This window comes from Chryseobacterium taeanense (assembly GCF_900099685.1).
Taxonomy (GTDB): Bacteria; Bacteroidota; Bacteroidia; order Flavobacteriales; family Weeksellaceae; genus Chryseobacterium; species Chryseobacterium taeanense.
The window spans coordinates 230686-461371 of record NZ_FNDW01000001.1 but is presented as its reverse complement, the minus strand read 5'-3'; the positions used below and the strand labels follow the sequence as shown (position 1 = coordinate 461371).

General features: G+C 35.9%; 206 protein-coding genes and 3 tRNA genes (2 of these 209 running past the window's edge). 103 read left to right on the top strand and 106 right to left on the bottom strand.

All coding sequences use genetic code 11. The annotated features are described in order from the left end of the window. The 9 genes from BLR30_RS02140 to BLR30_RS02100 all read right to left on the bottom strand — a co-directional run. Window positions 1-565, bottom strand: the 5' portion of a protein-coding gene (locus BLR30_RS02140; protein WP_089853989.1) for a response regulator transcription factor. 113 nt of this gene lie to the left of the window's left edge; only the first 565 of its 678 coding nucleotides appear in the window; the start codon lies at window positions 563-565; its stop codon lies off the left edge, out of view. Continuing rightward, window positions 534-1262: a sensor histidine kinase gene (locus BLR30_RS02135; RefSeq protein WP_228400681.1), complete on the bottom strand. Its 729-nt coding sequence runs from the start codon at window positions 1260-1262 to the stop codon at window positions 534-536. The genes BLR30_RS02140 and BLR30_RS02135 overlap by 32 nt, the downstream gene beginning before the upstream one ends. A gap of 50 nt (window positions 1263-1312) precedes the next feature. Further along, entirely contained in the window at window positions 1313-1918 is a 606-nt protein-coding gene (locus BLR30_RS02130) for a hypothetical protein (protein WP_139164571.1), read from the bottom strand. 15 nt (window positions 1919-1933) lie between these two features. Continuing rightward, a complete protein-coding gene (locus BLR30_RS02125; protein WP_089854618.1) occupies window positions 1934-2665 on the bottom strand; it encodes a hypothetical protein in 732 nt (243 codons plus the stop codon). 81 nt (window positions 2666-2746) lie between these two features. Further along, window positions 2747-3367, bottom strand: coding sequence for a DUF5715 family protein (locus BLR30_RS02120; protein WP_089854615.1), 621 nt, complete (start codon window positions 3365-3367; stop codon window positions 2747-2749). A gap of 130 nt (window positions 3368-3497) precedes the next feature. Continuing rightward, window positions 3498-4043: a hypothetical protein gene (locus BLR30_RS02115; protein ID WP_089853983.1), complete on the bottom strand. Its 546-nt coding sequence runs from the start codon at window positions 4041-4043 to the stop codon at window positions 3498-3500. A gap of 24 nt (window positions 4044-4067) precedes the next feature. Continuing rightward, the gene (locus BLR30_RS02110; protein WP_089853981.1) at window positions 4068-5054 is read right to left on the bottom strand and encodes a LuxE/PaaK family acyltransferase; all 987 of its coding nucleotides are present in this window, start codon (window positions 5052-5054) and stop codon (window positions 4068-4070) included. A 175-nt stretch (window positions 5055-5229) separates the two neighbouring features. Then, window positions 5230-6021, bottom strand: coding sequence for a UDP-2,3-diacylglucosamine diphosphatase (locus BLR30_RS02105; RefSeq protein WP_089853979.1), 792 nt, complete (start codon window positions 6019-6021; stop codon window positions 5230-5232). 21 nt (window positions 6022-6042) lie between these two features. Further along, a complete protein-coding gene (locus BLR30_RS02100; RefSeq protein WP_089853976.1) occupies window positions 6043-6489 on the bottom strand; it encodes a 6-pyruvoyl trahydropterin synthase family protein in 447 nt (148 codons plus the stop codon). 116 nt (window positions 6490-6605) lie between these two features. Between BLR30_RS02100 and BLR30_RS02095 the strand changes: the two genes are divergently transcribed. Further along, on the top strand, window positions 6606-7115 hold the full coding sequence (locus tag BLR30_RS02095) for a TlpA family protein disulfide reductase (protein WP_089853973.1): 510 nt from the start codon (window positions 6606-6608) through the stop codon (window positions 7113-7115). Here BLR30_RS02095 and BLR30_RS02090 read toward each other — a convergent pair whose 3' ends face one another. Next, the gene (locus tag BLR30_RS02090) at window positions 7116-7499 is read right to left on the bottom strand and encodes an acyl-CoA thioesterase (RefSeq protein ID WP_089853971.1); all 384 of its coding nucleotides are present in this window, start codon (window positions 7497-7499) and stop codon (window positions 7116-7118) included. A gap of 342 nt (window positions 7500-7841) precedes the next feature. Between BLR30_RS02090 and BLR30_RS02085 the strand changes: the two genes are divergently transcribed. Further along, the gene (locus BLR30_RS02085; protein ID WP_089853968.1) at window positions 7842-8495 is read left to right on the top strand and encodes a ComF family protein; all 654 of its coding nucleotides are present in this window, start codon (window positions 7842-7844) and stop codon (window positions 8493-8495) included. A 52-nt stretch (window positions 8496-8547) separates the two neighbouring features. Here BLR30_RS02085 and upp read toward each other — a convergent pair whose 3' ends face one another. Continuing rightward, entirely contained in the window at window positions 8548-9201 is a 654-nt protein-coding gene (gene upp, locus BLR30_RS02080) for a uracil phosphoribosyltransferase (RefSeq protein WP_089853964.1), read from the bottom strand. Window positions 9202-9281: 80 nt separating this feature from the next. Beyond that, window positions 9282-10592 (bottom strand): ribosome biogenesis GTPase Der, encoded by a 1311-nt coding sequence (gene der, locus BLR30_RS02075; RefSeq protein ID WP_027379925.1) that lies wholly within the window; start codon window positions 10590-10592, stop codon window positions 9282-9284. 333 nt (window positions 10593-10925) lie between these two features. On the opposite strand from der, the gene BLR30_RS02070 reads away from it, so the two are divergent. Continuing rightward, window positions 10926-10996 (top strand) — tRNA-Gln (locus BLR30_RS02070). A gap of 40 nt (window positions 10997-11036) precedes the next feature. Here the strand turns inward: BLR30_RS02070 and BLR30_RS02065 are convergent. The 3 genes from BLR30_RS02065 to katG all read right to left on the bottom strand — a co-directional run bounded on the left by BLR30_RS02065 (window position 11037) and on the right by katG (window position 15482). Beyond that, window positions 11037-11870, bottom strand: coding sequence for a lipopolysaccharide kinase (locus BLR30_RS02065; RefSeq protein ID WP_175443581.1), 834 nt, complete (start codon window positions 11868-11870; stop codon window positions 11037-11039). A 15-nt stretch (window positions 11871-11885) separates the two neighbouring features. After that, on the bottom strand, window positions 11886-12929 hold the full coding sequence (locus BLR30_RS02060) for a glycosyltransferase family 9 protein (RefSeq protein WP_089853961.1): 1044 nt from the start codon (window positions 12927-12929) through the stop codon (window positions 11886-11888). 273 nt (window positions 12930-13202) lie between these two features. Next, window positions 13203-15482, bottom strand: coding sequence for a catalase/peroxidase HPI (gene katG, locus BLR30_RS02055; RefSeq protein WP_089853958.1), 2280 nt, complete (start codon window positions 15480-15482; stop codon window positions 13203-13205). A 295-nt stretch (window positions 15483-15777) separates the two neighbouring features. On the opposite strand from katG, the gene BLR30_RS02050 reads away from it, so the two are divergent. Then, window positions 15778-16239, top strand: coding sequence for a heme-binding domain-containing protein (locus BLR30_RS02050; protein WP_089853955.1), 462 nt, complete (start codon window positions 15778-15780; stop codon window positions 16237-16239). 11 nt (window positions 16240-16250) lie between these two features. Continuing rightward, window positions 16251-16664 carry a thiol-disulfide oxidoreductase DCC family protein gene (locus BLR30_RS02045; RefSeq protein ID WP_089853952.1) on the top strand — a complete coding sequence of 138 codons (414 nt, stop codon included), beginning with the start codon at window positions 16251-16253 and terminating at the stop codon, window positions 16662-16664. Between the two features lie 66 nt (window positions 16665-16730). On the opposite strand, the gene BLR30_RS02040 is transcribed toward BLR30_RS02045, so the two are convergent. Then, window positions 16731-18161, bottom strand: coding sequence for an alpha-amylase (locus BLR30_RS02040; RefSeq protein ID WP_089854612.1), 1431 nt, complete (start codon window positions 18159-18161; stop codon window positions 16731-16733). A 188-nt stretch (window positions 18162-18349) separates the two neighbouring features. Here BLR30_RS02040 and BLR30_RS02035 point away from each other — a divergent pair, with 188 nt between their 5' ends. Together BLR30_RS02035 and murA are read left to right on the top strand one after the other, a co-directional pair. Further along, window positions 18350-19015 (top strand): DUF4290 domain-containing protein, encoded by a 666-nt coding sequence (locus BLR30_RS02035; protein ID WP_089853949.1) that lies wholly within the window; start codon window positions 18350-18352, stop codon window positions 19013-19015. A 2-nt stretch (window positions 19016-19017) separates the two neighbouring features. After that, a complete protein-coding gene (murA, locus tag BLR30_RS02030; protein ID WP_089853946.1) occupies window positions 19018-20325 on the top strand; it encodes a UDP-N-acetylglucosamine 1-carboxyvinyltransferase in 1308 nt (435 codons plus the stop codon). An 84-nt stretch (window positions 20326-20409) separates the two neighbouring features. Here the strand turns inward: murA and BLR30_RS02025 are convergent, their stop codons facing one another. From BLR30_RS02025 to BLR30_RS02015, 3 genes are all read right to left on the bottom strand, one after another. Then, a complete protein-coding gene (locus BLR30_RS02025; RefSeq protein WP_089853944.1) occupies window positions 20410-20721 on the bottom strand; it encodes an NIL domain-containing protein in 312 nt (103 codons plus the stop codon). 198 nt (window positions 20722-20919) lie between these two features. After that, on the bottom strand, window positions 20920-21576 hold the full coding sequence (locus tag BLR30_RS02020; RefSeq protein WP_089853941.1) for a YiiX/YebB-like N1pC/P60 family cysteine hydrolase: 657 nt from the start codon (window positions 21574-21576) through the stop codon (window positions 20920-20922). Further along, window positions 21554-22009 (bottom strand): DUF1801 domain-containing protein, encoded by a 456-nt coding sequence (locus tag BLR30_RS02015; protein ID WP_089853939.1) that lies wholly within the window; start codon window positions 22007-22009, stop codon window positions 21554-21556. The genes BLR30_RS02020 and BLR30_RS02015 overlap by 23 nt, the downstream gene beginning before the upstream one ends. Window positions 22010-22309: 300 nt before the next feature. Here BLR30_RS02015 and BLR30_RS02010 point away from each other — a divergent pair, with 300 nt between their 5' ends. From BLR30_RS02010 to BLR30_RS01960, 11 genes are all read left to right on the top strand, one after another. Continuing rightward, window positions 22310-23869, top strand: a complete 1560-nt coding sequence (locus BLR30_RS02010) for a T9SS type A sorting domain-containing protein (RefSeq protein WP_089853935.1) — start codon at window positions 22310-22312, stop codon at window positions 23867-23869. Window positions 23870-24109: 240 nt separating this feature from the next. Continuing rightward, complete coding sequence (locus BLR30_RS02005) at window positions 24110-25315, top strand: pyridoxal phosphate-dependent aminotransferase (protein ID WP_089853931.1); 1206 nt, start codon at window positions 24110-24112, stop codon at window positions 25313-25315. A 109-nt stretch (window positions 25316-25424) separates the two neighbouring features. Next, the gene (murB, locus tag BLR30_RS02000) at window positions 25425-26444 is read left to right on the top strand and encodes a UDP-N-acetylmuramate dehydrogenase (protein WP_089853929.1); all 1020 of its coding nucleotides are present in this window, start codon (window positions 25425-25427) and stop codon (window positions 26442-26444) included. Between the two features lie 11 nt (window positions 26445-26455). Beyond that, window positions 26456-27022, top strand: a complete 567-nt coding sequence (locus BLR30_RS01995) for a hypothetical protein (protein WP_089853926.1) — start codon at window positions 26456-26458, stop codon at window positions 27020-27022. Window positions 27023-27041: 19 nt separating this feature from the next. Beyond that, window positions 27042-27845 (top strand): pyrroline-5-carboxylate reductase, encoded by an 804-nt coding sequence (gene proC, locus BLR30_RS01990; RefSeq protein ID WP_089853922.1) that lies wholly within the window; start codon window positions 27042-27044, stop codon window positions 27843-27845. 104 nt (window positions 27846-27949) lie between these two features. After that, window positions 27950-29584 carry an apolipoprotein N-acyltransferase gene (lnt, locus tag BLR30_RS01985; protein WP_089853918.1) on the top strand — a complete coding sequence of 545 codons (1635 nt, stop codon included), beginning with the start codon at window positions 27950-27952 and terminating at the stop codon, window positions 29582-29584. Between the two features lie 154 nt (window positions 29585-29738). Then, window positions 29739-29978 carry a 50S ribosomal protein L28 gene (gene rpmB / locus BLR30_RS01980; protein ID WP_029294538.1) on the top strand — a complete coding sequence of 80 codons (240 nt, stop codon included), beginning with the start codon at window positions 29739-29741 and terminating at the stop codon, window positions 29976-29978. Window positions 29979-29985: 7 nt separating this feature from the next. Then, entirely contained in the window at window positions 29986-30168 is a 183-nt protein-coding gene (gene rpmG, locus BLR30_RS01975; protein WP_027379950.1) for a 50S ribosomal protein L33, read from the top strand. A gap of 20 nt (window positions 30169-30188) precedes the next feature. Next, window positions 30189-30341, top strand: coding sequence for a DUF4295 domain-containing protein (locus tag BLR30_RS01970; protein ID WP_089853914.1), 153 nt, complete (start codon window positions 30189-30191; stop codon window positions 30339-30341). 181 nt (window positions 30342-30522) lie between these two features. Further along, the gene (ftsY, locus tag BLR30_RS01965) at window positions 30523-31476 is read left to right on the top strand and encodes a signal recognition particle-docking protein FtsY (protein WP_089853911.1); all 954 of its coding nucleotides are present in this window, start codon (window positions 30523-30525) and stop codon (window positions 31474-31476) included. 48 nt (window positions 31477-31524) lie between these two features. Beyond that, window positions 31525-31785, top strand: coding sequence for a GlsB/YeaQ/YmgE family stress response membrane protein (locus BLR30_RS01960; RefSeq protein ID WP_089853908.1), 261 nt, complete (start codon window positions 31525-31527; stop codon window positions 31783-31785). 72 nt (window positions 31786-31857) lie between these two features. On the opposite strand, the gene sppA is transcribed toward BLR30_RS01960, so the two are convergent. Next, the gene (sppA, locus tag BLR30_RS01955) at window positions 31858-33615 is read right to left on the bottom strand and encodes a signal peptide peptidase SppA (RefSeq protein ID WP_089854609.1); all 1758 of its coding nucleotides are present in this window, start codon (window positions 33613-33615) and stop codon (window positions 31858-31860) included. A gap of 20 nt (window positions 33616-33635) precedes the next feature. On the opposite strand from sppA, the gene folK reads away from it, so the two are divergent. The 5 genes from folK to fmt all read left to right on the top strand — a co-directional run bounded on the left by folK (window position 33636) and on the right by fmt (window position 39705). Beyond that, on the top strand, window positions 33636-34052 hold the full coding sequence (folK, locus tag BLR30_RS01950) for a 2-amino-4-hydroxy-6-hydroxymethyldihydropteridine diphosphokinase (protein ID WP_089853905.1): 417 nt from the start codon (window positions 33636-33638) through the stop codon (window positions 34050-34052). A 21-nt stretch (window positions 34053-34073) separates the two neighbouring features. After that, window positions 34074-35186: an outer membrane beta-barrel protein gene (locus BLR30_RS01945; protein WP_089853903.1), complete on the top strand. Its 1113-nt coding sequence runs from the start codon at window positions 34074-34076 to the stop codon at window positions 35184-35186. Window positions 35187-35221: 35 nt separating this feature from the next. Further along, window positions 35222-36688: an OmpA family protein gene (locus BLR30_RS01940; RefSeq protein ID WP_089853900.1), complete on the top strand. Its 1467-nt coding sequence runs from the start codon at window positions 35222-35224 to the stop codon at window positions 36686-36688. A 79-nt stretch (window positions 36689-36767) separates the two neighbouring features. Then, a complete protein-coding gene (locus BLR30_RS01935; RefSeq protein ID WP_089853897.1) occupies window positions 36768-38669 on the top strand; it encodes a RecQ family ATP-dependent DNA helicase in 1902 nt (633 codons plus the stop codon). Window positions 38670-38757: 88 nt separating this feature from the next. Then, the gene (gene fmt / locus BLR30_RS01930; RefSeq protein WP_089853894.1) at window positions 38758-39705 is read left to right on the top strand and encodes a methionyl-tRNA formyltransferase; all 948 of its coding nucleotides are present in this window, start codon (window positions 38758-38760) and stop codon (window positions 39703-39705) included. A 187-nt stretch (window positions 39706-39892) separates the two neighbouring features. Here the strand turns inward: fmt and ribB are convergent, their stop codons facing one another. From ribB to BLR30_RS01910, 4 genes are all read right to left on the bottom strand, one after another. Then, entirely contained in the window at window positions 39893-41014 is a 1122-nt protein-coding gene (gene ribB, locus BLR30_RS01925; RefSeq protein WP_089853891.1) for a 3,4-dihydroxy-2-butanone-4-phosphate synthase, read from the bottom strand. 65 nt (window positions 41015-41079) lie between these two features. Then, window positions 41080-42084: an LLM class flavin-dependent oxidoreductase gene (locus BLR30_RS01920; protein WP_089853888.1), complete on the bottom strand. Its 1005-nt coding sequence runs from the start codon at window positions 42082-42084 to the stop codon at window positions 41080-41082. 158 nt (window positions 42085-42242) lie between these two features. After that, window positions 42243-42608 carry a hypothetical protein gene (locus BLR30_RS01915; RefSeq protein ID WP_089853885.1) on the bottom strand — a complete coding sequence of 122 codons (366 nt, stop codon included), beginning with the start codon at window positions 42606-42608 and terminating at the stop codon, window positions 42243-42245. A 59-nt stretch (window positions 42609-42667) separates the two neighbouring features. Continuing rightward, complete coding sequence (locus BLR30_RS01910; protein WP_089854606.1) at window positions 42668-44797, bottom strand: helix-turn-helix domain-containing protein; 2130 nt, start codon at window positions 44795-44797, stop codon at window positions 42668-42670. Between the two features lie 88 nt (window positions 44798-44885). Between BLR30_RS01910 and BLR30_RS01905 the strand changes: the two genes are divergently transcribed. After that, window positions 44886-45314, top strand: a complete 429-nt coding sequence (locus BLR30_RS01905; protein ID WP_089853882.1) for an outer membrane protein assembly factor BamD — start codon at window positions 44886-44888, stop codon at window positions 45312-45314. 113 nt (window positions 45315-45427) lie between these two features. On the opposite strand, the gene BLR30_RS01900 is transcribed toward BLR30_RS01905, so the two are convergent. Beyond that, complete coding sequence (locus tag BLR30_RS01900) at window positions 45428-45964, bottom strand: gamma carbonic anhydrase family protein (protein ID WP_089853879.1); 537 nt, start codon at window positions 45962-45964, stop codon at window positions 45428-45430. Between the two features lie 153 nt (window positions 45965-46117). On the opposite strand from BLR30_RS01900, the gene BLR30_RS01895 reads away from it, so the two are divergent. From BLR30_RS01895 to BLR30_RS01880, 4 genes are all read left to right on the top strand, one after another. Beyond that, the gene (locus BLR30_RS01895; RefSeq protein ID WP_089853876.1) at window positions 46118-46996 is read left to right on the top strand and encodes a NifU family protein; all 879 of its coding nucleotides are present in this window, start codon (window positions 46118-46120) and stop codon (window positions 46994-46996) included. A 57-nt stretch (window positions 46997-47053) separates the two neighbouring features. Beyond that, complete coding sequence (gene hemH / locus BLR30_RS01890) at window positions 47054-48100, top strand: ferrochelatase (protein WP_394332363.1); 1047 nt, start codon at window positions 47054-47056, stop codon at window positions 48098-48100. Window positions 48101-48309: 209 nt separating this feature from the next. Next, on the top strand, window positions 48310-48540 hold the full coding sequence (locus BLR30_RS01885) for a hypothetical protein (protein ID WP_089853870.1): 231 nt from the start codon (window positions 48310-48312) through the stop codon (window positions 48538-48540). Continuing rightward, a complete protein-coding gene (locus BLR30_RS01880; protein WP_089853867.1) occupies window positions 48541-48789 on the top strand; it encodes a hypothetical protein in 249 nt (82 codons plus the stop codon). 139 nt (window positions 48790-48928) lie between these two features. Here BLR30_RS01880 and BLR30_RS01875 read toward each other — a convergent pair whose 3' ends face one another. After that, entirely contained in the window at window positions 48929-50140 is a 1212-nt protein-coding gene (locus tag BLR30_RS01875; protein WP_089853864.1) for a type IX secretion system plug protein, read from the bottom strand. A gap of 141 nt (window positions 50141-50281) precedes the next feature. Between BLR30_RS01875 and BLR30_RS01870 the strand changes: the two genes are divergently transcribed. Continuing rightward, complete coding sequence (locus tag BLR30_RS01870) at window positions 50282-50920, top strand: MBL fold metallo-hydrolase (protein WP_089853861.1); 639 nt, start codon at window positions 50282-50284, stop codon at window positions 50918-50920. A gap of 272 nt (window positions 50921-51192) precedes the next feature. Here the strand turns inward: BLR30_RS01870 and BLR30_RS01865 are convergent, their stop codons facing one another. Genes BLR30_RS01865 through BLR30_RS01855 form a run of 3 tightly spaced genes read right to left on the bottom strand, consistent with a single transcriptional unit; the run spans window position 51193 to window position 56367 of the window. Further along, entirely contained in the window at window positions 51193-53631 is a 2439-nt protein-coding gene (locus tag BLR30_RS01865; protein WP_089853858.1) for a TonB-dependent receptor, read from the bottom strand. A 27-nt stretch (window positions 53632-53658) separates the two neighbouring features. Further along, the gene (locus BLR30_RS01860; RefSeq protein ID WP_089853855.1) at window positions 53659-55137 is read right to left on the bottom strand and encodes a trehalase family glycosidase; all 1479 of its coding nucleotides are present in this window, start codon (window positions 55135-55137) and stop codon (window positions 53659-53661) included. Continuing rightward, window positions 55138-56367: an MFS transporter gene (locus BLR30_RS01855; RefSeq protein ID WP_089853852.1), complete on the bottom strand. Its 1230-nt coding sequence runs from the start codon at window positions 56365-56367 to the stop codon at window positions 55138-55140. Window positions 56368-56492: 125 nt separating this feature from the next. Between BLR30_RS01855 and BLR30_RS01850 the strand changes: the two genes are divergently transcribed. Together BLR30_RS01850 and BLR30_RS01845 are read left to right on the top strand one after the other, a co-directional pair. Next, a complete protein-coding gene (locus BLR30_RS01850) occupies window positions 56493-57398 on the top strand; it encodes an AraC family transcriptional regulator (RefSeq protein ID WP_089853848.1) in 906 nt (301 codons plus the stop codon). A 91-nt stretch (window positions 57399-57489) separates the two neighbouring features. Then, window positions 57490-57780, top strand: coding sequence for a DUF3892 domain-containing protein (locus BLR30_RS01845; RefSeq protein WP_089853845.1), 291 nt, complete (start codon window positions 57490-57492; stop codon window positions 57778-57780). A gap of 102 nt (window positions 57781-57882) precedes the next feature. Here the strand turns inward: BLR30_RS01845 and BLR30_RS01840 are convergent, their stop codons facing one another. After that, the gene (locus BLR30_RS01840; RefSeq protein ID WP_089853842.1) at window positions 57883-58437 is read right to left on the bottom strand and encodes a thioredoxin family protein; all 555 of its coding nucleotides are present in this window, start codon (window positions 58435-58437) and stop codon (window positions 57883-57885) included. Window positions 58438-58724: 287 nt separating this feature from the next. Between BLR30_RS01840 and BLR30_RS01835 the strand changes: the two genes are divergently transcribed. The 4 genes from BLR30_RS01835 (at window position 58725) to BLR30_RS01820 (ending at window position 65851) form a co-directional block, all read left to right on the top strand. Beyond that, window positions 58725-59321: a TetR/AcrR family transcriptional regulator gene (locus tag BLR30_RS01835; RefSeq protein ID WP_089853839.1), complete on the top strand. Its 597-nt coding sequence runs from the start codon at window positions 58725-58727 to the stop codon at window positions 59319-59321. A gap of 304 nt (window positions 59322-59625) precedes the next feature. Then, a complete protein-coding gene (locus tag BLR30_RS01830) occupies window positions 59626-60786 on the top strand; it encodes an efflux RND transporter periplasmic adaptor subunit (protein ID WP_089853836.1) in 1161 nt (386 codons plus the stop codon). Between the two features lie 217 nt (window positions 60787-61003). Then, complete coding sequence (locus BLR30_RS01825) at window positions 61004-64186, top strand: efflux RND transporter permease subunit (RefSeq protein ID WP_089853833.1); 3183 nt, start codon at window positions 61004-61006, stop codon at window positions 64184-64186. A gap of 252 nt (window positions 64187-64438) precedes the next feature. Continuing rightward, a complete protein-coding gene (locus BLR30_RS01820) occupies window positions 64439-65851 on the top strand; it encodes an efflux transporter outer membrane subunit (protein WP_089853830.1) in 1413 nt (470 codons plus the stop codon). 236 nt (window positions 65852-66087) lie between these two features. On the opposite strand, the gene miaA is transcribed toward BLR30_RS01820, so the two are convergent. Then, window positions 66088-67008, bottom strand: coding sequence for a tRNA (adenosine(37)-N6)-dimethylallyltransferase MiaA (gene miaA / locus BLR30_RS01815; RefSeq protein WP_089853827.1), 921 nt, complete (start codon window positions 67006-67008; stop codon window positions 66088-66090). A gap of 226 nt (window positions 67009-67234) precedes the next feature. Here miaA and BLR30_RS01810 point away from each other — a divergent pair, with 226 nt between their 5' ends. The 3 genes from BLR30_RS01810 (at window position 67235) to nadA (ending at window position 69884) form a co-directional block, all read left to right on the top strand. After that, window positions 67235-68092, top strand: a complete 858-nt coding sequence (locus tag BLR30_RS01810; RefSeq protein ID WP_089853824.1) for a YicC/YloC family endoribonuclease — start codon at window positions 67235-67237, stop codon at window positions 68090-68092. A gap of 88 nt (window positions 68093-68180) precedes the next feature. Beyond that, window positions 68181-68744 (top strand): guanylate kinase, encoded by a 564-nt coding sequence (gmk, locus tag BLR30_RS01805; protein ID WP_089853821.1) that lies wholly within the window; start codon window positions 68181-68183, stop codon window positions 68742-68744. Between the two features lie 120 nt (window positions 68745-68864). After that, window positions 68865-69884 carry a quinolinate synthase NadA gene (gene nadA / locus BLR30_RS01800; protein ID WP_089853819.1) on the top strand — a complete coding sequence of 340 codons (1020 nt, stop codon included), beginning with the start codon at window positions 68865-68867 and terminating at the stop codon, window positions 69882-69884. Between the two features lie 32 nt (window positions 69885-69916). Here the strand turns inward: nadA and BLR30_RS17640 are convergent, their stop codons facing one another. Further along, window positions 69917-70087, bottom strand: coding sequence for a bacteriocin-like protein (locus BLR30_RS17640; RefSeq protein ID WP_175443580.1), 171 nt, complete (start codon window positions 70085-70087; stop codon window positions 69917-69919). A 16-nt stretch (window positions 70088-70103) separates the two neighbouring features. Then, the gene (locus BLR30_RS01795; protein ID WP_089853816.1) at window positions 70104-70316 is read right to left on the bottom strand and encodes a hypothetical protein; all 213 of its coding nucleotides are present in this window, start codon (window positions 70314-70316) and stop codon (window positions 70104-70106) included. 317 nt (window positions 70317-70633) lie between these two features. On the opposite strand from BLR30_RS01795, the gene thrA reads away from it, so the two are divergent. From thrA to BLR30_RS01760, 7 genes are all read left to right on the top strand, one after another. Beyond that, window positions 70634-73084, top strand: coding sequence for a bifunctional aspartate kinase/homoserine dehydrogenase I (gene thrA, locus BLR30_RS01790; RefSeq protein ID WP_089853813.1), 2451 nt, complete (start codon window positions 70634-70636; stop codon window positions 73082-73084). A gap of 10 nt (window positions 73085-73094) precedes the next feature. Next, window positions 73095-74018 carry a homoserine kinase gene (locus BLR30_RS01785; RefSeq protein WP_089853810.1) on the top strand — a complete coding sequence of 308 codons (924 nt, stop codon included), beginning with the start codon at window positions 73095-73097 and terminating at the stop codon, window positions 74016-74018. 9 nt (window positions 74019-74027) lie between these two features. Then, window positions 74028-75341 carry a threonine synthase gene (gene thrC, locus BLR30_RS01780; protein WP_089853807.1) on the top strand — a complete coding sequence of 438 codons (1314 nt, stop codon included), beginning with the start codon at window positions 74028-74030 and terminating at the stop codon, window positions 75339-75341. After that, window positions 75334-75702, top strand: coding sequence for a dihydroneopterin aldolase (gene folB / locus BLR30_RS01775; protein ID WP_089853804.1), 369 nt, complete (start codon window positions 75334-75336; stop codon window positions 75700-75702). Before thrC ends, folB begins: the two co-directional genes overlap by 8 nt. A 36-nt stretch (window positions 75703-75738) precedes the next feature. Beyond that, entirely contained in the window at window positions 75739-77103 is a 1365-nt protein-coding gene (locus tag BLR30_RS01770) for a DUF4403 family protein (RefSeq protein WP_089853801.1), read from the top strand. 13 nt (window positions 77104-77116) lie between these two features. Further along, the gene (locus BLR30_RS01765) at window positions 77117-77626 is read left to right on the top strand and encodes an RDD family protein (protein ID WP_089853797.1); all 510 of its coding nucleotides are present in this window, start codon (window positions 77117-77119) and stop codon (window positions 77624-77626) included. A 60-nt stretch (window positions 77627-77686) separates the two neighbouring features. Next, a tRNA-Cys gene (locus BLR30_RS01760) sits at window positions 77687-77757 on the top strand. Window positions 77758-78061: 304 nt separating this feature from the next. Here the strand turns inward: BLR30_RS01760 and BLR30_RS01755 are convergent. The 3 genes from BLR30_RS01755 to BLR30_RS01745 form a co-directional block, all read right to left on the bottom strand. Then, window positions 78062-78340, bottom strand: coding sequence for a hypothetical protein (locus tag BLR30_RS01755; protein WP_089853795.1), 279 nt, complete (start codon window positions 78338-78340; stop codon window positions 78062-78064). An 809-nt stretch (window positions 78341-79149) separates the two neighbouring features. Next, window positions 79150-80571 carry a CCA tRNA nucleotidyltransferase gene (locus tag BLR30_RS01750; RefSeq protein WP_089853792.1) on the bottom strand — a complete coding sequence of 474 codons (1422 nt, stop codon included), beginning with the start codon at window positions 80569-80571 and terminating at the stop codon, window positions 79150-79152. 10 nt (window positions 80572-80581) lie between these two features. Further along, a complete protein-coding gene (locus BLR30_RS01745) occupies window positions 80582-80944 on the bottom strand; it encodes a winged helix-turn-helix transcriptional regulator (RefSeq protein ID WP_175443579.1) in 363 nt (120 codons plus the stop codon). Between the two features lie 95 nt (window positions 80945-81039). Between BLR30_RS01745 and BLR30_RS01740 the strand changes: the two genes are divergently transcribed. Beyond that, window positions 81040-81438: a hypothetical protein gene (locus tag BLR30_RS01740; protein ID WP_139164570.1), complete on the top strand. Its 399-nt coding sequence runs from the start codon at window positions 81040-81042 to the stop codon at window positions 81436-81438. Between the two features lie 18 nt (window positions 81439-81456). On the opposite strand, the gene BLR30_RS01735 is transcribed toward BLR30_RS01740, so the two are convergent. The 7 genes from BLR30_RS01735 to gldB form a co-directional block, all read right to left on the bottom strand. After that, window positions 81457-82005: an L-threonylcarbamoyladenylate synthase gene (locus BLR30_RS01735; protein WP_089854603.1), complete on the bottom strand. Its 549-nt coding sequence runs from the start codon at window positions 82003-82005 to the stop codon at window positions 81457-81459. 44 nt (window positions 82006-82049) lie between these two features. After that, window positions 82050-82358, bottom strand: coding sequence for a GIY-YIG nuclease family protein (locus BLR30_RS01730; protein WP_089853783.1), 309 nt, complete (start codon window positions 82356-82358; stop codon window positions 82050-82052). A 78-nt stretch (window positions 82359-82436) separates the two neighbouring features. Beyond that, window positions 82437-82940 (bottom strand): DinB family protein, encoded by a 504-nt coding sequence (locus tag BLR30_RS01725; RefSeq protein WP_089853780.1) that lies wholly within the window; start codon window positions 82938-82940, stop codon window positions 82437-82439. Window positions 82941-83001: 61 nt separating this feature from the next. After that, a complete protein-coding gene (locus tag BLR30_RS01720; protein WP_089853777.1) occupies window positions 83002-83481 on the bottom strand; it encodes a nuclear transport factor 2 family protein in 480 nt (159 codons plus the stop codon). 17 nt (window positions 83482-83498) lie between these two features. Beyond that, window positions 83499-84638 (bottom strand): cystathionine gamma-synthase, encoded by a 1140-nt coding sequence (locus BLR30_RS01715; protein ID WP_089853774.1) that lies wholly within the window; start codon window positions 84636-84638, stop codon window positions 83499-83501. A gap of 118 nt (window positions 84639-84756) precedes the next feature. After that, window positions 84757-85083: a gliding motility protein GldC gene (gene gldC / locus BLR30_RS01710; protein ID WP_089853771.1), complete on the bottom strand. Its 327-nt coding sequence runs from the start codon at window positions 85081-85083 to the stop codon at window positions 84757-84759. 64 nt (window positions 85084-85147) lie between these two features. Beyond that, window positions 85148-86134 (bottom strand): gliding motility lipoprotein GldB, encoded by a 987-nt coding sequence (gene gldB, locus BLR30_RS01705; RefSeq protein WP_089853769.1) that lies wholly within the window; start codon window positions 86132-86134, stop codon window positions 85148-85150. Window positions 86135-86187: 53 nt separating this feature from the next. Between gldB and BLR30_RS01700 the strand changes: the two genes are divergently transcribed. The 12 genes from BLR30_RS01700 (at window position 86188) to BLR30_RS01650 (ending at window position 93837) form a co-directional block, all read left to right on the top strand. Next, a complete protein-coding gene (locus BLR30_RS01700; protein ID WP_228400680.1) occupies window positions 86188-86823 on the top strand; it encodes a leucine-rich repeat domain-containing protein in 636 nt (211 codons plus the stop codon). A gap of 3 nt (window positions 86824-86826) precedes the next feature. Continuing rightward, entirely contained in the window at window positions 86827-87351 is a 525-nt protein-coding gene (locus BLR30_RS01695; protein WP_089853763.1) for a GNAT family N-acetyltransferase, read from the top strand. Between the two features lie 62 nt (window positions 87352-87413). Beyond that, complete coding sequence (gene nadE / locus BLR30_RS01690) at window positions 87414-88205, top strand: NAD(+) synthase (protein WP_089853760.1); 792 nt, start codon at window positions 87414-87416, stop codon at window positions 88203-88205. A gap of 100 nt (window positions 88206-88305) precedes the next feature. Next, complete coding sequence (locus BLR30_RS01685; protein ID WP_089853757.1) at window positions 88306-88809, top strand: ribonuclease domain-containing protein; 504 nt, start codon at window positions 88306-88308, stop codon at window positions 88807-88809. A 58-nt stretch (window positions 88810-88867) separates the two neighbouring features. Further along, window positions 88868-89410, top strand: coding sequence for a matrixin family metalloprotease (locus BLR30_RS01680; RefSeq protein ID WP_175443578.1), 543 nt, complete (start codon window positions 88868-88870; stop codon window positions 89408-89410). Then, entirely contained in the window at window positions 89407-89688 is a 282-nt protein-coding gene (locus BLR30_RS01675; protein WP_089853750.1) for a barstar family protein, read from the top strand. The genes BLR30_RS01680 and BLR30_RS01675 overlap by 4 nt, the downstream gene beginning before the upstream one ends. 282 nt (window positions 89689-89970) lie before the next feature. After that, entirely contained in the window at window positions 89971-90456 is a 486-nt protein-coding gene (locus tag BLR30_RS01670; protein ID WP_089854600.1) for a hypothetical protein, read from the top strand. Between the two features lie 31 nt (window positions 90457-90487). Then, the gene (locus BLR30_RS17635) at window positions 90488-90649 is read left to right on the top strand and encodes a hypothetical protein (RefSeq protein ID WP_175443577.1); all 162 of its coding nucleotides are present in this window, start codon (window positions 90488-90490) and stop codon (window positions 90647-90649) included. A gap of 346 nt (window positions 90650-90995) precedes the next feature. Further along, window positions 90996-91802 (top strand): hypothetical protein, encoded by an 807-nt coding sequence (locus BLR30_RS01665; RefSeq protein WP_089853747.1) that lies wholly within the window; start codon window positions 90996-90998, stop codon window positions 91800-91802. After that, window positions 91795-92277, top strand: a complete 483-nt coding sequence (locus BLR30_RS01660; protein ID WP_139164569.1) for a hypothetical protein — start codon at window positions 91795-91797, stop codon at window positions 92275-92277. Before BLR30_RS01665 ends, BLR30_RS01660 begins: the two co-directional genes overlap by 8 nt. A gap of 139 nt (window positions 92278-92416) precedes the next feature. Continuing rightward, window positions 92417-93046: a hypothetical protein gene (locus BLR30_RS01655; protein WP_089853742.1), complete on the top strand. Its 630-nt coding sequence runs from the start codon at window positions 92417-92419 to the stop codon at window positions 93044-93046. 341 nt (window positions 93047-93387) lie between these two features. Then, entirely contained in the window at window positions 93388-93837 is a 450-nt protein-coding gene (locus BLR30_RS01650; RefSeq protein ID WP_089853739.1) for a hypothetical protein, read from the top strand. A 6-nt stretch (window positions 93838-93843) separates the two neighbouring features. Here the strand turns inward: BLR30_RS01650 and BLR30_RS01645 are convergent, their stop codons facing one another. The 9 genes from BLR30_RS01645 to kduI all read right to left on the bottom strand — a co-directional run bounded on the left by BLR30_RS01645 (window position 93844) and on the right by kduI (window position 104827). Continuing rightward, window positions 93844-94404, bottom strand: coding sequence for a dual specificity protein phosphatase family protein (locus tag BLR30_RS01645; RefSeq protein ID WP_175443576.1), 561 nt, complete (start codon window positions 94402-94404; stop codon window positions 93844-93846). A gap of 457 nt (window positions 94405-94861) precedes the next feature. After that, on the bottom strand, window positions 94862-96475 hold the full coding sequence (locus tag BLR30_RS01640; protein ID WP_089853734.1) for a UxaA family hydrolase: 1614 nt from the start codon (window positions 96473-96475) through the stop codon (window positions 94862-94864). Between the two features lie 4 nt (window positions 96476-96479). Then, window positions 96480-97943, bottom strand: a complete 1464-nt coding sequence (locus tag BLR30_RS01635) for a tagaturonate reductase (RefSeq protein WP_089853731.1) — start codon at window positions 97941-97943, stop codon at window positions 96480-96482. A 189-nt stretch (window positions 97944-98132) separates the two neighbouring features. After that, window positions 98133-99659, bottom strand: a complete 1527-nt coding sequence (locus BLR30_RS01630; protein WP_089853728.1) for an MFS transporter — start codon at window positions 99657-99659, stop codon at window positions 98133-98135. A 114-nt stretch (window positions 99660-99773) separates the two neighbouring features. Beyond that, window positions 99774-100433 carry a beta/alpha barrel domain-containing protein gene (locus tag BLR30_RS01625; RefSeq protein ID WP_089853725.1) on the bottom strand — a complete coding sequence of 220 codons (660 nt, stop codon included), beginning with the start codon at window positions 100431-100433 and terminating at the stop codon, window positions 99774-99776. Window positions 100434-100646: 213 nt separating this feature from the next. Beyond that, a complete protein-coding gene (locus tag BLR30_RS01620; protein WP_089853722.1) occupies window positions 100647-101654 on the bottom strand; it encodes a sugar kinase in 1008 nt (335 codons plus the stop codon). A 128-nt stretch (window positions 101655-101782) separates the two neighbouring features. Continuing rightward, window positions 101783-103180, bottom strand: coding sequence for a glucuronate isomerase (uxaC, locus tag BLR30_RS01615; RefSeq protein ID WP_089853719.1), 1398 nt, complete (start codon window positions 103178-103180; stop codon window positions 101783-101785). Window positions 103181-103198: 18 nt separating this feature from the next. Next, window positions 103199-103981: a gluconate 5-dehydrogenase gene (locus tag BLR30_RS01610; protein WP_089853716.1), complete on the bottom strand. Its 783-nt coding sequence runs from the start codon at window positions 103979-103981 to the stop codon at window positions 103199-103201. A 9-nt stretch (window positions 103982-103990) separates the two neighbouring features. Continuing rightward, entirely contained in the window at window positions 103991-104827 is an 837-nt protein-coding gene (gene kduI / locus BLR30_RS01605) for a 5-dehydro-4-deoxy-D-glucuronate isomerase (RefSeq protein WP_089853713.1), read from the bottom strand. An 852-nt stretch (window positions 104828-105679) separates the two neighbouring features. On the opposite strand from kduI, the gene BLR30_RS01600 reads away from it, so the two are divergent. The 12 genes from BLR30_RS01600 to BLR30_RS01545 all read left to right on the top strand — a co-directional run bounded on the left by BLR30_RS01600 (window position 105680) and on the right by BLR30_RS01545 (window position 121886). After that, window positions 105680-108697 carry a SusC/RagA family TonB-linked outer membrane protein gene (locus BLR30_RS01600; protein ID WP_089853710.1) on the top strand — a complete coding sequence of 1006 codons (3018 nt, stop codon included), beginning with the start codon at window positions 105680-105682 and terminating at the stop codon, window positions 108695-108697. A gap of 10 nt (window positions 108698-108707) precedes the next feature. Beyond that, window positions 108708-110543 (top strand): RagB/SusD family nutrient uptake outer membrane protein, encoded by a 1836-nt coding sequence (locus tag BLR30_RS01595; RefSeq protein ID WP_089853707.1) that lies wholly within the window; start codon window positions 108708-108710, stop codon window positions 110541-110543. 81 nt (window positions 110544-110624) lie between these two features. Next, window positions 110625-111647, top strand: coding sequence for a pectinesterase family protein (locus BLR30_RS01590; protein ID WP_089853704.1), 1023 nt, complete (start codon window positions 110625-110627; stop codon window positions 111645-111647). Window positions 111648-111698: 51 nt separating this feature from the next. After that, the gene (locus BLR30_RS01585; protein ID WP_089853701.1) at window positions 111699-112961 is read left to right on the top strand and encodes a glycoside hydrolase family 88/105 protein; all 1263 of its coding nucleotides are present in this window, start codon (window positions 111699-111701) and stop codon (window positions 112959-112961) included. Window positions 112962-113009: 48 nt separating this feature from the next. Beyond that, entirely contained in the window at window positions 113010-114656 is a 1647-nt protein-coding gene (locus tag BLR30_RS01580; protein WP_089853698.1) for a glycoside hydrolase family 43 protein, read from the top strand. Window positions 114657-114756: 100 nt separating this feature from the next. Next, window positions 114757-115524, top strand: coding sequence for a rhamnogalacturonan acetylesterase (locus tag BLR30_RS01575; protein WP_228400679.1), 768 nt, complete (start codon window positions 114757-114759; stop codon window positions 115522-115524). Between the two features lies 1 nt (window position 115525). Continuing rightward, entirely contained in the window at window positions 115526-117193 is a 1668-nt protein-coding gene (locus BLR30_RS01570; protein ID WP_089853691.1) for a glycoside hydrolase family 28 protein, read from the top strand. Window positions 117194-117229: 36 nt separating this feature from the next. After that, window positions 117230-118141, top strand: a complete 912-nt coding sequence (locus tag BLR30_RS01565; protein WP_139164568.1) for an alpha/beta hydrolase — start codon at window positions 117230-117232, stop codon at window positions 118139-118141. Window positions 118142-118464: 323 nt separating this feature from the next. After that, window positions 118465-119433: a pectinesterase family protein gene (locus BLR30_RS01560; RefSeq protein WP_089853685.1), complete on the top strand. Its 969-nt coding sequence runs from the start codon at window positions 118465-118467 to the stop codon at window positions 119431-119433. A gap of 13 nt (window positions 119434-119446) precedes the next feature. Further along, window positions 119447-120184 (top strand): rhamnogalacturonan acetylesterase, encoded by a 738-nt coding sequence (locus BLR30_RS01555; RefSeq protein ID WP_089854597.1) that lies wholly within the window; start codon window positions 119447-119449, stop codon window positions 120182-120184. Between the two features lie 21 nt (window positions 120185-120205). Beyond that, window positions 120206-120529, top strand: a complete 324-nt coding sequence (locus BLR30_RS01550) for a cupin domain-containing protein (protein ID WP_089853682.1) — start codon at window positions 120206-120208, stop codon at window positions 120527-120529. A gap of 241 nt (window positions 120530-120770) precedes the next feature. Next, window positions 120771-121886 carry a pectate lyase family protein gene (locus BLR30_RS01545; protein WP_089853679.1) on the top strand — a complete coding sequence of 372 codons (1116 nt, stop codon included), beginning with the start codon at window positions 120771-120773 and terminating at the stop codon, window positions 121884-121886. A gap of 73 nt (window positions 121887-121959) precedes the next feature. On the opposite strand, the gene pelA is transcribed toward BLR30_RS01545, so the two are convergent. The 26 genes from pelA to BLR30_RS01415 form a co-directional block, all read right to left on the bottom strand. Beyond that, a complete protein-coding gene (gene pelA / locus BLR30_RS01540; RefSeq protein WP_089853676.1) occupies window positions 121960-122982 on the bottom strand; it encodes a pectate lyase in 1023 nt (340 codons plus the stop codon). 425 nt (window positions 122983-123407) lie between these two features. Continuing rightward, window positions 123408-126389 (bottom strand): VIT domain-containing protein, encoded by a 2982-nt coding sequence (locus BLR30_RS01535; protein ID WP_089853672.1) that lies wholly within the window; start codon window positions 126387-126389, stop codon window positions 123408-123410. A 126-nt stretch (window positions 126390-126515) separates the two neighbouring features. Continuing rightward, entirely contained in the window at window positions 126516-127463 is a 948-nt protein-coding gene (locus BLR30_RS01530) for an SH3 domain-containing protein (RefSeq protein ID WP_175443575.1), read from the bottom strand. Window positions 127464-127546: 83 nt separating this feature from the next. After that, window positions 127547-129748: a L,D-transpeptidase family protein gene (locus BLR30_RS01525; protein ID WP_089853665.1), complete on the bottom strand. Its 2202-nt coding sequence runs from the start codon at window positions 129746-129748 to the stop codon at window positions 127547-127549. 16 nt (window positions 129749-129764) lie between these two features. Beyond that, complete coding sequence (locus BLR30_RS01520) at window positions 129765-130349, bottom strand: DUF4280 domain-containing protein (RefSeq protein WP_228400678.1); 585 nt, start codon at window positions 130347-130349, stop codon at window positions 129765-129767. Window positions 130350-130365: 16 nt separating this feature from the next. Beyond that, window positions 130366-130557 (bottom strand): LysM peptidoglycan-binding domain-containing protein, encoded by a 192-nt coding sequence (locus tag BLR30_RS01515; RefSeq protein ID WP_089853662.1) that lies wholly within the window; start codon window positions 130555-130557, stop codon window positions 130366-130368. Window positions 130558-130608: 51 nt separating this feature from the next. Next, window positions 130609-131640 carry a hypothetical protein gene (locus tag BLR30_RS01510; protein ID WP_089853659.1) on the bottom strand — a complete coding sequence of 344 codons (1032 nt, stop codon included), beginning with the start codon at window positions 131638-131640 and terminating at the stop codon, window positions 130609-130611. A 51-nt stretch (window positions 131641-131691) separates the two neighbouring features. Next, a complete protein-coding gene (gene tssD / locus BLR30_RS01505) occupies window positions 131692-132081 on the bottom strand; it encodes a type VI secretion system tube protein TssD (RefSeq protein WP_089853656.1) in 390 nt (129 codons plus the stop codon). Window positions 132082-132101: 20 nt separating this feature from the next. Then, complete coding sequence (tssD, locus tag BLR30_RS01500) at window positions 132102-132488, bottom strand: type VI secretion system tube protein TssD (protein WP_089853654.1); 387 nt, start codon at window positions 132486-132488, stop codon at window positions 132102-132104. Between the two features lie 233 nt (window positions 132489-132721). Further along, entirely contained in the window at window positions 132722-133108 is a 387-nt protein-coding gene (gene tssD, locus BLR30_RS01495) for a type VI secretion system tube protein TssD (protein ID WP_089853651.1), read from the bottom strand. A 504-nt stretch (window positions 133109-133612) separates the two neighbouring features. Beyond that, window positions 133613-134986 (bottom strand): DUF5458 family protein, encoded by a 1374-nt coding sequence (locus BLR30_RS01490; protein ID WP_089853648.1) that lies wholly within the window; start codon window positions 134984-134986, stop codon window positions 133613-133615. Window positions 134987-135004: 18 nt separating this feature from the next. Further along, window positions 135005-135454, bottom strand: a complete 450-nt coding sequence (locus BLR30_RS01485; RefSeq protein WP_175443574.1) for a hypothetical protein — start codon at window positions 135452-135454, stop codon at window positions 135005-135007. Window positions 135455-135622: 168 nt separating this feature from the next. Then, a complete protein-coding gene (locus BLR30_RS01480) occupies window positions 135623-137452 on the bottom strand; it encodes a type VI secretion system baseplate subunit TssF (RefSeq protein ID WP_089853643.1) in 1830 nt (609 codons plus the stop codon). Window positions 137453-137463: 11 nt separating this feature from the next. Further along, on the bottom strand, window positions 137464-138633 hold the full coding sequence (locus BLR30_RS01475) for a hypothetical protein (protein WP_139164567.1): 1170 nt from the start codon (window positions 138631-138633) through the stop codon (window positions 137464-137466). A 100-nt stretch (window positions 138634-138733) separates the two neighbouring features. Continuing rightward, complete coding sequence (locus BLR30_RS01470) at window positions 138734-139162, bottom strand: GPW/gp25 family protein (RefSeq protein ID WP_089853638.1); 429 nt, start codon at window positions 139160-139162, stop codon at window positions 138734-138736. A 29-nt stretch (window positions 139163-139191) separates the two neighbouring features. Next, on the bottom strand, window positions 139192-139890 hold the full coding sequence (locus BLR30_RS01465) for a hypothetical protein (RefSeq protein ID WP_228400677.1): 699 nt from the start codon (window positions 139888-139890) through the stop codon (window positions 139192-139194). A 64-nt stretch (window positions 139891-139954) separates the two neighbouring features. Continuing rightward, window positions 139955-140521, bottom strand: a complete 567-nt coding sequence (locus BLR30_RS01460; protein WP_089853636.1) for a hypothetical protein — start codon at window positions 140519-140521, stop codon at window positions 139955-139957. Window positions 140522-140558: 37 nt separating this feature from the next. Beyond that, window positions 140559-141071: a type VI secretion system TssO gene (tssO, locus tag BLR30_RS01455; RefSeq protein ID WP_089853632.1), complete on the bottom strand. Its 513-nt coding sequence runs from the start codon at window positions 141069-141071 to the stop codon at window positions 140559-140561. Between the two features lie 85 nt (window positions 141072-141156). Further along, the gene (gene tssK, locus BLR30_RS01450) at window positions 141157-142314 is read right to left on the bottom strand and encodes a type VI secretion system baseplate subunit TssK (RefSeq protein WP_089853630.1); all 1158 of its coding nucleotides are present in this window, start codon (window positions 142312-142314) and stop codon (window positions 141157-141159) included. A 16-nt stretch (window positions 142315-142330) separates the two neighbouring features. Beyond that, on the bottom strand, window positions 142331-143296 hold the full coding sequence (locus tag BLR30_RS01445; RefSeq protein WP_089853627.1) for a TssN family type VI secretion system protein: 966 nt from the start codon (window positions 143294-143296) through the stop codon (window positions 142331-142333). Continuing rightward, window positions 143293-144231, bottom strand: a complete 939-nt coding sequence (locus BLR30_RS01440) for a type VI secretion system baseplate subunit TssG (protein ID WP_089853624.1) — start codon at window positions 144229-144231, stop codon at window positions 143293-143295. Before BLR30_RS01440 ends, BLR30_RS01445 begins: the two co-directional genes overlap by 4 nt. Next, a complete protein-coding gene (locus BLR30_RS01435) occupies window positions 144228-144875 on the bottom strand; it encodes an NlpC/P60 family protein (protein ID WP_089853621.1) in 648 nt (215 codons plus the stop codon). The genes BLR30_RS01440 and BLR30_RS01435 overlap by 4 nt, the downstream gene beginning before the upstream one ends. A 383-nt stretch (window positions 144876-145258) precedes the next feature. Further along, a complete protein-coding gene (locus BLR30_RS01430; RefSeq protein WP_089853618.1) occupies window positions 145259-146323 on the bottom strand; it encodes a PKD domain-containing protein in 1065 nt (354 codons plus the stop codon). Between the two features lie 365 nt (window positions 146324-146688). After that, complete coding sequence (locus tag BLR30_RS01425) at window positions 146689-150468, bottom strand: fibronectin type III domain-containing protein (protein WP_089853615.1); 3780 nt, start codon at window positions 150466-150468, stop codon at window positions 146689-146691. 481 nt (window positions 150469-150949) lie between these two features. Beyond that, a complete protein-coding gene (locus BLR30_RS01420; RefSeq protein WP_139164565.1) occupies window positions 150950-151186 on the bottom strand; it encodes a hypothetical protein in 237 nt (78 codons plus the stop codon). Between the two features lie 147 nt (window positions 151187-151333). Then, window positions 151334-151777 (bottom strand): hypothetical protein, encoded by a 444-nt coding sequence (locus BLR30_RS01415; RefSeq protein ID WP_089853609.1) that lies wholly within the window; start codon window positions 151775-151777, stop codon window positions 151334-151336. A gap of 232 nt (window positions 151778-152009) precedes the next feature. Between BLR30_RS01415 and BLR30_RS01410 the strand changes: the two genes are divergently transcribed. The 8 genes from BLR30_RS01410 (at window position 152010) to BLR30_RS01375 (ending at window position 161325) form a co-directional block, all read left to right on the top strand. Then, on the top strand, window positions 152010-152552 hold the full coding sequence (locus BLR30_RS01410; RefSeq protein WP_089853606.1) for a YMGG-like glycine zipper-containing protein: 543 nt from the start codon (window positions 152010-152012) through the stop codon (window positions 152550-152552). A gap of 56 nt (window positions 152553-152608) precedes the next feature. Further along, window positions 152609-154252: an LIC_10190 family membrane protein gene (locus BLR30_RS01405; protein ID WP_089853603.1), complete on the top strand. Its 1644-nt coding sequence runs from the start codon at window positions 152609-152611 to the stop codon at window positions 154250-154252. Window positions 154253-154293: 41 nt separating this feature from the next. Next, window positions 154294-155364 (top strand): chorismate synthase, encoded by a 1071-nt coding sequence (gene aroC / locus BLR30_RS01400; RefSeq protein WP_089853601.1) that lies wholly within the window; start codon window positions 154294-154296, stop codon window positions 155362-155364. Window positions 155365-155381: 17 nt separating this feature from the next. Further along, the gene (locus tag BLR30_RS01395; protein ID WP_089853599.1) at window positions 155382-155945 is read left to right on the top strand and encodes a thioredoxin family protein; all 564 of its coding nucleotides are present in this window, start codon (window positions 155382-155384) and stop codon (window positions 155943-155945) included. 16 nt (window positions 155946-155961) lie between these two features. Beyond that, a complete protein-coding gene (locus tag BLR30_RS01390) occupies window positions 155962-156501 on the top strand; it encodes a TlpA family protein disulfide reductase (RefSeq protein ID WP_089853596.1) in 540 nt (179 codons plus the stop codon). Window positions 156502-156582: 81 nt separating this feature from the next. Further along, window positions 156583-156930: a YkvA family protein gene (locus BLR30_RS01385; RefSeq protein ID WP_089853593.1), complete on the top strand. Its 348-nt coding sequence runs from the start codon at window positions 156583-156585 to the stop codon at window positions 156928-156930. A gap of 141 nt (window positions 156931-157071) precedes the next feature. Further along, window positions 157072-158439, top strand: a complete 1368-nt coding sequence (gene pyrF / locus BLR30_RS01380) for an orotidine-5'-phosphate decarboxylase (protein WP_089853590.1) — start codon at window positions 157072-157074, stop codon at window positions 158437-158439. Between the two features lie 69 nt (window positions 158440-158508). Then, window positions 158509-161325, top strand: coding sequence for a gluzincin family metallopeptidase (locus BLR30_RS01375; RefSeq protein ID WP_228400676.1), 2817 nt, complete (start codon window positions 158509-158511; stop codon window positions 161323-161325). A 62-nt stretch (window positions 161326-161387) separates the two neighbouring features. Here the strand turns inward: BLR30_RS01375 and BLR30_RS01370 are convergent, their stop codons facing one another. Together BLR30_RS01370 and BLR30_RS01365 are read right to left on the bottom strand one after the other, a co-directional pair. Continuing rightward, window positions 161388-162245 carry a T9SS type A sorting domain-containing protein gene (locus BLR30_RS01370; RefSeq protein ID WP_089854585.1) on the bottom strand — a complete coding sequence of 286 codons (858 nt, stop codon included), beginning with the start codon at window positions 162243-162245 and terminating at the stop codon, window positions 161388-161390. Window positions 162246-162456: 211 nt separating this feature from the next. Further along, complete coding sequence (locus BLR30_RS01365; RefSeq protein WP_089853587.1) at window positions 162457-163248, bottom strand: phage head spike fiber domain-containing protein; 792 nt, start codon at window positions 163246-163248, stop codon at window positions 162457-162459. A gap of 187 nt (window positions 163249-163435) precedes the next feature. Here BLR30_RS01365 and BLR30_RS01360 point away from each other — a divergent pair, with 187 nt between their 5' ends. Together BLR30_RS01360 and dusB are read left to right on the top strand one after the other, a co-directional pair. Then, complete coding sequence (locus BLR30_RS01360; protein WP_089853584.1) at window positions 163436-166648, top strand: hypothetical protein; 3213 nt, start codon at window positions 163436-163438, stop codon at window positions 166646-166648. 95 nt (window positions 166649-166743) lie between these two features. After that, window positions 166744-167745 (top strand): tRNA dihydrouridine synthase DusB, encoded by a 1002-nt coding sequence (gene dusB, locus BLR30_RS01355; protein WP_089853581.1) that lies wholly within the window; start codon window positions 166744-166746, stop codon window positions 167743-167745. A 43-nt stretch (window positions 167746-167788) separates the two neighbouring features. Here the strand turns inward: dusB and deoC are convergent, their stop codons facing one another. From deoC to BLR30_RS01330, 5 genes are all read right to left on the bottom strand, one after another. Beyond that, window positions 167789-168538, bottom strand: coding sequence for a deoxyribose-phosphate aldolase (deoC, locus tag BLR30_RS01350; protein ID WP_089853578.1), 750 nt, complete (start codon window positions 168536-168538; stop codon window positions 167789-167791). Window positions 168539-168540: 2 nt separating this feature from the next. Next, window positions 168541-169011 (bottom strand): Lrp/AsnC family transcriptional regulator, encoded by a 471-nt coding sequence (locus tag BLR30_RS01345; RefSeq protein WP_089853575.1) that lies wholly within the window; start codon window positions 169009-169011, stop codon window positions 168541-168543. Between the two features lie 31 nt (window positions 169012-169042). Further along, window positions 169043-169978 (bottom strand): endonuclease/exonuclease/phosphatase family protein, encoded by a 936-nt coding sequence (locus BLR30_RS01340; protein WP_228400675.1) that lies wholly within the window; start codon window positions 169976-169978, stop codon window positions 169043-169045. Between the two features lie 373 nt (window positions 169979-170351). Next, a complete protein-coding gene (gene trmD / locus BLR30_RS01335; RefSeq protein ID WP_089853572.1) occupies window positions 170352-171023 on the bottom strand; it encodes a tRNA (guanosine(37)-N1)-methyltransferase TrmD in 672 nt (223 codons plus the stop codon). Continuing rightward, window positions 171020-172282, bottom strand: coding sequence for an NAD(P)/FAD-dependent oxidoreductase (locus BLR30_RS01330; RefSeq protein WP_089853569.1), 1263 nt, complete (start codon window positions 172280-172282; stop codon window positions 171020-171022). Before BLR30_RS01330 ends, trmD begins: the two co-directional genes overlap by 4 nt. 65 nt (window positions 172283-172347) lie before the next feature. Between BLR30_RS01330 and BLR30_RS01325 the strand changes: the two genes are divergently transcribed. Continuing rightward, a complete protein-coding gene (locus BLR30_RS01325) occupies window positions 172348-173211 on the top strand; it encodes a glycoside hydrolase family 25 protein (RefSeq protein ID WP_089853565.1) in 864 nt (287 codons plus the stop codon). A gap of 7 nt (window positions 173212-173218) precedes the next feature. Here BLR30_RS01325 and BLR30_RS01320 read toward each other — a convergent pair whose 3' ends face one another. From BLR30_RS01320 to BLR30_RS17965, 3 genes are read right to left on the bottom strand one after another with little or no spacing between them, the layout of a single operon-like run. Beyond that, window positions 173219-174355, bottom strand: a complete 1137-nt coding sequence (locus BLR30_RS01320) for a hypothetical protein (RefSeq protein WP_089853562.1) — start codon at window positions 174353-174355, stop codon at window positions 173219-173221. A 45-nt stretch (window positions 174356-174400) separates the two neighbouring features. Next, window positions 174401-174787, bottom strand: coding sequence for a DUF1761 domain-containing protein (locus tag BLR30_RS01315; RefSeq protein ID WP_262484098.1), 387 nt, complete (start codon window positions 174785-174787; stop codon window positions 174401-174403). 11 nt (window positions 174788-174798) lie between these two features. Then, a complete protein-coding gene (locus BLR30_RS17965; protein ID WP_262484097.1) occupies window positions 174799-174915 on the bottom strand; it encodes a DUF1761 domain-containing protein in 117 nt (38 codons plus the stop codon). 261 nt (window positions 174916-175176) lie between these two features. Here BLR30_RS17965 and BLR30_RS01310 point away from each other — a divergent pair, with 261 nt between their 5' ends. Next, complete coding sequence (locus BLR30_RS01310) at window positions 175177-177078, top strand: ABC-F family ATP-binding cassette domain-containing protein (protein ID WP_089853559.1); 1902 nt, start codon at window positions 175177-175179, stop codon at window positions 177076-177078. A 93-nt stretch (window positions 177079-177171) separates the two neighbouring features. Here BLR30_RS01310 and BLR30_RS01305 read toward each other — a convergent pair whose 3' ends face one another. Then, window positions 177172-178227: a Gfo/Idh/MocA family oxidoreductase gene (locus BLR30_RS01305; RefSeq protein WP_089853556.1), complete on the bottom strand. Its 1056-nt coding sequence runs from the start codon at window positions 178225-178227 to the stop codon at window positions 177172-177174. 179 nt (window positions 178228-178406) lie between these two features. Here BLR30_RS01305 and BLR30_RS01300 point away from each other — a divergent pair, with 179 nt between their 5' ends. The 3 genes from BLR30_RS01300 to BLR30_RS01290 all read left to right on the top strand — a co-directional run bounded on the left by BLR30_RS01300 (window position 178407) and on the right by BLR30_RS01290 (window position 182046). Beyond that, window positions 178407-180695, top strand: coding sequence for a TonB-dependent siderophore receptor (locus BLR30_RS01300; RefSeq protein WP_089853553.1), 2289 nt, complete (start codon window positions 178407-178409; stop codon window positions 180693-180695). A gap of 86 nt (window positions 180696-180781) precedes the next feature. Continuing rightward, window positions 180782-181297 (top strand): hypothetical protein, encoded by a 516-nt coding sequence (locus BLR30_RS01295; protein WP_089853550.1) that lies wholly within the window; start codon window positions 180782-180784, stop codon window positions 181295-181297. Window positions 181298-181455: 158 nt separating this feature from the next. Then, the gene (locus tag BLR30_RS01290) at window positions 181456-182046 is read left to right on the top strand and encodes a hypothetical protein (protein WP_089853546.1); all 591 of its coding nucleotides are present in this window, start codon (window positions 181456-181458) and stop codon (window positions 182044-182046) included. Window positions 182047-182153: 107 nt separating this feature from the next. Here the strand turns inward: BLR30_RS01290 and BLR30_RS01285 are convergent, their stop codons facing one another. Further along, window positions 182154-182789: a peroxiredoxin gene (locus tag BLR30_RS01285; protein WP_089853544.1), complete on the bottom strand. Its 636-nt coding sequence runs from the start codon at window positions 182787-182789 to the stop codon at window positions 182154-182156. Window positions 182790-182879: 90 nt separating this feature from the next. Here BLR30_RS01285 and BLR30_RS01280 point away from each other — a divergent pair, with 90 nt between their 5' ends. After that, window positions 182880-183758, top strand: a complete 879-nt coding sequence (locus tag BLR30_RS01280) for a mechanosensitive ion channel family protein (RefSeq protein WP_089853542.1) — start codon at window positions 182880-182882, stop codon at window positions 183756-183758. Window positions 183759-183821: 63 nt separating this feature from the next. Here the strand turns inward: BLR30_RS01280 and sucC are convergent, their stop codons facing one another. The 3 genes from sucC to BLR30_RS01265 form a co-directional block, all read right to left on the bottom strand. Continuing rightward, window positions 183822-185012 carry an ADP-forming succinate--CoA ligase subunit beta gene (gene sucC / locus BLR30_RS01275; RefSeq protein WP_089853539.1) on the bottom strand — a complete coding sequence of 397 codons (1191 nt, stop codon included), beginning with the start codon at window positions 185010-185012 and terminating at the stop codon, window positions 183822-183824. 598 nt (window positions 185013-185610) lie between these two features. Continuing rightward, window positions 185611-185997, bottom strand: a complete 387-nt coding sequence (locus BLR30_RS01270; RefSeq protein WP_089853535.1) for a DUF423 domain-containing protein — start codon at window positions 185995-185997, stop codon at window positions 185611-185613. 11 nt (window positions 185998-186008) lie between these two features. Then, window positions 186009-187340 carry a hydroxymethylglutaryl-CoA reductase, degradative gene (locus tag BLR30_RS01265; RefSeq protein ID WP_089853532.1) on the bottom strand — a complete coding sequence of 444 codons (1332 nt, stop codon included), beginning with the start codon at window positions 187338-187340 and terminating at the stop codon, window positions 186009-186011. Window positions 187341-187484: 144 nt separating this feature from the next. Between BLR30_RS01265 and BLR30_RS01260 the strand changes: the two genes are divergently transcribed. The 6 genes from BLR30_RS01260 (at window position 187485) to gap (ending at window position 192386) form a co-directional block, all read left to right on the top strand. After that, on the top strand, window positions 187485-188744 hold the full coding sequence (locus tag BLR30_RS01260; protein WP_089853529.1) for a putative DNA modification/repair radical SAM protein: 1260 nt from the start codon (window positions 187485-187487) through the stop codon (window positions 188742-188744). A gap of 75 nt (window positions 188745-188819) precedes the next feature. Next, window positions 188820-189050 carry a type II toxin-antitoxin system ParD family antitoxin gene (locus BLR30_RS01255; protein ID WP_089853525.1) on the top strand — a complete coding sequence of 77 codons (231 nt, stop codon included), beginning with the start codon at window positions 188820-188822 and terminating at the stop codon, window positions 189048-189050. Further along, complete coding sequence (locus tag BLR30_RS01250; RefSeq protein WP_089853522.1) at window positions 189043-189339, top strand: type II toxin-antitoxin system RelE/ParE family toxin; 297 nt, start codon at window positions 189043-189045, stop codon at window positions 189337-189339. The genes BLR30_RS01255 and BLR30_RS01250 overlap by 8 nt, the downstream gene beginning before the upstream one ends. Before the next feature lie 85 nt (window positions 189340-189424). Next, a complete protein-coding gene (locus BLR30_RS01245; protein WP_089853519.1) occupies window positions 189425-190183 on the top strand; it encodes a TIGR03915 family putative DNA repair protein in 759 nt (252 codons plus the stop codon). Between the two features lie 176 nt (window positions 190184-190359). Next, on the top strand, window positions 190360-191346 hold the full coding sequence (gene pfkA / locus BLR30_RS01240) for a 6-phosphofructokinase (RefSeq protein ID WP_089853516.1): 987 nt from the start codon (window positions 190360-190362) through the stop codon (window positions 191344-191346). A 29-nt stretch (window positions 191347-191375) separates the two neighbouring features. After that, on the top strand, window positions 191376-192386 hold the full coding sequence (gap, locus tag BLR30_RS01235; RefSeq protein WP_089853513.1) for a type I glyceraldehyde-3-phosphate dehydrogenase: 1011 nt from the start codon (window positions 191376-191378) through the stop codon (window positions 192384-192386). Window positions 192387-192446: 60 nt separating this feature from the next. Here gap and BLR30_RS01230 read toward each other — a convergent pair whose 3' ends face one another. Further along, window positions 192447-194429: a coiled-coil domain-containing protein gene (locus BLR30_RS01230; RefSeq protein WP_089853510.1), complete on the bottom strand. Its 1983-nt coding sequence runs from the start codon at window positions 194427-194429 to the stop codon at window positions 192447-192449. Window positions 194430-194653: 224 nt separating this feature from the next. Here BLR30_RS01230 and BLR30_RS01225 point away from each other — a divergent pair, with 224 nt between their 5' ends. From BLR30_RS01225 to htpG, 3 genes are all read left to right on the top strand, one after another. After that, complete coding sequence (locus tag BLR30_RS01225) at window positions 194654-195850, top strand: oxygenase MpaB family protein (RefSeq protein ID WP_089854579.1); 1197 nt, start codon at window positions 194654-194656, stop codon at window positions 195848-195850. 192 nt (window positions 195851-196042) lie between these two features. Then, window positions 196043-197044 carry a recombinase RecA gene (gene recA, locus BLR30_RS01220; protein WP_089853507.1) on the top strand — a complete coding sequence of 334 codons (1002 nt, stop codon included), beginning with the start codon at window positions 196043-196045 and terminating at the stop codon, window positions 197042-197044. Window positions 197045-197276: 232 nt separating this feature from the next. Next, window positions 197277-199166 carry a molecular chaperone HtpG gene (gene htpG / locus BLR30_RS01215; RefSeq protein WP_089853503.1) on the top strand — a complete coding sequence of 630 codons (1890 nt, stop codon included), beginning with the start codon at window positions 197277-197279 and terminating at the stop codon, window positions 199164-199166. 104 nt (window positions 199167-199270) lie between these two features. Here the strand turns inward: htpG and BLR30_RS01210 are convergent, their stop codons facing one another. Next, window positions 199271-199567 (bottom strand): MGMT family protein, encoded by a 297-nt coding sequence (locus tag BLR30_RS01210; RefSeq protein ID WP_089853500.1) that lies wholly within the window; start codon window positions 199565-199567, stop codon window positions 199271-199273. 253 nt (window positions 199568-199820) lie between these two features. Between BLR30_RS01210 and BLR30_RS17630 the strand changes: the two genes are divergently transcribed. Beyond that, window positions 199821-199967: a hypothetical protein gene (locus tag BLR30_RS17630; RefSeq protein WP_175443573.1), complete on the top strand. Its 147-nt coding sequence runs from the start codon at window positions 199821-199823 to the stop codon at window positions 199965-199967. Between the two features lie 223 nt (window positions 199968-200190). On the opposite strand, the gene BLR30_RS01200 is transcribed toward BLR30_RS17630, so the two are convergent. The 3 genes from BLR30_RS01200 to BLR30_RS01190 form a co-directional block, all read right to left on the bottom strand. Beyond that, the gene (locus BLR30_RS01200; protein WP_042720872.1) at window positions 200191-201165 is read right to left on the bottom strand and encodes a deoxyhypusine synthase family protein; all 975 of its coding nucleotides are present in this window, start codon (window positions 201163-201165) and stop codon (window positions 200191-200193) included. A 111-nt stretch (window positions 201166-201276) separates the two neighbouring features. Next, a complete protein-coding gene (arfB, locus tag BLR30_RS01195) occupies window positions 201277-201669 on the bottom strand; it encodes an alternative ribosome rescue aminoacyl-tRNA hydrolase ArfB (protein WP_089853493.1) in 393 nt (130 codons plus the stop codon). Window positions 201670-201672: 3 nt separating this feature from the next. Continuing rightward, the gene (locus BLR30_RS01190; RefSeq protein ID WP_089854576.1) at window positions 201673-202713 is read right to left on the bottom strand and encodes an AMP-binding protein; all 1041 of its coding nucleotides are present in this window, start codon (window positions 202711-202713) and stop codon (window positions 201673-201675) included. Window positions 202714-202812: 99 nt separating this feature from the next. Here BLR30_RS01190 and BLR30_RS01185 point away from each other — a divergent pair. Beyond that, window positions 202813-202883 (top strand) — tRNA-Gln (locus BLR30_RS01185). 84 nt (window positions 202884-202967) lie between these two features. Here the strand turns inward: BLR30_RS01185 and BLR30_RS01180 are convergent. Then, complete coding sequence (locus tag BLR30_RS01180; protein WP_089853490.1) at window positions 202968-203261, bottom strand: helix-turn-helix domain-containing protein; 294 nt, start codon at window positions 203259-203261, stop codon at window positions 202968-202970. Between the two features lie 197 nt (window positions 203262-203458). Between BLR30_RS01180 and ccoN the strand changes: the two genes are divergently transcribed. The 5 genes from ccoN to BLR30_RS01155 all read left to right on the top strand — a co-directional run bounded on the left by ccoN (window position 203459) and on the right by BLR30_RS01155 (window position 215240). Continuing rightward, window positions 203459-205738 carry a cytochrome-c oxidase, cbb3-type subunit I gene (gene ccoN, locus BLR30_RS01175; RefSeq protein ID WP_089853487.1) on the top strand — a complete coding sequence of 760 codons (2280 nt, stop codon included), beginning with the start codon at window positions 203459-203461 and terminating at the stop codon, window positions 205736-205738. A gap of 16 nt (window positions 205739-205754) precedes the next feature. Next, a complete protein-coding gene (locus BLR30_RS01170; protein ID WP_089853484.1) occupies window positions 205755-206642 on the top strand; it encodes a cbb3-type cytochrome c oxidase N-terminal domain-containing protein in 888 nt (295 codons plus the stop codon). A 292-nt stretch (window positions 206643-206934) separates the two neighbouring features. Next, entirely contained in the window at window positions 206935-211971 is a 5037-nt protein-coding gene (locus tag BLR30_RS01165) for a translocation/assembly module TamB domain-containing protein (protein WP_089853481.1), read from the top strand. After that, window positions 211972-214296 carry a translocation and assembly module lipoprotein TamL gene (tamL, locus tag BLR30_RS01160; protein ID WP_089853478.1) on the top strand — a complete coding sequence of 775 codons (2325 nt, stop codon included), beginning with the start codon at window positions 211972-211974 and terminating at the stop codon, window positions 214294-214296. Between the two features lie 11 nt (window positions 214297-214307). Continuing rightward, on the top strand, window positions 214308-215240 hold the full coding sequence (locus BLR30_RS01155; RefSeq protein WP_089853474.1) for a YihY/virulence factor BrkB family protein: 933 nt from the start codon (window positions 214308-214310) through the stop codon (window positions 215238-215240). 243 nt (window positions 215241-215483) lie between these two features. Here the strand turns inward: BLR30_RS01155 and argS are convergent, their stop codons facing one another. The 5 genes from argS to BLR30_RS01130 all read right to left on the bottom strand — a co-directional run bounded on the left by argS (window position 215484) and on the right by BLR30_RS01130 (window position 227016). Further along, complete coding sequence (argS, locus tag BLR30_RS01150; protein WP_089853471.1) at window positions 215484-217244, bottom strand: arginine--tRNA ligase; 1761 nt, start codon at window positions 217242-217244, stop codon at window positions 215484-215486. A 119-nt stretch (window positions 217245-217363) separates the two neighbouring features. Further along, complete coding sequence (locus tag BLR30_RS01145) at window positions 217364-218833, bottom strand: SusD/RagB family nutrient-binding outer membrane lipoprotein (RefSeq protein WP_089853468.1); 1470 nt, start codon at window positions 218831-218833, stop codon at window positions 217364-217366. A 10-nt stretch (window positions 218834-218843) separates the two neighbouring features. Further along, window positions 218844-221879 carry a SusC/RagA family TonB-linked outer membrane protein gene (locus tag BLR30_RS01140; protein WP_089853465.1) on the bottom strand — a complete coding sequence of 1012 codons (3036 nt, stop codon included), beginning with the start codon at window positions 221877-221879 and terminating at the stop codon, window positions 218844-218846. Between the two features lie 414 nt (window positions 221880-222293). Continuing rightward, entirely contained in the window at window positions 222294-223925 is a 1632-nt protein-coding gene (locus BLR30_RS01135) for a SusD/RagB family nutrient-binding outer membrane lipoprotein (RefSeq protein WP_089853461.1), read from the bottom strand. A gap of 10 nt (window positions 223926-223935) precedes the next feature. Then, complete coding sequence (locus BLR30_RS01130; protein WP_228400674.1) at window positions 223936-227016, bottom strand: SusC/RagA family TonB-linked outer membrane protein; 3081 nt, start codon at window positions 227014-227016, stop codon at window positions 223936-223938. A 298-nt stretch (window positions 227017-227314) separates the two neighbouring features. On the opposite strand from BLR30_RS01130, the gene BLR30_RS01125 reads away from it, so the two are divergent. Continuing rightward, complete coding sequence (locus BLR30_RS01125; RefSeq protein ID WP_089853455.1) at window positions 227315-227914, top strand: ribonuclease HII; 600 nt, start codon at window positions 227315-227317, stop codon at window positions 227912-227914. Between the two features lie 51 nt (window positions 227915-227965). On the opposite strand, the gene yidC is transcribed toward BLR30_RS01125, so the two are convergent. Both yidC and BLR30_RS01115 read right to left on the bottom strand, forming a co-directional pair. After that, the gene (gene yidC / locus BLR30_RS01120; protein WP_089853452.1) at window positions 227966-229765 is read right to left on the bottom strand and encodes a membrane protein insertase YidC; all 1800 of its coding nucleotides are present in this window, start codon (window positions 229763-229765) and stop codon (window positions 227966-227968) included. A gap of 226 nt (window positions 229766-229991) precedes the next feature. Continuing rightward, on the bottom strand, window positions 229992-230686 hold the 3' portion of the coding sequence (locus BLR30_RS01115) for a CTP synthase (protein WP_089853447.1). 913 nt of this gene lie beyond the right edge of the window; the window shows 695 of its 1608 coding nt (coding positions 914-1608); its start codon lies beyond the right edge, outside the window; it ends in the stop codon at window positions 229992-229994.

Below are 230686 nucleotides of genomic sequence, written 5' to 3'. Positions count from 1 at the left end.
TCGGGCTTATGAAAAGTTTTTCTGCAATTTCGTTATTGGTATATTCCTGACAGATAAGTTTTACAACATCTTTTTCGCGGTCGGAAAGCTCGTCATCCATCTCAAAGAGTGTTTTTTTCTTGGTGGGGCTGTTCATGTAAGAAAAAATCATCTGATGGTCTTCCGGTGTAAAGAAAATTCCGTTTTTATAAACCATGGAGATTGCCTCTATAAAAGCATTCCGATTAGAATTTTTAGGAAGAAATGCAGATACACCAAGCTTTACCATATATCCTAAAATCGTCGTTTTGTAATGAGAAGAAAGAATAATGATTTTAAGATTCGGATATTTTTCCTTGAGGATTTCAACCAACTCAAAACCATTCATCGGTTGCATCTGAACATCAACCAAAGCAATATCAGGAAAGTTTTCTTCTGAAGAATTCTCCAAAGTTTCGAGAAAATCCGGTCCATTGTCGGATGTAGAAACCACTGAAATATTCTGTTCGGAAGACAGTAACATTTTTACCCCTTCCAGGATGAGCTGTTCATCATCAATTAATGCTATTTTGATTTGCGAATTCATGGTTATTAGGGATTTTAATGATTAGCCGGCTTCCTTTACCCAAAACATTTTTCCATTTGTGTGTGGCGTTCATGGATTTTATTCGGGATTCTATATTTTTGATACCCATTCCTTTTTTCACTTCATCATATTCAAAGCTTTCTCCGTTATCTGAAATTACAACAGCCAGATTGTCTTGATTATCTTTGATATAAATCCACACTCTTGAAGCTTCCGAATGTTTAAGAACATTGGTTGTAAACTCCTGAATAATCCTGTAGAGCTGAACTTCTGTAAAAATATCTTTCTTCTGAAACTTCGGGCTTACATTCATTGAGATATTTATCCTTCCAGATAAATTGGCAATGAGTTCTTCTATATATAAAACAAGTCCCACGGTCTCAAGATTTACCGGATATAATGAATGTGAAATACTTCTTGCAGAATCGATAAGAGAAGACATTTGGGTGGTAATATTTTTTTTAATAATCTCGTCGCCTTTTGTATCGAGATTATTAAGCCATAATGATAAGATATTCAGTCTATTTCCGATGTCGTCATGAATCATTACAGCAATTCTTTTCCTTTCGGATTCCTGGGCTTTGATATTTTCGAGCACCAGATTTTTCTGATGCAGGACTTCCGCCTCATGCTGCGCATTTTTCTCTTTAATAATCCTTTGGATAAAGCTTCTGTACGCAAGCAAAATGAAACTCATGATAATTACCAAAACGATAATTAACGTGATAAAAAAGCTGATATTGAGCGTTATTTCTTTAATTTTAAAAACGTATATATGATGGATAAATACAAAACACTACTGAGAATATTATTAATACTCCAGATCATAGTAGCCTCCTCTGTTCCAAGATCCGAAAGCTGCCTTAGCAGGAAGAATAAGAAGACCGACAGCGCATAATACAGAAAGATAAAACTGTCTGCAAGCAGAAAACGGTCGTTGATCTTGCTGTTCTTAATCTCCATCAGCAAAGCATATCCGGCAAAGCAAATTACCACAATATTAGAGATCACTTTCTTTACATCATTCGTCACCTGAGAATCTATAAAAAAGAACGCTGCAAGCAATGCTACCGGGATATACCAATAGACCGACATATTCAGCTTCCTTATAAACAAAACTCCCAGCAACAGAAGTTCCCCGGCAACATAGAATGGAAAAACGAAATTAACATCTTTAATTCCGAAAATATAAAAACAAAGTTTAACAGCAGCTTCAATCAAAAAAAGAAAAATGATATAATAAACATACCATTTTTCTGTGTTTTTAAAAAATCTGTACTTTATAAGTCCTATAAAAGCACAAATAAAAAGCAAAGTATTATTAAGATAAAGTATTACTTTGTACGTATCCACAATAGATTTTGAATATTAATTTAACGGACACATCGGAGGGCATGGCTGAGACCAGTCGTAAGTATTGGAAATAGTCTCTATGCTGCCTGAGTTCTGAAGGTCTTCATAAAATGAGATAAAAATAAGAGTCGGTAAAAGCCTCTGATATACATCGGAAAACTTCAGTCCGAAAGAACATACCACATGGGTAAATCCGGATTTCGACGGGGTAATATCCTGCATTGGCACAAAAAATCTTTTGAAAATCCTGCTGCCTTTAAACTCTGTACATTCTCTGTAGAACCATGTCATTCCTTCATCTTTCCAGGATTCTATAGCTTCCACAGCTTTATCCTGCTCCAGAATAGGCTCGTTAGTAACCGGAAGATATGCATTTACATTATTATCAACTCTCTCCAGATCTTTTGAAAGAACAGCATTTCTTACAATGACGTACTCTTTTACTTGCATTAGCCTAAGATCTCTATCCAATTCCTGTAGAGGACAGTAAGGAAATTTATCTACAACAAGTCTCTTTCCTCCTCCGTCTAATGGGCAAAGTATAGCAACAAGCTGTCCCTGATAAACTCCGATTTCAGTACAAAATTCATTGTACTTATTCAGATTTCTCATCCAGTCCATCTGTTCGGCATCAAAAGTGAAAACGTAATTTGTAGGGATAAGTTTTGTAATTGCGTAAAAATCTGAACAACAATTTGCCCATCCTGTAACGGCTGTATCAAATTGATCTCTGGTGAATGCATTCATATTCATGGTATTTTTAAAGTGCCATAAAATTAAAGAAACTAAATTATCTACGCAACTATATCACGTATAATTGAAAATTATTTAATAATTCCTAACCGTAATGTGAAAGCAACTTTGCTGTCTTTCTTTAATATAATAAATCCTTCCTGCATCATAATAATATTTTAAAACCCGCTCCAAAGCAATCTCCAGCTTAGAATTATATTTCAAAACCCCGTTAAAGCGTACATAAGAAATATCGAAAGAATTGCCATAATTGTGCGCGCTGATGCCCAAAGATGCATTCGTATTAATTTTTCGTAATCTACACTGATCTTCGAGGGTTCTGGTAATGGAAGATACCGTAAAAACACTTCCTTTTGTCTCTTTATTAAAGCGCGCTCCTATCTTTTCCAGCATGATTTTTCCTTTTGAAAGCATCCAAGCCCTACTGTAGTCAAGCTTTTGTACACGATATCCTTTTCCTGATTTATTGATTTTGTGAAACTTACCGTTATTGATATATTTCTGCATTGTTTTAGAATCTTTCAGAAGCTTAATTCCGAAACTTCTGGAAGCATCGAGATGTGGCTTGTACAAAAATGTAGGTTCTACTTTTAAAACCTCTGTAAGATCATAGCATGGTAACGCTTTTTTGGTTGTCTGAGAAGAGCAGATTCCCTGAATAATGAAAGCAAAAGCCAGACACAAAAACTTTTTCATTAAAGATGTTTTAATCATTCAAACTAAAAATAATGAAAATATTTTACACGATTGTAGTATCAGAGCAATTTATAGCATAATTTTAAATAAAAATAAACTAAAAAAAATACTTTTAAGAAAAAACTCGCTATCATTTCAGTTTTTTAATGTCAAAAGGATTTTTAAAGATCAGCTCTTCGTGTTTTCCTTTAATTTCCATTTTTCTCTGTAATAAATTCAGCGCCATTTTGCGGATGAAAAGATCTTTGTCATTGAGTTTCCAATAAGAATCTTCGTGCACTTTACGAGGTTTTCTGATGATGTAAAATTCGGTGTCCCAAGAATCAACATTGTGATAAAACTCGATAATTCCGCAATGCTCAGGAATCAGATCATGATCTACCATTCCCATCGGAAGCAGAAAGCTGAACGCGTTGCAGATATAATCGCCGCAGGATATTTTGTCGTGTTTCAGAAACTTCTCACCGGTATTGGCGTTGGTATAAGATTTTTTAAAATCATTTTTAAAATCACTTTTAGAAAGCTTGATTTCAATCTCATGACTGAAACCCTCAGCATCCACAATAAGAATATCGGCTTCCCAATCTGCCTGAAAATGATTGGTCAATACAATTTCCTTCTCAAAATCGCATTGAGAATATATAAATGCATGAACCAGCTCTTCTATTTTTAACACTTTTTTATTTAAAAACTTTAGGACTTAACTCACAAGAAGACTGCATCCTCGAATATCAGAATGATCGATCCTGCCCAACACCTGAAACTTACTCCCGATAATTTTACCTAAATCCTGCGTTGCGATGAATGAACAGCTATGAATATTTGCCAGATCAATAATATTAATCGCTCCCGTTCTTCCTTCTTTTTCATAATTAAAAGGGTCTTCAGCATTTCGTATCATGATTTTCATCCAGTTCGGGCATTCATATTCGTTGTTTCCCATCGAGTAAGCCTGTGAAAGAAGCTCTGTCATAGAGTATTCGGAATAGATTTTTTTTGTTTTAAATCCTTCCTGTAAGATTTTCAGCAGCTCATCTTTTGTCATTTCTTCTTTTCTTCCTTTCATGCCACCGGTCTCGATTACAATTAAATTCTCCAAAAAGTTCAGAGATTCTTCACTGCGTTCAGAATGACAGTAGTCGATAAAGTCCAGTAATGCGAAGGAGACACCAAAAAGAATGACTTTCTTATTTTCTAATTTATTTAGAAGTGTAAACAAATCTTCATGATTGTAGAGAAAATATCCGTTTTCAGGCTTTGCAGATTTTTTCATTAAAAAATCAACCATATAAATAAGAGACGAATTTTGCCGCTCGAGATAGCTTGGCAATAACCCTAGAAAAATAAAATCTTCAGGCTTGCCGATAAATTGTTCGAAGCTTTTATAGATACTTTCTTTATAGATTTCTTCATCGGCAATAAAGTGTTTCGAAAGATTCATCTGTGTGGTTCCGGAACTTTGAAAAAAAAGATCAGTCGTCATATTTTTATCAAGAATCTGATGATTTTTAAACATCTCGATAGGAAGAAACGGAATCTTCGTCAGTTCATCCACATTATCAGGATCGATATTGAGATAATCTACGAAACGTCTGTAAATTTCAACATTCTGATATTGATAACGGAAGGCTTTCAATGATTCCGCCAGAAAATCCTGCTCTGTCTGTATGTCAAATATTGTATCCACTTTTGAAAAAGTACTTTATCCTTTCTGTCTCATTATAAATAAATTAACAAAGACAGATTAGGTTTTAATATTTTTTTAATTAAAAAATTAAATTTTGGTCAGGTTATTGCAATTACAAATCCGGAATATGGATTAAAAACAAGAGTGAACTTCGGTTCATTCGAGAATTACCTCTTTACGGGGTAATTTTTTTTGTGTTCTCACCGAAAACCTTCAAATGAAATTCAGTTTCAAAAACCCCATAAGTAAAGTAAGAAATCCAGTCTCCAAGGTTGATGTATTTTGCTTTTCCTTCCAGTTCCAGAATCATCGGAAGATGGCGGTGACCATAAATAAAATAATCAATCTTTTGTGTCTTCAGCTTTTCTTTAGAGTAAATGATCAGAAATTCTTTATCTTCTCCCAAAAACTCTTTGTCTTCATCACCGGAAATCATTTTGTTTTTTTGGGACATATACAACGCGATTTTCATTGCAATATCAGGGTGAAGCCATTTGAAAAACCATTGTGCAACAGGATTGGTAAAGACTTTTTTCATTCTTTTGTATCCTTTATCGCCTGGTCCAAGCCCGTCTCCGTGAGCCAGCAGAAACTGCTTTCCACCCATTTCAAAATACTGTTTAGCGTAAAAAACGGTACATCCTATTTCTTCTTCCAGATAATCTTTCATCCACAGATCATGATTTCCCACAAAAAAGTAAATATGAATTCCAAGGTCTTTCAGCTCGGCAATTTTGCCTAAAACACGTACGTACCCTTTCGGAATGACATGCTTCCATTCATGCCAGAAATCAAACAAATCTCCCATTAAAAACAGCACCTGCGCATCATGCTTGATTTCGTCCATCCAGCGGATAAAACGTTCTTCGCGCACCTTACTTTCTTTTGGATTGGGCGCGCCAAAATGCTGATCGGAAGCAAAATATACTTTCTTTCCGGGCTCTAAATTAATGGTTGTCTTTAACACTTCTGAATATTTAAAAACAAATTACTGATTGTCTTCCGCAAACCACTCTCCGTAAGAGTTTTCCGTCTCATGAAGTTTAAGATAAGTCAATGAAATTTCTTCCGGAAGTTTCGACTTTATTTTGGCAGCAATAGCATACAGCATATTCTCGCAGGTTGGCTGGAAGGTACAGTAAATTACCTTATGTCCTTTTTCCTCAAGATCCTCACCCAATTCCTTATGCGGTGAAAGTCCGTTGATCAGCACGGCATGATCCCAGACATCTACAATCTCAGATTTTACGATACTTTTTATATCTCCGAAATCAACCACCATCCCGTTTTTAGGGTTCTCCAAATCATTAACGGGCTTACCTTTCACTGTCACAAACAGCTTATAGGAATGTCCGTGCATATTTTTACATTTACCATCGTAATTGTACAGCACATGCGCCGTTTCGAATGTAAAAATTTTTGTAATTCGTATCATAAGGCAAAGATAAGGAATTTGATTTGAGTTTTTATTTGACTACATTATAAATGCAGCCTAACCCATGTATAATAAACAAAACAAGGAAACGTTAATATAAAAGTAATAGCTAAACCATGATTCCCGACTTAAAATTATTTTTACCCTTTCTTATCTTTTTTAATTTATCTTTAAACGCACAACAAAGATCCTTTCAGGTTCATCCTTTTCTTGAGAAAAAGATCGGACAACACTTTCCTATCGAAAATTATAAAAATGATGAAGGTAAAAACTTCAGTCCTACTGAACTTGAGGGGAAAATTTCACTGATTAATTTTTGGTCTACCAACTGCGCACCATGTATTGAAGAACTTCCTTACCTGAATAAAATTAAGGAAGCCTCAGGCACGAAAGTAAATTTTATAGCCATCACCCATGATCCGAAAGAAAAAGTGGACAAGTTTTTAGCAAAACATACATTTAATTTCGTGCATATCACAGATTCTGAGCAGGAATTAAAATCCTATTTTTCACTGATTAGAAATCCATTAAATTTTATTATCGATAAAAACGGAAATGTACAGGAAATCACAGGAAATATTGATGAAACAAAAATGGAACTGATACTCAAAATTCTCAACGAATAACTACAAAATGTCCAGCCAGTTACTTTCCAGTCTGATAATCTTTTCTGTCTCTTTATTAATAAAAACCCATAGTGTTAAAGAATCTACAACCAGCTTATCATTACAATAAAACTCGACTTTTCGCGGCTGTCTGATTCCTTCGGGCGTTTTAGGATAAGTTCTCACCGTTAGTATTTCACCCAGATATACCTGCTTTTTGTATTGAATATGATGATCCAGAAGCATCCATATATCATCCGGATTTTTGGTTTTATGCTTTACAAAATCCCAGTGTTCTGCAGCAATTTCCTCTACCCAGTTTACATACTGAACATTGTTGACATGATGATTCGAATCAATATGCTCTTCCGTTACCTGTATCTGTTTTTCATAAATCAAACTCATCTGCTTCAATATTTACTCAAAAGTAAGGTATAAAAATTAAATCCTGTGATGGAAAGTCATGTCAAAAATCATACAATCTAAGATAAATAAAGTTTATTCCGAAATCAACCCGAGATTGTGAAAACCCGTTTTACTTTACTCCGTCTCAGGATGAGATTACCAAAAACAGTTTTGTTTTACTCCGTCTCAGGTTGAGAAAGCAAGAACTCATATTGGAACTTCCTGTCTCGGGACGAGAAACCTTAAACCTGTTTTAGTTTGCCACATTAACATCAAATAACATATAGAATTTATATATTTCGATTTCCAGAACTTAGTATATTAGCAAAAAAATACACACAAATGATTTTAGATATTTTATTTCCGAATCGCTGCCTGGGCTGCAATCGTATTATTGATGCCGATTTTCTGGTATGTGAGATTTGTTTTGAGCAAATAGATTTTACCCATTTCGATTATTTTGGCGATAATTTCATTAAAGAAAAATGCAAATTACTTTTTCCTGTTGAGCAAGCATCTGGTTTAATGCAGTTTAAAAAAGAAAACCTCAGCAGAAAAATTATTCATGAATTAAAATATAAAAACAGGGAAAAAGCCGGAAAAGTTCTCGCACAATGGACTTCAGAACGTTTGAATTTTAAAGATCGAAAGCCTGACCTACTGGTTTCGGTGCCACTTCATTCCAGGAAACAAAAGGAAAGAGGTTATAATCAACTACATCTTTTTACAGAGAAACTTTCGGAATTCTACGGAATTCCGTTTGACCATAATTTAATCAAAAGGAATTATTATTCAAAAGCCCAGGCACTGAAAGACAAGAAACACCGCCTTGAAACGGAAAATACGTTTTCGATCACAAAAGCAATTACCGGAAAACATATTTTACTTGTTGATGATGTTTTTACTACAGGAAACACCGTTGCCACGATTGCATGGGAAATCCTGAAAGCCGGTAACAACACAGTAAGCGTTCTGGTGATGGCTATCGATATTTAAAGCCTGTCTTCTGGGATGTAAAAGATTGAATATAAAGTTTTGTTTTATAAAATTACCGTTGAAGTTTTTCTCCGTAACTCAAGTCTCCCGCATCTCCCAAACCTGGTGTAATGTAACCCTTCGATGTAAGTTGCTCATCAATGGCTCCCACCCAGATTTTGGCTTCGGGATATGCTTTTTCGATGGTTTCAACCCCTTGCTTTGAGGCTATAGCAGCAACAATATGAAGCTGACTGGGTTTTCCGTTGGTCAATAAATCTTTGATAGCTTCGATTAGAGAAGCTCCCGTTGCCAGCATGGGATCGCCCACAATCAGAGGTCTTCCTTCAATATTAGGACATGTTAAATAATCCTGTTTAATCGAAAAATAATCGTTGGCATCGTGTTTTCTGTATGCCGCTACAAACCCGCAGTCTGCTTTGTCAAAATAATTTAAAATTCCCTGAAACAAAGGAACTCCTGCCCTTAAAATCGTTGTAATAACAGGCTGAACTGCAATCTCCCTGACTTTGATTTTATCTAAAGGAGTATGAATTTCAATTTCTTTCTGTTCTAAACTTTTGCTGATTTCAAAAGCTGCAATTTCCCCGATTCTTTCCATATTTCTGCGGAATCGCATTCTGTCGTGCTGGATATCGACATTTCTGAGTTCGTTGATCCATGAGTTGACTAAAGAAAACTGCTCTGATAATACAACTGTATTCATTATTGTGAAACTTTTATCTAAAATATAAAAATTAATTAAGAATAAAATCCCTCTTAGAAAGATCTAAAAGGGATGATAATTTATTTTTGTCTGAAATAGACTTCGATAGGAACTCCGGTAAAACCGAATTCTTTTCTCAACTGATTTTCAGTAAATCTTTTGTATGGTTCTTTTACGTACTGTGGCAGGTTGCAGAAAAATACGAACTGTGGAGATGGTGTCGGAAGCTGTACACAGTATTTGATTTTTATGTACTTCCCTTTATTTGCCGGTGGCGGCGTTCCTTCAAAAATAGGAAGCATCACTTCATTTAATTTTGAAGTTTTGATCTTTTTCTTACGGTCTTCGTACACCTGCATAGCCACTTCAACCGCTTTTAAGATTCTCTGTTTCGTCAATGCGGAAATAAACAAAATCGGAATATCGTTGAACTGCCCAATCTTATCCTTGATCTGTTTTTCGAAATCACGCATGGTGTTCGTTTGCTTATCTTCAATTAAATCCCATTTATTGACAAGAATTACAATTCCTTTTCTGTTTTTCTGAGCCAGTCCGAAGATATTCATATCTTGAGATTCCCATCCCTGAGTGGCATCTACCATAATAATCACCACATCAGAATATTCAATAGAACGGATGGAACGCATTACAGAATAGAATTCAAGGTCTTCAGAAACCTTTGATTTTCTTCTCATTCCGGCTGTATCTACCAATACAAACTCGTGTCCGAATTTATTGTAAAGTGTCTGAATGCTGTCTCTTGTGGTTCCCGCGATATCGGTTACGATGTTTCTTTCAACATCCAGCAAAGCATTTGTTAATGTAGATTTTCCTACGTTCGGACGGCCTGCAATTGTAATTTTCGGCAATCCTTCAAAAGGATCTTTGTATTCCGTAGTCGGAAAGTCTTTTACAATATCATCCAGAAGGTCACCCGTTCCGGAGCCTGTCGCAGAAGATAATGTATAATATTTATCGATTCCAAGCTGATAGAATTCCGTGGCAGGAAGTTCTTCTTTGGCGGAATCTACTTTATTAATAACAATATAAATAGGTTTATTTGATCTTCTTAAAAGTCTGTAGATTTCGTAATCTGTATCAGTAAGACCTTCTTCTACGTTCATCATAAAAATAATAGAAGTGGCTTCATCGACAGCGAGCTGTACCTGTTTACGGATTTCTTCTTCAAAGATATCATCTGTTCCGACATCGTAACCTCCGGTATCGATTACGGTAAAATCTACACCGTTCCAGTCTGATTTTCCGTAATGACGGTCTCTGGTAACACCGGCTGTAGAATCTACGATAGCTTCTCTTCTCTCCAATAAACGATTAAACAGTGTGGATTTTCCTACGTTGGGACGCCCAACGATTGCGACAATATTCGACATAAAAAATGTTTAATAATCCTTCGATCAAACTAAGGATGTGTTATTAATGGGTTTCTCCAACTTTTGGAGCCCAATTTTTTTTGCAAAGATACAGTTTTTATTTAATTTTAGTTTATCATAGTAACTCAAGGAAAATTACTTGACATTTATCCATAGTAATGATATTTCTCGTTTGGATAGTAAATCAGCGACCTGTTTAATCTCCATTTAAGTAAAAAAATAATTCTTTGAAAATCAATAAATAAACAATTAACAGACATTTATCCTGTGCTAATCTTTACATTTCATTTTTATTTTTAAAATAATTTATATAATTTCGCGACATAGAAATACAGACCCATGGTGTAGCGGTAACACTACTGATTTTGGTTCAGTCATCTGGGGTTCGAATCCCTGTGGGTCTACAAAAAAAGGAAAAATGATTATCATTTTTCCTTTTTTTATTTATAGCAATCCATCACTAATCTGAAAGGCAAAGTGTATATAAAACAATACATAACCGCGATTCGAAAAGATTTTCTTTAAATTTAGATACTTATATAATTTCAATACTTTCTTTACCTTACGCTTTACAAGCTGCCTTTGTGTATATTGGGTAATTTTTTTCAGGCAAAGATCTTCTGAGATTCCATATAAAAGAGAATATTGTTCAGTAATGATCTTAATAACCTGTGGGTCGTTAGTGATTCTTGCAAAGTTTGCCAGTCTCTTGTCCAGATTAATTGAATTGTAAAAATTCATTCTGTTTAAATCCACCATATAAATAGAGTAAGAATCATCTTCTTTTCGAATTAAAAAATTATTAGGTGAGTTATCCAGAAATAGAATTCCATCATTATGCAGGCGAAACATTAGCGACGTGTACTCTTTTATAATTTTTTCACGGTCAGGAAAAGAATGATCCCCAAGAACAAGATCAAATGTCCAGGAATTTTCCAATTGTTCACTAACATAATAACTTGATGTTAATCCAATAAAATCATGATTTTCAATGTAGGCAATTGGTTTTGGAGTCCTGTAATTTTTCTGAATAAGCATATGTGCGTATTCAAATGAACGCCGAGCCTTCGACTTTCGGTAAAATTTGTACACATGCCTGTTAATAATATTATGTTGTTTAAATAATTTAAAATTAAAATCTTTCCCTTTTAATTTTAATACTTTTATCACATTTCGTGAACCATTTCCTATTAATATGCCCGCGGATTTGAATATTTTTAATGTCGATAGAATATCATCCTTATACATATGTAAGCCTTCAGCAATAATAAATTTCATATCATATTATTTATTTTATTCAATGGTTTTACGTAGTAAATCCATAATATTTTCGATTGATGTGCGTCCTGTATTTACGGAGAAGCTTTTTGAATTATAGGGTCTGTAAATATTTTCATCAGTAACAGAAAACAAACCCACTGTAGGCACTCCGCTGGCACTGGCTAAATGCATCACCCCGTTATCTGCGGCAATAAACAATTGTGTATTCGCTATAAAAGCTCCCATTTCCCTGATATCCGTACTATAAAAATGAGGTATTGTAAAATTTAATTTGGAAATATTTTCGACGGGCAAAAGCTCAACAATATTGTAGTCAGGAAATGTCTGTTTTAAAGCATTATAGAAATCACGCCACCATTCCTCGGAATAACATTTATCTCCCGTAGCATTAGTGAAAAGACATATTACAGGCTTGTCATTTTGTACAATAGAAAATAGTTTCTCCCCACCGGCCTGAATCTCTTCAGCATCTAGTTTAATATCCATATAGGGCAATTCATTTCTATTTTCCTGAACTCCCAGCTGTAACAAATATTCTCTTAAATTATAGACAGGATGTTTGGCAGAATGCTGATAATCATTAAATTGTTGTATATACTTTTCATCATACTCGCCGAATAATTTATATTTAGAACGGGCAAAGTACGTTGAAATCCTGCCCGATGATGAGCCAAAATTTGCATTAATAACCAGATCATAATTTTTTGAACGAAGCGATATCCACCCTGCTAAATATTTAAAAATATTACTAAATGGCTTTTTGGGAAGCTGGATAATTTTATCAATATTTTTATAATTCTTATAGATTATTGGAGTAATCTGCCCTTTAACGAAGAGATCGATTTTACTATCAGGAAACGTATTGCTCACCTCCTCCACCAATGGACTGAGAAGAAGCAAATTGCCTAAACGATGATTAGGTCTTGATATTAGAATTTTTCTTATCTTAAGATCATCTTTTTTATTAACTTTTTCAATACTGGATTTACCAATATTTTCAGTAAGTTTTCTCATTAATGACCTTCTAAAGACATTAATTCTTTTTGGTATTTTCATTAAAAATGAAATTTAATAATAATAAATATATTTAACGGCAAATTATTACTAAAACTCACGTCAACTATTATAATATTCATACTAATTACCTATTATAACAATAGATATTATCTCGATAATTTTAATATCAAATTTCATTTTTTTAGTGTGACTAATGTAAATAACAGATAAAAAATCCATACTGCATTTTGCAATATGGATTTTTGTTTGCTTAAAAACATTGCGATTCAAGCATTTTTAAAAGTCCTATTTATTAGTGATAGTTAACTTAAATCACTTTAAATCAAACCTGTCAAGATTCATCACTTTTACCCAGGCTGAAACAAAGTCATTAACAAATTTTTCCTTAGCATCAGCACTTGCATATACCTCAGCAATAGCCCTTAACTCGGAATTGGAACCGAAAACAAGATCTGCTCTTGTAGCTGTCCATTTCTTTTCACCGGTTTTGCGATCTGTTCCTTCATACAATTCATTATCATCAGAAGCAGCTTTCCATTGTGTACTCATATCCAAAAGATTTACAAAGAAATCATTGGTAAGAACTCCCGGTCGTTGTGTAAAAATCCCGTGTTGTGAACCGTCATAATTGGTATTCAGAGATCTCATTCCTCCTATAAGAACAGTAAGTTCCGGAGCAGTAAGCGTTAGTAGTTGAGCTTTATCAATCAATAATGATTCTGTAGAAACGGAGAATTTTTTCTTTAAATAATTCCTAAATCCATCAGCTGCAGGCTCAAGATACTTCATAGATTCAACATCGGTCTGTTCCTGCGAAGCATCCATTCTTCCTGGGGAGAAAGACACAATAACGTTATGCCCTGCATCTTTAGCCGCCTTTTCCACTGCCGCAGTTCCTGCAAGAACGATAAGATCCGCCAATGAAACTTTTTTACCGCCTGTCTGATTTTCATTAAATTCTTTCTGAATATTTTCTAAGACATTTAAAACTTTTTGAGGTTGAGAAGGATTATTCACTTCCCAGTCTTTCTGAGGGGCGAGACGGACTCTTGCACCATTTGCGCCACCTCTTTTATCACTTCCCCTGAATGTTGATGCCGAAGCCCAAGCTGTTGATACAAGCTCAGAAACACTCAATCCCGAATCAAGAATTTTTGACTTTAGTGTTTCAATATCAGAATTATTAATTAATATATGATCTACTTCAGGAATCGGATCCTGCCAGATTAACTCTTCAGAAGGAACTTCAGATCCCAAATATCGCGCTTTAGGCCCCATATCCCTGTGGGTAAGCTTAAACCACGCTCTCGCAAAAGCATCTGCAAACGCTTCAGGATTTTCATAAAATCTTCTTGAAATTTTTTCGTATTCAGTATCAAATCTAAGAGACAGATCCGTCGTTAGCATTGTTGGTCTGTGTTTTTTATTCGGATCAAATGCATCTGGAATGATTTCTTTTCCACTTTTAGCGACCCATTGATGAGCACCGGCGGGACTTTTAGTAAGCTCCCATTCGTTTTCAAAAAGGTTTTTAAAGAAATAATTGCTCCATTCGGTAGGAGTTTCTGTCCAGGTAACTTCAAGTCCGCTGGAAATAGCATCAGCTCCCTTCCCTGATTTATACGTACTGTTCCAGCCAAATCCCTGCGCTTCAATTCCTGCTGCTTCAGGTTCTTTTCCTACATGATCTGCAGGCCCTGCGCCGTGTGTCTTTCCGAATGTATGTCCTCCGGCGATAAGCGCAACCGTTTCTTCATCATTCATAGCCATCCTTCCGAAAGTATCACGAATATCTTTTGCCGCCAAAATAGGATCAGGGTTGCCGTCGGGCCCTTCAGGATTTACATAAATTAATCCCATTTGTACGGCTGCCAAAGGTTTTTCGAGATTCCTTGTATGAATATCTCCATCTGCATCATCATCGGTAGGCAAAACACCACGGCTTTCCTGAACACCGTCTGATCCGTGAGCATATCGAAGATCACCACCTAGCCATGTTTTTTCAGAACCCCAGTAGACATCCATATCCGGTTCCCACACATCTTCACGACCTCCGGCGAATCCAAATGTTTTGAACCCCATGGATTCCAGAGCAACATTTCCTGTAAGAATCATTAAATCGGCCCAGGAAATTTTCTTTCCATATTTTTGTTTGACTGGCCAAAGAAGTCTTCTCGCTTTATCCAGACTTACATTATCCGGCCAACTGTTCAATGGCGCAAAACGTTGTTGTCCGGCTCCGGCTCCTCCTCTTCCGTCACCTACCCGATACGTTCCTGCACTGTGCCAGGCCATTCGGATAAAAAGAGGTCCATAATGTCCGAAATCCGCAGGCCACCAGTCCTGAGAATCCGTCATCAAAGCATGAAGATCTTTTTTTACTTCTTCAAGATCCAGGCTTTTAAATGCTTCCGCATAATCAAAGTCTTTATCCATAGGGTTTGAAAGTGATGAATGCTGGCGAAGTATATCCACTTTCAGCTGATCTGGCCACCAGTCTGTATTTTTCGTTCCGCCACCGGCAACATTTTCTTTTTTCATCGTTCCGTTATGAAACGGACATTTACTGATATCATTCAAATCTTTTTCCATGTCGTTTAATTTTTTATGTTGATTTTAAATTAATTTATTCAGCAAACTTACACCAGTTAAATTATAAATACAATCTATTGGAAATATTTTTACAATAGTTAAAAACGATAATATGCAATAATGAAAGATTTTAAATTTCCGGTGCAAAAAACATTCTTAAATTACGATTTTCTGAGCAATATACTGACATACAATACAAAACATGAATATTATTTAGAACGATTCCAATATGTGACCTGAATCATTCGCCTGGAAATTGTATTATTTTTATTATATTTATACAAACATTGAAAATATGAAAAAAGTACTGACAGTTATCCTTGTAGCTTTTATTATCATTCAGTTCTTCCCGATTGACAAAACAAATCCGGAGCCTACTCCTGGTATGGACTTTTTAAAAATAAAAAATACGCCTCCTGAGATTGCCGGAATCATAAAAAATTCATGCTACGACTGCCACTCAAGTGAAACAAAATATCCCTGGTATTCTAATGTTGCACCATTTTCCTGGATTATGAAAAACCACATTAATGAAGGAAGAAAGGAACTTAATTTTTCAACTTTTGCAGTATATCCACAAAAAAAGCAGATACATAAATTGGAAGAATGCGTAGAAATGGTCGAAAAGGGAGAAATGCCCCTTGAATCGTATTTCATAGGACATCAAAATGCAAAATTGAGTGATGACCAAAGAAAACTGATTATGGATTATTTCAAAAGAGAAAAGACAGAAACGGAAAGAAAAATGCTTTACTAATTCTCAACATCATGGAGGAAAACTGGCAAAATAAACACATTGTATTTTTCGACGGCGATTGCGGCGTGTGCAATTTCTGGGTACAGTGGATCCTTGAAAGAGACAAGAAAGATCGGTTTATGTTTGCGTCACTGCAATCCGAGTTTGGGCAAAAATTCCTTTCTGATAGAGGTTTAAATACGAAAATCTTCAATACGATATATCTCTGGAGCCCGGACAGGTATTATCTTGAAAAATCTAAAGCAATCTTAAAGATTACCAACCTGCTGGGTGGCATTTATAAACTATCGGCTTTAGGTAAAATTATTCCGCCTTTTTTAAACGATAAAATCTACGACATCGTTTCAAAAAACAGGATGAAACTTGCCAACCAAAAGTGCTATTTGCCGACTCCTCATCAGAGAGCAAAATTCATTCAGGTTTAACGTTATTTAAATTAAAAAAAGACTACCTCTAATGGAAGCAGTCTTTAATGTGATATGTAATTAATTTTATTGATTTAATGACCAAACAGAATAAGAATTTGGCGCACATTGAATTTTCACCCATTTATCCGATTGTGTAGTTGGATACCAGCTCGAACTTCCTGTAAAATCTTTAATCAGCTGACTTGTCCAATTGGTCTGAATCCATCGCTCCTGCCAGCTGGAAGAATTGTTGATGTAAACAACCAAACCCGGATTTCCGTTGTAGCCGTTTCTTCGTGCAATATATTCATCATTGTCGGTATAAAGAATAGAAGTAGTTCCTGTTGCTTTATTATTATGAATCCAGATGAGATTATTTAATCTTTCTTTGTTCAGCCATTCTTCGTAATCCCTGTAAAAGATTGTTGGATATCCTTCGTGGGTTAAAATATAAGCATAAGCCAACATCTTATTGTAAATAATATCTGTATCGTGATTGGCTACAAAAGTTACGGCTTTAAAAGGATTTCTTTTCCACATCATATCATCATTCAGAACATTAAGATTTCCATTATCAAACGCTTCATCCATTTTGTAATAAGCAGCAAAATCAAAAACAGAACTGTTGGCATTGTTTGCCCACCATTCGAGTGTATTAACATTTGAATCCCAAAGCTCACCAACGGAAAACCCGCCTACATTGGCATTCCAGGTATTGACAACCCAGGGTCCAAAACCTTTAACATAATCAAATCTCCATCCATCGAATTTCATGACGTTTTTATAATATTTTGCAACAGAATCGTCTCTTCCCCAAAGCCAGTCCTGCACGTACGGATTAGCATGACACAAATCGGGAAAACCTCCGAAAGCACCTTCATCATTATTTCCGTAAGCATTTTTATAAAAATCATTATAACTCCTCGGAAACTTTCCTGAGGCAACTCCTGAAAAATCCGTCCAGGTATTGGAACCAACATAAGGATTGTATTCCGACTGGCCACCACTGTTGTGGTTAATGACAATATCTGCATACACCTGCATATTTTCAGTGTGGGCTTTTGTAATCAGTGCTTCAAGTTCAACCCTTGAACCGAACCGGGTTTCAGTACTTCCATTTTGATTGTAATTTCCGAAATCATAGTAATCCGTAGGATCGTAGCCCATTGAATAAGCTCCGTTCTGCGCTTTTGAAGCAGGAGGAAGCCAAACGGCACCAATTCCGGCATCTGACCAATCGGTTAATTTTCCTTTTACCGTATTCCACCAATTGCCTCCGTCGGGAACATCCCAATAAAATCCCTGCATAAGAACACTTCCGCCCGGGCCTGCTACAAATTTCGCATAAGGAGAAGTTCCCGTGCTGAAAGAACGTCCGTCGTGATTGGTCACATTCACGATTTTATTATGAACCTCTGATTGTTTCTGGGTTTCATTTATCATTTCGTCATTATTCTGACATGAGCTTATAAAGCCTAAAGCCAGTAACGAAAGTAAAAAGTGTGTTTTTTTCATATGTAAAATTTTAATTATTAAAGCATTACCTAAATTACACATTTATCAAAATAAATTCTAATCGGAGTGAAATAAATTTAATTTGTTGCAAAATAATTATCAATTATTATTTGTAACATTCATTAAAAAATCATAAACTTTAAAGATTTTCAGCGCAAATTTTCCATTAATCCATATATTTGCATACTATGGAATACAATACCCAAAAAACCCAGCTTCACCTGCCGGAATATGGCAGAATTATCCAACAGTTGGTTGAACGTTGCAAAGAGCTTTCTACAAAAGAAGAAAGAAGCGAAATGGCGATGGCAATCATTGATTTTATGGGTCAGAGAAACCCGCAACTCCGCGACGAAGAAAATTACAAGCATAAACTTTGGGACCATTTATTCATTCTTGCCAATTATGATCTGGATGTAGATTCACCATACCCTTTCCCTACCAGAGAAGAGCTGGCAGAGAAACCAAAAAGAATGGAATACCCAAAACTTCAGGGAGATTTTAAATTTTACGGGAAAAGTATTCTTCAATTAATAGAAAAAGCAATCGAGCTTGAACAGGGAGACGAAAAAGAAGCCCTTATCGAGGTAATTGCCAACAATATGAAGAAATCTTACAACGTATATAATAAAGAACACGTAACTGATGACGTTATTTTCCGTCACCTGAAAGAGCTTTCGGAAAATAGGCTTGACCTTACAGGAATAGAAACGCTGGAAAAAAGCAAAATCTATTATACGAGCAATAACAACAACCGAAACAACAATAATAACAGAAACCAATCTAACAACCGAAACCAGTCTAACAATAAAAGAAGACACAATAACAACAACAATCATAAAAACAGGAAGTAGACATGAGTGGAACATTTCAGATAAGAGGAGGAAAGAGACTGCAAGGTGAAATCACTCCACAAGGAGCAAAAAATGAAGCTCTACAGATTCTTTGTGCCGTTTTATTAACTGATGAGGAAGTTAGGATTAAAAATATTCCTGATATCCATGACGTTAATCGATTAATTGAAATTTTGGGAGACTTCGGTGTGAAAATTACCAAAAACGGACATGGAGATTATACTTTCAAAGCAGATCAGGTTAATTTTGATTATATAAAGTCCAGCGAGTTCAAGAAAGACGGGGCAAAATTGAGAGGTTCAATCATGCTGATGGGTCCGATGCTGGCAAGATACGGAGAAGCTTATATGCCTACTCCAGGAGGAGACAAAATTGGAAGAAGGAGACTAGATACTCATTTTCAGGGACTTGTAGAACTTGGCGCTGAATTTCATTATGATGAAGAAGAGTATTTTTATTCATTAAAAGCGAAAGAACTTAACGGAAAATTCATTCTTCTGGAAGAAGCTTCCGTAACGGGAACAGCCAATATTGTAATGGCAGCCGCTTTGGCAAAAGGAAAAACAAGAATTTATAATGCAGCTTGCGAACCTTATCTTCAGCAATTATGTAAAATGCTGAATAGAATGGGCGCTAATATTTCAGGAATTGGTTCTAATCTGGTAACTATTGAAGGGGTTGAATATCTTCACGGTACCGAGCACACCATGCTTCCCGATATGGTAGAAATTGGTTCATGGATCGGTCTTGCCGCCATGACGAAATCTGAAATTACCATTAAAAATGTAAACTGGAACCAGCTTGGCGTTATCCCGAATACCTTCAGAAAACTTGGAATACAACTTGAGCAGAGTAATGATGATATTTTCATTCCGGCTCAGGAAAATTATAAAATCCAGAAATTTATTGACGGATCTATTCTTACGATTTCCGATGCACCTTGGCCGGGATTCACGCCAGATTTACTTTCCATTATCCTGGTAGTGGCTACACAGGCAAAAGGAAGTCTTTTGGTTCATCAGAAAATGTTTGAATCCAGATTATTCTTTGTAGATAAATTGATTGATATGGGCGCTCAGATTATTCTTTGTGACCCGCACAGAGCGACAGTAATCGGATTAAATCAGGAATCTCCGCTCAGAGGAACCACGATGGTTTCTCCGGATATCAGAGCAGGAAATGCACTTCTTATCGCTGCACTTTCCGCAGAAGGAAAATCAATCATCCATAATATTGAGCAAATTGACAGGGGGTACGAAAATATCGACGGAAGACTGAGAGCAATCGGTGCTGATATTGAAAGAATTTAATACAGAAGATTTTATCTTAACAATAATAAAAGCGTTCAGTTTTCACTGAGCGCTTTTTTGTAATTAAAACTATATGAACCTATCTTATGAGTATTTTCTGCAGACATATTCTACCGTAGTACTCAGAAGTTTATTTTTATTCAGATACAATTCGAGCTTGTCGAAATCCTCTGAACTTACGTTAATATACAGCTGAACAGACCCGAAGCTTCTTCCGTTCACATATTCCACATTTGCAGATAACACCCTGTGACAGATCCCGAACTGATTATATATTGTATTCATCAGCTGCTCAAACTTCATTTTACCGTTGAGTTCGACTTCCAGGACCAGTTCTCTTTTAGGCAGATTCATTGTATTGCTAAAAACCTGCAGTTTCGGATTAGGTGTTATCATAACAAATTCTTTTGATTTAAAAACTAATGCTCATTATTCTTTTTGTATTAAAGCTTAGACAAAAATATAAAAAAATATTAGTCTACCAAATTAGTAGGATAATAATTTTTAAATTATTTTCCTTTAATGGAAATAATTTACTCCAAAAAAAAGCGGACTCAATTAAGTACGCTTATCCATTCATCTATATACAGAATATTATTTTAGCACCTGAATTCTTTCAAGTTTTTCAGAAGCAGCAAGTCCGTTAGGATTACAACCCGGCTCGCCTTCGGGAACTTTCAGATTTCTTTTTTGATAAAAATCTTGCCAGAAAGTATTCGTTGTTCCGGTTTTAGGATCTATGAAAGTCATTGGCTCAAGGTTGAAAATATGATCTTCTCTGAATGCTCTTTCAATAAAATCTGAGCAGTAATATGAATTTTCATTTAAAATATAATCGAAATTATAAGTTTTTCCTAACATTGAATTTGCCCTTTCAATGGCTAAAGGTATAGCATTCCGGTATTGAGGTTTTAAACGATAAACAATAACCGATTGTCCATCATCGGTCTGATCATTCATAAAATCTTTAAAATTCTGCTTCTGGGAACCACCTTTGGGAGCCGCATGCAGAACATAGAACTTTCCATTTTCTTTTTGCAGGATTCCGATATGGTCGAAAGAAGCATTTTTCTGTTTCTGGGTAACATTATTTATCGCTCCCGAAAGTCCGGAATCTTTAGCGGTAACAAAAAGCAAATCACCGTTTTTCAAATCCGAAACGACTGAATTTCTACAGCTTGCAATACTATTTAAAATAAATAGAGCTGCAAAAATTGAAAATATAATTTTACTTCTTAAAATTTGCTTCATAACAATTGATCCAATCCTGAACCGTCATTTTTTTACATAATTCAGCCAATAATTCAAAAGGAATATCATCCATTTTCTTAAAACGTACACACGATTTTCCCATATCGAGTTTTCTTTTAGAATATTTTGGAAATTCCTCCACAAACCAATCCAACAATTCAGGTTTTGCATATATTCCCATATGGTAAAATGCAATGAAATTTTTCTGTGAAGCAATACTTATAAAAGGCAAAGGTGTTCCCGGCGTACAATGATATCCTGCCGGATAGGTTTCAAGCGGAACTCCCCAACCGATCATTCCGTAACTACTGTTTTGTGAAAAGCCTTCCGGTAAATTATTATTAATCGTATCAAAAAGTTTTCTGAAAACCCCTTGTCTTTCTTCAGGAATTTTAGAAATATAGTCTTCTATGGAAATTGATTCTATTTGCATTTTTAAGTTTTAATAATTTTTCAAAATAACGAAAAATTAACGAAAGCGATGCCATCCAATAAAACAGCTCCGCATCTCACAACAATTCATAATTATATCAATTGAATGACTACTTAAACCTAAAGTTTATGACAGAATTAATTTAATCGAATTCTATTGATTCCTAAAATGCCCTTATAATTAACGCTTTGAAGACATATCGCAAAAAACGAACGATTAATAAGAACAAACAATAAATTCTCATATTGAAGCTTCTGCTTTGTTCTTTTTGTTATATTTGCCAACTAAAAATTAATAAAAATGATTAAAAAAATTACCTTTTTAAGCATTCTATTGGTATTTTATGGATACTTTCAAAGTCAAACTCCGGGAACTCTAGATTCTAGTTTTGGTATTGGGGGAAAAATGACCTCTAATTATTTTACTTCACAAAAAATTTATGATACCGCAACACAAACCGACGGAAAAATAGTCGCAGTAGGTGCATGCAGTACAGGTTCCAACAATAATAAGTTTTATGCGATAAGATTTAATTCTAATGGAGGGATAGATACCAGCTTTGGGTCAAATGGATTCTTCAGTTTAGACATGAGCGGCTTAGGTTATAATAATTATGCAGCAACTGTTGAGTTGCAGCCGGACGGAAAAATTATATTAGGAGGCGACGTTGCACAGAATAATATCGGAGACAATTACCATTTTGGAATACTTAGACTAAACGTAAACGGAACCGTAGATACTACCTTTGGAAACCAGGGAAAAAGTATTTTTTCAATGAGTTCTTATAGCTCTGTTTCGAATGAAGTAAGAGACATAGCCTTACAAGCAGACGGAAAAATCATTGTCGCAGGAACATATTACAGTAGTCCATCAAAGGATTTTGCAGTTGCAAGACTTAATATCGATGGATCATTGGATTCCGATTTCAGCAATGATGGAAAGGTTTTAATAGACTTTACATACAATTCTACAATTAATGATGATGAAGCATACAGAATAAAAATTTTAAATGACTCAAGAATCCTTATTGGTGGCGACACATATAGTGGTAGTACATTTAGTGATAATGGCGCATGGTGTATGTTACAGTCAGATGGTTCACTGGATTCTACTTTCGGAACAGGAGGAAAAAAGACATTCACAACAGACAGTAATTTTTATTTTGGAACCTGCTATTTCCTTCCTGACAACTCAATTCTCATAGGAGGTCAATATTCTGGAAATAATGGTGACGCAGCACTTTATAAAGTTTCTTTAAACGGGACATTGGATACAACATTCGGGAATAACGGCAAAGTAATCGTAGATCTTGACAATTCTAGCTCAGATTATGACATTTCAGATTTGGACATTGATAGTACAGGAAAAATTTATGCAGTAGGCAGGACTGATACCGGAGGTACTTCTTACTTTTATCTCATCAACTTCAACGCCAACGGTACTTTGAACACAAGCTTTAGTTATGATGGAAAAGTTTTGGTAAATTTTGGTGCATCTTATAATTATGGCAATTCTGTATCTATACAACCAGATGGAAAAGTACTACTTGCAGGTTATCACAATTCCCCTGATACAGCATCATTAGCGAGATTTAACAACCAATCTAATCTAAATACAACAGAAATATCGGAACAAAAATCATTCGCTATATATCCAAATCCAACAACCGATTTTTTTGTAATTTCTAAATCTGAAATAGTTGATAAAAATCAAAAAGTTGAAATACTGGATGAAGCCGGTAGAATTATAAAAACGGTATTTATTACTGCTGACAACTTGAAAATACAAGTATCAGATTTAAACTCAGGAATTTATTATGTGCGCTTAAATAAGGATACAAAAAAATTGATTATAAAATAGTTGCTACCAAATCTTTATAAAATATAGCGTTCTTAGCAGAGCGCTATATTTTTTGCATATACTGTTTATAATACAGAAACGAACTACCATTAATTAAGCAATAATAAGAGACTTTATTAAAGGCAGAATGATTTATCCAAAGAAGCCGTTAACGTAAAGCCATATAAAACTCTTTCTTCATCGCTTTATTGTATTATTGACAAATTAAATCTTATTTTTGCCATACAAATTTTTTGAACAATGCCGAATATTTCAAACAGAGCACTGCACATGCCGCCTTCGCCGGTAAGAAAACTGGTTCCTTTTGCCCTTAAAGCGAAACAGAAAGGAATAAAAGTCTATCATTTGAACATCGGGCAACCCGATATCGAAACACCGGAAACGGCACTGAATGCTTTAAAAAATATCGATCTGAAAGTATTGGAATATGCTCTTTCTGAAGGTAATCTGGACTACAGAAAAGCATTAACAGAATATTATCATTCGTTAGGTTTTAACGACCTTACAACAGATAATTTCATCGTTACCAACGGAGGTTCCGAAGCTCTTAATTTCGCTATTTCCACATTGTGCGATGACGGCGATGAAGTAATCATTCCGGAACCATATTATGCAAATTATAACGGTTTTACAAGTACTTTTAACGTAAATGTGGTAGCGGTTCCTTCAACCATAGACACAGGTTTTGCGCTTCCTCCGATTGAAGAATTTGAGAAAAAAATTACCGAAAAAACAAGAGCCATCGTCATCTGTAATCCGGGAAATCCTACAGGATATCTCTACACCCGTGAAGAACTTCAGAAATTGGCAGAAATTGCTTTAAAATATGACATCGTTGTTATTTCAGACGAGGTTTACAGAGAATATGTGTACGATGGAAAACAGCAAATTTCGATGCTGGCTTTCCCTGAACTGGCTGAAAATTGCATCATTATAGATTCAGAATCAAAACGTTACTCAATGTGCGGCGTAAGAATCGGATGTATGATTACACGTTCCAAAAAAATTCATGATGCAGCTATGCTTTTTGCACAGGCGAGGCTAAGCCCGGTGCTTTTAGGACAAATTGCAGCTACTGCTGCACACCAGGACGATCAAGCTTATATCAGATCTGTAAGAGAAGAATACACGCATAGAAGAAACATTTTAGTTGATCTTTTGAATGCTATTCCCGGAGTGATATGCCCAAAACCAAAAGGTGCTTTCTACTGTGTTGCTGAACTTCCTGTAGACGATACCGAGAAATTCGCACAATGGCTCCTTGAAAAATATTCTAACCAGAATGAGACGATTATGGTGGCACCTGCCGGCGGTTTCTACAGCAATCCTGAGCTTGGAAAAAAACAGGTAAGAATTGCATACGTTTTAAAAGAAGAAGATCTGAAAAGAAGTGCAGCAATTTTAAAAGATGCACTTGAGCAATATAAGTTAGAATTCAGTCTTTAGTCTGAAAACAGAATTATTTATCAGCAATAAATTTGGGGATAGAAATTTCTTACCTATTTTTATTGCTGATATTTTATTTTAAATTAGGCGAAATGAATTTGTTTAAATAATACGAATGCAGGAAAATTTTTCATTAAAACCATATAATACATTTGGTGTTGACGCAAAAGCCAGATACTTTGCGGAAGTTCATTCTACAGAAGAATTAATAGAAGCGCTGAACTATTCAAAAACGAGCACTTTACCCTTGCTTTTTTTAGGCGGAGGAAGCAATATGTTACTGACAAAAGATTTCGACGGACTAGCCATTCAGCTTAATCTCAAAGGAATTCACGAAGAATTTGTCAGTGACAATGAAGTATTGGTTACAGCAAAGGCTGGAGAAAACTGGCATGAGTTTGTGATGTTTTGCCTGAATAAAAATTATGGCGGACTGGAAAATCTTTCTCTAATCCCCGGAAATGTAGGAACCTCACCCATGCAGAATATCGGGGCTTACGGAACGGAAATTAAAGATACTTTTGTAAGCTGTACCGTCCTCAATCTTGAGAACCTTCAACTGGAAACTTTCAATCTTGAACAATGCAGATTCGGATATCGAGATTCTGTTTTTAAGCAGGAAGGAAAAGGGAAATATGTGATTCTTGAGGTTACTTTTAAATTAACCAGAAAAGACCACAAAATAAAAACAGAATATGGCGCTATAACCTCTGAACTGGAAAATTTAGGCATTAAAAATCCTACTATTCAGGATATTTCCAAAGCTGTTATCAATATCAGAAAAAGTAAATTACCGGATCCGAAAGAAATCGGAAACGCGGGAAGCTTTTTTAAAAATCCTACCATTCTTTTGACCCAGTTCGAAGAACTACAGCAAAAATTTGAAAATATTCCTGGATACACCAATGGAGATTTCGTAAAAGTTCCGGCCGGTTGGCTGATTGAACAATGCGGCTGGAAAGGAAAACAAATCGAAAATGTGGCTTCTCATAAATTACAGGCGCTAGTAATTATCAACGCCACAGGAAAAGCTACAGGACAGGAAATTTATGATTTTTCAACAAAAATTATAGATTCGGTAAAGGAGAAATTCGGTATTGAACTTGAACGAGAAGTAAATATTATTTAATATAAGTTATCATGTCACAAGATTTAACAAATAAGGAATTTCAAAAACTTGTTAAAAAACATCTTGAAAAAAGTCATTATGTAAAAGTTTACTTTTTCGAGGATAGTCCAGAAGAATTAACGTCAGGTTTTATTCTTAAATTTTCTAATGATTTCTTAATGCTTCATGAATCCCATAACTTTACTTTAGACGGGATTAAACTGATACCTTTAAATAGAATATCAGGATTCCGGCACAGTAAATTAGAAAAAACATCTGAGAAAATATTTTTGGAAGAAGGACTTACTACATTCAATCAAAAAATTATAAATAACACTTCTTTAAAAAATTTCGAGTCTTTATTTAAATCAATAAAAAAGCAAGATTTTCACTGCATTGTTGAAGGTAGGAAAAAAGATAAATATACCTTTTCAATTGGTGACATTTTAGAAGTTAACGAAAAAACAGTAGTCATCAAAAATTATGATGCGACCGGTAAATTCGATAAAAAGCCCAGCAAAATATTTTTTAAAAATATACACTTTATTACTTTTAATGATAAATATTCACGAACATTCCGAAAGTATTTAAAAGATTAATATAAAAAACAACACAAACATGAAAATCGCTATTCTCGGAGCCGGAAATATGGGTCTGTCTTTTTCTAAATCATTTTTAAAGTACGAGCTGATAAAACCTGAAAATTTGCATCTGATAACAAGAAACAAAACTAAAATTTCAAAAATATCAGAAGAATTTCCTAAGTCAAAAATCTCAACTTTTAATGAAGTAAAAGAATTGGATTCAGATTTAATTATTATTGCCGTAAAACCTCAGGATTTCCAAAATGTTGCCGAAAACTTCCGGTTTCAGTTACATGAAAACCAGATGGTTTTATCAATCATGGCAGGAGTTAAAATTGAGAAAATTCAGAAATTATTAAATCACCCATTAGTTGTAAGAGCGATGCCCAACTCTCCTACTCTTCTGGGAATGGGTATTACCGGCTATACTTCAGCAGATGGAATTTCTTTTGGTAAACTGATTAATATCGAAAGACTTTTAAATTCAACAGGAAGATCCGTTTATCTTGAAAACGAAGAATTATTAGATGCTGTGACAGCCCTTTCAGGAAGCGGACCGGCGTATTTTTATTATATCGTTGATGCCATGATTAAAGCTGGAGTTGAAATGGGCATCGACGAAAATTTATCAAAACTTTTTGTTCAACAAACCATGTTGGGAGCCTATCATCTGATTAATAATTCCGATAAAAGCCTGGAAGAGCTCATTCAGGATGTCGCATCAAAAGGCGGAACAACAGAAGCAGCACTCAAAACATTTAATGAAAACAACCTGAAAGAAATCCTGAAAAACGGAATTCTGGATGCTGAAAAACGCGCAAAGGAACTGAACGGATAATTCACGGTATTAATTCGTAAACAAGAATTTTATAAGATTTCTTTAACATCAATTGCATTTCTTTTCATTTCAAAAGCCTTAAATTTGTGTGTTAAATCAATTGAATGAAATACGTTTTACTTACGCTCATTTCAGCAATGCTGCTGTCGATATCGTGGCCTACTTATGGGGTTCCGTTTTTTATATTCTTTGCCCTTGTTCCTCTTTTGATGATGGAACATGGCGTTTCAAAATTTTCAGACTATAAGAGAAAAAGCTGGGTGGTTTTCGGCCTTTCCTACGTATGTTTTGTCATCTGGAACATTGTGACTACCGGCTGGCTGTACGGAGCTAAAAATCCGGATGGAAGCCACTCCTTACTAGCTGTTGTATTTCCTGTACTGGTTAATTCACTTCTTTATTCATTAGTATTCCAATGTTATCACTGGTACAAAAATGCGCAGGGAACGTATTGGGGATTAGCGTTTTTCATTGCCATCTGGATGAGCTTTGAAAAATTTCATCTGAATTGGGAATTTACTTGGCCTTGGCTGAATCTGGGAAATGTATTTTCAGATTACCCGAAACTGATTCAATGGTACGACACGCTGGGTGCTACCGGCGGAAGTTTCTGGATACTACTCATTAATGTTCTGATTTTTTATACCTTAAGAATCTGGCAGGCCGGAAGAAAAAGAAAAGATCTGATTAGAAACAGTTCACTTGTTGCTGCTTTGATTATCGTTCCGATGATTATTTCCATTATTAAATTTAATCATTTTAATGAAAAACCGATCGGAACTGTAAATGTTTTGATGCTTCAGCCTGACCTTGACCCTTATGCTGAAAAATATTCTAAAGATAGTCTTGTCATTGAAAGTGATCTCCTGGATCTGGCAGAAAAAAATTCAAAAGGCAAAATAGATTATTACATCGCCCCTGAAACAGCTCTTCCGGGAAGAGGTTCAATTTCCGAGAGATCATTTGAAAAAAGTCTGATTTTAAATAACCTTAAATCATTTTTAACAAACCATCCTGGTTCTGTATTCGCAACAGGAATTTCTTCGCATAAATTTTATACTTCCAAAGAAAATTTGCCGAAAGAAGCTTATCAATTAAATCCCGGACTTTGGGTCGAAAGCTTTAATTCCGCCGTCCAGGTAATCCCCAACCGAAATGTTGAGGTATATCATAAAGGAAAACTAGTTCCTGGCGTTGAAATATTTCCTTATATGAGCTATTTAAAGCCACTTTTAGGAGATGCCATGCTGAACCTTGGTGGAACAGTTGCTTCATTGGGAACAGACAAAGAAAGAGTCGCTTTCGGCAATCCTTTTAATAAAGGAAAAATGGCACCGATTATCTGTTATGAAAGTATTTATGGTGAATTTACAGGTGATTATGTAAAAAAGGGAGCCAACTTTTTAGGAATCATGACGAATGATTCATGGTGGGGAGTTTCAGAAGGTCACAAACAGCTTTTATCCTATGCAAGACTCAGAGCGATAGAAACGAGAAGAGAAATTGCACGGGCAGCCAACAGTGGAATTTCTGCTCATATTGATGCAAAAGGAGAAATCATTGAAGATACTTTTTACGGTGACAAAACAGCCTTATTTGCCAAAGTGAATCTCTATGATAAGATGACATTTTACACAAAAGCCGGAGATTTATTATCAAGATTTTCAATTTTCGCCCTTGGATTTCTTTTATTTTATTTTTTAATTAAAAGGTTTCAGGCGAGAACAAAGAAAAGCTAGAGTAAAAGGAAGTTACAGGATAAAAACAGAAAGTTATTTGAAGTTAATATCAATAAGTTATTTATAAATAATTTCCTAAAAGATTTGTCTATCTAAAAAATTCTTCGTTATTTTGCACTCTCAAATATTATAGTACAAATAAGAACATCGAGATATGTCAAGAATTTGCCAAATAACAGGAAAGCGTGCAATGGTTGGTAACAACGTTTCTCACGCTAATAACAAAACGAAGCGTCGTTTTGAAATTAACTTATTGGAGAAGAAGTTTTACCTTCCGGAGCAAGATAAGCACGTAACACTGAAAGTATCAGCTCATGGATTGAGAGTGATTAACAAGATTGGAATCGAGGAAGCTCTTGAAAGAGCAACCAGAAACGGATTGATTAAAAAGTAATTGAATCATGGCAAAAAAAGGAAACAGAGTTCAAGTAATCCTTGAATGTACAGAGCATAAAGAAAGCGGTATGCCAGGAATGTCTAGATACATTTCTACAAAGAATAAAAAGAACACAACTGAAAGATTGGAATTGAAAAAATACAATCCTGTTCTTAAGAAAGTAACCGTTCACAAAGAAATCAAGTAATTATTAAAATATAATTTACCATGGCAAAGAAAGTAGTAGCAACCCTACAAAGCGGTCAGTCTAAAAAGATGACTAAAGTGGTGAAAATGGTAAAGTCTTCTAAATCAGGAGCTTACGTTTTCGAAGAAAAAGTAATGAATGCAGACGAAGTAGAAGGTTATTTGAAAAAATAATCTACACTTTATTTACAATATAAAAAACTACTCAGCTTTTGGGTAGTTTTTTTGTTATCTTTGTTAATCTAGCTGGAAGCCAGAAAGCTGAAGGTCGGAAGTTGGTGCAAAATTGTAGAATTTTCAGACTTCCATTCTCCAGCTTCTATCTTTAATTAATAAAATTCCGTAATTCATAGAGATGAGTTGGTTTAAAAAAATTTTTAAAAAAGAAGAAAAAGAAACCTTAGATAAAGGATTGGAGAAATCCAGTCAGGGTTTCTTCGAAAAAATGACAAAAGCCGTTGTCGGTAAAAGCAAGGTAGATGATGAAGTTCTGGATGACCTTGAAGAAATACTCATTGCCTCTGATGTCGGTGCATCTACAACCATCAAAATCATAGAAAGAATTGAAGAACGCGTTGCTCGAGACAAATATGTAAATGTAAATGAATTAGATAAAATTCTTCGTGAAGAAATTTCAGGGCTTTTGCTAGAAAATCCTCATGCCGGAACAGGAAATATTGACGCTTCCAAAAAACCTTATGTTATTATGGTCGTAGGGGTAAATGGCGTAGGAAAAACCACAACTATTGGTAAGCTGGCTCATCAATTTACATCAGAAGGAAAAAAGGTTGTATTAGGAGCAGCAGATACGTTCAGGGCTGCTGCAGTAGATCAGCTTGTCATCTGGAGCCAGAGAGTTGGCGTTCCTATTGTAAAACAGGAAATGGGCTCAGATCCGGCTTCCGTAGCTTTTGATACGGTACAGAGCGCTGTTGCTCAGAATGCAGATGTTGTCATCATTGATACGGCAGGAAGGCTTCACAACAAGATTAATCTGATGAATGAGCTTTCAAAAATCAAAAGAGTGATGCAAAAGGTAATTCCGGATGCACCTCATGAAATTTTGCTGGTTCTTGACGGTTCAACAGGCCAGAATGCATTTGAACAGGCTAAACAGTTTACAGCAGCGACGGAGGTAAATGCATTAGCGGTAACTAAATTAGACGGTACGGCAAAAGGAGGAGTCGTAATTGGTATTTCAGACCAATTCCAGATTCCGGTAAAATATATTGGTGTTGGAGAAAAGATGCAGGATTTGCAGTTATTTAATGGTACAGAGTTTGTAGATTCATTTTTCAAGAAGAGATAAATCTTTTTGAATCGAATCATCAAATATTAACATTAAAAAAATGCAACTATGGGATTTTTAACATGGATTATTTTCGGACTATTGGCCGGAGCACTAGCTAAAGCGATCATGCCAGGAAAACAGGGAGGTGGAATGCTTATCACTATGATTCTGGGTATCATTGGCGCTTTTATCGGAGGAGCAATCGGAGTCTATGTACTTCATTGGGGAGACGTAGATTCATTCTGGAACTTCAGAAGCTGGATCTTAGCAATCGGAGGAGCTTTAATCGTTCTCTGGCTCTACGCAATGCTGACAAAGAAAAGCTAATTTTTAAGCCAATTAAAAAAATAAAGCGGCGGATTTGAAATTCAAATCCGCCGCTTCTTTGCACAATATGATTTAGTTAATTTTAATCTGGTAAGGCATTTCCATTTTCACTTCAGACTGTAGTTTTCTCTTTTCTACAATCTGCTGCATAATTTCATAATTAGATTTTCCGATCTTATTTTTAATTACTCTTTCGGAAATTTCATCCTGATTAAAGTCTTTAAATATCTGCTCGAAAGGGGTCATACTTTTTGGGTAAGAAGATACGGCATACGATTTCAATCCGGCTTTCTGTGCAGCAAATTTCACGGCATCGCTCAATGTTCCCAGCTCGTCTACAAGGCCTATCTGTTTTGCTCTCGTTCCACTCCACACTCTTCCACCACCTACACTGTCAATCTGTTCAAAGGTCTGCTTTCTGTTTTGGGTTACAAAATGAACGAATCTTTTGTAAGTCCCCTCCACACTTCTTGTAATCATGCTCACTCCGTACGGGGTTACACCGTTTAACGCAGAATAATACTGAGAATTGGCATTCGTAGAAACAATATCGGAACGGACACCGTTTTTATTCGCGAGATCCTTGAAGTAAGGAATAACTCCAAAAACCCCTATCGATCCTGTAAGTGTATTAGGCTCAGAATAGATTTTATCAGCTGCCATAGCAATATAATATCCTCCGGATGCGGCATAATCACCAAAAGAAACAATCAAAGGTTTTTTCTTTTTCAGTTGCTGAAGTTCAAAAAGAATCTCATCAGAAGCATTGGCACTTCCTCCCGGAGAATTAATCCTGAATACAACAGCTTTTACCTTATCATTATCTTGAAGATCTTTAATGTATTTGATATATTTTTCAGAGTGAATATCACTGTAATCATCTCCACCATAAATCGATCCTGAAGCATATAAAACAGCAACCTTATCTCCAGACTCATCATCATCAGAATATGAAGCAATATATTTTCCTAAAGAGATTTTATTTAATTTTTCGTTCTCTTTTACATTTAATTTTGATTTAATTAACTGATCGTATTCTGTTTTCTGGATCAGCTTGTCTGCAAGCTTATATTTTAACCCAAGATCAGGAATCATCCCGTATAAACTGTCTACTACAGTTCTGAATGCTGCGGTATCAATTTTTCTGGAAGCCGCCATTTTTGAAGATGTATTTCTCCAGATATCATTAAGAAGAGTGCTTAATTGCTCCTTATTTTCCGGGGAAATATCATTTCTTAAAAACGGTTCAACCGCAGATTTAAATTTTCCGTGACGGATCACTTCAATACCAATACCATATTTATCAGCGAAATCTTTGAAGAATGTAACTTCCGTAGCAAGGCCTTTCAGCTCAATCATCCCGGAAGGATTCAGATAATACTTATCCGCCACAGATCCTAAATAATAGGCTCCCTGAGAAACCGCATTCCCATAGGCATACACGAATTTACCGCTTTTCTTAAAATCGGCGATGGCATTTCTGAGGTCATCGATCTGTGTAACTCCTGCATTAATATAATCTGCTTCTATACTGATCCCTTTAATATTATCATCAGTTTTAGCCTTCGCTATAGCTTCGATAGCATCATAAATCAGAACATTTTTATTTTGATCGCTGATATCAAACAATCCTCTCTTTTCTTCTGTAGGACTGTCCATAATATTGGTTTTCAAATTAATAGTGAGAACGGAATTCTTTTTTACGACTACAGACTTCTCATTTCCCATCGCGCTAAAGACCAGCATGATGATGAAAAAGAAGAAAAACACGACACATAATATGACAATAGCCACTATATTTGCCAGTACATTTTTAAAAAAGCTTTTCATAAAATCAATCATTTTTCAATATGTCGCAACATAAAGTCGTTTTGTTACTGGGAAGTAATTTAGGAGATCAAAAAAAAAACCTTGAGACCGCCCTGGAGAAACTCAAAGATGCAGGAAATGAGATCATAAGCATAAGCGAATTTCTAACATCTGACCCTGTGGAATTTGAAAGTTCCAATATTTTTTGTAATATTGCAGCAATAATATTGACGAAACTCTCCCCGATTCAGCTTCTTAATCGTATAAAAGGTATTGAAAAGGAAATGGGAAGAATAAACGATTCAGCAGTAACAGAAGGCTATACCGACAGAATTATTGATATTGATATCGTAAAGTTTAATGGAATAAAATTTATCTCAAAAAGATTAGAAATCCCTCACCAAAAAAATCTTTTTGAAAGAGAATTTTCCAGAATATTATTAAAAGATTTTATCTAAAAAACACATAAAACATACTGTATGAAATTAGGTTTATTATTATTGGCTATTTTGCCTATTGCAACTTATGCACAAGATAGTATTGCTGTCAATTCAAATAATATGTATCCCAATACATTCTCTTCAGGTTCCGCTAATGTCTTGCCTTTCAACAATAAAGCCAGAAGGTTCAACGACTGGTCTGTATCTGTGGGAGGAGGTGCTGCATTTATGGTACATTCAGACCTCAAGTCAATCACGGACGAAAAGGTCAATTGGGGATACAATTCTTATGTAAGTTTAGACAAGCAGATCAATCATGTTGTAGGCATCAGTTTAATTTATCAGCGAGGTGAAACAGCACAAAAAGCACAGCTGGAAGGAGCTGAAGGTATTGTTGCAGGAGTAGCAGAAGCAAAAACGAAATATAATCAGATCGCTCTTATGGGTGATTTGAATTTTTCAAACATTTTGAGGAGAGTGGATAACCATTCTACTTATAAATGGGCATTGCATGGATATGCAGGTATGGGATTCATGAGTTTTAATACTTCACTGCATGACAATAAAGATTACAGCTGGAGCGTTAATCCTAAAAGAATTCCACTTTTTATGAATCAGAAATTAGGACTTAATTCATCTTATTTCCAGTTTGGAATAGGAATGAAATACAAAATTTCCAAATTGATTGATGTTGAAGCAAGAACAATGTATATCATCAGCGGTGATGACGAATTTGACGGTGGCGGGTACGCAGATTCCGGCGACTATGATCCCAGCTCATCAATCCCTAAATATAATATGATTAATAAAAGAAGATCAGATAATATGTGGACGGTTAATCTGGGACTTTCTTTCAAATTAGGCAAGCATTCATCGCATCTTGCATGGCACGACCCTCTGCAGGAAGCATATTACAGAGCCAATATTTTAGAAAACAAAGATACTGAGCTACTTGTATGCGAAAAAGGTGATAAAGATAATGACGGCGTATGCGACGACTGGGACAGACAGCCTGACACTCCTACAGGTGCCAGAGTAGATGGCGCAGGTGTCGCATTGGATATGGATCTGGACGGAGTTATTGATCTGTATGACAAATGTGTAACTGTTCCGGGACCGGTTGAAAATCAGGGATGTCCTACTAATAAGTAATGATCATTTAATTAACTAAATAATAAAAATACACTATGAAATTAAGTTTAGCAATTGTCGCATTAGCATTAGCTGTTCCTACAGCAGGCTTTGCACAAGACTCGACTGCTGTAGCTTCAAACGGAGAGTATCCTAATACATTCTCCTCTGGCTCTGCAAATATTTCTCCATTTACAAATAAATCAAGAAGATTCAACGATTGGGCAATTTCATTCGGTGCAGGCGTACCGCTGGTTCAATCTGCTGACCTGACCTCTATAAAAAACGGTAACGGTAAAAATCTTTTTGGATATTCTGCCTATTTGAGTATCGATAAAGCAATTACTCATGCTTTTGGAATCAATTTACAATATGATAGAGGAGAAACAAGACAAGGATGGTTTAATACAAAAAATGACGCTCCTGCTAATGCATCTGCCAATCAGAAGGTAGGAGCAAGAACCCAATACGATGCCATCTCATTATTAGGGGATGTAAACTTCTCAAATCTGTTCAGAAGAGTAGACAACCATTCTCCATACAGATGGGCATTACATGGGTACGCAGGTTTGGGTACACTCGCTTATCGCGCATATCAAAAAGATGAGAACGGACAAAGACTGGTTACTGAGCTTAAGCCTTTCAAACTAGGCTCTATGTTTGCACAGGCCGGAGCCGGTCTTAAATTTAAGGTGAACAACAGAATTGACATCGAAAGCCGAGTGATGTATGTTATTACAGGTGACGACGAATTTGACGGAGGTGGCGATAAATACAGTGCCATCAATCAACGTGAAGAACAGGTTTCAGACAATTTCTTTAATGCAACAATCGGAGTTTCTTTAAAGCTCGGAAAGCATGAATCTCATCTAATGTGGCATGATCCGCTTCAGGAAATGTATTATAAACTTGATGTACTGGCTAATAAAAATCAGGATATTGAAGTTTGCAAAAAAGGAGACCTTGATAATGACGGTGTATGCGATGATTGGGACAGACAGCTTGATACTCCTGCGGGAGCGAGAGTGGATGGTGCAGGTGTTGCGCTTGATACAGATCTGGATGGTGTTATTGATCTGTATGACAAATGTGTAACTGTTCCAGGACCAGTGGAAAACAATGGTTGTCCGGTCGTAACATCGGTTCCTGTAACAGGAGGAGCTGTTGACGAAAAAGAAACCAAACTGGAAGGTATTGAATTTGATTTAAATTCAGACAGAATTTTACCGTCAAACACACCTATCCTGAACAACGCAGTTGATTATATCAACTCTTCCAGCGGAACTTATACCGTAATCGGAACAACCGATACAAGAGCCTCTGAAACTTATAACCAAAAATTATCTGAAAGAAGAGCAAACAACGTTAAAAATTATTTAATTAAAAACGGAGTTAAGTCAGACAAATTAAACGCAGTAGGAAGAGGAGAAAAAGACCTTAAATATCCTGAGTGTAATCCGGCTACAAAATGCCCTGAATGGAAAAACAGAGCCAACAGAAGAGTATATTTTGAAGCAAAATAATTATAATTTTATTAGAATAAATCTAAAGTCACGCACCGCGTGGCTTTTTTTGTCAGTTTAGTTTCGTTAATTTTATCCCATGATTTCTCAAGAAGATTTTCAAGAATTAAAATTTAAAACCTTACAATATTTTTGGGGCTACAATACTTTTCGTGATGCTCAGGAGGCTATTATAGATTCCGTTATCAATGAAAAAGATACATTGGTTCTCTTACCAACAGGTGCGGGAAAATCCCTTTGTTACCAGCTTCCCGCATTATTGAAAGAAGGAACCTGCCTTATCATATCACCTCTATTAGCATTGATGAAAGATCAGGTGAGCCAGTTGAAATCCAGAGGAATTGAAGCAGAATATTTATCTTCCGAATTGGATGAATACGATGCTGAAGGCATTTATGACCGCTGCAAGGAAGGTTTAACAAAAATGCTTTACATTTCTCCGGAACGATTGACCAATAAACAATTTCTTCAGAACATTGAAGAGATTCAACTTTCGTTCATCGCTGTAGATGAGGCACACTGTATCTCAGAGTGGGGACAGGATTTCAGACCGAGCTACCAGAATATTAAAGAATTCAGGAAAAACAATCCGAAAATTCCATGTTTGGCGCTAACCGCAACGGCAACACCAAAAGTTTTGGATGAAATAAAATCCAAGCTTGAACTTAAAGATCCGCAGGTATTTCAGAAAAGTTTTAAACGTGATAATATCAGAATTTTTACGGAGGAAGTCTCTGATAAATTTCAGAAGATTTATGATATTTTAAAATTTAACAAGCAATCCGGAATTGTTTACGTAAGAACCCGAAAGGAAACCGAGCTGCTATGTGCGTTTCTTCATAAAAATCAACTGAAGAATGTAGACTTTTTTCATGCCGGGCTCACCACAAAAGAAAAGAATGCCAAGCAGATGATCTGGAACAACAGTGACGGCCATGTTTTAATTTCTACCAATGCCTTTGGGATGGGGATCGACAAAGATAATGTTCGATTCGTAATTCACTATTCTCCTGCTCCTTCCATTGAAAATTATTACCAGGAAATCGGAAGATCCGGAAGAGACGGACAGGAAAGTTTTGCTTTTTTACTGTGGGATAAACAGGAACTTTCGAATTTTGATGACATTTTAAAGAATCAAACTCCAAATAAAGCTGAATTTTTAAAAATTCTTACCTACCTCTACTCTATCTTTCAGGTGGCAGAATTTGAATTGCCTGAAAAGGTTTTCCAGCTGAATATTTCAGGAATACAGAATTTTACCAAACTGTCTTCTGCGAAAATTAAGAACGTTCTCAACTTCCTTCATAACCAGGAAATTATTTATTTCAACGACCATAAAAGTCTCTCTTCCTTACAACTTTTAATGCAGCCGGACGAAATAGATCAGCTTCCTCACAAAGACTCTTATTTTATTGAACTTATGCTGCGTACTGTCTCGGGAATCACAGCACATAAGGTAATGTTCAGCGAACAACAGGTGAGCAACAAGATTGGTGTAAGTGTACATTTAATCAAAGAAAGACTGAAAGAACTTCAGCAGAAAGGCTATGTTGAATACATCGATGGCGCTTTATCAAGTATTAAATTTTTGAAGCCACGCGATGAAAGACTTAACAATTCACAATATTGGAAGCTTTTTGAACATATTCAGAAAAACAAAATCCAGAAATGGGAAGAAATGAAATTTTACATAGAAGACAATGAATATTGTAAAATGAAACTCATACTCACTTATTTTGGAGAAAGAAAATCTAAAAACTGTGGAAAATGCTCTGTTTGTGAGAAAAATAAAGAATCGATTTTCGGGAAGAATATTTCAGGAGAAATCTTAAACATACTGACTAAAAAACCTTCTACGATTGAAGAGCTTTCGATTCAGTTAAATTATCATTCTAAAGAAAATATATTAGAAAACCTGATTTATCTGCTGGATTCCGGCAAAGTAAAAATGCTGAATTTCAGAACGTATGCAATTGCCTAATATAAGTAATCAATAATGAGTAATGGATAATATTTTATTTAATTTTTTAAATCTTTCAATCCTTTAATAAAGACCTTATCTTTGTACTATGAAATCATTGAAAGTCGTTTTTTTAGGCACTCCGGAGTTTGCAAAGACTTCTTTGGAAGCCATTCATCAGTCTCGTCATGAAGTTATAGGAGTTGTAACTGTAGCCGATAAAGCCAGCGGGCGCGGACAAAAAATCAACCAGTCTCCTGTGAAAATTTTTGCCGTAGAAAATAATATCCCTGTTTTTCAACCCGAAAAATTAAGAAATCCCGAATTTCTGGAAGAACTGAGAAAGCTGGATGCCGATGTTTTTGTCGTAGTTGCTTTCAGAATGATGCCGAAAGTATTGTTTGAAATGCCGAAGATGGGAACTTTCAACCTTCATGCATCGCTACTCCCGGATTACCGTGGAGCCGCTCCTATTAATTATGCTGTTATCAACGGAGAAGAAAAAACTGGGGCAACAACATTTTTTATTAATGAAAAAATTGATGAAGGAAATATTCTTTTACAGGAAGAGTTAGCTATTTTACCGAATGAAAATGCGGGAAGCCTTCACGACCGGTTGATGGAAATGGGAGCCAAACTCGTCGTAAAAACGCTTGACGGATTAGCGGAAAATACCATTACAGAAAGGCCTCAGCCACAGGTTGAGCATCCTAAAAATGCCTATAAAATATTTAAAGAAGATACCAGAATAGAGTGGACAAAAACGTCAAAAGAATTACATCAGTTTATTTTGGGAATGTCGCCTTATCCTGCCGCCTTTACGACATTGAAAATTGGAGAGGAAGAAAAAGGACTGAAAATTTTCGGTGGTAAATTTGAAGTTTCAAATCATGATAAGCCTGCCGGAACGTTGGATATTTCAAAAAGTGAATTTAAAATTTACACCAAAGACGGAATTTATTATCCTCTGGAATTACAGCTCGAGGGAAAGAAAAGAATGAATGTTAAAGATTTTCTGAACGGATTCAGGAGTTTTGAAGAAATAAAAATGGCTTGAGAAATTCTCAAGCCATTTTTTATTGTCAATAGTGAATTTTGCTTCACAAGTGAGTAATCAATTTTAAAATTAGCCTTTATAAAATAAGCTATAATTGATTACTTCACTGATTTTTTAAGGCAAACTACCAATTTAAGCTGATGGAAAAATTGACAAGCACAGCGCATTGACCATTCATCATTCACTTTTAAAGCTGCACCATCTCCGTTACCTCAACATCATAACCGCCAACCTGAGGTTTAATATTGGTATTTTGAGTGATAACTTTAAATTTATTAATTCCAAGATTTTTCAGAATCTGAGTTCCAATCCCGTAATCTCTGTAATTGTATGCCAACGTCGGATGCTGAACCTGCCCATCCTGATAATTCAGGAACTGCTGAAGCTTTCTTAAGGTGTTTTCAGAATTAGAAACATTATTAATAAAAATAATTGCTCCTTTTCCTGCTTCATTCACCATATTGGTTACTTTTTCAAGCAAAGGTTTTTCACCGTTATTTAATCTTGTCAATACATCAAAATAGGAATCTGAAGACTGAACCCTAACCAAAACAGGCTCATCAACCGTCCATGAACCTTTCGTTAAAGCAAAATGAATCTGATCATTTGAAGTCTCTCTAAAGGCATAAAAATCGTAATCTCCGTAAGCAGTTTTCACCTTCCTTTCCTCAATTCTATCGATAAGGTTTCCTTTTTTAAGCTGATAATGAATCAGATCTTCAATAGAAACAATTTTCATATCGTGCTTCTGCGCAAAAGCATGAAGTTCCGGCAAACGTGACATAGAACCGTCTTCATTCATAATTTCACAAATCACACCACCTTCTTTTAATCCTGCAAGGCAAGTAAGATCAATGGCAGCTTCCGTATGACCGGCTCTTTTTAAAACCCCTCCTTTTCTGGCACGAAGCGGGAAAATATGTCCGGGACGCATAAAATCGGTAGGTTTGGATTTTTCATCCATCAAAGCCAAAATGGTTTTAGCTCTGTCACTGGCAGAAATCCCTGTAGAAGTACCATTTCCTAGAAGATCAACGGATACCGTGAAGGCGGTCTCTTTAGGATCGCTGCTGCGGCTTACCATCACTTCAAGTCCAAGCTCATCGCATCTTTTTTCGGGAAGCGGCATACAGATCAAGCCTCTTCCGTGAAGAGCCATAAAATTAATAATCTCAGGTGTCGTTAGCTCAGCAGCACAAAGAAAGTCACCTTCATTCTCTCTGTCTTCATCATCTACTACTATGATGATCTTACCATTTTTAAGATCTTCAATAGCTTCCGGAATAGTATTTAATTTAATTTCAGACATTTTTACTTTAAATTTTCGCAAAGATACTCATAAAATAAGCATCTCCCAATTATGATAAGGGTTTGTTATGATTTGAGTACAGCATCCTTCGCTTTTCTGAAAATCGTGTAAGAATCGAGTCTTTTCTGATGGTCGTAAATATGAGAATTAATCATCATTTCATTGACATTAAATTTCTCCTGGAAGCTTTTTAGCTGCTCTTCAATTTCAGATTGATCTCCGATGAGTGTATAGCGCAATTTCTGTAAAACCATTGATTTTTCCATGGGCGACCATATCTCATCCATCGTATCGACCGGCGGGGCAAAAGGTTTTCTGTCGTTTCGGATAATATTGATAAACGCCTGGAACAATGTGGTAGACATTTTATGAGCTTCTTCGGATGTTTCTGCAGCAACCCCATTTATGCACGCAATAATGTATGGTTCAGTACAATATTCTGAAGTTTCAAAGTTTTGTCTGTAGATATTGAAAGCCATTTCCATTTGCTCAGGAGCAAAATGTCCGGCAAACGCATACGGTAGTCCAAATTCAGCGGCCAAAAACGCACTGTCTGTACTTGATCCCAATATGTATAAAGGAATATCGAGTCCTTCTCCCGGGATGGCGCGAACCAAAGCATCACGGTTTTCTTTCGAGAAATATTTCTGCAATTCCAGAATCTGTCTTGGAAACTGCTGATTAATGATCGCCGGATTTCTTCCCAACGCCTGCGCCGTCAGCCCATCCGTTCCGGGGGCTCTGCCCAACCCGAGATCAATTCTTCCCGGAAAAAGTGATTCCAGAGTTCCGAATTGTTCGGCAATAACTAATGAACTGTGATTAGGAAGCATGATTCCTCCCGATCCTACTCTGATTTTTTTGGTTCCGTTGGCGATAAATCCGATAAGAACTGAAGTTGCCGAACTGGCAATGCTTTCCATATTGTGATGCTCAGCAAGCCAGAATCTTTTATAATCAAGATTTTCAGTATGATTTGCCAACGACAAACTGTCCTGAAAAGTGTCGTGAATGGTCTTTTCCTGTTTTACGGGCGCAAGATCCAGCACGGATATTTCAAAGTTTTGCATAATTTTAAATTTTAGGTCTTTAAAACCGAACAAATTTAAAACTTATTATTCGCATTAGTTACTTTTTGTAATTGATAAGGCTTATCGATGAATTCAGGGAAAAGCTATGGGAAGAATTTTTACAATGATAAAATTAAACTTCTTATTATTAACTCATTTTAATCTTTAAAGCGCTTAAAACTCATCTTCTGTTTGAGATCTCTTTTATTCTGAAGCACAATATAATCGTTGTTAAGTTCTTCAATATCAAAAGATTTTTCCTGGCCAAACATTGTAATTTTAATGATTTTATTAGACTTTTCAATCTTATAAGTTCCCTGCATACCGCCAATCAGCGCTTTGGTTTTTCCATTTCTCATTTCCAGGGTTGCTGTACTGTCTTTTTTAAAGGTAAAAATTCCTGTTGAAGTAGTATTGGCGAAAAAATCCTGGGACCAGGAACCAATTAATATATTATAATTAAAATCATCCTTTTTATCAGAATGCAAGAATAATAAAAGAAAAAAAGTAAATAAATATTTCATAATAATTAGTATTTAATTATAAAAATACAAAAATTATCTATCGCTAGATATTTAAATTTCTATAGCTTTGCTTTCTCTTTCAGATAATTAAAATGATTGATCAGAATCCTGATTTCATTAAACTCAAAATCATTAGGCAGTGCATTTTTCCATTCTGTCAACGTTTCTTTAGGATCAGATTTAAATACATTTTCAAAAGCTTTAATTTTATCAGAAGTAATCACCCTTGAAATATCCAGCAGTCCCTGCTCGGCAAATTTTGCCAAATGTCCGATCACGGTTTCTTTCACCAAGCCTCTTTCCAAAGCAATCTCAGCAATGGTTTTTCCCTGTTCAAATAACTGGAATGTGAGAACCTGAGACGGAACTTTAGCAATTTTCATACTTACTTCCTGGTTGTTTTTTTCATCAAGAAGCTTCGTTTCCAGCAGATGAATTTCTTTTAAACTATTCAAATATTCTTCAATATCTTCCAGCCAGACTCTGAATTCTTCATTGTACTGCTTTAAACCTTTCGTGCCTTTAATTTCAGCATAAAAATCTTTCAGCGGACTGAAAACTTTATCCCTGATCCCGGTAAAAAAGAAATTAACCGCTCCTTTCGTTTTGCTTTCAATTTCCGACCATTCTTCTTTCTGTTCGATAAAATTATTAACCTTTTGAGAAATTACCCTTTCTAATTTTTCGAAGATCTTTCCTAAGTTTACAATTTCAGGTTTTATATGGTTATACAGTTGCTTTGTCTTAAGATGATCGAGACTTTTCGTCGCTACCGAGAGCTTATTCCAGTCTTCCACCTCTTTCAAAAGCCATTGAGAATCTACCGTACGAAGTACTTTTCTGATGCTGTAATCATATTTTTCATTATTCAAAATAGCTTCAACCTTATGATTAGCAACCGTGTCTGAATGAAAATGCAGGATCCTGTTGTCTTTAAAAATAACTTCAGGCGTAATTTTAGATTTTAATACAATTCCTTCCAGCGTGCGGCAACGTGATAACGCCACGTACACCTGTCCGGCCGTAAAACTTTTCCCGGCATCAATAATCACCCTGTCAAAAGTAAGCCCCTGACTTTTATGGATGGTAACTGCCCAAGCCAGTTTTATCGGAAACTGTTCAAAACTTCCCAATACTTCTTCTTTGATGTTTTTATCGGTATCAAGAAAATATTTCTTTTGTTCCCAGACTTCTCTTTTCACTGTAATTTCCCGTTCGCTGCCGTCAAGGATCACTTTAATTTCATTTTCATCCAGCGCGGAAATTTCGCCCAGTTTCCCGTTAAAATATTTCTTCTCTCCGGAAATATCGTTGCGGATGAACATAATCTGAGCTCCTATTTTTAAATCTAAAAACTGTTCATTCGGAAATTGATTTTCTCTAAATTCGCCGAAAAGTTTAGCCTCGTATGTTTTTGAGCTTACTTTTAATTCATCAAGTTTTTCCTGATTGATGTCATCCGCCATTTTATTATGTGAACAGAGGTAAACGTAAGGCTCATCTCCCATATTAAAATCAGGATCATATCTTTCGTTTAAATGCTCAAAATCAATATTATCAACATCTCCGTCACGGATCGCGTTCAATAAGGCCAGAAAATTTTCATCAGACTGACGGTAGACTTTTGTCAGCTCGATGGTAATTAGTGGAATTTCCTTAATGGCATGACTATCAAAAAAGAACGGTGAATTATAATACATCTTTAAGATATGTTCATCTCTCACTACCGGCGGAAGCTGGTATAGATCGCCGATAAACAACATCTGTACACCACCAAAACGCTGGTTATTTCTTCGGATAAACCTTAGTGAAAAATCCATCATATCCAAAACATCTGCGCGCAACATGGAAACCTCATCAATAATAATGATTTCTACTTCTCGTAAAAGTTTCAGTTTATCTTTACGGTATTTGAAATGCGGCATCAGATCGGCAATATTATTTGCCAGACTGGTATCAATTCTCTCTGTTGTCGGAAGAAAAGTCCGTAACGGAAGCCCAAACATCGAGTGAATGGTAACACCTCCCGCATTGATCGCTGCAATTCCGGTGGGTGCAACGACAATGTGTTTTTTATGGGTGCGTTTTACAAAATCATTAAGAAAAGTGGTCTTTCCAGTTCCGGCTTTTCCCGTTAAAAATACGCTTCTGTTGGTATGTTCTATTAAGTCAAAAAAATGATTATTCATCATCGTCAAAATTACGGAAAATGAAATTCAAATCCTTACCTTGGCACAACTTTTGAAAATTCTTCAACATAACGAGACAAAACAACTTATGAAAATCCCTGTATTGATCTTATGTGCAGCGCTGTTCACAGCCTCATGTTCTTCAACAAAAAATATAGATGCAAATCTCCCAAAAGACATTTCAGAAAGACCTGCCGATGAAAGCAGTCAGAAATACGATCAGGCTCAGCTTGATAAATTAAAAGCATCTATAGAATCGGAAATAGCCAAAGAAAAATGTACAAATGCCGCCGAATGGACGTTTGCCCCAATGGGTACCAAAGCTTGCGGCGGGCCTCAAATGTATATCGCTTATCCCAAAAAATTGGAAACTTCGATTCTCCCAAAAATAAATGACTACACCGAAAAAGTAAAAGCATTCAATCAGAAGTACGGAATCGTATCAGACTGCATGATGATCATTCCGCCAACTTCAATTAAATGCATAAAGGGAAAAGCCGAATTGGTGAATTCTTAAAACTTATAAAAAAATCTTGCTCTATGAAGCAAGATTTTTTTATAAGTTTTAAGTCAATGGTGAATTGTAAATTTACTTTATCTTCATAAATTCACCATTCACAATTGACCTTATTATCCTTCTACGTATTTTACATTTTCTTTATACCAGGAAGAGTATTTTACATAATTATCCGCAATTCTGTTTACCTCGCCTTCCAATAATTGAGAACTGATATCCTTTATTTTTTTTGCCGGCACCCCGCCCCAGACTTCACCGGATTTTATATGTGTTCCCTGTGTAACTACCGAACCGGCACCGACAATAGAATTCTCCTCAACAAGACAATCATCCATTACAATTGCACCCATGCCGATCAGTACATTATCTTTAATCGTACAGCCATGAACGATCGCATTATGACCGATGGAAACATTATTCCCTATATTTAAAGGGTGTTTCTGATACGTACAGTGCAACATTGCATTGTCCTGAACGTTCACTTTATTTCCCATTTTAATATAATGAACATCTCCTCTTATCACCGCATTGTACCATATACTGCATTCAGTTCCCATGGTAACGTCTCCGATAATCGTAGCTGTTTCTGCTAAAAAGGTACCCTCTCCTATCTGTGGTGCTTTTCCTAAAAGTTCTTTTATAAGTGCCATATGTTTAATTTGAAAATTTGATTATAAGCGAAGTTGAAAACTAAATTCTGCTGTTCATCATTTTTAAATCATGCTGATAGCAAAAATCTAACTCCCAACCCTTAGCTTCTAACTTCTAATTGCGTATTTTTGTATCTCAAATTTAAAGAAAAAATGCATACTATACTTATAGAGCCTACTGAAAACCCAAAAGTGATGAAATTCGTAGCGGATTACAACCTGATTCCCGGGTCGCTTGAGTTGGACAGAGATTCAGATATTTCAGAAATTCCTTTGGCTCAGGAACTTTTCAATTATCCTTTTGTGGAAAGAATTTTTGTAACGGCAAATTTTGTAGCGGTTGCTAAACAAGATACGGTAGAATGGGAACACGTAGCAGAAAGTCTGAAGAATGTAATTGAAGATGAGCTTCTTGCCAATCCAAGACTTTATCTTCAGAAGAAGAAAGAGCTGTACCAGATCTATGCGGAAATGACTCCGAATCCGAATGTAATGAAGTTCGTTGCTAATAAATTATTGCTGGAAGGTTTTGTGGAAGTAAAATCAAGAGATGCCGCAGAAGGCGTTCCTTTGGCGCAGGCTGTTTTTAAAGAATTTGATTTTGCCAAAGAAGTTTTCATTTCTGATAATTTCGTGGCAGTGACCAAAGATGATTCCGTAGAATGGCATCAGGTAATGATGACGGTACGCGCTCTGATCGCCGAGTATCTTCAGAACGGAGGTGAAATTTCCAATATTGAAGCGCAGAAACATGAAAATCCGGTAGAAAAAATTATCAACAGAGACTATACGGAAGACGAGCAGAAAATTTCCGATATCCTGAATGAATACGTTGCTCCTGCTGTAGAAAACGATGGCGGAAAAATCTCCCTCATGGAATACGATCAGGAAAATAAAACTGCCAAAATGCTTTTACAAGGAGCATGCTCTGGCTGCCCAAGCTCTACTGCTACTCTTAAAAACGGAATTGAAAATATTTTAAAACAATTCGTTCCGGATCTGGTAGAACGCGTAGAGGCCGTAAACGGGTAAAAGAAAAGGAATTGAGAATCTCACAGAAAGAATAATAAACTTTTAAAAGAAAAAATCTTGTATAAAGAATCGCAGCACTCTAAGAAAGGGATTTTACTGGTAAATCTCGGTTCACCAAGGTCTACGGACGTAAAAGACGTAAAGGAATATCTCGACGAGTTCCTGATGGATGAAAAAGTGATCGATTACCGATGGATTTTCCGAGCGTTGCTCGTTCAGGGAATTATCCTGAAAACACGTCCGCCAAAATCTGCCGAAGCTTATAAGACGGTGTGGACCGACGAAGGTTCTCCGCTTATCGTCATTACAGAAAAAATTCAGAAAAAGCTACAAAAAGTCGTTGACGTTCCCGTAGAAATCGGAATGAGATATGCAGAGCCGAGTATAGAAACAGGAATCCGAAACCTTGTTGAAAAAGGTGTTTCTGAAATCGTCCTTTTCCCTTTGTATCCGCAGTATGCAATGAGCACAACAGAAACCGTGATTGAAAAAGCGGAAGAAGTGAGAAAACAGAAATTCCCGGGAATAAAAATCAATTATATCCAGCCGTTCTATAACCGTGAGATCTACATCAACTGCCTTGCAGAAAGCATCCGTGAAAAACTTCCGGAGAATTTTGATGCACTACAGTTCTCTTATCATGGAGTTCCTGAGAGACATATTTTCAAGACAGATCCTACAAAGACATGCAATCTTAATGACTGCTGCTCAAGAGAAAATAATCCAAGTCATCAGTTTTGCTATCGCCATCAGTGTTTTAAAACTACTGAAACAGTAATAGAGAAACTCAACCTGCCTAAAGAAAAGGTCATCGTTTCGTTCCAGTCGAGGCTTGGAAAAGATAAATGGATTGAACCTTACACCGATGAAACATTTGAAACTATTCCTAAAAAAGGAATTAAAAATCTGGCTGTGGTTTGTCCGGCTTTCGTTTCCGACTGCCTTGAGACGCTTGAAGAAATTTCAGTGGAAGGCAAGCACCAGTTTACAAGTGCAGGTGGCGAGAATTTCCATTATATCCCCTGTCTGAATGATGAAGACCGATGGATTGATGTCGTTAAAATATTATGCGAGGAAAAGCTTAATGAATTTTATTTAGTGTAAAATATAATAAACCTTCGGAAACGGAGGTTATTTTTTTAGTCAAAATTAGAAAAATCAAAATCACCCCCTCAAAAAAAACACAAACACTTTAAAAAAGTTTTAAAAAAATAAATTACACCCCTTAATTTTTAATATAATATTTTAAAAATTAAATATTTTTACTACCTTTACCCCATCAAAAAGAAGATCATCAACCTAAAAAATTAAAAATGATGAACGCAACTGCAGAAATTTTAAAAAATAAGATTGAAAACTTCAGTCCTGATGCTTTGGAAGCTTTTGCAAAAATGATGGAAAGCTTTGAAGAAAAGAACAGACCGGCAATTTCACAATTTCATTTAGATGAAATTTTATACAGAATACAATTTCACAATGAAAATCCTTCCACCAAACTGGATTTTTATGAAAATATTTCAGAGCTGAAAAAGTATTGTGCATAAATGAAAATCCTTCTTTCTTCTATTGCAAAAAATGACATAAGACTTCTTGTGAGGGTTTTCAGCGCCGAAAACAAACAGAAAGGAGAGAACTTTCTGGATGATCTTAAAACATCCATTAACGACATTGCCCGAAGTGCAGAAAAACTCTCGGAGATTAGCATCCGTTCGATGGAAGATTTTCCGGTCAATATTCATTATGTCTTTGAAAACGATGAAACGCTTTTTGTAACAGCGATATTCAGAAAATAAAATTCCAGACTATTATTATATTAAACCTTGCAGATTTATTTGTAAGGTTTTTTTGTTACGAGATTCTAAACTCCTTATATCTAATCTTAATACTCTAAAAACACTAATACCCTAAAAATCCGAAACTCTCAAGCCCACTCTACCTCACCGGTGTCCGGAATTCGCCATATCCCATCAGTCCATCATAATTTCTCCCGAACGGAGCGTAATATAAAAATGCCTGATAGAGATTTTCCGTTTGCCAGAAGTTACCGTTCACTTCTCCGAAATTCAGGCTACCGTCAGGATTTTTTGTAGCAAGAATATAGTTGTAAAAACCCTGTTTCATATATATTCTGGCAACATATTTTTTTCCTTCCGCATCATATTGCATCTGGTTTTCTTTGCTTGGTTTGAAATCATTAAAACCACCCAGTACATAGATTTCTTTATCAACAGGATCAGAATCCAGTGAGAAATACACCCACGAATAATCTGCTTCCCTTTCTACATCCCTCTCTCTTCCCAGATCATTTCGTCTGTAATACCAGGCTCCATTCACATCAGGCTGATATTGATAATTCAGAGGAAAAGCCCAAACCGGATGAAGATAGGTATTATTCACTCCGTCTTTCACTTCAGTGGCGCGCACCATATCCGCGGCCATATTCATATTTTTATTATCAAAATAATAAAACTCATTATTTCCCGGGAAAACCAAAGACAATTGCTGAAACAGCAACTGATTTCCCAATGTTGTGCTTGGCTTTAAATTATTCACAGTAACATTTGGGTTATTATTCTGCATCACATTCAGCGTCATGGAATTTACATTAGAAGAAAGATTCCCACCTGCAGAAACAGCTTTCACTTCTACCCTTTGGTTGGCATCAGGATTTCTTGCATCAGCATACCGCGAAACGCCCACCGCCAGCGTGGCTGCATTTTCTACGACATAAAATCTGCGTTTGAACAGTGGTTTGTCTGCAGAATCTTTATAGACAATAATTTCAAAATTCCCGGATATTTTAAGCTGAATTTTATCGTTCGGAAAATTTAGCTTATAATGCGTATAAGACTGAAGAGTATTGAATGAATACTGAAAGCTATCCAGCAAACCGTTTAAACTTCCTGTAGCAAATTCCGTAAAGAAAAGGTTGTCGTCTTCCCAGTTTCTGTTGTAATGTTTGAGGGTATATCTGTAAATCTGGCTGGAATTGGTAAGATCGTCGAAGCTAAGCACCAGCTGCTGATTAGCATAAATTACCGGTGTTTCATCGTTGGTCTGTGGATTAAACAGCTGAATGCTTTGGATATTCTGTCCAAAAACAAAACCGCTAAGAGTAAATAAAAGTAGTCGCAAAGTTTTCATTATGACGAAGATAAATAAAAATCAGGATTTTGGGCAGTATAAAATCTGTTTTAAGATTATTTTAATTGGAAAAAATGTAAGGGAAATATTTCAAACCAGAACTTTTGTTCCTACTTTTGTTTGCATAAAAACATTCAGAATATGCTTCAGATTCAAGGTTTCGTTTTCAACTTTGCGAGTGAAAACACATACATTCTTTATAATGAAAATAAAAATGCCTGGCTGATTGATCCCGGAAACATGAGCGAAGAGGAAACCCTAGCTATCGGAAATTTTATCCGTGAAAAGGAATTGAAAATCGTAAACACTCTTTTAACACACGCTCATATCGACCACATTCTTGGACTCCAATGGGCTTCAGATACGTTTAAAGTTCCCGTACTGATGCATCAGGATGATAAAGAAGTTCTTGATATGTTTCAGATCAGCGGAATGCGGTTCGGCATGAATCTCAATCATATCGAGGCAGACATCCGGTACATCAAAGGAAATGAAGAACTGGAACTCGACGGTGAGAAATTCAAAATCTATCATGTGCCCGGACACTCTCCCGGAAGCGTGGTGTACCATAATGAGAAACAGAAATTCATGATTTCAGGCGACGTACTTTTTGAAGGAAGCATCGGAAGAACCGATCTTTTTAAAGGAAATTACGATCAGCTAATTGAAGGAATCAGAACAAAACTGTTCATCCTTGATCCCGAAACAAAGGTTTTTTCAGGCCATGGAAATCCTACAACTATTGGGTTTGAAAAAGAATACAATCCGTTTTTTAAGTAACATCAAGCCAGCTTTTTAGTAATATAAATTGTATTTAGTTACAAACAAGGTTGTTTTAAATAAATGTAAATCGCATTTGGTTACAAACAGGGGTATTTCAAATCAATGTAAGATGTATTTGGTTACAAACACTATTGTTTTAAACAAATGTAAATCGTATTTAAGTACAAACAGGGTTGTTTTAAATAAATGTAAGATGTATTTGGTCATTTCTATTAAAAAAAACCGCCAAAAAAATTCCTGACGGTTTAACATTTTATGAAAAAGTAATTTTAGAAATCCAATGTAATGGAGGCTCTTACCGCTGCACCCATAATCGGTCTTGCCATAATAATTCCGTCACCTGATGGAGATCCCGCTCTCGGATCGCCTTCTGTGATGCCAATGGTGTTGAAAATATTCGTTCCGTCGACTGCAAAACGGATTTTTCCCAATTGATAAGAAGTTCCTGCTCCAAATTCCGAGAAAGACGGTAATGTCTGCGCATTTTTCTCATCCTGGAAACGTTTTCCATAATAATTCATGCTTACATAAGCCCTCCATTCTTTCGTAATATTTACCGCCGGAGAAATATTGAAGTAGAATTTCGGCATTCTTCTCACGGTATTATCATCGTAATTGAATGTTGATCCGTCAGCATTTCTTCCGGTGAAATCTTTATATTTCGGATTTTGGATTGTTCCATTGAAAGTCACTTCAAACATATTATTGAACAATCTTGCGTATCCTTCCAATTCAACGCCTAAGTTCGTCGTATTTGCAAATTTGTTTTCTGAGCTTCCGTCTGAATACACATCCGTAAATGAAAGGTTTTTCAATGTAGAATAGAACGGAATTACCGCTACATCAAATGTTCTCGAATAGTATTTATAACCAACTTCCAGCTGATTGGTGGTCACCGGCTTTACAACGGATAAATTATTCATATTGTTGTAATACGCTTCTTCATTAGGAGATCTGAACCCATTGGAAAAACGTGCATACACGGCATTTTCTGTATTTATTTTATAATTCAGAGCCGTTGTGAAAGAAACTTTATTCACATCAAAATTCCAATAGGTATATTTATTCCCTAAAACAGACATATTATCATCTGCTGTTGTCGTGTCAAAGCCATGTGTTCCATCTGTAGTTAATCCAGAATTGTTAAGATTTCCACTTGTTGTATTGACTCCGTAACCTTTATAGAAATCACGGCTGTAGCGGATTCCTCCGTTGAAACTCAGATCATCTGTAATATTGTAATCTACATTCAGATAAAGGTCATTCAGACTTCCCTGAATCTGAGAATCCCTTAACAGGAACGACATATTGGTAACCCCATTGTAGGTTTTAGAATAATCAATACTGCTTGGTATTAATGAAGTATCTACTAAATTCAACAATTCCGGTTTGTCTGAGGCTGTAGTTAAAATATTGCTCCAGTTCCAGTATTGATGAGACTTCCAGTTAGATTTGTAGAAACCTGCGGTTACATTTCCTTTATCAAATTTATAATTGAACTGTAAATCGTTTACAAAATTGTTCATCTGTTTGTCGATTGCCCAGAATCCTAATTTCTGAACATAGGCAGGATTTACAACAGCTCCGTTGCTTACCAAAGAATACTGGAATGTATTTCCGGCAATTCCCGCTCCTTTGGCAAAATCAGCCGCACTTTGAGGTCCACCTGCAGGAAAAATCCCTGTATAATTCATATTGATATCTGTATATCTCGTTTTGTTTAAAACAGAGAAATTATTCCCAAGATCATATTTGAATTCCGCACCCAGAACATCCACCTTCGGATGAATTCCATCTTCTAGATTTCTGCTGAAAAAACCACCTCCCACTTGTGGAATATTCAGATGACTGATATTTCTGTAGCTGTACGTTCCGTAATTGGCATCAAAACCGGAAAACTCTTTCAGATCATTTCCATTCTGAACCAAAGGAATCGGAAGGAAGAATGTATTTCTGTCGTCCAGCTTTTTATAATAGATTTTAGCATATCCTTTATCGAAAACATATTTCAGATTCATCCTGATTTGTCCACCCTGATTGGCTTTAAATCCCGTTTTCCGGATTCCGTCATCCGTTCTGTAAAAACCTCCGACGTTGAAGAATAATTTATCCTTAACCAATGCTCCGCCAAGGTTCACATCTGTACGCATCAATCCGTAAGTGCTGGTTTCGAGTTTTGCAGTCCCTCTGAAAACATTACCGCCTTCTTTGGTGATAAAGTTAATTAGACCTCCCGGCGAATTATTCGCAAAAATAGAACCTGAGCCTCCTCTCAGCGCTTCCAGTCGGCTTACCGAATTATCGACACGGAAGAAATTATCGGCATTGGCAAACTGTAATGCGCCGTCTTCAAAAACAGGAAGACCGTCTTCCTGAACCTGTACAAATTCATAAGCACCCGCAGAAGGAATACCTCTTGCAAAAAGGTTGTTCCCTACTTCACCACCAGACGTTTCTACCGCAAAACCAGGCACTCTCTGCAGCAATGCAGCAGCACTGATCGGGTTTTGTTTCTGAATTTCTTTTGCGGTAAAAGTAGAAATCGCCGTACTGGATTCTATTTTCTTTTTCGGATTCGAGTTACCGGTAATTACAACCTGTTCGATTGATGCAGATCTTGTAGAATCTTTTGGAGTTTCCTGAGCGTACGCATTATTGAAATAAAGCGTTGCAATCCCGGCAAATAAAATGATCGATTTTTTTTTCATAGCCAAATGATTTTTATAGTTATTTTTTTAGTTGTTTTTTAATATGAGATAAACGCCATTAGTCCATCCGAATCCATCCTGGTTAGGGTATTCTCCGCCTCCAGCAATGGTTTCCGTATCTACGGCATTATATTTTTCCATTAATTTTCCTGTATTATGATAAACTCTTTCTACATTCGCACACCAATTATTTTTAATTCTTTCAGCGATATCATCAAAACCGTAATTTTTCATCGCTTTAAAGCCAAGCCATTGATAAGGCGCCCATGCGTTGGGAAAATCCCACTGTTGGCCGGTATTCTTTGTCGTCGTTACCAATCCTCCCGTAAAAAGAAACTTCTGCTCAATATGTTCTGCAACAGATTTCGCCTGCTCCGGTGATGCTAAACCAAGAAATAAAGGATAAAGAGCAGCAATATGTTCAGACGAAGTTGTTGTGTTTTTTTTTGTGTGATAATCTTTATATATCCCGGAATTTTGATCCCAGAAATACTTGTTTATCATTTGTCTTCGGCTTGCTGCTCTTCCAGAATAATAATCTTCCTTTTCAGCGATATTCTGAAGTTTTGAAGATTTTGCCAATGTTTTTTCCAGATGCCACAGAAGGCAATTAAGATCAACTTCTGTAAGATTTAATATTTCAATAGTCTGTATTTTTTCTCCGTCTGCAAACCATCTGCTGGAAAAATCCCAACCCGATTCGCAGGCGCTCCTGATATTTCTGTAAAATTCTTCGCCTGCATTTTCCTTGTCTTCAATATCAATTAAATAACTTTCAGGACGCGGCTCGTTCTCTGCATCATAATACCTATTTAGAATATCTCCATCAATGGTCTTTACCACTCTTTTTATACTTTTCCCTTTTTCAAGTTTTTCGATCCCGTTCATCCAGAATGCATATTCTTTTTCCAGTGTATCATGATATCTGACATAAATATTTTCTTCTTGCGTTGTTTCACACAGCAAATCGAGCATCAAAGAGAAATAAGGAGGCTGGGAACGGCTTAAAAAATGAGTCCGGCTACCATTTGGGACAAATCCGAAATTCTGAATCAGATAAGAGCAGTTTTCAATAATATTTTCCATCATTTCCACTCTTCCGCAAACCTTCAGTCCCAACATAATAAAATAGCTGTCCCAGTAAAAAAATTCATTAAAACGGCCACCAGGAACTATATAAGGTTTCGGAAGCTTCAGTAAAGTACCTTTTTCTTCATAGGATGTTCTGGTCAGCTCATCCCAAAGTTTTTCGATATGTTCATCAATAGGCAAAAGGGTTTCTCTTTGGATTGAAATTTTAGTGCTCAAAAAGTCGAAGTTTGATAACACAAATTCTTTCAGATTAAATCCATTCAACTTTTTCTGATTTTCATATTCCGTATTGATTTGTCTAACCGGAAACAGCGGAACGGCATCAGTCATCATCTTCTGATCTTCAAAAATCTTCGATCGCTGAACATCATCAAAAAGTGACTGAATATCTTCTATATATAATTGTTTGTTCATTTATTTTTTAGGATTTATTTTTAGGTGATTCATAATAATTGCTGAAACAATCAACAATGAAAGCGGAATTAATGAAAGGTAAAATGCTTGTTGACCACTAAATTCCTGAAATACAAAGCCTGTAATGATGGAGCCTATCGTTCCGCCAATTGCGGAGAAAACAACGATGAGACCCGACATGGCACTATGCAAATATTTCGGAATTGATGCCAGAATCACTGAATTGATACTTGGATAAATCGGTGCCAGCAACCCACCCATTAATGGAAATAAGTACACCACGAGCGGAGCATTCAGCCAGGTTGCATGGGTGTCAATATGAATATTTTTTGTCAACGGTAAGACCAGTAAAATACTTATCGCGAATCCCACCACACAAAAAGAGACAACATAAATCCAGCTGAATTTCTTCGAGAAAAATCCGGATAAAAATCTTCCCAACGCAAAGGCCCCCGCCAAAACAGCTCCCGCCTGGATGCTCATGGAAGTCGGAACTTTTAGAATTTCTTTGTAAAAAGTAGGAGTCCATGTCTGGAAGCTTTGTTCAACTAAAACAAAAAGGAAAGCGCATAATAAAAAGAACAATACTTTTTTATAGCTGAAAAGACCTACACTATTTCTCAAATCGCCAAGCAGATCTGTTTTTTCACTTTTTGCCTCGTGCTCGTCTAATTTTGTAAAGAATAAAAACAGGAAAGAAAGCGCGGAAATTCCTCCCAAGACCCAATATACATTCAGCCAATGGGTTGATCTTGGATTATGGTCATCTATAAATAAGCTGAATAAAACATTTCCCATTAATACGCCAATCATGAAAAAACCTTCCAGATAACCCATAAAGCTTGAATGTTCCTTATCTGTATCCGTCACCAATCCGATGGAGGTGAAAACAGAAATTTTAATTAAAGCGAAAGAAATTCCGACGATGGTAAATAATACTTTAAAAAACCAGAAATCGTTGGCAAAAGGCATCACAAAACACATACAGCTCACCAGAAGTAAAGCTGTCAGCATTGACCTTTTGATCCCTATTTTGGGTAAAAACGAAGCTAAAATGAATGAACAAATGGCAATCGGTAAATCTTTAAAACCTTCCAGAACACTTGCTCCGGATTTCGAAATTCCGAAGTTTTGCTGTACCTGCAAAATCACTGTTCCAACCGAATTCAAAAGAATCGCAAAAACAAAATAATTTAGAAATAAAACCGCCTTAATATTGAAATTTTTCATTCAGTAAATTTTCCTTTCGGCTAATATAGAGGCATTTGGGTTAACAGTAATTTAACACAGTAAATGAATATTTGAACTATATTAATATAATTAGTATTTTTATCTCATATAATACAATTAAAATAATGAAAGTTACTTTTGAAAGGGTGATTCCTGATGAAAAAAGCTCTTTTTGCATAATTCACAACAATTCCCCTGTTTCTCAATTAAAATGGGAATATCATTATCACCCCGAAATTGAACTTGTCTGTGTGCTCTCCGGTAACGGAACACGACATGTGGGCTATCATGAGAGCAATTATACAGATGGCGATCTGGTGCTGATTGGCTCCAATATTCCACATTCAGGATTCGGACTGAATTCTATTGATCCGCATGAAGAAATTGTACTTCAGTTTAAAGAAGAAATTTTGCAATTTCCTCAAGAGGAAGTTGAGGCAAGATCGATTAAAAACCTTTTAGAACTCTCGAAATATGGGATCTACTTTCACAATAAAATAAAAAAAGTAATGCTCCCAAGATTACAACTGATGCTGGAGTCTGAAGGTTATAAAAGATATCTGTTGCTCCTCGAAATTCTCTTTGATCTCTCAAAATGTGACGATTATGATCTTTTAAATAAAGAAATCATGCCTTATACGATCATTTCAAAAAATAAGACACGCCTGGAAAATATATTTACTTATGTAGAAAACCATTATGATGAGGAAATTGACATTGAAGAGGTAGCAAAGCTGGCCAATCTTACCCTGCCTGCCTTTTGTAATTTTTTCAAAAAGGCGACGCAGATTACATTTACAGAATTTGTCAACAGATACCGCATCAATAAAGCCTGTTTGATGATGGCTCAGGACAAAAGTATTTCGGAGTGCAGCTACAGTTGTGGTTTTAATAATGTAACTTATTTTAACCGGATTTTTAAAAAATATACGACAAAAACTCCTTCAGAGTTTATGAAAAATTTTTCGCACAATAAAGTGAATGTAGATCTGAAGATTGAAAATGAAGTGAAGATCAGGACTGGTTTTTAAAAACTTTTCATTTATGGAAAACCGTAAGGATTAAGATTATTAATAAATTATTTTCGTAATTAAATTATTAACAATCTTAAATTACAAAATTATGACAATTAGAATTACATGTATTAACAAAGACAATGGATATCACGAAAATCCTAATTTAGCAATTTCCCACTTAGGTTGGATAAATGAACAAACCAGAGAAACAGGAAAAAATACTCGATTAGAAATATACGACTGGATTAAATATAAAAATGGATATGCATATGTTAAAGATACCTTTGGTAACGAAGCAAAGGTCATCACCGCAGAAACTTATAATGGAACTAAATATTTAAAAACAGAGGCAGACAACTCGACAAAAAATAATTTATTATCACTTCCTGAATGTTAATAAAATCATAGCTAAAATTAAAGCTGTTCAAAAAAATGAACAGCTTTTAATATAACTTAAGTGCAGACAATCAATCGACAGCCCGCAACAATCAATCAAAAATTACTTCCATTTAATATTGCAACCCATGCTTGGTCTTTGAATTTCCTCCTGTGGCTCACCACCCAAAAGGTTTTCAAAAGCAATAATTAAATCTTCCCCGGTTACATCCTTATGATTTCCCGGTCTTGAATCATCCATCTGACCTCTGTAAATGAGATCCAATTTTTCATCAAAAAAGAAAAAATCTGGTGTGCAGGCTGCGTCATAAGCTTTTGCGATGGCTTGGCTTTCATCATATAAATAAGGAAAATCGAATTTTCTTTCAATCTGGAATTCGATCATTTTTTCCGGTGAATCAGCAGGATATTTTTCTACGTCATTAGAATTGATGGCAATAAATTCGATTCCTCTTTCATTATAGTCTTCATACAACTCGGTTAATTTATCAATCACATGAAGAACGAACGGACAATGGTTGCACATAAAGATTACCAACGTTCCTTTCTCTCCTTTAAGGTCATCTAATGACTGAATTTCGTTGCTTCTTGAAGGGTTCGGCAACTCAAAAAAAGGTGCTTTTGTACCCAGTTCTATCATATTTGAAGGAGTATTCATAAACTTTTTATTTAGGCACAAAGATAAAGATTTCTTTCATTATATAAATAAGGAAAATGGATGCGGGAAGTTGGAAGTTATTAATTGAGCATGGCTATAAACCTCATTAATTTTTACAATAATTAAAAAATCAACTTCTCATAATAAGTTTCAGCTTCCATTATTAAGACATCGAATAAAATTGTAAGACTTTCCAAAACCTTTCATTAAAAGTTAAATTCAAAAATTTGTTTGGAAGTTATGTTCAAAAGTTTGTAGTTTTGCTAACACTGTTAGAAACAAAAATCATGGGTTTACATGAACGCCGTCAAAGAGAAAAAGAAAACGTACGTGCCAGTATTCTGGATGCGGCTTTTTCTTTGGCTAAAACCGAAGGCTGGGCATCACTTTCCATGAGAAAAATTGCTGATGCCATTGAATACAGTGCGCCGGTAGTCTATGACCACTTTGAAAACAAAGAAGCTATTTTATATGAAATTTCACTGAATGGATTTCATTGTCTGCACATTGAACTGCTAAAAGCTCAAAATGCATACGACGAACCCGAAGATCAGCTGAAAGCTATCGTAGACGCTTACTGGAAGTTTGCATTTAAAAATAAAGAGTATTACCAACTGATGTTTGGATTGGGAATGCAGTGCAGCGGAAAGGGAATGATGAAAGAAGAATTTTCTTCGTTTCAGGATATGCTTTACGAATCTACATATAAAATTATTAAGAAAAACGGATCAAAAATAGAAAATGCATGCCATATGTCTCACGCTTTATTTTCAGCGGTACATGGTCTAATCTCAATTATGATGATGCGTAACGATGACATTCCTTCTACGATGAACAAAACGACCTTAGACGAAACAGTTTCTGCTTTCATTAAGTCTTTATAAATTTTTTTTGAACTAAATATTAACACCGTTAGGAATATTAACAAGTGATTTAATTGTTTATTAAACAAGATCGATATTAAAAGGAAATAAATTCATTAATTATTAACACTGTTAGAAAATATAACACATATTAATTTCATCACACTTAAATAAAATTTAGCATCATGGAAACAACTATCTAAACCCAGTATTAAAATTCTATTTTTTTTCACCAGTCATTAACACTGTTAGGAAATATAACGGAATTTAAATTAAAAAAACAATATTATTTAAATTAACACTACATTAAAAATTTAAACTCAAAATGAAAATATTTGGAAAGACTAGGATTATTGTACTTATGGCAAGTATTATCCTTTTACAAAACTGCACGAAGGCAGCAGAAGGAGCAAATGCTGCTCCACCTCCTCCAGCGTTGCCGGTATATACTGTAATCACTTCTCCTGCTACCGTCTATCAGGAATTCCCGACAGCTTTGGAAGGGAAAAACAATGTAGAGATCAGATCTCAGGTTGATGGATATTTAGATAAAATTTATGTAGAAGAAGGTGCTTATGTAAGAGCGGGACAGCCTTTATTCAAAATAGATTCAAGAAGTTACGGAGAGCAAATGAATATGGCAAGCGCTAATCTTCAGGTTGCCAACGCCAACATTCAGAAAGCCAAAGTTGAGGTCGACAGATTAGAACCTCTGGTTGCTGCAAAAGTAGTTTCAGATGTACAATTGAGAACTGCAAAAGCAAATTACGCAGCCGCAGTAGCAGCCGCTTCACAGGCAAGAGCTTCTGTTGGAAATGCAAAAATCAACGTAGGATTTACAACCATTACAGCACCGGTAAGTGGTTATATCGGAAGAATTCCTTATAAAAAAGGAAGTCTGATCTCAAGAACAGATCCCAATCCGTTGACTCTATTATCTGATATCAGCGAAATCTATGCGTATTTTTCTTTAAGCGAACTGGATTTCATTGCTTTCCAGAATAAATATCCGGGAGCCACTTTAAATGAAAAACTGAAAAATATGCCTTTGGTAGATTTGGTCATCGCAGACAACAGCACATATCCTGAAAAAGGAAGAATGAGCATTGTTGACGGACAATTTGATAAAACTACCGGAGCCATCAGTGTTCGTGCAGTATTCCCGAATGCCAACGGAGTATTGAGAACCGGAAATACAGGTAGAGTTCGTATGCCTCAGCTATTTGACAAAACTTTGGTTATTCCACAAGAATCTACTTATGAAATTCAGGATAAAACTTACGTTTATGTAGTCGGAAAAGATAAAAAAGTAACTGGAAAACCTGTGAAAATTTCAGGGAAAACAGATAGTTATTATTTTATTTCTGAAGGACTTTCTGTAGGAGATAAAATCGTATTTACAGGAATCGGTGCATTGAAAGACGGAGTTGCTATTCAGCCAAAAGCTATTTCTTCTGATAGTTTGCTTAAAGCAAGACCTTTATAAACTGTTTAACTTTTTTAACCACAAAAGTCACAAAAGCTTTTTAAACACATTAGTCACATGAAGTTTAAATCATTGATTATAATAAGAACACATAAGTCTAAGAAAATCTTTTGATTTTCATTTGTGAACTTTAATAATCTTAAAAAATTAAATATAATCTTTTGTTCCTTTTGTGGTAAAAAACATTGTTTAAACGACATTAAAAAATAAACTTCTTATGTTAAAACAATTTATAGAAAGACCGGTACTTTCAACGGTTATTTCCATTATACTTTTATTATTGGGTGCTTTGTCGCTCTTTAATTTACCCATCGCCCTCTTTCCGGATATTGCGCCGCCAAGCGTTCAGGTGACGGCTTTCTATCCGGGAGCGAATGCGGAAGTTGTCGCCCGTTCGGTAGCAACCCCGATTGAAGAGGCAGTAAACGGAGTGGAAAACATGACCTATATGACTTCCAACTCGAGTAATGACGGTACCATGACGCTGAGCGTATTTTTCAAGCAGGGATCTGATCCCGATAATGCCGCGGTAAACGTTCAGAACCGTGTATCGAAAGCGATGAGCCAGCTTCCACAGGAAGTTGTACAGGCGGGAATTTCGACGCAAAAAGTACAGAACAGTATGATTATGTTTATGGGATTAACCAGTAATGATCCTAAACAATACGATGAACTTTTCTTACAAAACTATCTAAAAATCAACATCATTCCACAGATACAGCGTATTCCGGGGGTTGCTCAGGCGCAGGTTTTCGGAACGAGAGATTATTCCATGAGACTCTGGCTGAAACCGGACAGATTAGCAGCCAACAACCTTTCTCCACAGGAAGTTTTGAACGCTGTAAGAGATCACAACCTGGAAGCTGCTCCCGGACGTTTGGGACAGGGAAGTAAGGAAACTTACGAATATATTTTAAAGTATAAAGGTAAATTAAATAAGAACGAAGACTATGAAAATATTGCTATCAAAGCCAACAGCGATGGATCTTTCCTGAGACTGAAAGACGTGGCAAGAGTAGAATTCGGTTCCTATACTTATACTGCAGCCAACAGAGTTGACGGAAAACCGGTTTCAGGTTTTGCGATTATGCAGACGGCGGGATCTAATGCAAACGAAATCTTAACTGAAATTGAAAAGCAAGTGGATCAGTTTAAGACAACCCTTCCAAAAGGTGTTGAGCCGATCATCATGTACAACTCGAAAGACTTTTTGGATGCTTCCATTCATCAGGTTGTTGAGACGTTGGTCATTGCATTTATCCTGGTATTTATCGTCGTATATATTTTCCTTCAGGATTTCAGATCAACTTTAATTCCTGCGATTGCCGTTCCGGTAGCGATTATCGGTACATTCTTCTTCCTTCAGTTATTTGGATTCAGTATTAATATGTTAACCTTGTTCGCTTTGGTGCTCGCCATCGGTATTGTGGTGGATGACGCTATCGTTGTGGTGGAAGCCGTTCACTCCAAAATGGAACGTACAGGAATGCCAGTTGAACACGCTACGATGAGTTCAATGAGCGAAATTTCCGGAGCGATTATTTCCATTACATTGGTTATGTGTGCCGTATTTATTCCGGTTGGCTTTATGCAGGGTCCTGCGGGAGTTTTCTACAGACAGTTTGCCTTTACATTGGCCATTGCGATCATGATTTCTGCGGTTAATGCATTAACATTAAGTCCTGCTTTATGTGCCATGTTCTTAAATGACCCTCAGGGTGAGCACGGAGAACACGGTAAAAAAACAGGTTTCGGAGCAAGATTCTTTAATGCCTTTAATACCAGTTTTAATAATTTAACTAAAAAATACATTTACAGCCTTAAGTTTTTAATTAAAAACAAATGGGTAGCCGTAGGAGGACTGGTATTAATTACTGCTGCAAGTATTTTCTTAATTAAAAAAGCACCATCAGGATTTATTCCTACGGAAGACCAGGGATTTATTTTGTATGCGGTGAATACACCTCCGGGAAGTTCATTGGATAGAACGCACAGAGCGACTGAACAAATTGATAAAATTATCAACGGTGAAAAAGCGAAAAATCACCTTTGGGTGGCAGACGGTCTGAATTTTATCAGTAACGCCAACGCCTCTCCTTACTCTGCCGGTTTTATTAAATTAAAAGATCACGATCAGCGTGGTGAAGTAACCGATCCGGATCAGATTGCAGCGGGATTAACAGGAAAAGTTTCCCAGGTAAAAGATGCGAGTGCATTCTTCTTCAACTTCCCAACGGTTCAGGGATTTGGTAACGTTTCCGGTTTTGAATTTATGCTTCAGGATAAAACCAACGGTTCTTTGGAAAATTTAGGAACAACAACACAAGCCTTCATCGGAGAATTGATGAAACGTCCGGAAATTGCATTTGCTTTCACAACGTATGCAGCCGGAAACCCACAATTTACGATTGAGGTTGATAATGATAAAGCCAATCAGCTTGGAGTTTCTATCACAGAATTGATGCAGACGATGCAGATTTATTACGGAAGTAGTTTTGTTTCAGATTTCAACAGATTCGGAAAATACTACAGAGTAATGGCTCAGGCAGATATTCCTTACAGAACAGATGCCAATTCTTTGGAAGGAATTTATGTTAAAAATAAATCAGGCGAAATGGTTCCTGTGAAAACATTAGTGACTTTAAAAAGGAGTTTTGGACCTGAAACGGTGACCAGAAATAATCTGTTCAACGCCGTGACAATTAATGGAACACCCAAACCAGGTTACAGTACCGGAGATGCAATTAAAGCAGTAGAAGAAGTTGCAGAAAAATCATTACCAAGAGGTTTCGGTTATGAATGGACAGGGATTACCCGTGAAGAAATCAAAACAAGCGGACAGACAGCGTTTATCTTTATGTTAAGTATTTTGTTTGTGTACTTCTTGTTGGCAGCTCAGTATGAAAGTTATATTCTTCCGTTTGCGGTTATTTTAACTATTCCAACAGGGATTTTTGGGGTATTTGCCTTCACGGGATTGGCTGGAATTGATAATAATATTTATGTTCAGGTTGGTTTAATCATGCTCGTCGGATTATTAGCGAAAAACGCGATTCTGATTGTAGAATTTGCCGTACAAAGAAGAAATGCAGGAAGATCATTACTTGAATCTGCGCTTCAGGCTTCAAGACTACGTTTAAGACCGATCTTAATGACATCATTCGCATTCATTGTAGGAATGTTACCGCTTGTATTTACACAAGGAGCTTCTGCGAAAGGAAATCACTCCATCGGATTCAGTACCGTTGGCGGAATGTTGACAGGAGTTGTATTCGGGATTTTTATTATTCCGGTTATGTTTGTGATCTTCCAGTATTTACATGAAAAAATGCCGAGCAGAAAAAAGAAAAGACTTCAAAGACAAAAACTGGAGGCAGAACTTTTAGCAACTACTCATTAATAAAAAATGAATTACAAACTTTGAGAGATTTGATTTAACCACAAAAGTCAAAAAGGCTTTACACTTAAATTATTTGAAGTTTAAAATTTGAAATAATCATCTGTGAAAATCCGTGAAATCTGTGGCAAACAAAAAATAGAGAAGCAAACTATTCAAACTATATCATATAAAAAGCAAAGCATTTTCTCATAGTAAAGACACTTTGCAACCATAACTCTCAAAGTTTTGTATTCAATTTAAAATTAAAAACTTATGAAAAAAGTAAAAAATATCATCATCACTTTTGGACTGGCTTTAGCTTCGGTCTCCTGTGTGTCCAAACTGGCATACACGGAACCTGAGCTTGAGCTGCCCGAAACGTTCAAATATACAGCAACAGCAGATACTGCAAGCGTTGCCAACCTGGAATGGAGACAGTTTTTCAGCGATCCAATGTTGCAAACATTGATTGAAAAAGGAATTAAAAACAACTACGATTTGCAAATTGCCTTAAAGCAGGTTGCTTCTTCACAGGAAAAACTAAAACAGGCAAAATATCTTCAGTATCCTGATGTTGGTTTTGGCGTTGCTGCACAGATTTCAAAGCCTTCGAAAAACAGCATGAACGGTCAAAGCTTAAACTTATTTTTAGGAAAAAGCTATGTTGAAGATTATAATGCAGCATTCAATTTGTCTTGGGAAGCCGACATTTGGGGCAAAATCAAAAATCAGCAGGAAGTTTCCAGAATGCAGTACCTGCAGACTTATGAAGCTACAAAAGCAATTCAGACACAGGTTGTTGCAGCGATTGCTCAGGGATATTATAATTTATTAATGCTTGATAAACAATTGCAGATTGCAAATTCAAATTTAGAATTAAGCACAAGCACACTTTCTTTGACAGAAAAATTATGGAAAAGCGGTGATACAACATCTTTGGGAGTTCAACAGGCAACAGCTCAGAAGCAATCTACAGAACTTCTGATTACCCAGCTGGAGCAAAATATTGCGATCCAGGAAAATGCATTGAGTATTTTGATCGGAGAAAATCCGGGAAAAATCAGCAGAACGATTGAAATGTCCGAAACTTCTTTACCACAGGATATTTCCGCAGGACTTCCAGCAGCAATGGTGAGTCGTCGTCCGGATGTTCGTCAGCAGGAATTGGTTTTATTGGAATCAAATTCAATAGTGGGAATTGCTCAGGCAAATATGTATCCTTCATTGAAAATTACAGCTAACGGCGGTGTAAATTCATTTAAAATTGATAACTGGTTCCAGATTCCGGCTTCATTGTTCGGATCTGTTTTAGGAGGAATCACTCAGCCAATTTTCCAGAAAAGACAATTGAAAACGGATCTTAATGTTGCTAAAATTCAGAGAGAGAAAAACGTTCTGGCGTTCCGACAGTCTGTTTTGAATGCTGTTGGTGAAGTTTCTGACGCTTTGGTTTCTAATGAAAGCCTAAAGGTTCAGGAACAGAAAGCAAGTGAACAAGTTGCAACCTTAAAAGATGGAATTAAAAGTGCCGAAATGCTTTACAAAGGCGGAATGGCAAACTATTTAGAAGTAATAACCGCTCAGGGAAATTCTCTACAGGCAGAACTTAATTTGGCATCCGTAAAAAGACAGAGATTAAGCAGTATTGTAGACTTGTACCGGGCGTTAGGAGGCGGTTGGAAGTAGTAAATTTAATTATATTGTTAATGAAATGCGATCTTTCGGGATCGCATTTTTTTGTTTAAACTAAACTTTTTAACCACTTCTACTGTCATTCTGAACGAAACAAAGTGGAGTGAAGAATCTATAAATTATTTGTAGAGATTCTTCCTTCGTCAGAATGACAATCAGCAATTCTTTACACCACAATATTTCCAAAAATCTGTGCAGATCTGTGAAATCTGTGGGAAAATAAAAAAAAATCAATTCAAAATTTCTTTACTAATATAATCAATCAACCCATCAAAATCCTCCTGCGAATACCCCAAAGGCAAATAATGAATATCATCCGCTTTCCGATACCAGGTCAACTGGCGTTTTGCGTATCTCCGACTGTTTTTCTTAATTTCCGAAACGGCAAAATCCAAATCCCATTCGCCATCAAAATATTTGAATAGTTCAGTGTAACCAACCGTATTTAAAGCCGTTAGATGTTTAAATTTCTCTAAAATTTTTGCTTCTTCCAGCAACCCTTTTTCCATCATCATATCTACTCTCCGGTTGATTCGGTCATACAATTCTTCTCTTGGCGCTTCAATTCCGATTCGGATGGTATTAAAATCTCTTGAATCTTGTGAAACCGCAATTTGTTCAGAATATTTTTTATTGGTTTGCCAGATAACATCAATCGCTCTTAAAAGTCTTCTGTGATTATGGAAATCTACTACCGCAAAATATTCAGGGTCGAGTTCATTTAAGATTTCCTGAAGCTTCTCAATCCCTTCATTTTCAAAAATTTCATTTAATTTTTTCTGGTTTTCTTCATCAGCTTCCGGCAAATCATTTAAGCCCTCAATCACGGCTTTTTCATACATCATACTTCCGCCAACCAAAATGACCGTATCGTGATTTTCAAAAAGTTCATTGAGTTTTTTTAAAGCATCTTCCTCGTATTGCCCTATCGAATAATATTCTTCAACCGAAAGGTTTCCGATAAAATGATGAGGTGCTTCTGCCAATTCTTCCTCTGACGGTGAAGCTGTTCCGATTTTCATTTCTTTAAAAAACTGCCGCGAATCACAGGAAATAATTTCTGTATTGAAATGTTTAGCCAAATCAATAGCGAGTCTCGTTTTACCGATTCCGGTGGGTCCTACAACAGAGATCAAATTTTTCTTTTTCACGGTGCTAATTTACGGAAATTTGATTTTTTATTGTAACCGCAAAAGTTACAAAAGAAAATTTTGAAAACAGTTAGATTGGCAAAAGTTCAAAAAAGCAGAATGAAAAATTTTGTAAACTTTTGAACATCTAAAGCACGCTGAAAATCTTTTGTGGTTTTTGCGGTAAAAATGGAATATAGTTAATACATACACTTAAATGTTTATCTTTGTACAACAATAAAAAACTATGATTTTATCAATGACCGGCTTCGGTAGAGCCGAAGGTGTTTTTGAAGGAAAAAAAGTTACCATAGATATTAAATCTCTGAACAGCAAAAGCTTTGATTTGAATATTAAAATTCCTTTGCGTTATAAAGAAAAAGAGTTTGAAATCAGGAAAATTCTCAACGACAGAATCATCCGTGGAAAAGTAGACTGCTACATTAATCTTGAGAATCTTGAAGAGTCTACCGATGTGAAGATTAATAAAAATTTAATTGATTCTTACATCAGCGAACTTCGTCACATTGCTGCAGACGGGCCTGATTTTGAATACCTTAAAATGGCAGTAAGACTTCCTGATGCGATTACATCAAGACCCGATGAGCTGTCGGAAGGAGAATGGGAAGCATTGGCAAAAATTGTAAGCGCCGCTCTTAACCGTTTTGAAGAATTCAGAAAGACAGAAGGTAAAATTCTTCACGAAGAGCTTGAAAGAAATTTACAGAATATTGAGAGAAACCTTTCTGAAGTTATACCTTTTGAAGAAGAAAGAATTGTTGCGGTAAAAGAACGTTATCAAAAATCTTTGAAAGAATTTGAAAATGTGGATGAAACCAGATTCTATCAGGAAATGGCTTATTTCACAGAAAAGCTTGACATTTCTGAAGAGAAAGTAAGGCTTGCGCAACACCTTAAATATTATAAAGAGGTAATGGATAACGAAGATTTCAACGGAAAGAAGCTTGGATTTATTTCTCAGGAAATCGGTCGTGAAATCAATACCTTAGGATCAAAGGCCAATCATGCACAGATCCAGAAACTGGTAGTGATGATGAAAGATGATCTGGAAAAAATTAAAGAACAGACGTTAAACGTTTTGTAAAAGTTATAAGTTATTAACGATGAGTTATGAGTTGTTTTGCATCTTTTAATAACTCATCATTCATAACTCATCATTCATAACTAAAACAATGAATAAAGTTATCATATTTTCAGCACCGTCGGGAAGTGGAAAAACTACACTCGTAAAACATTCTCTTGAGGTATTTAATGAATTGCAGTTCTCGATTTCCTGTACCACGCGACAGCCGAGAGGAAGTGAAATTCATACAGTGGATTATCATTTTTTAAGCCCTGATGAATTCAGGCAGAAAATTGCAGAAGATGCTTTCGTGGAATTTGAGGAGGTTTATACCGATAAATATTACGGAACATTAAAATCTGAAGTTGAAAAGATCTGGAATCAGGGAAAAGTTGTGATTTTTGATGTTGATGTGAAAGGCGGGATTTCTCTGAAAAAATATTTTGGCAATCAGGCTTTGTCGATTTTCATAGAACCTCCTTCCATTGAAGAGCTGGAACAAAGATTGATTTACAGAAATACAGACGATGCCGAAACGATAAAAATGCGTGTCGCAAAAGCAGAAGAAGAGATGTCTTATGCGAAAGATTTTGATAAAATCGTAATCAATTCCGATCTGAACGAAGCAAAAAGAGAAATAGAAAGTTTAATAAAAAATTTTATTGGGAATTAATTGGCTGGGAGCTTGAAGCTGGAGGATGAAAGTTTGATAATTGCATAAAATTCAAACATTTCAAATTCTAATTTCTAATTTCTAACTTCTAATTTCTAATTCTAAAACATTGAGGTTGATATGAGTACCGAAACATTAGAAAAAGCTAAATCTACAATTCCGGTAAAAGGATTTTTAGATATAAAAGATATAGCAATTCCTGAAGGGGAAGACTTAGTGAAAGCCATTCTTCAATTAAAGGAAGAAAAAAATGCAGTGATTCTGGCGCATTATTATCAGCCCGGAGAAATCCAGGATATCGCCGATTTTCTTGGAGATTCTCTGCAGCTGGCTAGACAGGCAAAGGATACGAATGCAGATATGATCGTATTCTGTGGTGTACATTTCATGGCTGAGGCTGCAAAAATTTTAAATCCTACCAAGAAAGTTGTTCTTCCGGATACATTGGCAGGATGTTCTCTGGCAGACGGATGTTCCGGAGAAGGTTTGAGGAAAATGCGTGAGCAGCACCCGAATGCTTTAGTAGCAACCTACATCAACTGCAATGCTGAAACAAAAGCAGAAAGTGATATTATCGTAACCAGTTCAAATGCTGAGACAGTGATTGAAGCACTTCCGAAAGACCGCCCGATTATTTTCGCACCGGACAAAAATCTGGGAAGATATTTGTCTCAGAAAACAGGACGTGACATGATTCTTTGGGACGGAAGCTGTATCGTTCACGAAGCTTTTTCCATGGAAAGAATTGCCAAACAATTAGCAGATAACCCGGACGCAAAATTGATCGCACACCCTGAAAGTGAGGAACCTGTTTTAAAGCTGGCTCATTTCATCGGCTCTACTTCTGCCCTTTTGAATTATGTTGAAAAAGATGATTGCCAGAAATTCATCATTGCAACCGAAGAAGGAATTCTGCACGAAATGAAAAAACGTGCGCCTCACAAAGAATTGATCCCTGCATTGGTTTTTGATGAAACCTGCAACTGCTCAGAGTGTTTCTACATGAAACGCAATACCATGGAAAAACTGTATTTGTGTATGAAATACGAGCTTCCTGAAATTATCATTGATGAAGAATTAAGGTTAAAAGCATTAAAACCTATTGAAGCAATGCTTGATCTTTCGAAAAGTATAAGATAAAACAAAGCACTGTTTTCGCAGTGCTTTTTTGTTTAAACCATTGGAGCATAACAGATTCCCCCTGAATTTCGCCAACAACCCCAGGAACCTCCGCCACGAAAACATATGTAAGCCTCACCACCGCAAGCCTCAATTTGAACTTGCGTGAAACCTCCCTGAATTTTTGTCTGCTCTTTTCTTGAAAGTTTTTTTAAATTTTTCATAGTAGTTTTATTTTAATTATAAATCAACCGTAATAGGAACAAAGCATTCTACATTTACAAGAACACAGTTTCTGCAAAACTCCGGAAGCGCCCAATATGCCTCGCAAGAATACGTATCAGTCGGACCAAAAGCACCTGTTGGACAACCATTACAATGCGAAATTGGCGGAACCGCTCCACCCATAATCTGTTCTAAATTTTTTCTGTTTAATTTTCTAAGCTCTTTCATAATAATTTGATTTAGTTAATGTTATAAATATAATCATATTTCTAATACTTCACATAATATTGAAAAAAATATTATTTCAAAAGTTTGTTATTTCAAAATAATTTGTACATTTGTTTTAGTAACAATGAATTTTTTAAGAAACATATCTCATATTTCTGCTCCGAATTTCTCAATTTCGGAAGGAAATTTTGTTTCTATTATTGCTACAACAACTACAACTACCCCATAACGGGGTACATTTTCACATATCATTCACAGCCGTGACTCTTTTTTCTGAAGAGTAAAATTTCATTTTTCCTAACTTAAAAATAAACATAATGAAAGTTTTAAAATTTGGCGGAACTTCTGTCGCCAATGCCCAAAATATATTGCTGGTCGAAGATATCATCAAGAAAGAATCGCTGAAAAACAGAATTGTTGTTGTAGTTTCTGCGCTTCATGGTGTAACCGATCAACTGATAAAAGCTGCAGAATCAGCTTCTCAACATGATGAAAATTATATTCAAACTATTAAAAACCTTGAAGAAAAGCATTTGGATTTAGTCAAAGAATTAATTCCCATTCTGGATCAAAGTTCATGGTTGAGTTTTGTTAAAAAACGGTTTAACGACCTCGAAGATCTCTGCAACGGAATTTTCGTATTGGGAGAATTTACCGATAGAATTAAAGACAAAATTACTTCTTACGGCGAATTTCTTTCATCAAATATTATTGCAGCAAGATTACAATTAAAAGGACTTGACGTAATATGGATGAATTCTGCTGAACAAATTCTTACAAACAGCAATTACACCAATGCAAAAGTTAATTTTGAAGCCACAGAAAATAATTTGCTAAAATGTTTAAATGAAAATAAAAATCAGATTATCATTGCTCCCGGGTTTATTGCCAGAGATGAAAAAAATAACTCCACAACATTGGGACGTGGCGGTTCAGATTACACTGCATCCATCATTGCTTCAGCCATCAATGCCGATGAACTTCAGATCTGGACTGATGTAAGCGGAATGATGACATCCGATCCGCGACTGGTTTCCAACGCAAAACCGATTCCTGAAATTTCGTACGCAGAAGCTATGGAACTTTCCCATTTTGGAGCAAAAGTTTTGTATCCTCCTACCATTCAGCCGGTCATGGTGAAGAATATTGATTTGAGGATTAAAAATACTTTTGAACCGGATGCATTCGGAACATTAATTTCTCACAAACTGGAAAAGCCCAACTTTGAAAATCAGCAGATTGCAGTCGGAATTTCAAATATGAGCAACATTGCTTTATTAACTTTAGAAGGAAGCGGAATGATTGGAATTCCAGGATTTTCCGCAAAATTATTTCAATGTCTAAGCCATGAAAAAGTGAATGTTATTCTCATTACGCAAAGTTCGTCTGAACATTCCATCACCGTTGCCATTCATGAAAAAGATGTTTTTAATGCAAAAAAGGCTATTAATTCTGCTTTTGAAGATGATTTAAAACTCAAAAGAATTGAGCCTGTAAAAATTGAAAATCATCTTTCGATTATTGCTTTGGTGGGTGAAAACATGAAAAGCAGAAGCGGAGTAAGTGCAAAAATGTTTGGCTGTTTAGGGAATAATGGCATTAATATTCGTGCGATTGCGCAAGGTTCTTCAGAGAAAAACATCAGCATTGTCATTTCAGAAAAAGATATTAAAAAAGCCGTAAATGTTTTACACGAAGAATTCTTCGAATCGGAAATAAAACAAGTTCATCTTTACATCTGCGGAACAGGAAACGTCGGAAAGAAATTAATTCAGCAAATCTATGATCAAAACGAATATCTTAAACAAAACCTTTTGATTAATTTAAGAATTGCAGGACTTTCCAACAGTCGCAGAATGATTTTCTCCGATAAAGGACATTCAGAGAATGAATATAAAGATTTTAATCAAAATGGTGAAGATACTTCTGCAGAAAAATTTGCTCAGGAAATTATCTCAAGAAATCTAAGAAACTCTGTTTTTGTAGATGTAACCGCAAGTTCAGAAGTTCCGGATATTTATGAAAAACTGCTAAAAAAGAGTATAAATATTGTGGCTTGTAATAAAATTGCAGCTTCTTCCGGTTTTGAAAATTATAAAAATTTAAAAAATATTGCCAGAAATCACAGCTGCAAATTTTTCTTTGAAACCAATGTCGGCGCCGGACTTCCTATCATCGGAACGATTAATGATATGATAAGAAGTGGTGACAAAATCACTTCTATCCAAGCGGTTTTGAGTGGAACTTTAAATTTTGTTTTCAACAATTATGACGGTAAAAAATCTTTTTCTGAAATTGTAGCACAGGCTCAAAATGAAGGTTATACAGAACCCGATCCGAGACTGGATCTGGCTGGAACCGACGTTGCCCGGAAAATTTTAATCCTGGCTAGAGAAGCCGGCTATCCTTTGGAATTTAATGAAATTGAAAATGAAAGTTTTCTTCCTCAAGAATGCATGAAAGGTAGCGTTGACGATTTTTACAATTCCCTTTCTAAACATGAAAATCATTTCAAAAATTTACTCGAAAAAGCAAAAAATGACGGAAAAATTTTAAAATATGTCGCTGAATTTAACAATGGAAAAGCAAAAGTCGGATTACAGCATATTGCGCCTGAAAGTGATCTTTTTCATTTATACGGAAAAGATAATATTGTGATTTTTAAAACATTGAGATATTCTGAACAGCCTTTGGTGGTAAAAGGTGCAGGAGCGGGCGCTGAAGTTACAGCAAGTGGAGTTTTTGCTGATATTGTTCGTTCTGTTTAAAAATTTAATTATGAAAAAAGTGAAATTACAAGTCCCTGCAACGGTTGCCAATTTGGTATGCGGATTCGATATTTTGGGAATGGCCATTCATGAACCGTATGATGAAATGGAAATCAAATTGTTGGAAACTCCTGAAATTATTATCAGACACATTGACAATTTTGGATTGCCGGAAGAGCCTTCCAAGAATGTTGCCGGCGTTGTTTTATTAAAAATTCAGGAGTATTTAAATCTGAAAAATGGTTTTGAAGTCACCATCAATAAAAAGATAAAACCGGGAAGCGGACTGGGATCAAGTGCGGCAAGTGCGGCCGGAGCAGCTGTCGGAGCCAATGAATTATTAGGAAATATTTTCACCGACGAAGAACTGGTTTACTTTGCAATGTTTGGTGAAAAACTCGCTTCCGGTGTGAAACATGCAGATAATATTGCACCTTGTATTTTTGGCGGAATAACTTTAGTTAAATCTTCAAATCCTGTTGATATTATTCCGTTGAGCTCTCCTGACTTATACGTGACGGCAGTTCATCCGCAGGTTGAGGTAAAAACTTCCGATGCAAGACAGATTTTGAAGAAAAATATTCTTTTGAAAGACGCGATTGAACAATGGGGAAATATTGCCGGATTGGTTGCCGGAATTCAAAAAAATGATTTCCAACTGATTGGGAGAAGTCTGAATGATGTAATTGTAGAACCGATCAGAAGTATTCTGATTCCGAAATTTAATGAAATCAAAGAAAAAAGTTTGGAATTGGGAGCTTTGGGCGGAGGAATTTCAGGTTCAGGACCATCGATTTTTATGCTTTCTGAAAAAGAAGAAATTTCACAGAAAATAGCAGAAATGATGAAATCTGTTTATGATGAAATCGATATTGAAAGTTTCGTGTATGTTTCAAAAATAAATCCGTCAGGAATTAAAATCATTGAAAATTAATTTAACCCAATGAAGTATTACAATTTAAAAAATAAAACAGAAGTTGTTGATTTTAAAACAGCTACCATAAAGGGACAGGGAAAAGACAAAGGTTTATTTTTCCCTGAATTCATTCCGCAATTCGATAAAGATTTTATTGAAAATTTACATCAATATTCCGATGAGGAAATTGCTTTTCAATGCATGAAAGATTTTGTCGGAGATGAAATTCCATCTGATATTTTAAAACAGATCGTTTCAGAAACCATCAATTTTGAAATTCCTCTGAAAAAAATTAATGAAAGCATTTATTCCTTAGAACTTTTTCATGGGCCGACGTTGGCTTTTAAAGATATCGGCGCAAGGTTTATGAGTCGTTGTCTTTCCTATTTCCTGAGAGATGAGAATAAAAAGGTAACGGTTTTAGTGGCCACTTCAGGAGATACCGGAGGTGCGGTTGCCAATGGATTTTATAAAACTGAAAATATTAATGTGGTCACTCTTTATCCTAAAAACAGGGTGAGTGAGGTTCAGGAAAAGCAATTGACAGCTCTTGGCGAAAATATTTCCGCACTGGAAGTTGACGGCAGTTTTGATGATTGTCAGCATCTGGTAAAACAGGCTTTTTCGGATGAAGAAATAAACTCAACCCTGTTTTTAACTTCGGCCAACTCTATCAATGTCGCGCGGTGGCTTCCTCAGCAGATTTATTATGTATTAGCTTTAAAACAATGGCAGAAATTAGAAAAAGAAAATCCTGTTATTTGCGTTCCCAGCGGAAATTTCGGGAATATTTGTGCGGGAATTCTGGCTCATTTCAGAGGACTTCCTGCCGAACATTTTGTTGCTGCCTGCAATGAAAATGATGTTTTTCCGCAATATTTGAAAACACAAAAATTAGAATCCAAAGAGACAGTCGCGACCCTTTCAAATGCGATGGATGTGGGAAACCCGAGTAATTTTGTGAGAATTTTGGAGCTTTTTGAAAATCAATTTCAGGGTTTAAAAAGTAAAATTTCAGGTTATTCTATCGATGATGAGAAAACTTTACAGACCATTAAAAATGTTTATGAAAAATATAATTATTTACTTGAACCTCACAGTGCGGTTGCTTACGCAGCCATAGAACAATATTTAAAAGACAATCCGGCTAAAAAAGGTTTTATTTTAGGAACAGCCCATCCTGTAAAATTTCCTGATGCCGTAGAAAAGGCAACGCACACGACAATCAACCTTCCTGAATCTTTAGAAAATTTAATGAAAAAGGAGAAAAAAAGTACCGAAATACAACCGGATTTTGCAGAATTAAAACGATTTTTGCTTAAAATTAAACAAGATGAGTAAAATATATCTTGAAGACGTAAAAATTTATGCCTATCACGGTGTTTTACCTGAAGAAAATACTATCGGGACATATTATATATTAAATCTGGAAATTCATACCGATCTCTGGAAAGCCGCGGAATCTGACGATTTGAATGACACGATAAGCTATACAGATATTAATGAGATTATTCATGATGAAATGAAAATCAAGTCCAAATTACTGGAGCATGTTGCCGGAAGAATTATTGCCAGTATTCATGAAAAATTTTCGCAGATTGATTATATTAAATTAAAAATTACCAAAACAGCTCCGCCAATGAAGGGCGAAATGAAAGGTGCAAGCATTGAACTTGAAAAAAGTTTCAAACCTGATAATTGATAAAATATTATTATTTTCGCTAAATAAAATTGAAGATTGAAATTTATTAAAATACTATTTCTTTTAGCTTTTATCAATATTTTCGCGCAGACGAATATTGATAACCCGGTTGCTAATTATAATTTCCCAAAGCTTAAATCCAGCATTACAATGCCGGTAACGATTCCGCTTTCGGAGATTAGTAATATGATTAATGCATCGGTGAAAGATCTCATTTATCAGGATGATTCTTATACCGACAACAACAACGATCAATTCAAAGTAAAAGTATGGAAAACGCGTCCTATAAGACTCGTAGGAGGTACCAACCAGAATATACTGATTGAAGTTCCTCTAAAAATATGGGCAGAAAAGGGAATCGGAACACTTGGTTTATATACTTATCAAAATACGACGTTTGAAACGGTAATGTCTTTCAATACTACAATCAGTTTAAAAAATAACTGGACAATAGTGACACAGACCAAGACCAACGGCTTCCGCTGGGTTACAAAACCTGTTTTGGATTTTGGAAGAGTACAGATTCCCATCACTTCTCTGGTAGAAAAAAGCCTGAAAGAGCAACAGGAAAAATTCTGTAAAGTCATTGATGAGCAAATGGCATCACAGCTGAATTTTCAGGAATATGCTGTCACTGCCTGGAATGCTTTTGCCAATCCGTTCAATATTTCGGAAGAGTTTAAAACCTGGCTTAAAATCACTCCGGTAAGCGTTCATATTACCCCTTTAAAATTTTACGGAAACCAGATCAATACCAGTCTGGGAATTGATATTTTCTCGGAAACTTACACCGGCAGCAAACCAGAATCTTCAGAACCCGTAAAGTCGGCTTCGGATTTTGTCTTTGTTCCCTCTGTAGCAGATCAGTTTTTGCTGCAGACAACCGCTAATGTTCCTTTCACAGAGGCAACCAATATTGCCAGGGATATGTTTTTGGATAAAGAATATGAAATCAGAGGATCTTCAGTTAAAATCAAGGATATAAAAGTCTATGGAATTGACGATCGTGTGATGATTGAAGCAGAAACAGAAGGCTACGTTAATGGAACGGCTTTTATTTCGGGAATTCCTGTTTATGATGATTTGAAAAAGAAAATTGTACTTTCTGATACAAAGTTTAAACTGAAAACTTCAAATATCTTACAAAAAACAGCGACACTGCTTTTCCGGGGAAGAATTATAAAAATGATAGAAGAAGAGTACGGAATTCCTACTCAGGATCTTGAAAACAGCTCAAAAAAAAGTATTGATGAAGCTTTTAATAAAGAATATTATAAGGGGCTAAAAATGAACGGTAAAGTTTTTAATTTAAAACCTACAAAAATTTTCATGAATCCTTCTGGAATCACCGCTTTGATCGACATCAATGCAACATTAAAACTAATGCTTAACGGATTATAAATAAACTAATAACATGAGAAAATATTTACGCGTAGTTGATACGAACAGGGCTACAAAATGGCAAAGACTTGCCAACTTTATTATTGACAGAATTATTTTTAGTTTTTCTTTCTTTATTATAGGATCTCTCGGGGTCATTGTCGATACAATTCTAGGAATTCAGTATTTTACGGAATTATTCTCCAATTTTGCAGGTATTAACAGGGCACTTGATATCCTGATTACTGGGATTCTGTATTTTCTTTATACTTTTTTGCTAGAATATTTTACTAAAGGAAGGACAATTGGAAAATATATAACCGGAACAAAAGTAATTACTACAGATGGGCAGATTCCGACAACGTATGAATTTTTCATTCGTAATATTTCGAGATTGGTTCCTTTTGATATTCTTTCTTTTTTAGGTGAAAACGGTTGGCACGATAGCTGGAGCGACACACGTGTTGTGAACATCAAAAATTATGAAGCTGAAAGACAGGCTAAAAGCGAAATAGAAAGCATCGGCACAAAAGAAATTGCGTAAAAAACTTTTGTCGGATCATATATTTTGTTATATTTGCAGACCTAAAAATGGTAAAGACATGGTACTTTGGCCGAGCGGCTAGGCAGTGGTCTGCAACACCATCTACAGCGGTTCGAATCCGCTAGGTACCTCAGAAAATCCCTATTCTATTCATATAGTTTAGGGATTTTTCTTTTCACTTATGCATAATATGTGAATCATTATGATCTTAATAAAAACCATTCGTAAATTTTTATCGTATATAAAATACAAGCGATGTATTTGAACATAAGACACAGCTCATTCATTTGAGTTTTTTCATGGTTATTAGTTTTTAATTCCCGGTTCTACGCCGGGGATTTTTATTTAAAAATCTCTACGATTGTCCGTCATTAAGTCTATTAAAAAATCAGCCCCTTACAAAGAGCTGACTAATTTTTACTACAGAAATTTCAATTATCTGATTATTTTTTCGACGTTGGCTTTAGCACAGTTAAAAGCTTCTTCAGCTTCTTCATAAAGTACATTCACCGAAATTTCAAAACCGCTTGCCATAAAGAAAGTTACATTTCCCTCTATATTAAAACTCAGGAAACCGATATGATTAACATTAATTACCAAGGGTTTACCTAGAACCTTTGCACCTTCAATAGAATTTGGTTTCTTTATATTGATGATGTTAGAGGCCTTTACATAAATTAAGCCTTCTGATGTCGTTTTTATTATATAAGACACGTAATAATTTTTTTGTAAAGATACATATTTTTAAAATGCAAAAAATCCCCAGACAAAGCAGAGGATTAAATGAAAAAATTAATATTTAAGTGATGGTGTTGCTTTTAAAAATATTCTCAGAAGATCTGAGAATATTTGATAGTTCCTTTTTAAAGAGATTTTTTAATAGCTGTGTTTAAGTATTCAACTACTATGCCAAGAATAGTGCTTTAGAGATAATTCTATAAATTTCAACAAAAAAGCCCCCGATTGACGGGGGCTAAAAACTAATAACCATGAAAACTCAAATTAAATATGAGAATCGATGCAAAGGTATAAATTATTTTTCATAAAAAAACTATATCCGGATTTTACTAATCTCTATTTTTAATTGGAAAAAATTAACAATATCTATTTGTATAAGATTATTGATGATAAAATATGAAAACTATGTAGTAATAATTAAATATTTGCTCAATAACAACTAATATAAATGTCTAAAAAAAAAGTCCCCATATTTCTATGAGGACTAAAAACTAATAACCATGAAAACTCAAATTAAACATGAGTGACTGCAAATTTAAGAAATGCAGAGTTTAAAAATCTTATTTATGAGTAATAATTTAAGGTCTTAACAAAATTTTATCAGTCATTAAAAAACTATTAATTTTATGATAAGTCTAAAATAACCAGTGATAAAGAGCAACAGAGCGTTTTTAAAATGACAATACAATCTTTAAAAAATTAAACGCTTATTTAATAAATGTTAAAAGGAAAGCCTCCTTTCCGGGAGGCTAAATCTGTTGAATTTTAAATGTATTATTGAATTTTCATACCAAAGTTAATCCGAGCTTTTCGGCTTCAGCAATCACAAAATTTCTTGCTTCTTCGCTGTTATTGGCAATTTCGCCCTCAAGAATGGCTTCTTTTACTTTTTCCTTTAAAATTCCTATTTCACGACCGGGTTTCAAATTAAACATCGCCATAATTTCTTCTCCGGAAATCGGCGGCTGGAAATTTCTTACCTGATCTTTTTCCTCAACTTCTTTAATTTTAATTGCAACATATTCAAAATTCTTTTTGAATTTCTCCTGCTTTTTAGAATTTTTTGTGGTGATGTCGGCTTTACAAAGCGTAAACAGATCTTCCATATCTTCACCGGCATCAAAAAGGAGTCTTCGCAATGCAGAATCGGAGGCATCATCGGTGATAAGTGCAATAGGTCTGGATGAAAGCTTTACCATTTTTTGGACATATTTCATGTCCGAGCCCAGAGGCAATTTCAATCTCTGAAACAGATTTTTCACCATTTTAGAACCCAAAAATTCATGTCCGTGGAAAGTCCAGCCAGTTCCTTCCACAAATTTTTTGGTGGGTGCTTTTCCAATATCGTGAAGCAGTGCAGACCACCGTAACCACAGATTATCTGTATTTGCTGAAATATTGTCTACTACTTCCAGCGTATGATAAAAATTATCTTTATGGGTTTGCCCTTCCACTTCTTCTACACCTTTCAAATCAACAAGTTCGGGAATAATGAGTTTCATTAAACCTGTCTGCTCCATTAATTTTAAACCAAGCGAAGGTTTTTCAGATAACATGATTTTATTAAATTCAACCATGATTCTTTCCATTGAAACAATTTTGATTCTTTCCGCTTCCTGCCTGATTGCTTCCAAAGATTTTTCTTCTATCTGAAACTGTAAAGTAGACGCAAAACGGATCGCTCTCATCATTCTCAACGGATCATCCGAATAAGTCTGTGCAGGCTCCAAAGGCGTTCTTAAAATTCCTTTTTCCAGATCATCAACGCCATTAAAAGGATCGATCAACTCACCGAAATTGTCTTTATTAAGAGAAATCGCCATTGCATTGATCGTAAAATCTCTTCTCTTTTGGTCATCTTCAATGGTTCCGCCTTCCACTTCCGGCTTGCGGCTGTTTTCTGAATAACTTTCTTTTCTGGCACCGACGAATTCCAACTCAAGGTCTTTGTATTTAATCATTGCCGTTCCATACGTCTTGAAAACAGAAACTTTCATTTTCGGGTCGATTTCTTTTCCGACGTTTTGAGCAAGCTCTATTCCGCTTTGTTCGGTGACAAAATCAATATCTGTAGAAGCTTTTCTTTTCATTAATAAATCACGTACATAGCCACCAACGACATACACCGACTGCTTATTTTTGTTTGCTACTTCAGAGATTATTTTAAAAAGTTTAAGGTTTTTATTTTGATTAAGGTTAATATTCATTTTAAATATTTCAAAATTCAGAATCTGCAAAGATAAGATTATCATCCTTTTGTTCTAAAATTAATTTTCTATGTTGTTGTGCCCATGCCGCAATAGATTCTATAAGAGGCTCTAATGTTTTACCATGCTCTGAAAGCGTATAATAAGAATTTCTGTCCTTCTCTTTTTTAGTAATTAGCATATTTTGCTCCAAAAATTTAAGTTCCCGGATCAGAGTTCTTGCTGTAATCCCCTTAAGATCTTTCTGCAATTCATTAAATCGTTTTTCTTTATCGCATAAACTGGCAAGAATAGCACTTTTCCATCTTCCGCCTATAAGATAGATCACATCGCTCACATCCCTGAGCCGTAATTGTTTTTGTTTATTTTTCATCATTATGTTTTGGGGTATCCTAAAAGATACTTGTATTTTTATCAAAGATATTATTGAGATTTGGATTTTTACTTATTTTTGTGAAAACATTTATGATGAAAAACACATTCAATCCAAACCAAAGCATTCCTTTATCAGTAAAAATATTCTCATGGATTCTCATTGTAGCGGGAATATTCTTTTTTTATGTTTTCACTTTTAACCCTGGATTGTGTTTTCCCGGAGCAAGCATTACAGATTACTCATCACAGCTTGGTTTTAGCAGTACAGGAGTAAGAATATTGGGCAGTGTTGTCGCTCTATTGATTTCTGTGATTTTCAATAAATCCCAATGGCTTTTTATCACTTTGGTTTCACGCCTGACCATAGAAATCGGTGACATTATCGTTAATGTGTCGTCCGGCGGAACAATGCTAAATACCATTATGATCGGGACTATAGCAATCCTCGAATTCTGGGCTATTGTAAAATTGTATAGGATTATTAAAAGTTAATTTCAGAATTACCCGAAACTATTCTCTAAGAACTTTTATTCTATTGTCGTTCCAGATTTTGATGACTGAGGAACCCGGATATTTTGAAACTTTTTCTCTGTCTTCTTCCACAGCATAATCTACCAGATCGAGAATTTCAGAGGAAATATCAGAGAATTTAAGCGGACTTTTTTCTCCACTGAAATTTGCGGATGTTGATACCAAGGGTTTATTAAGCTTTGTGATTAACTTTTTGCAAAAGTCGTTCTTTACCAAACGAATTCCTATACTTCCATCTTCAGCTAATAGTTCTTTTGGCAGTCCTCTCGGGTTTTCGTAAACAATAGTCACCGGTTTTTCACTCAAATCAATGATTTCCCATGCCATTTCCGGAACATCCACCAGATCCTGCAGTCTTTTTTCAGATTCCACCAAAATAATCATGGACTTATTTTTCTCACGCTTTTTGATGTCAAAAATTTTATTGACTGCTTCTATATTCGTAGCATCGCAACCAATTCCCCAGATCGTATCTGTTGGATAAAGAATTGTTCCTCCGGATTTTAATATTTGTATGATATTTTCCATAATTATTGTCATGTCATTGCGAGGAGCGAAGCAACGAAGCAATCTCAAAAAGGATTCATAATATCCTTAATATCTTCGGCTAAATCTCTCCACTCAGGATTAATTGAATTTATTAAATCTATTTTTTTCTGCCGTGAACCAGCTTTAATTTGTTTCTCTCTAAAAATAGCATCACCAATTTCCTGAAATGATTCCCAATAGATGAGTTTATTTATATTATATTTTGAAGTAAAACTTAATTCGAAAAACTTTTCTTTGTGCTCGTTAATTCTTTTAGGCAAATTGGATGTCACGCCTGTATAGAGAACTGTATTATTTATATTGGTCATTATATAGATAAAGCCTGGTTTCATTTGTGCAGTTAAAGATTGATAATTCTAAAGATTGCTTCGTCGCTTCGCTCCTCGCAATGACAATAAAATTAAAAAAAATTATATTACAGGCAAATATCTTTCTTCAATAATATTCAGATGATGCACATTATGGCCAACAATTAATTTCCCTATGGTTTCTACAGAAATCTGATTTCCGTTGGCTGTCCCAATATTCTTTAATACTAAAGGATTGAGTGTGTTCAGTAAAATTTGTGAAGATTTTCTCACCAATTGATATTCTTCCAACAGAGATTTTAGGCTTCTTTCATTCGCAAAAGATTGATTAGCATATAACTCTTCGTCAAAACCCGGTAATTCATTTTTGTCACCTCTTGCAAAGGCCAAAATCCTATATTGAAAAACCCTTTCGGTATCGGATAAATGCAAAAGCAGTTCTTTTAATGTCCATTTTCCTTCGGCATAAGCAAAAAGCGATTGTTCTTCCGAAAGGTTTGTATAGATTTCTACAGTTTTTTCTCCCGTTTTATTCAATTCACCCAACCAATCATGGGATGGAATTAAATCTAAATATCGTTGTACGTATTTTTGAAAATCAGTCATAGTTTTAGCGTAACAATGGTAAAGTTTTTCTATTCTTCACATTGCTATATTGTTATATTAATTATAAGTGATGATCGTAGCTCAGTACGCGTTTCATTTTCCAGTTTTTATTTTCTAAAATCCAAAGAATGGTAAACTTTGCGCGGCTTCCTTTGTTCCATTTACCTTTATAGAATTCAGCAAAATCATGTTCACCTTCCTGAATAAAAGCATACAAAATATTATTGTTATACAAAGGATACACTTTCATGCTGCCCGGAACCAATTCACGTCTTACTTTGTTGGGTCCGCCACAAATATTATTCCTTATTGATGTAGTGAAAGCTTCTTTACCAGATGTAATTCCGCCTTTGTCGTGATAAAACTCAAGATCGTCACTTACGATAGAATCATAATGAGAAAGATCACATGTATTAAATCCGACATTAAATATCAGGCTGTCTAATTTCTTTGCCGTTTTATAAAGTTCGTCGGTACTTTTAACCTGCGAATAGACCGTCTGACACAAAATCAGCAATAATAAAATCTGAATCTTTCTCATGATGTTTTATCTTTATATTAAGAAAAAGCTTTTTCCAGATCTCCAATCAAATCTTCCGCATCTTCGATGCCTACACTTAAACGAACTAAGTCGTCTGTGATTCCTAATTCTGCACGTTTTTCGGCAGGAATAGAAGCATGAGTCATTAAAGCCGGATGATTCGCTAAAGATTCCACTCCGCCTAACGATTCAGCCAAAGTGAATACTTTTACTTTTTCTAAAAACTTAATGGCATCTTCTTTTTTTCCTGATTTAAGGGTAAAAGAAACCATCCCTCCGAAGTCTTTCATTTGAGATTTTGCCAGTTCGTACTGCGGATGAGACTCCAATCCCGGATAGATTACTTTGTCTACAGCAGGATGAGATTCAAGATATTTTGCTACAGCCATTCCGTTTTCAGAATGTCTCTGAACTCTTAATGCTAAGGTTTTAATTCCTCTTAACACCAGATAAGAATCATGAGGTCCTAAAATTCCACCGCTTGCAAACTGAATAAAGTGAAGTTTTTCTCCCAGTTCAGCATCTTTCGCCACCAAAGCACCGGCGATAACGTCGGAGTGTCCTCCTAAATATTTCGTTGCAGAATGCATTACAATATCAGCCCCTAAATCTATAGGTCTTTGAAGATAAGGAGTCGCAAAAGTATTATCTACAGCAACCAGAATCCCTTTTCCTTTTGCCACTTCTACAACCGCTTTTATGTCAACAAGCTTCATTAATGGGTTTGTGGGAGTCTCTACCCAGATTAATTTTGTTTTATCGGTAATAACATCGGCTATTTTAGAAACATCATCAAAATTAACGAATGTAAATTTCAGCTGATATTTTTCAAAAAGCCTGGTAAACATTCTGTATGTTCCTCCATATAAATCATCTACAGCAATTACCTCATCACCCGGATTTAATAATTTTAAAACACAGTCGATTGCTGCAAGACCGGAACCGAAAGCAAGACCTCTCGCACCGTTTTCGATGCTCGCCAAAGAATCTTCCAACGCCTGTCTTGTTGGGTTTGCCGCTCTGGAATATTCGTATCCGGAATGTATTCCCGGGCTTTTCTGTGCGAAGGTTGACGTTAAAAATACAGGAACATTTACAGAACCTGTCGCAGACTCGTGGTGCTGCCCACCGTGTATTACTTTTGTATTGAAATTCATAATTTTTGCTTTAGGCAATAAGCTTTAGGCAGTAAGCATCCATTATCTTATAAGCTAAAACTTAATTGAGTTAGTGTTAAAATAAACTGTCTGCAAAAGCTTACAGTTTATTGCTTTCTTACATTTTTATCGCCGATTTTACGGCAAATTCTTCTGCTATTTCCTCCATCCATTGTGCTACATCTTCTTCTCCGGTTGCTCTCTGATAAGTATTCCCAAGAGAAACCAAGATTTGATGAATAAACATTTTCATCTGGTCTACCGGCATTTCTTTCGTCCAAAGGTCAATTCTTAAAGCTTCCATAGCCTTATCATCCCATACAGAAATCATAGTGGCTTTTGTCGCTTCTTTCTCAATGCCTCCGTCCTGCGCATTCCAGGTTATATTTTCCGGAATGTGGTTTTCATCCAGTTCTACATCTATCGTAATCTGAGTTTTTCTCATAATTTCTACTTTTCTAATTCTACTATTTCTTAGCTGCCTGTTCTTACAGCTTCTTTTCTGATTTCTATTGCTCTAATTTCGGCTTATACCCGGATTGATTAAAAATTACCGTTGCATCCATTTTCAGGAAATCCTGAAGTTTAGTTTCTGGTTTCTGCTTGAGATATTCTTTACAGATCTGCCATCCTGTAAAAATTCCGATCTGTGGTGAAGATTCATTATCAATTTCCGTATAAAACTTTGAAAATGGTCCCGGAGCAATAAAACGATCTTCCAGACGGTGGTCATCTCCGAAAATCAGGTTGTTTTCTACCAGATAATTCCAAACATTGGCTTCATTGGCAACAGCCCACTCATACTGCTTTTGAGTATAATTCATTTTAAGATAATCGGGATAGCCCGGCAAAAAGGCATCTTTCAGAATCATAATTTTCCCGTTAAGAATCATCATATCGATAAATTTCTGATGATCCGGAGATTCTTTTACAAAACCTTCTGCAAAGATCTGCGCGACTTTCGGCACAATATTATTAGGGTTCATCGATTTCTGGAAATACATTTCAAGGCCTTTATAATTAGCGTTGCCTTCTCCCATAAAACCGGTAACGTCAATGAACAGAAGATTTCCTTTCGCATCATAAAAAATAGGATCCTGAACCATCTGTAATGCAGATGAAAAAAGATATACTTTCGGAGTTTTGAAGGAAGGAAAATAATATTTAATATGAGAAAAAAGATCCTGAAGATCTGCCTTAAGCTTCCTTTCATCTATTTTTCCTATGGCCTCTGTATAGATCTTAATTTCCTTCTCATCTGATCTTCGCTTTGAAAAGTTGGCATCACTTACTGTTCCCTGAAACCATGGAAATTCTGCCTTAAACTGATCCAAAGGAACACCAGGATCATAAAATCTTTTGGAAATATCAGTGATTTCAACCTTTTCGGCAGGATTTTTCACTTCAACCTTCCATCTGTTTTCAGACTCTTTTTTACAGGAATTCAAGCCTAAAACCAGTACCATTGAAAGTGCGGTAATTCTGAAAATATTCATATTTTTACATGAAATTAAGTGTACAAAAATAATGATTTAAACGCAATCTGATGATGAAAACTAAAATAATTACCCTTCTGATTCTTATTTCAGCGTTCCATTTTCTTACAGGACAACGGCTCATCTTTAAGGATAAAAATCTTCAGAAAGCCGTAACAGAAAATTTTGATCTCAATAAAGACGGCAGCATCAATCAATTTGAAGCCGACCGTATTGAAAATCTTTTTCTCGCAGGAAAGGGGATTACATCAGCAGAAGATCTCCATTATTTCAAAAATGCAAAAATGATCGTAATGGACGACAATAATATCGCAAATATGTCTCTGAAAAACATGGATTATCTTCAGTTGTTTTCCTGCACAGGTTGTAAAATCATCTCTTTTAAAGCCGAAAACCTTAAAAAAATCACCTCTTTATATCTTGATAACAACAGGATTGAAAATATTTCGCTAAAATCTATTCCTCTCATTAATCAATTAACTGTATCTTTAAATAAAATTAAGGCTATTGATCTCAGCAGCCTTAAAAGCCTTAAAAACCTTAACCTGGAACATAATCAGATCCAAAAACTGGATATCTCACAAAACCCGAATCTGCAAACCCTGAATATCAAAGAAAATCCTTTGAAAAAAACAGATATCAGAAAAGGGAATCAGGATGTAACCATTTTTGGATTTCATTACTATTAAAATATGCATCTGGAAACCGAAAGACTGATCCTTAGAAAATTTGAAGAAGCCGACGCTCAACGTATGTTTCTCATGGACTCGAATCCTGAAGTGATGAAATACATCGGAATGCCCACTCTTTCCGACGTGAGCGAATCTCAAAATGTTATCAAAATGATCCAAAAGCAATATGCCGAAAATGGTATTGGAAGACTTGCCGTAATTGAAAAAGCAAGCAACCTGCTGATCGGATGGAGCGGATTAAAACTTCTTACTGAAGAAATGAACGGCTATAACAACGTGTATGATCTCGGATATCGTTTTATGCCAGAAGTCTGGGGAAAAGGCTATGCCCTCGAATCTGCAAAAGCTTCCCTTGATTTTGGATTTAATGGTTTAAAAGTTGATGTCATCTACGCGCACGCTCATTCTGAAAATCTTGCTTCTAATCATATTCTAAGAAAGCTCGGTTTCAGAAATACAGGAGAATTTACAGAACCCGACGGAATCTGCTTTTGGTATGAGCTGAATCGTGAAAATTATCTTTAATAATTCTCATAAAACATTTAATTTTGAACATTCTTATCTAAAACAGGTTAAAAATATAAACAATGCAGACACAAAAAGTAATAGATCATATTGTCAACTGGCTTAAAGATTACGCCGTAAAAGCTAATGTAAAAGGATATGTCATCGGAGTATCAGGAGGTGTGGATTCAGGAGTGGTTTCTACGCTTTGTGCCATGACAGGACTGGAAGTTTTACTTATAGAAATGCCGATCCGTCAGAAAGAAGACCAGGTAAACCGCGCACAGGATCATATGGCAGATCTGAAAAACAGATTCCCGAATGTGCAGACAAAAACCATCAACCTGACTACCGTTTTTGAAAGCTTTGAAGAAACAGTGGAGGATCATGTAGAAGGCAGATGGAGCAATAACCTGGCATTGGCTAATACAAGATCCCGCTTCAGAATGCTGACCCTTTATTATTTCGGACAACTCCACGGATTGCTGGTGTGTGGTACCGGAAACAAAGTAGAAGACTTCGGAATCGGATTTTATACAAAATATGGTGACGGCGGTGTCGATGTTTCACCCATTGCCGATCTTTATAAAACAGAAGTTTATGAGCTGGCAAGAGCTTTAAATTTAATCGAAAGCATTCAGAATGCCATACCAACCGACGGGCTCTGGGATGCCGACAGAACTGATGAAGATCAGATCGGAGCCACTTATCCCGAGCTGGAAAAAATTCAGAAAGAATACGGAACGAAAGCCGTTGAAGACTATGAAGGACGCGACAAAGAGGTTTTCATGATCTTCGACAGAATGCACAAAGCCGCAAAACATAAAATGGTTCCCATTCCGATCTGCGATGTCCCGGAAGAATGGAGAGGGTAAATGTGAATAAATGAATCGTCAATTGTGAATTTTATAATCCAACTTTTACAATTGACGATTCACTACAAATTAATTGATAATTCACACCTATTTAATATTTATGAATAGTAAAATAAGATCTCTTTTTTTCATTTGCCTCGGACTTCTTTTCGGAATGTCTGCAATGTATGTTTATAAAAATTTCATCGCAGATCAAAAAACGGACAGCTCCAAGCCTGTTGTGGAATACAGTAGTGCTCAGCCATTATCAGAAGATATTCCTTCTGCTCAGCAGCAATCGATTGATAAGCTTACGGAAGAAAAGACCGTGATCGGTTTTGTAAAGCAGAACCACAAACTCCCGGATTATTATATCACTAAAAATGAAGCCAGAAAACTGGGCTGGGATCCTTCAAAAGGTAATCTTTGTGAAGTGCTTCCTGGAAAAGCAATTGGCGGCGACAGGTTCGGTAACCGTGAAAAAGTGCTGCCTGAAGGACAGTCTTATTTTGAAGCAGATGTAAATTATCATTGTGGTAGCAGAAATGGCGACCGTATCGTATTTACAGAAAACGGTGAGGTGTATCTTACGAAGACCCATTATAAAAGTTTTGAGAAGCAATAGTTTTTATTTCATTATTATTTTCATTCTCCTTTTTTCATGTTCTGAAAAAAAACAGAAAATGATAGAGGAAGAAAAAGCAATTACTATTTTGATTCAGCCTTTTAAAGGTGTTCAATCTGAAAGCGTGGAATTTGTAGCAAAAGAAATCAGAAAAATTTATCCCAAAGTAAAAACTCTGGATCCTATTGATATTCCTGAAAATACTTATTACAAACCCAGAAACCGCTACAGGGCAGACGCTCTGATTTCATTTTTAAGCAAAAACACAAAGGAAGGTTTTGTTACTATTGGCTTAACCTCAAAAGACATCAGCGCTACAAAAGGTAACGTGAAAGATTTTGGAATAATGGGTTTAGGTTTCAGACCAGGAAATGCATGTATTGCATCAAGTTTCAGATTAGATAAAAAAAATACTCATGACCAGTTTTTCAAAATTGCCGTTCATGAACTTGGTCACACGCAAGGTCTTAAGCATTGTCCTTCCAAAAAATGCTTTATGAGAAGTGCAGAAGGCAAAAATCCTACTGATGAAGAAACAGGCTTCTGTGAAAAGTGTAAACAGGCTTTAATTAAAAAAAACTGGAAATTCAGTTCAATATGAAAACAATATATATCGATTTTACAGACATAGGAGATTATGAAGATTTCTATGCACAACTAAAAAGTAAGCTGCCACTACCGGAACATTTCGGTGAGAATCTGGATGCTCTTTCGGACATCATTACAGGCGGACTCGAAATGCCGCTTCACCTGGAATTTGTCAATATGACCGTCGATCAGCTCGAAATTTTTGAAGATCTTCTAACTACTCTTGAGGATGCTGAAGATGAGGTAAAAGGATTTACATTTACGTATTTCCTTGAGCAATATGAGGAATAAATTTCTGTAATTAAGATTTTAGCCCGGTGCCTAGGATTTAAGCTACCCGGGCATCACAATCTTTTCTTTGGTAACTCCGGCACAATATCCCTTTAATAGAAGACTGGAGAATTATCACTTTTGAGACTTACAATCTGCAAGGTATTCTCATCATATTCAAATTTCCGCTATGGAGGTATTAATTTTTTAAGCAGCTTTTAAAATTTTCCTTATCTTAGTTTTCTCTTAAAAAACACAAGATTTTATATACAAATCATAGTATTAACTTTAAAATCAAAAATGATGGGATTAACAAATTTGAACGCTACCCATTTGAGCAGTACGAAGATCACTGCGGCACAGGATGCCATCGCGGCATTGGAATCAGCACTTGCTGAAATTACCATCAACCTTTCACCGGAAGACCGTAAACGTTACGGCAGCATCAACGAGCAAAACAAGCTCTTTGTAAACAAAGTCCACGACTACAACCAGAGCCAGCCGAACCTGAGTTCTCCGGAAGTCGACTGGAACGAGTTCAACAAAGACCACAGCTCACGCAACAGTATGGAAACACTGATAAGCAGGCTGGAAAGCATTATCACAAGGCTTAACAATGCAAAAACGCTGCATGATTTCGACAATTATCAGTCGGCGCTGGTAGATTATTCGTACGCTACTTATAAAGCGGGAACAGCGTCTCCGGGATTTGAAGACAAATACAAAGACCTGAAACAGTTTTTCGTAAAAAATTCTACCTCAACGGCTCCCCCTGAAGAAAAAAAGTAAACGGTAACATTTTCTACTACCCTTCCATTGTATGGAGGGGTATTTTTATGGTTTCACCGGGTTGTACAATGGTTCGGAGCCGTTCTTCAATCATCCGGCGACGTTGTTCAGTGTTCTCAATACGTCCCACAAAGATCAGGAAACGTTGTTTAATCATCCGAAGACGTTGTTCAATGGTACAGCGATCTGTTGAACCGTTCCGGAGACGTCACATAATGATCCGAAGCAGTCTTTTATCTGTCCTGACCTATCTTTTACGGGTGCGGACAGGTTGTATAACGTATCCGGAGGGATAGATTATGCCATTGGAGGTATGAATAACGTCGCGGGACTTTTGGGGGACGGTGCGGGATGTGTTTTGGACGGGTAATTTGGGGTTGGGAACGTGGAAGGAGGGAGTATAAAATTAATATTTGGTATTAATGTTTATTTTATTATTTTTAATAAAATTATAGCTTGGATTTTTATATTGTGTAAAGCCAAATTTTAGCAGCAACTTATAACCGATGAAACGCAAATTTTACACTTATAGATAACAGATGAATATTTTTGAAATTATTCACAGTAACAGTAAAGAATCATTAATTAAGAAATTGTTACTTGATCTGTTAAAGCAAAAAAAAATTAGTTGGAATTATGGCACTAAAAGATATATTTTTACAGGGATAGAAAAATTTGACAATGACATATTCATAATAAAATTTGCTAGAGAGTCATTAAATAAAATATATGTAGAAGATGAAATCGATATAAAAAAAACAGATATTCTTGAAGCGAGATATGTTTACTTAATCATTGACATTAATAATCAAATTTTGCTTATCGAAGACAAAAGATCCATATTTCAAAATTTCGAAACCGCAATTGCCTTAATAAATCGCTTTATTAATGGAAAAATTAAAGACTACAATTATCATTTAAATATATTTCCTTTAGCTACTAAATATACTTTTTGGAAATATGTAGATGAAGCTGATAAAATTTACAAATTAATATTAAAGTTAAATGCCCCAAATATGGCATTTTTTGCTAATAGAAGTACACAAAAAATTTTAAAAGCAATTAAAGAAGAAGTGAATAATGATGAATTAGACTTGATATTTAAAAATAGTGATGGTAATTTAGAAATAAAAAAGAATGGAATAGGCACTTGGATTGATTACATAAGAGAAATTGGTGGTAGATATTTCATGAAATATAAAGAAGGTGGTAAAATAAAAACTTTATCAAGTGATAATGATATTTACAATATTGAACTAAATATTGATGATAAGCTAGATCAAAATCAAAAAGAATCTATTAAGTCACAAATAAGTAGAATATCAGAATTAGATAACCGTGAATAAATTCTTTAAAATACTAATTTATACCTGTCCATTAATTTTGGCAGTTATCCTAGTAAAATTTACTGGAGTAATTTCTGATGAAATATATGAAACTAATAATCTGTTAACTTATAGTGGAGTTTTAATTGGCTTTGGATTAACTTTATACACATTTGGTTTATCTATTTTAAAAGACATTTATGAAGTAATAGACAAAATATCTTTTAAAAAAATTGAAAACAAAGAATTAATTATAAAAGAACTAAAGGCAGCATTCAAAGAAATTAGGAACGATATTGTAGTTATGTTTTTCGCAATTATCGCAATTTTCATTTCTACAATCATATCAAATACTATTAATCCATTTGAATGGGATGTTGAATATTTAAAAATACCTGAAATATTAAAAATGTCTGTATTTTTATACACAACTTTTGCACTCGCTGATATTATGAAATCCTTATTTGATTTGTCAAAACTCATATTCAAGAATTGAAACATCGCAGATAACAGACATATATGTAGCGGATTTGCACTCAGTGATCTTGAAAAAAGTTATTTTAAGAACGAATTTCAAATCCACTCTCTATAAGATTTTTCTTGTTAGTTAATTTTTTAACCCAAACTTTATAAATATGATTGAATCTCCAAACCTTGAAAAAGTAAAACAACATAAAACAGATAATCCTAATGCAATGGGTTGTATTTTACTTGCTCCAAAATTCCATAAAAATGGTTTTGACGAAATTATTCAAAGACTTGAATACTTAAATCAGAGAAGTGGTGAAAATTTACATTTTTACTGTGCGGGTTTCGGAGCCTATTGGAATGAAGAAATAGCTCCCGATATGGAAATTTTGAATATCAGTTTATTACATAATTCTAATAGAATTCCTTGGGCTTTTAGTCAAAATTTTTTTGCAAAGTTTGTAACGGAATTAGAAAATGAAACCAACTGGAAATATTCTGGAGGAACTGAAATAATTGTTTTAGATAAAAATTTAGAATTCAGAAATTGTATTGTTTTTAAAATTGATGAAATGATTTCCGACAAAATAATCCGAAGTCCTAATGATATTATTGAAGCTTTGATTCAACAATCTAAGAAAGGAAAAAGTAACACTTTAATTAGTTTAAAAGGTATTGGAATTATTGCAATTGACGAAGCACTTAAAGCATTTTTAGGATTTCTTCCAAAATCCGTTGAAAACATTTGGAATATTTGGCAAAAAGGAAAACACTATACATTAATTGACTTAAAATAAAAGCCATACTGATTTCCTTATCTGTAACTATTACGTGATCTTTAAAGATACAGTCTAAACACGAATTCTATTTTTGACTGAAATCTTTAATATTCAATTTAACCACCCCGTCTTAATTTTCCCTGAAAATTAATCCACCCCTCCGAGGGAGGGGAATTCCTGCGTGAGTTGGGTCGTGTTTTTAAATTCCCCTCCGCTGGAGGGGTGGCGAAAATTCCAAAGAATTTTTGACGGGGTGGTTTTTGTTCATATAGTTTTATGAAATTTATAGTCTAACTACTATATTTGTGGCACAACGATGATGTTTACGCCAACGTGATGTATATTTATAAAAAATAGCAATGAATACCAACGATATACCACCCACCTTACCTGAGCTTGAATATTGGATGAAAGAAAACTGTTTCAATTTCAACGGTTACTCCATTGGCGGAAACCACATTTATGAAGGTTTTGGTATTGAACAGTCAGGGGATTATTTTATCTGGTATTATACAGAACGTGGACAAAAACAGAATTTAAAACATTTCAAAACAGAAGCAGAAATTGTAGAATACGCTTTTAATCAAATTAAGTCAGACAAATGGGCAAAGACCCACTGTGTTGGTTTTTCAGCTGATTTAAATAAAATTATTGAGCTGAAAAACAAATTAGATGAAATGAACATCGAATATTTTGAAGACAATATTCCGTATTACGGAATTGAAAGACCGGTTTACAGAGTATTTGTATCAGGTTGTGATATTCTGAAAACGGAACATTTAAAAAAGAAATACCGTACGGAAAAATAAAGACAATTACTTCTGTACTTCCCTTTTCTTATAGTTTGTAAGATAGATGCCTTTCTCCGAACTTTTTGAAAAATTGGTTCCAAATTCCCAAAACAGGCGGGCATTTTCCCTGGCTTTTTCGTTGGTAAAGTTTTCATATTCGATTCTGTAAATAGAACTGAACAAGCGGGAGCGCCCAACACCATGATGACAATGAATAAGAACAGGATAATTTTCAGGATTATCCATAATTTTCAAGAATTTCTGTACCGTGCTGTCCTGAGGGATCTGATCGGTTGGTAAATTAAAATAATGAAGTCCGGCAATTTTATCGGCTGCAAACTCTTCGGCATTTACCTGCTTTTTTGTTTCCGGATTTAAAGCCGTCTGCACCAAACCGTCACGTAAATCGACAATGGTTTTTATTTTATGATCGCTTACAAAATCTGCCAGCTCTTCCGGCGGAACAGCTCCTGAATTATAAACTTTATTTCCTGTGATCGTTACCAGATTATGACGCACTTTTTTCTGATAAAATACAAATGCAAGAATCAGCACGGCAATAATCACCAATGAAATTACTATCATTTTGAAAACATTATTTTGGAAACTTAGATTCATAATTTTTTGAAATAAAATTCAATATTGCGAATCTACAATCTTTTTTTTAAGAAGAGAGTAAAATACAACGTTGATTATAAGTCTATTTAAATTTCATATAACCACAAACCGAAGGTTCGGCGGAGCCAAAAGTCACAAAAGATGATTTTAACTTGATGACTAAAATGAAAAAGATCACACTTTAATTTAACATTAAGAATTTCAGTAAAGCAAATTCAAATTTTTAATTAAGAAATCAATACATTGATTTTCATTAAGCTTTTTAAGCTAAAGAGGCTTAAATCCTTAATGTTAAAATACATTATAAATTTAAACTGGCTCTTATTCTTTTGTGACTTCGCGTATAATTAATTCGGTAAAAAGAAAATGCTCTCTACATAATGTAGAAAGCATTTTCAACCCTAATTTTAATATAATTATTCCCTTACAGAGAGACTCCTCGTCTCCATGGAATGAAATCATTCTGATTAAGAATCGCCGCCTTAGTTCTGATGGCTCCACTGGCTACGTCTATAATAAAATCTAATAGTTCTTCCGCTTTTTCGCTGATGGTCTTTTCTCCTGTAATTACATCTCCTGTATTAAAGTCAATGATATCGGGCATTCTTTCCGAGAGCGAGGTATTGGAAGAAATTTTCACGACCGGAACCACCGGATTACCGGTAGGTGTACCGAGACCTGTCGTAAATAAAACAACGTTTGCACCGGAGCCGACCAAGGCAGTGGTACACTCCACATCGTTTCCGGGGGTACAAAGTAAATTAAGTCCCGGCTTTTTTATATATTCCGTAAAATCGAGAACATCATTCACAGGCGACGAGCCTCCTTTTTTAGCTGCTCCCGCCGATTTCATAGCATCCGTAATTAGTCCGTCTTTAATATTTCCGGGCGATGGATTCATATCGAAGCCAGATCCGGCTGCAACGACTGATTTTTCAAAGTCTTTCATTAACTGCAAAAACCTTTCGGCATCTTGTTCATTTACGCATCGGTTTACCAGTTCCTGCTCTACCCCACATAATTCCGGAAATTCGGAAAGTATTGTTGCTCCTCCTATTCCGGCCATCAAATCTGACAAATGTCCTAATACTGGGTTGGCGGAAATGCCTGAAAACCCGTCTGAGCCTCCACACTCCAGCCCTAAAACCAATTTTGAAAGAGGAGCCGGCTTTCTTTCGATCTCATTAGCGTTTTTAATAGCATCGTAAGAGTCTCTGATGATTCCGCTCAGCATTTCATCTACTGTCCCGGACTTTTGCTGTTCGTAGATAATAATTGGTTTTTTATTATCAGGATTTATTTTTTCCAGTGCATCTTTAAATATCTGCACCTGCAGGTTCTGACATCCCAGGCTGAGAACTGTGGCTCCGGCGACATTGGGATTATTGACGTATCCTGCAAGCAGTCTTCCCAACGCTTCTGCATCCTGGCGAATACCACCACAACCGCCCTGATGGGTGATGAATTTAACATCAATATTTTTAAATACCCTGTTGTATTTATATTCTTCTACAGGCTGTTCTGTTTCTGTATCATTGATTAATGATCTTAATAATAACTGATGCTTACTCGTATTTTCAAACAAAAGTTCTTTTTCAAAAATCTCTTTCAATACTTCAACATTTCTGTTTTCGCAAAATACCAGCGGAAAAAACAGCCATATATTTTCCGTTCCTACTTGTCCGTCTTCACGGTGATAGCCCATGAAAGTTTTGTCTTTCCATTTTTCGACATCCGGGGCTGTCCAGGCAGCAGTTTCTGTTTTACCTTCCACTTTTGCACTCTGGTGCTTCACGTTTTCGGTTGTAATAACTTCACCTTTGAGAATTGGCTGATTTGCTTTTCCTACCAGAACGCCATACATGATGATCGGATCACCTTCCGAAAGGTTTTCGGTGACGAATTTATGTTTAGCTTTGGTGTCTTTTACAATATTATAAGTAAGATTGTCGAGTGTAACGATTTCTCCCCTGTTCAGATCAACAAGCGCGACCGCAACGTTATCAATTGGGTTTACTTTCAGTACTTTCTGTTGCATGATTTTAAGAATTAAATTCTACAAAATTGTTATATGCAGTTTTTATTTCATTATGGTCGATTTCGTATAATGCTTTGGCAACTGCTTCTTTCAAACCTTTAACCTGCGTAAGATCAGTATCCCAGAATGTTTTTTCGCTTAAAGCCAATTCAGCGACTCTTCCGTAATCTTCGCCTGTCCAAATTTCTTTAAATTTAGTGATAATTCCTTCATCATCATTCATTGGAAGCGTTTTTTCACCAAAATTCCCCTGATAGAATCTGATTAAACTTGCCAGAGCGAACGTAAGGTTTAATGGAAGCGTATTGTTTTTTTCAACATATGTAAGCAAACTTGGTAGTACTCTTACTTTAAATTTAGATACAAAATATAAAGCGATGCTCGCCAGATAGTGTTTAATGAAAGGATTTCTGAAACGGTCGAAAACTTCTTCTGCAAAATCTTTCAGTTCAGTTTCATCTAATCCTAAAGTTGGATTAACTTCATTAAAAATGGCATCAGTCAAAAATTTTCCGACAAACGAATCATCAATCGATTCTTTTACCGTTTCTTTCCCCGATAAAATGGCTGGAGCCAGCATCAATGTGTGACCGCCATTCAGGATTCTCACTTTTCTTAAACGATACGGCTGAATATCATCAACGACTAAAATCTGCTCATTGATTTTACTGAAAGGAATTCTCTCTTTTAAATTTCCGGCATCCTGAATCACAAATAACAAAAATGTTTCTGAGACCACCATATTCTGATCCTCATAATCCAGCTGCTCTTCGTAATTTTCTACATCGTCTTTTGGATATCCCGGAACGATTCTGTCTACCAAAGTATTGTGAAAATAGCTACTTTCATGAATCCACTGGGCAAAGCTTTCTTCTAATTTCCAAAGTGTTGCATATTTTAAAATAATATCTCTTAAAGCAAAAGCATTGTCTTCGATCAGTTCGCAGGGAATAATTCTTAGTCCTTTCTCTGGTGATCCGTTAAAATGCTTAAATCTTTCATATAGCAGAACGGTTACTTTTGCAGGGAAATTTTTGTGAGGCCCCTGAATGGAATTCTCTGTTTCATCGTAAGCAATTCCGGTTTCTGTGGTATTGGAAAAAATAAATTCAAGCTCTTCTTCTTTCGCCAAATCGAGGAATTCATTATAGTTCGTATAGGGATTCACTGATTTCTGAATGGCAGAAATGATCTTCTTTTCGTCAATGATTTCTCCTTTTTTAATTCCCCTGGTGAAAAGGGTGTACAGATTGTCCTGCTCTTCCAGTTTATGAACCGATCCGTTCGGTGTAGGCTGAACATTTACAATTCCTGCATGAAATCCTGCTTCTTTATTAAGCCTGTCAATTACATAATCTGTAAATCCTCTCATGAAATTACCTCCTCCAAACTGTACAATTCTGATGGGAAGTTTTTCCTGTGAGTTTGTTATTTGACGATTTAATTTTTGTTTTATTTGATTTTCCATCTTTTTTATATTGTTGCACTTGCTTTGATTTGTTTTAAACACAAAGGGCGCAAAGATTTTTCTTTTAAATCCCGATGTATATTTTACGTTCGCAAAGGCGTTACACTCAGCTAAGAACACATAGAGTTTTAATTTCTAATTTATTTATCAATTAGGTTTTCAAACCTTCAAGATTTAGGGTGGGTGTATTTATTTGATTACTTTATATTTCGGGACTAAAGTTTTCATGACACTCCATGCGATAAGATAAGCTACCGCACATATTGAGAAAATAATCATGTATCCTTTGTCGATTCCGTCTACAACTATTGCCCCTGATTTTTCCAATTTTTCGAAGAATCCATCCGGCAATCTTTCGTTGATATATTGCGGATATTTTTCTAATAAAGGAATTCCATCTACTGTTGACCATGCTTTGTGAGCATGATCGAATAATACGCCTGAAGATTTATTGATAATGAATGAACCTATTCCGCCTGCCATTCCGCCAATTCCGGTAATCGTAGCAATGGCTTTTTTGGGGAACATATCGCCGACTGTCGAGAAAATATTTGCCGACCAAGCCTGATGTGCTGCTCCGGCAATTCCGATAATTAAAACAGGAATCCAATAAGTGACAGAACCTAAAGGCTGCGCTAAAAGAGCTAAAAGTGGAAAAAAAGCAAAGATCAGCATCGCTTTCATCCTTCCTGAATAGGCATTCATTCCTTTTTTTTCTACAAAATACTTGGGTAGCCATCCTCCAATGATCGAAAATAAAGTAATCATGTAAAGGACAAATAATGGAAATGCACTTTGCGTAGAATCCATTCCATATACCGAGCTTAAATAAGCAGGAGTCCAGAATAAGAAAAACCACCACACGCCGTCTGTCATAAATTTTCCGAAGGCAAATGCCCATGTCTGTTTGTGACTGAAGGATTCTCTGAAAGAAAAAGTCTTTTCCGTTACATTTATATCTTCATGGGAAGCATCTTCCTGATCCTGATTAATATAGGTTAGCTCATGTTCATTAACTTTGTGATGCACATGGGGCTTTTTGTAATAAAATACCCAAAGACCCATCCATACAAAGCCCAAAGCTCCTATAATAATAAACGCCCATTCCCAACCCATCGATTTTGCAATGAAAGGAATTGTAATGGGAGCAGCCAACGCTCCGACAGTAGCTCCCGCATTCCAGATACTTGTTGAGAATGCTCTGTCTTTTTTAGGGAAATATTCTGCGGTTGTTTTAATGGCTGCCGGAAAATTCCCTGCTTCACCAATGGCTAAAACAAAACGTGCAAAAATGAACAGCGTAACACTCGTACTGATGATGGCAGAAGTATTAGAAACCGTCGCTATCATTTCTTTAGAACCATGAAAACCGGCAAGCCAGTTTCCTGTGAGAATTCCGGATGTTGCTATTCCGCAGAAAGCATGTAAAACAGCACCTACAGACCAGATTCCGATAGCCCACAGGAATCCTTTTTTGGTATCCATCCAATCTACAAATTTTCCGGCGAAAAGCATTCCCACTGCATAAAAAATGGAAAATAAAGCCGTAATATTTCCGTAATCGTTATTGTTCCAGTGAAATTCCGGAGCAATAAAATCTTTCCATGTTAATGATAAAACCTGACGATCAAGATAATTTATTGTTGTAGCAATGAACAGCAAAAAGCATATCGTCCATCTGAAATTTGTCGGTTTAAGAGATTTAACTGAACTCATTTTTTAGTTTTAGAATTAGTTAGTTTTTGTGTGTGTTTTAATGATTGTTTTTAAATTCGCAAAGGTGTTTTACTCAGCTAAGATCACGGAGAACTTTAGCATTTTTAATCATTATTATTTTAAAGCCTGGATGATTTCCAGAACTTTCTTCGTTTCGTTTTCAATTGTTACATAATCTTTAGTAAGCATTAATTCTTTACTTACCAGTTTACTTCCCATTCCAACGGCCGAAACTCCTGCTTTAAACCAGCTTTCAATACTTTCTTTTGTAGTATCAACCCCACCGGTTGGCATGAATTTCAAATTTGGGAAAACATCTTTGATCGCACTCATAAATCCGGTTCCTAAACTATTACCCGGAAATAATTTAATGAAAGTTACTCCCGCACTTTCAGCCTCAATAATTTCTGTCGGAGTCATACAGCCCGGACTGTACAATAGATCTTTCGGAATTAAAAATTCTGCAACTTCTCTTACAAATCCCGGACTGATAAAAAAATCTGCCCCCAATCTGTAATATGCTTCTGCTTGCTGTAAATTCTTAATTGTTCCGATTCCCAACAACATTTCCGGCATTTCCGCATTGCGAATTTCTACCATTTTGGCAAAATTACTCGACGCAGATTCTCCACGGCTTGTATATTCTACCGCACGGATTCCTGCTTTGTACAATGATTTTAATATTTCTATGGTTACCGTTTCATCAGCATTATAATACAGAGGTAAAACTCCCTGATTGATGATGGTGTTGGTAACGTTTTGAATTTTTGTCATTTTGTTTTAATTATTTTTAAAAATAATCTTTGATAGGATTAAATCTATCCTATAGTGTGCTGTATTCTTTTAACGCAAAGTGCACAAAGATTTTCTTTTAAAGCTCGATGTATATTTTTCGTTCGCAAAGGCGTTTCACTCAGCAATGTCCGCTATTTTCTAATTGAATATGCATTCGCTAAAAGCCATTTGCCAAAAGCTAACAGCCAGAAGCTACCTTTTTATTCGTCCTCCAGAATTTCCGGCCATTACTTCGAGAATATCTTCTGCGCTGCAATAGTTGATGTCTCCTAAAATGGTGTGTTTGATGGCACAAGCGGCGTTGGCGAAATGAAGGGCTTTCTCGTCATCGAAGTTTTTCAAGCCATAAATTAAACCTGCAGCAAAAGCATCTCCCGTTCCGATTCTGTCGACAACTTGATCTATTTCTAAAAATTTAGTTTCAAAATAATTTCCGTTGACCAAAGCTCTTCCCTGCGTTTGCTGAGAACTTGCCGTAACTCCAATTCTGATTTTATCGAAAATTTTATGAATTGATGGGCATTGCTTTTTTAATTCTTCACAAGCTTCCAAAAAACCGTTTTTATCTGATGAAAACTGAGTTCCTAGAATTTCATTAATCTCATTGACTCCACCGATGAAAATTGTGGAATAAGAGACCAATTCTTTTAAAATTTCATTTCCGTTTTTACCATATTTCCAGAGATTGGAACGGTAAGCAGGATCGGTTGTCACTTCAATTCCCAGTCTGCGTGCGGTTTGCAACCCTTCTTTCAAGGTTTCATAAGCCGCTTTGGAAATTCCCGGGCTAATGCCTGTCCAATGGAAATATTTACAGCCTTCAAGTGCTTTTTTCCAGTCTATATTTTCAGGTTGAATATTCGCAAAAGAACCGTTCAGTCTGTTGTAAGCAATTCTGCTTGCCCGAACTGATGATCCTACTTCCAGAAAATATAAGCCTAAAGGATGCTCATTTTTAGAAATAAAAGCGGTATCAATCCCAAAACTTTTAATGAAAGACAAAGCAGATTCTCCTACAAAATCATCAGAAACACAGCTTATATGCTTCACATCACAGCCCATGGTTGCTAATGAAGACGCTACGTTCAGCTCTGTTCCTCCAAAAAAGAATTCTATTTCGTGGCTCTGCTTCATCGTTCTGTTTCCGGGTGGCGAAAGTCGCATGATGATTTCTCCGAAAGTGACAATTTTGTTGCTCATAGTTTTAATTAACCTTTATTTCAAGGTAAATTTTATTTTTATCTCTCGCAGATTTAGCAAATTTTGCAGATGATTGTATTAAAAAAGATATCCATAATCTGCTCAATCTGAGCGAATTTTTTATTCAATTAAAAATCAAAATAATTTTTAGCATTATGGTAACAGATATCGGAAATAATTTTTCCTACGTGCTCCATATCGTCCGGTAATTCGCCGTTTTTCATTTCTTCACCGAACAAATTACACAGTACTCTTCTGAAATATTCGTGTCTTGGGAAAGAAAGGAAACTTCTGGAATCCGTCAGCATTCCTACGAAACAACTGATTAATCCCATATTGGAAAGAGCGTTCATCTGTTTAATCATGCCGTCTTTCTGATCGAGGAACCACCATCCGGAACCGAACTGTACTTTTCCTTTGATACTCCCGTCATTGAAATTCCCGATCATTGTTGCAAAAATTTCGTTGTCGGCAGGATTTAAATTATATAAAATGGTTTTAGTTAATTTATCTCTCCCGTCTAAAGCATTTAATAATTTAGACAAAGTTTCGGCCTGCACAAAATCTCCGATAGAGTCCCATCCTGTATCAGGACCTAGAATTCTGTGCATTCTTTCGTTATTATTTCTCAATGCTCCCAAATGGAACTGCTGAACCCATCCGTATTTGTGGTAAGCTTCACCTAGGAATAATAAAATTGCTGTTTTGAATTGATTTACCTGCTTTTCGGCGATCACTTTTCCATTTAATTTATCTTCAAAAATGGCATTGACTTCGGCTTCTGAAGCTTCTTCAAAAGAAATATTGTTTAATCCGTGGTCGCATAGTCTGCATCCGTTTTCATGGAAATATTCGATTCTTTTTAATAAAGCATCACATAAAGTCTGGTAAGAATTAATTTCAATTTCCGCAGATTCGCCTAGTTTTGAAATATAGTCTGCAAAGTTGTGGTTTTCAATTAAAATTGCTTTATCAGGACGGAAAGCCGTGCTTACTTTAATACTGAAATCGCTTTTTGCTAAATCCTGATGATAGTTTAAATTATCTAAAGGATCTTCCGTTGTACACAGAGATTCTATATTCATCATTTTCAATAAACCTCTTGTCGACTTTTCAGGTGTCTGAAGCTGTGCCGTGATGTTTTCGTAAATTTCTGCTGCATTGTCTGCATTTAGCAATTCATCGATTCCGAAGTATCTTTTTAATTCCAAATGCGTCCAGTGATACAAAGGATTTCTTAAGGTATAGGGAACTGTTTTTGCCCAAGCCTCAAATTTTTCTTTATCCGAAGCATCTCCCGTGATGAATTTTTCGTTTACGCCTAATGTACGCATCGCTCTCCATTTGTAATGGTCGCCGGCAATCCAAACTTTAGAGATATTCCCGAAAACAGTATCTTCAGCAATATCTTTAGGAGTTAAATGATTATGATAATCAATAATGGGTTGTTTTTCCGCAAATCTGAAATATAATTCTTCTGCGTATTTATTCTGTAATAAAAATTGATCTGTTATAAAAGGTTTCATTCTAGTCTGATTCTGTTGTTATTCATTAGCAGGTTTTCCGATGGTTGCCAGAATTCCGCCATCAACGTAAATAATTTGTCCGTTGATAAACTTACTTGCGTCTGATGCCAGGAAAATTGCCGTTCCTGCAAGGTCTTCCGGATTTCCCCATCTTCCTTCAGGAGTTCTGCTGATGATAAAATCATTGAATGGATTTCCATCCACCCTGATTGGTTCTGTTTGTGACGTTGCAAAATATCCGGGTCCGATTCCGTTTACCTGAATATTATGTTTCGCCCATTCTGTTGCAAGATTTTTGGTAAGCATTTTCAGTCCGCCTTTCGCAGAAGCGTATGCTACTACATTGTCGCGACCCAGCTCACTCATCATCGAGCAGATGTTGATGATCTTTCCTGATTTTCTTTTAATCATATATTTTCCGACTAATTTGGACATGATAAAAGGTCCTGTAAGATCTACATCAATTACTTTTCTAAAGTCTTCTATCTCCATGTCAATCGCCGGAATACGTTTGATGATTCCCGCATTGTTGATCAGGATGTCTATTTTTCCGTGAGTAGCTTCCATAAGAGCTACTTTCTGAGCGGCTTCCAGCTCATCTGTCACGTCAAAAAGATATCCGGTCGCCTTGTATCCTTTAGAATGATAATGTTTTAAAGCTTCCTCCAATTTTGATGGTGTCGTACTCGTGATTGCCAATTCAGCGCCTGCAGCAGCAAGGCCTTCTGCCATTGCCATCCCTAATCCGTGCGTGCCTCCTGTAACGACGGCAACTTTACCGGATAAATCAAATAAATTCATTTAGAAAAATTACTTTAGTTCGTTAGTTTTGATACCATCCATATCGCCATAATCCATATTTTCACCGGCCATTCCCCAGATAAAAGTATAATTGGAAGTTCCTACTCCTGAATGAATAGACCATTCGGGAGATAATACCGCCTGTCTGTTGGTCATAAAAATATGACGTGTTTCATGAGGTTGGCCCATAAAGTGGCTTACGGTCTGTCCTTCTTCCAGATCAAAATAAAAATAGGCTTCCATTCTTCTGGTATGGGTATGCGCCGGCATTGTATTCCAGACGCTTCCCGGATGAAGTTCTGTCATCCCCATCTGAAGCTGGCAGGTTTCCAAAACAGAGTTTACAATTAGCTTATTGATCGTACGTTTGTTGGCATATTTTTCTTCACCTAATTCTACAATTTCGGCTTCATTTTTTGTAATCTTTTTATTCGGATACGTATGATGTGCCGGCGCAGAATTGATGTAAAAGTAAGGCTGTGCAACGCCTGACTTTTCAAAAATAATCTCCTTTGCACCTTTTCCGATATATAAAGCTTCTTTATTGCCCAGTTCATAGACTTCGCCATCAACTGTTACTTTTCCGGCACCACCGACGTTGATGATCCCCAGCTCTCTTCTGTCTAGAAAATACTGAGCTTTGAGGTCATCGGTTGGTTCCAGTTTTAGCGCTTTTGTTGAAGGCATAATACCGCCTACAATAAGCCTGTCGTACATAGAGTAAACTAATTTTACCTGATCTTCATTAAATAAATCATTGATAAGAAACTCCCTTCTTAAATCTTCAGTTGTATATTTTTTTACATCTTCAGGATGATGGGCGTATCGGAATTCTGATTTTGCCATACTTCTTTTTTTCTTTTTGTGGTTTTATCAAAACCTGTTAAACATTGCGTAATCGATTGCATAAAATTACACTAAAATTTGTAGAAATACTTGTTGGGATAAATATATAATTATTATTTAACTCGTTAACAAAAATTTAATTTAATTTTTTAATCATTTGATTTTCAAAATAATAAAATAAAATATTAAAAAAATTAATCCTCAAAAAAAGAAGAATCTGTACGGGAATATTAACCAAAATTAATAGTAAGCCGTTGCTGAAATATAAAATCATGCCAGAAAATATGTATTTGTTTGCATATCAAAATGGATAAAATTATTTAGATTTCTATTATTCACTATTTATATTACCAATTTGAATATTGTTGTAAAAAAAGCATCTCTCAAATCATGAAAAAAATATGATATAAATCACTAAAATATCTTAAATTTTAATTCTCACTCTAAGTTTTGGTAATTTTTTTTAACATAAAAAGATAGAATTTTAATTAAATTTTAAGACAAAAATTAATGAAAACATAACTTTTATAACTATTTTTTAATAAAGCTACCAAGTTACCAATTAAACAACAACAAACTAACTTTCAAAAACTTACATCCAAATAAATTTTTAATCTGAATAATTTATTAATCCGAATTAATGAAAAAATAATATTTTTTTCTTTGCATATTGAAAAATAATATTAGTTTAGAAGCCAAGATATTTTTGTAAAAAATTACGCAATCGATTGCACTATGATAAACGTAAGCTTTAAAAAATATTTTCCACTAAAAAAATAGAATACTTAAAATCCAAAAAAAAACGAAAATCGAAAAAAACTTTCAACCAAACTAAAACTATAAGGATACAAAATGGATAAAAAAGTACAATCAGTAAAGTGGTTATATTTAACTGTTTTTCTGCTTCCTGTCCTTGCAATGGCTCAAGAAAAAGAAACCAAAAAGGAAAAAGAAACCAAGATCGATGAAGTGGTATTGGTGGGCTATACCAAAGTTTCTAAAAAAGACGTTACCAACGCCGTTTCTTCTGTGAAAGGTGATGCCATAAAAGACATGCCTTCTACCAATGCAGCAGAAGCAATTCAGGGTCGTCTGGCCGGGGTGCAGGTCTCTCTGAGCGAAGGATCTCCGGGAGCAGATGTAGATATTGTGATAAGAGGAGGTAATTCTATTACCGGCAGTAATGCACCTCTTTATATAGTAGATGGGGTTCAGATGGATAATGCGTTATCTATTTTATCACCCAAAGAAATTGAATCGATAGAAGTTCTGAAAGACGCTTCTTCCACCAGTATCTATGGAGCCAGAGGAGCCAACGGGGTTGTTCTGATTACCACCAAAGGAGGACGTAAAAGAGCCAAAACCTCGATCAATTACAACGGATTTTTAGGCGTAAGAAAGATTCAGAAAACTATTGATGTACTGGATCCTTACCAATATGTTTTATATCAGTACGAAATTTACAACAAAGGTGGCGTACAGACAGATATTGATGCATTTAATACAAGATACGGAACTTTTCAGGATATCAGTAAAAACTACGGAAATCTAAAGAAAATAGACTGGCAGGATGAAGTTTTCGGCAGAGAAGCCTTCAACTTTACGCATAATCTGTCCGTTACAGGAGGTTCTGATAATTCATCGTTCTCATTATCTTTAAATAATATTCAGGAAGACGGAATTATGATTGGTTCCGGCTTTAAAAGAAATATGGCCAATTTTAAATATGACTATGATATTTCCAAAAAACTTTCGGTAACGCTTAATGCAAGATACAGCAGGCAGACGATATTTGGAGCAGGGACATCGTCTACAGGTTCACAAAGCACCAACCGATTGAGAAATGCTGTAAGATATCAGCCATTTGAAGGAGGTCCTGCTATAAATATAGATGAGTTTGACCCGCTATTTGCCAATGAAACGAATCTCGTAAACCCAGTTCTTTTAGCGAATGAAGAAGTTAAAGAGAATGGAAGAAATGATCTTTTGCTAAACGGAACTTTAGAATATAAGATTAATAAAGATTTCACTTTCAGAAGTGTGATTGGCTATGTCCAGCGGGATGAATTTGTGAATCAGTTTTCAGGGACCATAACCAGTCTTGCAAGACAAAATAATGACCAGCCGGTTGTTTTTTTAAGTAGAACACAATCAAGACGGATTACCAATACCAATACTTTAAATTTCAGAAAAACATATGGTGAGCATAAAGTAGATTTCCTTCTGGGACAGGAAACCGTAAAAACCGATGCTGAATCGTTAACAATGAATATCAAATGGCTTCCGAAATCAATCAGCCCACAGGAAGCATTTGCCAACATCCAGTCAGCCACTCCGCCTTCAGGATTGGTTCAGGATAATCCCAGAACAGAAGTACTGCCGGACAGAATCGTGTCCTTTTTCGGAAGAGCCAACTATATCTTTAGAAATAAATATATCTTAACGGCATCCATGAGGATAGACGGCTCCAGTATTTTTGGTCCCGGAAATAGATGGGGATACTTCCCGGCAGCTTCTCTGGCATGGAAGATCAATGAAGAAAATTTCCTGAAAGAAAGCAGAGTCATCAGCGAACTTAAGCTGCGTGCCGGCTACGGTCTTTCTGGGAATAACAGGATCAAGGCCTTTTTATACGATACGTTCTTCACCACATCCTCTGATTACGGATATGCGTTCGGTAGCAATGTAACGCCTGGTGCTACCACCGGAAATATCATGTCTAACCCAAGAGTAAAATGGGAATCGGCATCTTCAAAAAATGCAGGTCTGGATTTCGGCTTGTTTAAAGGGAAAGTATACGGTTCTCTGGATGTTTACCAGACTGACACGAAAGATCTTTTGCTGCTGGCAAAAATACCTCAGAATTTAGGATACGAATATCAGTTCCAGAATTCCGGAAGTACAGAAAACAAAGGTATCGAATTCTCCATCGGAAGTGCCATCATCAATAAAGAAAACTTTACCTGGAAAATCGATGCCAACATCTCTTCCAATAGAAATACAATTAAAAGTTTAGGAAATAATGCTTCTGCAAGTTCCAATTATTATCTTTACCCATCAGGATGGCAAAACAACCTGAACGATTTTTTGGTACAGGTAGGCAAACCAGTCGGCACTTACTGGGGATATGTAACAGCGGGAAGATATGAGATAAACGACTTTGATTATAACCCAACAACACAAGTTTACACCTTGAAAACAGGTGTTCCAAATTCCGCAGCAGTCGCTAACGCTGCAAAACCGGTACAACCCGGAGATCTGAAGCTACAGGATCTGAACGGAGATGGCGTTATCGACAATAATGACATGACTGACCTGGGAAGCGCCCAACCAAAATTCTATGGTGGATTCAACCAGACATTCCGATATAAAAACTGGGATATGAGCGTAATGTTCAACTTCTCGGTAGGAAACAAAGTGTACAACGCGAATAAAATTGAATATTCCACGCAGTATCTTTACAGAGACAACAATATGCTTGTAGAGGTAGCTGACCGCTGGAGATGGTTTGATGATAACGGAGTTAAAGTAAATGATCCGGCAGCTCTGGCAGCACTTAATGCCAACACCACGATGTGGACTCCTCCTGCAGGTGCCTATTTTCTACACTCGTATGCTATTGAAGACGGCTCTTTCCTTAGATTAAATAACCTTACAATCGGTTATTCATTAGGAAAAGATTTCACAAAGCAATTAGGACTTTCAAATTTCAGATTGTATTTTACAATGAATAATGTATTTACCATCACAGGATATTCAGGATATGATCCGGAAGCTAATACAAGAAGAAACCCATTAACACCTGGTGTAGATTACGCCGCTTATCCGCGTAGCAGATTCATTTTATCAGGAGTTGATATCACTTTTTAAATCTAATATTATGAAGAAAAATAAATTTTTAACAATTCTTTTTTCCATTGCAGGACTCATCTCCATCAACTCCTGTGAAGAGTATCTGGATGTAGAAAGCTTATCCAATACCGCCGAAAAACAACAGTTTGACTCTGCTTCAGATACTTTTTCTGCTTTAGTCGGAGTTTACAATGCCACCATGGGTGATAATACCTACGGACAGAGAATGAATCTTATTCTGTCTCAATCGGGAGACGATATGAGAACATCCGGAGATTATAACGCCAACGACAGAAGAGGTGTGAGCTGCTTCGGTGCCATTCCTACCAATACAGAACTTATAAGACCTTTCTTGGATACATATGCAGGGATCGAAAGAGCCAATCTTGTGATAAAAAACATTCCGCTTTCTCCAGTTATGCAGACAGGTTCTGAAGCAGATAAAAAATTGATGAACAGATATTTGGGTGAAGCACTTACGTTAAGAGCCCACTTTTACCATGATCTCATCAAAAACTGGGGCGATGTCCCTTTTCAGGATGTTCCGTCTGCCGATCTTCCGGATCTTTACCTGGCTAAAACAGACAGAGATATTATTTACGATAAAATTCTTGACGATCTACTGAAAGCAGAAGATCTTGTTCCATGGAGATCTGAAGCAAATACAACTGCACAGAGAATTTCCAAAGCCGCCGTTAAAGGTTTAAGAGCGAGAATAGCGTTGGCAAGAGCTGGATATTCATTAAGAAGAAATCCGCAGATGATGATGCAGGGATCAAATCCGCAGAAATACTATCAGATTGCGTATGACGAGTGTAAAGATATTATCAATTCCGGACAGCATCAGCTGAATTCAAGCTATGAAGGACTGTTCAGATCATTACATACCAATACTCCGGATGCAACCAACGAAATTATTTATGCCATCGGAGCATTTGGAGGAAACTCAAGAACAGACAGTAAAATCGGATATTATAACGGTCTGAGACATGATGATACAGACTGGAAATCTTCTGGAGGGATTAATGCAATTCCTGTTTATTTTTATGAGTTTACAAAATATGATTTGAGAAGAGATGTAAACATTGCCATTTTCAGGGTCAATACTTCAAAGCAGGCAGATCTTCAGACTTCCATCAACTGGAATGACGGAAAATTCAGAAAATCGTGGACTTCCATCACCGGAACTTCCCAAAACCTTGGAATCGACTGGCCTTTATTAAGGTATTCTGATATCCTTCTTATGTTTGCTGAAGCCGATAATGAAATTCACAACGGTCCGTCTCAGGAAGCTATCAATGCGGTGATGGCCGTTAGACAAAGAGCTTACGCAGGTAATCTGGGACAGGTGGGAACAATTCCTACCGACAAAACAGGATTTTTTAATTTCATCGTAAAAGAAAGAATGCTGGAATTCGGAGGTGAAGGACTCAGAAAATACGACCTCATCCGTTGGAATCTTCTGGAAACAAAAATCAATGAAACCAGACAGAAACTTACCCAGTTTATGAACGGAACAGGCGCTTACACCAACGTTCCGGAGTATATTTTCTATAAAAAACCAGCTTCGAGTGTTTCGAATTATGTACCTACAAAAACGGCACAGCAAAACGTTTTAGACATTGATTTCTATCTCAACGGAATTGCAAAAGCTGATGTTTTCTACAGCCCGAATCAAAGTGTTTCCACCCCTTCAGGATACACGAAAGTAAACTGGAGACTGGCCATGACACAGCCCTACATCAGTGGTGATCCTGTAAAAAGTTATGCGTATTATTTCCAACCCAACAGAAAAGAGCTCCTGCCTATTGCAGCAGATGTAATCAATTCTAATTATAAGCTTACGCAGGATTACGGATATTAGAGAAAAACTTCACATTCATATATAAAAATACAGGCTTCTGCCACACGGAGGAAGTCTGTATTTTAATTCAAAAATGATTCAATGAAAAACTCCTTTTTTTTAAAATATCTTAGCTTATTTTCAACTATTCTGATAGCAACCTTTCATTTTCTTTCTTTTAAAACCGGCGACAGATTAATCGTGGTTTCAAAGGACGGAAAAGGTAATTTTTTCACTGTGCAGGAAGCTGTCAACGCTGTTGAAAACGCTTCTTCTCGAAGAACTAAAATTTTAATAAAACCCGGAGTTTATAAAGAAAAAATCATTATTCCAGAAACTAAAGGAGCCATTTTGCTGGAAGGTGAAAGCCCTGAAAAAACACTCATCACCTTTGATGATTTTGCATCCAGAAAAAATCCGGAAGGAAAAAACATCGGAACCACAGGATCAGCGACAGTCTTTATTTATGCTGATAACTTTACTGCGAAAAATATTTCATTTGAAAATAGTGCAGGAAGAGTCGGACAAGCTGTGGCAGTTTTAACGACTGGAGATAAGATTGCCTTTCAAAATTGCAGGTTCCTGGGAAATCAGGACACCTTATACCTTAAAGGAGCTCAGGATTTAACGGATAAATCAAAACCTTCAAGGAGTTACTTTCAAAACTGCTATATCGAAGGTACCACCGACTATATTTTCGGAGCCGGCACCGCAGTTTTTGAAGACTGCACGATCTATTCCAAAGAAACGGCAAGCTATATTACAGCTGCATCCACGCCAAAGGAAAACAGTCTCGGATTCGTTTTCATTAATTGTCAAATAGCAGGAAATGCAAAGGAACGATCAGTCTATCTGGGAAGACCGTGGAGACCTTTCGCCAAAACGGTGTATATCAACTGTGAATTATCTTCATTAATCAAACCTGAAGGATGGCACAATTGGGATAAACCGGATGCAGAGAAAACAACTTTTTATGCAGAATTCAAATCGAAAGGAGCCGGAGCAGACAAATCCAAGAGAGCCGGATGGTCGCATCAGCTGACACAGGCAGAAGCAAAAAAATATACGCCTGAGAATATTTTAGGAGAAAAAGATAACTGGAATCCTAGAAAAATTTTAAAGTAATTAACAAGATTAAAGCTTTCAAATATATCAACTTTAAAAGTTTAAAACAGCATGAATTTTATTCAAACTCATATTAAAATTTACGCATTGACCGCCCTATGTGCAGGAGTGTTCTTTTCCTGTGCCTCAAAAACAGTAAAACGTGATTCTTCAGAAAACCAGTCAAAAACTGTTATAAATGAAAAAATCCCCACTAATCTTCCGTGGTCACAAAGGATGCTTCTTTCCGAAATGAAACGTTTCCCTGAAGCATGGATGCTTGATTATAATAAATTTCCCAAATGGAGCTATCCGACAGCAATTGTTCTGGAAGGTGCTGAACAAATTTACGAGCAAACAGGCAATAAAGAATATTACAACTACATCTCTACATTCGGCGATACAATGGTGAAAGAAGACGGCAGCATCATATCATACGACCTTTCAAAATACAATATTGATATGCTGAATTGCGGAAATGTTCTTCTTTATTTATATCAGAAAGAAAAAAAAGAAAAATACCTAAAAGCCCTGCAGACACTTCGCTCGCAAATCGACGGGCAACCTAGAACCTCAGAAGGTGGATTTTGGCACAAGAAAATCTATCCCAATCAGATGTGGCTGGATGGCTTATATATGGGCGAACCTTTCTATGCGCACTACACCAGTGTTTTCAGTAAAGGTAAAGAGGCAGAGAAATCGTATGATGATATTGTTAATCAGTTTGATCTTATCCAGAAACACCTTCTCGATCAAAAAACAGGACTGCTGTATCATGCCTGGGACGAAAGCAGAGAACAACAATGGGCCGACAAAAAAACAGGACTGTCTCCCAACTTCTGGTCAAGAGCAATGGGCTGGTACGGAATGGCAATGGTAGATGTCCTCGATTATCTCCCACAAAATCATCCCGGAAGAGCAAGAATAATTTCTTACCTGAAATCTTATTGTGATGCGGTGATTAAAGTTCAGGATCGACAAACCGGACTCTGGTATCAGGTTCTGGATAAAGGCAGCGAAAAAGGGAATTACCTGGAAGCTACCGGATCATCCATGTTTGTTTACACCATGATGAAATCTGTCAACAAGAAGTATCTTCCTAAATTTTATAAAAAATATGCTAAAAAAGGATATGAAGGTATTCTCAAAAATTTAATATCAGTTGATAAAAATGGAATGGTAAGTCTTAATCAATGTTGTGCAGTGGCAGGCTTAGGAGGAAATCCGTACCGAAGCGGCTCCTATGAATATTATATTAACGAAGAAATACGCTCTAACGATCCGAAAGGAACAGGACCTTTTATCCTTGCAAGCTTAGAATTTGAAAAACAGTAGTAATTCAGAGAATTTAAATTGCATTTAAAATAGGTTAAAATCTGATGTATGAAGACAAAAAACATTTTAAATATAATATCAGCAATCACAATATTTTCGACGGCTTCAAATGATTTCCATGCGCAGGAGAAAAACTACGTTTCAGAAGTCTGGACTGCCGATCAGGGGAAAAATTATAAAAACCCTGTTCTTTATGCAGATTATTCAGACCCTGATGTAATTCGTGTCGGCAATGATTTTTATATGACCGCTTCCAGTTTCAATGAAGCTCCCGGATTGCCGATTCTTCATTCCAAAGATATGATTAACTGGAATCTGGTGAATTATGTTGTTGAGGATATTTTGCCCTCAGAACATTTTTCCGTTCCGAGAAGAGGCGACGGAATCTGGGCACCAAGCATCCGTTTTCATAAAGGCGAATTTTATATTTACTGGGGTGATCCCGATTTCGGAATTTATATGGTGAAAACCAGTGATCCTCTGAAAAAATGGGAAAAACCTGTTTTGGTAATGGAAGGAAAAGGACTGATTGATGCCTGTCCGTTCTGGGACGACAATAACAATGCCTATCTCGTTCATGGCTGGGCGGGAAGCCGCGCAGGAGTAAAAAGTATATTAACCCTGAACACCATGAATCCAGAAGGTACAAAAGTATTAGATAAAGGCATTCATATTTTTGATGGTCACGATGCGCATCCAACTGTAGAAGGTCCTAAAATGTATAAAAGAAACGGCTATTATTATATTTTCGCACCCGCGGGCGGTGTAGCTACAGGCTGGCAACTGGTATTACGGTCAAAAAATATTTATGGTCCTTATGAAGAAAAAATTGTTCTCGAACAAGGTACCACCAAAATCAACGGACCTCATCAGGGAGCTTGGGTAGATACTCTTTCCGGGGAAGATTGGTTTTATCATTTTCAGGACGTTGATACTTATGGAAGAATCGTTCATCTGCAGCCTATGAAATGGGAAAACAACTGGCCCGTAATAGGAATTGACAATAATAAAAACGGAATCGGTGAACCGGTTTTAACCTATAAAAAACCCAACGTTGGAAAATTTTATCCTGTTGTTTCACCTCCTGAAACAGATGAATTCGATGGTGAAAAGCTAGGGTTACAATGGCAATGGAGTGCTAATGAAAATATTGTTTGGTCAGCCAAACTACCGGGACAAAAATTCTTAAGACTGTTTTCAATAAAGGTTCCTGAAGGTGAAAAAAACCTTTGGAACATTCCAAATTTATTAACCCAGAAATTTCCGGCTCCGAATTTTACAGCGATAACAAAAGTTAAATTAATTCCCGAAGATGCCAAAGAAGGAAAAACCGCAGGGCTTCTAATTATGGGAACAGACCACGCTTCTCTCGTCATAACGAATAAACCTGACGGATTTTATATACAACTGAGAAAAGCCGAAAAAGCAGAGAAAGGCGGGGAAGAAAAGGTTTTATTTGAAACAAAATTAAAAAGCAATGAAGCCTATTTAAAGGTAACTGTAAAAGAACCCAACGGTTTATGCCAGTTCAGCTACAGCGAAAACGGGAAAAATTTCATAAAAGCCGGCGATATTTTTCAGGCAAAACCTGGCAAGTGGATCGGTGCTAAAGTCGGCTTGTACAGTATCAGCACAGCAAAAGCACCTCGCGGCGGTTATGCAGATTTCGACTGGTTTAGAGTTACTAAAAACTAAAAATCACATTTTTTAATCATCAATGAATAATAAAACTCCCCATATAGTTTCATTTTTATTTGTCGTTTTGCTGTTGTCCTCATGCCATTCACAAAACAGTTTGCAGAAGGCATCAGCAAAACACAATAAAAAGATCACTTGTATTTATCTTATCGGAGATTCTACGATGGCAGATTATACAGGAGATTATGAACCAGGAAAAGATTATATGAAAGTTCGCTATCCGATTACAGGTTGGGGACAGGTTTTTCAGCCGTTTTTTGTGAAAGACAGCCTGAAATTTCTTCAGCCATTTATAACAACAGATTCCGTGATGATAATCGATCGGGCGCATGGTGGAAGAAGTACGCGAACTTTTTTCCAGGAAGGAAGATGGCGATATGTGTATGAATATCTGAAACCCGGCGATTACGTGATGATGCAGTTTGGACATAACGATAGTTCAGAAAAGCATCCTGAAAGGTTTGTTAATATTCAGGGGTATAAAGAATTTTTACGGTTATTTGCCACTCAGACAAAGCAGAAAGGAGCAAATCCGGTTATTATTACACCAGTCGCAAGAAATTATCCGTGGAAGGACGGCAAACTGGAAAATGCACACGGAGAATACTGGCAAGCTGCGATTGATGTCGCTAAAGAAATGAACATCCCATTGATTGATTTAAACAAACTTTCCATGGAATATTTCACTCATAAAGGTCAGGATTATACCACCAGTCATTACTTTATGAATTTCCCTGAAAACACCTATGAAGCCTATCCAAAAGGACAAAAGGATAACACTCATTTTCAGCCGGAAGGCGCAAAAGCTGTAGCCTCAATCGTTTATCAGGAATTTAAAAAAATAATTACAACTCAAAAAAAATAATATGAAGAAGTCTCTTAAAGTAATCGGTTTGGTAGCAGCCATGATCTTTTCAGAGCAAACGTTTGCTCAAAACCTGGATATTTACAAAAATATTGAGTTTAAAATGCCTCAGGTTGCGGAAACATCATTTCCTGCCAACACTGTTTCCATCACGCAATTTGGTGGCGTTGCGGGCGGAAATATAAAAAATACGGAAGCCTTCAGAAAAGCCATTGAAGATTTAAGCAAAAAAGGCGGCGGAAAGCTTATTGTACCCAGAGGAATGTGGCTTACAGGCCCTATTGAACTGAAAAGCAATATCAATCTTCATGTAGAAGAAGGAGCATTTATCGTTTTTAGTAAAGATAAAAACGATTATCCTTTAGTAGATGTAAGCTTTGAAGGTCTTAACACCGTGCGATGCCAGTCTCCTATTTCCGCGAAGAACGCAACCAATATTGCCATTACCGGAAAAGGCGTGATCGATGGCAGCGGTGATGCATGGAGAGCCATTAAAAAAAGTAAAGTTTCCGAATCCCAATGGAAAGAAATAGTAAAATCCGGGGGAATTGTGTCTAAAGACGGCAAAAACTGGTATCCGTCTGAAAGCTATAAGAAAGGGCTGGAAAGCAGCTCTAATTTTAATGTTCCTGATAAAATATCCAAAGAAGAACTCATTACAGTTAAAGACTTCCTTCGTCCTGTGATGGTAAGTCTGGTTGGCTGCGACAAAGTTTTGCTGGACGGGCCTACATTTCAGAACTCTCCTGCATGGAATCTTCACCCGTTGATGTGTACAAATGTTATTTTAAGAAATCTTACCGTAAGAAATCCGTGGTTTTCTCAAAACGGCGATGGCGTAGATTTAGAATCCTGTAAGAATGTTTTAATTTATGATAATACTTTCGACGTTGGAGATGATGCCATCTGTATTAAATCCGGAAAGGATGAAGACGGAAGAAAAAGAGGAATGCCTACTGAAAATGTCATTATCAAAAACAATATTGTGTATCATGGACACGGAGGTTTTGTCATAGGAAGCGAAATGTCAGGTGGCGCAAGAAATATCCACGTTTCCGACTGTACGTTTATCGGAACCGATATCGGGCTGCGTTTCAAAACAACGCGCGGAAGAGGAGGAATTGTTGAAAATATTTACATTAAAAACATTGATATGATAAATATTCCGACGCAAACGATTGGCTTCAATATGTTTTACGAAGGTGCCTCTCCTGTACTGGAAGACGGACAGAAACAGGAAGGAAACAAAGCTCCTGAAAAAGTTTTTCCGGTAACAGAAGAAACACCGGTGTTCAGAAATATTTTCTTTAAAAACATCAATGCGGTGAATTCTTACGAAGCCATTACCTTATTTGGGCTTGCGGAAATGAATCTTAAAAATATCGTGATTGAAGATTCTCAGTTTGACACAAAAAAAGCATTAACCATAGCCGATGCAGACGGAATTCAACTTAAAAATGTAACGCTGAAATATACAGAAGGAACCGGTGCGACGATCTACAACAGTAAAAATGTAAATCTTTCCACCGTAAAATTTGAATCGGCGAGCAAACCCTACGTTAAAATTCTGGGAAACAAAACAGGCGCTGTATTGTTGCCTAAAGAAATAACGACCGATAAAAATTTACTTTCTGTCGGAACAGACGTAGCGAGAAATGCAGTTAAATAATTGATTAAAAAAGTATTAAAAAAATTCCGTAAGCGAATGATTTTAAAACAAAGACATACTTATATTTCTATTTTTTTTATGGGGACAATGGCATTCGGGCAGGTAAGCCGTCCGAATGCTACTCCTTACACCAATGAAATCACATTTGAAAAATTAAAGAAAAAATATCCTTTCATCAGCCCTGTCGACAGGCCGGTTCCTCAGAATATCGTAATTGATAAGAATGTGGAATATGCCAACGTAGATGGGGTTTCTTTACAAGCAGATCTCTATTATCCTTCAGATCCATCAAAAAAATATCCCGGCATTGCGATGGTTCATGGCGGAGGATGGACTTCAGGAAGTAAGGAAAATGAAAAATTCATGGCGATGGAGCTTGCTTCAAAAGGTTTTGTGGTAATGGCCATTGGTTACAGACTCGCCGATGTTGCAAAATATCCTGCCGGAATTGAAGATATTGAAACCGGCATTCAATGGCTAAAAAAAAATCATAAAAAATATTCTCTGGATAAAAAAAATATAGTGATTTACGGAGAATCAGCTGGTGCCCAGATAGCAACGTTGGTCGGTGTAAAACCTAAGAATAAGATCAGGGCGATCATCAATGTAGACGGAATTGTTTCTTTCATTCATCCAGAATCTGAAGAAAGCACCTATGCCGCTTACTGGCTCAATGGTGATAAAAACACCAACCTCAAAAACTGGACGGAAGCTTCCCCACTGGAATATGTAGATAAACGTACACCTCCTACCCTTTTCATTAACAGCTCACAGCCACGTTTCCATGCAGGGAGAGATGATATGATGAAGAAACTAAAAAGCCTGAACATCTACACCGAATTTCATGAGATCAAAGATACACCGCATTCTTTCTGGTCGGCAGAACCATGGTTCACGGAAACCCTGAATTATATGCTGGATTTTTTAAATAAGAGGATTAAAAAATAAAAGAAACTACACCAAAGATCTTCTTAACCATACTTTGAAGCATCTTAACTAAACTTGTTTAAACTAATTCCAGAACTAACCGCAAAAGTCGCAAAAGATAATCTTAACGCATTGATTAGAGTATTTAAAGTTTTCAAAAGAATAAAAATCAAAGATTTTTTTAAGCTATTGTCATCTTTTTCATTTGTAGTCATCAACTTTAGATAAAATTAAACTCATCTTTTGCGACTTTTGCGGTTATTAAAAAAGTTTAAACAGACTTTAAGCTAAAGCCTTTTATATCTAATTTTTAATGAAATATATCTCAACATAATATTCAGCTTATGAAAAAATTCCTTTTAATTTTATTTATTTCAATGACCGGTTTTCTGTTTGCAGAATATGATCCTTATATAAAAATTACGGTTGCAAAAGATGGGAGCGGAGATTTTACTTCGATTCAGAAAGCGATTAATTCCATACGCGATTTAGGGCCGGCTGAAGCATTAATTTTTATAAAATCGGGAACTTACAATGAAAAAGTTGTGATCCCTTCTTCCAAACACAAAATTATATTACAGGGTGAAGATAAAGACAATACCATCATTACCAATAATGATTTTTCGGGAAAATCCGACGTTTTCAATGAACAGATGACAACGTTCAATTCCTATACATTACTGGTAATGGGAGATGAGATTACAATCAGCAATGTTACCATCCGAAATTCGTCATGTAATGAAGGGCAAGCAGTTGCGCTACATGTGGAAGGCGACCGGTTTATCATTAAAAATTCAAAAATTCTCGGATGCCAGGACACGGTTTATTCAGCAACAAACCACAGCAGGCAATATTTTGAGAATTGTTATATTGAGGGGACAACGGATTTTATTTTCGGACAGGCAACCGCGGTTTTTAAAAACTGTACAATAAAGAGCCTTGCCGATTCTTACATTACAGCTGCAGCAACGGAAGCAGATAAACAGTACGGCTTCGTCTTTCTTGATTGTAAATTAACAGCTAAAGAAGGAATTTCAAAAGTTTATCTCGGAAGACCTTGGAGGCCTTATGCTAAAACCGTTTTCATCAACACCGAAATGGGGAAGCACATCGTTCCTGAAGGCTGGAATCCGTGGAAAGGGGATAAAATGTTTCCTGATAAAGAAAAAACAGCTTATTATGCAGAATACGGAAGCAAAGGTGAAGGCGGAAATTCGTCAAAACGGGTAAACTGGTCGCATCAGCTGACGAAAAAAGAATTAAAAAAATATACTATAAAACAAATTTTTAACAATTGGAATCCCAATAAATAAAATGACCGTTACAATGAATAAAAAACTTAACATCCTCTTTTTGTTTTTATCAGTTATGATCTTTGCGCAGCAAAAACCCACTCTTTTCCTTATCGGAGATTCTACGATGGCTGATAAAGAAAATCCTGAGAAAAATCCCGAACACGGCTGGGGACAAATGCTGCCAATAGTAATGACATCAGGAATTGTGATACAGAATCATGCGACCAATGGCAGAAGCTCAAAAAGTTTCAGAACAGAGGGAAGATGGGATAAGGTAATGAAACAGTTAAAAAAAGGAGATTTTGTGATTATTCAGTTCGGGCACAATGACCAGAAAGTGAATGACTCTTCTCGTTTTACCAATCCTTACACCCAATACAGAGCCAACCTCGAAAGATACGTCAACGAAATCAGGGCTAAAGGTGCCATACCGATTTTGATGACTTCTATTGTAAGACGCAATTTCAATGAAAATGGTGTACTGGTAGATACACATAAAGAATATCCTTTGGTGGTAAGAATGGTTGCAAATGATTTGAAAGTTGATTTCGTGGATCTACAGCTGCTAACTGAACAGATGGAAATTTCTTACGGCCCGGAAAAATCAAAAAAACTGCACCTCCATTTTGCTGAAGGCGAAAATCCTTATTATCCTAAAGGGAAAGATGATGACACTCATTTATCTAAACTTGGGGCTGAAACCGTTGCAAAATTAGCTGCCAATTCTCTGAAAAATTTAAACATTGGACTGGAGAAATATATTAAATAAGAATTCTTTAAAAATTTAAAAATGAATTTCAAAAAAGAACCTTTCTTCGACAGAAATTCCGAATGGGAAGATTTGGGCAATGGTGTATCCAGACAGTTTGTTGGGTATAATTCACAAATAATGATGGTGATTGTCGGTTTTGAAAAAGATGCAATAGGGGCATTACATCAGCATTTTCATTCGCAAATAACATACGTGGCTTCAGGGAAATTTGAGGTTACCGTAGATGGTGAAACAAGAATATTAAGTAAAGGGGACGGATTTTTTGCCCAACCCAATATATTTCATGGAGTAAAATGCCTGGAAGCCGGACAGCTTGTAGATGCATTCGCGCCATTCAGGTAAGATTTCCTTGCGACACAACACACAGACAACTCATAATTAACAACTTACCGATAGTAGTAAGTTGTAATGAAGCGTTTAAAAACATTCTTATTTTATTATTCATGATTACATAAAATGTAACCGATTGAACAAAATAAATAAATAACATTATAATTATATAAATATTAATAGTTTAAAATATAAAACAAATTAATATTAAAATAATAATTTTGAAATCAAATCAAAAATAAATAATATTACTATGAAAACAACAACAAAAGCCGCTATTCTCACAGTAGTTTTAAGTTCGGTTCTTGCGTTAACCGGATGTGGACAGGAAGACATTAAATCGGAAGTGGCAGAAAATCCAAATGCTCTTACCCTTAAAAACGAAATGGTTGCCAATGCCGTCGTTCCTTTAGTAAGCTGCGTGGCACCCGGCTGGGCATCACAAAACGGAGGAACCACAGGCGGAGGAACTGCTGCAGAAACAACGGTATCAAACTACGCACAGCTGAAATCGGCCATTGAAAACGCATCTGTAAAAGTTATTAAAGTAACCGGAACGATAACCATTACCACAAGATTATCATTTCAGGATCAGAGCGGAAAAACAATTTACGGAGCCAGTGGTGCTAAGCTTGTTTCAACAAATCAGACAAAAGACGGCTCGGGAATCATCAACATTAAAAGGTGTAATAATATCATCATCAGAAACCTGATTTTTGAAGGCCCTGGAGCTTACGACACCGATGGATGGGACAATGCAATACTGGATGACTGTCGAAATGTATGGATCGACCACTGCGAATTCCGTGATGGAGTTGACGGAAATTTTGATATCAAAAATAAGTCGGATTATGTTACCGTTTCGTACACCAAGTTTCATTATCTGAAAGCACCTAAACCAGGAGGATCAGGAGGAACCGATGACCACCGATACTCAAATCTTATAGGATCAAGCGACGGCGCAACCGCAGATACCGGAAAATTAAACGTAACTTTCGTAAGATGCTGGTGGGCACCGGGATGCAAAGAACGTATGCCAAGAGTAAGATACGGGAAAGTACATATTCTTAACAGCTATTTCAACAGTTCTGTAAGTAATAAATGTGTTGCAGCAGGAGTAAAGGCAAATATTCTTGTGGAAAGAAATGTTTTTGAAAATGTAAAAGAACCAATCAACCTGATGAGCGGATATACTGCCGTAACACAAACCGGAAACAGTTTTGTAAATGTAACCGGTAATACTTCAGGAAGCGGAAGTGCATTTTCTCCGCCTTATTCTATCAACAAACTTAATGCTTCTGCGGTAAAAGCTGATGTAACTGCAAAAGCAGGCGCTACATTAAGTGGAAACATCTGCGATTCTTTTTAGGAATTTAAATACTAGTAGGATAAAAACTGCGGGCTGAGAAAATTCTCAGCCCGCAGTTTTTATATCTGAAAGGCTATTCAGAAAGTTGATTTTTATAAAGCCATTTCGGATATTCTTTATCAAGCAGTTTCTTGGCAAAATCGCCAAACCAGCTGTAGCCATTTCTCCTTTCTTCGGAAACTTCATTGTAATTGTATTTTACACTTCCGTCACGATCGCCGAATAAAGGCCTGTTGTCATGAATATCATAAAATCTAGCCCATATTACGGAGCTTTTATCTTCTGCCAGTACTCTCACTGTTTTCCCGTTTTGCTTTGCTACATCATAACTATATCCTTCAATATCATTATCTCTGAACCATTTAACGGCTGATTTTACTGATTTTTCAATTTCAGGAGTTACAGGCTGCGTCATGAGAAAACGAACGATTCCCACCGATTCTGCGGTAGCAAGAGAAATGGGCTCAAAAGCCCTTGCTTTATCAGGCTGCAGGGTCATTTCATCGTACTGATCTGCCCAGATTGTTGGATTTCCTTTCTGGAGAACCTGCGTTTTCAGAATGCATTCAATACCTTTTTTTACAGCATTTTTTGCTTTTTCCTTTATTTTTTCATCCACAGCATTAAATTCATTTTTTCCTTCTGCAACATTATACAGAATGTTTAATGCATTAATCATTGCGTTATCATTATAGGTAATCTGCTTTCTGTAAAGGCTTTTATTGGGATAATACTGAGGAAAACCACCATTTTCATACTGCATGGTAAGAAGATAACGGATTCCTCTTTCTGCAGCTTTCAGATAGTCTGCATTTTTGGTCTCGGAATAAGCTTTTATTAAAGCACTGATTTCCCTTGAAGTCGCATTATTATCAATGGTAGCATGATCGTCACCTGTCGATTTTATTTTTCTTAAAAGGTTTTTATCAACCGGCAAACTGTAATTAACCACCGATTTATCTTCCAGTTGTTTTCCCCATCCACCAATAGGAAGTTGATAGAGAAGTATTTTTTCAGCAAGGGTATCTTTTTTCACCTGAGCGGAAAGATTTACCACAAACAACCCTAAAGCGAATGTACAGATATTCAGTTTCATTTTTTTTAATTTTATTTAACCTTAATAATTAAAGGGCTTTTCCCAACCTTCTATGATGTTAACCTATTCGATTTACCAGCGTGTAGTTTGCTTGAATTGCTTGTGCAAATTAGTATTATTAAAACAAATGCAACCGATTGCACAATTTAAGCCTGAAAAAGAATTTTTCACCATAACCTTAAATATATCAGTTAAGTTAGTCTTCAAAAGTAATAAAAATAAAACAATTTTTATAATACTTTAAAAGATTACAAACTTAATACTATTTTAATTTCAAAATAAAAATGCCTGCATTGCTGCAGACACTTCAAACTCAAACTTCTTCACTACACATCAATCATTTATATTAACATTTCACACCTCTATTTTATTGTCTTTATCATAAAAAATTTACTAATGCTTTTCATATTTTAAACATTGTTGCTTTAAAATTCAAACTCACCGATAAGAACACCTTCTCCTTTCCGGCTATTCTCTTTTTGGTTTTGAAATACCACAATCTTTCTTTCCTGCTTACCTGTCGCATAATTGATATAAACCTCTGCCATAATAGCTGTAGGACCTGCAACTCCCACCTGTCGTTCTCCGAAGAAATTGGTCTCTATTTTATATTTTCCTTTCATTGCTTTTTTCAGTAAAAACTGCTCCGGGCCGAAACCTCCTGTAAAATCATCACTCATTCTTCCTCCAATTTCAGTTTCTTTATTCGAATAATAGCAACGTTCATTATCAGGGTCTGTTACCCAGAGATCGATATCCGTATCATCTTTGTTCCAGTTGATGACAACCCTGATATTCACCGGGAGATCTGCCACGATTTTAGGATTGATTGTTTTAAGATCTAAATGCGTCCCATGGTTTGCAATAAGTTCATTGATTTCCATAATGATAATTTCTTCAATTCCGTTATCTCTTTCTGCGAGTTCTTTTGTATAAGACTGCGTGAGAACTTTATACAGATTATCAAGAGCCGGCTGGTATTGTGCATTGTCTTCAAAAGCCAACGCAACATCTCTGTAACTCTGAGGATCAAAAGGCCGCCATTCCAGTACTTTTTGAGCGACAAAAAGCTCTTTGTCATATGCACCGGTCTGTTTTAATTTATAGGCCAGTAATTTATACAGTTCCTCATTTTCAAACTCAAGGTCAGCAATGGAACTTAGCACTTTCAATGCAGATTTTCTGTCATTCATTTTAAATAAAATCCCTGAAACATCAAAATAGTACTGAGGAAGATTTTCGTATTTTTCACGATGCTGAAGATAAACTTTATAGATGCTTTCAAGATCATTCACAGCGCTGAAAAATTTCATATATTCAGCTTTAGATTCTACTTCAATGGTTTTTATTTTACCGGAATTGATTTGCGAAGAACTGTTTGCATATTCATTTCTATATCCTATCTGAAGACCTGAAGCTCTTCCCTGAAGTACTTTATTGGATGCAATAGATGGCATTCCCCTAATATTCAGTTGCTGCCGTTCTCTTCTCTGCTCGGAAACCGCTGATGCAGTAGTATGATGTTGAGTCTCTCTTATCCCTGCGGCCCCGGTTACGACCACTTCTTCAAGGTCGTTTACGCTTGTTGAATCACTTCTTTCACGAGTGAGTTTGGGTTCAGGATAACGCTTTGGCTTTGGTATATATTCTTTATTCCACCATGTTTTTAAATTTTCAGTCATCCATTCAGCTTTACTCATCAAATCCTTCAACCTTGCATCTTTGGCAATTCTGTTGTTTTTAACAATCGCATCAAACTGTGTTTTGAGTTCCAATGGCGGCGTGATGTCATAGCGCACATAATCCTCTACATTTTCAAGAACCATTAAACTCATATTACTGCTTACCAGACCAAACTGTTTGCATAGATTTTTGATTTCATCTTTATTTTGTTTTGAAAAAATTTCCAGTTCATTAAGTTTTTTCTGAGCCCAGAAAGTTGAAATTCCCCAGTATTTTACTGTCTGATTCTTAGTGTTCAGGTTAATGATTCTGGTTTCTGTAACTTCGTCTCCATATCCAAATTTCAACTTAACAGATGTCTGATTTCCCTTTACAATTCCCGTAAGCAAAAAATCCTGCGAAATAGTCTCCGGTAATGATGGATAAACTTCAGAAACCGATGGGTCACTTTCAATTCCTAAGAATTTTAATGGCTGAAATAATAATTTTCTGACTTCTTTTTTCGGATCATTTTCATTCAGATTCAAAAACTCGCCATGGGTTTTATTGCTGATGTACTTTAACTGCTCGAAATTCGTATGAGGCGAAGATGAAATGGTATAAACCGGCCTGATCCAGTTCAGTTTCAACTCTCCGAAAGAAGAAAACCCATCAGTAAAGAATAAAACTTCATCTTCTTTAAGCGATTTTAATTGGCCAAAATCCGTTCCTCCGTCGTAGGTAATGTAGGACAAAAAGAATTTCAGACTGCTCCAGTTTCCTGCATTTATTTTAAATGTTCTTCCTTCTTCAAAAGTATTGTTAATAAAGTACGTTTTCACGGTGACATCTTTATTTGTCTTAAAATACTCTTCAAGTAATAAAAATTCTTTGGTGTGATCACGTTTCTTTCCGCTTAAAGAATTATCCCAAACGATGGCTATTTTATTGGGAAGCTCTTTAACCCGCTCGTTTGAAGCAATATTTATATTAGCAAGAAAATAAGAAGAATCATCGGAAGCCTCACTCATCAGGACGCTCTGACTCGTTTCATGTTGAGGAAAGTTAATCTTTAAATTATTTCCGGGTTTATATTTTGTTTTATGAATTTCAGCGGTCCAAATGTTTCCGTTTTTCACAAAATCGAATTCGCCATCAGGTCTTTCCAGCAGTTGTGGAGCTTCGGAATTACTGTAAACACTTGTCAGAACACTGAAATCAGGAATTTCTGAGGGATAATCCAGCGGCAAAAAATACTGATAAGAGTTCCCAGATTTTTTTAATTCATAATGATAAGTAATCTGTAATGTTCTTTCTCCACCGTTCGGAGCAATAGGATAGACAGTGGTACGGAAATTATTTCCTTCCGTTTTCTCCAATACTCCAGGATCAATATTTCTTTTTCTGATAGTTTCATACACTTCTCTGGCTTTTTCTTTTTCTACCGGAACGGCATTTCTCAGTTTACCATTGATATCCAATGCATAACCGCTGGCATTTGTTCCCTCCGGAAGTGGAAAAGTTACACGGCCTTCTCTCAGTCGTCCGGAGTTGTTCTTTAAAACCATGGTAATCACGTTGGTCGAAATTCTACCCACAATTTTTGTTTCGATATGCAATTTCTGAAGAATTACCTGATCGTTTTTCTTATATCCACCCTTTCCATCGGGAATTTCGATCGTCGGAACCTGAGCGAGGCAGAGAATCTGGAAAAACAGGAGGAATTGTATACATGCCCTTTTCATAGAATTTTGTTTTATAGCTGTTCTATTGGTATAGATGTATAAAAACGGGAAAAGGTTGGAAGGGTGAAAGTGTATAGATATTTATTTTTATAATGTTTTAATTTTGATAAGCTTATATTGTTCTTCTTACTTAGATTTTATTCGACTTTTATGAACATACCCCCTATTTCCTTCTTTGGTTTTTACCAGAAACCAGTCGCCGGAATTATCAAGCACTTCAATAATGCTCGCGGATTTTATTTTTTGTAAAATTTCAGAAGATGTGTTTTTTTCTTTTCGGAGGTTTGTAAAACCGTCTGGATCCTGGATGAAGTAAACTGGAGAAGATTTACCTTGAATAACATATTTATTTAGAGTAGGAAGAATTATTAATCTATAATAATTGGCTTCACTAACGTCGCATTTTTTCATTAAATCTTCACCAAATAATTCAATAATATTCGTGAAATCAATTGTCTTGCTTTTCCAATTAGTATATAGTGAAGGGGAAAAAAAAGCTTCAACTTTAGGCATTCTTTTTAAGGTTTTAATAAGATTTTTATCTGTGAAGTCTTTTTCAATTATTGGATTTAATAATAACATCTTTTTGTCTATTGTAATCTCTGCTAAATTATCTTTAAAAAAAAATTCATTTACCGTAAAATCATTAAGTACAGCCAAAACATAATTATTAATCTCTTTATCATTATATTTTGTGCCTTGTTGAATAAAAAAATAAGGATCATCAAGAAATAATTCAGTTACACTATCTCCTAATAATTCTATTCCTTCAGATGAAATCTCATTATATTTAGAACTTTCTGATAAAATAAAAAAAGAATTTGAATCTTTAAGTTGTTGAATCCTAATGAGTAAAAGTTTACAAAAAAGAGTAGCTTTAAAGTCATTATCATCTGTTCTATTTTTTAGGTAATTAAAAAATTTGTATCTGTATTCTTTATCTAATAATTTTTCAATCTGAATATTTTCTATATATATACCCTCAAACTTATATTTCTTAAGTTCTATTTCTTCTTTAGGAAAAATAGAGTTATTTAAATCTAAATTTCCTACTAATTCTATATCTGTTTTCATATATTTTAATGATTGCCTTTTTTCTTGACAACGACATAAGACAGTAAACATCAGGAAAAAAAATAATTTATTTTTCATAATATTTATTTAATTATTTTTAGTTTACCGGGTCTAATTTCAGGATTAGATTTATGGTAGTCCCTCCACCATTCATAAAATCTCTTTGCATCCGCATCCCATATTCTTATACAACCATGTGTTCTCAAAAGAACAGGATTTGGTCTTGGCTGAAATTTCTTCGTTTCCTGCCTACCTCCATGTATTCTTATTAAGGAACGCCCACTTTTGGCCGCTTCATCATCGTGTCCTAAGATTGGTTCAAAAGACAACCTTGGATTTGGCCCGTAAGAAGTACGCTTGTCTCCTGATAAAGAACCCATAATAAAGGGTGAGGCTGATATTTTATATGTGCCAAAAGGAGCGTCAGAATCTTTAATCATTCTGTCTTCTCCTGCTATTCCTTCAAGCAAACAGTCAGAAATTGTAAAAACTATTTTCCCATTATGGTCATAAACTTCTATTTTACCTCTTCTACAATTATTTCTAATTGGAGTCATTTCGATGTGGGTACACATTTTTCCAGTATAATGTTCTGTAATTATTACATTCCATGTATCTTTTTCTGTTGATGGGAGTGTATCTTGCTTTGATTCTTTTTGACATTCAAATACTTTCGCTTTATGATTTTTTCCATCTTCATAAAATTTTGAAATACTTTTTTCTATTTCCCATATATATGTTTTTCCTTCACCTTCATATTTTTTTTCTCCGTTTTCATACCATACCTTCTTTTCATCATGAAGTTCTTTAAATACTTGATATTTTCCGTCACTTCTCTTGATTTTAATTTTTTTATGTAACTCTCCCTCAAAGAAAAAAGCAGGATTCTGCCTGTAACCATAATGTCTTGATTTGCTTAAATCTGTAAGAATTCCCTTCTTAGAATATTCAAGAGGATATTTGTTGTCAAAAACTGTATAATTAGGCTGATTACCTTTACCAACATCAATAGGCATTAATATAGACAAATAAAAATCAGTAAGTGTATTGATCTTATCTTTTTTCTTTTGTAGATATTTTTCAACGTAATGCAATTGCTGAATATCTGTCATTTTTAATAAAGCACTTATTGTTGTTCCTACAGATTCCGCAGCCAAATCTCCAAATTGAATGAGTCCCACATAACTAGTTCCAGCTCCTGCAGTTGGAGAAAATGTTCTTCCAGTTTCTAGTGCCATGCCCGCCATTAACAAATTTGGATCTTTACCCAGTGTATTAGCAATCTCCACTACTTTTTTCCTAAATTCACAGCTAACTTTCTGCCCCCAGATTAAATCATAACTTTGGCAAATACAAATATTATTTTTTTTGGAAGTTTCTTGTCCCTTCACCACCACAACACTTCTCCCCTCGGGTTTTCTCACCGTAGGTGTTTTATCTTTAGTAATCGTTCCCTTGCTTTCCTGCCAATCCCATAAATCTGTCAATTGATCGGTAACAGCATCTAAAATTCCCCTTTCTTCTTTTCTGGATTTTGGTTTCTGTTCGGCCGGTGAACCTTTTGCTTTAGGCGTTACAGGAGGTTCGTATGGTTTGGGTTTATAATATTGTGCATAAGGATTATCGATTTCTACATTTTCTGTCGCGTGCTTTTTACTTTTGTAATATTCTACTGTTACATAGAATTCCAGCTGTTTCGAATCTACTTCGCCCTGCATGGCTTTTTTCGTGAGAGCTTTTGTGAGCATAAATTCTGCAACAGCAATTCCATTTTTATTTACTTTGGCTTTTTGTGAGTCTATTGCTTTGTTGCTTTTATGATGCCCTGATCCTATAGCATCATCCTCCCATAGTGTGAATACCAATTCTTTATTAAACATATTGCAGCAATACGCTCTGGCTCTCAGCTTTTCCATAAAGCTAAACATGCTGCCTCTGGTATCATCCACATAAAATAATCCTACTTTATTTATTTGAGGAATTTTGCTGGGCTTTGGAGTAATAATTATTCCTCCCCCTTCCGGCCGATGAAGATAGCCTTCCAGGCGATAAGTATTTCCCAAAGAGGCCTCTCCAAAAGTAAAACTACTGTCTCCCTTTTTCTTAATATTTGTGGTGCTAAACTTTCCGTTACTCCTTTTTCTGAACAATTCCCATGTAACATTTCCAGGATCACGTTCTTCTTTTGGGGTATCAGGATACCAACCAACAATATGATAGGTCTGTTTTTCTCCCACAATAGGAGAAATATTTCCAGAGATCATCGAAACTCCTTTTTTACTCATCACAAAATAATTTCAATTACCATGCTTCTCCACTATGTTCATTCATTTCTTCCTGGAATTTTTCAAAATTCACGATTGGACTGTACACTCGCTGCTCCCGGACATCTGATTCTTTTACCTGACTTTTACCTGCTTCACTTTGCTGACCATGTTTAAAAACTGTAATCTTTCCGCCAGTAGAGCACATGAGTTCCGAAATTTCCGTAACACAGCTTTTACCCATTACTTTTACTTTTTCGTATGTTTTAGTCCATTTTCCTAAAGGGGCGTATGTACAGGGAAGATAACCGCCGGCAGACGGCTTCAGTTTGCACTGTCCAAAAGGTTGTGCCTGAGGATCCAATTGAGTATTATCTTCAGTTACGGCAAGATAATCTGGGTTTCCATCATTATCATTCCAGTAATGTTTTTGATGAGAGGTAACTTTAAATTTTGGAAATTTAAAACCTTGATTACATTGGCACATTCCTTTTTGTATAACGAAGTACTTTCCGTCATGTTCACTGGAATTACTTTCGCTTTTCTCTTCTTCCTGTCTCTTTTTTGATGGCTCTTCCTGTTTTTCTTCAAAACTTTTTCCGGTTTCATTATATTCATTCACAGGTTCGTTTATTTTATCATTTTTTTCTTAGATATTCGGATTCTTCGGGGATCAGAATTTCTTTTCCCGGAACAAGTTCATATCCTAATAAATCATCCAGCGGACAGTGCATATTATGATAAGAACGGAGCAACTGACCATTTTTTACTCCGAATTTCTCAGCAATAGAATCTAGAGAATCTCCTTTCTGTACAGTATATTTTTTCATCCAATGTCCATTATATTTTTCGGAAAAATCTGATTTGATTAAAAAATATTTTTATTTTGCAGTAATCAGAATACTATGTTTTTGATATAAATTTTCCTTATCTAAAAGGATAATGCCAGCCTCAACTTTTGTTAATTGTTTACTTTCTTTATGAAATGTATATTTTAATTCTATTTCACCATTTGCTTGTTCCCTTGGAAACTCATCAATTTTTACTCCCTTCAGCAATTCCTGTAGACTGCAATCTTCTATGATTTTACCTTTTATAATAATTTCTATATAATTTAAATTTTCAAAATTGTATTCTGTATGAAAATGGCATTTCACAGGAAATGAATCCGGGACGATATAGTAATAATCTTTCCAATCTTTCTTGCTTTGAAACCAGTTCATTTCAGGGAAAAGAGCCTGATAGAGTAATGAAGATGAGAATTGCTCAAGCAAATCATTCTCGCTTTTAAGATTCTCATAAAATGCATTTAAATAATCATCGGAAACTTCACCAATGAAAAAATCATTCAGAGCAGAACGTCTGTTTTCAAATCTTTTAACAATTACCTTATGATCGTAAAAACCCGTTATTTTTCCCTGCGCCGGAATCCGGAAAGCAATCGGAGAAATATTTTTCATACACGAAAGAGAAAGCTGGCTTATTTTATCATCAGGCGACTGTTCATTCTTTTTGAAGTCACTAGCTTCAACTTCCGCAATAAAACCTTTATTAAAATCTTCTCGAAGCCTGACAAAAACAGAGTATGTTATCTTTACATTTTCTTCTTCTGGCTGCTCAAAACTTTCTGAAACCTCATATTTTGTGGCATAAAAATCTTTCGTCAGATAAAAAGGAAGAAAAATTTGACAGATCTCTTTCTGCTTTTGTGATTTTTTATATTCAACAATTTTGTCCGATGAAGGGAGCATTATTTCATGAATTCCGTTGAGATCATGTCCAATAAGATTTTTTAAATTGCAATAGGTATTGTGATAACGTTTTAGTATTTCTGCGGGAATTCCCAATTTCTCCGCAACCGATTGTAATGTATCACCTTTTTCGACGTGATATATTGAAATCCCGATATCCATTTTAATTTATTTTCAGTTCAAAAATTCGTGTCAGTCGATCTTGATTTAAGATTATTCTCTCCACATTTTTTCGTGAACAGCACCATTGACATCAAATTTTCTGGCAACCAGATGCATTTCTATCTGAAGGGGTTCTTCATTGTCCGAATTGAATTGCTCTGTAAATTCGACACAATAGGCTTTTTCAAAAACAAGTTCCTGCAATTTGCTCATAGCATCTCTTCGGTAGAAAATTATTTTACCGTTTTTTACCTGGTTATGATCTAGCATCCAGCTTAATAATTCAGGGTTTCCGGTACTTTCGATGCGGATCATTATTTTCCCGCCTTTAGGCATTCCCTTTGGCTTCCCCGTCCCGTCAACCGGCTGTGTAAAATTGTATTTACACTCCAGAATATTATAGGTATTACCGTCTAATTCTAATTTTGATAAAAACGACATATTTTTTTATTTCTCACGAATTATACCCATTCATTTTCGTAAGCACCATTTCCCATTTCTATCTTTCTGGCAGAAATTGTAAAACATTCTGTGAGTGGATTTTCTCCTACAGAATCAAATTTCTCCTTATGTTTTACCAAATAAGCTTCTGTGAATTTCAATTCTTTCAAAGTTGCTTCACTGTCCCTTTTAAAGAAAACGACTTTTCCGTCTTTTCTTTCGAATGAATTGGTCATCCATTCAAAAAGATCAGTAGATCCCGTTCCTTCTACGGTGACATCAATTTTACCTCCTCTTGTAATAGTGGAAGGTCTTCCCGTGGAATCCGTTTCCTGAAATAGTCCATAATTGACGTTCAATACGTTATACTTTTTTCCAGCTACTTCCAATACTGCTTTAAATGACATAATGTTATTTTTTTAATTAGTTGACTGTTGATTAAATTTTAGGTATTGCTGATTTATCTTACCTACAGGACGTAGCAAGCCAATGCGATACATTAATTACAAGTAAGTATTTAATAAAAAATCAGAATTTCCCTTATTGTAATATCTTTCGATGAAGATCAAGGAAATGTAGAATCTTGTATTTGTGTTTTTTTAAATAAAAAAATAAGAAGACCTAAAAAAATTCTCTTAAGCTATACCCATTCATTTATATGTTTGGCATTACCCAGTTCGATTTCTTTTGCAGAAAGAACAAAAGATTCCGTAAGCGGATTTTCTCCCGATGCATCAAAATTCTCGACGTACTTTACAATATAAGCTTCTTTGAACTTAAGCTCTTTCAACGTAGCATCACTATCCCTCTTGATAAATCTGATACTCCCGTCCTTTCTCTCAAATGAATTGGTCATCCATTCAAAAAGATCTGTAGCACCTGTTCCTTCTACGGTTAAATGAATTTTGCCACCACGGGCTACGGAAGACGGCCTTCCTGTTTTGTCGGTTTCCTGAAGCATACCGAACTCTACGGATAATACATTACGCTTTGTGCCTGCGTATTCTAAAACGGTCTTGAATGACATAATAAAATATTTAGATTTTAAACTTCAATACTACCAAATATGGAATATATTCTCTGTGTAATTTTTTTTCATCATTTGTATTTTTTATAAAAGCCAACTATGGAAATATATTCATTTGATGTTTTGCACGATTTAAGCATTTCACAATAAATCATATTCAAATGTAAAATTAATTTTGTAATTAAAAACATTTTTCTCAATAAAATTTAATTTTATTTATTATGTTAAATATTAAAAACACTATTTTACTTAAAAATAAACAAATAATTTAATATTAAAATAAAAATTTATCATTTAAAAATTTTAATTCATATTAGATTATTATTGTAATACACATAAAATAATTCTTGTTATATCATATTTATTAAGTCTGAATTTTATATAAAAAACACAAGAACAAAAAATGTTCTTGTGCCAAACACAAATGAAAATATCTCAGGAGTACAGCATCAATCCTTCCGCATCATCTCCTGAATCCTACACATAAAAATTCAATTATATGACTTATTTTTGTTCATATTCCGTATCCCATTCGTTACCATCATCACCCTTATGCCCATCCATTTTGATAAGGAAATTCTTTGCCGGGAAATAAGGTTTCATATGAATATCCAGATGGATTCTGTCTTTTTGTAATGGATCCTGCTCAAATTTTCTGATTTCAAAATTTTCGATTAGTTTGCCAGGCCCTGTAATTGCATCCAGAAAGCGGACGATTTGATTCATTATTTCTTTTCGTGTAACAGCGGTGAAGTTTTCAAACGCTCTCCTGTTAAGGAAATCCATCAACACTTTGGTGACATAATCAAACACCCTTACTACAGAGTATGTCTGAAGCCCCAGATTATCTCCGTTGAAAAGTGTTTTTCCTGAGAATGCCATCACTTTTCCATATTCATTAACCATAGGAATCAGTCCTAAATTTTCCAGATTGGCAATTTCGCTCTTCTTTAAATCGAATTTCACACCATCAACCTCATTGATTCCTCCGAATTTCTTTCCTGCTGTTACCTGAGACATCAGTGTTTTGTAAACCTTTCCTGCTAATGCTCCGGATGGTGGAATAAAAAGATCGTCCAATTCATCTATTTCTTCATATCTTCCTCTTCCTACCAGCCAGTTGCAGGTCATTAAAACATTAGACTTGTAGATTTCTCCACCCGTAAGATATGCCTGATCGAACATTTCCATTACGTCATCCGGTTCATCCAGATGTTCAAAATCGGTAATAAGCATTACTTTATTATGGTGAGCAATCTTAGCCCATTTTTCTATTACTGTATTTGACCCCAGATATCCCGGAATAACCAATAATCCGTAGTTGTTTTTAAGGTCGAGACGGTCATAATTATCAGCAAGCTCTGCATGGATGGTATCAATAAAACGGGTATTATCAAGATCTTTCAGTTGTTCTAAAGCAGCATTGACAACTGTAATATTCTTCACCTTATCAGATTCAGTATTTTTATAAAACAAAGCTATGGCTCTGTAGTTAGCTTCCAATTCTCTGGTGGCATCTACTGCTTTGGAAAGGTTTTTGGAAAGCAATTCTTCCGCAGATTTTCTCTGATCTTCGCAATGGGTAACCATATCGAGAAGCGAATTGTTTTTATGGATAACATCTGCCCAAAGTTCAAGCGTTTTCTTCAAGGTTTCTCTTTCCTTTTCTTTCCCCTTTTCAGTCAGGAAAATTTTTCTTCTTGCTTTACGATCGGGATTGATGTTCTGAACATTTTCTATTGAAGTTTCCAGTAAGTCAAAACCTCCATATCTGGCAAGCCTTTCTAATAAACTATCTGCAGATAGTTGTGTAACTTTTTTCTGTTCAAGCACAGGCGTTTCTGCTGCCTGCTGCGCTTCCTGTTGTTTCTGTGACATAATTTGTGTTTTTAAGGGTTATTTATTTTCTTCCAATTCTTTGATGAGTACATTTATGATATCATACAGTGTTTTTCTGGCATCTGGATCCGCGAGTGCAGCCTTTAGGATTTTATTTGTCCTGAGTTGCTTCACTATTTTCTGATATTGATCTTTTTCGGTTTCCAGCCCGCTGAGAAAGCTGCTCTGCCCTGTAATTCCTTTAGTTCCGAAATCTCCAAGGTTTTTAAATTTCAGGGTTTCCATCTTTACAGTTCCGTTAGCATCTTCAAAATCGGCTTTTACCTCCGGTTTGTAGTGTTCAAAAACTTTCTCTACGGTATTCAGTCCTTCAACAAGCTCGGGCTTTACAGGATCATCCGCCGTAAGTTTTTGGGCAAAAAGGGTTCTGTTTTGTGGGATTTCCACAATAGCTTCGTTTGCATCCAATGGTACTTCATTACCACCAATTCCTTTGTTTGATAACATAATAATATGGGTTTAAAATTGTTGTTCTTTGTATAATCCAAAGATGAGATCATTAATTCTCCAAAGGTTTTCAGAATTTGGGAAAGATTCCGGCTGCAAGAGGAATATGAGATTTCATCATTGTGTTTTGCACTTTAATATATTTCTTGTATAATCAATTTTCAGTAATTATTTTTCAAATAAACGGTACGGATAAACATTCGCCGATGCCGTTTGCAGCTTTAATAAAAAACTATCACACAAATAGTTCCATTCCGGATCCTGAATTTCTTCTGCTGTTTTTTCATTTCGAATCAGGAAGACATCAATAGTCCTGCTAAAGCCTCCTTTCAATGATACTTCTTTTTTGGTTCCTTTCTGTACTTTAACATCTGTGATGAGGTTTTTAAAATGATTCATTGCAAATGCCCTGATGTCTGCTGCCGTGACGATCCTGCCGCGAGTCAGAAGTGAATTTCTATATTCAAGGATTTTATCGTTGGGTGAAAGTTTTTTCCGCCCTCCTACTGACGCACGGATCATCGTAGCAGATTCTTTCAATATACTTTTTCCACTGTTTTCTGCGATCAGCACAGAACCAGGTTTCAGATTATTGCCCTCTTCAGCGGCCGTAGACCAATAGGAAATCACGCATCTCATATCGGCTTCTGTATTTCCAGAGGATATAACCAAATAAGGATTGTTGGTTTGTACAAAATTTCTTTCCCTGGCGATCTGGTGCAGTGATGCAACATTCTGATTAATCTGCCTGAGAATTTCAATGGCGGTATTGGTACCCATTCCTGCAAAGGCAGCGGTTTCATCTTTTATCAGTTCTAAAAGATACTGAAGCAGTTCGGAAGCATTCCTTCTGTCAAAACGAGATACGCCTCCGTTTCGCAAAAGTGCGGTCATTCCTTCGTTACGATCGTCATAATCTTTAAGATCAAGCCTTCTGCCGCTTTCTTCCGTCACGCAATCAAGATCTAAAAAGTAATCTTCCTCATTTTCATTTATCGGAATTATATTCAGTTTCCCTGTTATTTTACGTCCCATGACGGTATTCCTGATATTGAGTACAGGAATGCAGTTGAGTGCAAAACGAACATTTTGTAATATATCAGGAACTACCGCTTCGGAAAAACAAAACTTCAGCCAGATAACGTTCTCTTCTTCAGCTACTCTGTGGTTGGGGTAATAATTTTCGAATAATTCGCTTCTATGTTTATTTTCAAAATCTATTTTTCCTTTCAGTGTAAAGAAATGAGATCTGAAGTACTGATTGGCTTCATTACGGATATAATCCAGATCAGAATAGTTTTTGGTAATGATATTATCAATATTCAATTCTCCGTTTTCTTCGTTATAGCCTGGTTTCAGTTTAAATTCCTTTTGTCCGCAGTACACTTTTACCTGATTAAGATAATAGAAAAAAACCTCTTTCTGATAAGTATTGTTGATATCAACAAAAAACATAAGATCTTCAAGATTTTCCTTTTGAGGAGATTGTATTCCCAGCCAAAAATCACCCGACGGAAGAGGTTTATCTGCCTTTCCAACGATATCATCAAAGAAAAAATTTTCAATACGGTGCAAAGTTTCATTGTATGCAAAATATTTCAGTATTGCTGTTGTAAGCCTTACTTCAACAGACGGACTGAAATATAAATCTTTAACCGTATTTTCGGAAGGATTATACATATTCTGTTTTCTTACCGACACCTTAAAGCTTTGATAATTTGATATTTTTACATTATTTTCCAAAGGATTAACCTGGATAAGTGTTCTTGCCGGAGCAACTCCCGAAACTTCTTCAGGGAACATTACCTCCAACACTCTTTCAATAATTCTGGCTCGAGAGTTCTCCAGTTCAAAACCCAGTTTTTCGAGTTCTGCCGCACAGGCTGACAGCAGCAAACCTACAACCGGATCAAATGAAGTTTCTGCTTCAATTTCATTGTATCCCCACATTCGGGCGGCTCTCCTTAAAATTCTGTCTTTTATTCTTTCCTGATTCATTACGCGTAATATTATCTAAACAGATTTCTCCAAAAACCTTTCTTTTTAGGTTGTGAGTCTTTATCCGACGAAGCGTTTTGTTTATTTTCGTGCAGCTCCACAGAGTACCTTTCGTGAGATTTATTTTGTAAAAAAGCATCTTCATTTTCTGTTTTAGCTTCTTTCCATAATTCTTTAAAATCCGGTAGATTATAATAATTGCTTTTTCTAAATTCTTCTTCATATTTCTCTCTTTCTTCGTCCCATATTAAAATTCTAAAGCACAGAGAAGATTTATGTATTTTTTTGCCTGTTTTTTCTCCGTAATAAGCAATTTTGCCCAGAATTTCTGCTTTTTTAGAAAAGTCATCATTTAAAACGGATGCAGTGTTGCTGCTTTCAAATATCAGATAATCTGTAATTTCATCGACATATTGTTCTTGCTTTTCTGTGGAAGATTCCTGGATTAATTTTATAACTTCCTTATTGAAAACCACCCTGCCATAACATTTTTCATTCCATAGTATTTTACCTAATCCTTCAATACTTTTATTATTTTCAAAAACAAATTTTAGCAATTGCTGATCTTTCACATATCCAAAATTCTTAACCAGACTTTCCAGAAAGAACTTATCGTTAAACTTTAACCATGCAAAATCGGCTCTGCTTTCGTTAAAAAGATATTTATTCCGGGAAATTAAAGCTTCCACATTTTTTTGTCTTTCTTCTGCCAGATTTGGGATATCTTTCCATTGATTTATTTTAATATGTCCTTCATTCTTATTTATAGTGATCGGTTCACTTTCATATGTTGCCAAATCGGGAAACAACCTCAAATAATCAACAATATTGGGCAGAGGTAAAAAGAAAGTGATAAAATTATTTTCTTTTGTCACATACAGATATTTTTTCTGAGCAGTTAAGGGCTCAAAAACCAGCTCATCTTCACATTTTCCAGAAATATCCATGATTATAAATTTAGCATCAGAAGAATTATCAAGCTGCCTTCCGAATATTTCATAGATCTTTAGCTTAAAATCTTTGTCTTTAGGCTTTTTATATCCATTATTAGTCAAGATTTGCTCTTCAAAATTTACAAGAGCCTGAAGATCTTTTTCTGAATAATCATCAAAACTTCCATATTCTGAAGCTGCTCCTGAAATAATCTGTTTTTTCAGTATTTGTATTAATTCATAATTCATTTTAGCATCATTTAAATTTATACTTCTTCTCATTTTCGTTATATACATTATAAGAAGAAAAGACAATCGTGTTTTTACATCTGTTTTATATTTTTATTTTTTAATACGAAAGTGGACCTACAAAAAATGAGTGACTAAAGAAAAAAGGACGGTTGGTTTCGTATATGAGACCTTTGATGCTGATCTCTACCCTTTTCTTCATTCTCCTTTTGCCTAATGTACCGACATTGTAATCTCTCACAAAAACTTCCACATCCTCCAGAAGAAGCCTTTTTTCGTGTATCGTTATCGCTTTTTTTAAGGTTGCAGTAATGATTTCTTTCAGGTTGTTGTCTGTTTTTAACAAATCAAAATCCATTTCCCAGATCTCAGAACCATAGGTTTCATCAAATTTGCATTCTCCAAAAGAAGTAGTCGCCAGCATAAGGATATGTTGATGTAGTGATACATCCAATGGTATCTTGTCTGTGTCTTTTTTGGCCATCATGCTTTCAAAGTCGAGCGGTATTTTGTAATAAATTCCTTTCATTTGCTAAGACTGTTTATAATGAATGTGCTTCACAGGTATATCAGCTTTTTGAGGCTGCCTGTATCATCGTATTCAAAATTCTTTGGAACCTTCTTTCTTTTAATGATGGTAAGCTCCACGACAGGAGTAAGCTTCAAAAATTTTTCACGGTAAAGAATATCTGCTATAAAACTTTTGCCATTATCTTTATCCACTACCATAAAATATTTATCGATATACTCTGGTTTTGCAAAGCCGTTGATATCTCCCGCAAACAGAAGTAATTTTTCGTCATTGCTTTCAAATTCATAGATCAGCATATCCTGTGATAATTTTCGGTGTCTGGAAATATCAAATTTCTGCATATCCTCAAGCATAGGCTCAAAAGCAATTGTATCATATAGATAGGAAGTCCTGTCAAAACGCCTGAACCCGAAAAACGATAAAAAACTTTTCCTTGTTTTAGTTCTCGCAAAACTCAGCGTGTCGCGGATCACCTGATAAGCTTTAGTCTCTTTGGTTTTATTATCGGTTATCGTAAGTTTATAAGTCGGAACCGTAATTTCTTTTTCTCCTATTTTCATTATAATTTCGCCCGCTTCCTTATCCGATATCATAAGGCTGACCGTATGTTTCCGAAGTCCCGAATCAGCATGTATCATGACACCCGCTTCTCCGCCATCGTAAAATGGGAAATCCTGGTTATTGCTTATTCCTAAATTCAGATTTAATTCCGGTAGTGGACTCATAGTTTAATAATGATTGATTGATACTTATACTTATTGCAACGATTTAAATTCTTATGCCTTACTATCACTTTCTGTCTTTTTTCTTCAATCTGACCTCATCCGATTTTTTGATCTTATATGCTGAAAGACAATCGATATAGAGATGAATATCCTGATTCTGAACTTCACTGATATCCATCTCATAATTTTTTTTGTAAGTATAAATTTTAATGAGGCGGATATCATTTCCTTTTATTTTTTGAAGCTCTTTCCTGCTCAGTTGTCTGGCAAAAAACGCATTACAATTGAGAGGATATTCATTTTCCAGAGTGATGATTTCACCATTCTTAAAAAACACATCTACATTTTTTTCTTTTTTAAGACAGATATCATCAGCTAATATCCTGATATATAGATATATCTTATTTTTCCTTTTCCCAAACTGAAAGATCGTGTATGTATGTTTTTCATTACTCACCCGAAGCTCTACAGGTGGTGTACTTGCAAAAAACTTTTTATCAAGCTTCTGTTTCGTTTGAGTAATTCCACAGTCGAAATGAGCAAATCCTGAAGAATCCGTTGTTTTTTGCTGAGCTCTCAGGAAAAGCGCAAAAACTAATAACAGAGCCAATAAAAGTTGCCGATATTTCATACTATAATTTTTGTCTGATGCTAATTTAACATTCTGCTTACTGTGCCTGATAGAGCTGCCTGCAGACATCCAGATCGGTTTTCATTTTATCATATTCCTCTTTAAGGGTTTTGTTGATTGTACTTAAGCTATCCATCAGCACATGATTTCCGGATAGCTGAATAACCTGCTTTTTTGCATCAATAAGATCTTTGAATGTCATGATCGTATTGTTGTACATATTTTTATTTTTCAGTGTATCCTTCGGCAGCTGTTTGTACATATCGGCCAGAATAGATAATGCCAGCTTTTCATTGAAAAAGTCGTTTTGCCCTTTCACCCCGATAGAATCGACTGCCGCTTTTACTTTTTCCAGCTGAAAGGAAAATTTATCCTGTGTTTCCATTTCTTTTTTCATCTTCATATTTTCGGCTTTCAGGAGGCTGTTTTCCTTAAAAGGAAAATATGCATTGAAAAAAACTGCAGTCACCAATACTGAAACTGTAAGCAAGAAAAAGAGTACGAAAAACCAATAGGCACTTCTGCGTTGTTTTTTGTTCAGAACTTCCATAAAGTTGAGTTATTATAAGTATTTCCCATTAACAATAATCTTAAATTCATCATTTCTTTTATTATTTTTAAATATCATTAAATGGCTAATCTGCCAGAAAAGTCCTGCTCCTTTTCGCATGAATTACAACATCCTGATTATTGGTATTTTCTGATATGAAAATGCTTCCATCACGTTTTTTACCGATATAATCTAATCTGCTAAGAATAGCATAAAGATCTTCCAGCGTCTTCATAAATCTTTTTATTTTAACAATTACCTCATTCATGCGGTTGTGGTCATAATCTGAATTGATCGGATCAGAAAATATGGTTTCAAAATCTCCCTGGTTTACATTGCACCATTCAGCAAAGTAGTTCAGAAGTTCTTCTTTGCCTGCTCCGGAACGGGCATCAACAAAATTTTTCAGCACTCTTGCTAAACCGACTACCGAAACCAGCATTTTAGCAGGCGACACATGAGGTGACAACCAGCGAAATCTGTTGATTTCCATACCGAGATAATTCAGAGTTTTGTCAGACATCAGCTCCATCATCACAGCAAGCTCATTGGTCTGGCGTTTCGCGTATATTTTCTGCGCAATTTGCATGGCGGACAATTCAATTTGTCCGTAGAAACGATCGATTTCGGTGTACAGATCCAAAAGTTTCGGATGACTGGAAACACTTACGCAAGGCGGAATATAATCTTCATCAATTCTTGATTCTCCGGAACTGATGAGTATCTTGCCTATGATAAGATAATGGGTTCCGAAACCAACTGTATTTTTCAATTCATTTTCAGGAATCAAATTAAGGGTATATTCCGGCAGTGTATAGGGATATCTGGGAGGATTTTCTTCGGGATCAGGTTCTCCGTAAGGAATTCTTTTGAAAGGATTTACTGAAATACATACCAGAAGAGCGGCATTTTCGTTTTCTTTCAGTTCGTGAATCGCTTCAGGATAAGGAATAGAAATACTTAGATTTTCCGTTAATCTACCAATCCCTACTCGTGATCCATTAGGTGTAATGGCATGACATTCTTCTACTCTTATTCTTAAAAGTTTATGGCTGTCGATAATAAGGCTTATCTTAATAGAATCCTTCGTTGGCAATAATCCATAGCTAATCCTTGAAGTGTGAATACCCACGGAATCCCGAAAAGAGTCACTTATAAAGTTCTGCACATCGGTAAAATGAGTTTTGTTAATCTTCATTCCGTCTATCCAGTTGACCGAAAAATGAGTGAGCTTTTCTATCATTAGTTTTAATATTTTATTAGTTTGACATCAACTGTTCGTTTTCTTTTTGTCGATTATATTCAAAATCGGTTTTATTATTTTGCTCTTTTTGACTCAATACCTGATTGGCTCTCATACAGAATACTACGCTATTTTCTTCGATACCATTCATATAAAGAGTGAGATTAGGATCAATGTATTTGGTAGCTTCATACCATTTAGGCTGAAGAAAAAACACCCAGTCGAACAATCCGTTTTCATCTTCCACCTGAATCTGATCTGCCGGATGTCTCTGATTATAATCTACCACAAAGTTGTAAAACAGTCTGCCAAAATCTATCCTTGTCGGTCCTTTTGCACGGTATATATTATATTTCACTGACTCTTTATCCTTGTCCATGACATAGGAAAAAACAACCATGTCTCGCCACTCGTCATCGGTAAGTCCTACCGTTTCTTTATAATTTTCCGGAAATCGCCATGTAATATAGATTTTCGGAGGAATTCCCATCGCACGATTGAAGGTATCATTCAGGAAAGTTGGAATATAGAATACAATAAAGTGTCCCATCATAAGATATGTAAGATCTACTCCATTCAAAAATGTGTAAATCAGCATAAAAGGGACGGAAGAAAAGCATATGGCGATAAAAACAAAAAGATATTCGACAACCTGCTTTTTTGAACCAAATTTATCAAAATAAGCCCTGTATACATAGCAATGAACAATTCCTATCACCAGGGAACACCACTGATAAAAGACAAATTCGTATAAATTATTTCCCTGAAAAAGTTTGTTGTAGCCAAGTAATGCAATAATAGCATATACAAAAGCCAGTGAAAAGAGATACATATAAAACTTTGACCCGTATTTTTGCTTAAATTCCGAAGTTTTCTGTGAAAAGACCATCGTCAAAATAATACATAATGCAATTACGATCAGGATAATAACCAGCAATTGCGGGTCGAATAAGTTGATGAAATATTTTTTAACCTTAGTCATATTGTCGTATTATACCCTAAAACAGAAACTGCTTTATTATTAAACTCAAATTTTTGCTGATCTTCGGGAAGCAGAATGATAGTATTGATATCTATTTCTATAGGAAAGAAATATTCATAAAACATATCTGTAAAATGCTTCTTTTTACCTTCATGGATAAAATCTGTAAAAGAGGATTTGTGGAGAGGACCTATCATGATATCCAAATGTCTGGAATAGTCGTCATATTCTGTACCGGTAATTGAATCCAGCCCTAAACGTGTTTCACCAAGACAAATACCATGGCTTTCATCGGTATATTGCTGACAATCCCTTTCATTCAGCGTTACTTTTTCTTCCAGCAGTACAGATAAAATATCACAGGCTTGTTGAATATTTCCAACTATTTTGTACGCAAATGGCAACAGCCGGATAAATCCGGAGACAAGCCGCGAAGGCAAATCTCGACTGATATTCCAAAAATCATAAAACATATCGGGAATACGGCTATCGTTTAACATAAACAAAAATTCTCTCTCAAAACGCTCTATTTTCAAACCATAATCAAACATTTCGTTTTCAAAAGGCTGAAAAAAATTTCTCGCTGCTTTCTGCTGTTTTTTCTGTTCATTGTACTCACGTATCATTATCTCAATGCCCTTATCCGGAGTATCATTTTTAGAATTATGGCTCATTGCTTCCGGCAAAGTATCATATATACTATCTCTGGAGAGATAGAATGTAAGAACCTCCAAACTGTTGTAATCGTAATCGGTTTGTTTTACATCGAGTATATCAAAACGGTAAGATCTGGAAAACTGTCCTTCCTTACGAATCATATATTGATTTTCGCTGAGAGCGCCACTTTCCAGAAGATCACTGATAATGACCTCTGCACGAATGTCGTGTTTCAGAGAAGTAACAAGACTGGCAATATGCTGCAGAGATTCTGTCATTTGCTTTTATATTTAAGCCTTCCTGCAGCGACATATCTTAGCTGGAAATATTCATCATTGAAATTATAGATATTGAGTCCTTTTGAAGTACAAGCCAAAATACGGTCATTATGCAGATAAACTCCTACATCAGAAATAGGATGAAGCTTATCATACCGGAAGAAAAGGACATCTCCTTCCTTTAAAAAGCTTCTTCCTGTAAATAGCTGAATAGATTTAGCCCTGAAAATGCCATCGGGAGTTTTCGGAAATGTTTCGCCATATACATCACTAAACAATGCCTGTACAAAATAAGACATCTCAACACCAACTTGTTTTTCCAGTATTTGTTTTCTGTAAGGCGTTCCAATCCATTCATCAAAGTAAGAATAAAGTTTATAATTGTGGATTTCTCTGGGCATTACTTCCAAAATAATTGAATATTTTTCACGGATTTTCAGGATATCATCGTTGAGTTCATTCGGGTTATCATCAACTATAGAATATTGGGAAGCTTGATTTTGTTTCTCTGCCTGAACTGATTTAAAAAAATCATCAGAAGAATAATGATAAGGAATTTCACTAATATAATTTTTACTGCCACAAGATATTACGGCCAGCAAGAAGAATTTATGATAAAGTATACAGAATCTACCTTTTTTCATCGTGTGTTTTTAAATATTATTTTTTTTAAATCTTATCAACAAAAGATCCAAATAAGCATCATTTCATTTTTAACAAATATACACACATTAGTGTAAAAAAATAAATAAATCTATAAAAATTGAAATATTTAACATTTTAAAAATACAAAAAACATGAAATAATTAAATTTAAAACAAATAATATTTAATAAAAATAACAGTTTATTAAATTAAAAATTTTAATGATAATTGAAAATAGACTAAATATTCAGCAATGATATTTATTTCTCATTAATATATTTATATGTAACGATGATATCATTTAACCACTTCTCTGAGTTAAAATTATTGCCTTAAAATCTAAAATTATGACTGAACCCTTCTTACATCTGCTGATAATACAATCAGTCTTTCATCCAAAGACCCCATTTCTTAATTTTATAATGAATATTTATATTCTGAATACAGTTTTCCTGATTTTTGTTTAATCTTAAAGCACTAATTTTAATCTTTTTGTCTGAAATTTTCTGACAGAACTCATCAAAAGGAACGAGCTTTTCATTATTTATAACCACTGGAATGCGATAATTTTCACAAACATAATCTTTGAAATCGTCTTTCGTTTTTGACTGTCCTGCCACCTGAGTGAGTAACAGCTGAAACTGTTCATTAGAAATCTCAGGAGCTTTTTTTACGGAAACTACAGAATCTTTTCCGGCTCTGATTTTAGGAGAGACAGGGATATGCTGCAGCATATCTACCAAAGGATCTTTTTGAGCATCTCCCTGAGGCAGTGAGAATGCAGAATGTGGTTTCTCAAATTCATAGGATCTGATGTCAATTTTCTGCCTTGCACGGATTGCCTTGGGTGCAATATAAATAGTTTTTACAGCAGTATGCTCTACATCACCATTCACTATCAGTGTTATTTTTTTGTCACCAACTGTTTTAAATGTATAAAGCGGGGACTTCCCTAATGCGTCAGTCGTCGCTGTTTCACCGAAACTCCATTCCCAGGATTCTCCGTTTTCTTTTTCCGCGTTGAACTGAACAGATTCTCCCACCGCAGCCACATCAGGAGCTTCAATTACCGGCATATAACCTATCTGCTGACTGATACTGGTAATCGTGATGAGTTTCTCATGGGTACAACTACCGTTTATAGTAAGTCTGACAATATATTCTCCAGGCTTTTTGTAATAATGGATCGTCCTGCTCCGTGTATCAACAGCTGTACCATCTCCAAAATCCCATTTCCAGGAGGAAGCCCCCTGTGTATTGTCATTGAACTCGACTACTTTGTTTACGAGATATTCATCGGCGTGGATATAATAATTGGCCTTTTCACAATCTACATGTCGAAAATATTGATACAATAAAAAAACAGTGCTTAATAGAAAGATAATTCCGAAAATCATATAGATTCTCGTGTCAATATTGGGTAAAAAACTGATTCTTTTTTTCTTCATTTGGTTTTTGTGTATTCACAAATATATTTACACTTTTAATTTTAAACAAATTTTTTTGAAGAAATGATTTTTTAAATTAATCCTGAAAAATAATCTAAAAGTCATACAGCTTTATTTTATCTGAAGTTGTCTGAATATATGGGGAACCTGCATTTAAAAACAGAATCAACAGCCTTGAAGTGTAAATTTATTTTTTAATATGAACAGAGGTTTTTCAATGATAATATTGCTTACAATTAAAAAAGGTGAGGAAAAACCTCACCTTAATTATATTTCAGACATTAATCTGATTGTTAAAAAATTATTTACATAACTGTAAACTTTGGATAATTCCTTTTTTCTTTAACAAATACTTGATTCATTTTTTATTCCTTGATGAATTTCTTTTGGGCAGTACCCTGAGCATCATCAATATCAATTACGTAAACCCCGTTAATCAGATTGTGTACATCGATCTTATTATTAAGGATAATTCCTGATGATACGATCTGCCCTGCTGAATTGTAGATTTTATAATTAGCTCTTTTGCTAATATTCTTCACATTCAGCACTGTTTTTACAGGATTTGGATAGATAAGTATTTCCGTCTGGTTCACAGGATTTGGAATAATTGGTTTTGAAATTCTTACCGTATAATCCTCTACTTCACCTGTCGGGAAATTGGTACAATTCACTGGAATTGCATCTTTCTGAAGAGCTACACGCATTACAACATATTTAAAATCTGTCATACTGATAAATGCGTCTGTAGGTACGGAGAATGTTCCGCTTACAGTCTGCTCATTGTTTGGTCCTGAAACAAAGACTCTTTCATTAATATCAAAGTACCCGTTTCTGTTGAAATCAATCCAAACTGCAACACCTGCATTTGTATTTCCGGAAAGTTTTTTCTCAATCGTGATCTTATTGTCTGAAGATCCCTGAATAAGCTCAATAAATTTATTGTTAACTCCTGTATAATCTGTATAGTTTGATGCCGGCGACTGATTCATCATTTCAGGTTTACCATTCGGTGTTACTGTTACTTTTGAAATATATTCAGAGCTTGAAGAAGTAGAAGACATTTGACAATAAACTACCGTTGGTGTCGTAAACAAGTAAGGCAATGTATATGTACCCGGAGTTCCACTACAAACATTTGCTACCTGCATTTCGTACTGTGTAAGTTCAAGAAGCCCAGACAGTGTAATTGTATTCGTGTTTGAAGTCACTGTAGTCCAGCTCGGAATACCCACTTTTCTGTACCTCAGTATATAGGTTGCACCAGGGAAAGGTTCCCATGTTACTTCAGCTGAGTTTGGAGTAATAGTAGTAATCGTTAATCCAGGAGGAGCAATGTCACAAGTTCTTTCAGTAGTAAATACTTTAGGATTTGACCATGGATTTAATGTACTTTCATTATCACACATATTGGCAATCTGAACTTCGTAAGTTGTATAGACGTTCAAACCTCCAAGATTATATGTATTGGCAGGCGCTAACGGTAAAGGAATATTTGCACTCCATCCTCCTGCGCCACTTCCTACAATTCTGTATCTCATGAAATAGTGTGAGCTTAAAGCCAAAGGCGACCATTTAATCAACGCTGAATTCGTTGTAATGTTACTGATCGTTACATTTGGAGGAGTAGGATCACATCTCGTAGTAAATGTATTGTTTGAAGGTAGTCCTTCACTACCATTACAAACCGCAACAACCTGTACTTCATATGAAGTTGCAGATAAAAGATTGGTTAGAGTAGTTGTATTTGTAGGCGTTGGATAAGGTGCAGCCGCAACACTTACTGACTGCCAAGGAGCACTTGATCCTACGGGTCTGTAATTGACAATATAGCTTGCTCCCCCGTTATCCTGAGGCCACGTTAGAACCACTGAATTATGTGTTGGAGTGCCAACTGTCACAACTGGAGTCGTCTTGCTGCAAACACGTACATTAATATTATCTATCGCTACCGGAGGTTGTGTTCCGCCACTTCCGTCATTTCGCCACTCAAATACAAGACGCATTGTGCTGCCTGCAAAGCTGGAAATATTCAATGTCGGATTAAGAACAGTCTGCCATGTAGTCTGTTGATTATAATTGCCTCCGATTTGAATCCTTCCTGTTCCGGCTGTAATCTGAGTGCCAGAAGTAGGCATAAAAGATGCCGGTACCAGCCAAACTCTCAGATAATCCCAATTTGATTCACCAGCAGCTTTCCAATCAAAAGAGAAAGTCGCTGTAGTCGTTGCAGCAGGAATAGCAATATCTCTGTATGCGTGAACTACACTCGACGAACTGGTACTGTAGGCATTAGTTGTACCGTTGGTATTGGAAATATAAAGTGAATTGGCAGGATTTCCTGTTGCACTTCCATAAGTCCACTTATTAACCTGCGTTCCGTTAGTATAACCCATATCACTTCCAGAAGTAAATTGCTGGATGTAAGGAAGGTTTGCCGGGATCTGGGTCGTTGTAAAAGTTGGCCCTGCTATCCAGAAGCTTGTATCTGTTCCCGAACAAACAGAACGCACCCAGAAATAATAAGTGGTATTTGGCACCAATGGAGACAATGTCGCCGTAGTTCCCGTAGATGTATAAGTAGGTGCCGTTGAAGATGTAGGAGGAACGTTAGTGGTTGTCATATAAATCTGATAACCCGCTGCAGGAGCAGGCGAAGGAGCCGTCCAGCTTATTGATGCTGTATTCGATCCTACACTTGTTACCTGAATATTCTGAGGAACTTTACAGGTAGGAATACTTAAATTAATATTATCAATAGCGATAGGCGGCTGAGTACCACCACTTCCGTCATTTCGCCATTCAAACACAAGACGCATAGTACCTCCTGCAAAAGAACTCAGGTTAAGTCCCGTATTAAGGTAATTTTGCCATGTTGTCTGCTGATTAAAGTTGGCTCCGATCTGGATTCTTCCACCACCGGCAGTAATCTGAGTTCCAACGGTTGGCATATAAGTCGCAGGCACCATCCATACTCTTAAATAATCCCAGATAGATTCTCCGTCTCCTTTCCAGTCAAACATTAAGGTTGCATCTGTAGTTCCTGCAGGCACAATAATATCCCTGAATGCATGAACTACACTCGTTGAACTTGTACTGTAAGCATTCGTTGTACCGTTCGTATTTGAAATATAAAGTGAGTTGGCAGGATTTCCCGTTGCAGAACCATACAACCATTTATTTGTCTGAGTTCCGTTAGAAAGCTGAAGATCGTTGCCTGTTGAGAAATTCTGCACATAAGGAATTGTTGCCGGGATCTGCGTTGTTGTAAAGCTTGATCCTGCTATCCAAAAGCTGGTATCTGTTCCTGAACAAACAGAACGTACCCAGAAATAATAAGTAGTGTTTGGCACCAACGGAGACAATGTCGCTGAAGTTCCTGTAGATGTATAAGTAGGTGCCGTTGAAGATGTAGGAGGAACGTTAGTGGTTGTCATATAAATCTGATAACCCGCTGCAGGAGCAGGCGAAGGAGCCGTCCAGCTTATTGATGCTGTATTCGATCCTACACTTGTTACCTGAATATTCTGAGGAACTTTACAGGTAGGAATACTTAAGTTGATATTATCAATAGCAATAGGCGGCTGAGTACCACCACTTCCGTCATTTCGCCATTCAAAAACAAGACGCATAGTACCTCCTGCAAAAGAACTCAGGTTAACTCCTGCATTAAAATAATTTTGCCATGTTGTCTGCTGATTAAAGTTGGCTCCGATCTGGATCCTTCCACCACCGGCAGTAATCTGAGTTCCGACGGTCGGCGTATAAGTCGCAGGCACCATCCATACTCTTAAATAATCCCAGATAGATTCTCCGTCTCCTTTCCAGTCAAACATTAAGGTTGCATTTGTAGTTCCTGCAGGAATTGTAAAATCTCTGTAGGCCTGCACGACGCTTGACGAGCCTGTGTTATACGCATTGGCAGCAGCATTGTTTGAAATGTAAAGTGAATTGGCGGGATTTCCTGTTGCAGAACCGTAAAACCACTTATTTGTCTGAGTCCCATTGAGAAGTGTGAAATCATTTGTGGTATTAAAGTCTTGGGAATAAGGTAATCCGGCAGGTGTCTGCCCATAGATGTCAGGTATGACTCCAAGGTTAAGCAAACACAGAAGAAGTACTAAGAAAGTAGAAATTTTCTTCATAAGTTATCATTTAATATTAATCATTGCAAATCTAATTCGTTTTTTGATAATATATAGTATAAAATAAAATGTTTTTTATATAAATTCTATCAGATATCAAAAAGGAATTTACAAAAATAAGTACCAAAGCTTATTTTTAAGCAAAAACGATTAATTTCATTTTTTATTATTGACAAGATTAAAACCGATCATTTATCTGCAAAAAAGATATTTTTATCAAGCGGAAAAAATAAGCGCTCCTCAAGCGGGGACAAAAAAACACAAATGATAAAAAAAATTTTATAGAATCAGTTAATTTAATTCTACTGTAAAATTAAATAGGAAAAATAAAAAATTATGAGTCTGGTCATATTTTATTTTTTACAGCAATTTTTAATATTTTTTTATCCAAGATATTAACTAATAAACTTTAACCCAAAAAACTCCTCAAGGAATACTGAGGAGTCTAAAAAGGATATATGGGGTCTAAAAAAATGTTTTTTTATCTCATTGAGTCAGTACGTGTATTTCCGTCCGCTCTGTTAGACTGACCAGATGCCGATTGATTCATTATACTATCTCTCACACTAGCAGTGGTATCCATAGATGTTGCAGTTTCGGTATTATCAGGATACGTTGATACCGCATCAGTAGAATCACTCATAGAATTTGCATCATTCTGCACTTCCTTCTTTTGGCAGCTGACAGCGAAAAGGCTTAATCCTAGCATTAATAGCATTACTTTTTTCATATAATAATTTTTTTAGGTTGATATGAATTCAAAATTAGACACATCAAATCAATTGTAATATGAGCAAGATCATAATGCCGTGAATTATTTAAGATTCAAAATTATTTTATCACACACCCTATAAACAGGAAATGATTATTCCTCCCACACAATAGGAATGTACACCGTAATATAACCGTCATTATCCACCTGGCTGTCAGACACAACGCCCGTTACAGAACCATATCCTACCCATCCGCCCTGCCCTTGCATAGCAGTAAAAGTATAAGTACCCGCCGGAACTCCTTCATAATATTTAGGTAAAGATTGAAAACCTCCTCCCGCGTATGTCTCAAAAGATTCTCCTGTGGTAGTATTGGTGGCGATAAAACTTCCTACATCATAGCTACCGGAAAGAGTTTTAGTTCCGTTCTGAGACATCAAGCCATAACGGATCGTATAAACTTTGGATTTAGAAATTTCTTTTTTGTCTGTAAGATTTTTTGGTTCAGACGTAATCATATCATCATTGGATGAACACCCTGCAAGAACTGCGATTGATCCTGAAAGCATCAGCATCTTAAAAATTGTAGATTTCATAAAATGTAATTTGGTTTCTACAAATTTAACTAATTTATATTAATTCAACAATAAGAGAAAATTAATTAAAAATTACATTTCCGAAAGCTTTATTGAAAGGCTTTTCGGATTAGTTGCAATGAAGTTTATATCAGATTTTTAAAATTTTAACATTATTTAACCGGATTTTGGCTTCATAATTGAAAACACCTTACCGTCAAGCTTAGTTTTGATACCTATTAAAATTTGAATTATGAAAAATATAGTGTTGACAGGTCTATTGTCAGTATTTGTATTGACCGCCTGTAAAAAAGAAGATCAGATAGCCGAAAAATCTCTGGAACAAGAAAAGATGGAATTCCAGATGAGGCAACTTGAAATTGAAAAACAAAAATTAGCCATTGAGAAAGAGAAAATGGCATATGAAGCCCAGAAAAAAGCAGACAGCATTGCTGATATTGAGAAAGCTAAAACCGCGGCTGCCAATTCCAGACCTCAGGTAATTCGGGAGACTCATACTGTTTACAGAGACAGACCCAGTTCAAGCTCAAGCAGCGGAAACTATGCCAACAATGGAAGCAGTGCATCACAAGGTACAACTCAGAAAAAAGGAATGAGTGAAGCCGCTAAAGGTACTATTATTGGTGCCGTAGGAGGTGCTGCATTAGGGGCGATCGTTAATAAGAAAAGTCCGGGTGCCGGTGCGGCAATTGGTGGTGTTATCGGTGGTGCTACAGGTTATACCTTAGGTAGAGCACAAGATAGAAAAAGCGGACGAGTACAACCACGTAATTAATTTATTTCACCATAATTTATAAGAAAAGATTGTTTATTTTTAAGCAATCTTTTTTTATGTTTTTAATTCTCCTCTCCAGTATTTTACTCATTCCTGTTCTTATGGGCTGGGGAAAAGCTAGTGAATATGTTTTAGATAAATTTTTAATTGGCGTTTCGGGTAAGTCATTATCCGGGATTTTTACCATCAGCGTACTATGGACAGGTTTGTCATTTTTTATTCCTTTAAATTCACATGTAGAGATTGCGACAATCTTAATCGGATTATTCTTTTTCTTTCATGATAAAATTTACAAAGAATTTAGTTGCTTCTCCAAAAAAGACTTCATATTAATCGCATTCATTTCACTCATCATTATATTTTGCGGATCTTTTTATCCGTTTATTTTAGATCATTTCGGATATTACGTTCCTACTATAAAATGGCTTACAGAATTTGGAATGGTAAAGGGAATTTCAAATCTTGATCTCACATTGGGACAAATGTCGATATGGCATATCTTTCAGGCCGGGTTTTCCAATTTTTCTGATCCTTTTCTGAGAATCAATTCGGTATTACTCATTATTTATACTTTATATATTATTGAGAAGAAAAGCTGGATTCAGTTATGCTTCATTCCCATTTTAATGCTATTTTCCCAGTCTCCCAGCCCCGATTTATCGGTCATCGTATTTTCTGTCATTATTCTGAATGAAATTTTAAAAGGAAACAGATCAACCGCTCAATTATTTGTATTTTCTGTGTTTGTTTTTGCTATAAAACCTACGATGATATGGCTGCCGATATTAAGTTTCCTTTATTCATTTCTGATTGTCAAATCTCCTTCTAAAATACTTTTTCCCGGCGTTCTGGTCATTATATTATTTTTCACTAAAAACATCTGGACTTTTGGCTACCCTGTTTTTCCGATTTCCATAGGAGATATAGGCGTAAGCTGGAAGCCGAATGATAAAATTCTAGAGACCTCTTCCCACTTTGCCATTCAGAAAACATATGATATGCAGTACACTTATCAGGAAATTGAAAAATTTTCTTTTATGGATTACATTCACAACTGGCTGTTTTTACACGGAATAAAATCGGCAATAAACATTTTCTTTGTTGTAAGCCTAATTGTCTTTATTATTTTTAGTTTCATTAAAAAGAACAGAATTATCAGCCTGATATGTATTTCGATATTGATAAAAAGTATTCTGGTTATTCTATTTTCGGCGCAATATCGGTTTTTCATTGATGTGTTTTTTGTTATTTTTTTCGTCCTTTTTACTGGTTTCTTTAATCAAAGAAGATCAATAATAACATTCTCAGTATTAAGTTCAATGATTGTGATATTTCTAACGGTTCCATCCCTTGCTCAAAATTATCTACCAAGTTTCAGACTCGGAAACTTTATGGGAAAAATGGAAACAGCACAGCTTTACAAGCCTTCTACTTATAGTGACCTGACATTTAATTCTTATAAAGTCGGAAATTTATCATTTCACATTTCCGAAAGATATCCTTACAATTTCAGCACTAAACTTCCTGCTATCTCAGAAAGCTATATTTTTGATGATGTAAAAGCAGGAATCTTTCCGCAGATGCAAGATAAAAAAGATATGAGAAAAGGTTTCATCTGGAAAAAATTAAATTTAAAAGAAAAAATGGAAGCAGAGAACGTTATAATTTCTATCAAAAAGTCATATCAACAGAACAAATAGACAGCATTCTATATCTGAATAAAAAGCTGTAAATTTGTAGTATGTTAAATACTCTAGGTAATCTTCTCAGCCTTACAACATTTGGAGAAAGCCACGGTCTGGCTTATGGTGGAATCATTAATAATTTTCCGGCAGGTTTAACGGTTGATTTCGATAAAATACAATATGAACTTGATCGTAGAAAACCGGGACAGTCTGCCATTGTAACCCAAAGGAAAGAGAGTGATACGGTAAAATTTCTTTCAGGTATTTTTGAAGGAAAAACTACCGGAACGCCCATTGGTTTTATCATCGAAAATGAAAATCAGAAATCGAAAGATTATAACCACATTGCAACGTCTTACCGTCCGAGCCATGCAGATTTTACGTACGATCAGAAATACGGAATCAGAGATTATCGCGGGGGCGGAAAATCTTCAGCGAGGGAAACCATAAACTGGGTTGTGGCCGGAGCATTGGCAAAACAACTTTTAGCAGATATTGAAATTAATGCATACGTTTCTTCTGTAGGCGAAATTTTCTGTGAAAAACCTTATCAGGCTCTTGATTTTTCAAAAACAGAAAGCAATGAAGTGAGATGTCCTGATGCGGAAACTGCGGAGAAAATGATCGAGAGGATCAAAGAAATCAAAAAAGAAGGAAATACCATCGGCGGAACGATTACGTGCGTCATTAAAAATGTTCCGGTGGGAATTGGTGAGCCGGTTTTCTCAAAACTACAGGCAGAATTAGGGAAAGCAATGTTGAATATTAATGCTGCAAAAGGTTTTGAATATGGAAGCGGATTCTGCGGTGCTAAAATGACAGGGAAAGAACATAATGATCTTTTCAACGAAGATTTTTCCACAAAATCTAATCTCTCAGGGGGAATTCAGGGTGGAATTTCCAACGGAATGGATATTTACTTCAGAGTCGCTTTTAAGCCTGTTGCCACCATTTTAAGACCTCAGGAAAGTGTTGACAAAGAAGGAAATCCTGTGATCGTGGAAGGAAAAGGGCGCCATGATCCGTGCGTTCTTCCGAGAGCAGTTCCTGTAGTAGAAAGTCTCGCAGCTTTTGTTCTGGCAGATTTGTTTCTGATCAACAAAACAAGAAATATCAATAATTTTTAACATAAATATTTTTAGTAATGAAAAATTACTGGGAAAAAGCAATCTCTTTCGAGGAATACCTTGAAATTGGCAAACAAAGATTAGCAAATCCTGCTTCACAACAGGAAATCGACTATAAACAATATTACGAACTGGGAATTCAGAGAATTGACCGCACATTAAAGAAATATGTCCCGGATGAAAATCAGCTGAAAGAACTCGAAAAGAAAAACTTCGACGGAAAAATCCTGATTATCTCGGAAGTATGGTGTGGTGACGCAAGCGCTACCGTTCCTGCTTTGGTGAAATTTTTTGAAGGCAGAAATAAAGTGAGAATTTTCCTGAGAGACAGCGACAAAAGCTTAATCAATCAATTCCTTACAAACGGAACAGAATCGATTCCTAAAGTGATTATTCTTGATAACAATTTTAAGGTAAAAAATTCATGGGGTCCACGCCCTAAATATGGAAAAGAATTACTGGCGAAATATAAAGCCGATCCGGAAACTTATACAAAGGATATGTTTTACAACGATTTGCAGATTTATTATGCAAAAAACAGAGGAAAAGATGCCGTTCAGGAAATTTTAGAATTGCTGTAGTTAATAATTTAATAAAATGAAAAAAAATCTCATCTATCTCATATTAATCGTCATTATCGGAGTAATTGCCTTTGTTCCGGGAGTGAAAGAAAAACTTCAGGATACATTTTTTCCTGTCGCAACAATTGAGAATGCAGTTCACGTAAGTGATGAAGATTATGACATCGACCTTCAGGGAATCAATGTTCCGAGTACAAACCTGAAAGCATTTAAAGACAAGGCTGTATTCCTAAACTTCTGGGGAACCTGGTGTCCGCCGTGCAGAAAAGAATGGCCTTCAATCCAGAAGCTGTATGACACCCGGAAAGATCATGTTGATTTTGTTCTGATCGCAATGAACGATCAGGAAGATGCCGTAAGAAAATTTTTAAAAGAAAATAATTACAACGTTCCCGTTTATATTGCGCAAAGCCCGATCTCAGAGAAAATCCTTCCGAAAGTGTTCCCAACCACTTATCTACTTGACAAAAACGGGAGAATCATCATTAAAGAAGATGCTTCAAGAGACTGGAATACAGAATCGGTACATCAGTTTATCGATAATATCATCAAATAATTTTAACGTTCCATAAGATTCCGTTGGTATAGAATTTGCGAATTAAGTACCGTTGTAAAAATTATTAAAATCAAGCACAAAATGAAATATTCAAAATTAAGTCTGGCTAAGGAAGCCATAAATCATAAAGGTTTTATCAGAAAAATACCTGATATTTTCAGAATGATAAGAATGTGGAGAAAAGGAGAATACCCGATGCGATCTATCGATATTATCCTGCCACTTTTGGGAGTTTTATACATTATTTCACCGATTGATCTTGTTCCTGAAGTAGCAGTTCCCGTAATCGGCGTTTTGGACGATCTGGCAGTCTTGTCACTTACGATTCCAAAACTCATTAAAGAAGTGGATAAATTCCTGCTTTGGGAAGCAGACCGAAAATATAACAATAGCGGTACGAAAATAATCGATGCCGAAATCATAAAATAATCAAAACATCCCAAAAGGATGTTTTTTTGTGGATGATGAATAAGTTATTATTTTAAAAAATTTACAATTGACTTACGAAGTAAAATTCACAATTGACTTTCAATATCATTTCATTAAATTTGCAACATCTAATAAAAAATAATGGAAAGTAAAAAAGAATTCTTTTTAGAGTGCTATAAACTGGGCATCATCAAATTTGGAAGATTTACATTAAAAAGTGGCATCGAAAGTCCTTTTTATGTAGACTTAAGACCTTTAGCTTCAGATCCGAAAATTTTAAAAAACTTAGCTAATTATTTATTGGAAATGCTTCCTTTAGATAATTTTGATCTGATCTGCGGAGTTCCTTACGCAGCCCTTCCGATGGCCACAGCAATGTCTCTGGAAAGCTATATTCCATTAATTATAAAAAGAAAGGAAGCCAAAAACTATGGCACAAAAAAACTGATTGAAGGAATTTACCAGAAAGGACAAAACTGCCTTTTGGTAGAAGACGTAATCACCTCAGGAAAATCACTCATCGAAACAATTGCGGAAGTTGAACAGGAAGACATCAAAGTAGCCGATATTGTTGTTGTTCTTGACAGAGAACAGGGCGGGAAAGAACTTCTGGAAAGCAAAGGATACAGAGTCCACACGCTTTTCAACATTTCAGAAGTTTGTTCGATTCTTCAGGAAAATGGAGAACTTTCTGATGATGAAGTGAAAAGAATTCAGGATTTTCTGAAAGGAAATCATATTCAGTTTGAGGAAAAAACAAGAGCATCATACGAGCAAAAGCTCAATAACGCACAGCATTCCGTTTCTAAAAAACTATTGGAAACAGCATTGGCAAAACAATCTAATTTAATTGCTTCTGCGGATGTAACAACCACTCAGGAATTACTGGATCTTGCTGAAAAAGTTGGCCCGCACGTGATTGCTTTAAAAACACATATTGATATTATTTCTGATTTTGAATACGAAAAAACGATTACTCCATTAAGAGATTTGGCTGAAAAGCACAATTTCCTTCTCATGGAAGATCGCAAATTTGCAGACATCGGAAATACTCAGGAACTTCAGTTTACGAGTGGGGTTTTCAAAATTACAGCCTGGGCAGATTTCGTAACATCTCAGGTTATCGGAGGGTTTGAATCTTTAGACTGCTTTAAAAATGTAGGTGTCGTAGCAATTATCGGAATGTCTTCGAAAGGCGCTTTAACAACAAGTGCTTACAGAGAAGAAGCCCTGAAAGTAGCTGCATCCCATCCAAATGTCATTGGAGGGGTTTCCCAAAACCCGCTTCCGGAAGAAATGCTGTTGTTTACTCCGGGCGTTAATCTTGCAGATTCAGGGGACGGAAAAGGTCAGCAGTATAACACACCTGAACATGTATTTAAAACTCTTCACACAGATTTTATTATTGTCGGAAGAGGAATTTATAAATCTGAAAATCCTGCAGAAGCTGCAATTACGTATAAAAATGAAGGATGGAAGGCTTATTTAGATTCCCTTAAAAAAAACTAACTCAAAGTTAATTTAAAATTTAAACTACTTTCTGCAAAATACGTTATATTTGAACTTTATCACAGTTAATTGAGAAATATTTGTATTGGTCTTGCTTTGTTTTTGGGTGTTGCAGAAGTTTCTGCACAGAAAGACAGCATTTATATTGAAGCTAAACTTTCTTCTGACAAGAGGAGACTGAGTATTAACCAGGAATTGGTTTATTACAACAATTCTGCTCATAATCTTAACACAGTAAAGCTTCTAAACTGGGTTTCCGCTTACAACAAAAGAGGAACATCGCTTGTGTACCGGAAACTTGAAGACCGAAATACAGATCTGCATTTTGCCAAAAAGAATGAACTCGGAAAATTACTGAATTTACGAATTAAAAATTCTGATCAGGAAATTCCGGTGACTAATATTTCCGACGAGAATTTTTTCCTGCCGTTGAAAGAAGTCTTAAAGCCGGGAGAGCAGATAAAATTACAGTTACAGTACGAAATTCAGCTTCCTGATAAAAAATTTACAGGATACGGAACTTCCGGTGATAATGTAGCTCTGAAATATTTTTTTATTGTTCCGGATCGCTTTGATCCGGACAATATTTCCAAAAGAAACTATCATGATATCGAAGAATCGGTAAGTTTCAATACCTACTGGACGGTGAATTTTGATGTTCCCGTCAATTCTTTTATTGAAAGTAATCTTCAGCAGTTCCAGATGAATTCCTTTAAAGGATATCTTGACTCGGATCCTGAATTTGTCATTTCTCAGAATGACTATCCAACGATTAATATCAACACCGATGACATTCATACGGAAATAAAATTCGGGTATAATATCAAACCTGAAGAGAAGCAGAATCTGGAATTCTATCTTCCACTACATTTAAAATTTATCAAAAACAGAATCGGCACTATTCCTGAAAGAATTTTCATTTCTGATAAATTCAGGACAAAGGAAGATTTTTTCGGAAATAATGATATCACGTTCTGGAAGTTCAGGTTTCAATTATTTAATGAAGCACAAAAAACAGACCTGGATTACTTCGGAATTGTTGCAAAAAAAGTCTTGGATGAAAGTATCATCACAGACAAACAGAATTATCACTGGTTTAAAAATGGATTAAAATCTTATCTGGAAATTCAATATTTAAAAGATTTTTATTCAGACACAAAATTATTGGGCACATTACCCGAAACAAAACTTTTTGGGGTAAAACCTTTAAAACTATTTCATGCTTCCGAAGTAAAACTGATTGAGCGGTATGGACTTACCTATCAATATATCATGTCTCAGAATCTTGATCAGAAAATCGCTGAAAAATATGCCGTTCTGAGCAACTTCAACGACATGGCTATCAGCAGTTTTGAAACAGGAACATTATTTAGTTATTCAGCTGATAAAATGGGCTATGAAAATTTTGATAATTTGGTTCAGAATTTCATTGCAAAAAACAGAGACCATGAAATCAATCCGAATGATTTTATAAAAGAACTTGCCGAGAAAGATAAAAGAACAGCATACTTATCGGAGTTTTTGCAGCACAAAAACAGGGTTAATTTTAAGCTTAAAAGATTTAAGAAAGAAGGAGATTCTATTACGGTAAAAATTCAGAAAAATACCTCTTCTAACATTCCGGTAAAACTTGAAACCGAATCGGAAGAAGGAAATAAGAACGAATATTGGGTAGAAACGGAGGAAAATAAAAAAAATACAACCGTTACAATTCCGGATCTTAACACCCACAAGATCACACTGAATGACGAATATATTTTTCCGGAAGCCAATTACAGGGATAATTTTTTGTATGCGAAAGGCTTTTTTTCCAATATGAGAAAGATCAAGTTGAAACTAATCAAAGATATACCGAATCCCGAGTTTAACGAAATTTACGTAAGTCCGAAAATCCGTTTCAATAATACTTATGATAAATTTCTGATCGGATTTAATTTTAAAAATCAGTCTTTTTTTGATCGTAAATTTTTATATTCTTTTACACCAACATACAGTACAGGAACGGGAAAACTTACCGGTTCGGGAGCGGTCGCCTACTCTTTTCTTCCTGCAGAAAGCATCTTTAGAAGCATAACTTTCGGAGTTTCCGGATCTTATTTTCATTATGATTATGATCTGGCATATCGCAAGAGTTCTGTCTATTCAAATATCAATTTCAGAAAAAACCCTAGAAGTACCGTAGGGAGAAGTCTCGGAATTTCTTATAATTATTTTGAACGGGATCTAAGCCCTCTCATGATTGCCAATAAAGATTATGATAAATATAATCTCTGGAGTATCGGATACGGGTATAATGACAGCCAGAGCATTCATGAAAAGAGTCTCGGGGTGAGTACACAGTGGATGGAAGATTTCCAAAAAGTAACGGCAGAAGCATTTTACCGTTGGGAGTTTGCACCAAGACAAAAACTGAGTGTACGTTTGTTTGCGGGGTATTTTGTGAAAAACAATACGCGGAATAATACCTTTAACTACGGGATTTCCCGCGTTTCGGATTACTCTTTCTCCTACAACCTTCTCGGACAAAGTGCTACCGGAGGAATTCTTTCTCAGCAGTTTATTCTGGCTGACGGAGGTTTTAAATCCTTTATCCCCGGAAGCGTCAATAAGTGGCTCACTTCTTTGAATGTAGACACCAGTGTCTGGAAAATTTTCCATGTCTATGCAGATGCCGGAATTTATGATAACAAAAATCTTCCAACTAAATTTATATGGGATACCGGCGTTAAAGTACGGTTGATTCCCGATTTTCTTGAAATCTATTTTCCGGTGCAATCTTCCTTAGGTTTTGAGCCTTCGTTTAAGGATTACGCAAAACGTATCAGATACACGCTGATTCTTAATTTGAATTCAATTATTAATGCCGCAAGAAGAGGCTGGTATTAAAAGTAAAAATGCCCTGGATCGTTTTAACCCAAGACATTTTTATTATTATATTTTAGAAAAAATTAATCTTTAAGAATCTTTTGCGAAACCGGCTGGTTATTTACCATACCTGTTACGATGTAGTTTCCTTTTTGTAAATCAGCAACATTCAATGTTTCGTTTTCTCTTACAGAGGCAGTTTTCACAACCTGACCCGACATGTTATAAACTTTTACATCTTTTACATCTGAACCAAAAACAATTTCATCAGACTTTACAAAAGTATTTTTGATGAAATTAGAACGAATTGCATTATCAGATATATCACTCACGGCTAAACTACCTGCCAATGGAGAAGGTAAAGCAATCGTGAAATCGACATTGTTATTATTGGTATCTCCTGAAATTCTGGTAATGGAATTAAGAATTGTTGGAGATGGAGCGGCACCCGCCCCTTCATATTGATTAGCTAAGCCATATCCTACAAAATCTAAAACATTAGCCGCGGTAGGACCAGTTACCTGAGTGGCGTTGCTGGCAAGAGCAACTTTACCTGAAGTAAGTCCGATTCCTAGTCCCGCTCCTACTATCGGACCGGATCCATCGAAATTCAAAACAACATTTACCACAAGATTCGGGTTTACAAGGTTAATAAGCCCACCGCCATCACCTCCTTCCTGGATCAGATAGGTCTGTCCCGGGAGCAAACTAATGGTCGGTAAATTGTGATATTGGGTGAATGCTCCGGTAGCAGAACCATACTGGATGGTTGCTCCTGTGAGACTTGCTGTTGTATTACCAATGTTTTTCAACTCTATGAAGTCATTCGTTAAGGTCGCGCCTAGAAGGCCTCCTCCTGTATAAACTTCATTAATTACAATCTGGGCATTAGAAAACGCCATCATCGAGATAAGCCCGATAAAAGTAAATGCTTTTTTCATAATCAAGTGATTTATATTGTAAATACAAATCATCAAAATAAATGCCAAATATTCAATCATATACCACAATTTTTATGAAAAATTTATAAATATGGTATTTATTGAGCAAAAAAAAGGATCACTTAAAAAGTAGTCAAGCTTTCTTTTTTTACGATCACAAAAAAAGCTGCTTCATTTTTGAAACAGCCTCTTATGTATATTGTATAAGATATTAGTCTTTCAAAATCTTTTGTGAAACCGGCTGATTATTTACAGTACCTGTTACGATATAATTACCTTTTTGTAATTCAGCAACATTTAATACTTCATTTTCTTTTACAGAAGCAGTTTTTACCACTTGTCCGTACATATTAAAAATTTTCACATCTTTTGATTGAGCTCCAAAAGAAATTCCGTCATTTTTAACAAAAGTATTCTTCACTAATCTATATTTTGAAGGAGCAACTTCTCCAGCTGCTAAAACTGTAGAAGATATTACAGAAAAGTCATCAAAAGCAGCCACAGTAGAGTTATTATAAGCTCTTACCGCAAGTTGAAGCAATACAACATTTGCTGGTGCTGTTACAGTTGTTGTAAATAACGTCCACGCTGAAGCTGTTGGCAAATATCCATTTTCAGGTCCTCTTAACGGGTCGGTACCTACAGCACTTGATGTTCCTTGCTGATAAATTATATTTGATGTTGCATCTTTATAAACAGACCAGATTCTCGCGTCGGTACCATCTCCTGTAGCTTTATACCAGAATGATATTGTATATGTCTGGCCTGCTGTTACAGGAACTTCCTGATAGAAACCTGTTGTAGCACTAGCATTTTGGTATTGAGCTGAATTCGCCCCATTAGATCCATCTCCAGCAACTAAAGTTGGTGACTGATAACTACCTGAAGGGCCAGCCGTCCAACCTGTCAATCCATTATCAAAAGAAGGGTTAGAAACTAAATTTTGTGCAAATGCCATGTTTGCAACCATTGCCAACCCAATAAATGAGTAAATTTTTTTCATGATTTTAAAAATTTAATTATTAATAATTTACAGCCCAAAATTACGCCATTTTTTCTTTCCGATACAATAATCGGGTTAATTTTTTGTTAATAATCCTAAAACCCTTTCCATAAACAATTTTTAAGTATTTTTACGAATTATTTTTAAAAGCTTGCGGAATTATATTCTGATATTCGTGTTATTCTTTATGGGCATCTTCTTAGGAAATGCTCAGATATTCACGTGGAAAAATCCGAATCTGCCTCAAGACAGTCTGATACAGGACAGCATCAGGCAAGACAGCATACTCGCCGCTAAATTTGAGCAGGATATTTTCGCAAAAGATACCATGGATTTTGTCAAGACCAATAACAGAATCATAGTAGATGAAGGCGTTCTTGCCAAAAACGATAAAAAAAGATTTTTAGGTGAACTTAACTCCAAAGGTTCCATTATACGAGGGATTACCTTTGGTAATAATCAGGGACAGTCGGTACAAAGTTCTATGGATTTGCAGATTTCAGGAAGACTCTCAAAAGATGTAACGATTCTCGCCAGTATTTCAGATCATAATTTACCTATTCAGGCAGACGGATATACACAAACCCTTGAGGAATTTGATAAAATCTATATGCAGCTTAATATCAAAGATAAATCTATATTAAGAGCAGGACATCTCGATCTTGTTGAAGCCAAAAATTATTTTGCTAAATATCAAAGACGAAGCATGGGGCTTGAATTCCAGACGGAATTCGGGAAAGACAATAAAACATTTGTCGATGTATCCATGGGAGTTGCGCGAAGTGAATTCCACAGAATCCGTTTTCAGGGTGTTGAGGGAAACCAGGGACCTTATCGTCTTACAGGAAAAAACGGAGAACAGTTTATTACATTAATCTCGGGATCGGAGCAGGTTTTCATCGACGGTATTTTGATGAAACGCGGTGAAAACCAAGATTATATTATTAATTACAATACCGGAGAAGTTACATTTACCAGTTTCAGGCCTATTTTCCAGCAGAATTTCATTACCATTTCCTACAATTATACGAACAGGAATTATTCAAGATATTTATTCACCGGAAAAGTTGAGCATAAAAGAGAAAAATTAAAGCTCGGACTCAACTGGTTTATGGAAAATGACAATAAAAATGCACCGCTAGCTTTAAATCTTTCCCCTGAAGATCAGCAAATTCTGGCAGATGCAGGAAACGACCCCAACCTGATGTACGCACCTTCCGGTGTTGTGACAGAATATGATGTCAATAAAATCCTTTATCGAATTGTGCAGGATCCGGGCGGGAATTATTATCAGTTTTCTACGGATGCCACACAGACTTTGTACACTGTTTCCTTTACCTATTTTGGGGCAAATCTCGGAGATTATAAAGTTACACAGACCACGAATAACGGTCGTGTTTTTGAATATGCAGGTCCAAATATGGGAGATTACCGAGCAGTAAGAAAGCTTCCTTCCCCTGAAAAATCGCAGGTGTATTCATTAAATTCCGAATATGCATTAAAAGACGGAAAAATAGGTGCCGATATTTCTTTAAGCAACTACGATGTCAATTTATTTTCGTCTAAAGATTCTAACCAAAATATCGGATATGCATGGCGAATTTTCGGAAATAAAACTTTCACTAAAAACAAATGGAAAGGAACCCCCAACTTCGAATATCAGTACATCGATAAACAGTTTCATATTTTAGACAGGATCAACGACGTAGAATTCTCCAGAGATTTCAACCTTGCCCAGGAATTCAGCGGAAGAACCCAAAACAGATTCATTTTCAGCTTTTTAAATAAATGGAATAATAAATCAACTTTAAATTACAGAATCAATTATCTCGACGAGCAAGATTCTTATAAAGGAATTAAAAATGATCTCGATTTCGGCTGGATCAGTGGGAAATTCTTTACTAAAGGGAATTTTTCATATCTGAATACAAACGCCATTCTTCAGGATACAAAATTTATCAGAGGAGGAGCTTCAACAGAATACACCGGCAAGAAAGGCAGCTGGGCAATTGGCGGAAGCATGGAGCATAACGAGAAAAAATACAATGATACCCAACTGATGGATGTTACGAGCTTCAGCTGGAGAGAAATTTTTGTTCAGAAAAAAATTGGAGACAGCACCAGAACGAAATTACTCACTAAAGTTTATATGAGAGATAATGACTCTGTTCGCGACAACAGGCTTCAGAGCATGAATAACATCTTAGGTTTCATGGCAGAAAGTCAGATCATTAAGACTGAAAAAACAACATTGAACGCACTCCTCCACTACCGTAAATTTTTTTACCAGAATCAGGATGTCGACGCTTCCAGAAACAATGATTTTGTAGTCGGAAACATCCTTTACAACCAGCAGCTTTTCAGAAACGGAATGCGTCTTCAGGCTTTCTATGAACTAGGAAACGGACAGGAAGCCCAGCGGGAATTTCAATATATAAAAGTAACGGATGGCCAGGGTATTTACAAATGGACAGATTATAATGGCGACGGCATCCAGCAGCTCGACGAGTTTGAAATTGCAGAATATTCGGATCTGGCTCAATATATCAGGATTTATACCAATTCGGTAAGATACATCCCTTCCAATAAAAATAAAATTCAGCTGGCATTGTTTGTAAATCCTTCCATAGTATTTAATTCTGAAAATAAATTTCTGAAACGCTGGAATTTTAATATTTCATTAAATTCCCAGAATTCATTCTATAAAAAAGATAAAGTTTTAGTTATCAACCCATTTGAAAAGAATGATGACCAGATTCTCAAAAACCAGAACATTCTTGCATCGGCACAGTTTAGCCCGACTGAAAAATCCGGTTGGAACGGAAATTACAGGTTTATATCCAATGATAACCTCATCAATGCCAATTTCAGCAACGAAGAACGGGAACAGATTTCGCACTTTTTAAATATCGGATATTGGTTTAATAAAGAATTCAGGATAGACTGGGAAAATTCTGTGCATGATATTCGAAACTCTTCACAACTGTTCACCACAAGAGATTACCGTCTGAATAATTTTGAGACAAAGCCAAAAGCAACCTACAAATTTACTGATGCGATACAGGCCGAACTCTCCTCAGCTTTCCGTCAAAAAGACAGAGTAGATGGTGAAGAACTCCTGAAAGCTTTTGATATTACAGGAACGATTCAGTGGGAACGCCGGAAAACTTCCATCAGAGGAAACTTTTCATTTATCAACAATAATTTTACAGGAAATAATTTCAGCATCGTAGGAAATCAAATGCTGGACGGACTTAAACCAGGTAAAAATCAGGTTTGGAGTGTCTTTATTCAACAGGCGATCAATTCTTTTCTTCAATTAAATCTAAACTACGAAGGAAGAAACTCAGGTGACCGAACAATCCATATAGGAAGTATGCAGGTGAAGGCGAGTTTTTAAGTTTAAGTGTTGATATTTTACATATGATTTACCATCATTTAAACTCATAGATATTATCATATTTTCAAGTGATTGGAATTTTGTAAATTTGCACCATGATAAAAATTGGCAACATAGAACTGCCGGAATTTCCGCTTTTATTGGCACCGATGGAGGATGTAAGCGATCCGCCTTTCAGGAGGTTATGCAAAATGCATGGCGCAGACTTAATGTATTCTGAGTTTATCTCTTCGGAAGGGTTGATTCGTGATGCCATCAAGAGCAGAAAAAAGCTGGATATTTTTGATTATGAAAGACCTGTCGGAATTCAGATTTTTGGAGGTGATGAGGAAGCGATGGCCATGTCTGCCAGAATTGTAGAAACCGTAAATCCTGATCTGGTAGATATCAATTTCGGATGTCCCGTAAAAAAAGTAGTTTGTAAAGGTGCCGGAGCCGGAGTTTTAAAAGATATTGATTTAATGGTTCGACTTACAAAAGCTGTAGTAAGTTCAACCAGCTTACCTGTAACTGTTAAAACACGTTTGGGTTGGGACAGTACTTCCATCAATATCGATGAAGTAGCTGAACGTTTGCAGGAAACGGGGATTAAAGCATTAACGATTCATGCGAGAACGCGCGCACAGATGTACAAAGGGGAAGCTGACTGGGAACATATTTCACGAATTAAACAAAATCCTAATATTGAGATTCCGATCTTTGGAAACGGCGATATAGATTCTCCTGAAAAAGCTTTGGAATACAAGCAGAAATATGCCTGCGACGGTATCATGATTGGCCGCGCAGCCATCGGATATCCGTGGATATTTAATGAAATCAAACATTTCTTTAAAACCGGTGAGCATTTACCTGCACCAACCATCGAAGACCGATTATTAGCGGTTCGCCAGCACGCAGAATGGAGTGCAGAATGGAAAGGTGAAAGGTTAGGATTAGTTGAAATGAGACAGCACTACAGCAACTATTTCCGAGGAGTTCCCCATTTTAAAGACTTCAGAAAGAAATTTTTAGAAATTTTTACGTTAGAAGAAATGGACGCATTAATTCACGAAACAAAAGAATTCTACTCCGAATATTTAGCTTCGCAACAAGCTTAAAAAAACAAAACCATCAGCCTAATCTGATGGTTTTTTTGTATTGTTAATATCCTTCTTGTGGTGACTGATGATTTTTTATAAGAGCTAATGCTGAAGAGGTCCCGATTCTTTTAACCCCCATATTAATCATTTTTTCAGCATCTTGAGGAGTCCTGACTCCACCGGCTGCTTTTACGGGTAACCCTGCGGAATTATCAAGCATAATTTTTATTCCTTCAAAAGTAGCTCCATTAGGCTTACCATCTTTGGTTTCAAAGAATCCTGTTGACGATTTTATAAATATTTTAGGCCATTCATTTTCTGAGAAATTTTCTTTGGCCCAATTTGAAATATTCTTGGTAAGATCTGCAATTTGTTCATCATTTAAAGCTGCAATTTCTATGATCCATTTTGCTACTTTATGATGCTTCATACATAGCTTTGTACATCGTATAAACTCATCTTTTACAAGATTTAATTCTCCTTTCAGATAAGCCGTATAATTAATTACAAAATCCAGTTCATCGGCTCCGTCGGCAATCGCTTTTTCAGCTTCTGCAATTTTTTCGTCTATGGAAGATGTACCTTCATGAAAACCAATTACTGTTCCTACCACAACATCCGAATTCCTCTCCTGAATATACTTTTTTATCTCAGAAACATAATCTGGTCGGATCATGACAGCAAAAATTCCGTTATCAATCGCTTCCTGCGTGAGATCTTTATCTTTCTGTAAAGTTTCTTCAGCTGAAATCCCCGATTGTTCCGGAGTTTTCAGATAGGTTGAATCCAAATATTGAGCAATGTTCATAATCTTTATACTTTCAGTTGTCTGTAAATACCTTGTTCCAAAGATATGAAAGTTTCTGTTCTTGTCACGCCTTTCAGCTTCTGAAGTTTACTTAAAATCTGCATCAGGTGATCGTTATCTTTACAGAGTACTTTCAGAAAGATCGTATAATTTCCTGTGGTATAATGTGCTTCAACGACTTCATTAATTTCTTTCAACGCCTTTACCATATCTGGATAATGACTCGGCTTATCGAGAAATACGCCAATGTATGAAATAACTTTATATCCAATTTTTTTAGGATTAAGGAACGAAATTGAATTTTCAATCACTCCTGCCTGCTCAAGTTTTTTTATTCTCTGATGAACGGCAGTTGTTGATATGCCGACGCTTTTGGAAATATGAGCCAGGGAAGTTTTGGAATTATCCATCAGCATATAGATAATTTCTTTGTCGATTGAATCCAATTGATAACTTGTGTTGTCTGAATTTTTCATTCTCTACTTTATTTATGTTTTCACATTTGTTTTATACTTTACTTAATGTCACAAAAACCGGAAAATGGTCACTGTAACCACCCAGATACCGTGTTCCTGAATAGGTACGGAACGGCCTTCCTTCAAATCTTTTGTCCCGGCTGCTGATTTTTTCAGGTCTGAATATCACAGCACGCTGAAAAGAAAGTATATTATCTTCTTTAAAAAAAGATTTGGATAATATAATCTGATCAAACAACAGTCCTGATTTGTAATGAAAAGTAGAGTAATTTCCTGTAGAAAACAATTGCCGGAAAGGGTTTCTCAATACCTTCTCATGCGAATCGTCATAGAGAATTTTTTCTAAATTTTCATCATCTGGGTTTTCGTTGAAATCACCACACAAAATCACATTTCCGCCATCATTTACAATATCCAGAATCCGTCTTTGGATTTCGTTGAGTATAAAGATTCTTTTGGGCTTATTGATATCTTTTTCGCGCTTAGAGGGAAGATGAGCGATAAAGACATGAATAATTTCTTCTTCATACTTCAGTTTTGAATAAAGTACATCTCTTGTTGTGTCGTAATATTCTGTGTTTTTATTTTCAATTTCAAAGAAGAATGTAATGGCTTCTGAATCCACTACCTCAACTTTTTTTTTATTATATAGCAAAGCCACATCAACTTTTCTTTCGTCTCTGGAATTGTAATGCACAATACCATATTCCGAATTGAAAGGTGGCAGCTTTACCAAATCTTCCAGAACCTTCCTGCCGGATACTTCCGAAAGACCTATAATAAAGGGAAGCACTTCATTTTCCTCCTTCATCATCTGAAAAACATTCGCTATTTTGAAGAGCTTGTTTTTATATTTCCGTTCATCCCAATTCCTCAATCCTGAATTTGTAGGATCCAGCTTGTGTCTGGGTGGAGGATCAGGCAGAAATAAATTTTCAACATTATAAAAGCTCAACAACTCCATCATTATGCTTTTCTACTTCTTAAAACTTTCATTTTAATCTTCAGGATGTAAATTTATTATTTTATTTAATAAATCATTAATTATTTCGTAAAATTTTCACGTTAATTTTAGATTCTAATGAATAGACTTACGAGAAAATTTTAAATTAAAAACTTAAAATACATTAAATATTTTCACCTAATAGGATTTTATAAGCAAATATTCGAAATAAAATAATATGTAAAAATAAAAAATTATAGAATAAAATACTACTATTAATAAATAAAAATTAATATTTTAAACTATAACACAATTAATAGCAAATTTTATTCCTAATTAAATCTTTTTAGTAAAGATAAATTCCTTAAACCGTAATCAATTTCGTATTTGGAGGTTTTTAAAGTAAATCCGGACGTTTTTCTTTCGTAATTCTTACCGCTTCCTCATGTCGCCATTCTTCGATCTTGGCAAAATTTCCGCTCAGAAGAACTTTTGGAACTTCCAGTCCTTTGTAAACTTCCGGTCTCGTGTAGATCGGCGGCGAAAGAAGATCATCCTGAAAACTGTCTGTCAATGCACTCTGTTCATCATTCAGAACTCCGGGAAGTAGGCGGATAACAGAATCGGCAAGAACACACGCCGCGAGTTCACCACCCGTAAGCACATAATCCCCTATTGAAATTTCCTTAGTAATATGCAGATCCCGTACACGCTGATCAATGCCTTTGTAATGGCCGCATAAGAAAATAAGATTCTGTTTAATAGAAAGTGTATTGGCTATTTTCTGGTTTAAGGTCACCCCATCCGGTGTAAGATAAATAATTTCATCATATTCTCTCTGTGCTTTCAAGTCGGAAATACATTTATCCAAAGGCTCTACCATCATTACCATTCCTGCACCACCACCATATGGCTCGTCGTCGATCTGCCGATGTTTGTTGATTGCCCATTCTCTCAGATGATGAAAATGTACTTCTGCAAGTCCTTTATCCATCGCTCTTTTTAAAATAGAAGTTTTAAATGGGCTTTCCATGAGTTCAGGAAGCACGCTTATAATATCAATTCTCATTGTAAAGTTTCGTTTTTCTTATTTGGCGAAATTATTAATCGTAAGGAAGAGTCTTTGTTGAAATAGCTCCACATCCAGTTGAAGAATACGGCAAGCTTATTTCTGACGCTCAAAATTAACATTAAATGTAAAAACATCCAGAAATACCAAGCCAGAAAGCCCTGAAATTTGATAAAAGGTAAATCAACAACAGCTCTGTGCTTTCCAATGGTAGCAAGAGAACCTTTATCAATATATTCAAATTCTTCCCAGTCGGCGCTACTTTTCTTTAAAAGGTTTTTACCTAAATTTTTCGCCTGATTAATCGCTACGTTCGCCACCTGTGGATGCCCTTGCGGATACTTTGGAGTTTCCATATAGGCAATATCACCTATGGCAAATATATTATCATAGCCCTTTATTTTGTTGTACCTGTCGGTTATATATCTGTTTCTGATTAGTTTTTCCTGTGGAAAGCCACCCACAACATTTCCGGTAACTCCCGCGGCCCATATTACATTATTGGAAGAAATTGTTTTTCCGCTCTTCATATAAACTTTATCGCCATCATAATCCGTAACATATTCCTGGCTTAGAAATGTTACACCAAGATCCTTAAGATATTCCTCAGATTTATTCTGCGCTTCGGGACTCATCACCGCAAGAGGCTTTTCCGTGGAACTCACCAATATAATCTGAAGGTGATCAAAATTCATATAAGGATAATCTCTCGGAAGAATTTCTTTTTTCATTTCAGCAAAAGCTCCTGCCAGTTCCACGCCTGTCGGTCCGCTTCCTACAATAACTATATTCCAGTTTCCGTCGTCACTGCGGCTTTTTTCAAGGATCAGTTTTTCAAAAGTCATCAGCACATGATTTCTGATACTGATAGCTTCCTGTGTATTTTTCATCCCGAAAGCTTTGCCTTCAAGATCTTTATTTCCGAAAAAATTGGTTTTACAGCCGGTGGCAATAACCAGTTTATCATAGCTAAATTCTGCCTCATCGGTAATGACTTTATTGTTGGCAGTATCAATTTCTTTAACTTCCGTAAGGCGAAACTGTGTATTTCTGGAACGCTGAAAGATTTTTCTAAACGGGAAGGAAATATTGGAAGGCTCGATCCTTCCGCACGCTACCTGATAAAAAAGAGGCTGGAACATATGATGGTTTACCCGGTCTAAAACAATTACTTTCTTGTTTTTGTTGTTTAATGTTTTTGCAAGTTGCAGCCCCGCAAAACCACCTCCTATGATGATGATCTTTTCGCGTGTTTCCATAGTACACAAATTTACTGATTTATTTTAGCATTTGGCAGCGAAAAAAGTTAGTTTTGCAAAACTTTATGCCACTGAAAAAGTACAGCAAAAAAACCGCCAAAAAGATTCATCAAAACCGACGGAAGAACTATTTTTTCCGACGCAAGGTAATGTTGGCTATTCTATTTATTGCACTTATAGGAACCGGTTTCTATTTAAAACAAACCGTCAGCTATTATTATGCAATGTACTTTAATAAATTCGTTCATAAAAAGCTTCACAATACAGAAACTGAAACCTTAAGAATCCAAAAAATTATCTCTGATAATCTGGATAAGACTTATGGTTTTGATATTTCACATTATCAGAATAAAGAAGATATCAGATGGGACAGTCTGAGCATTGGAAACAGAACCATTCCATTGGAGTTTGTACTTATGCGTGCGACAATGGGAAACCGAAATGCAGACAAACACTTTGATGATTTTTGGGAAATGGCAAAAAAACATGACATGATTCGAGGTGCCTACCATTTTTACAGAGCAGATGAAGACCCTGTCATACAAGCCAATAACTTTCTGGAAAATGTAAAACTGGAAAGCGGCGATCTCCCGCCAGTTCTCGATATTGAAAAAATTCCGAGACGCAAAACCACAAAAAAATTGGTTGAAGACCTGAAAACATGGTGTAAAATTGTAGAAGAAGCATATGGCGAAAAACCAATAATCTACACCTATTATCATTATTATAAAGATTTCCTGAAAGGGGAATTTGACGATTACCCGCTTTGGCTGGCGAATTACAACGATGTTCCCACCCCATCACCTGATACCTACTGGCATTTCTGGCAGTTTACAGAAAACGGCATCGTTCACGGAATCAATACTAAAGTAGACCTCAACATCTATAATGGAAATTTATGGTCACTAAAAAGGCTGACTTTAGACTGACTTAATTTCATTTAAAAGGATTTCTCTGAACCCATTTTGTTTTGGGAGCAAATGAAGTAAAAATTTTACCAATACCTTTATTGAGTATAAAGTTATTATGTTTCATAATGCCGAAAATCCCTGATGGTTCTGCTCCAATTGTGGATTTTATCTCCAAAGCCGTTCTTCCGAAAACAATTCTTTTAAACCGATATTTGATTCCAAATTCCACCATATCCAACAGCATATTCAGGTAGATCTGTTTTTGTTTCTGGCAGTCTTTATCGTAACCTAAAAAATAAGTATCAACATCTTTATTATTTAAAATCAGAGTATAAAAACCTATAAGTTTCCGTCCTGAAAAATATCCAAAAACTTTAAATTTCTCACCCAAGTTTTCCTTCATTTTCTCAAAATGGTTTTCAGGAAGAAAAAATGTATTGAAAGATGCTTTTTCCACAACATTTAGATAAAGCTCATTCATTTTTTGTTGATGCTTTTTTAATGAATCTAAATTGAATTCACGCCTTTCAACATCATCCAATTTTCTTTTTGCTGTTTTGGCTCTGGCCCGGTATTTTTTTGAAAAATCATTTACATAATCGTCAAATGTTTTCCAGCCTTCTCTGATATTCAATATCATATTGGGCTGAACAGAAAATCTGAAATATGTACTATATTCTTTTTCCTTGAAATGCTCTATAAAACATTTTTGATAATCTTTATAAACAATTAAGGACGTTTTTCGGATGTCGTTCTGCATTTTTTGTACCGCTTTATTTAAAAGCACAACAACTTCTTCCGATGAAATTTTTGAAGAATCAAAATAAAATCCGTTCTGTCCGGTAAGCATATTGTTCCCGAGGATCATGACATCCTTTATGAAACACTGAATCATCAAATTTTTAAAACTGAATACAAGCCCCGATTTTTCTTTATGAAAAGTTCTGTGTCTGCTGAAATCCAGATATTGAAACAACGCTCCACCAATAAGTTCTTCTTCCCGGAAAAACCCCATGAAAAAACATTTCATATTGGAAGGTGAAGAATTTTGCAGAACATTAAAATATTCCTCAGAAAGCATGATATTATGATTTCCTATTACATTATTCCAATTTTCCGGCAGGTCGGAAACCGTATCGTATATTATTAAATGGTATGACATATAAAAGGCTACGCAAAAGTAGCCTTATCTTTTATTCTATTAAAATTATTTTTGTGTTATCCAATAAAAACCATCAACCGCATACCATCCACAGATAATTCCGCCCATAATGGTAATAGTGACTGCCCAGTAACCTGTATTAATCATCGTATATTTCCATGATTTTCTTTCGAACATAGCATTAATAGCAATCATTGGAAAGACAAATAAAAAGCTGGCCATCATGGAATGAAAAGCCCCATGCCCAAAAGATCGGTACGCATACCTGTAATCTCTCATAAATGCATAATAGGAGTCATTCGCATTCATTTCATCTCCTCCGATCATGCCAACAGCACCAAACTGATGGATAGTAACAAACTGAAGAAAAAAAGCCATTAATACTGATAAAATCACGGAAAAAATAAAAACACCGATCATCTGCCCTTTCATTTTGTCGGCAGTTAATCCGGCTCAGTCTGCCATACTTTTCCGAAAAGCTTTGGGTGATACCATAGAAATCCAATAATTAAAGGAATAAGTGAAGCTAATAAAATAGCCCAAAAGTTGATTTGCATCATAGTTATAATTTTTAAATTAGTATCATGAATTTACAATAAAATTAAATACAAATGAATAAAATATAAAAAAAATATCAATTAATTAAAATAAAACCAAATATTACACCATTAAATGATTAATAATTCAAAAACAATAAGTTTTTATTCATGAAACTAAAATACCATTTCCTTAAAAACATTAAATTATTAGTAAAAAAATTATGATTACATTTTTTGTACTTTTGCGGCATATTTAAAGTACAAACCAAGTATCAAGTCCTAATGAATTACGTTTCTGCAGAAAATCTCACAAAATCCTACGGCATTAAAGTTTTGTTTGAAAATATTACCTTCCATGTGAATGAGGGCGACAAAATTGCCATTGTTGCCAAAAACGGAAGCGGAAAATCTACGCTACTAAAAATTTTAATAGGAAAAGAAATTGCAGACAGCGGAACGGTTGTCATCAATAAAGACATTCAGGTGGTTTTGTTCGATCAGGAAATAGATTTCAATCCGGAGCTTACTATAGACGAGTTCATGATGACGCTGGATTCCGCACCAATTATGGCTTTAAAAGATTATCATAAGTCACTGCATTCCTCGGATAATGATTTTATCGAAAAAGCTTTAGCCGGAATGGAAGCACACAAAGCCTGGGATTTGGAAAACGAAATGAAGCAGATTCTTTCTCAGCTTAAAATCACAGATCTTGATGCTAAAATGAGAACTCTTTCGGGAGGGCAGATCAAACGTGTTGCTTTAGCCAAACTTTTAACAGAGACGAGAGCAGAGCATCGCCATACTTTATTAATTATGGATGAGCCTACCAACCACCTTGATGTAGAAATGGTGGAATGGCTTGAGAATTATTTAAATAAAGCAAAAATCACACTTCTTCTCGTAACTCACGACAGATATTTCCTGGACAGTGTTTGCGATATCATCTGGGAAATGGAAGATAAAAATCTCTATGTACACAATGGTTCTTATGCGACTTACCTTGAAAATAAGATGATCCGCGAAGATAACTTGAATGCCACCATAGACAAAGCAAACAATCTTTACAGAAAAGAACTGGAATGGATGCGCCGTCAGCCAAAAGCAAGAACCACCAAATCAAAATCCAGAATTGATGCTTTTTTTGAAACACAAAAAGTCGCCAAAACCGATACCCGGAAACAAGGACTGGAACTTGATTTTGAAATGAAAAGACTCGGCAATAAAGTGCTTGAACTTAAAAATATTGATAAAAGCTTCGGGAACAAAGTTTTGCTGAAAGATTTCAGCTACCAATTTCAGCGCGGCGAAAAAGTAGGTATTGTAGGTAAAAACGGTGCCGGGAAATCTACTCTTTTAAATATCATTCAGGGATTTGAAAAAGCGGATAATGGTGAAATTGAAACCGGAGAAACTATCCACTTCGGATATTTTTCACAAAAAGGGTTACAATATAAAGAAGATGAAAGAGTCATTGATTTCATTAAGGAAGCTGCGGAATATTATCCTTTAGCTAATGGAAAAAGTCTTTCCGCTTCACAGTTTTTAAGGTTGTTTTTATTTGATGACCAGACACAATATTCTCCTATTTCAAAACTTTCGGGTGGTGAAAAAAGAAGACTGCATCTGATGTATATTTTGTATCAGAATCCTAATTTTCTAATTTTTGATGAGCCTACAAACGATCTTGATCTTCCAACACTTACCGTACTTGAAAACTTTTTACAGCAGTTCCAAGGGTCGCTGATTATCGTATCCCACGACAGATATTTTATGGACAGAATTGTAGATCACATTCTGGCCTTTGAAGGTGACGGAAAAATCAAAGATTTCATTGGAAATTTTTCGGAATACAGAGAAGCGAAAAGCCGCGAAGAGTCGATGGAAAAATCGACTGCACAAAAACAGGAGCCTGTTAAAGAAAATATTCCGGCGGCGGTCAATAACCCATCTACTGCAAAAAAGAAAAGGCTTTCATTCAAGGAACAGAGAGAGCTTGAAACCATAGAAAAAGAAATGCCTGAACTAGAAATAGAAAGAGCTAAAATTCTGGATCATCTGAATAATGAAAGCGATTATGAGAAAATATCAAAATTATCAACCGATCTGGAAACAATCTCTGAAAAATTAGAAAATCATGAGATGCGATGGCTTGAACTACAGGAGATTTTAGGTGAAGGCTAATTGAGTTGGAGGGTTTGGGAGTTTTAGTGTAAAAGTGTTTATGCTACATGAGCCAAATTCTCAAACCCTAAAACTCCACACCCTAAAATTCTCTCACAAATACACAACTTTCCCCTCTTTGGAACTTTCCACTGCGGCATCGATAATCTTCATATTCCTTACAATTTCTCCGGCTGGAGAAGGCAATGCATATCCGAAAACAATGAATTCATAAATCTGCTGATAATAATTCATATAATTTCCGGATTCGCTGGAAGTAAGAATTCTTTCAGTTTGTTTATTCTCATTCAAAAAATTAAGTATTCCATCCGTTTCCTGTAAAGGTTCAACCCAATCTTTTCCATATTCAGGAATGGCTCCCGCAGCCAGTTCATTCTCCTGATCGTCAGATCTTTCCTGCAAGAAACTGCCTTTATCTCCATGAACAGCATAAGCATAATGCGCTTCTTTTGTAAAGACCGAGGATTTTAATCTTACCCTTACATCATTTTTATAATATAGAATAATCTCAAAATAGTCATTCGCAAAATCTTTTCCTTTCATTGAAAAGACATCCGCAAATAGTTTTTCTGGAAGTCCGAAATACTGTGTCGCCTGATCGATCAGATGAGAACCCAAATCGTGGAGCGAGCCGGAACCTGTAGCATCAGGATTTTCCTTATGAGCCTTTCCGCTTGCTTCGGTACGGAATCTGTCAAAGCGAATTTCCATTTCTTTGATGTTTCCTAACTTCCCTTCATTTATGATCTTCTGCACCTGAAGATAATCACGGTCAAATCTTCTGTTTTGGTAGACGCTCAGAAATAAGCCTTTTTCTTCTGCCAGTTTTACCAATTCTTCCGCTTCGGATACATTTACTGTAAAGGGTTTCTCGACAATTACATTTTTACCTGCTTCCAGCGCCATTTTTGTGTACTCAAAATGCGTCTGAACAGGTGTATTAACGACAACCAATTCAATATCTGCATTTTGCAACATTTCTTCTACAGAACGATAAATGGTCGCATCAGAATATTTTTCTTTAGATTCTTCCTTATTCCTTTCAACAATTGCTGACAAAAAAAATCCCGAATGTTCTTTTAAAAATGGTGCATGAAATATTTTTCCGCTCATTCCGAATGCACAAAGTCCTGTTTTTACCAATTGCATAATCTTAATTTTTTTAACAAAGTTATTTATAAAAGCTACAATATCTTCACTAAATACGAGCCAATATTTTTCATTAGAAAATTTAAATATGACAAATATCACGTTTTAGTTTTTATTAATTCTAAATAATAATATACTTTTGCACTTATTTAAAACCACTCTAAATAACATAAGCTATCATGAAAAAACAGCTAGTAACCTTAGGATTATTGTTCACTGCCGTATCCTTGGGTGCACAAATGAAAAACATAGAAGCTGATACTGTTAAGATCCAGACGATCGAAGACGTTAATCTTCATAAAACAGGCAACCCGAACAAGGCAAGACCATTATCTACTAAATCAAATCTTACGATGATGGAAACACCTCAGCCGATTGCCATTGTTACTCATGAAATCATTGAGCAACAGCAGGCAAAACAGTTGAGTGATGTTCTTCAGAATGTAAACGGAGTTTACCTGACTTCATCAAGAGGAAATTCCCAGGATAGTTTTGGCGGACGTGGTTTTATCTTAGGAAATGATAATATTTTCAAAAATGGCTCAAGAGTAAATAGCGGTGTTTTTCCTGAAGTAAGCGGTTTGGAAAGAGTTGAAGTTTTAAAAGGTGCCAATGCCATGCTTTATGGAAACACAGCAGCAGGTGGCGTTATCAACATGATTACCAAAAAACCTAAATTCAATTTCGGAGGAAGCGTAGGAATGAATGCAGGAAGCTGGAATTCTTACAAACCAACTGTCGATTTGTATGGTCCTCTTTCAAAAAATATTGCTTTCAGAGTAAACGGAGCTTATGAATATGCTGAAAGTTTCAGAGATATTGTACAATCTGAAAAATATTATTTTAATCCTTCTTTTCTATTTAATTTAAGCGATAAGTCTCAATTAATTGTAGAGGCAGATTATCTTAAAAATGATTTTACGCCGGATTTCGGAATTGGTTCAATTACACAGAAAGATGGTTATACATATCAACTTAACGAATTACTTTCGAGAAATTCTTTTTTAGGAACCGACTGGCAATTTCAGAATATACAGCAAGCATCAACCAATGTTACCTTTAATCATCAGTTCAATGAAAAATGGTCATTGAATGCTACTGCGTCTTATCAGAATTACACTAAAGATTACTTTTCAACAGAAAGGGTACAATGGGGTTATGAAAAAAATACTGACCGAATTTTTTGGAAGAGACCTTTAAACAGAACTTACAACGAACAGAATTACACCTCGGCTCAGATTAATATCAATGGAGAATTCAATACCGGAAAAATAATTCATAAAGTATTGATAGGAACTGATGCAGATTATGGAGCAGCAGATTCTTATACTTATTACAATCCAGCCAATAAATTAGCGTATGGAAACAGCTATTTATATGGAACTAATGGAAACAGCAATGGTATTCTTTATCTTGACGATCCTTCATCTTGGTCAAGCGGCAGTACCCCAGATGCAGAAAAACTAGAGAAAAACCGTATCAATACAAGAAGAATTGGAATATATGCACAAGATTTCATTAGCCTTACTAAAGAATTCAAGGTGATAGCAGGGTTGCGTTGGTCTTATATTGAAAATATGCCAACAATCAATACCAAATTTAAGACTAATAAAAACGGAGTTGTGGATATTAACTCATCAACAAGCAAAAATTTTGTCGATAATACTTCATCTTCAAATCAGGCAATATCCCCAAAAGCTGGTTTAGTGTATGCCCCAAATGATAATTTGTCTGTTTTTGCAACTTATACAAATTCGTTCGTTGCCAATACAGGAAGATCAAGGAATGACGAAGCATTAACCCCTACAAATATCGATCAATATGAAGTTGGGGCAAAGAAAAACCTTTGGAATAATGCTTTAGCAATAAATCTTACCGTTTATCAGATATTATATAGAAATTATTATCAGGTAGCACTGAATGATGCAGGGCAACAACTAGATCCTAATGGTTTGATTAAAGATTTCGCCGGAAAAATGAGAAGCAGAGGGGTTGAATTGGATATTACCGGAAATCCAACAGAAAACCTTTCGATTATCGGAGGTTTTTCTTACAATAATTCCGTTTACCTTGACACCCCCGAAGCCTTTGGATATGTTGAAAATCAAAGATTAGTAAGAACTCCTGCAACAACAGCTAACGCATCAGTATTTTACAAATTTACAAAATATGTTCCGGGATTAAAGTTAGGAGCTGGTGTTTACTACATCGGCGACAGAATTGCAGGCTGGAATGACACGAAAACCGGAAATAACAGTCTGGCTTCAAGAAACGGAATAAGCAGAATGTTTGAATTAAAAGATTACACAACAGTTTCATTGTCTGTAGGCTACGAATGGAAAAAATTCATGCTTCAAGGCAAAGTAGGAAATTTGTTTGATGTGGTGAATTACAATGTTCACGAAAATTATTCTGTGAACCCGATTACACCAAGAAACTATTATTTGACACTGACTTATAAACTTTAAAAAAGTTTAACAATAATTTTTTCAATTAAAGTGGGAATTGCATTTTTGCAGTTTCCACTTTTAAAATTTAAAAACAATAATATATTATGGATAAGATTAAGGACACAAGAAGTTTTATGAGAATCACGCACCGATATCTTGGATATTTTCTGGCGGGAATCATGGCGATTTACGCTGTAAGTGGAGTTCTGTTGGTTTACAGAGATACCGATTTTCTTAAAAGGGAAAAAAATTATGATAAAATAATTGACAAAAACCTTGATGAAAAAGCATTAGGCAAAGAATTAAAAATAAAAAACTTTGAAGTGAAAGAAACAGAAGGTACTATTTTGAAATTTAAGCAAGGTACTTACAATTCTGCTACCGGTGAGGCAAAATACACAAAGAAAGAACTTCCTTTTGTTTTAGATAAAATGACAAAACTTCACAAAGCACAATCAAAAGACACGTTATCACCTTTAAACACATTTTTCGGTATTTCACTGTTCTTTTTTGTCATCTCAAGTTTCTGGATGTTTAATCCCAAGACAAAAGCATTTAAGAGAGGGATGGTATTTACCGTAGCCGGACTTGTGATATCAATATTATTATTACTTATCTGATAAAATAATTGTCTTTATTTAACACTGATAGCCAATATTTAACCCTCTATTAATCGGACTTTATACAAATAAATTCACTAAACATTGATTAGTATGGCACATTTATTGTTTTTGAGATAGCACAAATGATAACGCATTAAATATTAAAATAATAAATTATGAAAAAGCTAATTTTATCAGGAATACTAGCCGTAGCAGGTTTAGCTACAACCATGAATGCTCAGATTCAAAAAGGAAACTGGCTGGTAGGTAGTAGTTTAATTTCAAGTAATTTCGGTTTAAACACTGGTGGAGGTTATAACATCGCAATCCAGCCAAAAGGGGCATATTTTATTGAAGATAATGTAGCCATAGGAGGATATGTAGATTTAGGATTCAATAAAGTAACAAATGGTAGCCCTACAGAATTTACATATGGAGTTGGAGGTTTAGGACGTTATTACCTTTCTCCGGGAGAAAAAGGAGTTGACAATTTGCTAAACCACGGACGTTGGTTTCTTGAAGGAAATGTTGGTGTAGGAGGAAGATCTGTTGAAAATGCAGATTCTACAACAGGATTAGACTTCGGAGTTGGACCGGGATATTCATACTTCATTACACCAAACATTGGTCTTGAAGGATTAGTAAAATATAGAGGAAGAGCAGGCTTCGGTAGTGAAGGGCTTAATTCTAATATTACTTTTAACCTAGGTTTCAGTATCTATATTCCAACTTCTAAGGCAAGACAGGTTGCCAATGAAGTAAGATAAGAATCATTTCACACACATTATATACACGTAAAAATCGAAATCGCCTCGGAAAATTTTCCGAGGCGATTTTCTTACAAATTAAACTAAACTATAAAAAATCAAATAAATCATGTATTCGGTTGTGGCGTATATCGCAGATATGGTTTTATTTCTGTCACGCCCTTCGTAAATATTTTTCTTGCCTCTTCCGTAGAAACATTTGGCGGAATGATAACGTCATCACCGTCCTGCCAGTTAACAGGAGTCGCAATCTTATAATTGTCAACCAATTGAAGAGAATCCAACACTCTGAGAATTTCATTAAAATTTCTTCCTGTCGAAGCAGGATAAGTGATAATAAGCCTTACTTTTTTATCTGGGTCAATAATCAGTAAAGAACGCACTGTAGCTGTCGCTGAAGCATTGGGATGTATAAAATCGTAAAGTTCAGAGATTTTACGGTCTTTATCCGCAATAATAGGAAACTCTACATCCGTATCCTGCGTTTCATTAATATCTTTAATCCAGTTCTGATGGTCTTCTACTCCATCAACACTTAGTGCGATAACCTTCGTTCCTCTTTTATCAAATTCCGATTTAAGCTTTGATGTATATCCAAGCTCAGTTGTACAAACCGGTGTATAATCTGCAGGATGAGAAAAAAGAATTCCCCAGGAGTCTCCTAAATATTCATAAAAATCAATGTCTCCCAAAGACGTTTCTGCCTGAAAGTTTGGCGCTGTATCTCCTAATTTAATTGACATAATATTTCGTTCTTATTAGTCTACAAATTTAGTAGAGTTTTTGAGACTGGCAAAATTTTTGTTGAAAAAAATAATTAATTTAAAAAATTCATGGAGAAAAAGGGCTTGAGATATATTGATGTTGTGTACAATGTTCTTCAAAATTGGTATTTAAAATTTGCAGAAATTACTCCGAAACTCATTGTGGGAATTATTGTATTTTCAATTTTCCTTTTTACGAGCAAATATTTAAGTCAGGTTTCTGTTAAAATTTTCCATAAACTTTTTCCTAAAAGCAAAAAAGAAGGTTCTTTAGTAACCCTTATAGCTGTATTCAGATTCCTTATTATGATTATGGGAACTTTTATTGCTCTTGAGATCATGGGCTTAAGCGGATTTTTATGGAAATTCATCGGAAGTCTTGGTGTTGCCGGAGTTATTGCCGGAGTAGCTTTAAAAGATTTGGTATCGAGTATTTTTTCCGGAATGCTGATTGGCATTGATAAAGCTTTTAAAGTTGGAGATTATGTGACGATCGGGAATAATTCGGGTACCGTTTCTGAAATCGGCTTTTTAACTACAAAAATAATTGGCGACGATGGAAAAAAAGTGTACATCCCGAATCAGGTAATTTTCAATTCGCCATTTTATAATTTTACCGCTTCTCCTCAAAGAAAAATATATTTAAATTTTGAAATTCCGGCAGATCAAAATATAGAAAAAGCCCGGCAGGCCGTTCTGGAAGTTGTACAAAAATTAGACAATGTAGATCGCCCGGAAACCGCAACCGCCATGCTTACCGATCTTAAGCAGGGTATTTTCAATCTTCAGGTTAAATTTCCAATGGTTGTAGGCGCAGATATGCTGTTGTTGAAAAGCATTGCTTATCTTGAAATAAAGAAGCGCCTGGATTCTGAAAACATACAGCTTGTCACTCCTACCAGCATAAGTATTACAGGAGGCGAAAACCTTAATACAGATAAAGTATAATCATAAAAAAGCCGTTACCTTTGAGAGTCTCAGGCAACGGCTTTTTATTATTTTAGTTTAGTATTAAGCTAAAACTTCTTTTACTTTATTTGCAGCTTCCTCAAGCGTAATTGCAGAATGTACCGGAAGACCAGAATCATCAATTAATTGCTTAGCTTCAACTGCGTTAGTTCCCTGTAATCTTACGATCAACGGAACAGGAAGACTTCCCATCGCTTTGTAAGCATCTACAACTCCCTGAGCTACTCTGTCACATCTTACGATACCACCAAAGATATTGATTAAGATTGCTTTTACGTTTGGATCTCTAAGGATAATTCCGAAAGCTGTCTGTACTCTCTGAGCATCAGCAGTTCCACCAACATCAAGGAAGTTAGCCGGATTACCACCAGATAATTTGATGATATCCATAGTTGCCATTGCAAGACCTGCACCGTTTACCATACAAGCTACGTTACCGTCCAGTTTTACGAAGTTAAGACCAGCTTCACCAGCTTCAACATCCATAGGATCTTCTTCTCTTGTATCTCTAAGCTCAGCTAAGTCTTTGTGACGGAATAATGAGTTGTCATCCAAAGTTACTTTGGCATCTACTGCGATGATTTTGTTGTCTGAAGTTTTTAATACAGGGTTAATTTCAAAAAGAGATGCATCAATTCCTGTGTAAGCGTTGTACAAAGAAGCAATGAACTTTACAAATTCTTTAAATGCATTTCCTTCAAGACCAAGGTTGAACGCAATCTTTCTAGCCTGGAATCCCTGAAGACCTAAAGCAGGATCAATGATTTCTTTGTGGATCAAATGAGGAGTTACTTCAGCAACATGCTCGATATCCATACCTCCTTCAGTAGAATATACGATTGTATTTTTACCTTCAGCTCTGTCTAGAAGAATAGAAACATAAAATTCTTTAGTTTCTGTTTCTCCCGGATAATACACATCTTCTGCAACCAAAACAGAATTTACTTTTTTACCTTCAGCAGAAGTCTGTGGTGTTACCAACTGCATTCCGATGATGTTCTGAGCATTTTCTTTAAGCTTATCCATGTTTGGAGAGAACTTTACACCCCCGCCTTTACCACGTCCACCTGCGTGGATCTGCGCTTTTACAACCCATCCCTGAGCTCCGGTTTCAGCAGTCAGCTTTTCAGCAGCAGCTACAGCTTCATCTACGTTGTTTGCAACGAAACCACGTTGGATAGCTACTCCATACTTTGATAAAATCTCTTTTGATTGATACTCGTGAAGATTCATATTATTTTTATTATTTTATTTTAAAATTTAAAGGTTGACAAATTTAATAAAAAGACACGGAAGTTCAAGTTTATTGGCTTAAAAATTCATTCTTCCTGTTTTTTTTCTGAACCATATGATTTTAGGGGTTGCTGTAAATCTGTTTTGGTCTAATCCATCGGTTTAAACTAAATCAGTTTTCTGCTTTTGCCTAATCTGTCAGTTTAAAGAAAAACAGCTTTCCATTTTTGTCTAATCTACCAGTTTAAATTAAATCAGTTTTCTGTTTTTGTCTAATCTGTCGGTTTAAAGAAAAACAACTTTCCATTTTTGTCTAATCCACCGGTTTAAACTAAATCAGTTTTCTGTTTTTGTCTAATCTGTCGGTTTAAAGAAAAACAACTTTCCGTTTTTGTCTAATCTGTCAGTTTAAAATAAACAGTTTTTTGACTTTATTTAAACTATTAAAAAGAATCGACACAAAATGCCTAAGCTATCACAGAACAGAATATTTCAATTTTGCTGTATGAAACTTCTGTTACATATAAAGATGCTTTGTCAATATAATAACGCTAATACTAACAGCTTTGCCGCTCGCTTCGCTCGCGCTCTATTTTATTTAAATTCTATTTTTAGCAACATAAAAAATCAGCAATGCCCAGCTTACGATCATCAGTAAACCTCCCAGCGGAGTGATTGGCCCGAGAAACTTCAGATTCATCCCGAAATAATCCTGCATGCTCAAACCATAAATACTGAAAGAAAAAAGCATTGTTCCAGCGATCATCAAAATGGAAATCCATTTTTGTGAAGAAGTGTCAAACTTTAAAATATAACCAACAATCAGTAAGAAAAATGCAGCGTACATCTGATATCGTACTCCGGTTTCAAAACTTTCCAGTCTTTCCACAGACAAAATTTTCTTTAAAGCGTGCGCGCCGAATGCACCCAAAATCACGGAAAGCATTCCGTAAACGGCACCAAAGACTAAAGTAATTGTTTTCATTTATTTTATTATTAATTATTACCTCTCAATCGGTTAAACTCATAAATCACCTCATGATGGCTCACCGTTTTATCTTTAAAATATGTCACAAAATGCTCTTTTTCCTCTTCCGTAGCTCCCATTTGGTTTAAAATATTCAGCAAATGCATTTTCATGTGACCTTTCTGGATTCCAGTAGTTACCAGCGAACGTAATGCACCAAAATTCTGAGCAAGACCGGAAACAGCTAAAACACTCATTAATTCCTGAGCCGAAGGTTTCCCTAAAAGTGCCAGCGAGAATTTTACCAGAGGATGAAGATTGGTTAATCCACCGACAACTCCAACAGAAATCGGAAGGTCGATCCAGAATCTGAAAATCCCGTTATCAATGGTACAATGTGTAAGAGAAGAATATTTCCCGTTTCTCGCTGCATACGCGTGCGCACAGGCTTCTGTTGCCCTGAAGTCGTTTCCGGTGGCAATGACTACAGCATCTACTCCATTCATAATTCCTTTATTGTGAGTCGTTGCGCGGAAAGGTTCAATTTCAGCAATGGTAACGGCCTGTTTAAATTTCCAGGCAAATTCTTCATTGGAAATTCCACTGTCATCTTTCAGATCTTCAATTTTACATGAAACCTCAGCTCTTACGATACAATCCGGCGTAAAATTAGAAAGGATATTCATCACAATCTGTAGAGAGTTTTTCTCTTCCTGACTAAAATCCTCACTGATTGCCACTTCCTGTTTTAACGTTTTCCCAAATTGTTCAAGACAAGAATTAATAAAATTCGCACCCATTGAATCTACCGTATCAAAACTTGCTTTAAGCTGGTAATAGTTGGGCATTTCGGAAGTTTTATCAATCAATTTTATATCTAAAATTCCCCCGCCACGTTTTCTCATATTAGCCGTAATATCTTCTGTAGATTCCAATAATTTTTTCTTTAAACTAAAATTGAAAAAATGCAGCAGTTTATGAGATTCAACATTAAAAATAAAATGTGTGTGTCCCAGCTTTTCGTTGTTGATAATAGTCGTTTTAAAACCACCTTTATCCAACCAGAACTTGGCAGCTTTTGAAGCAGCGGCTACAACAGAACTTTCTTCAACAGCCATTGGAAGAGCAAATAATTTCCCATCGATCAGGAAATTCGGCGCAATTCCATACGGCATATAGAAATTGGAAATTGTATTTTCAGAAAACTCATCATGAAGTTTCTGCAAATCAGCATTATCGTTCCAGTATTGATTTAATATATTCTGATATTCTTCGTTTCCTTCAAGATACTCATTTACGAGCCAGTCGATTTTTCCCTGTTTCGTTAATTTGGAAAAACCTTCAACGGGTTTATGATTCATAGCATAAATTTAATGAGCGTAAATATACTAATTTTGCCACTTTAAACTGTTGATAACATCAATGAAAAAAGGTTGACTTTTATCAATTTTGGAACTAAATTTGAGCAGAAAACTATCATGTAAATATCTAATTTCAATTGAAATATGAATTTTGACCGTCTAAAAGAAAAGCTTGAAATCCTTGCGGATGCAGCGAAATATGATGTTTCCTGCTCATCCAGCGGAGGATCAAGAAAGAATAGAAAAGGTGCTTTAGGAGACAGTTCTGCAAGCGGGATCTGCCACACCTACACAGAAGACGGCCGATGTGTTTCTCTTCTAAAGATTCTGTTGACGAATCATTGTATTTATGATTGCGCCTATTGTGTTTCGCGAAGTTCAAATGATATCAAAAGAGCCGCTTTCACGGTGGAGGAAGTTGTTGATTTAACGATCAATTTTTACCGCAGAAATTATATTGAAGGATTATTTTTAAGCTCCGGAATTTTCAAAAATGCTGATACGACAATGGAACGATTGGTTCGTGTTGCGAAAAAGCTTCGTCTTGAAGAGAATTTTAACGGATATATTCATTTAAAATCGATTCCCGGGGCAAGTGATGAACTTATGCAGGAAGCGGCTTTGTATGCCGACCGATTATCAATTAATCTCGAGATTCCAACAGAAAGCGGGCTCAAATTGCTTGCGCCTGAAAAAAACCGTCAGGATATGCTGAATCCCATGAAATATATCCAAAACGGAATTGCACAATATAAAGATGAAAAGAAAATTTTCAGAAAAACGCCAAAGTTTGCTCCGGCAGGACAATCGACCCAAATGATTGTGGGAGCTACGAATGAAAACGACCTTCAAATCATTAAAGTTGCGGATCATTTTTATAAAAATTTCAGTCTGAAAAGGGTTTATTATTCCGGGTATGTTCCGGTTTTGGAAGACAAAAGATTACCCTCATTAACGACGGAAGTTCCTATGCTTCGTGAAAACCGCCTTTATCAATCGGATTGGCTGATGCGTTTTTACGGCTTTAAAGCTGAAGAAATTCTTGATCCGGGTATGCCTTTCCTGGATTTGGAGGTCGATCCTAAAATGAGCTGGGCTCTGAGACATTTGGATCAGTTCCCTGTTAATTTGCAGACCGCGGATTACCAGATGATTTTAAGAATTCCGGGAATTGGCGTGAAAACAGCGCAAAAAATTGTGAGCGCAAGACGCTTTCAGGTTTTGAATATAGATCATTTAAAAAAGCTTGGTGCCGCTGTAAATCGCGCAAAATATTTCATTGATTTCAATGCCGGAAATGCTTATTTAAAATATCTTACTGATAAAAATTTGAAGAAATTATTAATCGGCGGAAGTTCTTCCAAGTTTCATAATCAGTTTTCGCAACAGTTGACATTGTTTTAATATTAGAATTAATTTCAATATGTCTATATTTGCCAAATATGGATGTAATTTGTAATTTTATACAAAGAATTAACAATGAATGTCAGTTTTACAAAAAAACAGGAAGATTATATTGCGGAGCAAATAAAATCTGGAGATTTTCAAAATGCGAGTGAAGTAGTGCGAGATGCATTACGGCTTCACGAAGTTTATCGTCATCGAGTTATTGAAGACCTAAAAGCTGAAATTGAAAAAGGCTGGAATAACAATACAAGTTCCCGATCGATAAAGGACATTATTGCTGCTAAGAAGAAAAATAATGTCTGAAAATACTTACATCTTATCCGAAGCTGCGGATCAAGATTTGGAAAATATTTTTGATTTCACATTGAATCAATTTGGTTTTGACCAAGCTGAAAAATATCTTTTGGAGATTGAAGATGTTTTTAAAATTTTAGTTTTACATCCGGAATCAGGCAAAGCACGAAATGAAGTAAAAGAAGGTTTATATAGTTTTCCGAAGGATAATCATATCATTTTCTATCGGATATTGGATAAACAAATCCAGATTATCAGAGTTCTCCACGGGAGCAGAGATCTGCCAAATTATTTTTAAACCTTGTTTTCATGTTACATAATTTTCAATCACTACAAATTCCAAATTATTACATTTATAAATTGTTAAACTGATACATTATCTCATGACCACCTTACTCTACGACGGAAGTTTCGACGGACTTTTCACATCAATATTTGAAGTTTTCGAATATCGTTACAAAAATGTAGAAATTGTAAGCAGAGAAAGATTTCACCAGGAAAATATTTTTGCTGAAATCCATGAAGTAATTACACAGAATGATAAAGCAGAAAGGGTTTTAAATAAGCTGGAACAAAATATAGGCAAGGGAGGAATTCATGAATTGCTAAAAGTATATTTATCAGAAGATCCGGAATCTGAACAGCTCATTTTATCAGCCGTTAAGCAATCTATAAAATATCCGGAAGAAAATATTTTGCAGAATTATGCCGATAATAATATTTTGAAAATTTCCAAAATCTGTAAATCCGTGAGCCGTGAAAGACACCGGATGACAGCATTTGTACGTTTTGAAAAAATGCAGGATGAAGTTTTCTTCGCCAAAATCGATCCGGATTTCAATGTGCTGCCGCTGATCAGAAAGCATTTTAAAGACCGTTATCAGGATCAGAAATGGATGATTTACGATCTGAGAAGAAATTATGGTATTCTTTACGATTTGGAAACGTGTGATTTTTTTTATCCGGATGAAAAATTGGATTTAAATAAATATCAGCAGAAATTCCATGATGAGGAAGCCCGATATCAAACGCTATGGCAACGCTATTTCACGAAAACCAATATTGTGGAAAGGAAAAATCTGAAACTGCATATTCAGCATGTTCCAAGAAGATACTGGAAGTATTTGACGGAAAAGTGGTAATGTTTTTTAATCTACAATAATTTACAAATCGACTATTTTGAATCACAAGTCGTGAGATAATTTTTCAAACCAACAAATTTTAGACATTTTTAATAACTTATATTCAAAACTATTATAAACATACTATTATTATCTGAACTTGTTTTTGTAAATTTGTGTTCGAAACTTTTTACTAGATGAAAGAGAGTGCTGTAAAAAAAATTGCAGTTCTTACCTCAGGAGGAGATTCTCCGGGTATGAATGCAGCATTAAGGGCGGTAGTGAGAACCGCAAATTATTATAATATCGAATGCTACGGAGTAAGAGAAGGCTACAACGGCCTTATAAACGGAGATTTTCTTAAAATGGGTCCCCGTTCCGTAAAAAATATAATCAATCAGGGCGGAACCATTCTGAAATCTGCCAGATCCATGGAATTTAGAACCAAAGAAGGACGCCAGAAAGCCTATGACCATTGCTTAAAACTGGGCATTGACGGATTGGTATGTATCGGCGGAGACGGAACATTCACTGGGGCTAAGATCTTTAATGAAGAATTCGGAATCAGAGTGATCGGTGTACCAGGGACTATTGATAACGATATTTTCGGAACCGATAATACAATCGGTTATGACACTGCCCTGAATACCGCAATGGAAGCTATTGATAAAATCCGTGATACGGCAACTTCTCACAACAGGGTTTTCTTTGTTGAAGTAATGGGTCGTGATGCAGGTTTCATTGCTTTAAACAGTGGATTGGCTGCCGGTGCTTTGGATATTCTAATTCCTGAGAGAAAAGACAGTATTGATGAGCTTTTCACTAATTTCAGAAATGCTGAAAAAACAGGAAAAGCATCAAGCATTGTTGTTGTAGCGGAGGGAGAAAAATTAGCAAACATTTATGAATTAGCTGAAAAAACGAAGAAAGAATTTCCTGATTATGACATTCGGGTTGCCATTTTAGGACATATCCAAAGAGGAGGTTCTCCAAGCTGTGCAGACAGAGTTCTGGCAAGCAGACTGGGTTATGGAGCGGTAACAGGCTTAATGGAAGGACAAACCAACGTAATGGCAGGAATGCGCTCTAACGATCTGGTTTATACGCCGATTGAAGAAGCCATTAAAAAACACAACGAAATCAATAGAGATCTTCTTTTGATTTCAGAAATTTTAGCAATCTAATATTTTAATATAATTTAAAACAAACTATTATGTCAACAATTAAAGTAGGTATCAACGGGTTTGGTAGAATCGGTCGTCTTGTTTTCAGAGCAATGACTGAAAGAGACAACATCGAAGTTGTAGGAATCAATGACCTTATCGATGCTACATACATGGCTTACATGCTTAAATATGATTCTGTACACGGTATTTTTCCGGGTGAAGTATCTGTAGAAGGTAATGATCTTGTAGTAAACGGAAAAAGAATCAGAGTAACTGCGGAAAGAGACCCGAATAATCTTAAATGGAATGAAATCGGTGCTGACTACATCGTTGAATCTACAGGTTTATTCTTAGATAAAGAAAATGCAGCAAAACATATCAATGCAGGTGCTAAAAAAGTAATCCTTTCTGCGCCTTCTAAAGACGACACGCCAATGTTCGTAATGGGGGTAAACCATACTGAACTTACTGACGATATCAAAATTTTATCAAACGCTTCTTGTACAACAAACTGTTTAGCTCCTTTAGCTAAAGTAATTCACGATAACTTCGGAATCGTAGAAGGTTTGATGACTACTGTACACGCTACAACAGCAACTCAAAAAACCGTTGACGGTCCTTCAATGAAAGACTGGAGAGGTGGTAGAGCTGCTTTGAATAACATTATTCCTTCTTCTACAGGTGCTGCAAAAGCAGTAGGAAAAGTAATTCCTTCATTAAACGGAAAATTAACAGGGATGTCTTTCAGAGTACCGACTGTTGACGTTTCTGTAGTGGATTTAACAGTAAGATTAGAAAAAGCTACTTCTTACGATGAGATCTGTGCTGCTATCAAAGCTGCTTCTGAAGGTGAATTGAAAGGTATTTTAGGATACACTGAAGATGCGGTAGTTTCTCAGGATTTCGTAGGAGATAAGAGAACTTCTATCTTCGATAAAGATGCCGGTATCATGCTTTCTCCAAACTTCGTAAAACTTGTTTCCTGGTATGACAACGAAATGGGTTACTCAAACAAGTTGGTGGATATGTTGGTGCACGCTGCTTCTTTGTCTAACTAATAAAGTCTGAGCTTAAATATAAAAAGCACCTCCAAAAAAATAGGAGGTGCTTTTTATTATCTATTTAGTTAGTGCTCTTAAATATTTCACATTATCTCTAACCCCTTTTGTGAGATTGTAAGTAAGAGATAAAAACCCGCCGGCTCTATATTCTTTAGTTAGAAAATCGACACCATTATTTTTACTTTCATATGCTTCTCCTATTTCATATCCCTTTTTCAATATATCCACTTCTTTCATCAAAATTCCAGCTGTAATTACAATTCTGTCGTATTTTCCTAAAATAACACTCGGTCCAACAAAAAAACTGTTCAACTGCAATTTATCCTGTTTAAATTCGACACCCATTCCAGCACTTGCCCCGAATGTGATATAGTGGGTACTCCTGTGACTTAACGTAAACATCCCCACTAAAGACGGCGAATATAATTGATTGGATTTCAAATAAATAAAAGCTCCGGGTGCTGATTTAATGATATTTCCGCTATTATCTTTTTCTTCAATATTACGGGATTCAAACTCAAATACCTTTACATTGGGAAACCAAGCGCCAGATAATCCAATACCTAAATCAAAGCGAGTTCCCCCGTAAGTAAATTCCTTATGTCTAAACTTTCGTTCCTGATACAATTCTCCAATACTTTTATTGTTTCTTTTTTTTATGTCAATTTCAAAAACCGCTACATCATTCATTGGTTGTATAGAACTTGAAACAATACTATAAGTTTCCTTTTTTTCCAATAATGGTATTACCTGCTTTAAATAGGTGATCATTTGCTCAAAATCATTCACTTTAAAATTTTCATTCATTTTATCTGAAATTAATTTCAAATCATCTATATAAGCATATAATTTTGTTTGACCTACATCATTAAGAACATCATCAAGTGAAGGATTATATTTTGCATAACTATAAAGTTTTTGAAGCTCATTATAATTATGTTCAAACGCTCGAACATCTACCTCTAATCCGTCCAATTTCGAGAAAATTTCCTGCAATTTTATTTTATATATTGAATCATATAATGAGAAAGTTAATCTGGGATTTTGTGAAATATCCATTGTTTCTTTTTGATAAGCAATCAATTTCAATGATTTATTGTATATATCCTCAATACTTCCGTAAGTTTTAATGAATTTTTCACTGTCATTAGCAAATTTTTTCAAATAATCATTTTTTATATCACTATATTTCTTAACATTATCGACTGTTTCTTTATAATTCGTTTCTAACTTTTGAATATTTAAGTTCACAATTTTTTTGGTTGCTAGCTTTATATCATAATCTGATTTTTCTAATTTCTGAACTTGTTCTTGTTTACTTTTTTTTAAATCATCTCTACTACTATACAATTTTTCCTTTTTCTCATTATCCTTTTCTAAATTTATTTCGTTTTCAAGTTGTTTAATTTTTCTATCTATTTCATTTATCTCCTGATTGATTGTTACTTTGACATGTTCTGCTTCTTGAATCTTTCTCTGTAGTGTGTCGAGTTCTTTTTTTGAACTCTCCAAAGCTTTTTCTATGTCTATTTGTTGTTTAATAAACATTTCCAGTTTCGAAATAGATTCTACTTCCCTTACAACCTCTTCTTTCAATTGTTTACTTTTTGTTTGATTATTTTCTGTGGCTGTTACTTTATCTGAAACGTCATTTGAAGAAAAGTGTACATTTTCTTTTTTTTGTGTCACATTTACTACACTGCTATTATTCTGTTCAGATGCAGGAGATCCCTCCTTCTCAGAAATTAAATTAGGCCATATATCTGTAAAACTTGAAGCTAAAATAGAATCCTTACACTTTATTTTTACATCATATGCCAAACTGTTGATATTATCTATTTTAAAAACAACAGGATTATCCACTTTCAATTGATTATTATTTCTTCTAAATTTTCCGGTTTGAAAATCATATTCCACCTCATAGGTATTTGTTCTCTTAAAATTAACACGCCTATTTACTTCAGAATCAACATTATGCTTAGATTTACAACCACTAATAATAGTTGCTACTATAATAAGTAATAAAATTCTCGTTTTCATAATTATTTATTTTAAGGGTTAGAAGCTTTAAGAATGAAAATAGATAGCGCAAAAATCAGAACTGCAAAAAACACAGTTACTGAGATTGATCTTCATATCATAATTGTATACAAATTTTCAAATTTCATAAACACGAAGAAATTACCCGTTTGTAGTATTTTAATGTTGATAAATGACAAATCTCATCTTCTATGTTCGGCGTAAAACTTGTACTTTTATTACTAATGAACAGTTCGAATTTACAACCACGTTTTAAAGATTCTCCGCATTTTAAAGACTTCTGGACAAAAGGTAATGGAAGCCAGCTTATCAGGTTTTCCGGAGCAGAAGTTAGCTTTAAAGATTTCGAAAAATTCTCACCTTATTTTTATCATGTTGACGAAGTCGGAGATCAGGTTGTGAAGGATATTTATCTAACCAAAAAATTTCACGAGGCATCGAGAGAAATTGAAAGCTACATTCGTAACGGAGTTTCTGAAAGTGATGAAGTTCCCGAAAGTGTAAAAAAGTTGTTTCTTCAAACACAAAAAATTCCTGACTGGCTGGATTATGATTTATTAAAAAATGGTGCCGAGCTTTGCATGAGAGTCAATCTGGATTCCCTGATTTCTCTTCGAGATTATTGCCTGATGGGAGGTTATGATTTTGCGTATCTCAATAAACCTCTTATTATAACAGAAGCCTTGAAAAAAGGAGCGGCAAAGAGACTTTCGGAAACACTCGATTTCTGGGTGAACACAACGAGGTATAACGCATTGGAACTTCATCAAAAAGGGTATGAATTTGCCATTAAAACAAGATTGATTCATTCTTACGCAAGACTCTCCATCAGAAAACATTATAAAAACTGGGATACGGAGAATTGGGGAGAGCCCATCAATTCCTGGGATATGATGGCAACGTATATTGGATTCAGCTTGGTTTTTCTGCACAGCCTTCATAAGCTGGGTAATACTTTTTCTAAGCAAGAAGAAGACGGCCTTTTTCATCTCTGGAAATATGTAGGATATCTATTAGGAATTCCGGAAAACCTTTTACCTGAAAATAAAAAACAAGCTACAGAATTTTTTTATCTGTGGACTTCCATTCAACCTCCGGCGGATAAAGATTCTGTACTTTTAGCACATTCGTTACTGAACGAATCATTGGAAAATCCGATTTTAAAATATAGATTTCAAAGAAGAAACCTTCGATATCTGCACATATGCTGCACCTGGTTTTTGCTGGATGACGAGGTATGCAAAAGGCTTCAGATTCCTGAAGTAAATAACAGAAAAGCTTTCCCGATTGTCAAGAGAACGATCAATAAAATCTATGATAAACTGGTGAGTCGCAAACGAAGAATAAAGAAAGGAAATAAAGATCAGATGAAAGTTCTCACGGACTATCTAAACATTACTGCAAACTCGAATTTCCATTAGGTAACCAACTGATCTTGTGCTCTCTTAAACATCTGAATAACAGTTTTAAAAATTAATATTTAGCATTTAAGTATTAATTCATTAACTTAAAATTTTATAAATCTTTAACTATAAAAACAGCTTTTTAATGGTATGCAACATTAGTTTTTCACGGTAATTTTTTGTATTTTTGATAAATTATTTAAACAACAGATGAGTAACATAGACGACAAGAAAAAAGCACTCGCATTGGTGCTTGACAAACTAGATAAAACATACGGAAAAGGTACTGTAATGACATTGGGCGACAGTTCTGTGGATAATACCATTGAAGTAATTCCTTCCGGTTCTTTGGGATTAGACATTGCTCTTGGAGTAGGTGGCTACCCAAGAGGGAGAATTATTGAAATTTACGGTCCTGAATCTTCCGGTAAAACAACTCTAACGCTTCATGCTATCGCTGAAGCTCAGAAAGCAGGCGGAATTGCTGCATTTATTGATGCAGAGCATGCTTTTGACAGAACCTACGCAGCAAAACTTGGAATTGATTTAGAAAACCTTATCATTTCTCAACCTGACAACGGAGAACAGGCTTTGGAAATCGCCGATAATCTGATTCGTTCGGGAGCAATTGATATTGTTGTTATTGACTCCGTAGCAGCGCTTACGCCAAAAGCTGAAATTGAAGGAGAAATGGGAGATTCTAAAATGGGTCTTCATGCAAGATTGATGTCTCAGGCATTGAGAAAATTAACAGCCACGATTTCAAGAACAAAATGTACAGTAATTTTCATCAACCAGTTGAGAGAAAAAATCGGGGTAATGTTCGGAAATCCTGAAACAACGACCGGTGGTAATGCTTTGAAATTTTATGCTTCAGTAAGAGTTGACATCAGAAAAGCAAGCGCACCAATTAAAAATGGTGATGAAGCTGTCGGTAGCCGTGTAAAAGTAAAAATTGTAAAAAACAAAGTAGCACCACCTTTCAAGCAGGCAGAATTCGACATTATGTACGGTGAAGGTGTTTCTAAAACGGGAGAAATCCTGGATCAGGCTGTAGAACAAGGCATTGTAAAGAAAAGCGGATCTTGGTTCAGCTACGAAGAAACAAAATTAGGACAAGGTCGTGACGCAGTAAAAGATGTATTGAAAGATAATCCTGAACTTGCAGAAGAACTTGAAAATAAAATTAAAGAAGAATTAAAGAAGAAATAAAAAACTTTTTTAGTTTTTTAAATATAGAAGACAGTCTAAAAAGGCTGTCTTTTTCATTGTTATTGAATCTTTTCTCTCGCTGATTTTACAGATTAAGCAAATAATTGTTTATTAAAAAACTAATTTCTAATTTCTAATTTCTAATTTCTAAATAAAAAATGTCAAAATGTCAGTTTATTGTGTTCGGTATTTTTTTTGAGAAATAAAAGGAAATTAAAAAACAAAAATTATTATGACTAAAGGAAATATTAATGTATCGGTGGAAAATATTTTTCCGTTAATTAAAAAATTTCTTTACAGTGACCACGAAATATTCTTAAGAGAATTAATTTCCAACGCAACAGATGCTACTTTAAAACTAAAGCACTTAACGAGTATCGGTGAAGCAAAAATAGAATATGGAAACCCAAAGATTGAAGTTAAGGTAGATAAAGAAAATAAAAAGCTCCACATTATCGATCAGGGAATCGGAATGACCGGTGAGGAGGTTGAAAAATACATCAATCAGGTAGCTTTTTCAGGAGCTGAGGAGTTTTTAGAAAAATACAAGGATACCGCAAAAGACTCAGGAATTATCGGACATTTCGGACTTGGGTTTTATTCGGCATTCATGGTTGCAGAAAAGGTTGAAATCTTAACCAAATCTTACAAAGAAGAACCTGCAGTTCGATGGATTTGTGACGGCAGTCCGGAATTTACTTTAGAAGAAACAACCGACAAAACGGAGAGAGGAACAGAAATCATCCTTTATATTGCTGAAGATTCCACAGAGTTTTTAGAAGAAAGCAAAATCCGTGAATTATTGTTGAAATATAACAAATTCATGCCTGTTCCGATTAAATTCGGGACGAAAACACACACGTTGCCTTTACCGGAAGACACTCCGGAAGATGCGGTAGCAGAAACTGAGGAAGTTGATAATATCATCAACAATCCTACTCCGGCATGGACTATTGCTCCGAGTGAACTGAACAATGAGGATTATATGAAATTCTATCATGAATTATATCCGATGCAGTTTGAAGAGCCTTTATTCAATATTCATTTGAATGTTGATTATCCGTTCAATTTAACGGGGATTTTATTCTTCCCAAAATTAAGCAACAATTTAAATATTGAAAAAGACAAAATTCAGCTTTATCAGAATCAGGTTTTCGTGACTGATGAAGTAAAAGGTATTGTTCCGGATTTCTTAATGCTTCTTCGTGGAGTGATCGATTCCCCGGATATCCCATTGAATGTTTCGCGTTCTTATTTGCAGGCTGATGGTGCGGTAAAGAAGATTTCTTCATATATCACTAAAAAAGTGGCCGACAAGATGGCTTCACTCATCAACGAAAACCGTGAAGATTACGAGAAAAAATGGAACGATATCAAAGTGGTGATTGAATACGGAATCATAACGGAAGAAAAATTTGCTGAAAAATCAGACAAGTTTACATTATATCCTACAAGTGATGGAAAATATTTCCTTTGGAATGAGCTGGAAGAAAAAATAAAGCCAAATCAAACCGATAAAGACGGAAATCTTATCATTCTTTACGCTTCCAATGCAGACGAACAGCACAGTTATATTCAGGCAGCAAAAGATAAAGGCTATGAGGTTCTTCTTTTAGATTCGCCAATTATTCCTCATGTGATCCAGAAGCTTGAAACATCAAAAGACAAGATTTCATTTGCAAGAGTTGATGCAGATCACATCAACAATTTGATTAAAAAAGACGAACCTATCATTTCCAAATTAAATGAAACGGAAAAAGAATCGTTGAAGAGAAATGTTGAAGAATCGATCAATGATAAAAAATTCACCGTGCAGCTTGAAGATCTCGACAGTACGGATGCACCGTTTACGATTACACAGCCCGAATTTATGAGAAGAATGAAAGACATGCAGGCAACCGGCGGCGGTGGGATGTTCGGGATGGGAGGTTTCCCGGAAATGTATAATCTGGTGGTAAATTCCAACAGTGAATTTGCCGGTCAGATCCTGAAAACGGAAGATAATGAAAAAGCGGACTTAATTAAGCATGCTTTGGATTTGGCGAAACTTTCTCAGAATTTACTGAAAGGAAAAGAATTGACAGAATTTATTCAGAGAAGCTATAAGCAATTGGAAAAATAATCTGATGATAATAGGATTTCCGGGGCGACGACGTCGCCCCGGAAACACAAAAAGTTTCGGCGGAGCCAAAGGCTCCGCCGAAACTTTTTAACGAAACCTTCTTCTCACAACTCTGACATCGGATCCCAAAATAATTTCTTAAAATCTTTAATTCTAAAGTTTTCAACAACAATTCCCTCTGCTTCCAGTCTTTTCTGAAATTCGGGAACCGACAAGGTTCCGGAACTTGAAATTACACGATGAGCGGGAACATCCGGCGGACAGCCTCCCATAGCTTTACCGACATGCCGGGAATGGTTAGGAAAACCAATTGCTTTTGCAATGGCACCGTAACTTGTCACTCTTCCCTTTGGAACCAATTTCGTGATTTCCCAGACTTGCTGTTTGAAAATTTCATTCATGCTATGAATTGTTGAAAATCAAATTTATGAAATTAAATTATTACGATTTACTTATCATAGATCAAGATAAAATCTCTTTTTATTATGTAATTTTAATCAATCAATAGAGAATCCAAATACATACGGAATTCGTAAATAGTGTGATGAAGTGTAATGTTGCCTGCAGAAATGCGGGCAATTTTTATCTACTGCATATTCTGCTGACAATTTATCGTTGCATAATTTTTGAATGTTAACAATCAAAATATCTGTTATGAAAAAATCATTTTTCCGTTGGTTGAATAAAGTGAACAAAGCCGTACTTCCCAAATTGAGTGATAAAGACCCCACGAAGCTGACAAAAATTCAAAAAGCAATTCTGGCATACCGTTATTTTGTGCTGGTAAATTCCCTGGACTGAAACGCGTGAGGGATATGAAGGGTGCGAGCGTAGCGAGCAGTCTCTTGAGACCGGAACGAAGTGGAGCCCGGAGAAGCCCGACCCGAGCGGCTGCTCAGCTTTGGACGAGGGACACGCCAAAACTTAAAAAATATATAAAGAATAATCTGTGGAGAAAACAAAAAAACGTCCCAATAATTGGAACGTTCTATGATTTCAAGCTATAGATTTTCGTATTTCGCTTTTATGAGTTTTCTAAAATATATGAGAACATCAAAGGCGCACAAATGGTCGCATCACTTTCAACGATAAATTTCGGTGTTGTGATATCCAGTTTTCCCCAGGTGATTTTCTCATTAGGAACAGCTCCTGAATAGGATCCGTAAGAAGTAGTAGAATCTGAAATCTGGCAGAAATACGACCAGAACGGAATATCATGCATTTCCATATCCTGATATAGCATCGGCACCACACAGATCGGGAAATCACCCGCAATACCTCCACCAATCTGGAAGAAACCAACTCCTTTTCCTGATGAGTTTTTAGTGTACCAGTCAGCAAGATACGCCATATATTCGATTCCTGATTTCATGGTAGAGAATTTAAGATCTCCTTTGATGCAGTACGACGCAAAAATATTTCCCATTGTAGAGTCTTCCCATCCCGGAACAACAATCGGTAAGTTTTTCTCTGCAGCAGCGATCATCCATGAATTTTCTCTTGGAATTTCATAATACTGCTCAAGAACCCCTGAAAGGATCATTTTGTACATATATTCGTGCGGAAAATATCTTTCTCCTTTATTGTCTGCATCTTTCCAGATTTCATAGATATGCTTTTGTAACCTTCTGAAAGCTTCTTCTTCAGGAATACAGGTATCCGTTACTCTGTTTAATCCTCTTTCCAGCAAACCCCATTCTTCCTGCGGTGTAAGATCTCTGTAATGAGGAACTCTCTCATAATGAGAATGTGCCACAAGGTTCATAAGATCTTCTTCAAGATTGGCACCGGTGCATGAGATGAAATCTACTTTGTCCTGACGGATCATTTCTGCAAGAATTTTTCCTAATTCTGCCGTAGACATTGCTCCTGCAAGGGTAATCATCATTTTTCCGCCATCCTTAAGATGCGCAACATATCCTTTTGAAGCATCTACCAATGCCGCTGCATTGAAGTGCAGATAATATTTTTCTATGAATTCAGTAATCGGTTTGCTCATTTAATTATTTTTTGCAAAGATAAAACTTAAAAACGGAATAACACGAATATGCGAAACGCAGGTAAAACAATTAAAATTTAACATTCTAAGTTAGTAAACTAAAAATCCCGGTTAATATCTAAATTTCCGGTTTTCCTTTTTCTGAGATAAATTCTTTTTAGCATCCAGTCTTTTCTGTTTTTGACCTCTGGATGGTTTTGTGGCCACACGTTTTTTAGGAATAACTAAAGCTTTGTCAACGATTTCGAGAATTTTTTCGATGGCTTTGGTTTTATTCATCAATTGCGTTCTGCTTTCAGAAACTGTGAGAAATAAAAAACCTTCTGCATTGATTCTGTTTTTTAATTTAATTTGAATTAAATCTTTCTGGATATCATTAAAAAATTCAGACTCTTCGATTTTCCAGAGAACCGTTACCGAAGTTTCAACTTTATTGACGTTCTGCCCACCTGCCCCACTGCTGCGGGAAGTTTTAAACGTAAGCTCTTTAGAGAAATCTTTCATTTCTTAATTATTGATATTGTTCTGCAATATATTTTTCAGTTCGATCCTGTTGACCTTTCCGTTTGGAGTTCGCGGAATTTTTTCTTTAAAAATGATTTCTTTAGGTTTATGAAAACTTTTTTCAAAAGGTAATGTTGCGATATTATCAATGATTTGCTGAGATTTCTCTCCTTCAATAACCAGTACTAATTTCTGTCCCAAAGTCTCATCTTCCAATCCTAAAAACACGGCTTCAAACGGAATTTCTTTTTTAACCAGCGCTTCCAATTGTTCAGGAAAGATCTTTGCTCCCCCGGAATTGATCACATTGTCAATTCTTCCTAAGAATCTAAACTGATTATTATTTTTAATTTCAACTAAATCATTCGTCTGTAAAATTTCTGTATTCAGATGCGGGGCAAAAATTTTTAGGCAGCCTAGTTCATCCGTTGAAATTTTTATATTTTCAAACGTTGTAAAAAAATCTTCAGGATCAGGAAAAACTTGTTTTAAAGCAATATGAGATAATGTTTCAGACATTCCGTAAGTCTCGAAAATACGTTGGGAGTCTTGTAATTCATGTGATATCTGAAAAATTTTCTTTTTTAAACTTTCCGAAACGGCAGCTCCTCCGATAATTAAATTGTTAATTAAATATAATTTATCTAAAGAATTTTCAACCTGAAGTGGTGTCATCGCGCAAAAATCAATCTTATAATTAATATCGCTTAAAGGCTTTGTGGTAGGGTTGGTAATTATTAATTTTAGTTTTCTAACAATAGACCGTACGACCATCATTTTTCCTGAAATATATTCAATGGGAAGACATATCAAAGCTGAATCTCCCTCAACTAAGTCTAAGAAATTACACGTCATCTCAGCAGAAGCAACCATTTTCTTTTTCTCAATATCAAAAACCTTTGGAACCCCCGTAGAACCGGAAGTCTGCACTTTTACAGTTTTCGTTTCAGAAAGCCAATCTTTCAGAAAAGTTTTGATTTTATTTTCAAATTCTGTTTCAGAATATAATTGATTAATATTGAGATTTTTGAAGTCTATCAGCATAATGATCGTAAATAAAGACTCAGTAAATTTAAAAAAAACTTCAAAAAGTTCTTGCAAATAATGAAAAAAGCTGTAAATTTGCACCACTCAAACAGAGAAAGACTCATGGTGTAGCGGTAACACTACTGATTTTGGTTCAGTCATCTGGGGTTCGAATCCCTGTGAGTCTACAAAACGGGAAAAATATAAATATTTTTCCCGTTTTTTTTATAAACAATTTCCCTTCTTTAATATTCTTAGAAAAAATTCAGAATTTATTTAAGTTCATCAGGAATAGTGATCCCCTTTTTCTTCATGTAATCCAGCAATTCGTGATATTTTTCTTCAAAATCACTCGTTCCGCATTTATCCGAAATACTACAAATTTCGGAAGGTTTTATATCTAAAATATCAGAAATTTTTGTGAGAATTTCCAGATTAATTTTCACTTTTGCATTTTCAATATCTGAATAAGCCTTTTGTGATATGCCCATTTCAAAAGCCATATATTCTTGTGTAAAATCCTTGTTCCTCCGTATTTTTCTGATATTTTGACCACATATTTTCATGCCTATTCGTTTTAGTAGTTTTTAGTATATTTTAGAAGTATATCTATTAGCCTTACACAAAGTTAGTGAATACCTTTGGCAAAACATTATTACGCTACATGATATTTTTATTTATTGAAGCTTAAGTTAAAATTTTACATAAAAAACTTCTGTTTAAGAAAAAAAGAATATCACTTCAGGACAATACTTTAGGAATTATGGAGACGCAAAAATTTAATTATGACAATAATATTGTCAGAGCATTTCTCTATGCTACAATCGCATTCGGTCTGGTAGGTTTTTTACTGGGTCTTACCGCTGCACTAATGCTTTTTTATCCCGAACTTCCGGAATTTTTATTTGGAACGGACGATACAACAATCAAAAGTCTGGCATCAGGAAACATTCAGGGACTTATTAATACACAGGGAGCATTAGGCTTCGGAAGAATCAGAATGTTGCATACAAGTGCTGTTATATTTGCCTTTGTATGTAATTCCTTTTTCTGCGGCGCTTATTACAGTATGCAGCGACTACTGAAAACAAGAATGTATAGCGATACATTATCATGGATGCATTTCTGGACATGGCAGCTAATGATCGTTTCAGTAGTTATCACTTTCCTTATGGGGATCAATACTTCCAAAGAATATGCAGAACACGAATGGCCTATCGATATTTTAATTACCATTTCTTGGGTGATCTTCGGAATCAACATGTTCGGAACTATTGCCAAAAGAAGAGTAAGACATCTATATGTAGCCATCTGGTTCTATATCGGAACCTGGCTTGCAGTGGCAATGCTCCATATTTTCAACAACCTTGAGGTACCATTATCATTCACTTCGTGGAAATCATACTCCATCTATTCAGGAGCTAAAGATGCCTTAGTACAGTGGTGGTATGGCCATAATGCTGTAGCATTCGTATTAACAACTCCGGTTCTTGGTTTGATGTATTATTTCTTACCAAAAGCTGCCGACAGACCGGTTTTCTCTTATAAATTATCGATTATTCACTTCTGGTCATTGATCTTCGTCTATCTTTGGGCAGGTCCTCACCACCTTCAATATACTGCTTTACCGGCATGGGCTCAGGCAGTGGGAACCGGTTTCTCTATCATGCTTATCGCACCATCTTGGGGAGGAATGCTGAACGGACTTTTAACTTTAAGAGGAGCCTGGGACAAAGTAAGAGAAAATCCGATATTAAAATTCTTCGTTGTGGCTGTTACGTGTTACGGAATGGCAACGTTTGAAGGTCCTTTATTAGCAACAAAATCTTTAAATAAAATAGGTCACTACACAGACTGGGTAATCGGTCACGTACACATCGGAGCATTAGGCTGGAACGGTTTCATGGCATTCGGTATCGTATATTACCTGATTCCTGTAATGTGGAGAACATCGCTTTGGTCTAAAAAACTGGCTAACTGGCATTTCTGGCTGGGAACATTAGGAATTATTTTCTATGCGGTTCCGATGTATATTTCAGGTTTCACACAAGGATTAATGTGGAAACAGTTCAATCCGGACGGAACATTGGTTTGGAAAAACTGGCTGGATACTGTAACAGCAATTATTCCTTACTATAAAATGAGATTCTTAGGAGGTCTGTTCTATATTTCAGGTGCCATTTTAATGGTGGTGAATGTGATAAAAACCATTAAGGCCGGCTCCTTCCAGAAAAATGTTCCTGCAGAAGCCCCTGCATTGGCAAACATCGGAAGTGCAAGAAAAGAAGGAGAAGGAATACACCTTTGGATAGAAAGAACCCCGAGAGTAATGGCAATATTAGCATTTATTACGGTGGCAATTGGAGGACTTGTGGAAATTATTCCTACACTGACACTGAAACAAAGTGTACCAACCATTACAGCGGTGAAACCTTATTCACCACTGGAACTTGAAGGAAGAGATTTATATATCAGAGAAGGATGTAATGCTTGTCATTCACAGATGATAAGACCTTTCCGTGACGAAATCGTAAGATTTGAAGGTAAAAACGGACAATATTCTAAAGCAGGAGAATTTGTGTATGACAGACCGTTCCTTTGGGGATCTAAAAGAACAGGGCCGGATCTTCACAGAGAAGGCGGCAGAAACCCTGACTCATGGCATTTCAAGCATATGTATAACCCAAGAATTACTTCAGCGGGATCCATTATGCCGCGTTTCCCTTGGTTGATTACGAACAAACTGGATAAAGAGCAGATGGTAGACAAGATGAAACTGATGAAAAATTATTTCGATGTTCCTTACACGAAAGCTGAAATAGATTCCGCTAATCAGTGGGCAGACAATCAGGCGAAAGGCATTGTTAAAAGAATTTACTCCGAAGCAGCAGATGTAAAGCAGCAGGTAGAAAAAGACAGAATGGCAAAAGGAGCTTCTTTCGTTCCGCTTGAGAACAGAGAAATCGTAGCAATGATCGCTTATTTACAAAGGCTGGGAACAGATATCAAAACCACTCAGATCCAAACCGCAAGTGTAGAATAATTTAAATAAATTGAAAATGAAAACCAGAACCCCAATTTCAGTACACATCCTTGTCACTATAGGTTTGACGGTCATGGCGTTCGAAATGTTCGCGCACGATTCAGGATACTTTTCTTCTCCTTTTTTCTGGGGGTTGATGCTAATTGCAATTATCCTGCTTCTGATCATGAATTCTATTGGAGATCTGATCGAGAATCAGAATTTCACCAAACTGTCGGATGAAGAAAAAGCTTTATATCTAAAAGAAAAAAGCATCCCTTATTATCAGAAACTTTGGAATTCGGCTTTCAAAAAACAATCTGCAACAGAGGAAAAAGATATTCTTATTGACCATGGATTTGACGGGATTACAGAGTTAGACAATTCTCTTCCAAAATGGTGGATTGGTCTTTTCTGGTTCGGATTTATCTTCTGCGCCGTGTATCTTACCGCATTCGCCTTCACAGATTATGCACACCCCGAGGCTGAGCTGACACACGAAACCAAAACAATGCTTGCCTCTATTGCAGAATATGAAAAAACAGCTCCTCAGATTAACCTTGAAAATGCAAAATACAGTGCAGACAACGTAGCAGAAGGCAAGGAGCTTTTTAAAACCAATTGCGCAACCTGCCACGGAGATGGAGCAAAAGGAGGAATCGGACCCAACCTTACCGATAACCACTGGATCAATGTGAAACAAAAAAGTTTATTCAAAAATGTATTCTGGATGCTTGAAAACGGATCACCTAATAATCCTACGATGCGCCCTCTGATTAAAGAAGGAACCATCACCGGAAGAGATGCCGAAAAAATTGCAGCATACATTTACCACATCAATCAGGAAACTGCTCCTATCACTCCGGCTCAGGGCGGTGCAGCTCCTCAGGGTGAAGAAGTACACTGGGAAAACGGAAATGATTAAACTAATAGCCTCACTATAATTAAACCATGCCAAGCCCTCTTTAGACAACTAAACTAACATTGGAATATTCATTTTTGCTAAAAACCTTTTCAATTAAAAAATAAAAAAAGAGGGCTTTTTATACCTTAAAATCCAGGCTTTGACTGTCAGCATCAACTATTCACTTGACAATCAACTAAACTAAATTCCATTAGATTGGCAGTCAAGGCAGGATTTTTGTATTCGTAAAGGGTACCACAACAGATAAGCAGTACAATGAGTATTGCTATATTTGTTTTAAACCCTATCACTCTTGAAACTGAAAATCAACAAACGAAAACTCTTACGGCGTTTTATAATTACCATAGTATCTATTTTGGTATTCATTACGCTACTTATTCTTAGCTTAAGACTTCCGGCGGTTCAGAACTTTGTTAAAGACAAGCTGGTTGTTTATCTTGAAAAGAAAATCAAAACAAAAGTAAGCCTGGAAAGGGTTTACATAGGATTCCCTAACAGTCTTGTTATGGAAAATCTTTATTTAAAGGGACAAAATATTGATACCCTTCTTGCCGTAAAAAAGCTTGATGTAGGCTTAAATATGCTTAAGCTTATCAATTCCACGGCAGACATCACATCCGTTGATCTGGAAGGTGCCCGCGCTAATGTGGTAAGAAAACCCGATGGCACATTCAACTTTGATTATATTATTGATGCCTTCGCCACCAATGATAAAGAGGAAAGTTCATCAAAGCCCTTCATCATTTCTTTAGATAAAATCAATCTGAAAGATATTGGTATTACTTTTAATGATCAGCAGTCCAGAAATGATATTCAACTTTACTTTAAATCTTTTGATACAAGAGTAAAAACTTTCGATCTACAAAATAACTCCTATGCTGTTAATGATATCAACCTTGATGGCCTGAAGCTTAAACTGAAGCAGGATCTTGTAGAAGAAGTTTCCAAAAAAGTTGAAAAGAAAGTAGATTCTCTCAACAATAAAAAGCCGATGCAACTCGGATTAAGAGGCGTAAAGCTTACGAATTTCGATATTAATTACGGAGATGACAATACAAAAACATTTGCAAAAGTTTTGTTTAAAGAACTCAGCACCAAGGTCAACAAACTTGATCTGGAAAATAACGCATACAACGTTGACAATGTTTTCCTATCCGGAGCCAATATTAATGCAAACCTTTATCTTCCATCCGGCAATGCTGATCCGAAAGCGGATAAAAAAACTGAGGTTTCTAAATCCACCGACCAGCAGAAAGCCTTAAATCTTTTGCTCGGGAAACTGGTTCTCAATGACGTAAAAGTGGCTTACAACAATACTGCCATCGCTCCCACAAAACAGGGAATGGATTTTAATCACCTGAATTTTTCAAAACTGAATCTCGAGGTCAGAGACTTCAAAATGCAGAACAATACATTTGCCGGCTCGGTAAATTCAGCAGAAATTCAGGAGGCAAGAGGACTTGATGTTCGTGAATTCAATACCGATTTCGTGTACAATGAAAAAGAAGCATACCTGAAAGATCTTTATCTCGAAACATCGAGAACGATTCTGCGCGATGAAGTGATCCTAAACTACAACTCCATCGAACAACTGAGCTCAAACCTGGGAGCCGTAAAGATTTCAGCCAATATCAAAGATTCAAAAGTGGGGTTTGCGGATATTTTAACGCTCGCTCCTGATCTTCGCAATACCGCACCATTCAACAAATACCCGAATGCGGTCTTAAATGTCAATGCCAATGTAAAGGGCAATGTAAATGACCTTTTAATCAACAATCTTAAAGTATCAGGTCTTGACCAGCTGAGAGTAGCCGCTACAGGAAGAATTAAAAACGCGACCAATCCCAACAATCTGTACTATGATCTGAAAATTGAAGAACTATCTTCCTCCGCGAAAACAATTTATAATCTCGTTCCGAAAAATACTATTCCAAATAATATTTCCCTTCCTGCCAATATGAGTATTAAAGGAACGGCAAAAGGAACGACCAAAGTTGTGAATGCAAACCTCAACCTCTACTCTACTTCAGGAAATGCTTCCGTGGTGGCGAAGGTCAATATGCGAAGAAAAAACCACGAATTATATGATGTAAAAGCCAATCTTCAGGGCTTGCAGATCGGAAAAATCATTAAAAATAAAGACATCGGATCGATTTCAGCGCAGATCTATGCTAAAGGCGAAAGTTTCGATTTCAAAAATGCCAATGCAGATCTGAAAGGACATGTTGCTTCCGCCGTTTACAAAGGATACCGCTATCAGAACATGAACCTTACGGGAAAAATAAGACGTGGTGCATACAATATTATATTGAACTCCAAAGATCCTAATGCCAATATGCAGCTGACTGCCTCAGGAGTTTACAACGAAAAAAATCCTACGGTAAAAGTCAACGGAAATATTCTGAAGCTTGATCTCAATAAACTTGGGTTCTATAAAGACCCGATGATCCTTGCCGGAAAAATAGACGGCGACTTTACCAATCTTGATCCCGATCAGCTGAACGGTTACTTAAATTTAAAAGATTTTGCCATATCAGATACGAAAGAAATTTATCCTATTCAGGAAATCAACCTGAAGGCATCGGCAACTGCAGATTCCACAAACATTATTTTCAACTCGCAGATCGCCGATGTGGAATTAAAAGGAAAATACAGGCTTACGCAAATATTCGGAGCTTTAACGCAGACAATCAATCAGTATTATCAGTTCCAAAAGCCTGCGAAGAATGAAAAAATCGAAGCAGGACAGTTTTTTACCTTTAATGCAAAAATTAAAAATGATGATCTCATCAGAAAATTTGTTCCGGATCTGAAGAGTTTTGAAACCATTAATCTGACAGGAAATTATAATGCCGATTCTCAAAGAATAGAAATCGACGGACAAATCCCGCAGTTGTTGTATGGAGAGAATTCCATTGAAAATGCTACGTTAAAGGTTACCAATGAAAATCAGGCATTGCAATATAACCTGAACGTTGCTGCATTGAAGAGTTCAAGTTTTGCTTTGAATAAAGTGAATATCGGAGGAGATATCGCCAACGACATCATCAATTACAATATCACGACAAAAGATACAAAAGATAAAACACAGTTCCTGATTGCCGGAAACGCAAAATCATTGAATGACATCACCGAAATTTCATTGAATCCTGATGGATTGAAATTGAATTACACCGACTGGACTGTTGCGGAAGGCAACAAAATACAGATCAGCAGCAAAGGTATTGTGGCAGACAATTTCAGATTGTCGAACTCAGGAAGTGAAATCCTTCTGCAGTCTGAAACCCAGTCTCCGAATGCTCCGTTAAATGTTTCTCTGAAGGACTTTAAGATCGAAACCATTACCGAACTGATTAAAAAAGATACGCTTTTAGCAAGAGGAAATATCAACGGAACCGCCCAGATTCGGGACCTCACCAAAAATATGACCTTCACTTCCGATTTGAATATCTCAGATCTTATTGTCTATGAAAATCCTGTCGGTAATCTTGCCGTAAAAGTGAATAACACTTCACCGAAGATTTTAAATGCTGATATTGTGCTTTCCGGAAATAATAATGATGTGAAGATTCTTGGAGATTACAATACGGCTTCAAGTACATTTGATATGAACATGGCAATCAATCAGCTTCAGATGAAGTCTGTCCAAGGCTTTTCGATGAATGCCGTAACCAATACCGAAGGTTATCTTTCCGGAAATTTAAAGATCACCGGAACAACTTCGCAGCCGAATATTTTAGGTAAAATAAAGTTCAATGATGTCGGACTTGAAATTGCCAAAACCGGCAGCGACTTTAGAAAACTTAACGATGAAATTGATTTTACGAGCCGTGGAATCGAGTTTAACAACTTTAAAATCAACGATAAAGACGGTAATTCTTTAAATATCGACGGGCAGGTTCTTACACAGACGTACAGGGATTTTGCTTTCAATCTTGATGTAAATGCTAAAGATTTTAAAGTAGTTAATTCAGAAAAGTCTAATGATGCGATCATGTACGGAATTCTTTCTATCGATGCCGCATTGCACATCAAAGGAAATCTGGATTTGCCTAAAGTAGACGGCCGTCTGGCAGTTGCCGATGACACCGACTTTACATTTGTCCTTCCTCAGTCTTCTCCTACTTTAGAGGAAAGAGAAGGTATTGTTGAGTTTATCGATCAGGATCAGGTGGCTTTAAATAAAACCATCAAAGCAGATTCTTTAAATTCCCAAAGCAGAATCAAGGGAATGGATGTAAGTGTAAATATCGAGCTGAGTAAAGAAGCCAAATTATCGTTGCTCATCGATAAAGCCAACGGAGATTTTGTAAAGCTTCAAGGCGAGGCAGAACTTACAGGCGGAATTGATCCTTCCGGGAAAACCACTCTTGTCGGAGTTTATCAGGTGGAATCCGGAAGCTATGAAATGTCGGTAAGCGTTCTGAAACGTAAGTTTGATATTGAAAAAGGAAGCACGATAACCTGGACCGGTGAACCAACTACTGCCTTGCTTGACATCACGGCAGTCTATAAAACTGAAGCCGCACCGATCGATCTCGTAGAACAGCAGATCAGCGGAGAAAGCGCCACAACGCTCAACCAGTTTAAACAGAGAATTCCTTTCAATACGTTATTAAAAATGAAAGGTGAATTATTGAAACCTGTCATTACATTTGATATTACAACTGCTGAAAAAAACAATGCCGTTTCCTCAACCGTTACAGATATTGTCGATCAGAAACTGACACAGCTGAGAACCCAGGAATCGGAAATGAACAAACAGGTTTTTGCTCTCCTTTTATTAAACAGATTTATTGGTGAAAATCCTTTTGAATCAGGTGCCGGTCTTTCAGGAGAGATGATGGCGAGACAAAGTGTGAGTAAAATACTTTCACAACAGCTAAACAATCTTGCCTCTGATCTCATTAAAGGGGTTGATCTGAATTTTGACCTTGAATCTTCCGAAGATTATTCTTCAGGCACAAAAAACACCAGAACTGACCTTAATGTTGATATCAGTAAAAAACTTCTGAATGACCGTCTGAAAGTTTCGGTAGGCAGCAATTTCGGGCTGGAAGGCGAAGCGCGTCAGAATGAAAACATGACCAATATCGCGGGAGACGTGACGGTAGATTACAGCCTGTCAAAAGACGGCCGTTATATGCTTCGCGCCTACCGTAAGAATGAGTATCAGGTGGCACTTCAGGGACAGATCGTGGAAACAGGATTAGGATTTATCATCACGCTGGATTATGACAAATTCCGGGATATTTTCCAAAAGTCGAGAAACAAAAAGCAAAAAGAAGACAGAAAAAACAAACAGAACCAAGCCGTAGAATTTAAGTAAATGAAAAAAAATTATAAAACATCCTTTAAATATATATATACATTAGGAATCGCTTTTGCTGCAGTTTCCTGCAACACCAGATACCTTAAAGAAGATCAAATGCTGTACACCGGAGCAGAAATCAATATTGAAAATGATACGATTTCCAAAAGTGAAAAGAAAGATCTTAAAGCCGGTCTGGAAGACAATCTTACTCCGAAACCTAATTCAAGTTTTTTAGGTTTAAGGCCAAAACTGTTTTTCTATAATATTGCCAGAGAACCGAAAAAGGAAAAAGGGTTCAACTACTGGCTGAAATATAAAGTAGGTGAAAAGCCGGTTCTTCTTGGTGATGTAGACCGTGAATTCAATAAAGACATTATTGAGAATTACTCCGAAAACAAAGGCTACTTTAATGCAAGAGCAACGTATGATACGGTTGCCAAAAATAAAAAGGCAAAAGTAATCTATACCTTAACGCCTGGTGCAAGATATCTCATTAGCGATGTAAAATTCCAGCAGGACTCTACGTTGGTTAACAGTGAAATTCAAAGCCTTACCGATAAAACCTTCCTGAAAAAAGGTCAGCCTTTTGATCTTGATGTGATAAAAGCTGAAAGAGAACGTATTGATAATGGTTTAAAAGAACGCGGTTTTTATTATTTCCATCCCGACAACATTATTGTGCAGGCAGACAGTACGGTAAGCGGAAACCACAAAGTAGAACTGAATGTAAAGCTTAAAGACAATACACCCGACCTTTCTAAGCAGCAGTTTAGTATTGATAAAGTGATCGTTTTTCCGAATTATAACATCCGGGATGTGAAGGACGGTAAATACAATGTCCCGATGAATTCTGATTCTCTCAGCAAATACGCTTATAACGATATTTATGTTATTGATCCCGAACATAAATTCAAACCCAGAATTTTTGACAGAGCCTTGTACTTCAAACAAGGAGATCTTTACAACCGCACCAACCATAATCTTACGTTGAACAGACTTATCAGTCTTGGCGTTTTTAAATTTGTTAAAAATGAGTTTGTCGTTGCAGATTCGCTGAAGCATAAGTTTGATGCCTATTATTTATTGACTCCCAGAGAGCTTCAGTCGCTGCGTCTGGAAGCCTTGGGAAGAACCAATTCTGCCAATTATGCAGGAAGCGAGCTTAACCTTAACTGGACGCACAGAAACTTTTTCAGAGGTGCAGAACAGTTCAAAGCCTCTGTATATGGTGCTTTTGACGTACAGATCGGCGGGCCGAAAAATGCTAAAAATATTTTCAGGGCAGGGTCAAATGTACAGCTTTCCATACCTAGAATTATTGCTCCGTTCAGATTCCACTCTTCCAGTGCTTTTGTCCCGAGAACCAATATCACACTGGGCTATGAATTCCAGAACCGTACGGAATATTACACCCTGAATACTTTCAGCGGCTCGTTCGGATATGTATGGAAAGAAAACGCCAGAAAGGAACATGATCTCAAAATCCTCGATATCACTTACGTTTCTCCCGCTAATATTACGCCTTTGTATGATTCAATATCCCGAAAAAGCGATGCCATGAGAAGAGTGGTGGAACGCCAGCTGATCTTTGGGCCTACCTATTCTTATACTTATACCAACACCATGTTGTCTAAACCCAGCACGATTTATTATAAAGGAACACTGGATCTTGCGGGCAATATAACAGGACTTGTAACGGGTGCGGATGTAAAGAAAGACAAAGAGAAAACCATTTTCGGAGTGCCTTTCAGTCAGTACGCCAAGATTGAAAACGACTTTAGATTTTATCATAAATTCAGTGAGAAAACATCGTTGGCAACGAGAGCCATTGCCGGAATTGCTTATCCGTACGGAAATTCAGAACATATTCCTTTCTCAAGGCAGTTCTTCTCCGGCGGGAGCAACAGTGTAAGAGCTTTCAGGGCAAGAACACTGGGACCGGGAAGCTTTGATCCGAGAACGATAGAATCCGGATATTATTTTGATCAGTCGGGAGATATAAAGCTTGAACTAAATGCAGAATACAGAGCCAATTTATATAAGTTTTTAAATGTTGCCGTATTTGCAGATGCCGGAAACGTGTGGCTCGTTAATGAAGATCCTGACAGACCGGGCGCAAAATTCTCTAAAGAATTTCTGAGTGAAGTTGCCGTAGGAGCCGGAGTTGGTCTGAGACTTGATTTCTCTATCTTAATTCTGAGACTCGACCTCGCCATGCCATTGAGAGTGCCTTATTATGAAAGAGGTGACCGATGGACTTTTAATAAAATTAATTTCGGAGATGCAAGCTGGAGAAGAGACAATCTTATTTTAAATATTGCGATCGGGTATCCTTTCTAAATAGTTAATACATGGTAAAAAAAATAAAATTTTTCTGGGAAACTTTAAAAGAAACTTTTACAAAATGGAATGAATCTTCCGCTTCCAATGATTCTGCGAGCCTGGCGTATTATGCTATTTTCTCTATTCCGGGATTGCTGATTATTATTATCTGGATCGCGGGTTATTTCTTTGGTGAAGAAGCCATTCGTGGTCAGATCAGCAGCCAGATTACCGGCATTATGGGTCAGGATGCGGCCAAAAGTGTGCAGGATATGATTGCAGGAGCTTTAATCGACAGAGAAAATGTTTTTATGAAAGCGGTCGGTATAGGATCATTGGTATTCGGTTCCACGACACTTTTTTTCCAGCTTCAGCGTTCCCTGAACAGCCTTTGGGACGTACAGCCTGCGCCGAAAAAAGCCATTGTTAAATTTCTTCTCGACCGTGCTAATTCACTGGGAATGATCCTCATTATAGGATTTCTGCTGATGATTACCATGATTCTTTCTTCTTTGATAAGCCTCCTCAACAATTGGATCACTGCTTATTTCGGACTGGAAACGTATATGCTGGTACAGCTTGTTAACTTTCTTGTAGGTTTTGGAGTGATTATGATTATGTTTGCTTTAATGTTTAAAGTTCTCCCCGATGTTGAGATTGGCTGGAGACCGGTATGGAGAGGGGCATTTCTTACAACAATTTTATTTACATTAGGAAAATTTCTTTTAAGCCTTTACTTCGGGACTGCCAAGCCCACCTCTGCATTCGGAGCGGCCGGAACCGTGATTCTGATTATGATGTGGATCAATTATTCGTGTATGCTGGTTTTCTTCGGTGCGGAGTTTACCAAAGTATATGCCTATAAAAGAGGGTTTAAAATCATTCCTTCCAAACATGCGAAATGGAGCGATGCGAAATTGTACGAAGACAGCCTGAGAGCGAAAAACCCATCTGAAAGCTAAATAAAGTTTATTTTAACGTTCACTTTTCTACACGGTAAAACAAGGATTTCGACGTTTATTAAAAAAGATAAGCAAGAGTTGAGTAAGTCTTGCTGTAGAGTTGCCCAACTTGTGCCGTAGAGTTGTTCAACTCTTGCGCAGGAGTTTAACGAAAAGTGCGCAGGTTTTGATTCAAACCTGCGCACCTTTTTCTATAGTGATCTTCTATTAAAGATTTTCTGCAATATTACCTGAAGCGTATCTTTACATTCTGTTTACGGTTGTAATTCCCAATAAACGTAAAGATTTCTTTATGGTTTTTGCCGTGAGATCTGATAAGTTTAATCTGATCTGCTTTATGTTTTCATCTTCCTGATTCATGATCGGATTGCTCTGATAGAATGAGTTGTATGTTTTCACCAGATCATACACATAATTGGCAACCAGTGCCGGACTTAATACTTCTGCCGCTCTCTGAACAACAACTTTATAATTGGCTAGCTGCATCACCAATGCTTTCTCATACTCATTTAAACTAACACCATCAACTTTCTTATATTCAAAATTAGCCTTAGCCAATAAAGACTGAATACGGGCATAGGTATATTGAATGAAAGGTCCTGTGTTTCCGTTGAAGTCAATACTTTCTTCAGGATTGAAAAGCATTTTTTTCTTCGGATCTACTTTCAGCATGAAATATTTCAGTGCGGCCTGTCCTATTTTTTCATAAGACTTTTCCTTTTCTTCATCTGAAAGACCTTCTAATCTTCCTTGCTCTGTTGATTTTAATTTTGCTTCTTCATACATTTCCTGCATCAGTTCATCTGCATCGACTACCGTACCTTCCCGGGATTTCATTTTACCGTTCGGAAGTTCAACCATTCCGTAAGACAGGTGATACAACTGATCTGCCCACGAATACCCAAGCTTTCCTAAAATTTTAAATAAAACCTGGAAGTGATAATCCTGCTCGTTTCCAACAGTATAAATTAACTTTTGAATATCATTTTGCTTAAAACGCTCAACAGCCGTACCGAGATCCTGTGTCATATACACCGAAGTACCGTCTGAACGTAATAATAACTTCTGATCCAGTCCTTCATCGGTAAGATCGCACCATACGGAACCGTCTTCTTTCTGATACAGCACTCCTTTATCCAAGCCTTCCTGAATAAGGTCTTTCCCTAAAATATAGGTATTGCTTTCGTACTGAACCTGATCGAAATCTACCCCGAGTCTCTTGTATGTTTCGTCAAAGCCTTTATACACCCATGAGTTCATTTCATTCCAGAGATTTCTTACTTTTTCATCTCCATTTTCCCAGTCGAGGAGCATCTTTTGGGCTTCTTTCATCAAAGGAGCATCTTTTTTAGCCTGTTCTTCAGCAACGCCTTGTGCAACAAGTTCAGCGATTTCTTTTTTATATTCCTGATCGAATTTTACGTAATAATTCCCTACAAACTTATCTCCTTTTGTTCCTGTAGTTTCAGGAGTTTCTCCATTCCCGAACTTTTCCCATGCGAGCATTGATTTGCATATATGAATTCCTCTGTCGTTGATGATCTGTGTTTTGATTACATCATATCCGGCTTCTTCAAGGATTTGTGCCACCGAAAAACCTAATAAATTATTTCTGATATGGCCAAGGTGAAGCGGTTTATTGGTATTTGGTGAAGAATATTCCACCATCACAGTTGAATTTTTCTTTTCTATAGTGTCAAAGTTTTCTGCTAAAGCATTAAAATTATCGGTAAAGAATTGATTTTTAACCTTAACATTAAGAAAGCCTTTCACGACATTAAAACTTTCAAGAAGTTCTGTCTGTTCCGTTAGCGCCTGTCCCAACTCGACCCCAATAGATTCAGGATTTTTTTTCAGCTGTTTTACTAATGGAAATGTTACGATGGTAAAATCTCCCTCAAACTCTGTTTTATTTTCCTGGACCTCCAGCGTGATGTCTTTCAACTGATAGACATTGAGGATTACTTCCAGAAGTTTTTCTTCTATTATATTTTTAATATTCATCTTATTTAAATTGATTTTCAAAGACAAAATAACGTGTCTTTTCCGAGGTACAAATATACGGAAATAAAAAAACCGCCCGAAGGCGGAATAAATATGAAGGAAATTAAATTTACTGGTTGTTAAAATTTATCCCAAAAGATTTTTGTAGTCAACTTATCTCCTCCGATGGAAGCTGCAGCAGCTGCGTAATTCGTAGGATTTGTTGTTGTCTCTCTTACAGGATATTGTAATCTTACCGGCACTTTACCTTCTGCCTGTGAAACCGCAGTAGAAGGTGCCGAAAGTACAGGAAAGTCTAATCTTCTGTAGAAATTCCAGCTTACCATTCCCTGATTAAACATAGCTACCCATGCCTGCTCTCCAATTGATTTTTTCCAATTAGTAGCATTGTAAGGATTTGCGGCTAAATAAGCAGTTGCATCAGTAGTAGACACTCCCCATTCTGATAAAGAAGTATTCACTGCATTTGCATAGGCTAAAGCAGGAGCGACTCCAATACCCCAACGTGCCGAAGCTTCAGCAAGGTAAAATGCAACTTCCGTATAATTCATAATGACTCCCGGGGTTGTTTGTGTGTAAGCAAAATCCCCAATATGGCTGTTTACTGCAAAGCTTGAAGGTGTACCGATAGTACCACCTTTATACGGTGTAACATTTTCGTCAAAATATGCTGCTCTTCTAGGATCAGAGGAAGCATTCATATAATCTACTAAAGTTTTTCCGGCAACAAAATCATTTCTGTTACTTGCCACAAGATTTTCATATAATGGGTTGAAATTAGGTGATGAACTCAAATATCTGAATAAACAATCGTCTGCAGAACTTGTCATAACACCATTTCCGATAGCCAGTGTTGCTGTTGACTGAGCTAAGGATGGGTTATGATCCGCTATACCAATGGCAAGTTTCAGTAATAATGAGTTCCCGAATGTTTGCCATTTGGCAACATTTCCTTTGTAGAAAATATCTCCTGATCGGTCAGGATCATTTGGATTTTCAAATCCGCTACCTGATGGGTCTAATTTTGACAGATCATTTTTTAATCTGCTAATCAGGTCGGTGTAAATATCTGCCGCTTTTTCGTATTTAGGTAAAGAAGTAGATTCTATACTATTGGATTCGTTATAAGGAATATCCCCGTAAGTATCTACCAATGTCTGATAAATAAAAACCTGCTGTATATCTAAAATAGCCAACTGATTCGCTTTTGTTACCGGCCACGTGCTTTGTTCCGTTGCAGTAGGCACATATTCATTAATGATGCTTTTTGCTTTTACCAGATTCTGCATTGTGTCCACATACAGATCAAGCCATACGTTATTGGAGATATTTCTGGTAACAAAGTCATAATTACTTTCATCGACATAGGTTACTTCCTGCCAGTACTGCATGGTCAACCTAAAATTATTTTCATTCACACTTGGAGTATTTAAATAATCTGCCAATTGTTTTTGGGCATAAGATAATAAAGCGTCGGGCTTTGTTGTATATGCACTGTTCGGATCTGTATTGAGTTCATCAAAATTGTTACATGCCAATATTGATACTCCAATGGATAATAAACTTATATATTTAAATATTTTTTTCATTCTGATTAATTTAGAAGTTAGCTTTAATACTAAAAGAAAATACTCTTGTAGTTGGCATTACACCAGACTGATAGCCCTGAACATTCCCTGAGCTTAATGCAGCTTCAGGATCCGCATATGGTAAATTTTTATGAATGATCCATAAATTATTTCCTATCGCACTAAATGTAAGTCCTTTAAAGAAAGTATTTGTTAAATATTTCGAAGGGAGACTATAAGATACGGCTACTTCTCTTAATTTCACAAAACTGGCATCATATACAAATGTTGAAGCAGGTGAGTATCGATATCCATAAAGTCCATAATTCTGACCTGATACCCGTATATCATTTACTGAGCCATCGGCTTTTACTCCCGGTAATATTACCCCGCCCCCTTGACTTATTGGGTTTCTCACGGGATTTCCTAAATCATTGAGTCCGGCAGTTTCAGGATAAATCCCTGTAGACAAACCATAGTACTGGTCTAGTGAAAAGATATCTCCTCCTTTTCTCCAATCAATCTGGAATGACAATTGAAAATCTTTATAAGAAAATTTATTAATTATTCCGCCAAACCAATCTGCCTGCATATTACCAATAACATTATTAGTAGAAGAAGAAATTAGATATCTTCCATTGGCTCCTACAGTTTTCTGACCATTTGTATAAACATAGTCTGTACCTTTAATGGTTCCGTACAGATCATTTAAACTCGCATTGATTGTAACACCTCCCTGAAAAGATCCTAATGTGATATTTTCATTACCAGGAGCTATCTCTGTAACTTTAGTTTGAGGGTTAGACCAGTTTACATTTACATCCCATCTGAAGTTGTCAGATTTAAGAGGGGTGATATTTAATGCCAACTCCCAACCATCAGTTCTTAAATTTCCTGCATTTTGGATTTTTGTTGCAACACCGGTACCATAAGACACGGGTAAGGCCAAAATTTGGTCAAATGCGTCATTTCTAAACCAGGCGACATCGAATCCGAGTCTGTTTTTAAAGAATTGTGCATTCAAACCAAGTTCGGTCTGCTTTGATCTTTGTGGCTTTAAATCCGGATTCCTTTCAGAAATATTATAATAAATCATTGGCAAATCACCAAATGAGGTAGAAGTAATGTATTGATTTCTTAATTGATCTGCACCAGTATCACTTCCCACTTCTGCATAAGAAGCTCTAAGTTTTCCAAAATTCATCACACCTCCTTTCAGGAAACTCCAGTTTGAGAATACAATGCTTGCTGATCCTGAATAATACCAATACACGTTGTTATTGATTGGCAAGGCAGATGACTGATCTCTTCTTACCGTACCTTCTAAGTAGTATGTTCCCTGATATCCTAAACTTGCCTGTGCGAAAATACCTGCAATTTTTTTCGTATTATCAATAGTAAGTGCTTTAGGAGGATTAGAATATGAATTTGCAAGAGAGTATAAACCAGGAACATACAAACCTCCTGAAGTTGATTGAGAGTTGCTGTAGAAATTTATTACATTTAAATTAGTCCCTAACAATGCATTTAGATTAAGCCCATTATCAAAATCTTTTTTATAATTGGCTATAAAGTCATAATTCGTCTCTCTTTGTTGTATCTGCATCACTGCAAACCCAGACGGCTGTTCAATTGCAGTTAATCCAAATCCCATCAGTTCCGGTATAGAACCTACAGCTTTCCTGTCTTCCATTCTCTGGGTATAGCCGTCGGTTCCTATTCTGGCTAATAAATTCAGATTTTTAGTAACATCGTAGCTTAGAGAGAAATTACCTGCAAATCTTTCTCTTGTATCAAAAACAGCATTTTCATACACCTGAAAATATGGATTATTCCAATAAGCCGGCGTAAGATTATCAGGTCCTGCGATATTCCAAGTATAATTATTTCCGGAGTTTGCATAAAAATATTGCTGGTCTTTTACATCTACGTTAACGGGCCACCACTGTCTGAAACCGGAAATCAAATTCCCGCTATAACCTGTAGAGTTACGTCCTTTTACATTTTGAGTGACATAAGTAGCTCCTATCGTTGCATTAAGGTTATCCATTAATTTATAAGAAGCATTACCCGTGATTGTATTTTTGTTCAAAGAAGTATTGGGCATGATATCAGATCCATTTTGGTTGTTAAAAGATAATCTGAAAGAGCCTGCTTCTCCGCCTTTAGCGAAAGATATTCCGTTATTGTAATTAACTCCTTTTTGGAAAAATTTAGATGGATCATTCTTAGCAGCCACCCAAGGCGTAGCTTTGTCATAAGTAGGAGATCCCGGAATGAATGCTCCATATTGATAAACCATCAAATTAGGGTCGAATGCCGCTCCGTAAGAAGCATCTTCAGTAGTTGGTGCCATAGGCATACCGTTGTATTCTGCAAACTGTGAATCTTCGTCAGGACCATAATAATATCCGTAACCTTGTCCGTATTGCTTTTGGTAAGTAGGAAAGGTTTCTTTATTAATTGCTGATACACTTACTGACGAATTAAATTCTATTCCTATATTTTTTCCTTTTTTTCCTTTTTTAGTGGTGATGATAATCGCACCGTTTTGTGCTCTGGAACCATACAACGCTGTTGCCGCCGCTCCCTTCAGTACGTTTAGTTCTTCAATATCATTAGGATTGATATCAGAAATGGTGTTTCCGAAGTCGTAGCCCGGTCTTCCCTGTAATGACTGAGCCGATGTATTGTTATTTGCATTAATCATAGGTACGCCATCAATTACAAATAATGGCTGATTATTACCTGTAATAGATTTATAGCCTCTTAACACAATATCAACAGATCCTCCAAAGTTGGAAACTGACTTTACCTGTAAACCGGATACTTTACCCGATAGGTTGGACGTAAAATTGTTTGTTGGAGATTTTGTAAGATCTGCGGCATCAACCGTTTGGGTAGAATATCCCAATGCCTTTTTTTCTCTTTTAATTCCCAGTGCAGTAACGACTACACCTTCGATGTCCTGCGTTCTTACTGTATCACTCTTCTTTTGCTGTGCCTGCGCTAAAGCTACGGATGAGGATAGTACCAATGCCAGTACACCCGTTGTTATTTTCTTCATATCAAATTAAATTTTGCTTAACAAAGTTTAAAAACTTTCTCAAAACAGCAAAATAAAATTGGCAAAAATTAACATTTATTCAACATAATTGATAAAAAACATAACTTTATCTATTAAAATAAGTTAATATTTATTTTTTTAACAAATATCAACAAATTTTAAATTGTTATAATTATGACAAAAGCAAAATTATTCAATTGTTTGTATCTATTTGTTATTCTAAGAATAATAATGTCATTACAAAGTGATATACAATTGTTTACACGATATCAAATCACTTTTTTATGATTATAAGCAACACAAAAAGCAATGCGTTGCATATATTTAATTTTCACAAAAATGAAATTTTAACGTTTGGGAAATAAAAAAACCGCCATAAAATGACGGTTTATATTTGTTACTAATTTTTAATTATTAGTTTTGATTCCAGAAAGGAGTGTATTGGTTTTTTGTAAAAACAACATCGCTGGAAATATTTGGAACATTTGCAGAATTGGTTGCGTACTCAGAGTTAGGGTAAACTAACCTGTAAGGTCTCCTAGTTTTAACAGCAGATACAGCAACAGGATTGTAAGGCAAGTTAGTTCTGTTATATTCAATATACATTTCAGTTGGATTCACATTGGTAAGTGCTATCCACTTCTGTGTCATAATTGCTTCTAATTTTTGTGCATCAGTTCCGGTCCAGCCTAAACCTGGCCTGGTTGAAATTTGACTAATATAGTTGTTCATTTGAATACTATTAGCTCCGATCCAATTACCAGAAGCCAAGATTGCACTGTTAAAAGCAGATTGACCACCTGTAAATAGTGTAGGGTATCTTAAACTTGCTTCCGCTAATAAAAATTTTGCTTCTGCAAGAGACATAATAACACCACTTCTTGAACCACCTATTGTCAATAAAGAACCTGATGTAGCACCTCCTACTACATTACCATTTGCTAACTTGGATACATTTTGATTATCTGTAGGAGCTCCAGGCTGACCCGCGGTAGCACCTTGCCTTACCCCTTTCACTTGGCCTACACCATTATACACCACACCGGTAAACAATCTAAACCTACGAGGATCAATTACTCCATTAAATTTCTGATATTCTTGCGTTGGATTAGCGCTCAAATTCCCATTTAGTGCAATAGCTAGATGTTCAGAAGCCGTAATAACAATATGATTTTGAACTTCGTTTCCTGCTGAATTATAAAAATAGTTAAGAAACACAGGACTCATTTTATCATTAGTAGAAGGACCGTAACCAGGATTCTCTAATACATCTCCACTAATAAAACCTGCTCCTGAACCTGACGCAGTACTTAATGCTGCTAACTGTGCATCACGATATGTTGCTAATTCTCCAGTAACATTTGACATTCTTAATAAATACCTTAACTTGACAGTATAAGCAAAAGATCTCCATTTTGTCATATCACCACCAAAAACAATATCTTTAGCACCAGGATCTAACACATCAGGGTTTGGAGTATCCAAATTTGTTTTTATTAAAGCTACAGCCTCATCCAGATTTGTTATAAGAGATTTATAAATATCTGCATCATTATCATACTTTGGTGCAAGATTATTTTGTCCTTTAAAAGCTTGCGTATACGGTGCATCGCCATATAGATCAACAATATATTGCATATAAAAAGCTTTCATAATTTTTGCCATTGCAATATAGCTATCCTGTCTATGATTTCCATTTGGATAATTTTCAATAGCAACAAAATTGTTAACATTTTGATAAATATTATCCCATATACCATCGTAGAACTGGCTATTAACAGCAGAAAGAGAAAACTCATTAGGATATAAACCTCCATATGAGTACACATCCCCAGCCCATGAATTCATCATCAAATTACCAAACTGCATCATATCACCAGCTTGAACCCTATATGACTGAGCTACAGCACCTGGGAACAATAACTCGGGAGTAATATTCTCCGAATGAATTGAGTTTGGATTTTCATTAACATCCAAATATTTATCACAAGAAGTTAATGAAACCATTACTATAAGTGATGATATTATATATTTAATCTTTTTCATTTTTATAATGTTAGAAAGTTATATTAAAATTAAAGCCAAAATTTCTTGCTGTTGGATATTGACTTACTGCTAAACTAGCTCCAGTCTGCATCTCAGGATCACCAAAATTCCTATTATCTTTAGCATATATTACAAACGGATTTCTTGCATATACTCCGATACTCATACTATTAACAAATGTATTCGCTAAAATAGATCTTGGAATAGAATAGTTAACAGCAATTTCTCTTACTTTTAATGCTGTGCCGTCAATCACAAATTCCTCAGCAATATCACTTCCGTAGTTAGTTGTAAAATAATTTACAGTACCTGCATAACTTGGGTCATCTCCTACTGTTGTTGTATTAGTAACATATACAGGGTTTGCAGCTGTTCCTGTATTCTGAACTGAATTTGGTATTACATATCCTTTAGAACGATCGAAATCAGCTTCTTTTTCAAGAGTACCAACATAAGACATTAGGTTTTTAGCTTCAGAAACAAAACTATTTCCAGTTCTGTAATCTGCAACAGCACTAATAGTAAAGTTTTTAATTTTAATAGATGTACTGAATGTTAAAATATAATCCGGATCTAATTTCCCTAATACTTTATACTGACTACTTACAACAGGTAAACCTAAGTCATCTACGATGATTCTTCCTTCAGGATCCCTTTGATAAGCAGTTCCCATAATTGTATTGGCACTTTCTCCTAAAACCGCATAAAGTCCGGCAGGAATCCCATATCCTGATGCCCCTCTAGGAACACTAATCGCACCATTTTCCAAGCTCGTTACTACAGATTTATAAGTAGCATAAGATCCCTTTAAATTCCATTCGAAATCTTTAGATTTAAAAGGTGTTACGCCCAGTTCCAATTCAAAACCTCTATTCCTCATTGATCCAGCATTATCTAATACATTACTAAAACCAGTAGTATTTGATACTCCACTGTTAGTAATTAAGCCATCAGTTTTTGTTTGATAAACAGACCCATCGAAAGTAATTCTATCTTTAAGAAATCCTAAGCTCAAATTTGCTTCTAATGAATTGTTAAATTCAGGCTTTATATCTTGTGAAACAGGATTTCTATTTATAATATAAGAGGAAAGTGAGCCAAAAGGAAAGCCTGTAGGAAAGACACCAACTTCATCCACTGCATATGCATCGATTACAGAGTTACCAGTTCTGGTAAAACCTCCACTAACTTTAGCATATGAAAGAATATTTCCATTTGTTAAGTTTGCAAATGCCTTTGTCGGGATGAATGAAGCCCCAACTGAGTAGTAAGAATATCCGTCATTTCTTAGAGGCTTACCTTCCTCTCCAATCAATGGTGTTTCACGAATACTTAAAGCTGAAGATTTTTCAAACCTATAAGTAGCATTTAAGAATAAATAATCTTTATATCCTAAATCTAAATTTGAAAACCATGCAACACTTCTCTTTCTATACTTACCATTATTAAGACTATACCACGGGGTAGAGTTAAGTACATTTTGAATATTATACCATCCTGGAATTTGTAAGTTAGTTCCACCTACCTGCGAATATTCTTCTTTAGAATCTTGAATATTGTTACCTAAATTCAATTTAAAATTAAGATCATCAGTTAAATCATAGTTGAAATTTAACATTAAATCTCCATAATATCTCCAAGATTTTGTGACAAATTTATTATATCCTGATGTAATAGGGGTCGAACCATAGTCTAAAAAGGTAGTACCATCGTATGCAGTACCTGTGCCTTCATATGTGAGATTATTTGATTCAGTCACACCAAATGCATCTTGATGAGCCTCTGTAACTGTTGAAACAGTAGAAACATTCCCGGTATAAGACAAACTAATATTTTTAGTAAATTCATACCCCATAGATACAATACCATTAAAAGTAGTTGTATTTGAATCGTTACGAAAATGATCTCTTAACCAATAAGGACTTAGAGCAAAAGCAGTCCAATGTCCAGACATTCCTCCATTAGCATAATCTCTTACATTTATATTTGTTGGTGTTTGTAAAAGATTTGCATATAAATTACCTGAAGTCTGCGAAGTATTCTGATCAATAAAATTAAATGTTGCATCAACTCTAAATTTCCCTAATTGCTTCCCTCCTTTATAAAAAATTGTATTTCTTTTTAAATTATCTCCCTCAATCATAAAGTCATTCTCAACTCTATTTAATGATAAAAATGAATAAGAATCCTTCCCTCCAACATTCATCGAAACACCATTTTGCATTAGTACTCCATTTCTGAAGAATTTATCCATATTATTTTTCTTAGGAGAAAAGGTTGTATAATTTAACCTTCCATCAGGTTGAGGCATCCCTGCAATTAATAATTGTCCTCCAATATCAGGATTAGAATACGCAGGACCCCAACTACCATTCTCATAAGGAACCCAATTCGTCCCACCATATTCAGTACTGCTAAAGTCTGTTGGCTCTCCAACCCAACCTTGTCCATAAAGTTGTTGACGAATAGGAGTTTTATAAATACTAGAAACATCTATAGAAGATGTCAACGTAAATTGAATTTTTTCGGATTTTGTACCTCTTTTTGTTGTAACTACAATAACTCCATTACTACCTCTTTCACCGTATAATGCTGAACCTTGTTGTCCTTTTATAACATTTACGCTTTCAACAGCTTCAGGTGGTAACTGTTGAAAAATGCTTAGAGTAGAAATAGCACCGTCAATTACAACAAGTGCTTGATTATTACCCGAAATAGATCTTGCACCTCTAATTGTTATTGTCGCCTGACTATTAACAGAATTACTTGTTGTATTTATCTGTAAACCAGGAACTTTTCCAGTTAACGCCTGAGCAGCATTAGGATTAACAGCTTGATTAAGCTCCTTATTGTCAATAACTTTGTTACTAGTAACAACGGCATCCTGTCTTTTTTTGATGCCAAGTGCCCCTGTAACAACCACTTCACGAATGTCTTGGGTTCTTAAAGTATCACCTTGTGCATTTTGCGCTTTTACAACCATAAAAGAGGATGTAAGAACCACAACTAAAACACTTGTAGTTAATTTCTTCATATTTAAATTGATTATTTTTATTTCTGCAAATATGTAAAACTTTCTTAACGTAAACAAATATTTTTGTTAAAAATATTTAAATTTATATGTTATTATGGTATAATAAATAACATAATTATGAATTTATTAAAAAAAAGTCTATTTTTTTGTGCTAAAGCAGGGCATTATTAGATAGTAGAGACTGCTTATAAGACCAAAGTCCTAGCCGTATTGGGATTTTAAATCATAACTTTAACCAAAATTTAGTTAATGATTCTAAATATTGAATTTTAAAGACAAGAATGGTTGAACTATAAAATTTCAAACACCCCATTTACTCAAAAATCTTTAATTTTACATATTTTATAATACACTTATGGATTTATTAAGAAAAGGATCGGTCTTTTATATTGAAGCAGGATGCGATGAAGTCGGCAGAGGATGCTTATGCGGCCCTGTGGTAGCAGCAGCAGTTATTTTAGATCACAATTTCAATCAAAGCTTAGTTAATGATTCCAAAAAGCTGAATTTTAAGACAAGAATGGATCTTGACCAGTATATTAAAGATAATGTTAAAGATTATGCCATTGCTGAACTTCCCGCCGAATTTATCGACGAACATAATATCCTTAATGCAAGCATTCATGCCATGCACTTGGCCTTGGATCAGCTTACGATTCGTCCTGAACTGATTTTAGTTGACGGAAACAGATTTCATCCTTATAATTACATTCCTCATGAATGCATTATCAAAGGAGATTCTAAAGTACTTTCTATTGCCGCGGCTTCTATTTTAGCGAAAAACTACAGGGATAAATTAATGATTGAACTTCATGATGAGCATCCTGAATATGGATGGAATACTAATTTCGGTTATGCAACAAAAAAACATCAACAGGCATTAGTAGAATTTGGACCAACAAAATACCACAGAAGATCGTTTCGTTTAGATTACAGCATAAAAGATGAATGCTAATTAATGTTATTTAATAAAAAAACGAGAAGCAATTGCTTCTCGTTTTCTAATTTATTTCTTTTTATTTTTTTGTTGCTCCTGATACTTTTGCTGCTCCTGAGCTTTCTCCATCATTTCTCTCATTCGTTTCTGGAATTTCCCTTCAGTTTTAGGCTTTTCTTTATTAGCCTGAATCTGTGCGTGAATTTTCTTTTCGTCCAGAATTACATATTTAATAACAAGAATAATCAAAATATTGATCGCATTCGATACAAAATAGTACCATGACAAACCAGACGCAGAAGTATTCAAAAAGAACAAGAATGTAATCGGGAAGATATACATCAACACCTTCATATTTGGCATTCCTTCCTGTTGCGGCTGCTGCATATTACCTGAAGTCATGATAGTATAAATCAAAATCACAATCGTACAAGCAATAGCGAAAATACTTAAATGATCTCCTAAGAACGGAACTTTAAATGGTAATTTAATGATATCATCATAAGCCGTTAAATCTTTTGCAAACCAGAAACCTTTACCTCTCAAATCAATAAAATTAGGAAAGAATCTGAATAGTGCATAGAAAATAGGAATCTGAACCAAAGCCGGCAGACATCCCGCCATTTGATTAACACCAGCTTTCCGGTAAACCTCCATCGTTGCCTGTTGCTTTTTCATCGGATCTGCGTCTTTCAGCTTGGCATTTACCTCATCAATTTCAGGACGGATCACTCTCATCATAGCACTAAGCTTGTGCTGTTTGTACATGATTGGTGATAAGATCAATTTAACAATGATGGTCATCAGGAAAATCACCCAACCTGCTGTAAGTCCCCAGTCGGCAATAATATTATACATCGGGATAAAGAAACCTCTGTTCATCCAGCCGATAAAAGACCAACCTAACGGAAGGATTTCATCAAAGTTTTTATCATAAGATTTTAACAAAGGTAAATCCAGCGGCATAAAATACCAGGTAAAATCCTGATTCAGTTCACTGCCTGTCATCTGAACAAAACCTTCATAGTTTAATTTTTTCAGATATTCGCCTTCTTCAATCGTTTCCTGATTTCCTTTACTATGGGTAAAACCTGTTTTAGATTCAATCACGGAAGCAAAGAACTGCTGCTTAACACCAATCCAGTTAAGGGTTTCCTTTTCCTCTTCCATCGTCGTTCTTCCGTCATAATCATAATCTTTATAATTATTGAAAGCATAAGAGAATTCCGAGTGAGACTGTTCCTGAGCTCTACCCTTTTCAAGATTTCTTACACTGTAATCCCAGATAAAATCGGCTTTATTGTCGGAAGTAATTTTAGCAAGCCCCTGAGTTCTTACTTTAAAATCAAGGGTATATTTCGGAAGTAATGTGTAGACAAACTGAATGACAGCACCATTGTAATTAGCCGTCATTGTTACAGCGTTTCCATTAACAGAAGGAGCAAAGACCAAATTTTTGGTATTGATTACCTTACCTGTTTTATCCCTGAACTGGAAGCCATAGTTTGAATTATTTTTTGTAATCAGATAAAGCGGAAGATCTGCATTATCTGTTTTATGATCGTATGCTTTATACTCTGCAAGTTCTACTTTTGAAACCTGTCCTCCAAGACTGTTGAATTCAACCTTCAACTCATTATTGGAAAGATTTGCAGTCTGAATGGCATTAGGGGTGACATTAGGATTGATATTATTTGCCTGAGATGGTTTTACGGCATTTTTTACCTGCTCGGTTTTCTGTTGCTCAGCTTTTACCTGTTCCTCTTTGGATTGTTTATTCTGGAAATAAAACATAAATCCGAAAAGTACTAAACATAAAACCGCAAAACTGATAATCTGACTTTTATCGAGTCCGTTGTTCTGTTGCATTTTATTTTTATTAAAATTTTTACCTATTTATATATTGTGTAATATATTTTGAGTCGACAAAAATACTGTTTTTTTATCAAAACTCTATACTATAATATATTACTATATAATAAACTCAGGCTGAGAATAATCAGCCTGAGTTTATATATGACGTTTTATAATTTATAATTACTTTATACCCATACTTTCAGATTTTTAAAACCTGAAGTCTGAATAAATACTATCATTATTTTCCTGTACAAGCTTTAATGAAAGCTCTGAATAAAGGATGCGGTGTTGCTACCGTACTCTTGTATTCAGGATGATACTGCACCCCTATGTAGAAAGGATGATCCGGCATTTCAAGCGCTTCGACCAATCCCGTTTCAGGGTTTGTACCTGTAGCCAGAAAGCCGTTTTTCTCAAATTCGCCAATGTATTCGCTGTTGAATTCATATCTGTGACGATGTCTCTCCGTTATATTTTTAGCACCATAGATCTCATTTAATTTAGAACCGTTCTTCAAAGCACATTTCCATGCTCCAAGGCGCATTGTTCCACCTTTATCAACAACATTTTTCTGTTCTTCCATCAATGAAATCACAGGATGCTCGGTAGAAGTATCGAATTCCATAGAATTGGCTTTTGCATATCCTAAAACATTTCTCGCAAATTCTATAGTCATGATCTGCATTCCCAAACATATTCCCAACATTGGAACTTTGTTTTCTCTTGCATATTGAGCCGTTAAAACTTTCCCTTCAATTCCCCTGTCGCCAAAACCTGGAGCAACAAGGATTCCATCTACATCTTTTAAAGTTTCTTTAATGTTATCAGCAGTTAAATCTCCACTATAAACCCATCTTACCTTCACTTCAGTTTCCAGATCTGCACCTGCATGTTTGAACGCTTCCGCAATTGAAATGTATGAATCCTGAAGAG

Bases quoted from the DNA above. Each gene is read 5' to 3' on its own strand.
- BLR30_RS01415 (WP_089853609.1), bottom strand. From the start codon at position 151,777: ATGAAATCTACAATTTTTAAGATGCTGATGCTTTCAGGATCAATCGCA.
- BLR30_RS01385 (WP_089853593.1), top strand. From the start codon at position 156,583: ATGAAATATTCAAAATTAAGTCTGGCTAAGGAAGCCATAAATCATAAA.
- pelA (WP_089853676.1), bottom strand. From the start codon at position 122,982: ATGAAACTGAATATCTGTACATTCGCTTTAGGGTTGTTTGTGGTAAAT.
- BLR30_RS01280 (WP_089853542.1), top strand. From the start codon at position 182,880: ATGGAGAAAAAGGGCTTGAGATATATTGATGTTGTGTACAATGTTCTT.
- BLR30_RS01180 (WP_089853490.1), bottom strand. From the start codon at position 203,261: ATGAAAATATGTGGTCAAAATATCAGAAAAATACGGAGGAACAAGGAT.
- BLR30_RS01315 (WP_262484098.1), bottom strand. From the start codon at position 174,787: ATGAAAGGGCAGATGATCGGTGTTTTTATTTTTTCCGTGATTTTATCA.
- BLR30_RS01625 (WP_089853725.1), bottom strand. From the start codon at position 100,433: ATGACAAAAATTCAAAACGTTACCAACACCATCATCAATCAGGGAGTT.
- BLR30_RS01370 (WP_089854585.1), bottom strand. From the start codon at position 162,245: ATGAAAAAAGCATTTACTTTTATCGGGCTTATCTCGATGATGGCGTTT.
- BLR30_RS01550 (WP_089853682.1), top strand. From the start codon at position 120,206: ATGAATTTCAAAAAAGAACCTTTCTTCGACAGAAATTCCGAATGGGAA.
- BLR30_RS01320 (WP_089853562.1), bottom strand. From the start codon at position 174,355: ATGTCATACCATTTAATAATATACGATACGGTTTCCGACCTGCCGGAA.
- katG (WP_089853958.1), bottom strand. From the start codon at position 15,482: ATGGAAAAAGATTTGAATGATATCAGTAAATGTCCGTTTCATAACGGA.
- sppA (WP_089854609.1), bottom strand. From the start codon at position 33,615: ATGAAAAGCTTTTTTAAAAATGTACTGGCAAATATAGTGGCTATTGTC.
- BLR30_RS01645 (WP_175443576.1), bottom strand. From the start codon at position 94,404: ATGATAGTAATTTCATTGGTGATTATTGCCGTGCTGATTCTTGCATTT.
- BLR30_RS01565 (WP_139164568.1), top strand. From the start codon at position 117,230: ATGATTTTAAAACAAAGACATACTTATATTTCTATTTTTTTTATGGGG.
- BLR30_RS01635 (WP_089853731.1), bottom strand. From the start codon at position 97,943: ATGGAAAATCAAATAAAACAAAAATTAAATCGTCAAATAACAAACTCA.
- arfB (WP_089853493.1), bottom strand. From the start codon at position 201,669: ATGAAAGATTTCTCTAAAGAGCTTACGTTTAAAACTTCCCGCAGCAGT.
- BLR30_RS01390 (WP_089853596.1), top strand. From the start codon at position 155,962: ATGAAAAAAAATCTCATCTATCTCATATTAATCGTCATTATCGGAGTA.
- upp (WP_089853964.1), bottom strand. From the start codon at position 9,201: ATGAATACAGTTGTATTATCAGAGCAGTTTTCTTTAGTCAACTCATGG.
- BLR30_RS01140 (WP_089853465.1), bottom strand. From the start codon at position 221,879: ATGAAGAAAATAACAACGGGTGTACTGGCATTGGTACTATCCTCATCC.
- gap (WP_089853513.1), top strand. From the start codon at position 191,376: ATGTCAACAATTAAAGTAGGTATCAACGGGTTTGGTAGAATCGGTCGT.
- lnt (WP_089853918.1), top strand. From the start codon at position 27,950: ATGAAATACGTTTTACTTACGCTCATTTCAGCAATGCTGCTGTCGATA.
- BLR30_RS01720 (WP_089853777.1), bottom strand. From the start codon at position 83,481: ATGAGAAAGATTCAGATTTTATTATTGCTGATTTTGTGTCAGACGGTC.
- BLR30_RS01410 (WP_089853606.1), top strand. From the start codon at position 152,010: ATGAAAAATATAGTGTTGACAGGTCTATTGTCAGTATTTGTATTGACC.
- gmk (WP_089853821.1), top strand. From the start codon at position 68,181: ATGAATAAAGTTATCATATTTTCAGCACCGTCGGGAAGTGGAAAAACT.
- BLR30_RS01825 (WP_089853833.1), top strand. From the start codon at position 61,004: ATGTTAAAACAATTTATAGAAAGACCGGTACTTTCAACGGTTATTTCC.
- BLR30_RS01360 (WP_089853584.1), top strand. From the start codon at position 163,436: ATGGGCATCTTCTTAGGAAATGCTCAGATATTCACGTGGAAAAATCCG.
- BLR30_RS01475 (WP_139164567.1), bottom strand. From the start codon at position 138,633: ATGAATTATGAATTAATACAAATACTGAAAAAACAGATTATTTCAGGA.
- BLR30_RS01265 (WP_089853532.1), bottom strand. From the start codon at position 187,340: ATGAATCATAAACCCGTTGAAGGTTTTTCCAAATTAACGAAACAGGGA.
- BLR30_RS01170 (WP_089853484.1), top strand. From the start codon at position 205,755: ATGAAAACCAGAACCCCAATTTCAGTACACATCCTTGTCACTATAGGT.
- BLR30_RS01295 (WP_089853550.1), top strand. From the start codon at position 180,782: ATGGATAAGATTAAGGACACAAGAAGTTTTATGAGAATCACGCACCGA.
- BLR30_RS01610 (WP_089853716.1), bottom strand. From the start codon at position 103,981: ATGAATTTATTTGATTTATCCGGTAAAGTTGCCGTCGTTACAGGAGGC.
- BLR30_RS02005 (WP_089853931.1), top strand. From the start codon at position 24,110: ATGCCGAATATTTCAAACAGAGCACTGCACATGCCGCCTTCGCCGGTA.
- BLR30_RS02040 (WP_089854612.1), bottom strand. From the start codon at position 18,161: ATGAAAAAAACACACTTTTTACTTTCGTTACTGGCTTTAGGCTTTATA.
- BLR30_RS01650 (WP_089853739.1), top strand. From the start codon at position 93,388: ATGAATACCAACGATATACCACCCACCTTACCTGAGCTTGAATATTGG.
- BLR30_RS17630 (WP_175443573.1), top strand. From the start codon at position 199,821: ATGAAAAAATCATTTTTCCGTTGGTTGAATAAAGTGAACAAAGCCGTA.
- fmt (WP_089853894.1), top strand. From the start codon at position 38,758: ATGAAATCATTGAAAGTCGTTTTTTTAGGCACTCCGGAGTTTGCAAAG.
- BLR30_RS01620 (WP_089853722.1), bottom strand. From the start codon at position 101,654: ATGAGCAACAAAATTGTCACTTTCGGAGAAATCATCATGCGACTTTCG.
- BLR30_RS01285 (WP_089853544.1), bottom strand. From the start codon at position 182,789: ATGTCAATTAAATTAGGAGATACAGCGCCAAACTTTCAGGCAGAAACG.
- BLR30_RS01875 (WP_089853864.1), bottom strand. From the start codon at position 50,140: ATGAAAACTTTGCGACTACTTTTATTTACTCTTAGCGGTTTTGTTTTT.
- BLR30_RS01885 (WP_089853870.1), top strand. From the start codon at position 48,310: ATGATGAACGCAACTGCAGAAATTTTAAAAAATAAGATTGAAAACTTC.
- BLR30_RS02125 (WP_089854618.1), bottom strand. From the start codon at position 2,665: ATGAATGCATTCACCAGAGATCAATTTGATACAGCCGTTACAGGATGG.
- BLR30_RS01405 (WP_089853603.1), top strand. From the start codon at position 152,609: ATGTTTTTAATTCTCCTCTCCAGTATTTTACTCATTCCTGTTCTTATG.
- BLR30_RS01325 (WP_089853565.1), top strand. From the start codon at position 172,348: ATGCCACTGAAAAAGTACAGCAAAAAAACCGCCAAAAAGATTCATCAA.
- BLR30_RS01595 (WP_089853707.1), top strand. From the start codon at position 108,708: ATGAAGAAAAATAAATTTTTAACAATTCTTTTTTCCATTGCAGGACTC.
- BLR30_RS01680 (WP_175443578.1), top strand. From the start codon at position 88,868: ATGATAGAGGAAGAAAAAGCAATTACTATTTTGATTCAGCCTTTTAAA.
- BLR30_RS02135 (WP_228400681.1), bottom strand. From the start codon at position 1,262: ATGAGTTTCATTTTGCTTGCGTACAGAAGCTTTATCCAAAGGATTATT.
- BLR30_RS01655 (WP_089853742.1), top strand. From the start codon at position 92,417: ATGATTGAATCTCCAAACCTTGAAAAAGTAAAACAACATAAAACAGAT.
- BLR30_RS01435 (WP_089853621.1), bottom strand. From the start codon at position 144,875: ATGAAAAAAGGTAGATTCTGTATACTTTATCATAAATTCTTCTTGCTG.
- uxaC (WP_089853719.1), bottom strand. From the start codon at position 103,180: ATGAAACCTTTTATAACAGATCAATTTTTATTACAGAATAAATACGCA.
- gldC (WP_089853771.1), bottom strand. From the start codon at position 85,083: ATGAGAAAAACTCAGATTACGATAGATGTAGAACTGGATGAAAACCAC.
- BLR30_RS02035 (WP_089853949.1), top strand. From the start codon at position 18,350: ATGGAATACAATACCCAAAAAACCCAGCTTCACCTGCCGGAATATGGC.
- BLR30_RS17965 (WP_262484097.1), bottom strand. From the start codon at position 174,915: ATGATGCAAATCAACTTTTGGGCTATTTTATTAGCTTCACTTATTCCT.
- tssD (WP_089853656.1), bottom strand. From the start codon at position 132,081: ATGTCGTTTTTATCAAAATTAGAATTAGACGGTAATACCTATAATATT.
- BLR30_RS01670 (WP_089854600.1), top strand. From the start codon at position 89,971: ATGGGATTAACAAATTTGAACGCTACCCATTTGAGCAGTACGAAGATC.
- yidC (WP_089853452.1), bottom strand. From the start codon at position 229,765: ATGCAACAGAACAACGGACTCGATAAAAGTCAGATTATCAGTTTTGCG.
- nadA (WP_089853819.1), top strand. From the start codon at position 68,865: ATGAGTACCGAAACATTAGAAAAAGCTAAATCTACAATTCCGGTAAAA.
- BLR30_RS01590 (WP_089853704.1), top strand. From the start codon at position 110,625: ATGAAAAACTCCTTTTTTTTAAAATATCTTAGCTTATTTTCAACTATT.
- BLR30_RS01600 (WP_089853710.1), top strand. From the start codon at position 105,680: ATGGATAAAAAAGTACAATCAGTAAAGTGGTTATATTTAACTGTTTTT.
- BLR30_RS01845 (WP_089853845.1), top strand. From the start codon at position 57,490: ATGACAATTAGAATTACATGTATTAACAAAGACAATGGATATCACGAA.
- BLR30_RS01440 (WP_089853624.1), bottom strand. From the start codon at position 144,231: ATGACAGAATCTCTGCAGCATATTGCCAGTCTTGTTACTTCTCTGAAA.
- BLR30_RS01430 (WP_089853618.1), bottom strand. From the start codon at position 146,323: ATGAAGAAAAAAAGAATCAGTTTTTTACCCAATATTGACACGAGAATC.
- BLR30_RS01300 (WP_089853553.1), top strand. From the start codon at position 178,407: ATGAAAAAACAGCTAGTAACCTTAGGATTATTGTTCACTGCCGTATCC.
- BLR30_RS01835 (WP_089853839.1), top strand. From the start codon at position 58,725: ATGGGTTTACATGAACGCCGTCAAAGAGAAAAAGAAAACGTACGTGCC.
- BLR30_RS01245 (WP_089853519.1), top strand. From the start codon at position 189,425: ATGACCACCTTACTCTACGACGGAAGTTTCGACGGACTTTTCACATCA.
- BLR30_RS01200 (WP_042720872.1), bottom strand. From the start codon at position 201,165: ATGAGCAAACCGATTACTGAATTCATAGAAAAATATTATCTGCACTTC.
- gldB (WP_089853769.1), bottom strand. From the start codon at position 86,134: ATGAATATTTTCAGAATTACCGCACTTTCAATGGTACTGGTTTTAGGC.
- BLR30_RS01640 (WP_089853734.1), bottom strand. From the start codon at position 96,475: ATGCAACAGAAAGTACTGAAAGTAAACCCAATTGATAACGTTGCGGTC.
- BLR30_RS01310 (WP_089853559.1), top strand. From the start codon at position 175,177: ATGAATTACGTTTCTGCAGAAAATCTCACAAAATCCTACGGCATTAAA.
- tssK (WP_089853630.1), bottom strand. From the start codon at position 142,314: ATGATAGAAAAGCTCACTCATTTTTCGGTCAACTGGATAGACGGAATG.
- pyrF (WP_089853590.1), top strand. From the start codon at position 157,072: ATGGAAAGTAAAAAAGAATTCTTTTTAGAGTGCTATAAACTGGGCATC.
- BLR30_RS01915 (WP_089853885.1), bottom strand. From the start codon at position 42,608: ATGAAATATTTATTTACTTTTTTTCTTTTATTATTCTTGCATTCTGAT.
- BLR30_RS01305 (WP_089853556.1), bottom strand. From the start codon at position 178,227: ATGCAATTGGTAAAAACAGGACTTTGTGCATTCGGAATGAGCGGAAAA.
- BLR30_RS01255 (WP_089853525.1), top strand. From the start codon at position 188,820: ATGAATGTCAGTTTTACAAAAAAACAGGAAGATTATATTGCGGAGCAA.
- BLR30_RS01580 (WP_089853698.1), top strand. From the start codon at position 113,010: ATGAAGACAAAAAACATTTTAAATATAATATCAGCAATCACAATATTT.
- BLR30_RS01945 (WP_089853903.1), top strand. From the start codon at position 34,074: ATGAAATTAGGTTTATTATTATTGGCTATTTTGCCTATTGCAACTTAT.
- BLR30_RS01555 (WP_089854597.1), top strand. From the start codon at position 119,447: ATGAATAAAAAACTTAACATCCTCTTTTTGTTTTTATCAGTTATGATC.
- BLR30_RS01420 (WP_139164565.1), bottom strand. From the start codon at position 151,186: ATGCTATTAATGCTAGGATTAAGCCTTTTCGCTGTCAGCTGCCAAAAG.
- BLR30_RS01530 (WP_175443575.1), bottom strand. From the start codon at position 127,463: ATGAAAACAGATATAGAATTAGTAGGAAATTTAGATTTAAATAACTCT.
- BLR30_RS01785 (WP_089853810.1), top strand. From the start codon at position 73,095: ATGAAAAAAGTGAAATTACAAGTCCCTGCAACGGTTGCCAATTTGGTA.
- BLR30_RS02120 (WP_089854615.1), bottom strand. From the start codon at position 3,367: ATGAAAAAGTTTTTGTGTCTGGCTTTTGCTTTCATTATTCAGGGAATC.
- ccoN (WP_089853487.1), top strand. From the start codon at position 203,459: ATGGAGACGCAAAAATTTAATTATGACAATAATATTGTCAGAGCATTT.
- BLR30_RS01730 (WP_089853783.1), bottom strand. From the start codon at position 82,358: ATGAAACCAGGCTTTATCTATATAATGACCAATATAAATAATACAGTT.
- BLR30_RS01145 (WP_089853468.1), bottom strand. From the start codon at position 218,833: ATGAAAAAAATATTTAAATATATAAGTTTATTATCCATTGGAGTATCA.
- BLR30_RS01840 (WP_089853842.1), bottom strand. From the start codon at position 58,437: ATGAATACTCCTTCAAATATGATAGAACTGGGTACAAAAGCACCTTTT.
- BLR30_RS01470 (WP_089853638.1), bottom strand. From the start codon at position 139,162: ATGAAAGGAATTTATTACAAAATACCGCTCGACTTTGAAAGCATGATG.
- BLR30_RS01490 (WP_089853648.1), bottom strand. From the start codon at position 134,986: ATGTCACAGAAACAACAGGAAGCGCAGCAGGCAGCAGAAACGCCTGTG.
- der (WP_027379925.1), bottom strand. From the start codon at position 10,592: ATGTCGAATATTGTCGCAATCGTTGGGCGTCCCAACGTAGGAAAATCC.
- BLR30_RS01290 (WP_089853546.1), top strand. From the start codon at position 181,456: ATGAAAAAGCTAATTTTATCAGGAATACTAGCCGTAGCAGGTTTAGCT.
- BLR30_RS01865 (WP_089853858.1), bottom strand. From the start codon at position 53,631: ATGAAAAAAAAATCGATCATTTTATTTGCCGGGATTGCAACGCTTTAT.
- BLR30_RS01480 (WP_089853643.1), bottom strand. From the start codon at position 137,452: ATGAATCAGGAAAGAATAAAAGACAGAATTTTAAGGAGAGCCGCCCGA.
- BLR30_RS02045 (WP_089853952.1), top strand. From the start codon at position 16,251: ATGGAGGAAAACTGGCAAAATAAACACATTGTATTTTTCGACGGCGAT.
- BLR30_RS01935 (WP_089853897.1), top strand. From the start codon at position 36,768: ATGATTTCTCAAGAAGATTTTCAAGAATTAAAATTTAAAACCTTACAA.
- BLR30_RS01345 (WP_089853575.1), bottom strand. From the start codon at position 169,011: ATGAAAAATTCAGACAACACAAGTTATCAATTGGATTCAATCGACAAA.
- proC (WP_089853922.1), top strand. From the start codon at position 27,042: ATGAAAATCGCTATTCTCGGAGCCGGAAATATGGGTCTGTCTTTTTCT.
- BLR30_RS01225 (WP_089854579.1), top strand. From the start codon at position 194,654: ATGAACAGTTCGAATTTACAACCACGTTTTAAAGATTCTCCGCATTTT.
- thrA (WP_089853813.1), top strand. From the start codon at position 70,634: ATGAAAGTTTTAAAATTTGGCGGAACTTCTGTCGCCAATGCCCAAAAT.
- BLR30_RS01425 (WP_089853615.1), bottom strand. From the start codon at position 150,468: ATGAAGAAAATTTCTACTTTCTTAGTACTTCTTCTGTGTTTGCTTAAC.
- BLR30_RS01395 (WP_089853599.1), top strand. From the start codon at position 155,382: ATGAAAAATTACTGGGAAAAAGCAATCTCTTTCGAGGAATACCTTGAA.
- BLR30_RS02090 (WP_089853971.1), bottom strand. From the start codon at position 7,499: ATGAGTTTGATTTATGAAAAACAGATACAGGTAACGGAAGAGCATATT.
- BLR30_RS02085 (WP_089853968.1), top strand. From the start codon at position 7,842: ATGATTTTAGATATTTTATTTCCGAATCGCTGCCTGGGCTGCAATCGT.
- BLR30_RS01960 (WP_089853908.1), top strand. From the start codon at position 31,525: ATGGGATTTTTAACATGGATTATTTTCGGACTATTGGCCGGAGCACTA.
- rpmB (WP_029294538.1), top strand. From the start codon at position 29,739: ATGTCAAGAATTTGCCAAATAACAGGAAAGCGTGCAATGGTTGGTAAC.
- ribB (WP_089853891.1), bottom strand. From the start codon at position 41,014: ATGTCTGAAATTAAATTAAATACTATTCCGGAAGCTATTGAAGATCTT.
- tssD (WP_089853654.1), bottom strand. From the start codon at position 132,488: ATGTCATTTAAAGCAGTATTGGAAGTAGCTGGAAAAAAGTATAACGTA.
- BLR30_RS01630 (WP_089853728.1), bottom strand. From the start codon at position 99,659: ATGAGTTCAGTTAAATCTCTTAAACCGACAAATTTCAGATGGACGATA.
- BLR30_RS01830 (WP_089853836.1), top strand. From the start codon at position 59,626: ATGAAAATATTTGGAAAGACTAGGATTATTGTACTTATGGCAAGTATT.
- aroC (WP_089853601.1), top strand. From the start codon at position 154,294: ATGTTAAATACTCTAGGTAATCTTCTCAGCCTTACAACATTTGGAGAA.
- BLR30_RS01155 (WP_089853474.1), top strand. From the start codon at position 214,308: ATGGTAAAAAAAATAAAATTTTTCTGGGAAACTTTAAAAGAAACTTTT.
- thrC (WP_089853807.1), top strand. From the start codon at position 74,028: ATGAAGTATTACAATTTAAAAAATAAAACAGAAGTTGTTGATTTTAAA.
- BLR30_RS01685 (WP_089853757.1), top strand. From the start codon at position 88,306: ATGAATAGTAAAATAAGATCTCTTTTTTTCATTTGCCTCGGACTTCTT.
- folB (WP_089853804.1), top strand. From the start codon at position 75,334: ATGAGTAAAATATATCTTGAAGACGTAAAAATTTATGCCTATCACGGT.
- BLR30_RS01700 (WP_228400680.1), top strand. From the start codon at position 86,188: ATGAAAACTAAAATAATTACCCTTCTGATTCTTATTTCAGCGTTCCAT.
- BLR30_RS02095 (WP_089853973.1), top strand. From the start codon at position 6,606: ATGATTCCCGACTTAAAATTATTTTTACCCTTTCTTATCTTTTTTAAT.
- BLR30_RS01515 (WP_089853662.1), bottom strand. From the start codon at position 130,557: ATGAAAAAATATACTGTACAGAAAGGAGATTCTCTAGATTCTATTGCT.
- BLR30_RS01905 (WP_089853882.1), top strand. From the start codon at position 44,886: ATGAAAATCCCTGTATTGATCTTATGTGCAGCGCTGTTCACAGCCTCA.
- BLR30_RS01230 (WP_089853510.1), bottom strand. From the start codon at position 194,429: ATGAAAACGAGAATTTTATTACTTATTATAGTAGCAACTATTATTAGT.
- trmD (WP_089853572.1), bottom strand. From the start codon at position 171,023: ATGAGAATTGATATTATAAGCGTGCTTCCTGAACTCATGGAAAGCCCA.
- BLR30_RS01795 (WP_089853816.1), bottom strand. From the start codon at position 70,316: ATGAAAGAGCTTAGAAAATTAAACAGAAAAAATTTAGAACAGATTATG.
- BLR30_RS01365 (WP_089853587.1), bottom strand. From the start codon at position 163,248: ATGAAAAAAATTTACTCATTTATTGGGTTGGCAATGGTTGCAAACATG.
- BLR30_RS01750 (WP_089853792.1), bottom strand. From the start codon at position 80,571: ATGAATATTAACCTTAATCAAAATAAAAACCTTAAACTTTTTAAAATA.
- BLR30_RS01920 (WP_089853888.1), bottom strand. From the start codon at position 42,084: ATGCAAAACTTTGAAATATCCGTGCTGGATCTTGCGCCCGTAAAACAG.
- BLR30_RS01860 (WP_089853855.1), bottom strand. From the start codon at position 55,137: ATGAACAAACAATTATATATAGAAGATATTCAGTCACTTTTTGATGAT.
- BLR30_RS01260 (WP_089853529.1), top strand. From the start codon at position 187,485: ATGAATTTTGACCGTCTAAAAGAAAAGCTTGAAATCCTTGCGGATGCA.
- argS (WP_089853471.1), bottom strand. From the start codon at position 217,244: ATGAATATTAAAAATATAATAGAAGAAAAACTTCTGGAAGTAATCCTC.
- BLR30_RS01525 (WP_089853665.1), bottom strand. From the start codon at position 129,748: ATGAGTAAAAAAGGAGTTTCGATGATCTCTGGAAATATTTCTCCTATT.
- BLR30_RS01210 (WP_089853500.1), bottom strand. From the start codon at position 199,567: ATGAATGAAATTTTCAAACAGCAAGTCTGGGAAATCACGAAATTGGTT.
- BLR30_RS01135 (WP_089853461.1), bottom strand. From the start codon at position 223,925: ATGAAAAAGATTAAATATATAATATCATCACTTATAGTAATGGTTTCA.
- rpmG (WP_027379950.1), top strand. From the start codon at position 29,986: ATGGCAAAAAAAGGAAACAGAGTTCAAGTAATCCTTGAATGTACAGAG.
- BLR30_RS01725 (WP_089853780.1), bottom strand. From the start codon at position 82,940: ATGACTGATTTTCAAAAATACGTACAACGATATTTAGATTTAATTCCA.
- BLR30_RS01745 (WP_175443579.1), bottom strand. From the start codon at position 80,944: ATGAAAAATAAACAAAAACAATTACGGCTCAGGGATGTGAGCGATGTG.
- BLR30_RS17635 (WP_175443577.1), top strand. From the start codon at position 90,488: ATGGAGGGGTATTTTTATGGTTTCACCGGGTTGTACAATGGTTCGGAG.
- tssO (WP_089853632.1), bottom strand. From the start codon at position 141,071: ATGGAAGTTCTGAACAAAAAACAACGCAGAAGTGCCTATTGGTTTTTC.
- BLR30_RS01445 (WP_089853627.1), bottom strand. From the start codon at position 143,296: ATGACTAAGGTTAAAAAATATTTCATCAACTTATTCGACCCGCAATTG.
- folK (WP_089853905.1), top strand. From the start codon at position 33,636: ATGTCGCAACATAAAGTCGTTTTGTTACTGGGAAGTAATTTAGGAGAT.
- tssD (WP_089853651.1), bottom strand. From the start codon at position 133,108: ATGTCATTCAAGACCGTTTTAGAATACGCAGGCACAAAGCGTAATGTA.
- BLR30_RS01190 (WP_089854576.1), bottom strand. From the start codon at position 202,713: ATGCTGATAGACTTCAAAAATCTCAATATTAATCAATTATATTCTGAA.
- BLR30_RS01855 (WP_089853852.1), bottom strand. From the start codon at position 56,367: ATGAAAAATTTCAATATTAAGGCGGTTTTATTTCTAAATTATTTTGTT.
- BLR30_RS01675 (WP_089853750.1), top strand. From the start codon at position 89,407: ATGAAAACAATATATATCGATTTTACAGACATAGGAGATTATGAAGAT.
- BLR30_RS01850 (WP_089853848.1), top strand. From the start codon at position 56,493: ATGAAAGTTACTTTTGAAAGGGTGATTCCTGATGAAAAAAGCTCTTTT.
- BLR30_RS17640 (WP_175443580.1), bottom strand. From the start codon at position 70,087: ATGAAAAATTTAAAAAAACTTTCAAGAAAAGAGCAGACAAAAATTCAG.
- ftsY (WP_089853911.1), top strand. From the start codon at position 30,523: ATGAGTTGGTTTAAAAAAATTTTTAAAAAAGAAGAAAAAGAAACCTTA.
- dusB (WP_089853581.1), top strand. From the start codon at position 166,744: ATGATAAAAATTGGCAACATAGAACTGCCGGAATTTCCGCTTTTATTG.
- BLR30_RS01735 (WP_089854603.1), bottom strand. From the start codon at position 82,005: ATGGAAAATATCATACAAATATTAAAATCCGGAGGAACAATTCTTTAT.
- BLR30_RS01560 (WP_089853685.1), top strand. From the start codon at position 118,465: ATGAAAAAATTCCTTTTAATTTTATTTATTTCAATGACCGGTTTTCTG.
- BLR30_RS01995 (WP_089853926.1), top strand. From the start codon at position 26,456: ATGTCACAAGATTTAACAAATAAGGAATTTCAAAAACTTGTTAAAAAA.
- BLR30_RS01900 (WP_089853879.1), bottom strand. From the start codon at position 45,964: ATGGCACTTATAAAAGAACTTTTAGGAAAAGCACCACAGATAGGAGAG.
- BLR30_RS02060 (WP_089853961.1), bottom strand. From the start codon at position 12,929: ATGAAAATACCAAAAAGAATTAATGTCTTTAGAAGGTCATTAATGAGA.
- tamL (WP_089853478.1), top strand. From the start codon at position 211,972: ATGAAAAAAAATTATAAAACATCCTTTAAATATATATATACATTAGGA.
- kduI (WP_089853713.1), bottom strand. From the start codon at position 104,827: ATGGCAAAATCAGAATTCCGATACGCCCATCATCCTGAAGATGTAAAA.
- BLR30_RS01880 (WP_089853867.1), top strand. From the start codon at position 48,541: ATGAAAATCCTTCTTTCTTCTATTGCAAAAAATGACATAAGACTTCTT.
- BLR30_RS01570 (WP_089853691.1), top strand. From the start codon at position 115,526: ATGAAGAAGTCTCTTAAAGTAATCGGTTTGGTAGCAGCCATGATCTTT.
- BLR30_RS01340 (WP_228400675.1), bottom strand. From the start codon at position 169,978: ATGATGGAGTTGTTGAGCTTTTATAATGTTGAAAATTTATTTCTGCCT.
- htpG (WP_089853503.1), top strand. From the start codon at position 197,277: ATGACTAAAGGAAATATTAATGTATCGGTGGAAAATATTTTTCCGTTA.
- nadE (WP_089853760.1), top strand. From the start codon at position 87,414: ATGCAGACACAAAAAGTAATAGATCATATTGTCAACTGGCTTAAAGAT.
- BLR30_RS01270 (WP_089853535.1), bottom strand. From the start codon at position 185,997: ATGAAAACAATTACTTTAGTCTTTGGTGCCGTTTACGGAATGCTTTCC.
- BLR30_RS02020 (WP_089853941.1), bottom strand. From the start codon at position 21,576: ATGAAGCAAATTTTAAGAAGTAAAATTATATTTTCAATTTTTGCAGCT.
- BLR30_RS02010 (WP_089853935.1), top strand. From the start codon at position 22,310: ATGATTAAAAAAATTACCTTTTTAAGCATTCTATTGGTATTTTATGGA.
- murA (WP_089853946.1), top strand. From the start codon at position 19,018: ATGAGTGGAACATTTCAGATAAGAGGAGGAAAGAGACTGCAAGGTGAA.
- BLR30_RS01695 (WP_089853763.1), top strand. From the start codon at position 86,827: ATGCATCTGGAAACCGAAAGACTGATCCTTAGAAAATTTGAAGAAGCC.
- BLR30_RS01940 (WP_089853900.1), top strand. From the start codon at position 35,222: ATGAAATTAAGTTTAGCAATTGTCGCATTAGCATTAGCTGTTCCTACA.
- BLR30_RS01545 (WP_089853679.1), top strand. From the start codon at position 120,771: ATGAAAACAACAACAAAAGCCGCTATTCTCACAGTAGTTTTAAGTTCG.
- BLR30_RS01910 (WP_089854606.1), bottom strand. From the start codon at position 44,797: ATGAATAATCATTTTTTTGACTTAATAGAACATACCAACAGAAGCGTA.
- BLR30_RS01970 (WP_089853914.1), top strand. From the start codon at position 30,189: ATGGCAAAGAAAGTAGTAGCAACCCTACAAAGCGGTCAGTCTAAAAAG.
- BLR30_RS01510 (WP_089853659.1), bottom strand. From the start codon at position 131,640: ATGGATATCGGGATTTCAATATATCACGTCGAAAAAGGTGATACATTA.
- BLR30_RS02025 (WP_089853944.1), bottom strand. From the start codon at position 20,721: ATGATAACACCTAATCCGAAACTGCAGGTTTTTAGCAATACAATGAAT.
- BLR30_RS01485 (WP_175443574.1), bottom strand. From the start codon at position 135,454: ATGTTATCAAACAAAGGAATTGGTGGTAATGAAGTACCATTGGATGCA.
- BLR30_RS01535 (WP_089853672.1), bottom strand. From the start codon at position 126,389: ATGAAAAGGGCATGTATACAATTCCTCCTGTTTTTCCAGATTCTCTGC.
- sucC (WP_089853539.1), bottom strand. From the start codon at position 185,012: ATGAATCTTCACGAGTATCAATCAAAAGAGATTTTATCAAAGTATGGA.
- BLR30_RS02015 (WP_089853939.1), bottom strand. From the start codon at position 22,009: ATGCAAATAGAATCAATTTCCATAGAAGACTATATTTCTAAAATTCCT.
- BLR30_RS01665 (WP_089853747.1), top strand. From the start codon at position 90,996: ATGAATATTTTTGAAATTATTCACAGTAACAGTAAAGAATCATTAATT.
- BLR30_RS01460 (WP_089853636.1), bottom strand. From the start codon at position 140,521: ATGAAATATCGGCAACTTTTATTGGCTCTGTTATTAGTTTTTGCGCTT.
- BLR30_RS01125 (WP_089853455.1), top strand. From the start codon at position 227,315: ATGGATTTATTAAGAAAAGGATCGGTCTTTTATATTGAAGCAGGATGC.
- BLR30_RS02100 (WP_089853976.1), bottom strand. From the start codon at position 6,489: ATGATACGAATTACAAAAATTTTTACATTCGAAACGGCGCATGTGCTG.
- BLR30_RS01810 (WP_089853824.1), top strand. From the start codon at position 67,235: ATGATTTTATCAATGACCGGCTTCGGTAGAGCCGAAGGTGTTTTTGAA.
- BLR30_RS01585 (WP_089853701.1), top strand. From the start codon at position 111,699: ATGAATTTTATTCAAACTCATATTAAAATTTACGCATTGACCGCCCTA.
- pfkA (WP_089853516.1), top strand. From the start codon at position 190,360: ATGAAAGAGAGTGCTGTAAAAAAAATTGCAGTTCTTACCTCAGGAGGA.
- recA (WP_089853507.1), top strand. From the start codon at position 196,043: ATGAGTAACATAGACGACAAGAAAAAAGCACTCGCATTGGTGCTTGAC.
- BLR30_RS01715 (WP_089853774.1), bottom strand. From the start codon at position 84,638: ATGAATTTCAATACAAAAGTAATACACGGTGGGCAGCACCACGAGTCT.
- BLR30_RS01250 (WP_089853522.1), top strand. From the start codon at position 189,043: ATGTCTGAAAATACTTACATCTTATCCGAAGCTGCGGATCAAGATTTG.
- BLR30_RS02050 (WP_089853955.1), top strand. From the start codon at position 15,778: ATGAAAAAAGTACTGACAGTTATCCTTGTAGCTTTTATTATCATTCAG.
- BLR30_RS01895 (WP_089853876.1), top strand. From the start codon at position 46,118: ATGCATACTATACTTATAGAGCCTACTGAAAACCCAAAAGTGATGAAA.
- BLR30_RS01870 (WP_089853861.1), top strand. From the start codon at position 50,282: ATGCTTCAGATTCAAGGTTTCGTTTTCAACTTTGCGAGTGAAAACACA.
- BLR30_RS01820 (WP_089853830.1), top strand. From the start codon at position 64,439: ATGAAAAAAGTAAAAAATATCATCATCACTTTTGGACTGGCTTTAGCT.
- BLR30_RS01330 (WP_089853569.1), bottom strand. From the start codon at position 172,282: ATGGAAACACGCGAAAAGATCATCATCATAGGAGGTGGTTTTGCGGGG.
- BLR30_RS01465 (WP_228400677.1), bottom strand. From the start codon at position 139,890: ATGAGTCCACTACCGGAATTAAATCTGAATTTAGGAATAAGCAATAAC.
- BLR30_RS01765 (WP_089853797.1), top strand. From the start codon at position 77,117: ATGAGAAAATATTTACGCGTAGTTGATACGAACAGGGCTACAAAATGG.
- BLR30_RS01740 (WP_139164570.1), top strand. From the start codon at position 81,040: ATGAAAAACACATTCAATCCAAACCAAAGCATTCCTTTATCAGTAAAA.
- BLR30_RS02065 (WP_175443581.1), bottom strand. From the start codon at position 11,870: ATGAAATTTATTATTGCTGAAGGCTTACATATGTATAAGGATGATATT.